At 39.3% G+C, this 230,686-nt stretch carries 220 protein-coding genes, 3 tRNA genes, 2 pseudogenes, 1 riboswitch and 1 other annotated feature (2 of these 227 only partly in view); of the genes and pseudogenes, 29 read left to right on the top strand and 196 right to left on the bottom strand.

Annotation, left to right across the window (positions count from 1 at the left end):
* Window positions 1-943, bottom strand: the 5' portion of a protein-coding gene (locus IAE53_RS01320; protein ID WP_188352754.1) for a ribonuclease J. It extends 905 nt beyond the left edge of the window; the window shows 943 of its 1,848 coding nt (coding positions 1-943); the start codon lies at window positions 941-943; its stop codon lies beyond the left edge, outside the window.
* A 274-nt stretch (window positions 944-1,217) separates the two neighbouring features.
* Here IAE53_RS01320 and IAE53_RS01315 point away from each other — a divergent pair, with 274 nt between their 5' ends.
* The gene (locus IAE53_RS01315) at window positions 1,218-1,859 is read left to right on the top strand and encodes a cell wall anchor protein (RefSeq protein WP_188352755.1); all 642 of its coding nucleotides are present in this window, start codon (window positions 1,218-1,220) and stop codon (window positions 1,857-1,859) included.
* A gap of 91 nt (window positions 1,860-1,950) precedes the next feature.
* On the opposite strand, the gene IAE53_RS01310 is transcribed toward IAE53_RS01315, so the two are convergent.
* Genes IAE53_RS01310 through IAE53_RS01300 form a run of 3 tightly spaced genes read right to left on the bottom strand, consistent with a single transcriptional unit; the run spans window position 1,951 to window position 4,226 of the window.
* On the bottom strand, window positions 1,951-2,967 hold the full coding sequence (locus IAE53_RS01310) for a DUF916 domain-containing protein (protein WP_200135809.1): 1,017 nt from the start codon (window positions 2,965-2,967) through the stop codon (window positions 1,951-1,953).
* A 9-nt stretch (window positions 2,968-2,976) separates the two neighbouring features.
* Window positions 2,977-3,609 carry a hypothetical protein gene (locus tag IAE53_RS01305; RefSeq protein ID WP_200135808.1) on the bottom strand — a complete coding sequence of 211 codons (633 nt, stop codon included), beginning with the start codon at window positions 3,607-3,609 and terminating at the stop codon, window positions 2,977-2,979.
* Between the two features lie 5 nt (window positions 3,610-3,614).
* Complete coding sequence (locus IAE53_RS01300; protein WP_200135807.1) at window positions 3,615-4,226, bottom strand: WxL domain-containing protein; 612 nt, start codon at window positions 4,224-4,226, stop codon at window positions 3,615-3,617.
* A 213-nt stretch (window positions 4,227-4,439) separates the two neighbouring features.
* Between IAE53_RS01300 and IAE53_RS01295 the strand changes: the two genes are divergently transcribed.
* Window positions 4,440-5,063 carry a hypothetical protein gene (locus IAE53_RS01295; protein WP_200135806.1) on the top strand — a complete coding sequence of 208 codons (624 nt, stop codon included), beginning with the start codon at window positions 4,440-4,442 and terminating at the stop codon, window positions 5,061-5,063.
* 196 nt (window positions 5,064-5,259) lie between these two features.
* On the opposite strand, the gene IAE53_RS01290 is transcribed toward IAE53_RS01295, so the two are convergent.
* Window positions 5,260-5,874, bottom strand: coding sequence for an ECF transporter S component (locus IAE53_RS01290; protein ID WP_188352759.1), 615 nt, complete (start codon window positions 5,872-5,874; stop codon window positions 5,260-5,262).
* A 109-nt stretch (window positions 5,875-5,983) separates the two neighbouring features.
* Here IAE53_RS01290 and IAE53_RS01285 point away from each other — a divergent pair.
* Window positions 5,984-6,056: transfer RNA gene (locus tag IAE53_RS01285), tRNA-Arg, on the top strand.
* Window positions 6,057-6,061: 5 nt separating this feature from the next.
* Here IAE53_RS01285 and IAE53_RS01280 read toward each other — a convergent pair.
* From IAE53_RS01280 to IAE53_RS01270, 3 genes are all read right to left on the bottom strand, one after another.
* On the bottom strand, window positions 6,062-6,676 hold the full coding sequence (locus tag IAE53_RS01280; protein WP_148423080.1) for an ECF transporter S component: 615 nt from the start codon (window positions 6,674-6,676) through the stop codon (window positions 6,062-6,064).
* A 151-nt stretch (window positions 6,677-6,827) separates the two neighbouring features.
* On the bottom strand, window positions 6,828-7,487 hold the full coding sequence (locus IAE53_RS01275) for an ABC transporter ATP-binding protein (protein WP_188352760.1): 660 nt from the start codon (window positions 7,485-7,487) through the stop codon (window positions 6,828-6,830).
* A gap of 33 nt (window positions 7,488-7,520) precedes the next feature.
* Window positions 7,521-8,981 (bottom strand): ABC transporter permease, encoded by a 1,461-nt coding sequence (locus IAE53_RS01270; RefSeq protein WP_200135805.1) that lies wholly within the window; start codon window positions 8,979-8,981, stop codon window positions 7,521-7,523.
* A 166-nt stretch (window positions 8,982-9,147) separates the two neighbouring features.
* Between IAE53_RS01270 and mscL the strand changes: the two genes are divergently transcribed.
* On the top strand, window positions 9,148-9,528 hold the full coding sequence (gene mscL / locus IAE53_RS01265) for a large-conductance mechanosensitive channel protein MscL (RefSeq protein ID WP_010281419.1): 381 nt from the start codon (window positions 9,148-9,150) through the stop codon (window positions 9,526-9,528).
* Between the two features lie 77 nt (window positions 9,529-9,605).
* Here mscL and IAE53_RS01260 read toward each other — a convergent pair whose 3' ends face one another.
* From IAE53_RS01260 to murI, 9 genes are all read right to left on the bottom strand, one after another.
* Window positions 9,606-10,238 (bottom strand): deoxynucleoside kinase, encoded by a 633-nt coding sequence (locus IAE53_RS01260; RefSeq protein ID WP_010281416.1) that lies wholly within the window; start codon window positions 10,236-10,238, stop codon window positions 9,606-9,608.
* Between the two features lie 95 nt (window positions 10,239-10,333).
* Window positions 10,334-10,924 (bottom strand): Holliday junction branch migration protein RuvA, encoded by a 591-nt coding sequence (gene ruvA, locus IAE53_RS01255; protein WP_031941075.1) that lies wholly within the window; start codon window positions 10,922-10,924, stop codon window positions 10,334-10,336.
* Between the two features lie 151 nt (window positions 10,925-11,075).
* On the bottom strand, window positions 11,076-11,990 hold the full coding sequence (locus tag IAE53_RS01250) for an alpha/beta hydrolase (RefSeq protein WP_200135804.1): 915 nt from the start codon (window positions 11,988-11,990) through the stop codon (window positions 11,076-11,078).
* Window positions 11,991-12,005: 15 nt separating this feature from the next.
* Window positions 12,006-13,067, bottom strand: coding sequence for a tRNA preQ1(34) S-adenosylmethionine ribosyltransferase-isomerase QueA (queA, locus tag IAE53_RS01245; protein ID WP_200135803.1), 1,062 nt, complete (start codon window positions 13,065-13,067; stop codon window positions 12,006-12,008).
* A 2-nt stretch (window positions 13,068-13,069) separates the two neighbouring features.
* Window positions 13,070-13,930 carry a metallophosphoesterase family protein gene (locus tag IAE53_RS01240; RefSeq protein ID WP_188352764.1) on the bottom strand — a complete coding sequence of 287 codons (861 nt, stop codon included), beginning with the start codon at window positions 13,928-13,930 and terminating at the stop codon, window positions 13,070-13,072.
* Window positions 13,927-14,985: a Holliday junction branch migration DNA helicase RuvB gene (gene ruvB / locus IAE53_RS01235; RefSeq protein ID WP_010281405.1), complete on the bottom strand. Its 1,059-nt coding sequence runs from the start codon at window positions 14,983-14,985 to the stop codon at window positions 13,927-13,929. Before ruvB ends, IAE53_RS01240 begins: the two co-directional genes overlap by 4 nt.
* A gap of 86 nt (window positions 14,986-15,071) precedes the next feature.
* Window positions 15,072-15,608, bottom strand: coding sequence for a YfcE family phosphodiesterase (locus IAE53_RS01230; RefSeq protein ID WP_148423088.1), 537 nt, complete (start codon window positions 15,606-15,608; stop codon window positions 15,072-15,074).
* Between the two features lie 28 nt (window positions 15,609-15,636).
* On the bottom strand, window positions 15,637-16,239 hold the full coding sequence (locus IAE53_RS01225) for an XTP/dITP diphosphatase (protein WP_200135802.1): 603 nt from the start codon (window positions 16,237-16,239) through the stop codon (window positions 15,637-15,639).
* Window positions 16,236-17,075 carry a glutamate racemase gene (murI, locus tag IAE53_RS01220; protein ID WP_200135801.1) on the bottom strand — a complete coding sequence of 280 codons (840 nt, stop codon included), beginning with the start codon at window positions 17,073-17,075 and terminating at the stop codon, window positions 16,236-16,238. Before murI ends, IAE53_RS01225 begins: the two co-directional genes overlap by 4 nt.
* An 86-nt stretch (window positions 17,076-17,161) precedes the next feature.
* On the opposite strand from murI, the gene IAE53_RS01215 reads away from it, so the two are divergent.
* Window positions 17,162-17,863, top strand: a complete 702-nt coding sequence (locus tag IAE53_RS01215) for a YslB family protein (RefSeq protein ID WP_010281391.1) — start codon at window positions 17,162-17,164, stop codon at window positions 17,861-17,863.
* A 323-nt stretch (window positions 17,864-18,186) separates the two neighbouring features.
* On the opposite strand, the gene IAE53_RS01210 is transcribed toward IAE53_RS01215, so the two are convergent.
* The 5 genes from IAE53_RS01210 to IAE53_RS01190 all read right to left on the bottom strand — a co-directional run bounded on the left by IAE53_RS01210 (window position 18,187) and on the right by IAE53_RS01190 (window position 23,557).
* Window positions 18,187-19,542 (bottom strand): gluconate:H+ symporter, encoded by a 1,356-nt coding sequence (locus tag IAE53_RS01210; protein ID WP_031941073.1) that lies wholly within the window; start codon window positions 19,540-19,542, stop codon window positions 18,187-18,189.
* Window positions 19,543-19,666: 124 nt separating this feature from the next.
* On the bottom strand, window positions 19,667-20,026 hold the full coding sequence (gene rplS / locus IAE53_RS01205; protein WP_010281387.1) for a 50S ribosomal protein L19: 360 nt from the start codon (window positions 20,024-20,026) through the stop codon (window positions 19,667-19,669).
* 123 nt (window positions 20,027-20,149) lie between these two features.
* On the bottom strand, window positions 20,150-21,850 hold the full coding sequence (locus IAE53_RS01200) for a phospho-sugar mutase (RefSeq protein WP_148423092.1): 1,701 nt from the start codon (window positions 21,848-21,850) through the stop codon (window positions 20,150-20,152).
* Between the two features lie 40 nt (window positions 21,851-21,890).
* Window positions 21,891-22,550, bottom strand: coding sequence for a DedA family protein (locus IAE53_RS01195; protein WP_148423093.1), 660 nt, complete (start codon window positions 22,548-22,550; stop codon window positions 21,891-21,893).
* Between the two features lie 26 nt (window positions 22,551-22,576).
* Entirely contained in the window at window positions 22,577-23,557 is a 981-nt protein-coding gene (locus IAE53_RS01190) for a LacI family DNA-binding transcriptional regulator (protein WP_147651292.1), read from the bottom strand.
* A gap of 148 nt (window positions 23,558-23,705) precedes the next feature.
* Here IAE53_RS01190 and IAE53_RS01185 point away from each other — a divergent pair, with 148 nt between their 5' ends.
* From IAE53_RS01185 to IAE53_RS01175, 3 genes are read left to right on the top strand one after another with little or no spacing between them, the layout of a single operon-like run.
* Window positions 23,706-24,722 (top strand): zinc-dependent alcohol dehydrogenase family protein, encoded by a 1,017-nt coding sequence (locus IAE53_RS01185; RefSeq protein WP_004913310.1) that lies wholly within the window; start codon window positions 23,706-23,708, stop codon window positions 24,720-24,722.
* A 1-nt stretch (window position 24,723) separates the two neighbouring features.
* On the top strand, window positions 24,724-25,458 hold the full coding sequence (locus IAE53_RS01180; protein ID WP_188352768.1) for a fructose permease: 735 nt from the start codon (window positions 24,724-24,726) through the stop codon (window positions 25,456-25,458).
* Between the two features lie 57 nt (window positions 25,459-25,515).
* The gene (locus IAE53_RS01175; RefSeq protein WP_148423094.1) at window positions 25,516-25,899 is read left to right on the top strand and encodes a VOC family protein; all 384 of its coding nucleotides are present in this window, start codon (window positions 25,516-25,518) and stop codon (window positions 25,897-25,899) included.
* A 76-nt stretch (window positions 25,900-25,975) separates the two neighbouring features.
* Here the strand turns inward: IAE53_RS01175 and trxB are convergent, their stop codons facing one another.
* From trxB to IAE53_RS01040, 27 genes are all read right to left on the bottom strand, one after another.
* Window positions 25,976-26,935, bottom strand: a complete 960-nt coding sequence (gene trxB / locus IAE53_RS01170) for a thioredoxin-disulfide reductase (protein WP_139967306.1) — start codon at window positions 26,933-26,935, stop codon at window positions 25,976-25,978.
* 132 nt (window positions 26,936-27,067) lie between these two features.
* Window positions 27,068-27,943, bottom strand: a complete 876-nt coding sequence (gene galU / locus IAE53_RS01165) for a UTP--glucose-1-phosphate uridylyltransferase GalU (RefSeq protein WP_010281362.1) — start codon at window positions 27,941-27,943, stop codon at window positions 27,068-27,070.
* 16 nt (window positions 27,944-27,959) lie between these two features.
* Window positions 27,960-28,970 (bottom strand): NAD(P)H-dependent glycerol-3-phosphate dehydrogenase, encoded by a 1,011-nt coding sequence (locus tag IAE53_RS01160; RefSeq protein ID WP_188352770.1) that lies wholly within the window; start codon window positions 28,968-28,970, stop codon window positions 27,960-27,962.
* Window positions 28,963-29,928: an HPr(Ser) kinase/phosphatase gene (gene hprK, locus IAE53_RS01155; protein ID WP_139967127.1), complete on the bottom strand. Its 966-nt coding sequence runs from the start codon at window positions 29,926-29,928 to the stop codon at window positions 28,963-28,965. Before hprK ends, IAE53_RS01160 begins: the two co-directional genes overlap by 8 nt.
* Window position 29,929: 1 nt before the next feature.
* Entirely contained in the window at window positions 29,930-30,286 is a 357-nt protein-coding gene (locus IAE53_RS01150; RefSeq protein WP_200135800.1) for a phage holin family protein, read from the bottom strand.
* A 118-nt stretch (window positions 30,287-30,404) separates the two neighbouring features.
* Entirely contained in the window at window positions 30,405-31,079 is a 675-nt protein-coding gene (gene phoU, locus IAE53_RS01145) for a phosphate signaling complex protein PhoU (protein ID WP_004913284.1), read from the bottom strand.
* A gap of 55 nt (window positions 31,080-31,134) precedes the next feature.
* Window positions 31,135-31,905, bottom strand: coding sequence for a phosphate ABC transporter ATP-binding protein PstB (gene pstB / locus IAE53_RS01140; RefSeq protein ID WP_200135799.1), 771 nt, complete (start codon window positions 31,903-31,905; stop codon window positions 31,135-31,137).
* A complete protein-coding gene (gene pstB / locus IAE53_RS01135) occupies window positions 31,902-32,744 on the bottom strand; it encodes a phosphate ABC transporter ATP-binding protein PstB (protein WP_139967129.1) in 843 nt (280 codons plus the stop codon). The genes pstB (IAE53_RS01140) and pstB (IAE53_RS01135) overlap by 4 nt, the downstream gene beginning before the upstream one ends.
* A 7-nt stretch (window positions 32,745-32,751) precedes the next feature.
* Window positions 32,752-33,636, bottom strand: coding sequence for a phosphate ABC transporter permease PstA (gene pstA / locus IAE53_RS01130; protein WP_010281335.1), 885 nt, complete (start codon window positions 33,634-33,636; stop codon window positions 32,752-32,754).
* Window positions 33,636-34,559 (bottom strand): phosphate ABC transporter permease subunit PstC, encoded by a 924-nt coding sequence (pstC, locus tag IAE53_RS01125; RefSeq protein WP_114666501.1) that lies wholly within the window; start codon window positions 34,557-34,559, stop codon window positions 33,636-33,638. Before pstC ends, pstA begins: the two co-directional genes overlap by 1 nt.
* A 52-nt stretch (window positions 34,560-34,611) precedes the next feature.
* Window positions 34,612-35,493, bottom strand: coding sequence for a phosphate ABC transporter substrate-binding protein PstS family protein (locus tag IAE53_RS01120; RefSeq protein WP_188352774.1), 882 nt, complete (start codon window positions 35,491-35,493; stop codon window positions 34,612-34,614).
* Between the two features lie 198 nt (window positions 35,494-35,691).
* Window positions 35,692-37,032, bottom strand: a complete 1,341-nt coding sequence (locus IAE53_RS01115) for a cell wall metabolism sensor histidine kinase WalK (RefSeq protein ID WP_200135798.1) — start codon at window positions 37,030-37,032, stop codon at window positions 35,692-35,694.
* 96 nt (window positions 37,033-37,128) lie between these two features.
* Entirely contained in the window at window positions 37,129-38,037 is a 909-nt protein-coding gene (locus tag IAE53_RS01110; RefSeq protein WP_010281324.1) for a phosphate ABC transporter substrate-binding protein, read from the bottom strand.
* A gap of 180 nt (window positions 38,038-38,217) precedes the next feature.
* Window positions 38,218-38,904 carry a response regulator transcription factor gene (locus IAE53_RS01105; protein ID WP_139967132.1) on the bottom strand — a complete coding sequence of 229 codons (687 nt, stop codon included), beginning with the start codon at window positions 38,902-38,904 and terminating at the stop codon, window positions 38,218-38,220.
* Window positions 38,905-38,987: 83 nt separating this feature from the next.
* Window positions 38,988-40,142: a recombinase RecA gene (recA, locus tag IAE53_RS01100; RefSeq protein WP_148423099.1), complete on the bottom strand. Its 1,155-nt coding sequence runs from the start codon at window positions 40,140-40,142 to the stop codon at window positions 38,988-38,990.
* A gap of 139 nt (window positions 40,143-40,281) precedes the next feature.
* On the bottom strand, window positions 40,282-40,863 hold the full coding sequence (pgsA, locus tag IAE53_RS01095; protein ID WP_148423100.1) for a CDP-diacylglycerol--glycerol-3-phosphate 3-phosphatidyltransferase: 582 nt from the start codon (window positions 40,861-40,863) through the stop codon (window positions 40,282-40,284).
* Between the two features lie 11 nt (window positions 40,864-40,874).
* On the bottom strand, window positions 40,875-41,762 hold the full coding sequence (locus IAE53_RS01090) for a RodZ family helix-turn-helix domain-containing protein (RefSeq protein WP_148423101.1): 888 nt from the start codon (window positions 41,760-41,762) through the stop codon (window positions 40,875-40,877).
* Window positions 41,763-41,776: 14 nt separating this feature from the next.
* On the bottom strand, window positions 41,777-43,048 hold the full coding sequence (gene yfmH, locus IAE53_RS01085) for an EF-P 5-aminopentanol modification-associated protein YfmH (RefSeq protein ID WP_200135797.1): 1,272 nt from the start codon (window positions 43,046-43,048) through the stop codon (window positions 41,777-41,779).
* Between the two features lies 1 nt (window position 43,049).
* Window positions 43,050-44,312 (bottom strand): EF-P 5-aminopentanol modification-associated protein YfmF, encoded by a 1,263-nt coding sequence (gene yfmF, locus IAE53_RS01080; RefSeq protein ID WP_148423103.1) that lies wholly within the window; start codon window positions 44,310-44,312, stop codon window positions 43,050-43,052.
* Window positions 44,309-45,763, bottom strand: coding sequence for a cardiolipin synthase (gene cls, locus IAE53_RS01075; protein ID WP_200135796.1), 1,455 nt, complete (start codon window positions 45,761-45,763; stop codon window positions 44,309-44,311). The genes yfmF and cls overlap by 4 nt, the downstream gene beginning before the upstream one ends.
* 81 nt (window positions 45,764-45,844) lie before the next feature.
* Complete coding sequence (locus tag IAE53_RS01070; RefSeq protein ID WP_188352780.1) at window positions 45,845-46,699, bottom strand: amino acid ABC transporter substrate-binding protein; 855 nt, start codon at window positions 46,697-46,699, stop codon at window positions 45,845-45,847.
* On the bottom strand, window positions 46,699-47,337 hold the full coding sequence (locus IAE53_RS01065; RefSeq protein WP_010281299.1) for an amino acid ABC transporter ATP-binding protein: 639 nt from the start codon (window positions 47,335-47,337) through the stop codon (window positions 46,699-46,701). The genes IAE53_RS01070 and IAE53_RS01065 overlap by 1 nt, the downstream gene beginning before the upstream one ends.
* Window positions 47,338-47,341: 4 nt before the next feature.
* A complete protein-coding gene (locus tag IAE53_RS01060) occupies window positions 47,342-47,983 on the bottom strand; it encodes an amino acid ABC transporter permease (RefSeq protein WP_147651291.1) in 642 nt (213 codons plus the stop codon).
* A 196-nt stretch (window positions 47,984-48,179) separates the two neighbouring features.
* Window positions 48,180-48,401 (bottom strand) — a binding site (T-box leader).
* 35 nt (window positions 48,402-48,436) lie between these two features.
* Window positions 48,437-48,964: a rod shape-determining protein MreD gene (gene mreD, locus IAE53_RS01055; RefSeq protein ID WP_148423107.1), complete on the bottom strand. Its 528-nt coding sequence runs from the start codon at window positions 48,962-48,964 to the stop codon at window positions 48,437-48,439.
* A complete protein-coding gene (gene mreC / locus IAE53_RS01050; protein ID WP_148423108.1) occupies window positions 48,964-49,821 on the bottom strand; it encodes a rod shape-determining protein MreC in 858 nt (285 codons plus the stop codon). Before mreC ends, mreD begins: the two co-directional genes overlap by 1 nt.
* 105 nt (window positions 49,822-49,926) lie before the next feature.
* Window positions 49,927-50,934 (bottom strand): rod shape-determining protein, encoded by a 1,008-nt coding sequence (locus IAE53_RS01045; protein ID WP_004914314.1) that lies wholly within the window; start codon window positions 50,932-50,934, stop codon window positions 49,927-49,929.
* A gap of 88 nt (window positions 50,935-51,022) precedes the next feature.
* Window positions 51,023-51,196: a hypothetical protein gene (locus tag IAE53_RS01040; RefSeq protein ID WP_167497500.1), complete on the bottom strand. Its 174-nt coding sequence runs from the start codon at window positions 51,194-51,196 to the stop codon at window positions 51,023-51,025.
* Between the two features lie 163 nt (window positions 51,197-51,359).
* On the opposite strand from IAE53_RS01040, the gene IAE53_RS01035 reads away from it, so the two are divergent.
* Window positions 51,360-53,405 carry an ATP-dependent Clp protease ATP-binding subunit gene (locus IAE53_RS01035; RefSeq protein WP_200135795.1) on the top strand — a complete coding sequence of 682 codons (2,046 nt, stop codon included), beginning with the start codon at window positions 51,360-51,362 and terminating at the stop codon, window positions 53,403-53,405.
* Between the two features lie 66 nt (window positions 53,406-53,471).
* A complete protein-coding gene (locus IAE53_RS01030) occupies window positions 53,472-54,164 on the top strand; it encodes a MucBP domain-containing protein (protein WP_010281281.1) in 693 nt (230 codons plus the stop codon).
* 35 nt (window positions 54,165-54,199) lie between these two features.
* On the opposite strand, the gene IAE53_RS01025 is transcribed toward IAE53_RS01030, so the two are convergent.
* The 4 genes from IAE53_RS01025 to pcrA are packed head-to-tail and all read right to left on the bottom strand — an operon-like array spanning window position 54,200 to window position 60,127.
* Entirely contained in the window at window positions 54,200-55,342 is a 1,143-nt protein-coding gene (locus IAE53_RS01025; protein ID WP_010281279.1) for a CamS family sex pheromone protein, read from the bottom strand.
* Window positions 55,339-57,384, bottom strand: a complete 2,046-nt coding sequence (gene ligA, locus IAE53_RS01020; protein WP_148423110.1) for an NAD-dependent DNA ligase LigA — start codon at window positions 57,382-57,384, stop codon at window positions 55,339-55,341. The genes IAE53_RS01025 and ligA overlap by 4 nt, the downstream gene beginning before the upstream one ends.
* A gap of 8 nt (window positions 57,385-57,392) precedes the next feature.
* A complete protein-coding gene (locus IAE53_RS01015) occupies window positions 57,393-57,881 on the bottom strand; it encodes an AAA family ATPase (protein ID WP_200135794.1) in 489 nt (162 codons plus the stop codon).
* A complete protein-coding gene (gene pcrA / locus IAE53_RS01010; RefSeq protein WP_200135793.1) occupies window positions 57,878-60,127 on the bottom strand; it encodes a DNA helicase PcrA in 2,250 nt (749 codons plus the stop codon). Before pcrA ends, IAE53_RS01015 begins: the two co-directional genes overlap by 4 nt.
* Window positions 60,128-60,301: 174 nt before the next feature.
* On the opposite strand from pcrA, the gene IAE53_RS01005 reads away from it, so the two are divergent.
* Window positions 60,302-60,808, top strand: coding sequence for a GNAT family N-acetyltransferase (locus tag IAE53_RS01005; protein WP_031941070.1), 507 nt, complete (start codon window positions 60,302-60,304; stop codon window positions 60,806-60,808).
* Window positions 60,809-60,839: 31 nt separating this feature from the next.
* On the opposite strand, the gene IAE53_RS01000 is transcribed toward IAE53_RS01005, so the two are convergent.
* From IAE53_RS01000 to gnd, 14 genes are all read right to left on the bottom strand, one after another.
* Window positions 60,840-61,472, bottom strand: a complete 633-nt coding sequence (locus tag IAE53_RS01000) for a glycoside hydrolase family 73 protein (RefSeq protein ID WP_148423113.1) — start codon at window positions 61,470-61,472, stop codon at window positions 60,840-60,842.
* Window positions 61,472-63,193 carry a thiol reductant ABC exporter subunit CydC gene (gene cydC / locus IAE53_RS00995; RefSeq protein ID WP_200135792.1) on the bottom strand — a complete coding sequence of 574 codons (1,722 nt, stop codon included), beginning with the start codon at window positions 63,191-63,193 and terminating at the stop codon, window positions 61,472-61,474. Before cydC ends, IAE53_RS01000 begins: the two co-directional genes overlap by 1 nt.
* Window positions 63,190-64,917: a thiol reductant ABC exporter subunit CydD gene (cydD, locus tag IAE53_RS00990; protein WP_148423306.1), complete on the bottom strand. Its 1,728-nt coding sequence runs from the start codon at window positions 64,915-64,917 to the stop codon at window positions 63,190-63,192. The genes cydC and cydD overlap by 4 nt, the downstream gene beginning before the upstream one ends.
* Before the next feature lie 95 nt (window positions 64,918-65,012).
* Window positions 65,013-66,026 (bottom strand): cytochrome d ubiquinol oxidase subunit II, encoded by a 1,014-nt coding sequence (gene cydB, locus IAE53_RS00985; RefSeq protein WP_188352787.1) that lies wholly within the window; start codon window positions 66,024-66,026, stop codon window positions 65,013-65,015.
* Entirely contained in the window at window positions 66,026-67,501 is a 1,476-nt protein-coding gene (locus IAE53_RS00980) for a cytochrome ubiquinol oxidase subunit I (RefSeq protein ID WP_010280147.1), read from the bottom strand. Before IAE53_RS00980 ends, cydB begins: the two co-directional genes overlap by 1 nt.
* A 200-nt stretch (window positions 67,502-67,701) precedes the next feature.
* A complete protein-coding gene (locus IAE53_RS00975; protein WP_004910847.1) occupies window positions 67,702-68,001 on the bottom strand; it encodes a DUF1292 domain-containing protein in 300 nt (99 codons plus the stop codon).
* Between the two features lie 79 nt (window positions 68,002-68,080).
* Entirely contained in the window at window positions 68,081-68,512 is a 432-nt protein-coding gene (gene ruvX / locus IAE53_RS00970) for a Holliday junction resolvase RuvX (protein ID WP_010280146.1), read from the bottom strand.
* Window positions 68,512-68,763 (bottom strand): IreB family regulatory phosphoprotein, encoded by a 252-nt coding sequence (locus tag IAE53_RS00965; protein ID WP_004910843.1) that lies wholly within the window; start codon window positions 68,761-68,763, stop codon window positions 68,512-68,514. Before IAE53_RS00965 ends, ruvX begins: the two co-directional genes overlap by 1 nt.
* A gap of 101 nt (window positions 68,764-68,864) precedes the next feature.
* Window positions 68,865-71,546 (bottom strand): alanine--tRNA ligase, encoded by a 2,682-nt coding sequence (gene alaS / locus IAE53_RS00960; RefSeq protein WP_148423117.1) that lies wholly within the window; start codon window positions 71,544-71,546, stop codon window positions 68,865-68,867.
* Between the two features lie 250 nt (window positions 71,547-71,796).
* The gene (locus tag IAE53_RS00955) at window positions 71,797-73,131 is read right to left on the bottom strand and encodes an aspartate aminotransferase family protein (RefSeq protein WP_200135791.1); all 1,335 of its coding nucleotides are present in this window, start codon (window positions 73,129-73,131) and stop codon (window positions 71,797-71,799) included.
* A 64-nt stretch (window positions 73,132-73,195) separates the two neighbouring features.
* Window positions 73,196-74,626 carry an APC family permease gene (locus tag IAE53_RS00950; RefSeq protein ID WP_148423119.1) on the bottom strand — a complete coding sequence of 477 codons (1,431 nt, stop codon included), beginning with the start codon at window positions 74,624-74,626 and terminating at the stop codon, window positions 73,196-73,198.
* Between the two features lie 164 nt (window positions 74,627-74,790).
* Complete coding sequence (locus IAE53_RS00945; RefSeq protein ID WP_148423120.1) at window positions 74,791-76,173, bottom strand: gluconate:H+ symporter; 1,383 nt, start codon at window positions 76,171-76,173, stop codon at window positions 74,791-74,793.
* Between the two features lie 106 nt (window positions 76,174-76,279).
* Window positions 76,280-77,818 (bottom strand): gluconokinase, encoded by a 1,539-nt coding sequence (gene gntK / locus IAE53_RS00940; RefSeq protein WP_148423121.1) that lies wholly within the window; start codon window positions 77,816-77,818, stop codon window positions 76,280-76,282.
* A 114-nt stretch (window positions 77,819-77,932) separates the two neighbouring features.
* The gene (gene gnd / locus IAE53_RS00935; RefSeq protein ID WP_147651282.1) at window positions 77,933-78,841 is read right to left on the bottom strand and encodes a phosphogluconate dehydrogenase (NAD(+)-dependent, decarboxylating); all 909 of its coding nucleotides are present in this window, start codon (window positions 78,839-78,841) and stop codon (window positions 77,933-77,935) included.
* Window positions 78,842-78,972: 131 nt separating this feature from the next.
* Here gnd and IAE53_RS00930 point away from each other — a divergent pair, with 131 nt between their 5' ends.
* Window positions 78,973-79,824, top strand: coding sequence for a MurR/RpiR family transcriptional regulator (locus IAE53_RS00930; protein WP_139967156.1), 852 nt, complete (start codon window positions 78,973-78,975; stop codon window positions 79,822-79,824).
* Window positions 79,825-79,854: 30 nt separating this feature from the next.
* Here the strand turns inward: IAE53_RS00930 and udk are convergent, their stop codons facing one another.
* From udk to ccpA, 5 genes are all read right to left on the bottom strand, one after another.
* Window positions 79,855-80,481, bottom strand: a complete 627-nt coding sequence (gene udk, locus IAE53_RS00925; protein WP_010285949.1) for a uridine kinase — start codon at window positions 80,479-80,481, stop codon at window positions 79,855-79,857.
* Entirely contained in the window at window positions 80,481-81,200 is a 720-nt protein-coding gene (gene budA, locus IAE53_RS00920; protein WP_188352792.1) for an acetolactate decarboxylase, read from the bottom strand. Before budA ends, udk begins: the two co-directional genes overlap by 1 nt.
* Window positions 81,201-81,284: 84 nt before the next feature.
* The gene (locus tag IAE53_RS00915) at window positions 81,285-82,637 is read right to left on the bottom strand and encodes an MFS transporter (protein ID WP_148423123.1); all 1,353 of its coding nucleotides are present in this window, start codon (window positions 82,635-82,637) and stop codon (window positions 81,285-81,287) included.
* Between the two features lie 90 nt (window positions 82,638-82,727).
* Window positions 82,728-84,596, bottom strand: coding sequence for an acyltransferase family protein (locus IAE53_RS00910; protein WP_200135790.1), 1,869 nt, complete (start codon window positions 84,594-84,596; stop codon window positions 82,728-82,730).
* 200 nt (window positions 84,597-84,796) lie between these two features.
* Window positions 84,797-85,813: a catabolite control protein A gene (ccpA, locus tag IAE53_RS00905; protein ID WP_148423125.1), complete on the bottom strand. Its 1,017-nt coding sequence runs from the start codon at window positions 85,811-85,813 to the stop codon at window positions 84,797-84,799.
* A gap of 202 nt (window positions 85,814-86,015) precedes the next feature.
* Between ccpA and IAE53_RS00900 the strand changes: the two genes are divergently transcribed.
* Complete coding sequence (locus IAE53_RS00900; protein ID WP_148423126.1) at window positions 86,016-87,113, top strand: Xaa-Pro peptidase family protein; 1,098 nt, start codon at window positions 86,016-86,018, stop codon at window positions 87,111-87,113.
* A 35-nt stretch (window positions 87,114-87,148) separates the two neighbouring features.
* On the opposite strand, the gene IAE53_RS00895 is transcribed toward IAE53_RS00900, so the two are convergent.
* The 21 genes from IAE53_RS00895 to IAE53_RS00795 form a co-directional block, all read right to left on the bottom strand.
* The gene (locus IAE53_RS00895) at window positions 87,149-87,886 is read right to left on the bottom strand and encodes a CPBP family intramembrane glutamic endopeptidase (protein WP_148423127.1); all 738 of its coding nucleotides are present in this window, start codon (window positions 87,884-87,886) and stop codon (window positions 87,149-87,151) included.
* Window positions 87,879-88,082, bottom strand: a complete 204-nt coding sequence (locus IAE53_RS00890; RefSeq protein WP_148423128.1) for a hypothetical protein — start codon at window positions 88,080-88,082, stop codon at window positions 87,879-87,881. The genes IAE53_RS00895 and IAE53_RS00890 overlap by 8 nt, the downstream gene beginning before the upstream one ends.
* Window positions 88,083-88,916, bottom strand: coding sequence for a Cof-type HAD-IIB family hydrolase (locus tag IAE53_RS00885; protein ID WP_148423129.1), 834 nt, complete (start codon window positions 88,914-88,916; stop codon window positions 88,083-88,085).
* A gap of 46 nt (window positions 88,917-88,962) precedes the next feature.
* Window positions 88,963-89,415, bottom strand: coding sequence for a SprT family protein (locus IAE53_RS00880; protein ID WP_148423130.1), 453 nt, complete (start codon window positions 89,413-89,415; stop codon window positions 88,963-88,965).
* Window positions 89,412-90,920 (bottom strand): ABC transporter permease/substrate-binding protein, encoded by a 1,509-nt coding sequence (locus tag IAE53_RS00875; RefSeq protein WP_148423131.1) that lies wholly within the window; start codon window positions 90,918-90,920, stop codon window positions 89,412-89,414. The genes IAE53_RS00880 and IAE53_RS00875 overlap by 4 nt, the downstream gene beginning before the upstream one ends.
* A gap of 239 nt (window positions 90,921-91,159) precedes the next feature.
* On the bottom strand, window positions 91,160-91,642 hold the full coding sequence (locus IAE53_RS00870; RefSeq protein WP_148423132.1) for a GAF domain-containing protein: 483 nt from the start codon (window positions 91,640-91,642) through the stop codon (window positions 91,160-91,162).
* 341 nt (window positions 91,643-91,983) lie between these two features.
* On the bottom strand, window positions 91,984-92,232 hold the full coding sequence (acpP, locus tag IAE53_RS00865; RefSeq protein WP_010285909.1) for an acyl carrier protein: 249 nt from the start codon (window positions 92,230-92,232) through the stop codon (window positions 91,984-91,986).
* Between the two features lie 50 nt (window positions 92,233-92,282).
* A complete protein-coding gene (plsX, locus tag IAE53_RS00860; RefSeq protein WP_148423133.1) occupies window positions 92,283-93,329 on the bottom strand; it encodes a phosphate acyltransferase PlsX in 1,047 nt (348 codons plus the stop codon).
* 84 nt (window positions 93,330-93,413) lie between these two features.
* The gene (gene recG / locus IAE53_RS00855; protein WP_148423134.1) at window positions 93,414-95,444 is read right to left on the bottom strand and encodes an ATP-dependent DNA helicase RecG; all 2,031 of its coding nucleotides are present in this window, start codon (window positions 95,442-95,444) and stop codon (window positions 93,414-93,416) included.
* A gap of 49 nt (window positions 95,445-95,493) precedes the next feature.
* Window positions 95,494-95,564: transfer RNA gene (locus IAE53_RS00850), tRNA-Cys, on the bottom strand.
* A 71-nt stretch (window positions 95,565-95,635) separates the two neighbouring features.
* Complete coding sequence (locus tag IAE53_RS00845; RefSeq protein WP_148423135.1) at window positions 95,636-96,022, bottom strand: DUF2185 domain-containing protein; 387 nt, start codon at window positions 96,020-96,022, stop codon at window positions 95,636-95,638.
* 71 nt (window positions 96,023-96,093) lie between these two features.
* Window positions 96,094-96,396, bottom strand: a complete 303-nt coding sequence (locus IAE53_RS00840; RefSeq protein WP_004915431.1) for a hypothetical protein — start codon at window positions 96,394-96,396, stop codon at window positions 96,094-96,096.
* The gene (locus tag IAE53_RS00835) at window positions 96,393-97,160 is read right to left on the bottom strand and encodes a YibE/F family protein (RefSeq protein WP_010285893.1); all 768 of its coding nucleotides are present in this window, start codon (window positions 97,158-97,160) and stop codon (window positions 96,393-96,395) included. The genes IAE53_RS00840 and IAE53_RS00835 overlap by 4 nt, the downstream gene beginning before the upstream one ends.
* On the bottom strand, window positions 97,157-98,242 hold the full coding sequence (locus tag IAE53_RS00830) for a YibE/F family protein (protein WP_200135789.1): 1,086 nt from the start codon (window positions 98,240-98,242) through the stop codon (window positions 97,157-97,159). Before IAE53_RS00830 ends, IAE53_RS00835 begins: the two co-directional genes overlap by 4 nt.
* Complete coding sequence (gene dnaI, locus IAE53_RS00825) at window positions 98,239-99,159, bottom strand: primosomal protein DnaI (RefSeq protein WP_148423137.1); 921 nt, start codon at window positions 99,157-99,159, stop codon at window positions 98,239-98,241. Before dnaI ends, IAE53_RS00830 begins: the two co-directional genes overlap by 4 nt.
* Before the next feature lies 1 nt (window position 99,160).
* Window positions 99,161-100,468 (bottom strand): DnaD domain protein, encoded by a 1,308-nt coding sequence (locus tag IAE53_RS00820; RefSeq protein ID WP_148423138.1) that lies wholly within the window; start codon window positions 100,466-100,468, stop codon window positions 99,161-99,163.
* Window positions 100,452-101,072 carry a dephospho-CoA kinase gene (coaE, locus tag IAE53_RS00815; protein WP_148423139.1) on the bottom strand — a complete coding sequence of 207 codons (621 nt, stop codon included), beginning with the start codon at window positions 101,070-101,072 and terminating at the stop codon, window positions 100,452-100,454. The genes IAE53_RS00820 and coaE overlap by 17 nt, the downstream gene beginning before the upstream one ends.
* A gap of 23 nt (window positions 101,073-101,095) precedes the next feature.
* The gene (mutM, locus tag IAE53_RS00810) at window positions 101,096-101,929 is read right to left on the bottom strand and encodes a bifunctional DNA-formamidopyrimidine glycosylase/DNA-(apurinic or apyrimidinic site) lyase (RefSeq protein WP_148423140.1); all 834 of its coding nucleotides are present in this window, start codon (window positions 101,927-101,929) and stop codon (window positions 101,096-101,098) included.
* A 149-nt stretch (window positions 101,930-102,078) separates the two neighbouring features.
* On the bottom strand, window positions 102,079-103,374 hold the full coding sequence (locus tag IAE53_RS00805) for a DEAD/DEAH box helicase (protein WP_148423141.1): 1,296 nt from the start codon (window positions 103,372-103,374) through the stop codon (window positions 102,079-102,081).
* Between the two features lies 1 nt (window position 103,375).
* Window positions 103,376-104,380, bottom strand: coding sequence for a Gfo/Idh/MocA family protein (locus IAE53_RS00800; RefSeq protein ID WP_200135788.1), 1,005 nt, complete (start codon window positions 104,378-104,380; stop codon window positions 103,376-103,378).
* Complete coding sequence (locus IAE53_RS00795) at window positions 104,377-105,114, bottom strand: GH25 family lysozyme (RefSeq protein ID WP_148423143.1); 738 nt, start codon at window positions 105,112-105,114, stop codon at window positions 104,377-104,379. Before IAE53_RS00795 ends, IAE53_RS00800 begins: the two co-directional genes overlap by 4 nt.
* A gap of 144 nt (window positions 105,115-105,258) precedes the next feature.
* On the opposite strand from IAE53_RS00795, the gene IAE53_RS00790 reads away from it, so the two are divergent.
* Entirely contained in the window at window positions 105,259-106,488 is a 1,230-nt protein-coding gene (locus IAE53_RS00790; protein ID WP_148423144.1) for an aminopeptidase, read from the top strand.
* 24 nt (window positions 106,489-106,512) lie between these two features.
* Window positions 106,513-106,899 (top strand): hypothetical protein, encoded by a 387-nt coding sequence (locus IAE53_RS00785; protein WP_010285864.1) that lies wholly within the window; start codon window positions 106,513-106,515, stop codon window positions 106,897-106,899.
* 115 nt (window positions 106,900-107,014) lie between these two features.
* Here IAE53_RS00785 and IAE53_RS00780 read toward each other — a convergent pair whose 3' ends face one another.
* The 36 genes and pseudogenes from IAE53_RS00780 to IAE53_RS00610 form a co-directional block, all read right to left on the bottom strand.
* Entirely contained in the window at window positions 107,015-108,607 is a 1,593-nt protein-coding gene (locus IAE53_RS00780) for a BspA family leucine-rich repeat surface protein (protein WP_200135787.1), read from the bottom strand.
* A gap of 50 nt (window positions 108,608-108,657) precedes the next feature.
* Entirely contained in the window at window positions 108,658-109,071 is a 414-nt protein-coding gene (locus IAE53_RS00775) for a hypothetical protein (protein WP_200135786.1), read from the bottom strand.
* Between the two features lie 178 nt (window positions 109,072-109,249).
* Window positions 109,250-109,837 carry a hypothetical protein gene (locus IAE53_RS00770; protein WP_148423146.1) on the bottom strand — a complete coding sequence of 196 codons (588 nt, stop codon included), beginning with the start codon at window positions 109,835-109,837 and terminating at the stop codon, window positions 109,250-109,252.
* Window positions 109,838-109,983: 146 nt separating this feature from the next.
* The gene (locus IAE53_RS00765; RefSeq protein ID WP_167497501.1) at window positions 109,984-110,145 is read right to left on the bottom strand and encodes a hypothetical protein; all 162 of its coding nucleotides are present in this window, start codon (window positions 110,143-110,145) and stop codon (window positions 109,984-109,986) included.
* 30 nt (window positions 110,146-110,175) lie between these two features.
* On the bottom strand, window positions 110,176-110,334 hold the full coding sequence (locus IAE53_RS00760; RefSeq protein ID WP_010285856.1) for a hypothetical protein: 159 nt from the start codon (window positions 110,332-110,334) through the stop codon (window positions 110,176-110,178).
* Window positions 110,334-110,897 carry a hypothetical protein gene (locus IAE53_RS00755; RefSeq protein WP_188352807.1) on the bottom strand — a complete coding sequence of 188 codons (564 nt, stop codon included), beginning with the start codon at window positions 110,895-110,897 and terminating at the stop codon, window positions 110,334-110,336. Before IAE53_RS00755 ends, IAE53_RS00760 begins: the two co-directional genes overlap by 1 nt.
* A 400-nt stretch (window positions 110,898-111,297) precedes the next feature.
* On the bottom strand, window positions 111,298-112,983 hold the full coding sequence (gene alsS / locus IAE53_RS00750) for an acetolactate synthase AlsS (RefSeq protein ID WP_148423148.1): 1,686 nt from the start codon (window positions 112,981-112,983) through the stop codon (window positions 111,298-111,300).
* A 185-nt stretch (window positions 112,984-113,168) separates the two neighbouring features.
* Window positions 113,169-114,488 (bottom strand): GTPase ObgE, encoded by a 1,320-nt coding sequence (gene obgE, locus IAE53_RS00745; protein WP_200135785.1) that lies wholly within the window; start codon window positions 114,486-114,488, stop codon window positions 113,169-113,171.
* Between the two features lie 108 nt (window positions 114,489-114,596).
* Entirely contained in the window at window positions 114,597-116,396 is a 1,800-nt protein-coding gene (gene uvrC, locus IAE53_RS00740; protein ID WP_148423150.1) for an excinuclease ABC subunit UvrC, read from the bottom strand.
* A gap of 98 nt (window positions 116,397-116,494) precedes the next feature.
* A complete protein-coding gene (locus IAE53_RS00735; protein WP_200135784.1) occupies window positions 116,495-118,111 on the bottom strand; it encodes a CTP synthase in 1,617 nt (538 codons plus the stop codon).
* 205 nt (window positions 118,112-118,316) lie between these two features.
* The gene (locus tag IAE53_RS00730; protein WP_148423151.1) at window positions 118,317-119,690 is read right to left on the bottom strand and encodes an FAD-binding oxidoreductase; all 1,374 of its coding nucleotides are present in this window, start codon (window positions 119,688-119,690) and stop codon (window positions 118,317-118,319) included.
* Window positions 119,687-120,895 carry an MFS transporter gene (locus IAE53_RS00725; RefSeq protein ID WP_200135783.1) on the bottom strand — a complete coding sequence of 403 codons (1,209 nt, stop codon included), beginning with the start codon at window positions 120,893-120,895 and terminating at the stop codon, window positions 119,687-119,689. Before IAE53_RS00725 ends, IAE53_RS00730 begins: the two co-directional genes overlap by 4 nt.
* Window positions 120,896-121,017: 122 nt before the next feature.
* Window positions 121,018-121,941: an AraC family transcriptional regulator gene (locus IAE53_RS00720; protein WP_167497502.1), complete on the bottom strand. Its 924-nt coding sequence runs from the start codon at window positions 121,939-121,941 to the stop codon at window positions 121,018-121,020.
* A gap of 86 nt (window positions 121,942-122,027) precedes the next feature.
* Window positions 122,028-123,428, bottom strand: coding sequence for an amino acid permease (locus IAE53_RS00715; RefSeq protein WP_148423154.1), 1,401 nt, complete (start codon window positions 123,426-123,428; stop codon window positions 122,028-122,030).
* Between the two features lie 381 nt (window positions 123,429-123,809).
* Window positions 123,810-123,883: transfer RNA gene (locus IAE53_RS00710), tRNA-Lys, on the bottom strand.
* A gap of 186 nt (window positions 123,884-124,069) precedes the next feature.
* Window positions 124,070-125,101: a HoxN/HupN/NixA family nickel/cobalt transporter gene (locus IAE53_RS00705; protein WP_148423155.1), complete on the bottom strand. Its 1,032-nt coding sequence runs from the start codon at window positions 125,099-125,101 to the stop codon at window positions 124,070-124,072.
* A gap of 436 nt (window positions 125,102-125,537) precedes the next feature.
* Entirely contained in the window at window positions 125,538-126,527 is a 990-nt protein-coding gene (locus tag IAE53_RS00700) for a DUF4097 family beta strand repeat-containing protein (protein ID WP_148423156.1), read from the bottom strand.
* Window position 126,528: 1 nt separating this feature from the next.
* Window positions 126,529-127,134 (bottom strand): DUF1700 domain-containing protein, encoded by a 606-nt coding sequence (locus IAE53_RS00695; RefSeq protein WP_200135782.1) that lies wholly within the window; start codon window positions 127,132-127,134, stop codon window positions 126,529-126,531.
* Between the two features lie 4 nt (window positions 127,135-127,138).
* Window positions 127,139-127,447: a PadR family transcriptional regulator gene (locus IAE53_RS00690; protein ID WP_004915488.1), complete on the bottom strand. Its 309-nt coding sequence runs from the start codon at window positions 127,445-127,447 to the stop codon at window positions 127,139-127,141.
* Between the two features lie 202 nt (window positions 127,448-127,649).
* Window positions 127,650-128,435: an L-threonylcarbamoyladenylate synthase gene (locus IAE53_RS00685; RefSeq protein WP_200135781.1), complete on the bottom strand. Its 786-nt coding sequence runs from the start codon at window positions 128,433-128,435 to the stop codon at window positions 127,650-127,652.
* Between the two features lie 63 nt (window positions 128,436-128,498).
* Complete coding sequence (gene leuD / locus IAE53_RS00680; RefSeq protein ID WP_200135780.1) at window positions 128,499-129,083, bottom strand: 3-isopropylmalate dehydratase small subunit; 585 nt, start codon at window positions 129,081-129,083, stop codon at window positions 128,499-128,501.
* A gap of 9 nt (window positions 129,084-129,092) precedes the next feature.
* A complete protein-coding gene (leuC, locus tag IAE53_RS00675) occupies window positions 129,093-130,469 on the bottom strand; it encodes a 3-isopropylmalate dehydratase large subunit (RefSeq protein ID WP_200135779.1) in 1,377 nt (458 codons plus the stop codon).
* Entirely contained in the window at window positions 130,466-131,539 is a 1,074-nt protein-coding gene (gene leuB, locus IAE53_RS00670; RefSeq protein WP_148423161.1) for a 3-isopropylmalate dehydrogenase, read from the bottom strand. Before leuB ends, leuC begins: the two co-directional genes overlap by 4 nt.
* 1 nt (window position 131,540) lies before the next feature.
* Window positions 131,541-132,713: a 2-isopropylmalate synthase gene (locus IAE53_RS00665; RefSeq protein WP_148423162.1), complete on the bottom strand. Its 1,173-nt coding sequence runs from the start codon at window positions 132,711-132,713 to the stop codon at window positions 131,541-131,543.
* 302 nt (window positions 132,714-133,015) lie between these two features.
* A complete protein-coding gene (locus IAE53_RS00660; RefSeq protein WP_004915505.1) occupies window positions 133,016-133,321 on the bottom strand; it encodes a metal-sulfur cluster assembly factor in 306 nt (101 codons plus the stop codon).
* Between the two features lie 3 nt (window positions 133,322-133,324).
* Window positions 133,325-134,755 carry a Fe-S cluster assembly protein SufB gene (gene sufB, locus IAE53_RS00655; protein ID WP_148423163.1) on the bottom strand — a complete coding sequence of 477 codons (1,431 nt, stop codon included), beginning with the start codon at window positions 134,753-134,755 and terminating at the stop codon, window positions 133,325-133,327.
* Window positions 134,756-134,768: 13 nt separating this feature from the next.
* Window positions 134,769-135,203, bottom strand: a complete 435-nt coding sequence (gene sufU, locus IAE53_RS00650) for a Fe-S cluster assembly sulfur transfer protein SufU (protein WP_148423164.1) — start codon at window positions 135,201-135,203, stop codon at window positions 134,769-134,771.
* A complete protein-coding gene (locus tag IAE53_RS00645; RefSeq protein ID WP_283092048.1) occupies window positions 135,190-136,416 on the bottom strand; it encodes an aminotransferase class V-fold PLP-dependent enzyme in 1,227 nt (408 codons plus the stop codon). The genes sufU and IAE53_RS00645 overlap by 14 nt, the downstream gene beginning before the upstream one ends.
* Window positions 136,397-137,587 (bottom strand): Fe-S cluster assembly protein SufD, encoded by a 1,191-nt coding sequence (gene sufD / locus IAE53_RS00640; RefSeq protein ID WP_200135778.1) that lies wholly within the window; start codon window positions 137,585-137,587, stop codon window positions 136,397-136,399. Before sufD ends, IAE53_RS00645 begins: the two co-directional genes overlap by 20 nt.
* Window position 137,588: 1 nt before the next feature.
* On the bottom strand, window positions 137,589-138,389 hold the full coding sequence (gene sufC, locus IAE53_RS00635) for a Fe-S cluster assembly ATPase SufC (protein WP_148423167.1): 801 nt from the start codon (window positions 138,387-138,389) through the stop codon (window positions 137,589-137,591).
* Complete coding sequence (locus IAE53_RS11370; RefSeq protein ID WP_233610634.1) at window positions 138,370-138,510, bottom strand: hypothetical protein; 141 nt, start codon at window positions 138,508-138,510, stop codon at window positions 138,370-138,372. Before IAE53_RS11370 ends, sufC begins: the two co-directional genes overlap by 20 nt.
* 559 nt (window positions 138,511-139,069) lie before the next feature.
* Window positions 139,070-139,232 (bottom strand): annotated as a pseudogene (locus tag IAE53_RS11590) (helix-turn-helix domain-containing protein); the annotation flags it as partial.
* 324 nt (window positions 139,233-139,556) lie between these two features.
* Entirely contained in the window at window positions 139,557-140,123 is a 567-nt protein-coding gene (locus IAE53_RS00625) for an ECF transporter S component (protein ID WP_010291398.1), read from the bottom strand.
* A complete protein-coding gene (thiD, locus tag IAE53_RS00620; protein ID WP_148423169.1) occupies window positions 140,110-140,910 on the bottom strand; it encodes a bifunctional hydroxymethylpyrimidine kinase/phosphomethylpyrimidine kinase in 801 nt (266 codons plus the stop codon). Before thiD (IAE53_RS00620) ends, IAE53_RS00625 begins: the two co-directional genes overlap by 14 nt.
* Before the next feature lie 266 nt (window positions 140,911-141,176).
* The gene (gene rpoE / locus IAE53_RS00615) at window positions 141,177-141,767 is read right to left on the bottom strand and encodes a DNA-directed RNA polymerase subunit delta (protein WP_139967219.1); all 591 of its coding nucleotides are present in this window, start codon (window positions 141,765-141,767) and stop codon (window positions 141,177-141,179) included.
* Window positions 141,768-141,793: 26 nt separating this feature from the next.
* Window positions 141,794-142,240 carry a DUF1934 domain-containing protein gene (locus tag IAE53_RS00610; protein ID WP_010291403.1) on the bottom strand — a complete coding sequence of 149 codons (447 nt, stop codon included), beginning with the start codon at window positions 142,238-142,240 and terminating at the stop codon, window positions 141,794-141,796.
* Window positions 142,241-142,306: 66 nt separating this feature from the next.
* Between IAE53_RS00610 and IAE53_RS00605 the strand changes: the two genes are divergently transcribed.
* Window positions 142,307-143,653, top strand: coding sequence for an HD domain-containing protein (locus tag IAE53_RS00605; RefSeq protein WP_031941250.1), 1,347 nt, complete (start codon window positions 142,307-142,309; stop codon window positions 143,651-143,653).
* 41 nt (window positions 143,654-143,694) lie between these two features.
* On the opposite strand, the gene pgmB is transcribed toward IAE53_RS00605, so the two are convergent.
* The 6 genes from pgmB to IAE53_RS00575 form a co-directional block, all read right to left on the bottom strand.
* Window positions 143,695-144,369 (bottom strand): beta-phosphoglucomutase, encoded by a 675-nt coding sequence (gene pgmB / locus IAE53_RS00600; protein ID WP_148423170.1) that lies wholly within the window; start codon window positions 144,367-144,369, stop codon window positions 143,695-143,697.
* Entirely contained in the window at window positions 144,362-146,728 is a 2,367-nt protein-coding gene (locus IAE53_RS00595) for a glycoside hydrolase family 65 protein (RefSeq protein WP_200135777.1), read from the bottom strand. Before IAE53_RS00595 ends, pgmB begins: the two co-directional genes overlap by 8 nt.
* Before the next feature lie 25 nt (window positions 146,729-146,753).
* Window positions 146,754-148,799: a glucose PTS transporter subunit IIA gene (locus tag IAE53_RS00590; protein ID WP_148423172.1), complete on the bottom strand. Its 2,046-nt coding sequence runs from the start codon at window positions 148,797-148,799 to the stop codon at window positions 146,754-146,756.
* A gap of 31 nt (window positions 148,800-148,830) precedes the next feature.
* A complete protein-coding gene (treR, locus tag IAE53_RS00585) occupies window positions 148,831-149,532 on the bottom strand; it encodes a trehalose operon repressor (protein WP_148423173.1) in 702 nt (233 codons plus the stop codon).
* Window positions 149,533-149,762: 230 nt separating this feature from the next.
* Window positions 149,763-152,099: a Xaa-Pro dipeptidyl-peptidase gene (locus IAE53_RS00580; protein WP_148423174.1), complete on the bottom strand. Its 2,337-nt coding sequence runs from the start codon at window positions 152,097-152,099 to the stop codon at window positions 149,763-149,765.
* A gap of 69 nt (window positions 152,100-152,168) precedes the next feature.
* The gene (locus IAE53_RS00575) at window positions 152,169-153,584 is read right to left on the bottom strand and encodes an MDR family MFS transporter (protein ID WP_148423175.1); all 1,416 of its coding nucleotides are present in this window, start codon (window positions 153,582-153,584) and stop codon (window positions 152,169-152,171) included.
* A gap of 174 nt (window positions 153,585-153,758) precedes the next feature.
* On the opposite strand from IAE53_RS00575, the gene IAE53_RS00570 reads away from it, so the two are divergent.
* On the top strand, window positions 153,759-154,358 hold the full coding sequence (locus tag IAE53_RS00570) for a TetR/AcrR family transcriptional regulator (RefSeq protein WP_148423176.1): 600 nt from the start codon (window positions 153,759-153,761) through the stop codon (window positions 154,356-154,358).
* 9 nt (window positions 154,359-154,367) lie between these two features.
* On the opposite strand, the gene IAE53_RS00565 is transcribed toward IAE53_RS00570, so the two are convergent.
* The 7 genes from IAE53_RS00565 to IAE53_RS00535 form a co-directional block, all read right to left on the bottom strand.
* Window positions 154,368-156,140, bottom strand: a complete 1,773-nt coding sequence (locus IAE53_RS00565; RefSeq protein WP_148423177.1) for an oleate hydratase — start codon at window positions 156,138-156,140, stop codon at window positions 154,368-154,370.
* Between the two features lie 152 nt (window positions 156,141-156,292).
* Window positions 156,293-158,827: a M1 family metallopeptidase gene (locus IAE53_RS00560; protein ID WP_148423178.1), complete on the bottom strand. Its 2,535-nt coding sequence runs from the start codon at window positions 158,825-158,827 to the stop codon at window positions 156,293-156,295.
* Window positions 158,828-158,911: 84 nt separating this feature from the next.
* A complete protein-coding gene (locus IAE53_RS00555) occupies window positions 158,912-159,856 on the bottom strand; it encodes a phosphoglycerate dehydrogenase (RefSeq protein WP_148423179.1) in 945 nt (314 codons plus the stop codon).
* Between the two features lie 2 nt (window positions 159,857-159,858).
* Window positions 159,859-160,821, bottom strand: coding sequence for a sugar kinase (locus IAE53_RS00550; RefSeq protein WP_148423180.1), 963 nt, complete (start codon window positions 160,819-160,821; stop codon window positions 159,859-159,861).
* A gap of 25 nt (window positions 160,822-160,846) precedes the next feature.
* The gene (locus IAE53_RS00545; protein WP_010291420.1) at window positions 160,847-162,124 is read right to left on the bottom strand and encodes a hypothetical protein; all 1,278 of its coding nucleotides are present in this window, start codon (window positions 162,122-162,124) and stop codon (window positions 160,847-160,849) included.
* A gap of 8 nt (window positions 162,125-162,132) precedes the next feature.
* Window positions 162,133-162,876: a sugar phosphate isomerase/epimerase gene (locus IAE53_RS00540; RefSeq protein ID WP_148423181.1), complete on the bottom strand. Its 744-nt coding sequence runs from the start codon at window positions 162,874-162,876 to the stop codon at window positions 162,133-162,135.
* Between the two features lie 10 nt (window positions 162,877-162,886).
* Window positions 162,887-163,144: a hypothetical protein gene (locus IAE53_RS00535; protein ID WP_148423182.1), complete on the bottom strand. Its 258-nt coding sequence runs from the start codon at window positions 163,142-163,144 to the stop codon at window positions 162,887-162,889.
* Between the two features lie 110 nt (window positions 163,145-163,254).
* Between IAE53_RS00535 and IAE53_RS00530 the strand changes: the two genes are divergently transcribed.
* Together IAE53_RS00530 and IAE53_RS00525 are read left to right on the top strand one after the other, a co-directional pair.
* A complete protein-coding gene (locus tag IAE53_RS00530; protein WP_148423183.1) occupies window positions 163,255-164,241 on the top strand; it encodes a LacI family DNA-binding transcriptional regulator in 987 nt (328 codons plus the stop codon).
* 165 nt (window positions 164,242-164,406) lie between these two features.
* Complete coding sequence (locus IAE53_RS00525) at window positions 164,407-166,527, top strand: sodium:proton antiporter (RefSeq protein WP_200135776.1); 2,121 nt, start codon at window positions 164,407-164,409, stop codon at window positions 166,525-166,527.
* Window positions 166,528-166,555: 28 nt separating this feature from the next.
* Here the strand turns inward: IAE53_RS00525 and IAE53_RS00520 are convergent, their stop codons facing one another.
* From IAE53_RS00520 to IAE53_RS00505, 4 genes are read right to left on the bottom strand one after another with little or no spacing between them, the layout of a single operon-like run.
* A complete protein-coding gene (locus IAE53_RS00520; protein WP_148423185.1) occupies window positions 166,556-167,149 on the bottom strand; it encodes a DUF1054 family protein in 594 nt (197 codons plus the stop codon).
* On the bottom strand, window positions 167,133-167,993 hold the full coding sequence (locus IAE53_RS00515; protein WP_200135775.1) for a YihY/virulence factor BrkB family protein: 861 nt from the start codon (window positions 167,991-167,993) through the stop codon (window positions 167,133-167,135). Before IAE53_RS00515 ends, IAE53_RS00520 begins: the two co-directional genes overlap by 17 nt.
* Window positions 167,994-168,036: 43 nt before the next feature.
* Window positions 168,037-168,726 (bottom strand): VIT family protein, encoded by a 690-nt coding sequence (locus tag IAE53_RS00510; protein ID WP_148423187.1) that lies wholly within the window; start codon window positions 168,724-168,726, stop codon window positions 168,037-168,039.
* 12 nt (window positions 168,727-168,738) lie between these two features.
* On the bottom strand, window positions 168,739-169,416 hold the full coding sequence (locus tag IAE53_RS00505) for a VIT family protein (RefSeq protein ID WP_148423188.1): 678 nt from the start codon (window positions 169,414-169,416) through the stop codon (window positions 168,739-168,741).
* A 129-nt stretch (window positions 169,417-169,545) separates the two neighbouring features.
* Here IAE53_RS00505 and IAE53_RS00500 point away from each other — a divergent pair, with 129 nt between their 5' ends.
* Complete coding sequence (locus tag IAE53_RS00500) at window positions 169,546-169,950, top strand: Fur family transcriptional regulator (protein WP_148423189.1); 405 nt, start codon at window positions 169,546-169,548, stop codon at window positions 169,948-169,950.
* Between the two features lie 32 nt (window positions 169,951-169,982).
* On the opposite strand, the gene IAE53_RS00495 is transcribed toward IAE53_RS00500, so the two are convergent.
* Window positions 169,983-170,912 (bottom strand): alpha/beta hydrolase, encoded by a 930-nt coding sequence (locus tag IAE53_RS00495; protein WP_148423190.1) that lies wholly within the window; start codon window positions 170,910-170,912, stop codon window positions 169,983-169,985.
* 190 nt (window positions 170,913-171,102) lie between these two features.
* Here IAE53_RS00495 and IAE53_RS00490 point away from each other — a divergent pair, with 190 nt between their 5' ends.
* On the top strand, window positions 171,103-172,914 hold the full coding sequence (locus IAE53_RS00490) for a M3 family oligoendopeptidase (protein WP_148423191.1): 1,812 nt from the start codon (window positions 171,103-171,105) through the stop codon (window positions 172,912-172,914).
* A 53-nt stretch (window positions 172,915-172,967) separates the two neighbouring features.
* On the opposite strand, the gene thiE is transcribed toward IAE53_RS00490, so the two are convergent.
* The 8 genes from thiE to IAE53_RS00450 all read right to left on the bottom strand — a co-directional run bounded on the left by thiE (window position 172,968) and on the right by IAE53_RS00450 (window position 179,072).
* Window positions 172,968-173,606: a thiamine phosphate synthase gene (thiE, locus tag IAE53_RS00485; protein WP_148423192.1), complete on the bottom strand. Its 639-nt coding sequence runs from the start codon at window positions 173,604-173,606 to the stop codon at window positions 172,968-172,970.
* Window positions 173,596-174,429 (bottom strand): bifunctional hydroxymethylpyrimidine kinase/phosphomethylpyrimidine kinase, encoded by an 834-nt coding sequence (gene thiD / locus IAE53_RS00480; RefSeq protein WP_148423193.1) that lies wholly within the window; start codon window positions 174,427-174,429, stop codon window positions 173,596-173,598. Before thiD (IAE53_RS00480) ends, thiE begins: the two co-directional genes overlap by 11 nt.
* Window positions 174,426-175,202: a hydroxyethylthiazole kinase gene (thiM, locus tag IAE53_RS00475; RefSeq protein WP_148423194.1), complete on the bottom strand. Its 777-nt coding sequence runs from the start codon at window positions 175,200-175,202 to the stop codon at window positions 174,426-174,428. The genes thiD (IAE53_RS00480) and thiM overlap by 4 nt, the downstream gene beginning before the upstream one ends.
* A complete protein-coding gene (locus IAE53_RS00470; protein WP_148423195.1) occupies window positions 175,202-175,762 on the bottom strand; it encodes a transcriptional regulator in 561 nt (186 codons plus the stop codon). The genes thiM and IAE53_RS00470 overlap by 1 nt, the downstream gene beginning before the upstream one ends.
* Window positions 175,763-175,849: 87 nt before the next feature.
* Window positions 175,850-175,938: riboswitch (TPP riboswitch) on the bottom strand.
* A gap of 38 nt (window positions 175,939-175,976) precedes the next feature.
* Window positions 175,977-176,483, bottom strand: coding sequence for a hypothetical protein (locus IAE53_RS00465; protein ID WP_200135774.1), 507 nt, complete (start codon window positions 176,481-176,483; stop codon window positions 175,977-175,979).
* Window positions 176,480-176,770 (bottom strand): hypothetical protein, encoded by a 291-nt coding sequence (locus IAE53_RS00460; protein WP_148423197.1) that lies wholly within the window; start codon window positions 176,768-176,770, stop codon window positions 176,480-176,482. Before IAE53_RS00460 ends, IAE53_RS00465 begins: the two co-directional genes overlap by 4 nt.
* A complete protein-coding gene (locus IAE53_RS00455; protein ID WP_148423198.1) occupies window positions 176,767-177,924 on the bottom strand; it encodes a VWA-like domain-containing protein in 1,158 nt (385 codons plus the stop codon). The genes IAE53_RS00460 and IAE53_RS00455 overlap by 4 nt, the downstream gene beginning before the upstream one ends.
* Complete coding sequence (locus IAE53_RS00450; protein ID WP_148423199.1) at window positions 177,921-179,072, bottom strand: ATP-binding protein; 1,152 nt, start codon at window positions 179,070-179,072, stop codon at window positions 177,921-177,923. The genes IAE53_RS00455 and IAE53_RS00450 overlap by 4 nt, the downstream gene beginning before the upstream one ends.
* 61 nt (window positions 179,073-179,133) lie before the next feature.
* Here IAE53_RS00450 and IAE53_RS00445 point away from each other — a divergent pair, with 61 nt between their 5' ends.
* From IAE53_RS00445 to greA, 3 genes are all read left to right on the top strand, one after another.
* Window positions 179,134-179,751 carry an NAD(P)H-binding protein gene (locus IAE53_RS00445; protein WP_200135773.1) on the top strand — a complete coding sequence of 206 codons (618 nt, stop codon included), beginning with the start codon at window positions 179,134-179,136 and terminating at the stop codon, window positions 179,749-179,751.
* A 99-nt stretch (window positions 179,752-179,850) separates the two neighbouring features.
* Entirely contained in the window at window positions 179,851-182,460 is a 2,610-nt protein-coding gene (locus tag IAE53_RS00440; RefSeq protein WP_188352844.1) for a YfhO family protein, read from the top strand.
* Window positions 182,461-182,517: 57 nt separating this feature from the next.
* Window positions 182,518-183,000, top strand: a complete 483-nt coding sequence (gene greA, locus IAE53_RS00435; RefSeq protein ID WP_004910137.1) for a transcription elongation factor GreA — start codon at window positions 182,518-182,520, stop codon at window positions 182,998-183,000.
* Window positions 183,001-183,039: 39 nt separating this feature from the next.
* On the opposite strand, the gene IAE53_RS00430 is transcribed toward greA, so the two are convergent.
* Together IAE53_RS00430 and IAE53_RS00425 are read right to left on the bottom strand one after the other, a co-directional pair.
* Entirely contained in the window at window positions 183,040-183,813 is a 774-nt protein-coding gene (locus IAE53_RS00430; protein WP_148423202.1) for an ABC transporter permease, read from the bottom strand.
* Between the two features lie 11 nt (window positions 183,814-183,824).
* Complete coding sequence (locus tag IAE53_RS00425) at window positions 183,825-184,766, bottom strand: ATP-binding cassette domain-containing protein (RefSeq protein ID WP_148423203.1); 942 nt, start codon at window positions 184,764-184,766, stop codon at window positions 183,825-183,827.
* A gap of 118 nt (window positions 184,767-184,884) precedes the next feature.
* Here IAE53_RS00425 and IAE53_RS00420 point away from each other — a divergent pair, with 118 nt between their 5' ends.
* Entirely contained in the window at window positions 184,885-185,391 is a 507-nt protein-coding gene (locus tag IAE53_RS00420) for a MarR family winged helix-turn-helix transcriptional regulator (protein WP_148423204.1), read from the top strand.
* Between the two features lie 134 nt (window positions 185,392-185,525).
* On the opposite strand, the gene IAE53_RS00415 is transcribed toward IAE53_RS00420, so the two are convergent.
* Together IAE53_RS00415 and IAE53_RS00410 are read right to left on the bottom strand one after the other, a co-directional pair.
* Window positions 185,526-186,491 carry a GRP family sugar transporter gene (locus IAE53_RS00415; protein ID WP_148423205.1) on the bottom strand — a complete coding sequence of 322 codons (966 nt, stop codon included), beginning with the start codon at window positions 186,489-186,491 and terminating at the stop codon, window positions 185,526-185,528.
* Window positions 186,492-186,725: 234 nt separating this feature from the next.
* Entirely contained in the window at window positions 186,726-187,673 is a 948-nt protein-coding gene (locus tag IAE53_RS00410) for a zinc-binding alcohol dehydrogenase family protein (protein ID WP_148423206.1), read from the bottom strand.
* Window positions 187,674-187,768: 95 nt separating this feature from the next.
* Here IAE53_RS00410 and IAE53_RS00405 point away from each other — a divergent pair, with 95 nt between their 5' ends.
* Window positions 187,769-188,254, top strand: a complete 486-nt coding sequence (locus tag IAE53_RS00405) for a MarR family transcriptional regulator (RefSeq protein WP_148423207.1) — start codon at window positions 187,769-187,771, stop codon at window positions 188,252-188,254.
* Window positions 188,255-188,281: 27 nt separating this feature from the next.
* On the opposite strand, the gene IAE53_RS00400 is transcribed toward IAE53_RS00405, so the two are convergent.
* From IAE53_RS00400 to IAE53_RS00345, 12 genes are all read right to left on the bottom strand, one after another.
* Window positions 188,282-189,580 (bottom strand): endolytic transglycosylase MltG, encoded by a 1,299-nt coding sequence (locus IAE53_RS00400; RefSeq protein WP_148423208.1) that lies wholly within the window; start codon window positions 189,578-189,580, stop codon window positions 188,282-188,284.
* 76 nt (window positions 189,581-189,656) lie between these two features.
* Window positions 189,657-190,919 carry an acetate/propionate family kinase gene (locus IAE53_RS00395; RefSeq protein ID WP_010278546.1) on the bottom strand — a complete coding sequence of 421 codons (1,263 nt, stop codon included), beginning with the start codon at window positions 190,917-190,919 and terminating at the stop codon, window positions 189,657-189,659.
* A 76-nt stretch (window positions 190,920-190,995) separates the two neighbouring features.
* On the bottom strand, window positions 190,996-191,988 hold the full coding sequence (locus IAE53_RS00390; RefSeq protein ID WP_148423307.1) for a class I SAM-dependent methyltransferase: 993 nt from the start codon (window positions 191,986-191,988) through the stop codon (window positions 190,996-190,998).
* Between the two features lie 39 nt (window positions 191,989-192,027).
* On the bottom strand, window positions 192,028-192,315 hold the full coding sequence (locus tag IAE53_RS00385) for a hypothetical protein (RefSeq protein ID WP_200135772.1): 288 nt from the start codon (window positions 192,313-192,315) through the stop codon (window positions 192,028-192,030).
* A complete protein-coding gene (locus IAE53_RS00380) occupies window positions 192,312-192,725 on the bottom strand; it encodes a prepilin-type N-terminal cleavage/methylation domain-containing protein (protein ID WP_148423210.1) in 414 nt (137 codons plus the stop codon). The genes IAE53_RS00385 and IAE53_RS00380 overlap by 4 nt, the downstream gene beginning before the upstream one ends.
* Window positions 192,712-192,882 (bottom strand): hypothetical protein, encoded by a 171-nt coding sequence (locus IAE53_RS00375; RefSeq protein WP_234456344.1) that lies wholly within the window; start codon window positions 192,880-192,882, stop codon window positions 192,712-192,714. The genes IAE53_RS00380 and IAE53_RS00375 overlap by 14 nt, the downstream gene beginning before the upstream one ends.
* 22 nt (window positions 192,883-192,904) lie before the next feature.
* A complete protein-coding gene (locus IAE53_RS00370; protein ID WP_148423212.1) occupies window positions 192,905-193,297 on the bottom strand; it encodes a prepilin-type N-terminal cleavage/methylation domain-containing protein in 393 nt (130 codons plus the stop codon).
* Window positions 193,281-193,592: a competence type IV pilus major pilin ComGC gene (gene comGC, locus IAE53_RS00365; RefSeq protein WP_010278559.1), complete on the bottom strand. Its 312-nt coding sequence runs from the start codon at window positions 193,590-193,592 to the stop codon at window positions 193,281-193,283. The genes IAE53_RS00370 and comGC overlap by 17 nt, the downstream gene beginning before the upstream one ends.
* A complete protein-coding gene (locus IAE53_RS00360; RefSeq protein WP_148423213.1) occupies window positions 193,589-194,626 on the bottom strand; it encodes a type II secretion system F family protein in 1,038 nt (345 codons plus the stop codon). Before IAE53_RS00360 ends, comGC begins: the two co-directional genes overlap by 4 nt.
* A complete protein-coding gene (gene comGA / locus IAE53_RS00355) occupies window positions 194,565-195,506 on the bottom strand; it encodes a competence type IV pilus ATPase ComGA (RefSeq protein WP_148423214.1) in 942 nt (313 codons plus the stop codon). The genes IAE53_RS00360 and comGA overlap by 62 nt, the downstream gene beginning before the upstream one ends.
* A 113-nt stretch (window positions 195,507-195,619) precedes the next feature.
* Window positions 195,620-197,476 (bottom strand): S9 family peptidase, encoded by a 1,857-nt coding sequence (locus IAE53_RS00350; RefSeq protein ID WP_233610631.1) that lies wholly within the window; start codon window positions 197,474-197,476, stop codon window positions 195,620-195,622.
* An 87-nt stretch (window positions 197,477-197,563) separates the two neighbouring features.
* Window positions 197,564-198,409, bottom strand: coding sequence for a bifunctional 5,10-methylenetetrahydrofolate dehydrogenase/5,10-methenyltetrahydrofolate cyclohydrolase (locus tag IAE53_RS00345; protein ID WP_010278569.1), 846 nt, complete (start codon window positions 198,407-198,409; stop codon window positions 197,564-197,566).
* A gap of 76 nt (window positions 198,410-198,485) precedes the next feature.
* On the opposite strand from IAE53_RS00345, the gene IAE53_RS00340 reads away from it, so the two are divergent.
* Together IAE53_RS00340 and IAE53_RS00335 are read left to right on the top strand one after the other, a co-directional pair.
* Entirely contained in the window at window positions 198,486-198,968 is a 483-nt protein-coding gene (locus tag IAE53_RS00340) for a ComE operon protein 2 (protein ID WP_188352875.1), read from the top strand.
* 316 nt (window positions 198,969-199,284) lie between these two features.
* Window positions 199,285-200,253 carry a thymidylate synthase gene (locus IAE53_RS00335; protein ID WP_148423217.1) on the top strand — a complete coding sequence of 323 codons (969 nt, stop codon included), beginning with the start codon at window positions 199,285-199,287 and terminating at the stop codon, window positions 200,251-200,253.
* A gap of 30 nt (window positions 200,254-200,283) precedes the next feature.
* On the opposite strand, the pseudogene IAE53_RS00330 reads toward IAE53_RS00335, so the two are convergent.
* The 22 genes and pseudogenes from IAE53_RS00330 to IAE53_RS00225 all read right to left on the bottom strand — a co-directional run.
* Window positions 200,284-200,886, bottom strand: a pseudogene (locus tag IAE53_RS00330) (JAB domain-containing protein); the annotation flags it as partial.
* 26 nt (window positions 200,887-200,912) lie between these two features.
* On the bottom strand, window positions 200,913-202,310 hold the full coding sequence (locus IAE53_RS00325; protein ID WP_200135770.1) for an MFS transporter: 1,398 nt from the start codon (window positions 202,308-202,310) through the stop codon (window positions 200,913-200,915).
* A complete protein-coding gene (locus tag IAE53_RS00320; RefSeq protein ID WP_148423220.1) occupies window positions 202,300-203,481 on the bottom strand; it encodes a folylpolyglutamate synthase/dihydrofolate synthase family protein in 1,182 nt (393 codons plus the stop codon). The genes IAE53_RS00325 and IAE53_RS00320 overlap by 11 nt, the downstream gene beginning before the upstream one ends.
* A gap of 131 nt (window positions 203,482-203,612) precedes the next feature.
* Window positions 203,613-205,163 (bottom strand): DEAD/DEAH box helicase, encoded by a 1,551-nt coding sequence (locus IAE53_RS00315; protein WP_148423221.1) that lies wholly within the window; start codon window positions 205,161-205,163, stop codon window positions 203,613-203,615.
* Window positions 205,164-205,198: 35 nt separating this feature from the next.
* Window positions 205,199-206,341 carry a serine hydrolase gene (locus tag IAE53_RS00310; protein WP_148423222.1) on the bottom strand — a complete coding sequence of 381 codons (1,143 nt, stop codon included), beginning with the start codon at window positions 206,339-206,341 and terminating at the stop codon, window positions 205,199-205,201.
* Window positions 206,342-206,365: 24 nt separating this feature from the next.
* Window positions 206,366-207,694, bottom strand: coding sequence for a UDP-N-acetylmuramoyl-tripeptide--D-alanyl-D-alanine ligase (gene murF, locus IAE53_RS00305; protein ID WP_148423223.1), 1,329 nt, complete (start codon window positions 207,692-207,694; stop codon window positions 206,366-206,368).
* Between the two features lies 1 nt (window position 207,695).
* Entirely contained in the window at window positions 207,696-209,087 is a 1,392-nt protein-coding gene (gene rlmD / locus IAE53_RS00300) for a 23S rRNA (uracil(1939)-C(5))-methyltransferase RlmD (RefSeq protein WP_148423224.1), read from the bottom strand.
* A gap of 39 nt (window positions 209,088-209,126) precedes the next feature.
* On the bottom strand, window positions 209,127-209,393 hold the full coding sequence (locus IAE53_RS00295) for a type B 50S ribosomal protein L31 (protein WP_010278597.1): 267 nt from the start codon (window positions 209,391-209,393) through the stop codon (window positions 209,127-209,129).
* A 92-nt stretch (window positions 209,394-209,485) separates the two neighbouring features.
* The gene (locus tag IAE53_RS00290; protein ID WP_148423225.1) at window positions 209,486-210,772 is read right to left on the bottom strand and encodes a UDP-N-acetylglucosamine 1-carboxyvinyltransferase; all 1,287 of its coding nucleotides are present in this window, start codon (window positions 210,770-210,772) and stop codon (window positions 209,486-209,488) included.
* 80 nt (window positions 210,773-210,852) lie between these two features.
* A complete protein-coding gene (gene pheT, locus IAE53_RS00285) occupies window positions 210,853-213,309 on the bottom strand; it encodes a phenylalanine--tRNA ligase subunit beta (RefSeq protein ID WP_148423226.1) in 2,457 nt (818 codons plus the stop codon).
* Between the two features lie 2 nt (window positions 213,310-213,311).
* Window positions 213,312-214,361 carry a phenylalanine--tRNA ligase subunit alpha gene (gene pheS, locus IAE53_RS00280; protein ID WP_010278606.1) on the bottom strand — a complete coding sequence of 350 codons (1,050 nt, stop codon included), beginning with the start codon at window positions 214,359-214,361 and terminating at the stop codon, window positions 213,312-213,314.
* Window positions 214,362-214,617: 256 nt separating this feature from the next.
* On the bottom strand, window positions 214,618-214,986 hold the full coding sequence (locus IAE53_RS00275) for a helix-turn-helix domain-containing protein (protein ID WP_010278609.1): 369 nt from the start codon (window positions 214,984-214,986) through the stop codon (window positions 214,618-214,620).
* Between the two features lie 63 nt (window positions 214,987-215,049).
* Window positions 215,050-215,979 (bottom strand): phosphoglycerate dehydrogenase, encoded by a 930-nt coding sequence (locus IAE53_RS00270; protein ID WP_148423227.1) that lies wholly within the window; start codon window positions 215,977-215,979, stop codon window positions 215,050-215,052.
* Window positions 215,979-216,419: a nucleoside 2-deoxyribosyltransferase gene (locus IAE53_RS00265; RefSeq protein WP_148423228.1), complete on the bottom strand. Its 441-nt coding sequence runs from the start codon at window positions 216,417-216,419 to the stop codon at window positions 215,979-215,981. Before IAE53_RS00265 ends, IAE53_RS00270 begins: the two co-directional genes overlap by 1 nt.
* A gap of 11 nt (window positions 216,420-216,430) precedes the next feature.
* Window positions 216,431-216,823 carry a cytidine deaminase gene (locus IAE53_RS00260; protein WP_010278613.1) on the bottom strand — a complete coding sequence of 131 codons (393 nt, stop codon included), beginning with the start codon at window positions 216,821-216,823 and terminating at the stop codon, window positions 216,431-216,433.
* A 58-nt stretch (window positions 216,824-216,881) separates the two neighbouring features.
* The gene (gene pepF / locus IAE53_RS00255) at window positions 216,882-218,672 is read right to left on the bottom strand and encodes an oligoendopeptidase F (RefSeq protein ID WP_200135769.1); all 1,791 of its coding nucleotides are present in this window, start codon (window positions 218,670-218,672) and stop codon (window positions 216,882-216,884) included.
* Window positions 218,673-218,749: 77 nt separating this feature from the next.
* On the bottom strand, window positions 218,750-219,751 hold the full coding sequence (locus tag IAE53_RS00250; RefSeq protein ID WP_200135768.1) for a competence protein CoiA: 1,002 nt from the start codon (window positions 219,749-219,751) through the stop codon (window positions 218,750-218,752).
* Window positions 219,752-219,798: 47 nt separating this feature from the next.
* Window positions 219,799-221,250: an ABC transporter substrate-binding protein/permease gene (locus IAE53_RS00245; protein WP_148423231.1), complete on the bottom strand. Its 1,452-nt coding sequence runs from the start codon at window positions 221,248-221,250 to the stop codon at window positions 219,799-219,801.
* A gap of 54 nt (window positions 221,251-221,304) precedes the next feature.
* Window positions 221,305-222,051: an amino acid ABC transporter ATP-binding protein gene (locus IAE53_RS00240; RefSeq protein WP_004915796.1), complete on the bottom strand. Its 747-nt coding sequence runs from the start codon at window positions 222,049-222,051 to the stop codon at window positions 221,305-221,307.
* Complete coding sequence (locus tag IAE53_RS00235; protein WP_010278623.1) at window positions 222,048-223,490, bottom strand: ABC transporter substrate-binding protein/permease; 1,443 nt, start codon at window positions 223,488-223,490, stop codon at window positions 222,048-222,050. Before IAE53_RS00235 ends, IAE53_RS00240 begins: the two co-directional genes overlap by 4 nt.
* Window positions 223,491-223,564: 74 nt before the next feature.
* Window positions 223,565-224,551, bottom strand: coding sequence for a GMP reductase (locus IAE53_RS00230; RefSeq protein WP_139967275.1), 987 nt, complete (start codon window positions 224,549-224,551; stop codon window positions 223,565-223,567).
* A 186-nt stretch (window positions 224,552-224,737) separates the two neighbouring features.
* Entirely contained in the window at window positions 224,738-225,793 is a 1,056-nt protein-coding gene (locus tag IAE53_RS00225) for a BMP family protein (protein WP_200135767.1), read from the bottom strand.
* 173 nt (window positions 225,794-225,966) lie between these two features.
* Here IAE53_RS00225 and IAE53_RS00220 point away from each other — a divergent pair, with 173 nt between their 5' ends.
* Window positions 225,967-226,971 (top strand): sugar transferase, encoded by a 1,005-nt coding sequence (locus IAE53_RS00220; RefSeq protein WP_200135766.1) that lies wholly within the window; start codon window positions 225,967-225,969, stop codon window positions 226,969-226,971.
* A 10-nt stretch (window positions 226,972-226,981) separates the two neighbouring features.
* Here the strand turns inward: IAE53_RS00220 and IAE53_RS00215 are convergent, their stop codons facing one another.
* The 3 genes from IAE53_RS00215 to IAE53_RS00205 form a co-directional block, all read right to left on the bottom strand.
* Window positions 226,982-228,319 carry a PTS sugar transporter subunit IIC gene (locus tag IAE53_RS00215; RefSeq protein ID WP_148423234.1) on the bottom strand — a complete coding sequence of 446 codons (1,338 nt, stop codon included), beginning with the start codon at window positions 228,317-228,319 and terminating at the stop codon, window positions 226,982-226,984.
* A 234-nt stretch (window positions 228,320-228,553) separates the two neighbouring features.
* Window positions 228,554-228,997 (bottom strand): chemotaxis protein, encoded by a 444-nt coding sequence (locus tag IAE53_RS00210; RefSeq protein ID WP_148423235.1) that lies wholly within the window; start codon window positions 228,995-228,997, stop codon window positions 228,554-228,556.
* A 9-nt stretch (window positions 228,998-229,006) separates the two neighbouring features.
* Window positions 229,007-230,686 carry the 3' portion of a cation-translocating P-type ATPase gene (locus tag IAE53_RS00205; protein WP_200135765.1) on the bottom strand. The gene runs 984 nt beyond the window's last position, so the window shows 1,680 of its 2,664 coding nt (coding positions 985-2,664); its start codon lies beyond the right edge, outside the window; the stop codon is at window positions 229,007-229,009.

Genomic DNA, 230,686 nt, shown 5'->3' with positions numbered 1-230,686 from the left:
CATTAGCCATCCGGTTAAGATGTTTAATCGGTTCTCCCATGCGACCGGTTTCAAGAATGACGGTTTGACTAGCCGCCAAATTTTTGGCATTTTTCAAATTCACAAAAAGCTTACTTTCAGGAATTGGCAAATGCAACTTTTTCAAACGAATTGCTGTTCTCACGACATTTTCAATATCGTTTCCCGACAAAACCAGTTGCCGCTTTGTTGCAGCAGTGGCATTGATTACTTGCTGAATTCTTTGAATGTTTGACGCAACCGCAGCAACAATAATGCGTTTTTTCTTATTGTCTCGGAACGTCTCTAAAATATAATCGCCAATTTTCGATTCATTAACTGAGTCAGCGCCGCCTTCTGTACCAGCCGCATCGGCCAATAATGCCAAGACTTTACTTTGACCAACTTCCACTAGACGTGCAATATCTGTCCGATAGTAACTTTCAGCAGTTTGGTCGAATTTGAAATCACCAGTATATACAACTTGCCCGTATTCAGTCCCTAGCACAATCCCTAGCGATTCTGGAATTGAGTGTGTAGTATTGAAAAATGATACCTTGACATCGCCAAAATCAATTTCAGTTTTTTCATTGACAACATGATAATCGTCGTAATCTTTTAAGGCGTCTTGATCCTTGATAGCCAGTTTAGCTAATTCAATCGTTAATTCAGAACCAAATATTGGCACATTTACTTGTTGCAGAAAATAAGGTAATGCCCCAATCGCATCAGCGTGTCCATGTGATAAAAATACACCAGCAATTTTATCTGTATTTTTGATTAAATACTCAAAATCTGGTACAACCACATCAACACCAAGCTGATCAGTTTCGGGATATTTCAGCCCAGCATCCAAAATAAAAATTTCGTCATTCACAGTCACAGCATACATGTTTTTCCCGTTTTCGCGGACCCCGCCAAACGGAATAATACTTAAATTAGTCATAATTCTTCCTTATAAATGATATTTGAAAATAGCAAGCAACAGGGTTGTTTGCTTTCTCTTTTTTTCGTATAAATCATAACAGGATTCTACTGGTCTTATAACACTGAGGTCATCCTTGTTGCTTGTCTCGATACGTCACTAGCTTCTATTTTAACATACTTTTCTCTCATTTTCTGTTATTATTGATGTAGCCTACACTCGACTATTATTAGTTGATCAGCAAACGTCAAGTCATTGGCAAAATCTTCCCCACTCAGAAAGGAATTTATTTTTCATGCAGCGTCAACCTTTTAAAAAATCACATAAAAAACGGAATTTAATTATCACGTTGGTAATCGTCGTCGCACTGGTTATTGTCGGTTTTACAGTTCTTGGGCAACAATCTAATGACAGTAAAACAACCACTTCATCATCTAGTACGAGTTCAAGTAAAAAGAAAAAAGCAACTAAAAAAGCATCAACTTCTAGTACAGAATCTACTACAGAATCTTCTACAAGTGAAGTTTCTAGCGCTGAAAGTTCAAGTACTGTCACTGTAACACAAGCACCAGCAAGCGCTAGTAGCGAAGTAGCAGCTGCTATTAGTAGTGCAAAACAAGACGCAACACAAGCACCTGTTGATAGTTCAGCCAGCAGCAGTGTTTCGTCAAGTGCAACCTCAAGCAGTGTTGCAACAACCACAGTGGGCAAGTGGACACTGTCAGCATATAACAACTTAGCCTTAGGTAGCACTTCATACAATACCATTCGTCAAACTTATGGTGACCCAACCTATTTGACGGCTGATAGCCAGTATGCCTATGCCACATGGCAGAGTCAAAGCGGTGCCAAAGTAGTCATTATATTTACACCAAGTGGCAGTGAAAATAATGTCCAATTGATTGCTAGCAGTAAATCACAAACTGGACTTCAATAAACAAAAAAGTCAATTTCAAAATCGAAATTGACTTTTTTGATGACTATTTTATGTATTGTTGAGCAATATGCTCAACATGATTCGTTAGCTGTTATGACTTCTTCTCGTGCCGTAAAATTTGCTTTTTTTGCTTAAAATGTTGATAAAGTTTGTAAGTGATTGTAATTAACAATATGATCAAGAGCCAATACCACCACTTCATCGTCCACCTTTTGACCATTTGGGTTTTGACCGAAGTACCAACTGTAAAATGTTGCGAGAATCGCCAAATATGCCCTTGTTTATCCTTCATCACTACTTTTGCCAAGTAACGTCCGGACTTCAAATCATTATCCCCTTTAAACACCAAATTAAAGTTAGATGTTGGCGCAATTTGACGTTGGGTTTCATGACGTGACATTATTTGTTTTTTATTTTGAAGATCCGTTATATCACCGTCAACAGTTAAATCAGAGATGTTGATTTGATTTGGCGCCGACATTTTCCAGATGACATTGGGGCGATATAATTGTGTCTTTGTTTTGATGGTTTTAGCAACAATTTTTGGTTGAACCTGCTGATCATTTTCTCGTATCACACAGCCTATCACGTAACTAAAACGATTCTGCATACCACCCTGCTCTTTTGTCTTATCATCTAACTGTTTTGTGATATAGATACCGCCTTCGATAATACCATTGAAAGGCTGTTGCGGCATGTTAACGTCAACAACGATTGTTACTATAGTCTTAGCTGGTACAGTCACAATTTTAGGACCATTATAATTAACGATTCGATTAAAATGAAAGTCAGCCGGTCCTGTCAAAAGACGTCCAGCATTATTCTGACTATAATCAATAATCAAATTGTCGTTGGTTACAGCAGCGTTTGCGTGAATAGCAAACACTGCTTGTTCTTTATCGTTGTTAGAAAGCTTTAGCTTCAGCTGAGTACTGTCCTTGGGAGACAATTTCAAATCAAAATAGCTCACTTTTTTATCAATTTGATTAGGATGTTGTTCAGCTTTCACGCTAAACAGCGGTGCGGTGGCATCAGCACTGACAGATGCCTGACATCCAACACCTAAAGCAAAAATTGTTGTTAAAACAAGGTATTTCAAATATTTCATAGTTTTCCTTTAATGACTTACTTCAGCAGTTAGCCAATCCACTGTGCCAGTGTAATCTCCCGCCTTAATAGGCACATTCGCGTCTATTTCCACCATAGCATAAATGAAAAAGTGCACTAATTCATTATTAAAATTTTGCTTCGTCGCTTCTGTTGTCCAAAATACTTGCTGCCAGCTACCGTAAATATTTAAAGGCCTTGAGACGGCACAATCATAGCCCCATTGAAACTTTTCTGGTTCTTGATAAGATGTCGCAATTAAATTAAACGTTAGAACAGGCAACACAGCACCTGTACGATTTAATTTCATTGGGTTTGCCTTCGCCGAAACCGTAATTCCAGGTCGCTTGCTTGACGGATAAGCTGTTTTACCACCGGACCATATTTCAATTCTGTTATCAATGACATTTGGACCTGCCAAATCTGATGATTTAGACTGATATCTCAATCGCCCATTCACCATTTTTTTATCCTTTAAATTAATGCTATCAACAGAAAATGTTGGCACTGCATCTATAGAAATTGGATCTTTGGCTGTATGAGCAATACTGGCACTAACTGGATCAATTGAGATTAAGCTGCTGACAATCAAAATGTCTAACAGACCACAAAAAATAGTTTTTTGTTTGATCCAAGTTATCATTGTTTTTACGCTTTAACATCTAACAAGGTATAGTCGATTGTGCCACTATACTCAAGTGCCTTAACACCTGTATTGGCAAAGTCAACGGCCGCACTCACTAAACCAGTACTGTTTAATCCGTTAGAATTAGCATCTCCAGTGGCAATTGTGTTAGCAACTGTATAAATTTCGCTATTTTGGCTTCCAAGAATTGAACCACCAATCGAATTTGTATTGCCATTACCAATCGTCAGCTTAAAACTACTAATTGGTAAAGTTAGACCCGAACTTTGTCCAGGGACAACAGCCGAAGCAGTCTTCATTTCAGATGCTTTTGCTTGTACTTGATAGCCCTGATCACCGCCACGCGTGTCCTCAACTGAAATAGAATAATCACCAAGCACAGTCATTGTATTCGTTCCTGATCTTAGTTCGGATGAACCAAAATCAAAATTAGAAACTCGTGTTAACTTCAAACTACTGGCAGGATCTGTGTTACCAGTAAAAGTAACGCGCGAATTTCCTGACAATGAATTAGCGGAAACATTTTGGGTTGCTACATACGTCGCATTACTCAATAATGTCATTGTTGCTAAACTACCTAGTGCTACACTTATACGCTTAACTGTTCTCATCATAATATTTCTCCTAAAATATTTTAAAATGCTCTCTTGTCGTTCAAATAGTGACCGATAAGTCATTTGGCCAAATGATTCCTACTTGTAAAGTCTTTCTTGAACACATTCTATTTTGACAAATAATGTTATAAAATGTTATGGTCAATTATATTCATATTTGTCCTTTTTAAATTCACACAATATTCATTTTTAGTATTATTTGGAGGTGAAATCATGGAAAATAGCAACTATCGCAATGCTAAAAGACGCCAAAATGATATTTTGAACGCTGTTATTGACTTATTAAAATGTTATCCCCTTGAGAAAATTACTATTTCACAAATTGCGCGTCAATGTCATATCAATCGCAAAACTTGCTACCTTTACATTAGCGAACCTACTGATATTCTTCGCAATTATCTAACTCAAAAAATTATCACGGAAATCGAAGATACAATCAATCATTGTCAAATTCACGAAGGTCCGGTAACCTTTGATATTCGAAATCGCGCTATGAGGCAACACGTGCTTGAAGTTTTGTCTGCTAATCAGTCGTCTCTCATTACTGTTTATCAACAATTAGGTCCAGATTTCGAACTGTTTAATTTATTAATCAGCTATTTCAAAAAGCACTGGGCACCATTTAATCTGATTCGTCACGATGACTATGGCGCCAATTTTATAGTCGATCAACAACTACACTTTTTAGGTCAGTCCACTGTGTCTTGGTTAATGTCCGATCCTTTGTTGCCTGTTCATGAAGCCGCATACCTCAGTGAGCTTTTAATTAGCACCTCGATTAGTGATACTAGTTTTTTAACAACACATTGGCATGATAATATTTCAAAAAATCAATAGTTTTTGCATCAAGTTAGTAGCAAATAAATGGTCATATCATAATCGTTTGACCAATAAATCCATTTCTGAATCGTTTAATCATCATTTTTTTCAATAAAAAATACTGAATCAATCCCTGAAATATCAAAATTTATCAGAATATTACATATTTTTTAACAGAATACAAATAAAAAAACCGCCAATGCGGTTTGATTGTTTATCCGTGAATACCAGCTCGCTGTGCCATCGGTAAAATGATATTACCAATGACAGATACAAGTATAATGCCAGTAATAATTTCGAACAGGCTGTTAAAGGATACAAGCCCTACCAACCATCCTAACAAATTGTGATTTGGAATACCGGTAAAATTGGTTTTCATGATTGTAAAACCAACTACCGTGAATAATACCACACCCACCGTATTGATAAGAGCTGACAATGCGCCTAGTGCACCTAAACCAATTGTACGAAAACCGGAATTTTTCTGACGGAGCCACCGATTAAACAGCCAACCTACAACAGCACCAATCAAAATTCTTGGTACAAGTGCTGTGAAAGGATTCTGAAACATCAATGAGCCAATCGTACCAGGGGTTGACCAGGCTTGCCATAAAGTAATCACACCCCAAAAGCCACCCAAGAACGCACCCCACTTGCCACCTAAAATAATAGCCCCCAGTGCCACAGTAAATTGAATAATTGTTGGTTGTGCACCAACAATAACAGCGCCTAACGGAATGTACCCGAGCCATGGCACTAAGACTTGCAGTAAAATAATCGCCATAAAAAACGTCGCTACAATCAAATATTTTGTCTTATTATTTGTCATGATGATCACCTCTTATACTTATCTATTGTTAGTATACATTATTCGATTGCAGATTTCTCAATATAATATTTGTTTTTATCATCTAAAATCGGTATAATTTATGAGTACCGCGTCCATAGTTTAACGGGATAAAACGGGGACCTCCTAAGTCTTTGCTCCCAGTTCGAGTCTGGGTGGACGCATTTAATTACCCTTTAATATCAGCTTTTTCTGCAATGAGTAACAAAACACCAGCAACAAGGCCGACTTCAATAAAACCGACTATTATCTCAAAAATTGCATTGAATGATACAATACCGACTAACCAAGGCAAAATACCATGCGTTGGAATACCAGTGAAATTTGTATGCATAACAGTAAAACCCATTGTCGTTAACAATACAACACCCGTTGTGTTAATTATAGCGGCGACTGCGCCTAGCAATCCCAATCCAAAGACTTTCGTGCCTACTCGACGATTTCGGAATAGTGCATTGAATAGATAGCCAACTAACAAACCTACCAAGAGTCTCGGTACAATCGCCGTTAATGGATTTTGAAACATCAATGAACCGATAGTCCCAGGATGTGTTAACGCGTTTATAAATGATAACACCCCCCAGAAAGCACCAATGAATGCGCCATACTTAGGTCCTAAAATAATCGCCGCAATAGCAACTGTAAATTGAATGATTGTTGCAGAAGCGCCAACAACAAATGCGCCAAGTGGTAACATCCCTAACCACGGCACAATCATTTGAACTAACACAATCGCCATAAAAAAGGTTGTTACAACCAAATATTTTGTTTTTTTGGTACTCATGTTATTCTCCTAGATAGTTTATGCCATATACTATACATTCAAAAGATAAGCTTGTCAATAAAAAAATGTCTGTTTATAGATTCAAAACAGACATTTTTTATAAGCTTATTGTAATCAACATTAACGAAATATGATACGTTTGATAGTAGATTCAAACAACTGTAAACTGCCGATTTTTGAGACTGATTTGAATATCAGCAGCTTTGGCAACGTTTGGTTCGTGGGTAACAATAATGACTGTTTTCCCAACTTCATGAGCCAGTTCTTGAAATATGCTAATTACCTCTTGTGTATTTTCTTCATCTAGGTTACCAGTCGGCTCATCAGCAATGACAATTTTTGCATCGACTGCCAAAGCTCTAGCAATCGCTACACGTTGTTGTTGCCCACCAGATAATTGTTGCACGTTTTTATCAGCTAGTGATCGATCAATGCCTAACTTATTGAGCGTACTATATATATATTCTTTATCACCAGTATGTTTTGATTTTGTCATTGACAACGCTGAGGCAACATTTTGAGTTGCGGTCATATAATTCAAAAGGTTGTATGCTTGAAATATAATGGCCACCTTTTGGTTACGATATTTCGTTAAACCATAGGCTTTGATATCCTGATCATCCAAAGTAATTGTTCCCTCAGATGGTGTGTCCAATCCTGCCAAAAAACTTAATAATGTTGTTTTACCAGAACCTGATTGACCGACAATACTATACAGTGTGCGTGGCTCGAATGTCATATTCACATTTTCATATAAGGGACGTTCCTGCGCATTATATTGATGTGTCAAATTTTTAATTGCTAATGTCATTGACTAACTCCTTTTATTGTTTCAAGTGAGACTCTATTCATTTGACAAAATCTTTTTTGGCTTCAATCGGAAGATTGGTGTTGACCCTGCAACAACTGCGATAGCAATAATACCCAAGCCTAATCCACCGAGTTCAGCCATGGCTGAGCCACTTAACTTTGTTTTTAAGGTTTGTACTTGACTACCCGTTGCTGTCATTGTGCCGCGATTTGCAGCGCCAGCAGTTGGTGCACCAGATCCACCGCCACGTCCACCACCAAATCCAGCACCGGCTGTGGTTGTCTGTGTAGCTGTTGTTTGCTGTGAAACTAATTGCTTACCCACGGCATTACCAACAAAATTACCAGCAACACCCGCAATGACAAGTGAAACAACCAATATTGCAAATAGTTCAGAGAATAATTGCAGTACAATTTTAACTTTACTTTCACCTAATGACATTAACACGCCAATTTCATGACGACGTTCACGAATCATCAATACAGTAATTAATGCAAGAATAATTGTACCGGCAATACCAACAACCCAAACGATCTTATTAGCAAAACTTTGAACGTTCTTCATTGGTTTCATTAGCAAAGCATAGGTCTCAGCACTAGAAGTTAAACTGAAACTACTTGAGACTAACTTTTTAGCGGCTTTGGTAAAGGCAGCTTCCTTAGAAGAGTCTGTCAATGTGTACACAACACTGGTAACTGTGGTGCTATCACCATTTACCGTACCGGCGAATGTATAGCTACTGAAAATAGTATTAGATGGGTCAGATTGTTGGCCAGGTCCACCTTGTGCCGCGCTGCCAGAAGTTGTCTTGGCTTTGTAGATACCGACAATTTTCATTTCGTAAGTCTTAGACGTCGTGGCAGTTGTTTTAACTTTAATGGTATCTCCAACTTTTAGCTTGTTGCTTGTTGCTAATTCACTTTCTATTACCACATTATTCGTATTTTTATCTGCTGATGTTATGCCTCGACCAGAAGTAATTGTATAGGCTTTTGACTTAAAATTAGTTTCGGCGGCCGTCGTTGAAACACCGCTGATAGTAATATCACCCTGGGTTGAAGTATCACCGGCAGGTCCACCTTTGAAACCACCACTTGATGATGTTGTTGTAATCGCTGTGAAACCGCTGGCATTTACTGAAGCACTATTGCTAAATTGATATCCTGCCACGTTGCTTAGTGCAGCTATTTTTTCAGCAGTGGTTATACTAACCCCAGGTAATGAAATACTTGGTCTAGTTGTGGAACTGCTGCTCGATGATGATGCACTTTCCTGACTTTTTCGCATTGCTGCGAAAGCTTTCTCACGGTTAGCACTCAACGTAACAGTGGTTCCTGCGGCGTTTTTAGCACTATTAGTTGCTTGAATCGCTGCATTTTGGATAATAATGCCCGCCAAAACAAAGATCATAATCGCACTCATCACCAAGGTAATGAGTAAAGTTCGACCAATTTTTTGCCGTAAATACAAACCAGCTCGTTTGATAAAATCCATGATAACACTCCTTAAACTTACTTAATAACGACAATATATCAATCAAAAATTAAACTTATATCAATTAAATGAAAATTAAATGAACAAAACTGTTAATATGTTGGTAAATCAACGGTTATCCTGTATGATAGAGTTACATTATATTAGTAAGATTAGAGGATATTTTATGTTATCAGAATTTAAAGCCTTCATTATGCGCGGGAACGTTCTAGATTTAGCAGTTGGTGTTATCATTGGTGGTGCATTCACTGGTTTGGTAAAGTCATTGACAACCAACCTGATTGGGCCAATCATTGCTTTTGCGACTGGTGGTCATTCAGACTTAGACAAACTACAATTAGTCATTAGCAAAACGTTAACTTTCAAGTATGGGGCTTTCTTAAACGATTTGATTAACTTCTTGATTACAGCATTTGTTGTTTTCATACTTGTCAAAGTGATTAACCGCGTCTTCAAAGCTAACAAAGAGGAAGCCGTTCAAGCTAATCCTGAGCTTGAAGTTCTGACAGAAATTCGTAATTTATTGGAAACAGAGAAAAAAGCTTAATAGATACTTTTAACCTACCACAATTAACGTGGTAGGTTTTTTGTTCAAAAAAAAAACACCACAACATGGTGTCAATATTAACGAATCGCTTTTAGAGCATCATCAATTTGGTTTAGAATCACCTGTTGGTTATCCTTTTGCTCCAAATCGTATGTTTGTAAATCAATTTTAAGTTTTGGTGAAGCATCATAAGCATCAAACCAATCACGATAGGCCGACCACATCTTGAAATAGTAATCACGCAATCCCTGATTGTTATCAAATTGCTCATAGTTGCGACCACGCTTTTTAATGCGATACAAAATGGTGTCAAAATCCGTTTCTGCGTATACCATCAAGTCAGGTGCTTTTTTAGGCATTTTTTGCAGTTCAGCCATCATATTATCAAGTAAACTCGTATAGACATCCATTTCAGCATCAGAAATATTACCATCTTTATGATTTTCCTCAGTGAACAAAGCGTCTTCATAGATAGAACGATCTAACACATTGTTGTCATCTGCAAGTGCTTGTTTAATCATATCAAAACGACGATTCAAAAAATAAATTTGAAGCAAGAAGCCGTATTGTTTTGGATCTGAATAGTAAAGTGGTAGCACAGGATTATCACCTACTGGTTCATAAAACGCTTGTGTACCCATATGCTCTGCAATTAAGCCTGTTAATGTCGTTTTCCCAACGCCGATCATGCCCGCAGTAATAATCACCATGACGACCTCCAATAATTTATTAGCCTACCTATCATACAAAAAAAACGCCCAAATAACAAGGTCAATTGTTGGACGTATTGACAGTAAAAGCCGAACTATTTCACTAACATCTTTAAGCCAGATCGAATATAACCATCTGTCGAATCGCTCGTTTGACTTAATTGCTCACCTACGACTTTAATATCTTTTTTAGTATATCCCAATGCCAAAAGTGCCTCAAGCGCGTCATCAAGTGCTCGAGAATCATTTGTCGCTGTGGCTGGTGTTGCCGTACTATTTTCAACTGCTAAATCGTCTAATTTTCCTTTTAAATCTAATACAATTTGTTGCGCAGTTTTTTTACCAACACCTGGAAACTGCGTTAAGTATGCGCTATCGTTATTCTCCACCGCATTAATCAATCCAGTAGCATCAGCGCTAGCCAAGATTGCCAAAGCACTTTTGGGTCCGATACCAGAAACATTTAATAGCTTATTAAACAACGCTTTTTCATTCGCATCAATAAAACCAAACAAGCTGATATCATTTTCTCTGACAATTTGTTGCACATAAACATGTGATTCAACATTCTCCTCAAAACGATAAGGATTTGCAGTGTAAAGACGATACCCGACGCCACTCCGTGAGGCAATCACGATATAAGCTGGTGTAATATTCGTAATTAATCCGTTAATATATTCGTACATATTCATACTCTCTTTCACTATTAGTGTCATTCAATCAGAAAATTAGTTCTTAGCAGATTAAACTATCTGTTTTTTCATAATTTTTCTTGACATCAGCTATTGAATCAACTTACTTGAATTACCACCCAAACAAAGCGTTTCATAACGCGACCTATAATACATGCTGTTTCAAAAATGCAGCAACTCGTTCAATATATTCTTGCGGATATTCTTCAAAAGCAGCAACATGCCCTGCGCCCTTCGGCAACCACACATCATGCTCTCCGTGATGCAGTTTAATCAATTCATAAACCATTTTGGTCGGCACAAAATCATCAGCCAAGCCATGAATAAACAGCGTTGGCAATTGGCTTTTTGCAATTAAAGGACGGGCATCTGCCTGAGAATACTGAAAGCCAGCCCGCCAACCAGACATCCAATTTAAAACGTTTAAAACAGGGAATGCCGGCAAATGAAACATATGTCCAGCCTGATATCTGAGTTCATCGTAGGCGCTTGTATAGGCCGAATCAGATATTACGGCTTTGACATTATTTGGTAGTTTTTCACCACTTACAGACAAAACCGTTGTGGCGCCCATGGACATGCCCATCAAAACAATTTTCTGCTGTTTATCTTTTTGACAAACCATATCAATCCACTGCAAATAGTCAAAGCGATCCAAATAACCAAACCCAATAAATTTACCACCCGACTCGCCATGTGCCCGATTATCTGGCACTAAAACGTTAAAGCCTAAGCTGTAAAACAAATCACCATAAGTTGCCATTCTAGCTTTGGTTATACGCCAGCCATGACTTAAAATGACAGTTTTTTCACTGTGCTGATTAGCAACATACCACGCTTTCAATTTCAAACCATCAAACGAAGTTATTGTCCAAGTTTCTCGTGGTAGTCGATTAAACCTTTCTTGATTAGCAAATAAAACGTTATCTGGATACACATCATCTGGCACAACTGTTTTTTCACTGGCTACTGTGGCCATTCTAAAAAGTTGATTTGTACCAAGAATAGCACCACCTAAAGCCAGACTCGCAGCTAAAAGCGTTGTTGTTCTTTTTTTCATTCATTTATACCCCTGTTATTTGTGAATGAACATGGCATCTCCAAAACTGAAGAAGCGATATTTATCTTCAACAGCATGTGCATAAGCATTCAGAATGTTATCACGGCCAGTAAAAGCAGCCACCAGCATAACAAGTGTTGATTTAGGCAAATGGAAATTCGTTATGAATGCATCCACAACAGTCCAATGATAACCAGGCTTAATGAAAATATCTGTCCATCCAGAATCAGCTTTTAGGTCACCGTCCAACTTTGACCCGATTGTTTCTAACGTCCTGATTGATGTCGTACCAGTAGCAATAATACGTCCGCCATTAGCACGCACTTCATTCAATTGATCCGCTGCCTCTTGACTTAATTGATAAAACTCACTGTGCATTTTGTGATCGTCAATATTTTCTTCATCAACTGGTCTAAATGTTCCCAGCCCAACGTGAAGTGTTAGCTCGACTGTTTTAACTCCCTTAGCTCGAACCTTGTCTAATAATTCAGGCGTCCAATGCAGCCCTGCAGTTGGCGCAGCAGCGGAACCATCTACTTTTGAATAAACAGTCTGATACCGCTCTTGGTCATCTAACTTTTCTTTAATATAAGGTGGCAACGGCATTTCACCTAATTGCTCCAATAATTCCATGAAAATGCCATCGTAATGGAATTCAATATAACGACCACCGTGCTCCAATTCACCCACGACCGTAGCTGTCATAATCGGATTATCCAAGTCATCCCCAAAAACAATTGTTGAACCAACTGGTGATTTTTTTGCAGGTTTCACCAACGTTTCCCAAACATCACCATGATCTTGACGCAATAATAATACTTCGGCATGACCGCCTGTTTCTGGTCTAGCTCCATGTAAACGTGCCGGTAAAACTCGTGAATTATTCATCACAATTGCATCTCCAGCGTTGACATAGTCCAAAATATCATAAAAATGCTTATCCTCATATTGACCTGTCTCTGCGTTAAGAACTAACAAACGTGAGGCATCGCGCTGTTTTAGCGGTGTTTGCGCAATCAATTCTTCCGGTAAATCATAATCAAAATCTGATAAGGTGTAGTGTTTCTCTGTAGTCATTATTAGTTTCCTTTTCCGCCGCTGTTCCCAGCTAGCCCCGTTGCTTTTTCAAATTCATATCCCGTTTGTGAAACAGCCATTTTTTCATCAAGTGACAGCTGTTTATTCACGTTCGGTATGTCAAAACGCTCTAGTACGTCTGCATAAGTTAAATGATTCTTGTTGAGATATTCAACCAATAAAGCGAGTTCATGACGTTGTGTGGGTGTCGGTTTGTTGATGGTAATGACTTCATCAAATGCCCGCTCGACTTGTCGGTCAAATCGCTTATTTTCCGACTCAATAGCATATGATTGTTCAATCATTTCTAACCGCTTTTTTAATTCCAGCCATAACTTATCAAATGACAAGGGTTGACCAAAAGGATATTGCTGCATCAAAACAGAGTCAAGCGATAAATTGACCATACTAGGGCTTTCGTACTCTGCTTCGTGAATGTGACCGTGCACCGACAAAATTGGATATGGCAAATCAATTGCGTAATGGCTTAACCAAACCTGAATGCCATTTATTTTAATAGTCTTTGCCGTATCGACCACCTCAATGAGTTTTGTTTCAGGCGCCTTCAAGGCTGCTTTAAGTTGATCAGAATGGTCATGGTTGCCTTTGAAAAAAACTTTTTGTCCTTTTAGACGAGCCAATTGTGCAACAAAGTCCTGTTTCTTACGAAACATACCTAAATCACCCAAGAAATACACAACATCATCATCGTTTACCGTATCGTTCCATTGGTTTTCAAGATACTGATCCATATTGGAAACTGTAGGCTCAATGTCTAAGTTCCGCAACGCATCTGCTCTTGATTTATCAAAATATAAAATTTTTTCGTGGTTAAAATGCGTATCAGAAATAATAAAATTCATGATAGTTCCTCTTGATAAGGTACGCCAAGATGTTCGTAAGCTGCCTGCGTCACCACCCGTCCACGCGGGGTACGTTGCAAAAAACCAATTTGCAATAAATAAGGTTCAACCATAGACTCCAGTGTTTCGGCTTCTTCACCAATGTTAGCTGCAATTGTATTTAATCCCACTGGTCCACCATGATAATAGGCAATCATAGTATCTAAAAATTTATGATCTGTTTCGTCTAAACCACGATTATCAACACGTAGTTTATCTAGACCAACTCTAACAATTTCTTTGTCAATTGCTTGTTTCCCTTGTACTTGCGCAAAGTCCCTTACCCGTTTTAATAAGCGATTGGCAATTCGCGGTGTACCGCGTGACCGCAAGGCAACTTCATAAGCTCCTTCTGGCTTAACAGGCGCGTGCAAAATATCGGCTGTGCGGACCACAATATGTTGCAACTCTTCTGGTGTATAAAACTGGAGCGCGTTAATAATACCGAACCGATCCCGCAATGGTTTGGATAGCATGCCAGGTCTAGTTGTCGCACCAATTAACGTAAACGGTGGCAAGGGAAAATGAACTGCTCGAGCAGTTGGTCCCTGTCCAACCATAATATCAACAAAATAGTCTTCCATTGCCGAATACATCATTTCTTCAATGTTGGTTGGCATCCGATGAATTTCATCGATAAACAAAATATCACCTGGCTCAAGTTCGTTTAGCAATGCCACTAAATCACCTGGCTTCTCAATAGCAGGACCTGATGTCGTCTTGATATGAACCCCCATTTCATTAGCAATAATCATCGCTAACGTAGTTTTCCCTAGCCCTGGTGGGCCAAATAACAGTACGTGATCTAACGCTTCTTCTCGTTGCTTGGCAGCAGCAATATAGACAGACAGCTCATCTTTGAGCGGTGTCTGTCCAATATATTCTCGTAAATATTGTGGTCTCAATGATAATTCGTCATGACGCTCCGCCTCATTTGCTTCTGCATCACGTAATAATTCATCAACTTCAGTATTTTCTTCATACCATTGGTTAAATTGTGGTTCTGTTTCTGTCATACACATTATTATACACGTTTATCACAACGTAAAAAAGCCATTCTATCGACGATACAATGGCTTTTTTGAACAACAACACGCTACTCTTATCGTGCGACAATCACTGTTAAATCTGGTAAAGCTTCATGTCGACGATTATAAAATGTCACTGTAAACTTAGTCTCATTAACTGACAATACAGCATACGTGCCGCCTAAGTTAGCGTGTGATCCTTTTGGAATGGTTGTAGAACCAGGATTGATAAACAATTTACCTTGGTAAGTGACAGCACCTTCTTTATGTGTATGACCAAAAAGCACTACTTGCGCGTTTGCTTCATCCGCCGCTCGGCTCATTTGCTGTAAATTAGCCCAACCTAGTAGGGAAGTAGCATCATACAGATGACCATGTGTTTGGAAAAAAGTAACGCCGTCAATCGTTGTTGAGCGTGCATCAACGAAGTCAGGATCATCATCCATATTGCCAATCACGGTAGAAACGCCTTCAAACACTTTATCATCAGCAGGTAGTTCCGAATCACCATCATAAAAAATACCATCAACCCGTGATTGCCATTGCTTTAAAATATCTAAAAAGATAGCACGATCACCATGAATATCTGATACGATTAAAAATTGACTCATAATATGAATTATCCTTTCATTGCTAAACTTAATTTTCTGCCAACCATTGTGGGAGTTGTTTGCCAAGTGACTGCAACGCAAGGCCACGATGACTAACAGCATTTTTTTCTGAACCCGTTAATTCAGCAAAAGTTCGATTGAACTGTGGCACCCAAAAAATGGGATCGTAGCCAAATCCATTATCACCATGTCGTTGCGTTGTAATAACACCATCAATGGTACCAGAGGTGACCAGCCGCTGCTTGTTAGGCGATAACAATACAATTACACTGTGAAAATGTGCCGCGCGGTTAGTAGTATCACCCATCTTAGAGAAAACTTTTTCTATATTTGCGTCGTCATCATGATCACCTGCATATCTAGCAGAATAAACACCTGGTTCGCCGTTTAAAGCATCAATCGTCAAACCCGAATCATCAGCTAAAATATAGTCATTAGGCGCGATTTTTGCGATTGTGGTAACTTTTTTTGTGGCATTTTCTTCAAACGTTAGACCGTCCTCAATGATTTCTGGCACATTATCTAATTCCCGCAACGGTACGACTTTCAAATCAACATTGATATCACGTAATATCGATTCTAATTCATGCATTTTGTGTTCATTATTACTGGCAATGATCAATCTTTTCATACGCTTTCATCCTCTAAATGATTCTTGGTTATCACTAAATGACGAACATCCAGTGGCTGTGCTCGTGACAACCAGTTCGTCGCAATTTTCTGGAACGTTACTTTATCACCAGTCGTATGATAAATATCATGATCATGTCCGTGAACAACATCTGAATGCAGGTTGTATGTATCAAGATATTGCCTAACAACCTTCACTGTCTCAGCACCGGCATCAACTAGTTTAACGCCATTTCCAACTGCTACCTGTATAAATGGTGCTAAGAGCGGAAAATGTGTGCACCCTAGAATAAGCGTATCAACTGTGTCATCACCAAAATGACTTAAGTGATCTGCCACTATTTTTTGGGCGTATGCGGATTCATAGTCATCGTCTTCCACCAACGTAACAAAATCAGGTTCAGGTTGGGCCTGCACTATAACATTCGGCGCCAAGTTAGCCACTTCTTTTTCATAAATACCACTTGTTACCGTACCTTGGGTGGCAATTAAACCAATATGGTTACTTTTAGTCATGCGAACTGCTGCTTCGGCACCAGATTGAATTACGCCAATGACGGGAATTGGTAACTTGGTCTGTAACAGTGGTAGTGCTCGAGCCGTCGCAGTATTGCAGGCAATCACCAGTAATTTAATCTTTTTTGTTTCAATCAAAAAATTGGCCATCTGAAAAGTATAATCGATTACTTCTTGAGCTGGCCGAGGACCATACGGCATACGTGCTGTATCGCCAATATACATAAATTGTTCGTTAGGTAGTTGTTCTTGGGCAGCCTTAACAACAGTTAAACCACCAATGCCAGAATCAATGAACCCAATTGGATTATTTTTATTCATATTATTAATTATGAACGGCTTAATTAAAAATGCAAGCATTTCACAGTCATAATTGTGTATAATGAAATGAAAGGATTACCGCACTTATGGACATCAATGATTACGATAAAATTTTACGAACAAATTTTCAAGTCAATAGCTTCGCACTCAGCCTTTTACGCGATGGTTTACTCGTTAATTTATTACAAGAAGACTATCCTCACATTCTGTACTGGGCTGGAAAAGAGATTGCACGCCAATTTCCAACTGACACTTTAACTTCTGTCAAAGAATTTTTTGCTGATGCTGCTTTCGGCGATCTAGAAATCAAATCTCAAGATAGTAAAAATCAGCGCTGGGAATTGACTGGTGATCTAGTCAAGCAACGTCTTAGTCTGAATAAGAATGCTGATTTTAGTCTAGAAGCAGGGTTTTTGGCACAACAGCTTGAAGTTCAGACTGGTGCTATTGCTGAGGCAAATTTCAAGTATCTCAAAAAAAATGAAGGCGTTTCATTTGAAGTCGTAACTGACTTAACCGAAACAGTTAATGTCGAAGATATTAAGCAACGCGTTGCAGCTCGTGAAACTTTTTTAAAGAAAACACACGATACAACAGAAAATGCTACTATGATTGAGGTTCGCAATGATGATGACATCTCCCGCGAACAATCAATTACCGATTCCCTCTTAGCCTTTAATTTTGATGACACATTGATGCCCACCGAGGAACACTCTAGTCTGAGCGCTTTGTCCGGTGAAGAAATTGATCCATTCAATGTACCCTCTCATCCAAATAAGAATCAATAAAAACCACTAATTTTTATACATTACAGTGCCTCTTCCAGCCGCTTGTACATGTTTAAATTAGTGGTTTTTATTATTATATTTTTTTATAATAAAAAATCCCTTGACCTAAGAGGGGGATGGTCAAGGGAATTGATAGCCGAAGCTATCGGTGTTCAATCAGTAATTGGGGGAACTGATTGAAACATTACTGGGGGGAGTAATGAAACTCAAATGTTATTTGAGTATGTTTCTATTATAGACCAACTATGACCAAAAAGAGTATCTACATTTTGACAAAAACATTACAGAAAAATTACGTTAAAACTTGTCACATAAGTTAACAATTACACAATGAGATTCAACAATAGAACCATTCCCAGTCCCACGACAGCAATGATTGTCTCTAATACAGTCCATATTTGCAGTGTTTGCTTAACATTTAAATCAAAATATTCTTTGAACATCCAAAAACCAGCATCATTGACATGTGAAAATGCTAACGATCCAGCTCCAATGACCAATACCATCAAAGCGGGATTGATACCTGAAGCCGCCATCAACGGCTGGACAAGCCCTGCCGCGGTTAAGGCAGCTACCGTAGCAGACCCCAATGCAACACGTAATAATACAGTAATTAACCACGCCAAGATCAGAGGCGAAATTGCTGAATGAATAAACAAATCGGAAATTTGTTTTGAAATGCCACCATCAATCAATATTTGTTTGAAAGCAGCACCTCCACCAATAATCAATAACAACATAGCGATTGATTTAACAGCATCTTCGACCGTTACCATCATATCTTTTGTAGCACGACCTTGATGCCATCCCATTGCCCACAAAGCAAATACCAAAGAAATAATCATTGCAGCAACCGGGTTTCCAATCATAGTAATGAAAGCGTCAATTCCCTTCGGGTTTTTAAAAGGTTGACCATCATTGTAGATAATTGTGTAAATGGTCGTAATTCCCATTAATAAAACAGGAAACAATGACGTCAAAACTGAAATACCAAAACTGGGTGTCTCATTAATTTGAAAAGTCTTTTGTTGCCCAAATGCCGTTAATTGCTTTTTAACTACAAAAGCATCTGGTGCAAATTTCTGTGCTAATTTTGTAAAAATCGGTCCCGCAATAATAGCAGCCGGAATGGCCACGATTAAGCCATACACTAATACAGTTCCCGGATTAGCACCTAGTGCCCCCGCAATCGCTGTTGGTGCTGGATGAGGCGGCAAAAAACCGTGCGTTACTGACAAAGCAGCAGCCATTGGAATACCAAGATAAAGTAACGGCACTGAAGCTTCTAAAGCAATCGCAAAAACAATCGGAATCAATAACACCATGCCCACTTCAAAGAATAACGCAATACCTATGATAAAAGCCGCGACCATAATTGCTAACTGAACACGCTTTTTTCCAAATTTAGCAATCAGTGTGTGTGCAATACGATAAGCACCACCGGCATCAGCGACTAATCTTCCTAGTACTGCACCAAAACCAAACACAATGGCCAATTCACCAAGGGATGAACCAATACCATTTTGAATTGAAGTGGGAATTTGATCCAGTGGCATACCTAATCCCGCGCCAACTAGAGCAGCAGTTAAAATCAGTGAAATAAAAGTATTAATCTTAAACTTGATAATCAAGACTAATAAAAATAGGATGCCCAATCCTAAAACAACAAATGACATCATAAGCATTCTCCTAAACAATATGTTATTTTCTGTAACCGCTTTCATTTTATCACACAATTCATATTTGTGGTTAAATTTTGTCGCAAAAAAAAGCACCTCACATGGAGATGCTTTTTTCAGTAATTTAAACGTCGCGACGACGTTCTTTAATACGAGCTGCCTTACCTTGCAATGCACGCAAGTAGTACAACTTTGCACGGCGAACTTGACCAAAGCGAACAACTTCAATCTTGTCAACACGTGGTGAGTGCAATGGGAAAGTACGTTCCACACCAACACCTGAAGAAATCTTACGAACAGTGTAAGTAGATTGGATACCAGCACCCTTGCGCTTGATCACAACACCTTCAAACAACTGAATACGTTCGCGTGAACCTTCAACGATCTTAGCATACACTTTAACAGTGTCACCGGCACGGAATTCAGGAATATCAGTACGCAATTGTGCTGATGTTACATTTTCTAAAATACTATTTTGACGCATTGGTCATTCTCCTATTCGACAATCTTGCACTTGCCCGTAGGCTAAACGCACAGCGGATTGTCGTTAATATGGCAATTATTAGCCATACAACAGTATATCAGACACAGTGCCCTATGTCCAGTGTTACTTAGCACGGGTCATTAAATCACTTGCAATTTTATCAATTTTAGCTTGCGATATTGCTTGTGTATCGGAAACGACGCCAATATAAAACTTTAGTTTTGGTTCTGTACCGGAAGGTCGAACCGCAACCCATGAACCATCTGCTAGCCAATATTTCAAAACATTAGCTTTTGGTTGCTTGAGTGTGAGCGTTGCACCTGCGTTATCAGTTTCTAGTGAAGACAAGAAATCCTGTACACGCGCTACGCTGACGCTGCCAATCGCGTCTGGTTGATTATTTCGGAATTCAGAAATGATGGCTGCCATTTCATCGTTACCATGAATACCCGGAAAGTCCAAACTAATGGTTTTTTCTTCAAAGTAACCAAACTTTTCAAATAATTCGTGAACACCATCGGCAAATGTTTTGCCTTGTGACTTATAGTATGCCGCGACTTCAGCAAATAACACTAGTGCCTGAATTGCGTCTTTATCATGAGCAAAGGGCTTTACCAAATAGCCGAAACTCTCTTCAAATCCAAACAAAAACTCATGTGATTTTGTTGCTTCGTATTCATCAATTGTTGCTGCAATATATTTAAATCCAGTCAACACGTCCGCAGTCTCAACGCCAAAGCTTTCAGCAACAGTTGATGCAAATCTTGATGAAACAATTGACGTCACAATGGCGCCATTTTCAGGCAATGAGTTCGTATTTTTCTTCGCCGTCAAGAGATAATTGACTAATACAGCAGCAATTTGATTGCCTGTAAGCACTTGGAAACTACCATCCGCCAACTTAACCGCGGCACCCATCCGATCGGCGTCAGGATCAGTCGCGACCACCGCATCTGCACCTTCGCGCTTTGCATATTCAATCGCAAGTGTTAAAGCTGCTGCATCTTCAGGATTGGGCTTTTTGACCGTCGGAAAATCACCGTCAATGACAGCTTGTTCTTTAACGACAGTATAGTTAGTGAAACCAGCCTGTTGAAGAGCCTTTTCACCAATATACTGACCAGTGCCGTGAAGTGGTGAATAAACAAATTTGAGTGAAGCCCCCTCACGTGCTACTAGTTCAGGATCAACTGTTACTGCTTTCATTTTTGATAAGTAAAGGTTATCAATATCGTCATCAATCATTTGAACATTGGCGCTTGTCTCATCCAATGAGATATCAAAAATATCAGCAATACCTTCCAACTCTTTCACAACTGCTGAAACAGCGTCGGGAACCATTTGGCCACCATCTTCACCATACACCTTATAACCATTGTATTCTTTAGGATTATGTGAAGCAGTAATCATGATACCGGCAAACGCGTTCAATTCGCGCACAGCAAATGATAGTTCAGGTGTTGGACGCAATGATGTAAACAAATAACTCTTGATACCATGTGCAGAAAGTACCTGTGAAGCATCTGCCGCAAACTCAGGAGAAAAATGACGAGAATCAAAACTGATTGCCACGCCACGCTGTTTTGCTGTCTCCCCTTGCGAAGCAATATAACGTGCCAATGCTTCAGTCACCTGACGAACAGTATAAATGTTCATGCGATTAGTACCAGCACCAAGTAGGCCACGCATACCCGCCGTACCAAAACTCAAGTTTTGATAAAAAGCATCTTCCTGCTCTTCAGCTGAATATGATGCCAAATCAGAAGCTAGATAGTCAGGCAAATTCGCCGATTGCCACTGTGCCAATTTTTCTTGATAACTCATGATTAACCTTCTTTTCCCATTTTCTTAAATTATAACAAAATTATTTCCGTGTGAACAATGTCAAAATCCAGTTTCTAAACTTTTTCGTACGCAAAACAGTAATTGCTATCACAGCAATTACGATAAAAATGGTCAGAGTCACTGCCTTTGGTATCTCCAAATGACCGACAAAATAACCAATTGAGACAATACTGGCTGACCACAAAACACTAGCAAAGGCAGCCATTCGTAAATAAACTGGAAAAGCTAACCCCAACCGATGTGCTAGCAATGGGACAGCAACACGAATAAATGGCAAAAAACGACCCAATACAACGAATAACAACCATCTTTTAGGATGAAAATCTTTAGCAATTTCATCAGTCAAGTTACTGTGTGAATATTTTTTAATCCAAGGTATTTTAGCTACTTGTGTCGTAATCAATGCCCCCAACCAATAATTAACAGCATCTCCTAAAAACGAAGCGATCGCAAAAATACCAATCGCCAAAAATAATTCCCAAATATTGTGATGGGCACCAGCCAAGCTACCTACTGTAATCAAAATAGTATCACCAGGAATAAAACCTGTCACAATCCCAGCAGTTTCAATGAATATCAAGGCAAACATGATGGCAAATGCCGTTAATGTGAAGTGTTGATCACTGGCAATTAAATGATCTAGCCAGTTGGGCAATGTAGTGATTGAATTTAGAAACATTTTCCCCTCCGAAATGTCGCCAAAAGTTAGTCTTTTGGTAAATACAGTGACACTGGCAACAAACTATCAGTTGGCACAGTCGTTCTTGGTGTTTTAATCAGTGCAAACAATACTTCTATCAATTGTGATGCGGCCGCCGCAATCGGCTGCACAATTGTTGGCAAATTTGGATGCAACCGTCGAACAATTGGCGTACCATCGTACCCAATAATGTTAATATCCTCTGGCACTTTTTTACCTGCTCTCTGCAGCGCATTTTCTAGTTGAATAGCAGCCACGTCGTTATAGGCAAAGACCCCCTCAATACCATTTTCAACGATATAAGACACCATATTGTTGATGTCTTTATTTGTAGCAAACCCTTGTAAACTATAATTTTGTCTGACAACAGGAATAGAATTCTGTCGTGTAGCGCGTAAAAATCCTGCATATCGTTGATGAGTTGGTGATTCTGAGCCATCATCATCGCTCAGCATTAACAGCTTTTTTGCCCCAGTAGACAACAAATACTCGCCAGCTAAGTAGCCCCCTTGTTCATTATCCTCGCTTACAATTGGCACATTATCCGCCAAATATCGATCATAAGAAACAATTGGTAAATAGGTGTTTTGATACTCACCAATACCCAAATTATGTGAAGAAGTAATAATACCTTCAACTTGATTTGCGGCAAGCATTTGAAGATACTGACGCTCTTTTTCAACATTATTAGCTGAAGTTGCAATAATGACCTTATATCCTAGCTCAAATAGTTGTTGTTCAATTTCGCTGGCTAAAGCTGTAAAAAAAGGGTTTTCCATGTTTGGAAAAATCAATCCAATAAATTGCGATGATTTTCCTTGCAGCGAACGAGCCATGGCATTAGGCTGATAGTGCAACTCTCGCATAGCTTCGTGAACTTTATTAATTGTTTTTTGGCTCAATGAACCATAGTTATTGATGACACGCGATACCGTTGTTACTGAAACACCCGCCAACGCCGCGACATCACTTAATTTTGCTACCATTGCAATCCTCCATACTCTCTTAATATTCTATCACATGGTCTACTCCCCTTACTAAAATAAATGTGATAAACGTTTGACTTTATCTTGTTAAAGGTTTACCATTGTCCTCGTAAGTTAATTTAATCACAAAGTAAAAAGGAGAACAAACATGGAAGCACTTGTGTTAACTGGTACAAAAAAATTAGAGGTTGAAAACATTGAAAAGCCTGAGGTAAAGCCGAATGAAGTGTTGATTCATACAGCATTCGCTGGTATTTGCGGTACTGATCACGCTTTGTATGCCGGTCTTCCTGGCTCAGCCGATGCTGTGCCACCAATCGTTCTGGGGCATGAAAATTCTGGTGTTGTAGCTGAAATTGGTTCTGATGTTACAAACGTTGCGGTGGGTGATCGTGTCACAATTGATCCCAATATTTACTGTGGTCAATGCAAGTATTGCCGTACAGCACGTCCAGAGCTTTGCGAAAACTTGTCTGCAGTTGGTGTAACACGCAACGGTGGCTTTGAAGAATACTTTACTGCGCCCGCATCAGTTGTTTACCAAATTCCAGATAATGTTTCACTTAAGTCAGCTGCGGTGGTTGAGCCGATTTCATGTGCGGTTCACGGTATTCAACTTCTTAAAGTGACACCTTACCAAAAGGCATTGGTTATTGGGGACGGCTTCATGGGTGAACTCTTTGTTCAAATTTTGCAAGCTTATGGCATTCACCAAGTCGATTTGGCTGGTATTGTTCCTGAAAAGCTTGCTATGAACAAAGAAAAGTTTGGCGTGAAAAATACGTATAATACAAAAGATGGGGACAAAATTCCCGAAGGCACTTACGATGTTGTTGTTGAAGCAGTTGGCCTACCACAGACACAAGAAGCCGCAATTGAAGCCTCAGCTCGTGGCGCTCAGGTTTTGATGTTTGGTGTTGGCGGTCCCGACGCAAAGTTCCAAATGAACACTTACGAAGTTTTCCAAAAGCAATTGACGATTCAAGGATCATTTATCAATCCAAACGCATTTGAAGACTCATTGGCATTGTTATCATCAGGCAAGTTAGACGTCGAATCGCTAATGTCACACGAATTAGATTACCAGACTGTTGATGACTTCGTGAATGGTAAGTTAGGTGTCGTTTCAAAGGCAGTCGTTAAGGTTGGTGGCGAAGAGGCATAAAATGGCACAAAACGCGCAACATCATAATCCGCGAAGCATTTCAATGAGCAAATCACTTATGTTTTTTGTCATCTCATTGATTTTAAATGCGATGGGAAATGTTTTGACGCTCGTCACAGCTTCACATATAAAACCCGCTTTTTTGGGATCAGCTTATTGGACTGCCGCAGAGGCTAATCTAGGTCAAGCTTTATTAGGAAATAATTCACTTGTCCTGTTTTGGGCATTTTTAGTTCTTGGCATGCTTATTTCATTCCTGAATGCGTTATTAATGAAAAAGTTAGATTGGCATCGTATCATTGGTAATTTCTTGTTTATGTTACCATTTTCAATTTTTATTCAATGGTTTTCAAATATTTTCAATCAAATTATGCCAAATGCTAACTCAGTAGCAGCAACTGTATTGTATACAGTAATTAATTTTATTGGTGTTGGCTTAATCGCCGTTGCTATTTCGATTTATCAACGTGTGAATTTAGTGTTACACCCTGCCGATGATTTGATGCAAATTTTACGTTTCAAATATTTTCACGGGTCGGCTTTCAAGGCTATGTGGGCGTCCTATATTCCGCCAACGATTTTTGCAATTATTGCCTTTGTGATCACTTTCCCTAATTTGTATAATTTCGGGTTAGGAACTATTTTTGCATTCCTATTCCAGGGTGGCATCACAGGAATCGCGGACAAGTACGTCTTTAAGAATTTAAAGCATCAGGCAATAGATGTTGGTAATTAACGCAATTATTACGTAAAATGAACATATCAGTAGCAATTCTACTAGAAAGGTATTATTATGGCATTTTCAGATTATTATAGTGGTGTACAACACATTGGTATTCCCACATCATCTTTGACACAATCAGAGGCTTTTTGGACAAAATTGGGATTTAAAAAAACTGGCGATTTTCCTGCTGGTAAAGTTATCTTCATGCAGCGTGACAACTTAGTCATCGAAACTTGGGCCGGAGATGAAGTTGTTGGTAAACCAGGTGCAATCAATCATATTTCAATGGATACAACTGATGCTGATGCTGCTTTTTCGGCAGCAAAGGCAGAAGGGTTTGATTTGCTTAACACGGAAGTGCAACATTTACCATTTTGGGAAAAAGGAATTAAATTCTTTAACTTGCAAGGACCAGATGGCGTTATTGTAGAGTTTTGCGAAATAGTTAAATAAGCAAAAAGCGCCAAAAGGCGCTTTTTAATTCTATAATTAAATCGACAAAAAATGCGCACATTACTGTGCGCATTTTTCAGTCAGTTGTAGTTGTTTGAACAGCAGTTTGTAAATGGCTGATGTAGTCATAAACTCCTTGTCCAGCCAAGCCGCCATCACCAACAGCTGTTGTAATCTGACGCAAATCTTTGACTCTGACATCTCCTACTGCAAAAATGCCAGGAATTGTCGTCTGCATCTTATCATCAGTTAATATCCATCCCTCAGAGTCAGTAATGTCTAGATTTTCAAACCCTTGAGTGTTTGCTTTTAAGCCAACATAAATAAAGACACCAGCTGCATCAATATGCGATTTTTCCTTTGTTTGATTATTGATAACATCAAGTCCTGTGACTTTGTCATTATCACCAGTAATCGCTTCTACTTCTGTATGCCACATAAATGACATCTTTGGGTTCGCAAATGCCCGATCTTGAATAATTTGTTGGGCACGCAATTTATCACGGCGATGTAGAACAGTAACAGACTTTGCCAGGTTAGTTAGATAAAGTCCTTCTTCAATTGCCGAATCTCCACCGCCAACAACAACTACATCCTCATCACGGAAAAACGCACCATCACAGACTGCACAATAACTCACGCCACGACCTTGATATTCTTCCTCGCCATCGGCTCCTAAATGAATATGCTCGGAGCCCGTCGCGATGATAACCGCTTTGGCAACATAATCGTCCATGTCAGTATGAATATACTTCAAGTCATCCTTTAATTCAACACGTTCGACTGTCCCAAAACCATATTCAGCACCAAATTGTGTTGATGATGAATACATTTTTTCAGCTAAGTCGGGGCCTAAAATCGAATCAAAACCAGGATAATTTTCAACTTCTGCCGTATTATTCATTTGCCCACCGTAAATACCGCGATCAAGCATTAGAACTGATAAATTGGCACGTGAAGCATAGGTAGCTGCTGTCATGCCGGCAGGACCTGCTCCAACGATAATAACATCATATATTTTAATATTTTCTGGCATCATTACACCTACACTTACTTTTTGTTATGACTATTGTACTCGTTATTATAGAAAATGTCGAGGGCAAAACCTGTCATTAAATCTTTTAATGATTAATATGAAAAAACGAGAGCTAGTCTCGTTTTTTAGTAATTAAAGTTTGGCCGCTAACTCTTTGATATAAGCACGCAGTGCATCTTTAGTCTGTGGGTGTTTCAAACCGAATTCAATGTTTGTCTCTAAGAAACCAATCTTTGAGCCAATATCGTAACGACTACCCTTGAATTCATGAGCATAAACGTGTTGGCGATTATTCAAAGAATCAATTGCGTCTGTCAATTGAATTTCATTGCCCTTGCCAGGCTTTGTGTTTTCCAATTCTTCAAAAATTTCTGGGGTTAACAAGTAACGTCCAATAATTGCCAAATCTGAAGGTGCTTCTTCTGGCTTTGGCTTTTCCACAAAACTCTTAACACGGTACAGACCGTCGTCGTTCACTTGAGCCGCTGGATCAATCACACCATATTCTGATACTTGATCATGAGGCACTTTCATGACAGCCAAAGTTGATTCTCCCGTTTCTTCATATCGATCAATCAACTGCTTTGTCAGTGGCACCTCATCTTGCATCAAATCATCACCAAGTAGCACAACAAAAGGCTCGTCACCAATGAAAGCCTTGGCAGTCAATACAGCGTCACCTAGGCCTTTAGGATGTGATTGACGTATGAAATACATATTGATATCTGTTGTTTCTTCAACAACCTTGAGCAAAGCATCTTTACCTTTTTCGCGCAAATTATTTTCCAATTCAGGATTTGAATCAAAATGATCTTCAATTGACCGCTTTGACTTACCGTCCACGATAACAATATCTTCAATACCAGATTCAATTGCTTCTCTTACAATATATTCAATTGTTGGTGTATCAACAATTGGTAGCATTTCTTTTGCTAATGCTTTTGTTGCAGGTAGAAAACGTGTACCTAACCCTGCTGCTGGAATAATTGCCTTACGTACTGGTTTCATAATTTTTCTCTTTTCTTTAATCTTCACTGCGCAAATTTCGTTGCATTAATTGTGTAATCGCATTTTGCAACGGCAGTTGTTCATACAATACTTGATAAATTGCTTTTGTAATGGGCATATCCACTTGATGTTGCACAGAAAATTCATAAACAGCTTTCGTCGTGCTAACACCCTCAATGACCATTCCCATGGTATTTTCCACTTCAGCTAGCGATTTGCCAGAACCTAATTCTCGACCTGCTCGATAGTTTCTGGAATTTGGTGACATGCCTGTCACAATCAAATCACCAATGCCTGCCAACCCCAAAAACGTTTCTGGTTTAGCACCCATTGCCTGACCTAACGCGCGCATTTCTACTAATCCCCGTGTTAGCAATGCCGCTTGGGCATTAGCGCCATATCCTAACCCGATTAATGCCCCTGAACCAATCGCGATAATATTTTTTAACGCAGAAGCTAATTCAGAACCCAATAAATCATGGTTCGTATATGGTCTAAACACATCGTTTGCAAAAATTGATTGAATTAATTTGGCTGCATTAGGATCATCACTAGCAATTGAAACAGCCGTCAAATCATGTTTGATAACATCCTCAGCGTGTGACGGACCCGATAACATGGCCAAAGCTGTACGGTATTGTGCCGGTACTTCTTCGGACAGCATCTCTGAAATACGTTTAAATGTAACAGGTTCTAATCCTTTTGTTGCATGCGCTAAAATAACACGATGGTTTTGCTTTACCAAAACATCTGCTAATTGATGTGCAACTTGGCGAACTGCTTTAGTTGGCACAACACTTAGTACAATATCGACGTCTGAGACCGCTAGTGCCATATTATCAGTGGCCATCAAGTTATCATTTAATATTGCTGTTGGTAGATATTTCTGATTTGTATGCTGATCGCTTATTTCTCTGGCTTGAGCAGGGTTATGAGTCCACAAACGAACGTCCTGGTTATTTTCAGCAACAACATTAGCCAAAGCTGTTCCCCATGATCCAGCACCTAATATGGCAATTTTAGTCATTTTTTTCACCTGCTGCATCAATCTTTTCATTTTTCGCCATTTCGGCCGTCATGCGTTGTTCTAATGTTTGTAGCGCGTCAATTCCCATATTTGCTGTTCTAAATTTAACAGCAGCTGCATCAATCACACTGGCCGTATTACGTCCTGGGGTGACCGGTACAACCATGCGCTTGATTTGAACACCCATAATTTCTAATGAATCATTATCATTTCCTAATCGGTCAAAATTAGCTTCACCAATTTTTCCATTTGAAAGATGAATGTTCAAAGCGATGGTGGCATGCGATCGAACGGATACGGCACCATAAACTTGCTGAACATCAATGATACCTACACCACGAACTTCCATCATGTTTCGCAAAACACCATTGGGTTCACCGATTAAGCGTTCTTCATCTTCTTGATAAATATCAACACGATCATCAGCCACTAACCTGGCTTTCCCTTGTTGAATTAATTCAAGCGCTGATTCCGTTTTGCCAATGCCCGCATCTCCTGTAATCAATACACCAAGACCATGAACATCAATTAAAACACCATGGACGTTTTCTCTTGGGGCCAGTTGCCCACCCAGATAATAAGTCATATTTGATAAAATACGAGATGACGTCAACGTTGAAGTCAAAATCGGAATATGTGCTTCCTCTGCCGCTTGCTTTAATTCATCACTAATCGGTAAGCCTGTTGAGACAACAAACGCTGGTGTTGTCTTATCGGCCATTCGTCGATAAACCATCAACAATTCGTCATGATTCATACGTTCTGAAAATGATGTTTCTGTTATGCCTAACAACTGAACACGTTCTGGTGCATAATAGTTGAAATATCCGGTCATTTCAAGACCGGGACGTGAGATGTCAGCCGTCGTGATTTCTCTGTCAAGAAACTGCTCACCTGAAACAATTTTCAGGCGCGTGTTAGCCACTAGTTGTTCTACTGTTACTGAGTTTTGTGCCATTTTAATTTCTTTCTACTTGCACATGCAAATCATTGGTTAAAATTGTATTGATAATTGATAGGATGAAAGCAATCAACATTGCCCAGCCGAAACTGGTAAATTCAAAGCCACCAACGAGATTAGCCGTTATTTCAAGGAGAGACGCATTAACAACGATGGCAAAAAATCCGAATGTTAAAATAGTTAACGGCAATGTTAAAACCGTTAAAATCGGCTTGATGATAGCGTTTAATATTGATAATACAAACGCTGCAAACAATGCCGAGACCCAATTATCAACTCGAAATCCAGAAGTGAATATCATTGATAAAACCAAAAAACTTAACATGTTTGTTGCTAATCGAACAATAAAGCGCATTTAAACCCCCGTAAAATTTTCTATGAAAACGGTTACTATATTGATACAATAACACTTTCACATTACAATTATACCAAATGTAGACTATAAAAAAAAGCGCCTTACAGACGCTTGACTGTTAAATAAAGAAATTGTAGCCTGGATTCAATTCGATGATCTTACCAGTACGCTTATAGACAATCCATTCTGCAATATCAGTCGTGTAATCACCAATACGTTTCAAGTAACCAGCAATCACTAAATAATCAGCAGCAGAATCAACCAAATCAGCATTTTCTTTCATACCATTTACGGAATCAGTTCTGACTTTAGCAGCACTTTGTGACAGCTTATGGTTAGCTTCAGCTATTGATTCAGCACCGAGGGCATCATTTTTAACATAATATTCCATCACTTGAGAAACCATATTGGCTACCATTTCTCCGATAACCCCAAGTTCTTGTTCGATGCTTGCAATATGCTTTGTCCCTTTCACTCGAATAGTTGAGTTAGCAATATTACGTGCCTGATCACCCATTCGTTCTAAAACCGAGACAGCTTTTAAAATTGTGACAATTTCACGTAAATCTGTGGTCACAGGTTGATATAATGCAATCATCTCAAAGGTTTTCTTTTCAATAGCAGCTTCTCGTTCATTAATTTGATGATCATTTTCTAAAATTTGACGCGCACCCTCGCGGTCATGATCCACAAATGACTGAACAGCTTTTTGAATAGTTTGAGACACTAGCATCCCCATTTCTGTAAATGAGCTATCTAAATCTGCTAATTCTTCATCAAATAATCGACGCATAACAAACTCCTCCATGACTTTGTATAGTGTGGTCTTGCAATTATTTTGGTTTTAATTAACCAAAACGTCCAGAAACATAATCTTGTGTTTCTTGCTTTTGTGGATTAAGGAAAATGTGCTTCGTCTGATCAACTTCAATCAGATCCCCACTCAAGAAGAAAGCAGTACGGTCAGAAATTCTTGAAGCTTGTGACATTGAGTGTGTCACAATAATCATGGCATAATCTTCTCTTAATTTCAACAATGTTTCCTCGATATTACGACTCGAAATGGGATCCAATGCTGAAGTTGGTTCGTCAAGTAAAAGTAATTCTGGTGACATTGCTAATACACGTGCAATTGAAACACGCTGTTGTTGTCCACCAGACAACCCCAATGCCGATTTGTGTAAATCATCTTTGACTTCATCCCAGACTGAGGCTTGCTTTAATGAACGCTCTACTGCTTCATCTAATACTGCTTTGTCTTTAACGCCATCTAAACGCAACCCAAAAATAACGTTTTCATAGATTGAGAATGGAAATGGGTTAGGTTGTTGAAAAACCATCCCGATTCGCTTGCGTAAATCAACTGTGTCAGTCGTTGGTGCATATATATCAGTCCCATTGAAATTAAATGAACCTGTTACAGTCACACCATCTTCCAAATCGTGCATTCGGTTTAAGGCGCGCAAATAGGTAGTTTTCCCTGAACCAGAAGGACCAATTAAAGCTGTGATTCCCTTGTTTGGAAAGTCCAAATCAATACCATGTAGGGCTTCTTTTTGACCATACCAAAGACGAACATCACGTGTGGATAAAATTGTTTTTGCTTGTTTGTCTGTCATCCGAAATTACCTGATATATAATCATTTGTCAAAGCAACTTTAGGTCGCGTAAATATTTTACGTGTTAAATCATATTCAATGACTTTACCTAAATGGAAGAAAGCCGTGTAATCACTGATACGGGCAGCCTGTTGCATGTTATGTGTCACAATGATGATTGTGTATTGATTTTTTAATTCAATCAATGTGTCTTCAACCTGAGCAGAAGAAATTGGATCCAACGCACTTGAAGGTTCATCCAGCAAAAGAATATCAGGCTTTAGTGCCAGGGCACGTGCAATAACCAATCGTTGCGCCTGTCCACCTGACAAAGCTAAGGCTGATTTATTTAATTCATCTTTAACTTGATCCCACAATGCCGCTTGTTTTAAACTGGTTTCAACTATTTCGTCAAGTTGTTCTTTCGTGTAGTTGCCACGTTGCGTTAGCGCGAAGGTTATGTTGTCATAAATTGATTTAGCAAATGGATTGGGTCGTTGAAAGACCATACCAATGTGACGACGCATCTCATAAACATCAATATTTTTAGTGTTAATGTCCACACCACGATACATAATTTGACCATTAACAGTAGCAACATCATCGTTCATACGATTCAAAGATCTTAGAAATGTTGATTTACCAGAACCTGAGGCACCAATAAGGCTCGTAATCTTATAGCGTTCAAATTCCAAATCACCTTCACTCAAAGCGAGGTTATCACCATAAGACACTTGTAAGTCATGCGTGGAAATTGCAATTTCATGCTTGTCAGATGCCATATTATAGATATAACGTTCGGGAGCGTCTTCTCTAATAAAATCACTGGCAGGTTTAAATTCAAAGTTAGGATTTGTCATAGTCGCCTCACGAACTAGTTAGTTTCTTATACAACTTGGTACCTAATTTACGCGCACTAAAGTTGAACAGTAATACAACAATAATTAACACTGCTGATGCACCCGCAGAAACTGCGTTAACATCTGGCATAATGCCTTCAGAATTAATTTTCCAAATATGAACTGCTAAAGTTTCTGCTGGACGCATTGGATTCAAGGGACTTGAAATATTGAACGGATTCCAATCACCAAAGTTCAAAGCAGGTGCAGATTGTCCAGCAGTATAGATTAGTGCGGCAGCTTCACCAAACACACGACCTGCTGACAGAACAACCCCTGTTACAATTGAAGGCACAGCCGCTGGCAAAATCACATGTAGAACCGTTTCCCAACGTGACAATCCCAGTGCAGATCCCGCTTCACGTTGTAAGTCTGGAATTTGAGCCAAGCTTGTCTCAATCGAACGTGTTAACAATGGTAAATTAAACAAAGTTAGTGCAATGGCACCAGACAAAATTGAAAATCCCAATTTGAATTGAACAACGAACAATAGAAAACCAAACAAACCAACAACAACAGATGGTAACGAACTTAGAATTTCAATTGCCGTTCGGACAATCGCTGTAAAATAATTTTTCTTAGCATATTCATTTAAGTAAATTGCTGCGCCCAATGCGATTGGGAAGCTAATTACCATAGCCAAAATCAATAAATAAAATGAGTTAAAGAGTTGCACACCTACACCGCCACCAGCCTCAAAAGCTCGGGCCGGTGAAGTCAGAAAATGCCATGACAAGTGTGGTACTCCTCTTACGAGGATAAATGACAGCATCGCAAACAAAATTAATGCGACAATACCTGAAATGGCATAAATAAAGCCGGTGGCTATTTTATCAGCAGTTTTTGCTTTCATTACTTCATCGCTCCTCTACGTCCAATTGCACGCACAATTAAGTTAAATACCAATGACATGATTAACAAAATCATTGCCAAGGTCCATAATACGTCATTCTGTAATGACCCCATGACGGTATTACCAATTCCCATCGTCAAGACAGAAGTCAATGTTGAGGCAGGTGTTGTCAAACTGTGTGGCATCAGAGCAGCATTTCCAATAACCATCTGAACCGCCAAAGCTTCACCAAATGCTCGGGCCATTCCAAATACAATGGCCGTCAGTATTCCAGGTGTTGCAGCACGTAAAACAACCTTATAAATCATTTGCCAACGCGTCGCTCCAATTGCTAGAGCAGACTCGCGATAATGACGAGGTACAGATTTCAGAGTGTCAACGGTCATCGAAGTAATAGTTGGCAAAATCATAACGAAAAGTACAATTGTACCTGACAAAATACCAAATCCTGAACCACCCGCAATTGTTCTTATAACTGGCACAACAACCGTTAAGCCAATAAAACCATAGACAACTGATGGGATACCAACCAATAATTCAACAATAGGTTGCATAATTTTGGCGCCGCGTTTTTGTGCAATTTCAGTCATGAACAAAGCAGTACCGATTGCAAACGGTGTTGCAACAATGGCTGCCAAGAACGTTACTAAAAATGACCCCAAAATCATTGGCAAAGCCCCAATATAAGGCTTTTTAGTTGCAGGATCAGTTACAGAAGGATTCCATGTTGTGCCAAATAAGAAATCTTTCACATTGACACCATCTTTATAAAAAGTGGACAGGCCACGACTCAAAACGAAAACGAAAATTGAAACAACAACGATTGCAATCAAGATCAACGCTGTCATGCTAATTGCACGACCAATAGTATCTTTTCGAGTTGATTCAGAGCGTTGCATTAGTTTTTTTGTGATATTATCCATGTTTTCTCCACGGTGAGTGTTGTTGCGCAATCAGCGTCAGCAACGAACACGCTTATTTTTCAACCACTTGACCATTAACATTACGACTAATTTTCATATCATGAATTGAGATATAGCCCAGCTTTGGAACTAAAGTAGATTGAATTTTTGTTGATGTGAGATATTTTAAAAATTTACTAACTTGAGCATTAGGTTTCCCTTTTGTGTAAACATGCTCATATGACCAAATGGCATATTTGCCAGTGGCAACATTTTGATTATTAGGTTTTATGCCGTTAACACTAGCAGCCACAACAGACGAGTCGATGTAACCAAAAGCAGCATAGGAAATTGCGCCAGGCGTTGTCGCCACAATTGAGCGTACCATACCTGATGAGTCTTGTTCCTGAGCTGAAATACTTTCAGCACCATCTAAGGCCCATTTTTCAAAAGTCGCCCTTGTACCAGAACCAGTTGCACGATTGATAATGACAATGTCAAGGTTTTTACCACCCACTTCTTGCCAGTTCGTTATTTTACCTGTAAAAATAGCTTTTAATTGCGCTGTTGATAGATTTTTGACTCCATCGTCTTTATTTAGCAAGGGTGCAATACCAACAACAGCAACCTGATGATCTACTAACTGACTGGCTTTAATGCCTTCTTTTTCTTCAGCGAAAACATCCGAATTACCTAAATCTACGGCGCCTTGGGAAACTTGACTGAGCCCTGTTCCCGTTCCACCACCTTGAACATTAATAAATGTACCAAGATTTTCTTTAGCGTATTCTTCACCAGCCGCTTCAACAAGTGGTTGAAGCGCGGTCGATCCAACAGCTGTGATTGAAGTACCAGATGCGCTTTGATCACGCGTGGCATAGGCTGTTCCGAGTGCTGCAACAATAGCCACGACAACGATTGAAGATACAATCGCGCCGCGATGTGATTTCGACATGTTTAATGCCTCCCAAGATTTACTACTACGTTTTAATTATCTTAAACTTGTGTAAATATCAGAACGCCTTTTTGTAAAGTTTGTGTAAAGGAATTTAAAATAATAAAACTATATGTTCTCTTTTATGGACTGACATCGCGATTTATAAGTTCTATAATTTTTTAAATACAAAAAAAGAAGATAGTCACAATATCTTCTTTACAAAGGCAACGTCAGTGTAATCGTTGTTCCAACGCCTACTTGAGATTTCACTTGCAGTCGACCGTTATGTTTGGTCACAATTTCGTTTACTATTGCCAGCCCAAGACCAGTACCACTGGCAATTTTGCGCTGTCTAGACTCGTCGCCACGATAGAATCTTTCAAAAATACGCGATTGTTGGCTCAGTGGAATACCAATTCCAGAATCGCGAACACTTAAAGTCCATTGTGACTTATCTTTTTTGGCCGTCACCCACACTTCACCGTTTTCAACATTGTACTTCACGGCATTAGTCAATAAGTTTTGAATAATCGTCGTGGCATCCTCAGAAACGCCCAGCACTTCAAATTTTTCTGCCACAGCATTATGAATTTTAACGCGTTGACTATTAATTTTTTGAATTTGTTGATTGACAATTTCAGATACTTTAATCATTGAAACTTCTCCATCAGCCTTATGTTTGAGACGAGAAAGAGACAAAATATCATTTACTAAATCAGAAAGACGTTGCGACTCATTTGCTACGATTGACAAAAACTGAGCTCGCGTTTTAGGGTCATCCCCAGCAGGTCCTTGTAATGTTTCAACAAATCCTGTGATCGCAGTTAGCGGTGTTTTAAACTCATGCGAAGCGTTGGCCAAAAAATCTGCTTGCATACGTTCAATTTGCAAAACACTCGTCAAATCATAAAGCATAATCATGACTTCACCCTCAGCGCCAGATTGATGGTACAGTGTGCTAGCATCGTATTGACGCGTTTCCCCATTGATTGTTAGGTTTAGAATTGATTGTTGCTTTGATTGTGTATTAAATGTTTGGCTAATTAACTCCGATAATGTAAATTGACGAATTATCAAATTTTCTGAAATCGGTAATTTTGGTAAAGAAACCCCCAATAAATCAGCAGCTTTCTGATTAAAAACATCAATCGTATGATGTCGATCAACATTGATCACGCCAACAGGTAAGCTAGTAAGTAATGTTTGATAATTGCCAACATCACGTTTATTATCATATTGAGAATGCCGAACATACGTCTGTAATGCGTTAAAAGATTGCAACAAGTCATAATAAGGCGATTCAGGTGATGCTAATACACCTCTAGGAGTTTCGCCAGCTAACGTGTCCTGCATCCTTTTTTTCATCACAGCTAATTCAGTCGCATCACTCATTTCCCACAGTTGAGAAAGCCAAGCTTCAATAATTGAAATCAAAATCACAATAAAAATTAAGGCTGTTAAAGTCTGCCTTGTCAATGACACAATTTGAGTTAAGGAGATCAGTAAAATCAAGTTTAGGCCCAAAATAATAATGAATTTTTCAAATTTATTTTTCATACGTTTATCATATCATCTTCGCTACAAAAATCAGCACTAATTTGATTAACAAAAAAAACAGGTATTACCCTGTTTTGACTAACTGCTATCATTTAATTATTTGTCAGTGACTTTTCCGCTTGAATCACGTGTTACTTTCATATCTGTCAAACCAATGTAACCCAACTTTGGCACAATCGTCTTTTGAACTGACTTTGTTGAGAAGTAATCCAAGAATGCCTTAGTGGCACCAGTTGCCTTACCCTTTGTATACATGTGTTCGTATGCCCAGATAGGCCATGAATTGTCTTCAACATTTGCTTTGCTAGGCTTAACATTGTCCAATTTAAGTGCCTTGATACCATCAGCATCTAAGTAGGCAAATGCTAGATATGAAATAGCACCAGGTGTAGTTTTAACAATTTTTTGAACAGTACCATTTGAGTCTTGCTCTGTTGCTTGCACGGCATTTTGACCATCTAAGATATTCTTTTCAAACACAGCACGTGTGCCTGATCCAGTTGCACGGTTAATCACAACAATCTTTTCATCTTTTCCACCGACGTCTTTCCAGTTCGTTATTTTGCCAGTGAAAATCTCACGCAATTGTGTCTTCGAAATATTGCTAATTTGAACATCACTATTTACAACAGGTGCAATACCAACAACAGCAACCTTATGATCAACTAACTTGCTTGCATCTACACCTTCTTTTTCTTCAGCAAAAACATCTGAGTTACCAATTTGCGCTGACCCGTCTGATACTTGGCTAAGGCCCGCACCTGAGCCACCACCTTGAACTGTCACTGTAACATCTGGATTCTTATCTTGAAACGAGGACGCAACTTGTTCTGCCAGTGGCTGTAAAGCAGTTGACCCCAAAGATAGCACTTTTCCACTAACTTTCGTCGATGACGTTGATGATGATTTGCTGTCACTCGACTTATTATTAGCAGAGGTATATAATGCAATCCCTGCCGCAATGACAACGATTCCTCCAATAATACCTGCAACTTTTTTGTTCATGATGTACTTCTCCCTTTGGATTATGTAATGAAAACAAGGTCGTAGTAGAGGCTCTTGGGGGCCACTCCTTGTTTACAAGTTATATAATACTGTGCCATTGTTAGGAATAGTAACCTATTTTCGTCGTGTTTATGTAAATAATTGTAAAGATAAATTTACACAAAAAACGGTCTAGGACCGTCAACTAATCATTGTATAGCCAAATCCACGAACCGTTTTCAATATTTCTGGTGATTTGGGATTTGTTTCTATTTTTTCACGTAGATTACTAATATGCATATCAACCATACGACTTTCACCGGTATACTCATAGCCCCAAACCGCGGTCAAAATAGTTTCGCGATCGATCACGCGACCCAATCGTTGGGCGAAATACAATAATAAATCATATTCACGTGGTGTCAATGCAACACTCTGACCAGCCTTAGTAACAATCTTTTTGCCATCGTTGATATTTAAATCTTGAATCGTAATCACAGTTTCTTCTGATTCGACGGTGGGTATTTGTGAACGGCGTAACACTGCTTTTAATCTGGCAATCACTTCTCGTGGGCTAAACGGCTTGGTAATATAATCATCAGCACCAAGTTCCAAACCAAACACTCGGTCAAATTCGTCCCCTTTGGCCGTCACTAAAATGACTGGTGTTGTGATTTTATCTTGACGAATTTGTTTTAAAACTGTCATGCCATCCACGTTAGGTAACATTAAATCTAGTAAAATTGCATCAAATTGTTCTGATTTCGCTAATTGATAAGCGGAACTACCATCCCCTGCCGTTGTCACCTCAAACCCATTTTGCTCCAAATTATATTGCAACAACGTTGAAATTGCTACTTCATCATCGACAACCAATATTTTAGTCATGTTAATCTCCATGGAATCTATTATCTGCATTGTAACAAAAAAAAGAAAAACGCCCTAGCGTTTTCCTAAAATGTTTACATAACTTATACAATTGGCTCATCTGTCAAATCATCATCAATACCTAAATCTAAGTCTGCAGTTTGACCAACCGCACCATCCTTATCTTCAGGCACCTCTGAAGTTGGCGCAAAATCGTTGCCATCACCATTGATGCCATACGCTTGGCGAACTTTAATATAAAGTTCCTGTCTCAAATCAGCGTGTTCAGGATCATCAAGGTAATCTTTAGCTTTTTCTCGTCCTTGACCAATACGCTCACCTTCGTATGCATACCAAGCACCGGCCTTATCAATAATATCTTGATCAACTGCCAAATCCAAAATCTCACCGGTCTGTGAAATTCCTTTACCATACATGATGTCTACTTCTGCTACCTTAAACGGTGGGGCAACCTTATTTTTTACAACTTTAACCTTCGTTAAATTACCAGTTACATCAGTACCATCTTTAATTTGTGTCGAGCGACGAACTTCTAGGCGAACCGTTGAATAAAACTTAAGTGCACGACCACCAGGTGTTGTTTCTGGGTTACCAAACATGACACCGACTTTTTCTCTAATTTGATTAATGAAAATAGCGATAGTCCCTGTTCGATTTAGAGTCCCAGCAAGCTTTCTCAAAGCCTGACTCATTAAACGAGCCTGAAGACCGACGTGTGCGTCGCCCATTTCACCCTCAATTTCAGCGCGAGGCACTAGCGCAGCAACTGAATCAATCACAATCATATCAACCGCTCCAGATTGAACCAAGGCATCGGCAATTTCTAGCCCTTGTTCACCTGTATCAGGCTGAGAAAGTAATAGTTCATCTTTTTTGACACCTAAAGCCTCTGCATACTTAACATCCAAGGCATTTTCAGCATCAATATATGCTGCTGTTCCCCCTTGTTTTTGTACTTCAGCAACAGCATGTAGTGCAATGGTTGTTTTTCCAGAAGATTCTGGTCCGTAAACCTCAATAATACGCCCTTTAGGGTAGCCACCAACGCCCAGAGCAATGTCTAACTTAACAGATCCCGAGGGAATTGTTTCCACTTGTGTCAGCGCATTGTCTCCTAAAGTCATCACAGAGCCTTTACCAAAATTTTTTTCAATTTTTTTTAGCGCTTCATTAAGTGCAGCCTGGCGGCCATCCTTTTTAGCTTTATCATCTTTTTTTGTCGTCTTTTTTGTTACCATGCGGCGAACTCCTTTTATCTTACTTGACTAGTGTAACTGTTTCTAGAATCAAAAGCAAGTCTTTTTCGAACATTTGTTCGTTATCTTTTGTTCATACTTTGTTATACGAAAAAAGCGCTTCCCGCGCTTTGAAAATGTATTATAACCCGTCCGAAAAAACAACTCTGTTTTGCCAAAAATAGTCCACTCCTGAATAGATCGTAAATATAACTGCTATCCACAATAAGACATCTCCTATTGGAAAGCCAACCACGGCGAACGGTGCATTATGAATATACAAAAAGAAAATGGCAAACATTTGAGAAAATGTTTTGATTTTACCGGGCATTTGTGCAGCAAGCACTTGACCATTATTTTCAACAATCAGTGTTCTCAAGCCAGTAATAGCCAGTTCGCGAATGACAATGACGGCAGTCATCCAAGCTGGCACAACCCCAAAACTAGTCAGAAAAATCAAAGCAGTCATCACCAATAATTTGTCCGCTAATGGATCTGCAAACTTACCAAAATTTGTTACTAAATGTTGACTCCGTGCAATTTTACCATCTAGGAAATCAGTTATTGCAGCAATTGCAAAGACAATCGCCGCAATCAACCATGTGGTGGGCACTTCAGTGCCCACCAACTCCACATTTCCCCAATCTAGTGGTATTGTTAGTAACAAGATAAAGATTGGAATTAAAATAATACGGAAAACGGTTAATTTGTTAGGTAAATTCATGAGAAATCCTTCTATTTGTTTAAATTAAATAACACATTCCAAAAAGCAGTTGTCGCACCATCTACTGGTACAGATTCACCATCCACAGTTAAAGTAGCGTTACTAACATTAGTAAATTGTACATTAAAAGAGGTTGTGCCAGATGGAATCTCTACTGTTTTGTCATTGCCAGCCGAAACCGTCTCATTTAACAATATGGCATTATTACCATCACTCACCTTAACACTTGTACCTGTACTTTGCGCTTTAATCACAACAGTATGCTTTTTAGTGTTTTCGTCAGATAAATTAAATATTGTGGTTTGTAAACTAGTATCTGTTTCAGGCGAACTCAAATCCAATTTTTTCTCGCTGGAACTCGAAGCAGACGAAGAAGAACTTGATTTTTTTGAGGATGTAACATCAGACGAAGATTTAGCCACAGCCGAAGACGAAACTGAAACATTGCCGCCATCACTGTTTTGTGACGTTCCAGTACCAACGTGAGTCAGAACAAACCAAATCACTGCAAGCGCAATAATAATCAGCAAACCTATCCATATCGTCGGCATAAAGTTGGACAATCTAGACTTCGCTGTCATTGTGTGATCTATGCCTGCGCGCATAATCCCATCATCATCTTGGTGCGCACGACTCAAATCACTACTACGTGAAATTGACACTGGTGGCTTTTCCCCTAAAACCTCATCTGGGTGTAAACCTACAGCTAAGGCATATTGACGAATAAAGGCACGCACATAAAAATCTCCCGGCAAGACGCTGAGATTGTTTTCCTCAATCGCCACCAAATAGCGACGTTGAATCTTGGTAATATCCTGAATATCATCCAATGTTAAATTTTTAGCTTGGCGGGCACCTTTTAACTGCTCGCCAATTTGATTGGTTAATGTTTCACTCATAAATGTCCTAAAACCTATTTTTGCAACACGAATCGTTGCAACACAGCATTCTGAAAAATTGTATCTGCTGTTACAAGAATGTCATCAAATGTTAAATCTTGTAACAACTCTATCTTATCAAAAAGATTAGCCCCAGACAAGGCATCATCTCCTCGAAGGGCAATATTTTCTAGTGAATTGAGACGCTGTATGCCTTCACCAATTGTTGCACGTTTAAGTCGTTCAAAACTAAGGGACTGATTTTTTAATGCGCTACGATATTGCTCAATTTGCGTTTGAATCGCCTTTTCTAAAGCCGGATAAGCTGTGGTTTCAGCGAAGATACTGATAAACTGATACTCACGTATTAAATCAAATGATGTGTCAAATTCTGAATCAATAACACCCTCATTATACAACTTTTGATACCAGTTCGTTTGCTCACCAAAAAGTAAATCTAATAGTAAGTCGGCAGCTAAAGTACGCTTCGTAATATTTGTCCCGCTTAATGGCTTGCCATCAATGCGAATTCCAAATGCGACTTTGGGGCGTGAAATACTAAATTGACGTGTAGTAGACAGACTACCACGTGGTTGAACATTTGGCACTAACCGCTTAATTTCTGAAGAGGTAGTCGAAAATGATTGTTGTGTTTGACTAATTATTTCTAAAATTTCGTGTGCATCAAAATGACCAATTACTTGCAGTGTGAGTTTGCTAGGTTGGTAAAAAGCGTGGTGCACATCATATAATAATTCTGGTGTAATTGTAGCAATAGATTGTTGTGTACCGGCGATATCGTGCGCCATTGGCGAGTCAGGATACATCATAGACAAGATGCCCATGTAAACAGCCCAATTTGGATCATCTTGGTACATTTGAATTTCTTGCCCAATAATGCCTTGCTCCTTTGCAACCGTTTTATCGCTAAAATAAGGTGTTTGGACAAATTGCAAAAGATGCTGGAGTGCGGGTACAACATGTTGCGTCGTAGAAAATAAATAACTGGTTTGATAGGCATTTGTAAAGGCATTAGCATCCGCCCCTAATTGACCAAAACGCGTAAACGCATCTTCATTTTCTTTTTCAAAAAGTTTATGCTCTAAAAAATGAGCAGTGCCAGCAGGAATTTGCTTTGGTGAGTCATGTCCTATCTGATATTTTTCATCAAGTGAACCAAAGTCGGTTGTCAAAACAGCAAATGTCTTGTGGTACTCTGGTTTTTGCACCATCACCACATTTAACCCATCCGGCATTGTTTCAATCAATACTTTTTCTTTTAATTGTTTGTAATACTTTTCTAGCATGCTATTCCTTAGGCAACAATATAAATCTGCTCTGTATCTGAAGTTTTTTTGCTACAAGTCGAATATCATTGGCAGTGACAGCCTGTACTTGTTTAATCCATTCAGACTCACTAGTCTCACTACCAGTCAGCAAACGTGAAAAAGCAGTTTCTATTTGGCTATTCGGCGAATCCTGCTGACTGAGATAATCATTTATCAAACTTTTTTTAATTGAGGTTACCACTTTATCCTCAAATTCACCGTTTTGAATTGCCAAAATCTCTTCGTCAATCATTTTTTCTGCTTGCACCACTTTGTCAGCATCTAAGCCGGCCGCAATCAATAAGAAACCAGTGTCATATTGCCATTTTGAATAAATGCTGTATGCCAACGACGCTTTTTCTCGTACATTCATAAACAACTTAGACAAAGGAGATCCGCCCAACAAAGCATTCATCACCATAGCCGCAAATCTTTGCTTATCCAACGGTGGTACATCCAAACGCATTGCTAATGTCAACATGGCTTGGTTAATGTCCCGCTGATATTGCTTCTTTTCAACAGTAGCTGGTCGCAGCGCCTGACGATAAAATGGCTGTAATACTGGTAGCCTTCGTGGAGAAATCGACCAGTCCTTGATTATTGATTCAACATCACTTTCATTGACATTACCCAAAACAACAATATTAACAAGATCACTTGAAATCATATTCTGGTAAGCAGTGTAGAGCGACTCAGGTGTCAAATTTTTGACCAAATCAATGTCACCTGCTGATGATGATTGTAAATTTGGCACATCGTAAGTGATATTTCGTAATTGACTAATTGCATAGCGTGGTTTATCGTCTTTAATACTTTCTAATTCATTAATCAGGCTTTGTTGCTCTTTGACAAAGACCTTTCGGTCAAATTTTTGACCATCTAGAAGCGGGTCAAAAATCATTTCTTGTAAGAAATTAAACGCATCAACTAACAAATCATTGCCGTCATCAATATAATCAGGAGCCGGCAATTGCAGTGTTACGCGCACATGATGGGTTTGACCAAAGCGGTAAACATCTGTTTGGTACTGTGCCCCATATAAATCGATAGTTTTTTGGGCCACCTCTTGCTGTGTTGGGTATTGCCGCGCACTAACTGCCATAAGATAAGATAAAAGAGATCTCGCACTAATATTAGAGGTTAATGCCGGCGCTACAAAATCAATGGCAATATGCAGCGTTTTAAATTGTGTGGTGGGTAAAACAACTAAATTTACCCCTGAATTAATTCTGTATTTTTTCATAATATTGGCGAGAATAATCGACTAAATTTTTGCTTGAATTTCATCCAGACAGACTGTTGATCAAAATAATCCGTTGTCAAAAGTGTCGATTCCTCAATATCCTTTATAAAGAGTTCCTCTAATTGTACCGCAAATTCGGGATCATAAATGAACGCATTAGCTTCAAAATTAAGTGAAAACGAGCGAATATCCATGTTAGCTGATCCTACTGTGGCCACCTCATTATCAATCATCACCACTTTACTGTGTAGAAAGCCACCGTCATAACGATAAACAGTCGCTCCTAAGTCAATTAATTCCTTTGCATAGTACTGAGTTGCACGATAAACTAACGGATGATCCGGCATGCTTGGAATCATCAAGCAAACCTCAACGCCTGACAAAATCGCAATTTCCAATGTTTCTAAAACTGGTGAATCAGGAATAAAATAAGGTGTTTGAATCATTATTTTTTTTCGTGCAGAAGCAAACATACGCATAAAACCTTGTTTAATTTGCTTCATATCATTATCTGGTCCACTTGAAACAATTTGAATCATAGATTTACCTGGTAATGAAAAGTTTTCAGGAAAATAGGCGGTCGTTTGTGTCAATATTTCTTTGCCTTCAGCTGTGGCATTCCAATCCATCAAAAAACGACTTTGTAGTGACAACACCGCATCACCTGAAATTCTGGTATGTGTGTCACGCCAATTACCAAATCTTTTGAATTTGCCTAAATATTGATCTCCAACATTGAAACCACCAATGTAACCAATTTTCCCGTCAATTATTGCAATCTTTCTGTGATTTCGGAAATTAAAACGCAAAGTCAAAACTTGAAAACGGCGCATCAAAAAAGGTACAGCTACGCCACCAGCAGCACGTAACCGTTTATACATATCAACATGCTGTCCATGAGAACCAAACTGGTCAAAAATAACTCTCACTTCAACACCTTCACTGGCTTTTTTGGTTAACAAGTCAATTAACTGATTACCAATGGTGTCATCATAAATTGTAAAATATTCTAAATGAATATGTTCCTTTGCCGCACGTATATCGTCAAATAAAGCTTCAAACTTACTTTCACCATTAGTGAATGTCGTAATCTTGTTACCACGTGTTAGGACAGATTTGTCAGAAGTCAAAAATAAACCCAATAGCTCGCTGGCACTTTCAGGAATAGGCAATAATGTTTCAATATCAGCCAATTGATGACGTTGGTTAATCGCAATTTGTTCAAGACCACGTTGCTCTTGTGTTCTCAAACGAAAAATTTTTTTACTGGAGATACGACTGCCCGCTAGGAAAAAAATAGCAAATCCAATTACTGGTAGAAAAAGCAATACTAACATCCATGCCCAAATTGTCGCAATATCTCGCTTCTGGCGAAAAACTGTAATAAAAGCTACTATCGTATTGACAACTAAGGTAAAAATTATCATAATCCAAAATGAATCTCTAAGCATATCTCCCCCATTAAACTGATTTAGGCATAATCATATTTTAACACAAAAAAAGGCGCCAATTCGGCGCTTTCATGATTTTAACTACTTTCCAAACCACTTTGTACTCAACTTTTGTAAACGACCATCTTTCTCAAAAATTGCTAATTCTTTGTCAACAGCCTTTCGAAGCGCCTTGTCTGATTTACGGAATCCCACACCTGTATGATCAGTTGGAAAATTACCAACGGTCACCGTATAATCATTAGGGTTAGCTTGATGTGCGACATAGTAACGGGCATAATCTTCGTCAATCAATAGACCGTCAATCCGTCCAGCGTTCAAATCATTGAATGCTTTATCAAAGGTATCATAACCTACAACAGAATTATTCTTGACATATTGCTTTAAGACCTTTGGATATTTATTAAATCCCTCATCACCACTTGACGCAGTTTGATCGCCTAAAACCTTATCTTTCATATCAGCAAAACTGTTAATGTTATTTTTTTTCAACGTTACCAAAACCTGTGTGGCCTTGTGATATGGGGTGGAAAATGCGACTTGCTTTTTTCTGGCTGCCGTAATAGTATAACCGTTCCAGATTGCGTCAATGTTGCCAGTATTCAATTCTGTTTCTTTCATTGACCAATCGATTGGTTGCCATTTAACTTTTATTCCCATGCTCTTGAAAATTGCGTTAGCAAGATCAACATCAAACCCGACAAGTTTACCATTTTTATCACGAAAACCCATCGGTACAAATGTATCATCTAATCCGATCGTAATCTGTTTAGCTTTTTTAATTCTCGACCACTCATCAGTCTGCACAGTCGTTTGATTACTGCTCGTGTTTGTTTGTGATGGTCGCGATAGCGCGAGACCCGCCCACACAACGACAGCCACAAAAAGTAATCCAACAAGACTGTTGACAATAATTTTCTTTTTCAGACTCGGCATTAGCGTGCCACCTCCTTAGCAAAATCAAAGATACGATCAGAGACAATCTCTGCAAAAAATTGATCATGAGTAATGATCACTTGCGTTACACCACGAGACTTTAATGTTTTCACAACTTCTGCTACTTGTTTCGTAGATGATTCATCAAGACCACTAGTGGGCTCATCGTAGGCTAATATTTTAGGATTCATTGCTAATGCCCGCGCAATTGCAACACGTTGCTTTTGACCACCTGAGAGTTGATATGGATATAAATCCGCTTTGTCCACCATACCCAGTGACTCCAGAAGTGATAACGCTTGTTCTTTAGCCTTTTCAGCTGGCACTTTATTGACATTAACAGGTGCCAAAGTAATGTTATCCATTACTGTAAAATTAGGAAACAGATTAAAATCTTGAAAAATGAGCCCAATATTAGCGTCTGATCGCTCACCATCTATACTAATTGCTTCATTGTTGATTGTAATTTCACCACCATTGGCAGGCTCTAATCCTGCCATTATTTTAATCAAAGTTGTCTTTCCAATACCAGATGGCCCGACAATACTGAGAACTTCACCCTCTTGCACTGTCAGATTTAGGTTTTTGAAGATGACATTTTGGTCATACATTTTGGTCAAATTTTTAATGGTTAACATCGGCTTACCTCCAAGTATTTAGTACTTTTTCACTACGACGTAATAGCAGCGTCACGATTGCAGTCATTAATAAATAAATCAAACCAACTAACAAGTATGGCATCAATGTCACATCACGACTTGCAGCAATATTTCCGGCCCGAAGCATATCACCTAGACCAATAACATAAACAAGTGACGTATCTTTAACTAAATTAATCACTTCATTACCAAATGACGGTACTACAATTTTAATCACTTGCGGCAAAATGATTTTGAAAAATGTCTGAAACTTGTTGAATCCTAATACTTTGGCAGCATCGTATTGTCCAACGGGTATCGCCTGTAACCCACCACGGAATATTTCCGCCAAATAAGCTGCATAATTAATAATAAATGCAATTATTGCTGCCTCAAAACGAGGAAATGTTACCCCAATCATGCCTAGACCATAATAGATAAAAATCAACTGAAGCAATAATGGTGTCCCACGCATAATCCAAATATAACCATTAATTAACCATCTGATAGTGAAATATGGTGATTTCAATCCCAAAGAAACAATGATCCCCAATGGTACTGATCCAACAATAGTTAGAAAGAAAATCCCCAATGTCATTTTCAAACCTGATAACAAACTCGGTAATATTGTCGCTAAATAACTCATGTCCTGTACTCCTTTTAAGAAATTAATTATAATTTTGATATATCATAAAACGAAAAGCGTCCTCTTACAACGATTTTATCATTGCAAGAGGACGCTATAGCGTGGTGCCACCCCAAGTTTAAGTTTTGTTCACACAAAACTTCTCAATCAGTCAATCTACTACTAAACAAAAACGCCTTCTAAATACAATTAGTATTTAGAGGGCGTTTATCGCGGTACCACCTCTTGATTATGTTGCCATCACTGTCAACACCTCAATCAGTCAAAGACTGTATGCAATAACGGGCATTACCGGCATGACCTACTCAATTCAATCATTCACTCGCAAATGTGGTTCATCAATCATAGTGATTTGCTCACACCAACCACAAACTCTCTTCACACTATGAAAAACTACTCTTTTGCTCAACGTTTTATTATATGTTTCTAAGTATACTAGGATTTTCTAATTTGTCAACGCAAGAATTGAAAAAAAGACCATATCGGATAATAAACCACAGCTGCTAATCCAACGTTTAGAAAGACTGTTGGTAACACTTCATACATCAAGAACGTCAACAAACTAATATTAGCTAGTCCAATGATAAAGCCGGCAAAATAAGTGATGAATAAATACACCACTAATCCAGCTAAATAGAGAAATAATCCACTTAGTAATCGTTCATCTAAAATACGATGAAGCTGTTTCATGACTCCGACTGCGGCCAAGAATGCGCATGTATACGTACCAAAAATGCCAGTATAGTACATATCAAACAAAATACCTACAAGCGCAACATAAAACCATAGTGGTAATTCATTGTCAACATCAAACTGTACACCCAGAAACGCCCATCCGAGTGTGAGGGTAGGTAAAACATGCCATGGAAAATGTGTTAGTATGCCACCTAATCCTGACATCAATGTCCCATCAATAAATAATGTCAATATCAACAATACCGGATAAATGACACGTAATCTTGTTAGTTGCCAAAAAGCCATTAGTTTGCTCCAATCTGAGAAACTGCAACCATTACCGTCGTGATGTTGCCCAAATCAGCAGCTGGTTCAATATAGATTTTCTTTGACAAACCATAATCATCAGTGCTGACTCTAGCAACTTTTCCAACGTATAAACCAGCAGGAATAACACCACCGAGTCCCGATGTTTCGACTAAGTCACCTTTTTTGATTTTATTATCAGAAGTCACCTGTCCCATGATCAACTGATTTTTTTCACGATTAAAGCTTGTTACAATGCCATTAACATCCCCATTGTCACCTTTTATGGTGATAGCAAATCGATTAGCATCAGAACTTGTATCAGAAATTAAAGCGACTTTTGAGTTAGTGGTATTAACTTCACTAATGCGTCCAATAATACCAGCGCCAGCAAGAACCGGCATACCCTTTTTTAAACCAGCGTTCGACCCCTGATTAATAACAAGCTGTGATTGCCAGGTAGTTGGCGATCGGCTAATTGTTACAGCTGATATTGTTTTATAATCTGTTAACGTTGCTTTCAATTTTAACTGTTTTTTAAGAGACTTATTTTCTTCTTCTACAGTTTGAAGCCTAACTTTGTCTTGCGCAAAAGCATCAATTTTTGCTTTTAAGGCTTTATTTTCTTCAAAAGTATCAAGCAAGTTACCAATGCTGTTGGCTGTCCGACCGATTGCCGTTGTAGGAACAGCAATAACGCGACTAACGCCCCCTGCCAAATCATTCCCAAACCTCTGCAAAAAAGGGGGCGTATTTGTGCGTTTAGCCCACCAATTCGATCCTGCTATTAAACTAACAATCACAATAATGCTAACAATCAATGTAACTACAGTACGTGATGAAAATATTTTTTTCATGTTTTTCCCCAAAACGTGAAGTAGCAGAATATGCCACTAACCGCAAACAACTTCAAAATATAAAAGCGTAGCGCAAGCGCCACGCTCTAAAATACAAAATTAAGATTAACTTTGTCGCATGACATCAATTGACTTTAATGCCTCTCCGGTACCAATCGCCACAGCATCTAGTGGTTCGTTAGCAATCAGAACAGGTACTTTAGTCGCTTCCTGAATAATTTTATCCATGTCGCGCAACAATGCCCCGCCACCAGTTAGAACCATTCCGTGATCAATCACATCAGCTGCCAACTCAGGCTGCGTTGATTCCAAAGTCTCACGAATAGCTGCAACAATTTCTTGTACTGGTTCTTGAATAGCAGCAGCAACATCTTCCGCTGTAACATCAATTGTTTTTGGTAATCCTGTCAGCAAATCACGACCACGTACGGTTGCATTAGGTAAAGTTCGCGCCAAATCTAATGACGCAGCACCAATTTCAATTTTCAAACGCTCAGCAGTTGGTTCACCAATGGTGACATTATATTTATTGCGGACAAAGTTTGCGATAGCTTCATCTAACTTGTCACCAGCAATACGAATTGAACGGCTTGATACAATGCCACCAAGAGAAATTGTCGCAACATCTGTTGTACCACCACCCATGTCAACAACCATCGATCCAGTAGGATCCATAACGGGCAACCCTGCCCCAACGGCGGCGGCAAAAGGTTCCTCAATAACGTAGGCATCGCGTGCGCCTGCAACGCGAGCAGCGTCAATTACAGCACGCCGTTCAACGGCTGTCACGCCTGAAGGAACACCAATGGTAACATATGGCTTACCTATACGACCCCCAAGGGCTTTTTGCAAATAATAACGAATCATTGCAACTGTTGTATCATAGTCAGCAATAACACCATCTCGCATTGGTCTAATAGCCGCAATACTAGCTGGTGTGCGACCTAACATATCTTTTGCCTCTGAACCGACTGCAACTACTTCGTTCGTTTGAGTGTTCCGCGCGACAACTGAAGGCTCACGCAAAACAATGCCACGACCTTCAATATATACATAAGTGTTTGCGGTACCTAAATCAATACCGACATTGCGTTGTCCAAATGAAAATGCCACGTCACTGCCCCTTTAATTGCCATTTAAAATACTATTATTTTTTACTTAACTTATAATATTGTAGCATAAAAAACTTGCTTTTCGTACACTAATTTGCACGGACATACGTCACCTGACCGTGGGCATGTGCAACACCTCGAATCGCATTTTGGTACGCAAATGATGCCCACGCTTTTTGGAATGCTGGAAAGTTCTCGGGGTTGATTTTAATTTCATCTATTTTGCCATCACGCAAGTCATTCAATGCTATTGTATAATCCATGTTTCACCTCAACTACAATTGTAACACGTTTTAATTTTAGCACTCATTATTAAAGAGTGCTAATTCATTAAACTTTTTTGCTTGCTTTATGTTATAATAGTCTTATAACCTATGAAAGGAGAGTATGGCTTTCAATATCGTATAAGCCATACGTATAGTAAATATGGCACAGCAAGATCCCTTTGGTTTTAATAACTTAGACGACATGTTCCGCGCTATGAACGAACAAATGGCACAGGTTCAAGGTCAACAAAATACACAATCAAAAAAGAATAAAAATAGCAAACATCAATTGCTGGATGAATACGGCATTAACCTAACTCAACAAGCTCGTGACGGTAAGCTCGACCCCGTTATTGGACGTGGCAATGAAGTATCACGAACAATTGAAATTTTAAATCGACGTACAAAAAACAATCCCGTACTTATTGGTGAGCCTGGAGTTGGTAAAACAGCAGTTGTTGAAGGCTTGGCCTTAGCTATTGTGGCAGGAAAAGTACCCGATAAGCTTCAACAAAAAGAAGTTATTCGTCTCGACATGTCAGCTTTGGTTCAAGGAACGAGCATGCGTGGGCAATTTGAAGCAAGAATGCGACAATTGATGAAAGAAGTGACTGACAATGATGATGTCATTTTATTTATCGATGAAATTCATGAAATTATGGGCGCTGGTAACGCAGAGGGCGGAATGGATGCTGGCAATATTTTAAAGCCAGCTCTGGCTCGTGGTGAATTTCAATTAATTGGTGCCACCACCTTAAATGAGTATCGTAAAATTGAAAAAGATGGCGCAATCGCTCGCCGTTTTCAACCGGTCCAAGTTGAAGAACCATCTAAAGAAGAAACACTCACAATTTTGCAAGGAATTCGCCAACGATATCAAGATTATCATCATGTCATTTACACAGATGATGCCTTAAAGGCTGCCGTTGATTTATCCGATCGTTACATTCCAGAACGTTTTTTACCCGACAAGGCCATTGACTTGATTGATGAAGCTGGTTCACGTAAAAACTTAACTATGAATGTTGCAGATCCACAAACGATTCAAGGTAAAATCGATGCCGCCGATCGTCTCAAGCAAGAAGCAATTGACAAGGAAGATTTTGAGAAAGCTAGTTATTGGCGTGATCAAGTGAATCAACTCGAGTCACAAAAAGCACAAGTTGAGGCACATCCCGAAATGTCGAAACCACAAAACATTAATGAAAAAGACATTTTAGATATCGTTGAAGAAAAAACAGATATTCCGGTTGGCGAATTGAAAGAAAATGAAGCCAATCAACTACAAGATCTGGATAAAAATTTGTCTAAACACGTTATTGGTCAAGAAAATGCTGTTGAAACTGTCGCTAAAGCAGTGCGCCGAAACAGGATTGGTTTGACAAAATCGGGTCGCCCTATTGGCTCATTTTTATTTGTCGGTCCAACCGGTGTCGGTAAAACCGAAACTGCAAAGCAGCTTGCCAAAGAAATGTTTGGCAGTGAGGATTCAATGATTCGTTTTGATATGTCAGAATACATGGAAAAACACACTGCCTCAAAAATGATTGGTGCGCCTGCGGGGTACGTTGGTTATGAAGAAGCCGGTCAACTTACTGAGCAGGTTCGCCGTCACCCATATTCTCTGGTGCTATTTGACGAAGTTGAAAAAGCACATCCCGATATTATGAATATGTTCTTACAAATTCTAGACGATGGTCGCTTGACAGACGCCCAAGGTCACGTGGTTAGCTTTAAGGACACAATTGTTATTATGACATCTAATGCCGGTTCAACAGATACTGGTAATTCACCTGTTGGCTTTGCACAAGCGGACACTCAAAATCGACTGATGCAGCGTCTAGCAAATTATTTTAGACCTGAATTTTTGAATCGTTTTGATGATATCGTTGAATTTCAACCCCTATCACAGGATGACTTGCTTAAGATTGTTGATTTATTGTTGCACAATATGAACGATAATTTATCAGAAAACGGTCTACACATTGAAGTGAGTGATTCTGCCAAAAAGCAGTTAGTATCTTTAGGATATGATCCTTCAATGGGTGCTCGTCCGTTGCGGCGAGTGTTACAAGACAAAATTGCCGATGGCATTGCTGATTATTATCTGGCTCATCCAAATGTCCATCAATTGTATGCCGATTGGCAAGACCAAGACTTTACCATTAACGAAGTTCAAAACGAACCAGCCAAAATTGAAAAGTAAATTGAAGACCTGCGGGTCTTTTTTTGTTTGTGATATAATGGTGACATATTCAAAGGGGATTATTCTATGGCAAATACTGCACCCGTATGGGTTTACGATAAAGATATTGCAACGGGTGAACTACTACAGGAACCACGTCGATTAGACGGAGAATCTGGCAATGATTACCACGTATCACCTGTCGCGATTAAACAATATGAATATGTTGATAGCTCTGGTCAATTGACAGGGGTTTTTGGTAATTTACCACAAACAGCAGTCTTATATTATCGTCCTAATGACTGGCGAGCTGTACACCGTATTGATATGTTTGTAGAAACGTTAACCAAACTGCCAGTTTATCCCACGCCTAGTGATCTTAGTCCAATTAGCACCACAATTTCTCCGAAAGAATATTGGAGCACTCACCTTCGCGTCATTACTAGTAATGGTCAATTTTGGTATCAGATAGGTGATCATCACTGGTTAAGATACGACGCAAGTCAAATGGCGCTATCAGATAACGCACCAGATCAAACAAATGTCAATTATTTCAATAATCCTGAAAAGGTTGAAAATGATCAACCTAATGCGATTGTTAACTTTCTGCCAGGGCAATCAACGGAAGTTTTTGAAGCACCATACGGATTACCTGTTGGCAGTGTTTTAGATGGCGACTTCGTGGCTATTTCAGATGAATTGCATGATGCTAACGGTGTCGTGTGGTTAAAATTAGCTACTAAGGGTTGGATAAACGGTGTGTATATTGACCGATTATAAAAAAAGAAGCAAAGTATTTCTACCTTGCTTCTTTTTTAATCTAATAGCGTTGTTGTAAAAGTTTTTTCACCAGATTTACGAATCAAAATTGCCTGCATTTCATTTGCTGTTTGCACTATAATTTTTATGGGTACATTGCTGGGTAAATACTTCAGGGCCGATTGTGAAATATAGGTTGTGAAACTTTCGATTTCAGTTTGACTATAAAATTGCGTTGTAACATTCACAGTCATGCTTGACAATGTGCCGTTCTTAAAGTCAGCTACAGCTGTCGCGCCTGCTATATTGGGAAAGAAATTGGCAACATCATTTTTAAAATTAGCAAAACCCGTATTAGCATCTGACCCCAACTTTGAGGTATCAGTTGCTTCTTTCGGTAACACAATGGATTGGTCGTCAATATCTGACCATTTTTCAATTGTTGTTCCTTTATCACTTGTTGTCTGTGCGTAGAAACTACCTGGTGCAAGTGAATCTGCTTGTGAATTAGCATACATTGCAATCACGATAGGCGTATCATCACTTACACCTTTTTGTTCACGTACTTGCTTAAGAATTTGTGCGGCAACTTTTTTACCGTAAGCAACACGATCCGCCTCAGATATATTCTGCGTATAGGTTGCACCATACTGTTCTTTTTGATATTCATCTTGCGTGTTCATGGCAACACCAATAATCATACCCGACAGTTTCAAATTATCGCCGTCTTTGACCATAAAGTCTTGCTCAGTCAATGTCTGTACATAAATCGGGTTTCGTGAACTATCGGTTTTACCGTTATCTTCTGGGTTGAGACCAATGGTGTCACTACTACTTTTACGTCCCAATAAATCTGTCACTAGGGATGAACCCAAATATTGTCCTTCTTGAAAAATATAACGACTAGGTTTAAAGTGATTTTTTGCCAAATCTAGTAAAGAAGATTCAAAGTTTTTAACATCAAGACTGTTTGGTTCAGAAGAAGCAGTAATGCCTCGTGCAGCACTGACCAAATATCGACCATTCTTAATGACCGTTTGGTACTCCCCTGGTGTACTCTGTGTAATTTGTACGCCACTAGACTTTTTAGTCGTTGTTGGTGTAACCCGATTGGCATTAAAAAAATATAATGCGCCAACTGCCACTGCCAAAACTACCACGGCAATTATCATATAAATTCGGAAACTAATGCGTTTCATGACTTGTTATCCTCTTTTAACTGTGCATCAACAAATGCTTGTTCTGTCCAAACCAAGACGCCCAGTTCGTTTGCTTTTTCTAACTTGCTACCAGCAGCGCCACCAGCGATGAGCAGATCTGTTTTTGCTGAAACAGACCCAGCAACACTAGCACCATGATCTTGCAACCACTTAGTCGCAACCGGACGACTACTCTGTTCTAGTTTACCAGTTAACACGACCTTTTTGCCATAAAAAAACGAATTTTCATCAACTTCTACGCCAGATGAATAAATTTGATTAACACCTGCATCTGTTAATTCTTGCTGAAGCTGGTGTGCAGCAGGCATACTAAAGTATTGTACTAACGAATGGGCAATTGCTTCACCAATTCCTGGAATAGCCGAAATTTCATCAACATTGGCATTTGCTATTTCGGTGAGTGTTTTGAATTTTTCGGCAATTAACCGTGCCGCCTTTGCCCCAACCATACGAATACCTAGTCCAAACAACAAACGTTCTAACGAATTATTCTTTGATTGAGCAATCGCATTGATTAAATTAGTTGCAGATTTTTCCTTAAATTTGTCTAGCGTTAAAAGTTGTGACAACTCTAATCGATAAATTGAAGCAACGTCTTTAATATAATCTGCTTTCAATAATTGACCAATAACGCGTGGCCCCATGCCATCAATATTCATCGCATTGCGCGAAGCAAAATGCGTTAACCCTTCTTGAATTTGAGCTGAACAAAATGGATTAATGCAACGCAAGGCAACTTCACCTTCAATATGGACTAATTCCGATTGACAGGCTGGACAAAAAGTGGGAATTTCATAGATGGTACTATCAATTGGTCGCTTATCTAATATCACTTGCCCGATTTCTGGAATGATATCACCAGCTTTGTGAAGTGTCACAGTATCACCAATTCGCACCCCTTTTTCATTCAAATAATCAGGATTATGCAAACTGGCGCGTTGCACTGTTGTGCCGGCTAACTGAACCGGATCCATCACAGCAGTCGGTGTCACAGCACCAGTTCGACCAACTGTCCATTCAATGTCTCTGACCACCGTAAGAGCTTCTTCTGGCGGAAACTTATAGGCAATTGCCCAACGAGGGATTTTAACCGTATTGCCTAAATCAATTTGCAAATCTAGTTGGTCAACTTTGACAACTACACCATCAATCCCGTATGCTAATTCATCACGCTTAGCAGTATATTCTGAAATATAGTCAGCAATATCTACCATTTTTGGTATCACACGGTTTTGTCGATTGGTTGGTAACCCAAGTGATGCAAATCGCTCTAAAGCGCCACTTTGTGTCGTCGCACCCAAAACTTCCGGTTCAGCTGTGTAATAAACAAACGCAGACAATTCACGTGATTTCGTGATATTTACATCTAATTGGCGCAATGAGCCAGCAGCCGCGTTACGAGGGTTTGCAAAGGGCTCTAATCCATCCGCTTCGCGTTGCAAATTCAACTTAGCAAAACTTTTTTTCGGCATATAAATTTCACCACGTACCTCAATGGTGAGTGGCTCTGTCAGCGTTTGTGGCACTGATTTAATTGTTTTCACATTACGCGTGACATCTTCACCAACAACACCATTACCACGTGTTGAGGCCTGTACGAGTTTGCCTTGTTCGTAGGTGAGTGCCACTGCTAAGCCATCAATTTTGAGTTCTAAATTGTACGCCGATTGAAATCCCAATGATTTAGTTGTACGCTCATCCCACTCCTCGAGTTCTGCCAAACTGAACACATCCCCGAGTGACAACATTGGCGCAGGATGCGTGACTTTGGCCAATTCCGATTTAGTGTCGGCACCACCAACATTTTGTGTTGGAGAATCTGGTGTTACAAATTGAGGAAATGCACTTTCTAATGCAACAAGTCGTGCATATAGTGTGTCGTAAATATGATCTTCAACCAAAGGCTCATCGTTTTCATAATAGGCAACACCATAATTGATTAATTGTGTCTGTAAATGAGCAATTTCTTGCTGCGCTGTCTCTGTTGTCATTTTTTCAATTGGTGTAAATTCTGGTAACATCTCATACCTCACTGATGATTAATTCGTTGCATAATAGCTGCGATAGCTTGTTTCAACGTGATTGTTTGATTGAAAATTATTTCGTCTGGCCATCCAAGATAATCGTTTTTTCGATACCATTTGGCAACATCTGACTCTGTAAATGATACAAATCGTTTTGTTCGGTGACGACTGATTGTTTCTGTCAACGGCAAATCATAATAAACTGGTATAACAATATCAAATTTTGTTAGGACAGATTGTAAGTATTCCCTGTATACATCCTGACGTAAAATACCTTCCAAAATCACAACGTCAACATACAATCGTCCAAATTCAATTAATTCGGCCATCAAATTAATGGCTAAATTGCCTGCATGATCGTCGACTTGCAGCATCTGTCGGCGAACAACATCTTGTGAAATTAGAAAACTACTATCACACTGATCATGTAAAGCTTGTGCTAACGTTGTTTTACCACTTCCAGAATTACCTCTAATAATAATAACTTTTGTCATTCGGCACGTGTAATTGGTGCAAAAGCTGCCAAAAGTTGTTTAACCCCTTCAGAAGGAAAAGCAACTTTCAATTCTTGATCTTGGGCGTCTCCGGAAACGGCGACCACTGTCCCAATGCCCCATTTCTTGTGTGATACTTTATCGCCAGCTCGCCATGGCGTTTTATCCGCCCCAGTCGTACCTGATGTCGTTTTTGTTACAGGACTTGCTTTATAGGTTGTTGCCGTTGCACGCTGCGTAGGATTGTCAAATGGTAAATGGCGGTCTAAAGTAGTAGAACTATTAAATCCACTATTAACCATGTCGAGTAGTTCAGGCGATATTTCATCAATGAAACGCGACGCTTCATTAGCTTGTGTACGACCATACAGCAAACGTGAATAAGCGTTTGTTAAGAACAACTTTTTCATTGCACGTGTAATACCCACATAAGCCAACCTGCGTTCTTCTTCAAGTTGATCATCGTCCATCATTGAACGCGATAGCGGGAAAATACCTTCTTCCATGCCGACAAGAAATACCACAGGAAACTCCAAACCTTTGGCAGCGTGCAGTGTCATTAGTGTCACTGCGCCATCACCTTCTTCAAAATCATCTAAATCGCTCATCAGAGCAGTTGAACCAAGAAAATCTGTCATTGGATCAACTGAATCAGGATCATCGGGATTGTATTTAGCATCAAACTCTTTAGTAACTGACAAGAACTCCTCCAAGTTTTCTAAACGTCCTTGACTTTCCGGATCATTTTTTTCTGCTAACATTTTGCGATAACCGGAGGTCGTCATTGCCATTTCTGCTAATTCAGTAACATTCAAGAACTCAGCTTGTTGACGCAGATTGTGCATCATTTCAGCAAAACTAATCAACTTTGAAGCGGCTTTTGCAGTAATTTCGGGTGCTAACTCAATATTTTCAATGGCACCCATATAAGATAAATCCATACGATTGGCAAAAGCACGTAGACGATTAATTGAAGTTGCGCCAATGCCTCGTTTAGGTTCATTCACAATACGTTCAAACGCAGCATTATCTGATGGATTGGTGATTAAATTCATATACGACATAATGTCTAAAATTTCTTTACGCTCGTAGAATTTATGCCCACCTACCATCGTATATGGCATATTAGCTTTAACTAAAGCTTCTTCAATACCTCGTGATTGGGCATTGGTACGATACAAAACAGCAAAATCACTGTACGCCATTTTTTCCGTTTGTCGCATTTTTTGAATATTTGACAAAACAAAATTAGCCTCATCACGTTCACTTTGGGCACGATAATAAGTTATTTTGTCACCCTTACCATTTTCGGTCCACAAATTTTTATCAATGCGCTCATTATTGTTATTGATAACAGCATTGGCGGCGTCCAAAATATTTTGTGTCGACCGATAATTTTGCTCTAACATCACGGTATGCGCGTCAGGATAATCTTTCTCAAAATTTAAAATATTATTCATATTAGCGCCACGCCAGCCATAAATCGATTGATCTGCATCACCAACCACTGCCAAATTACGTGACCTTTTGGCTAACAAATTAACAATTGTATATTGCGCATCATTTGTATCTTGGTACTCATCGACGTGTAAATACTCAAATTGATTTTGATATTTTGACAATACATCTGGTACTTGATTAAACAAATCGATTGTCAGCATAATCAAATCATCAAAGTCCACGCTTTGTGCACGACGCAATTCAGATTGATAGGCTGCATATACTTCTGCTACTGTTTCTTCGTATACATTGCCGGCTTGTTTTGCATAGGCTTTAGGTGTCAGCATATCATTTTTGGCATTGGAAATTGTCCCTAAAATTGTTCTGGGATCATATTGGTTTGTGTCAAGATTTAAATCATTAATCACTCTTTTGAGCAAAGTACGCTGCGCACTAGTATCAACGATGGTGAAATTACGTGATAAGCCAATATTTTCACCATCACGTCGCAAAATCCGTACTGCTAAGGCATGAAATGTTGAAACCCAAATTTCTTTTGCCACTTCAGCATCAACTAGTTGGGCAATTCTTTCACGCATTTCTCGTGCTGCTTTATTAGTAAATGTAATTGCCAAAATGCGCCAAGGATAAATATTTAAATCTTGTATGAGATGTGCGATACGATGTGTCAACACACGCGTTTTTCCTGAGCCAGCACCCGCCATAATCAATAATGGTCCCTGTGTCGTTTGTACTGCTTCTGATTGTCGATCATTCATTCCTGAAACAAGTGTTTCTAATGGCATATTGTTATCCTTTATCTGTAAATTAGCTCTTTCTATTTTACCACCAATAGGCCGATATCTCTATTCACTGCATCAGGATTTCTTATTACCCGTTATGATAAAATATCAATTTGTGTTAAACTATGAGTGACCAAATCCTATTTTATGGACAAAACAAAAGAAAGTGTATCGAAAATGAAACTTAGACCATTAGAGAAAAGAGATTTACCCTATATTTATGAACAGGAAAATTCTCGTCGCGTCATGGCACTTTGGTTTGAAGAACCTTATTCTTCATTTGATGAACTACAGATTTTATATGATCGCCACATTCTGGACCAAACTGAACGTCGCTTTGTTATTGAAGACAACGAATCGTTCATTGGTGTTGTCGAATTAATGGATATCGACACACTCCATCGCCATACTGAAATTCAAATTATCATTCATAGTAAATATCAGGGCCATGGTTATGCGCAAAGTGCGATGAAAGCCGGCATTGAATATGCTTTTACAGTCCTTAATATGCACAAGGTCTATCTGTATGTTGATGTCAAAAATGCAGCAGCTGTTCATATTTATAAAAAAATTGGTTTTATCGCTGAGGGAACGTTGCGACAGCATTTCTTTGCCGAAGGTCGCTATCACGATAGTCTCATGATGGGCATTTTTAAATCAGAATTTGAAAAACCAACAAAATAAAAAACTAACAATTATAATAATTGTTAGTTTTTTATTTTGTTGGCACATCAAATCTATCGAGGTGCCACGTTTGAATGATTGTAATTAGTTTTTTTGCATAAGAAGGATCAGTCGCATAGCCATCTTGTGTTAGAGCTTGTGCGGCAGTTGTATAGTCCTTTGCCGCCAACACGTGTTGATATTGGTTTGTATTCCAACTCGTTCCGCGATACAACAGCATCGCGTGAGCTTTCATACTCTCTTGCCAACTACTGTAAGCTGCAAAACGCCCCTGAATCGTTATCCACTGCCCATTTTCATATTCTTTAGTTGGCAATACCACACTTTTTTGTCCTGTGTCTGCCTTGATACCGTATAAATTATGATATTGTGTTGCCAATGTGCTTGTATTCCAATCGGATTCTAAGATAGCTTGCGCAATACTGATTGAGGCAATGACATGATATTTTTCTTGCAATTCACGGGCATAAGGCGCAAGTTGATTAATCCAAGCAACTTTTTGGGCATGGTCAGCATTCTCTGATTGTGTTTGTTGCTTTTGATAAATAACCGTTTCTGAAACTATAGAAGCCACAATCACCAAAACAAAAAGACCACCGATTAACCACAATAATCGTTGGTGGCGAAGCCTTTTTTTGGATTTACGACGCTTTTTCTTTACCATTAATATTGATCCATTAGTAGTAGTTGCTTAAATCTTTCTGATTCATCACGAAGAAGTGATGGTTTACCTGACAAAACAAATTTGCCTGCTTCTAAAAAGTATACTTTATCAACATTTTCAATACCTGTCAAATGGTGCGTTACCCAAATAATCGTACGATCTTGCAATACTGAAAAAATTTGTGTCAAGACATCATGTTCAGTTTTTGGATCAAGAGATACTGTTGGCTCATCCAAAACAACAACAGGTGCTGCCTGCAATAAAATACGCGCCAAGGCAAAACGTTGCTGTTCGCCGCCCGAAAATCGGGCGCCAGCCTCACGCATTTGTGTGTGATATCCCTCTGGCAAAGCATCAATTAGCGGTTGTAAACCAGCTTGTTTAATAGCTGCTGCTACTGCCTCATCAGAAGCATGAATATTACCCATGCGCACATTATTTAAGATTGTTGAATCAAATAAATAAGCTTGTTGATCCAAAACAGCTACCAATTCTGACATTTTTGGCTGTAATTGACTAACTGGCTGACCGCCAATAGTAACTTCACCTTGATTTGGATTGATATCGCCTGCCAGCAGTTTTAATATAGTTGTTTTACCAGCACCCGAACGGCCCAATAATGCAATTTTTTCACCTGTTGGTATTGTCAAATCTAAGTGATCAATTATTGTTTTATCATCATAAGCAAACGTTACTTTGTCAAATTTTACTGTTGTATTTTTAGGAATTGGTGCACTTTCAATTTTTTTAACTGCGGGCAACTGATTCAAGCGTGTCATACTGTCTTCATAAACCGATGCTTCACTAACGCCTTGATTAACACCAACAAAACTATCAACTAATGGGAATATTGCTAGTGTGAAGGCTGCGATATAGTTGACCAAATCACGATCATTAGCAAATTGATTACCAGCCCAAATCAAAGTTGTAATCGTTAATAGCAACACCAACATTTGAATTATGAAATCACGCCACCACCCAAATTTCATACTTTTATTTTTAACATTAGCCAATTCTGACATCACTTTGCCCTGCCGTGAGACTAAATCAGCTTGTCTACCCGAGAGCACCCAGTCCTGTAATCCCAAGATAGCATCCGTCGCTTCAGTATAAAGTTGATTCTGTAAAGCTTTTTGGCGCCGTACACCATTGTAATTCCATTTTAAGCTTAGCAATGGAATCACAATTAAAATAATCGCCAATATAAAAAACCACCACAACATAAATCGCCAATTAACAACACCAAAACCAATGCTGACAAAAATATACAACATGATGCCAGCACCAAGTGGAAATAGTGTTCTGAGATAAAGATTTTGTAATCGATCTAAATCATCGGCTAACAAACTGAGTATATCCCCCGTCTGCATACGACCGCGAATGCTACCAGCTGTGCTTGCAACACTTTCATATAATCGTCGTCTGGTTTTGGACACAATACGCAATACCCAGTTATGTGACACCAAACGCTGTGCGTAACGAAAGACTGGTCTCGCAATACCAAAGGCACGCGTTAATACGATGGGAACATAAATAATTAAAATATTTTCAGGATGTTGTGCCGACCTAGAAATTAAGAACCCGGAAACAAACATTAAAGCGCCAGCTGCAAAAGTCGTCATGAAGCTCAAAAATATGGACCAAAACAAACCCGATTTTTGTTGACGTAAAAATGGCATAATCCAATGATCATTTTGAAGTAACTTTTGAATTTTTTTCATACCAATTTACCTCGATATAATTCATGACGTAGATGATTAAGCGCACTGTTTTCATCGGCTAATAGTGCTTTAGGTTCACCAGTTTCCACAATTTCACCATTTGCCATCACTAAAACAAAATCCATTTGATCTAACCAGTGTAGACGATGTGTCGCAAAGAAAACCAAGTGATTTGCTAAAATCGGCGCCATGGTTTGTTTTAGTTCAACTTCCGTTTCAATATCCAAATGTGCAGTTGGTTCGTCAAAAAGCAGGACTTTCCGTTTGGAATCGAGTAACATTCGCGCTAACGCTACACGTTGCGCTTGGCCACCAGATAGTTGACGACCGCTTTCACCGATTATCGTATCTAAACCATCTGGCAAATCATCAACCAAGGGTGACAAACCAGCTCGTGTAATAGCTGATTCAACTGTCACATCATCAGTATTTGGCGTATAAAATTTAATATTATCGCGCAAAGAAGCATGAAAAATATAGGGTGATTGCGGCATATAAAAAAACTGTTGCTGCCAGCTCTTCTGAGTAAGGTGTGGCAACGATTGACCATTGACAATGACCGATCCCGCATTTGGCTGCAAAAAGCCACCCAAAAGCTTCAATAGCGTAGATTTACCAGAGCCGCTCTCGCCGACAATCGCAATTTTTTGATAACCTTTTGCAGTAACGTTAATGTTTGTTAGTGTCGGTAGCGTATCATATGAAAAAGCAACATCCGCTAAATTTAATTCAGAATTCTGTTGCCAAGAAGGCAGTGTCAATAATTCTTGATCTGGAACACTTGGCATATCAATAACTGTTAACACATCCGTTAAGGCATTTTTACCATTTAGCGTGGCATGATAATCGTCTGCAAAGTTACGTAATGGCAAAAAGTATTCTGGCGCCAACACTAAAATAGATAGTGCTGGTAAGAGTGTCATTTTGCCATTCATAAGATCAAAACCCAAAAATACGGCCACAATTGCAATAGAGAGTGTGGTAAAAAAGTCTAATGCGAATGTTGAAGTAATGGCTATTCGCAGTGTCCGCATTGTCGTTTTACGATAGTCTTCTGAAATATTGTAAATTTCTGCGCCATAAGATTGTGATAAACCAAGCTGTTTCAAAGTTGGCAAACCACGTAGCGCATCCACAAAGCGATTATTTAAATTTTTGAAATTAGCGAACTCAGCATCTGCTTTGCTCTGCGCAGCTAAACCAAGAATAATAAAAAATAAGATTACCACCGGGAAAATTAGTAATAAAAATAAGCCCTGCTCCCACTTTAAGAAAAAAATGTAGAGCAAAATCAACCAAGGAATAATACCCAAATCGAAAACTTTAATCAACAACAGTTGAAAATAATTTTTGACATTGTCTAAGCCAACACCAAGTGTTGTAACCGCATTGCCAGTACCTGATTTAGTAATCACACTTGGTCCAATTTCAGCGTACTTTGCCAGTAGTTGTACACGATAAGACTCGACCGCCTGATCCGAAAAGTGGGCCATCAATGAATTTTTAAAAACGACCAACAATTGACGAAGTAAAAAAGTAATCGCAAAAACCACTACTTGACTCACCACACTTATAAAATCAGTACCTTCCCATAGCGCAACAATGATTTTGGCCAGGAAAATCCCTTGAAACAATATTGTAAACGCTTGTAATCCAGTCAATACAACCAAAGTTACCAATATTTTTATAATGCCGGGAACGGCAAACAATCTTTTATCTATCATCTTATTATTTATTGCATGCTGCAAAATTAACCTGTTCAGCATACTCTCCTTAAACTAAAAAACGCTCACATTAATTGTAAACGTTTTTTGTTTGATTATTCAACCACTTTGTCAGCAACAATGCGCTTACGGAATACCCAGAAACTCCAAATTTGATAAGCAAGGGTTATTGGTAAAGCAGTTAGGACAACAACAGTCATTACTTTTAACGTATAGGGTGACGAAGATGCATTAATGATTTTTAGACTGTGCAATGGGTCAGTTGCTACCATCACACGAGGAAACATGCCTACAAATAGCAAGACGACAACTTCCACTAATGTCAAACCAGACAATACAAATGGCACACCTTCTTTAGTCTTTCCGATGGCTAAGTACCAGCCAAGAACGGTTGTTCCGACAATTGCTACCAGAATTAACAAAGTCCACAATGTTTTTGTTTGCAAAAAATCAGTGTAGAAAAATAGCAAAACAGCAAACAAGGCTTCACCTGCCAAAAGTAGTGGATACAAAACTTTAAGCTGCGTGAGGGCACGGACGCGCAAATCACCGTCAATTCGCAAACGGGTATAATTAAGACCGTGAACATAACTCATTAGCGCAACTGCAACGCCACCTACTAGCGTGAATGGCGTAACATAGTCAAAGAATCCTGCTGAAATGTTGCCTTTGGCATCCATTGGCATACCAGAAACCATCGCTGTGAAAATCATACCTAAGAAAAATGGCGCAATGAATGAAGAAAGCGCAATCAATCTTTCCCAAAGCTGAGTTCCCTGAATTGTTGGCATATGTTCCCGAAATTCAAATGATACACCACGGTAAATCAACGCCATCAAGACAATAAACAAGAGTAAGTAAAAGCCAGAAAACAGCGATGCATACCAATAAGGAAAGGCAGCAAATGTCGCACCACCGGCAGTTAAAAGCCATACTTCGTTAGCATCCCAATTAGGACCAATGGCTTCATATAAAGCTTGTCGATCTTTTTGATTTCGTGCGTTAAAAGCAAACTGCATGCCAACACCAAAATCATAACCCTCTAAGAATAAGAATCCGGACCACAAAACAGCGATTAATATGAACCATAAAATTTGTAGAAAACTCATTATGCTTCTACCTCACTTCCTGATAGATGTTCATAAGGGTCACGTGGTGAAGCTTCCGCTTCTTCCTCTGCATCAGGACCAGCGTGAAGCACGCGTCGAGACAACCAAATCATGACGCCACCTAAAGCAGCAAAAGTTAAGAAGTAAATAATGTTAGAAATCAACAATGACGCAGCAGACACATTTGGTGAAACAGCATCTGCAATTGTCATCAACCCATAAACAACCCAAGGGAAACGACCTAATTCGGTCACCAACCATCCAGCTGTGTTAACGACGAATGGGAAGAATGTCATGACGCCCATTACCCACAAGAACCAACGTTGCGACAAAATCAAATTAGATTTCTTACGATTAAACCACAATGCAACGACGGCTACAAGACCGAGCAAACCAGCACCCATCGCCATCACACGGAACGAATAGAATAACGTATTTTCCGGTACATAATAATTTTTAATACCGCCAGTAGTTTTACCGTATTTCTTTTCAAACTGCTTTTCCAGTTCGGTGGTACCAGTTGTTTTACCACCAGTCAAAGAATGATTGCCAAGAATTGACAATGCATAAGGAATTTCAATTTTGGCAATAACACGATGCGTTGCGGGATTGGTTACTGATATCAATGACCAAGGTTGTGCTTTATCTTTTCTTTTCGAGGAGTCCAGTGTTGTATCAACACCTTCCATTGCAGCGTACTTCATGGGCTGCATTGACTGCAGCTCAAACGCATGTTGATCACCCGTAATCAGAGCCCCACCGACGCCAACTAAACCAACTACTAAAGCAACATTGATTGACTTACGGAAAAAATCAATTTGTTTGTCACCTTTTTTTAATTTGAGCAGTTTAAACGCTGCCATGCCGGCAACGATAAAGCCACCCGTTACAAAAGTGCCAACTAGAACGTGTGGAAATTCAATCCAAAGCTGCTTGTTCGTCAGCAGAGCACCAAAACTTTTTAATTCAGCTCGCCCCATGTGGTTGTCAATTGCATAACCAACGGGATTTTGCATGAATGAATTGGCTGCCAAAATCCATAAAGCAGAAATACTTGATGCAAAAGCGACAACCCAAATAAAAATTAAATGAATGGCTGGCTTAAATCGGTCCCATGTAAATGACCACAACCCAATAAAGGTTGACTCTGCAAAGAAAGCAACCAAAGCCTCAATCGCCAATGGCGCACCAAAAATGTCACCAACGTATCTTGAATATTCAGACCAGTTCATACCAAACTGGAATTCTTGAATAATACCTGTCACGACACCCACAGCAAAACTGAGTAAGAAAATCTTACCCCAAAACTGTGTCATTTTTTTGTACGTCTCATCTTTTTTGATGACATACAACGTTTCCATCAACGCAACGACAACAGCTAATCCTATTGACATTGGGACAAAGAAAAAGTGAAAAATCGTGGTCATCGCGAATTGAAAACGCGCTAAATCTAGTATGCCCACTAATGTAACCATAACTATTCCTCCAACATATTGATACTACACATTGTGACAATCAATACTTTCAAATATTCAACTTGATGTATAATACAAAAAGTTCTCTACAACTAGTTTATCACTTGATAAGCTTGATTTAAAGGCTTTTATATTTTTTTACAATAAAAATGTACCCGTAATTTTTTAATTAAAATTATAGGGTACAGAATTAATTCGATTTAGTTAAAGTTCGTGTCATCGTCCAAGAAAGTATTAAGCACTTCTTCGACCATATCCCACTCTTTGTCGTCTTCGATTTGAATAAGTTCTTCTTCAGTGGCATCACCGTTTTCGTCGGGATTAAAAATATAAGCTTGAATATCAACTTCTTCATCATCCTCGACACCTTCTGGGACTAACAAAATGTAATCTTTGCTATATTCATCGGAATGAAAAGTGAAGAGAATTTCGTAAAGCGCTTCATCGCCATTTTCATCAATTAAGGTAATCTTTTGTACTTCTTGGTTATTTTCACTCATGAGTATTTCCTTTAACTTTTAATAAGTTCATTATAACTTAAACGCGCTGATCCGTATACCAAGAACAGCGCGTTTTGAGTTATTTAGTTAATTTGCCGTTCGCATCTAGATAATTCTGCAAAATAAATTCAGCAGCAATCTTATCTATCACTTGCTTCCGCTTTTTACGTGATACGTCAGCTTCTTCAATTAACATGCGTTCAGCCTGAACAGTTGTAAGCCGCTCATCTTGAAAATCCGTGGGCAAATTAAAGTGTTCTTCAACCATCTTGGCATATTGACGGGCCGCTTCGGCACGTGGTCCCTCACTGTTGTTCATGTTTTTAGGTAAACCCAGAACAACACCTTTGACTTGCTTTTCTTTAATAATCTCAGCAAGTCGTTCTAAGCCAAATTGCTTTTCATCCTCGTTGATACGAATAATTTCAACCCCTTGGGCAGTCCAACCCATGGGATCACTTACTGCGACACCCACTGTTCGACTTCCAACGTCTAATCCTAATAGTCGCATTATTTATCTAAATAGGCGTGTACAAGTTCTTCAATTATTTCGTCACGTTCATGACGTTTGATTAAATTTCGAGCATCATTTAAACGTGGAATGTATGCTGGATCACCAGACATCAAGTAGCCAACAATTTGGTTAATTGGATTATAACCCTTTTCTTCCAATGCATTATACACAATTTCTAATGTTTCATGAATGTCCTTAGGCAACTGATTTCCAAAGTCAAAAACAGCTGTTTCGTCCCCTACTGTCATGGTACACGCTCCTTTCTTTTCAAAATGCAATGTGGTAGACACACTGTTACTTACTACTCACTATAATACTAAATTATTTTCTCAATTAAGTTACAAAAAAATTACTTATCAGCTAAGAAATCTGCAACAGCCGCCAGAGCGTCTGTGATACCATCAGGATTTTTACCACCGGCTTGTGCCATGTCTGGTCGACCACCACCGCCACCACCAATCTTTGGTGCAATAAATTTAATGAGATCTCCTGCTTTGATGCCTTGCTTAATCGCTTCAGATGAAGCAGCTACAATCAAGCTCACTTTTCCCTCTACAGCTGATGCCAAAACCAAAATATCAGAAGGTTGCTTTTCTTTCCAATTATCGGCCACTTGTCGAAGACCATCAATACCACTGACAGTCAACGCTTTTGCAATATAGCTGTGATTGTTGACTATTTGAACATCGTCAAAAATCTCGCCTGCTTTAGCATTAGCTAGTTGTGCAGTAAGAGATTCATTTTGACGTTGTGTATTACGCAATTCTGCCTGCAATTCGCTTACTTTATTAGGTGTATCTATTAATTTTTGCGCTTTCAAGCCATTAGCAATTTGTTTCAATGCTTTTTCTTCAGATTGATACAATGCTAATGCTGCTAACCCTGTTACAGCTTCAATTCGACGTACGCCAGCACCAATTCCAGATTCGCTTACTATTTTGAAAATACCCAGCTCCGCCGTACTATTGGCGTGCGTGCCACCATCAAATTCCTTATTAAAGTCACCAATGGAAACAACTCGGACTGTTTCACCGTACTTTTCACCAAACACTGCTACAGCGCCTAGTTTTTTAGCTGACTCAATATCTGTTTCAACCCATGTAATCGGCAAGTTTTTGGCAATCTCTTGGTTGACCATTGCAGCAATATCATCCAAATCATTTTCAGAAACCGGTCCATCATGGTTGAAATCAAAACGTAAGTAGTCAGGTTCTACAAGTGAACCAGCTTGATGCACATCCTCACCTATCACATTGCGCAGTGCTTGATCAAGCATGTGGGTCGCCGTATGGTTTTTTGAAACAGCAATATGACGTGCCATGTCAACCTCAAGTGTCACACGATCGCCCAAATTAAAATCAGCTATGACTTCAACAGTATGAATATACTGTCCATTTGGCGCCGTTTGTACATCAATAACATGTCCAATGAGCTCACCAGACTGGTTAGAAACATCGCCAAAATCAGGGACTTGACCGCCCATTTCAGCATAAAACGGCGTCACATCGAATACGACCTGCGTGGTTTGATTGGCAACTGCACCATCTAATAAGGCATCAACCCCCGCGCTATCTTGCCCAATAATCGCAACAATTTCAGCATCTGATACCTTTGTTTCAGACCAGCCAACATACTTTGAATCCACTTTCAAATCTGTTAGAACAGCATTTTGGACACCCATTGACTTATCATTGGAACGCGCTGCGCGAGCACGTTCACGCTGTGCTTGTAAAGCGTCACGATAGCCATCAACATCAACAGTTAAACCTGCATCAGCAGCTTGTTCTTGTGTTAATTCTAGGGGAAAACCATACGTATCAGACAGTTTGAAAGCATCCAGACCACTAATTTGATTTTGACCACTCACTTTAGCATCAGCAATCACGCCATTCAATAACGCCAAACCACCAGCCAATGTCACATTAAAGCGTTTTTCTTCAGCGGCAATTGTTTTTTGAATTTTGGTTGTGTTTTCTGAAATTTCTGGATAATAACTCACCATTATTTTGCCAACAACTGGGACCAGTTTAGTCAAAAATTCACCCTTAATGCCTAACTTTTGCCCGTGCAGTACAGCTCGACGAAGTAAACGACGGATAACATAGCCGCGTCCTTCGTTTGATGGCAACGCACCATCACCAATTGCAAAGGTGATGGCACGAATATGATCAGCAATCACTTTAAAACTAGTATTGCTTTCACTATCTTGACTATCATCATAAACAAAACCATCTGTTAAAGCTTCTGTGGCATGGATAATAGGTAAGAAGAGATCAGTATCAAAGTTAGTTCGACCATTTTGGAAAACAGAAACGACACGTTCTAATCCCATACCTGTATCAATATTCTTATGTGGCAATTCTGGATACTGCGAATTATCCGTCAACCCTGGCAAATGATTAAACTGTGAAAACACAATATTCCAAATTTCTAGATACCGTTCATTTTCACCACCGGGATACATTTCAGGATCATTGTCTGGTAAATCTTGAAATGCTGGTCCCCGATCAAAGAAAATTTCTGAATCAGGACCTGATGGGCCCTCACCGATATCCCAAAAATTATCTTCTACTTCGTAAATATGACCATCTGGTAAATCTGTTTTTTCCTGCCAAATTTGTTTTGCTTCTTGGTCTTTCGGGTAAACAGTGACATACAGCTTTTCTTTATCCAAACCATACCACTCTGGACTCGTTAGCAGTTCCCATGCCCACGGAATCACTTCGGCTTTGAAATAGTCACCAATTGAAAAATTACCCATCATTTCAAACAAAGTATGATGACGCGCTGTTTTTCCAACATTTTCAATATCATTGGTACGGATCGCTTTTTGTGCATTTGTGATACGTGGATTTTTCGGCACCACTGTACCATCAAAATATTTTTTTAATGTCGCAACACCTGAGTTAATCCACAATAGTGTTGGATCATCTTGTGGAATCAAATTTTTTGAGGGGACGATTTCGTGCCCCTTTGAAGCAAAAAAGTCTAAAAACATTTGACGTATTTCTGCTGAACTCAACTCTTTCATAACAAGTTTTCTCCTTAAATTAATATAAAAAGACCAAGACAAAGTGCGGACGCTTCACCGTGGTACCACCGCAATTTGTAATGATCTTTGATCTTTACCTTTATAACTCATAACGCCGAGACGCGGTGATTTTTCAATCACATCTAGTTTGGGAGCACAACCTTGTAAACGTGTGTTTTCCATCAACCAACACATTTCTAATTGACAATACACAAGGTTGCATATCCAATGCCAAATTAATTATATCATATCACCAACCAATATGACTATCGCTATGTGGCAATACAATTTTTCCTGCTTCTAAATCAGAAAAAGCTTGATCAATAATCGCCAACGCTTGTGTTAACTCTTCCTTCGTAATAACTAACGGCGGCTGAAAACGTAAAATATTGCCTCTCAAGCTGATCATAATCGCACCAAGCTCAAATATACGGTATATTAATTGATTAGTTGCATAGGTATCTGGTTGCCCTTGATTATCGATGATATCAATGCCGCCGTTTAAACCATACATGCGAACATCACCGATAAAATGATAACGTTGCGCCGCATTTTCAAAAAATGTTTTGGCAATTTTGCCTAAGTCACGCGAACGCAAAACCAACCGTTCTTTATCTATAACGTCTAGTGTCGCCAACGCTGCTGCTGCCGTGACAGGGTTGCCAGCCGTTGTATAAACGTTAGCAGGCGCTGATAAACTTGACATAATTTCTCGACGTCCCACAATTGCACTTAATGGTAAGCCACTGGCAATTGATTTACCAATACTCATCAGATCAGGCACTATATCAAAATGATCAATAGACCACATTGTTCCTGTCCGCCCAAGCCCTTGATTAACTTCATCAACAGCAAAAACAATATTATGTTCACGCGTGAAATTATAAACTAACGTCATAAAACGTTGTGGTGCTTTGACGATACCTCCATCCCCCTGAATAGGCTCGACAATGACCAAAGCTACTTCGTCAGCTGGCAAATAGGTTTCAAATGGCAGCATAAATTGTTTGAATAACCGATCAGAAAAATCATCATCACTTTCACCAAATAAGCGCTGCGTTTGATCAGGATATGGCACTTTGATCACATCCGGAAGTAAAGGACCAATTTTACGCGTCATATTCAAACTCACACCTGAAATTGACATAGAGCCATAGGTTGAGCCGTGATAAGCACCAGTGAAGCTAACCACATAGGACCGTCCAGTATATCCACGAGCAAACTTGATAATCGCATCGTTAGCATCAGAACCTGAATTACCAAAAGCAACCTGCTTGTCAAAATTTCCTGGTGCAATATCCGCGATACGTTTTGCCAGCTGAGCGGTTGTTGTGTTAGCAAAATAAGCAGGTGTATACTGAATTAATTTCTGTGCTTGTTGGGTAATTGCCTCAACCACTTTTGGATGTGCATGTCCTGTATTAGTTGCACTTGCACTGGCTAACAAATCAATATAGTCGCGACCATTTGCGTCTGTAATAATGGCACCACTACCATGGTCAATCACGATATCAAAATATTTAACCCGCGTGGCATCAGCCAAATACACTTTTTCTTCATTTAAAATTTCCGTATTTCTCGACATATTGAACAGCTTTCATTTGTGCTTTGTGTACAATAAAAGCCCTGAGATGTCAGGACTTTGTATATTAATTCTGAGATAATTTACTATGTTTAGCGCCATAGACGGCATAAATTACCAAACCAAGGGCAAACCAGCCAAATGCGTATATCTTAGCCTGGTTGTCTAATTCATAAAAAATGAATCCTGATCCTAAGGCGGCTAATGCTGGTAACACAGGATAAAATGGCATCTTGAAGCCAGGTTCTTGAATATCCTTGCCTTCACGCGGACGTAAGGCATAAACACCTAGTGAAACAATGATGAAGGCAATCAATGTACCAGCAGAAATCAAACCTGCCAATTCAGTGAAACTGAACACCGATCCAATCAAAATGGCAATCACCGATAATGCCAATAAGGCATTGTTGGGAAGCCCCTTATCATTAACCTTACCTAAGAAGCTAGGCAACAAACCATCACGTCCAAAAGCATACAGCAAACGTGATCCAGCAAGCATCATCCCTATGATTGCAGTGAACATACCAATCAAAGCGACAATGGACAATAGATTTGAAGTAAAGACATGCCCTGACTGCAATAATGCCCAAGCAGCAGGCGCAGCATTGTTAGCATACTTAGAATATGGGAACATGCCAACCAAAACCAAAGCAACCGTAACAAACAAAATGGTAGCAATAATTAGTGAACCGATAATGCCACGAGGCATTGTCTTTTTGGGATTTTTTGCTTCAGCAGAGTTAGCTGCAATTGAATCAAATCCGATATAAGCCAAGAATATTTGTGAGGCACCAGCGAATATGCCTGTCCAACCACCAAATTCCGTACCAGCCTTGTGCGCTGGAATAAATGGTACATAGTTACTAGGATGAATTGCTGTCAAACCAACAGCAATAAAAATCAAAATGACAGCAACTTTACCGATAACCAACACATTTTCTACACGAGCAGTTGTATTTGTACCACGCCAAAGCAAGATAGCAACAATCAACACTGCAAACAACGATGAAATATCAATTATGCCTCCGTTACCTGCAACAAATGATCCCGCTAATGCTTTCGGCAACGCTAAATGATGAGATGCTAAAAATAGTTTAAAATTAGCTGACCACCCTGATGCAACGAACGCAACAGCAATAAAGTACTCAGCCAAAAGTGCCCAACCAGCTATCCATCCAAAAACCTCACCAAACACAACATTCGCCCATGAATAAGCAGAGCCGGCAAATGGCAAAGCAGAGGCAAATTCAGCATAGGCAAAAGCCGCAAGTCCAGCTACAATCGCAGCAATAACAAACGAAATTGCAACTGCCGGTCCCGCATGATTAGCTGCAACAATTCCCGGTAAAGTAAAAATGGCTGTTGAAACAATAGTTCCAATTCCCAGCGCCAACATTTCCTTGACACCCAAAGTTTTGCGCAAGTGTCGATCACTTTCCGTAAAACTTACAGGCGATGCCTTGTGAAACCAGCCTGTTTTTTTATTTAATTCTGACATATGTTTATCCCTTCAACGCTTAAAAGTTATTTTAATATATTAACATTTTCTCATATTATTGTCAAATTTTATATGGGATGTATTTAAAATTATTATATTTTTCTTATTATCCAGCAAAAATTATTGCATGAAAAAAACCACCCTTTTTAAGATGGTTTAGCAGTTTAAGCGAAGATAGTCGTCATAATCAAAATAACAATCAAACCTGTCACTGAAATAATTGTTTCTAGTACTGTCCAAATTTGGAACGTTTGCTTGACACTCAAGTCAAAGAATTCTTTAAAAATCCAGAAACCAGCATCATTGACGTGTGATGCTATCAATGAACCGGCACCAATTGCTAAGGCAACAAATACTGGTAGTAATGTATTACCTGGATTAGAAGCCAAAATACCTGTAACGATACCTGCAGCTGTCATACCAGCAACGGTTGCTGACCCAACTGAGACACGCAGTACTGCTGCAACAGCCCAAGCAAATAGCACAACAGCGATAGGGCTCATTGAACCGCCTGCTTGGAATGTTGTAGCAATTTTGTCAGATAAACCAGACGTAACCAGCACGCCACGCAAAGCACCACCACCACCAACAATTAACAGAATACCTGCGACAGCAGACATGCCTTCATTTAGTGATTTTCCTACTTCAGTCATTGACTTTTGCTGCCAAATACCCATTGTAAAGATAGCAAATACCAAAGCAATTGTCATAGCAACCGCAGGATTAGCAGCAAATTCAACCACTTGGTCAACCATTGTTGGATTTTTAGGGGTAACACCACCAGTGTATATTAGCTTATACACGGTAGCGATAATCATAAATATTAGTGGAAATACAGAAGTCAAAACTGACAAGCCAAAGTTTGGTGTGGCTTTGAGATCATATTCTTTAACTGGTCCTACCGCTTCTATTTCACTTTTAAATTGGAAAGCATCGGGCGCATATTTTTGAGCCAGTTTAGTAAACATTGGCCCAGCAACCACCGCAGTAATCACTGACACGACCAAACCAAAGATCAGCATCATACCAATATTAGCGCCTAAAGCTGAGGCAACAGCAGTTGGTGCTGGCTGTGGTGGTAAGAAACCTTGGGCAGAGCTCAAAGCAGCAGTCATTGAAACACCTAAATAAAGTAATGGCACGCCAGCTTCAATAGCAACTGCGAACACAATTGGTATCAAAAGAACCATACCAACACCAAAAATCATTGAAATACCAATGATGAATGAAGCAATCAAAACAGCCCATTGCAAGCGTTTTACACCAAACCAATCAATTAACGTCTTGGCAATGCGATATGAACCACCTGCGTCTGCCACCAAACGACCAATCATTCCACCAAAGATGAAAATAACTGAGTTAGGACCAAGAATATTTCCGACACCTTGTGCACCAAGGACAGCGTCCGGAATTTGCATTGGCTTCATGCCAAGCAACAGCGCTAAAATAAACGCAGTAATAATTAGTGATACGAATGTGTTTAATTTTAATTTTGCAATCAACAATAACAAAATTAAAATGGACACGATCAACATGACGAATTCCATGTGTACATATAGGCGACTTAAAAACCGCCTTCTCCTTTTATGGTTATCAGTAAAAGCTAATACAGACAACAATATTTAACCGTACTTAAATATTTTGATTAGCTGTTTACTTAGAATGTTTTCTTTGATAATTAGCAATATTTTCATATTCTGTCTGCAATTGACGTGACAATCTGATGAAAATCGGTGCTAATTCTCGATAAGCCTCGAAATTTTCCGGATCTGGTTGGTATGTATTAGAAGCCCCAACATACTTTTCAATTTCGTACAAATCGTCAATCTTACCAAGCGCTTTTTGAGCAACAATTACTGCTGCTAATGAGCCTGATTCAAATGCCTCTGGTACAGTTACTGGTTGTTCGAAGATATCAGCGAACATTTGACGCCACAGTGGCGAACGAGCAAAACCACCAGTGGCTTGAATTGACTTCAGTCCACCAACAACCTCTTCCAAAGCCAGACTAACCATGTATACGTTGAAAGTAATACCTTCCAATACTGATCGTAGCATGTGCGCACGTGTGTGTGAATGATTGAGTCCAAAGAACGAACCACGAGCATTGGCATCCCAAATTGGTGCACGTTCGCCACCTAAGTAAGGATGGAAAATCAATCCTTCTGATCCAGCAGGAATGCGAGAAGCAATTTCAGTCATCAAATCATACGCGTCTTCTCCTAGCAAAGCAGCAGTCGATTTTTCAGCGTCAAACATGTTATCGCGTGCCCAACGGAATACATCGCCACCATTATTAACAGGACCGCCAACGACCCAATGATCCTTATCTAAAGCGTACGTAAAAGTACGACCTTTAGGATCAATCACTGGCTCATCAGCAACAACGCGAATAGCACCAGATGTACCAATGGTAATGGCTGCAACACCTGGTTTAACAGCATTAACACCCAAGTTTGATAATGGCCCATCGCCAGCACCATAAACAAACGGTGTGTCTACTGGAATACCAATCACCGCAGCATATTCAGCGACCATATTTGTTTCATATTCGTATGGTTCAACCGGTTGTGGCAACTGCGATTTTGTGACACCAGTCACTTCAAGTGCCTGTTCATCCCAATCAAGATTGAAAATATTAAACAATCCCGTTCCGGAAGCAATCGAAATATCCATTTTATTGCTACCAAACAAGCGGTGGAACAAATACTCCTTGATACCTAAATAATGCGCGGCATTTTCATAAACATCATGATGTTCTTCTTTTAGCCACAGTAACTTTGACAAAGGTGCCATCGGATGAATCGGCGTCCCTGTCTTTTTGTAAATTTGAGCACCTAAACCATTAGATTTCAGTTCTTCTGTATACTTAACTGCTCGTGTATCAGCCCACGTAATAACGCGTGTCAGTGGTTTCCAGTTTTTGTCAAAAGCAATCAAAGAATGCATCGCTGAACTGAATGAAACGGCGGCAATTTTGTCACCTTCCTTTAAATCAGCAGCGCGCACGACATCAGTTAATGCTTCAATTAGGGCATCAAAAATTTCATTTAGGTCTTCTTCCGCCATATCCGGTACATCACGATACAATGGATAACCTTTATTAGCACTGGTTACAACCTGATTTTTATCGTCAAACAAAACTGCTTTAGTTGACGTTGTGCCTAAATCGACACCAATCATATATTCCATGTGTTCACCTCAAATTGCACAATTAATAATTGTTAAACGTTGAACATTATTGCATTAACACAGAAAAAGCTCCCAATATGGGAGCTTCTGTCCAAGAAAACGAACAGATTCTTATTACTTGGCAGCATCCATTGCGTGACCACCGAAGCCGTTACGCAAAGCTGAAACAACCTTACCTGTAAACGTGTCATCTTGCAATGAACGGTAACGCATTGCCAAAGACAAGTAAATAACTGGTGCTGGCACATCCAAATCCAATGATTCTTGCACTGTCCACTTACCTTCACCTGATGAATGCATACGACCAGCAATAGCATCCAAATGTGGGTCCTTGGCGAATTGCTCTTCAGCCAATTCCATCAACCATGAACGGATAACTGATCCGTGGTTCCACAACTTTGAAACAGCTTCATAGTCGTAGTCAAATTGTGAGGCTTCCAATACTTCGAATCCTTCAGCAATTGCTTGCATCATACCGTATTCGATACCGTTGTGAACCATCTTCAAATAATGACCTGATCCCAAACGACCTGTATACAAGTAACCATCTTCTTCAGCGATTGACTTGAAAAGTGGTTCAATAACTTTCCATGCTTCGGCGTCATCGCCACCAATCATGAAGTTACCACCATTACGGGCACCGTTCATACCACCTGAAGTACCGGCATCAAAGAACTTGATACCTGCAGCAGTTGTACGCTTGTTTTGTTCCAAGTTGTCTTTGTAGTTAGAGTTACCACCATCAATAATGATGTCACCCTTGTCCATCTTGGCGATCAATGTATCGATAGTTGAGTTGGTTGGTACGCCTGCTGGCACCATAACCCAAACAGCCTTAGGAGATGGCAACTTTGACAACATGTCATCGATGTCTGAAGCACCTTCGATTGAAGCAGAGTAGTCAGTTGCTTCTTTAACGAAGTCAGCATTCAAATCAAATGCTACCACTTCATGACCGTTATCAACGGCGTTTTTAACCAAGTTCAAGCCCATCTTACCAAGGCCGATCATCGCAAACTTCATGTTTACATACCTCTTTATTTTTTGTGTTTTTAGTACACTTTTATTATATGAAAATAATTTACAGTTTGCAACCCTTTATTGAAAAATGTTTTCTCATCTTGTATGATTAGTATATCGGAGTACAAATTAATATGGCAAAAAACATCATTACCCAACTCAGGGTACAGCGCAAACAATATAATACGACTGAACAGAAATTAATTGATTATATTATTCATAATGTTTCACAGGCACAAGAAGCCACAATTCAAGAAATGTCTGACGGTTCTGGTGTTTCAACAGCGACCATTTCACGTTTTGTCAAAAAAATTGGTTTTGATTCTTTTCGTGATTTTTCGGTTGACCTTGCCCGCATCTCAGTTCAAAAATCGCCTGTTGAATTTTTTGGGGAAATTGTTGACACAGATGACACCGTTGCCATTGCTCAAAAGGTTTTTCGCGGGGCTGAAAATGCGTTAGCAGCCACTGTCAACAACTTGACAATTGACCAACTCGAGCAAGCCACGCAATGTTTGATTAGTGCACGACGGGTTGGCTTTTTCGGTATCGGCGGATCGTCAATTGTTGCTTTTAACGCCTACCATAAATTTTTACGAACACCAATTGATGTCATTGCCCATCCTGATTATGACGTTCAATTAATGCAGGCCGTTCGTCTTGATCACACGGATGTTGCTGTTGTCATTTCCCATTCCGGACGCAACAAAGATACTTTACTAATCGCTCAAAAATTATCTGAGAATCATGTCAAAATCATTGCTATTACATCTTTTCCAGATTCACCGCTTGCTAAACTTGCAGATTTAGTGTTGTTATCCCTAGCCGAAGAAGTTAATTTTCGTAGTGAATCAATGAGTTCATTGATAGCTCAAATCACAATTATTGATACCCTGTTCACTTTGGTTGGTTCACAATTATCGGAAGACACACAAAGTGTCGTTGATACAATGCGCGATACAATTGAAGAGACACGTGCACAATAAAAAGCGACGTTTGTGAATAAACGTCGCTTTTTATTGTGTTTTCAACATAGCTAGTATTTGATTGGTAATCATATCAATAGCAACTTTATTTTGTCCACCCTCTGGCACAATGATGTTAGCATAACGCTTGGTTGGCTCAACAAATTGATGATACATTGGCTTCACTGTCGCAAGATATTGTTCAATAACGCCACGAACCGTGCGGCCACGTTCTTCAATATCTCGTTCCAAACGTCGCAAGAAACGAATATCATCATCAGTGTCAACGTACACTTTCAAATCAAGCAAATCACGAACTCTTTTATCATTAAACAATAAAACGCCGTCAACAATAATAACATCAGCTGGCATCACATGAATCACATCACTCGAACGTGTATGTTTCTCATAATCATAGACAGGTTTGTCAATAGCTTCTCTAGCCAACAAGCGCTCTAAGTCAGCGACAAACAAGTCCGTTTCGAATGAATCAGGGTGATCATAATTCGTTTTGATCCGCTCTTCAAATGGCTTTTCAGATTGGTCACGATAGTATGCATCTTGTTGTAATAAAATAGCACTGTTATCAGGTATACGTGCCACTAATTCGCGGCTCACAGTTGTCTTTCCTGATCCAGAACCACCGGTTACGCCAATGACTAATGGTTTTTGCGCCATTATTTTTTTCCTCCCTCACTTGCCTCAATGCCATCTTGCAATCCGGCCATGTCTTGTTTCATTGCTCTAAAATCATGATTATCAATCGGTAAGTGCTGCTCAAATTCATCAAAAATCAATAGACTGCCTACAATATCATCAGCCTCGAAATCTAACACATGACCAGCAAATTGAAGATCATCAGCGAGGAAGTGCAAATGCCATCCAGCCGCGGTAGCGCCACCGAAGACAGCTGGTGCATAATAACCAACGAGCGTGCCTTTAACGTCACGAGTCTCAAACTCTGGTTGGTGCTGCGCAACCGTCAAAAGACTAGGATATGGCTTTGTTTGTTTGGGTGCCACACGAACATGTACATGGGTGAAATGGCCATGTAATTTCAAAGCTGAAAAAACGTTGTCAATTTGTTTTTCCGTTAACTGCGATGATAAATTTTGGTAAGTCGTTGCATTAAACGGCAATTGATAACTATTGTCTGGTTGATCAAAATGAACTGACGCAAAAGGTAATGTCGTTTTCTTGTCGGTAATATGGTTTACCGCGCCGGTACTATCTGCTTGGTAAACATCACCATTTAAAATGATTACTTCACCATCCAATCCATCTAGAGTTCCGATGCCCGTATCACCGTGCGTCAGCAATTCACCGACCGAAATCGTTCCTGCCATTTGTTTAGCCATTAATTGTGCTAAAGTACCATGCTGATATACTGTTGTCATTTTTTGCCTCATTTCTACTAATCCTTATTCTAAGTGAATAAAAAAGGACTGTAAAGCCCTTTTATTATTTTGAACACAATTTATTTAGTTTTTATTGTGCGGCAATCGCATCGCTAACAAAATACCAATTACTGGGACAAAGATAAACCAACCACTCGTTCGAGTTAATGCTACACCAATTGCCTCAATTTGACTGAAATGGGTAACTAATATCCCAACAATCACAACACTTCCTGCTCCAATCACTTGACGCATGGTCGTAATAACCGCTGTGCCATGACTAACAAGTTCTTTTGGTAAAACATTATTTGCCGCAGTCACAGCTGGCATCATGATAAAAGCGTTGCCCCCTTCAAGCAGAATAGCTGCCACTAGACTGATCAGCCAGGATTGCGTCCCTAATTGATTTAATAAGAGATAGCCAACAATCATCATTATCATGCCGATGTAGACGAGATTTTTCAATCCTATGCGCGTTAATAAATAACCCGCTCTTGGGTTTAATTGGCTGAGCACAACGGCTGCCGGTACCATAAGCAGTCCAGACCATAGTGGCGTAATATGAAACACACGCTGATAAAATAGTGGCATCAATACCGTAGCTGTAATCAACCCTGAATAAGATAACCCCGTCAAAATCATAGCTGGCGCAAAACCACGATACTTAAATACTGATAAATTGAGAAATGGTTGTTGATGACTAATTTGACGTATAACAAAAACCACTAATAAAGCGACGCTTATGATAACAATAAGCCACCATGTTATCGTTAATTTCGTGTTAGCAATAGTTGATAGACTGTATAGTAACCCACCAAAACCAATTAACGTGATTGCCGATACCCAATCAAATTTTGAATGATGAATGGTATGCGTATTTTCAATTAAAGGTTGCAAACTCACGATAAGCACAATTAAGGTTACAAGAAATAAGCCAAATAACGCCCGCCACGAAACATACTGCAAAACAATACCAGAAATAATTGGTCCTACTGCCAGAGCAGATCCCATCACCAAACCAACCACTCCCATAGTGATCCCACGATCCGATTTCGCTGTATTTTCAATGATGACACTTTGAAAAGTAGGAAAAAGTGCACCGACAGCTATGCCTTCCAGCAATCGACCAACAATAATACCGGCAAACGAGGGTGTGAGCATGGCGATCGCTGTGCCAATCACAAATACTGTAACAATACCATTCAACAGTGGCTTCAATAAAATGTTATCTAGCAACCATGGACTGAGCGGCATCACCAAGGTCATGGCGACCATAAAACCGGTTGTTAACCACTGTACAGTACTTGCATCAACATGAAAACTAGCCATTAAAATTGGATAAGTCGTTGTCATCGTTGACTGGCTAATTGACATAATAAACGCGATGGCTAACAGCACAGCTGAAAAAGGTGTGAGTTGCCTGATATTTTTAAACATGAAATCCTCCTAAATACGTTATTTATAATCATTCTAATCTTTTGCATTCTGTTTTTCAACCTACAAAAAAATAAAACATCGAGGGATGTTTTATTTAATGTGATTCACTTCAGCTGTCTTTTCTACCAACAAACGAACGTAGTTACGATCCCCAGTTGGTCCTTGGTGAACGCCATCATCTGCGAACCAATCAATATGCTGTTTTGCCAGACTAAACCAATCAATCACGTGCAAATTCTTATAGTCTTTCTGTGCAGTAGCAAGCATATCATTATTACTATTTTGCCATGGTTTACTTTGAACAAAATTGTTCATCCAATACACCTGTCGTTTAGCACCAAAAATGCGCATCATGCGATCTAAATCAGGTCTTTTAACTTCACCGTTCGTCCCCAATCCCATTAAAATATTAGGGGCAAGTTTGCCACTGTGAGCCATGCCGTCAATAATATCTGGCGTTTGATAAGCTTGACGCCCAACTTCTGCGTCAACATGCATGTTTGGATCAACCTCTTGCAAATAGGGTGCAGCATCTAACATGACTGAATCACCTATCGCTGTAAATTGCATATTTTTAAAAGCTAAATAGGCGTTTGCTTGTAATCCATAATCAGTGACAATCTTTTGATCTGCTTCAGACAACTTAGCATTTTTTGTTGCACTTTGAGCAGAGGAGGATGAAGCCGCCTTTTCAGCAATTTTATTACGTTTTGCAACTTCTGCCTGATTTTTGGTTAATTGTTTTTGCAATCGTGTTTTAGGCTGAGGTAAAGCAGCCTTTTTATCTGCTAGTCCATGACCGACAAACAATAGCAAAAGTAGTGCTGGTGTTATAAAAAGGAAAAAACGGTTACGCGAATGCATTAGCCAGTGCCAAAACTGATGTAACTTACCATCACGACGTATGACATTTTCAATATACCGATAGCTTAACTCGCTTAATACCAAAACTAATATAACTTCTATTACTAAATTAACAAACGTTGGCTTGTAATTTGAAACAAATTTTTCGTAAAAAACAAAAACGGGCAATTGATAAAGATAGATACTATAAGAGCGTGTACCAAGATAATTCAATACCTTATTATCAAGCAAACGACTGTACCATGAAGCCGGATGGGCCGTGATAGCAACTAATATCGCAACATCAACCGTAAATAAATACATTAAACCATAATAAGTTGAAGTAAATTGCCCATTCACCCATATCATTCCAGCAATTAAAATAACTAAAGCAGCTGTCCCAATACTGTTTAAATAAAGCCGCGATTTATCTTCAATTTTTGCTGACAACTTATTGGATGGCCAAACAAAAGCCAAGGCGGTGCCTAACAATATTGCAAAAACACGCGTATCTGTACCATAATAAACCCGATTGATGTTAGCTGGTGAGTATAAAATTGCCATTAATAACGCGCTAACAAATGAAACGCCTAATAACCCGAGCGCAACGTTCAACCGCTTATATCCCTTTTTGAGAATAAACCAAACCACAAAAGGCCAAACAAGATAGAATTGGCCCTCAATCGACAAGGACCATAAATGAGTGAATGGTGATTCACCACCAAATTGTTGAAAATAGGATTGTCCGTGTCCAATCGCCCAAAAATTATAGACATAGGTCAAATTAGTTAAAATAACCTGTCGTAAATTATAAATTAGTCGCTGATCAAAAGCTAAAATAACGGTTGTCGTCATCAAAAGCATCATAACTAGCGCTGGATAAAGCCGTTTTAATCGGCGTATATAAAATTTGACTGCTGCAATCGTAGCGGTTTTATCATATTCTTGAATCAAAATATCTGTAATCAAATAGCCAGAAATAACAAAAAAAAGCGGTACACCTAGCCACCCACCAACAATTTTAGTTGGCAATAAATGAAATAAAATGACACCGCACACAGCCAGTGCGCGTAACCCATCAAATCCAGTAATATAACGTCTCTTTTGATTATTCATGAGATCATAACCGTCAATTCCCACCCAGTAAAGATTTTGTCAATATTTTACATTTGAATGTAAAATAAAAAGCAAACCATCTATTATAGTTTACTTTCATTAATATATTATGTCAATTGTTTCGATTATGTTTCTTTAAAATTAAAGTCAAACCCAAAAAATTGAGAAAAAAATCAAAATCAGCCCCGCATAATCCAATTTTAAGGTTGTGGATTAATTGTTGTACCGCGCTTTTCAAATGTATGTGGCAATTGGACTTGCATATCATCAACCACTTCGTTATTCATTAACTTTGTTAACATTCTCATTGCTACCGCACCAATATCATACTTAGGTTGACCAATTGAGGACAGCTCTGGTCTTGTCACAATTGCAAACTTTGTGTCGTTAGAAGTGATAATTTCAAAATCTTCGGGAACTGATTTGCCGTGATCGCGCATATAATTCATAATGCCAAGTGCGACTTCATCATCATATACAACAGCTGCCGTGGCTTGAGCAGCAAAAATTTTTTCAGCTACTTGAAGCCCAGCCGAGTAGTCTTGATGTGTCGCAAAAAGTAAACTATCGTCAAATGCAATATTTGCCGCTTCTAGACCAGCTTGGTAACCAACTAGACGGTGATGCTTGTTAATAGCATGAACCATTGGTCCAGTTACGAGTGCCACACGGTCATGTTTGTTGCGAACGAGAAGTTCGGTCGCTTCTTTAACGGCAGCAACATAGTCGATATTAACGCTTGGTAAAATTCCCTCTTCGTCTAATGATCCCGCCAAGACAACTGGCGCATCAACTGCCGCGATTGTGTTAAGTACCTCGCGATCCAATTCATTTCCCATGAAAATAATGCCGTCAACTTGTTTGCTGGCAAGGTTGTTAACAGCCATCGTCTCACGTACTGGATCTTCATCAGTATTCGTCAACAAAACATCATAGTGATACATATTAGCCACATCATCAATACCGCGAGCTAATTCAGAATAATACATATCTGTCACATCAGGCATGACAACGCCAATAGTTGTTGTCTTCTTTGAAGCCAGTCCTCTAGCGACGGCATTAGGATGATACCCTAACTCTTCAATGGCATCCAACACCTTGCGTTTCGTTGATTCCCGCACATTACTATTGCCGTTAACCACTCGTGAAACTGTTGCCAAAGACACCCCAACACGACTAGCAACATCATATATTGTAGCTGTCTGTTTTTTTTGCATAATATAGTCCTCTTTCAATTCATTTGACACAATTCATGTTTTAAGTCATCTCATTTCATTATAGCAAAATAAACACAATTTGCAAACGCTTACAATGACTAATTTACACGTTTTCACAATTGTTTCAATTTGTTACAAGAAAAACAACAAGAAATGAAAGTGATACAATAAAGACATAGTAAACTACGAGGTAGATAATTTTATGAACTCAGAAAAAATCAATCAATTAACAAATTGGTTAAACGATCAAAACCTAAGTGGTGCAATCATCACAAACTATCATAGTGTTGCCTATTTGAGTGGCTTTGAATCTGATCCAATTGAACGTGTACTCGCTTTAGTACTATTTGCTGATCACGAGCCCTTTTTATTTGGTCCTGCACTTGAAGTCAATAGTATGAAAGAAAGTGGCTGGCAGTATGCAGCTTTTGGTTATGAAGACCAAGAAAATCCTTGGTCGAAGTTGGCTACGCACATTCAAGCTGCGACTCATGGTACTTTTTTTGCTATCGAAGCAGATAATTTGACCGTGGCACGCTTGAATTTATTACAGGCAGCATTTCCAGCAGCCCAATTCATCACCGATGTCACTGACCAAATTAACAAGTTGCGTCTCATCAAAACGCCAGCTGAGATTGAACACATGAAAGCTGCCGGACGCGATGCCGACCGTGCCTTTGAAATTGGCTTCCAAGCATTAAAAGAAGGTGTCTCAGAACTCGCTGTCGCTGCTGAGCTAGAATATCAGCTCAAAAAATCTGGCGTGGTTGGCATGAGTTTTGAAACACTCGTTCAATTTGGTGATCATGCCGCTGATCCCCACGGTTCAACTTCCAGTCGCACATTAAATCCTGGTGAAATGGCACTATTTGATTTAGGCACAATGACAGAAGGCTACGCTTCAGATGCAACCAGAACAGTGGCATTTGGGCCAGTTAGTGATGAAGCCAAACGAATTCATGCTGTCACTTTAGAAGCTCAACTAGCAGCGCAATCTCAAGCAAAAATTGGCATGACAGCTAGTGAGTTAGATGCTGTGGCGCGTGACATTATTACCAAAGCTGGATATGGCGAATATTTCAATCACCGCCTTGGTCACGGCTTAGGATCTTCAGTACACGAATTCCCTTCAATTATGGCAGGCAATGACATGACCCTTGAAGAAGGTATGGTATTTTCAATTGAACCAGGTATTTATGTCCCTGGCGTTGCTGGTGTGCGAATCGAAGACAGTGGTTACATGAGTCGCGATGGCTTCGTTCCTTACACACATACTTCTAAAGAATTACTACAATTCTAAATTAAAAAAATGCGTTCAGTATATGAACGCATTTTTTAGTGTTGTATTTTGTTGATTGCCAATAGTAACACGGGTATCATAGTCACGGCATTGTTAAGCATGTGAATCGCAATGTTATTCTGAATCGCACCCGTTTTTTTATAGACATAAGCTAACACCATACCCATGCTAGCATACATTAAATAACTCAAACCATCTGATAACGTAGTGGGAATCAGACCCATATGTGGAAAAGCGAATATCACACCCGATAAAATAATATTACCCCACCACCAGTTACGTCGTAAAAAGTAATTGAGAACTAGCCCTCTAAATACCAGCTCTTCGACAACTGGCGCTAAGATTACAGCATAGATAATCATGGTAATCATTGTGACATTTAGATTTGAAGTCAATTGGTTGATGGCTTCCTCATTTGCTGTGGTGGCCTCACCTGTTAAATTGACTCTTAAATTTGCAATGGTTAATTCAATAGCCAACATGAGCAACCACATGCCAACCAGCCACCAGAAGCTTTTCCTTTTTGGTGATGAATTAGGTTGAAAAACTGGCGCTTTTGCCGTTACTTTTAGTAAGCGATAGGCATATATACCTACTGCTATATAAACCACCACCATAACCGATGCCCACAAAATCTGTTCCCACAAAACAGAACTCGCACTTGCTAGTCCCAAAAATCCAGGCGCTAACATCAGCAAAAATATTACTAAACCAAAATTAATTATGCGAAGCCAAAGAGATTTGGGATTCGCAGTTTCCGTCATTTCAAGCATCATCGTCCTCAAATTGCGTTTTTTTCCTTTGCCAATATAGCCAAATATAGCCGATATTAACCAGTATAACCAGTATGACAACTAGCAAAATGGTTAACCAAAGTGTCAGATAATGATGATAGTATAACAGAAAAACACTAATAAAGGCCACAATCGCAATCAATGGCAAAACAATACGCGCTGCCAAATTAAACATTTAGCCCTCCAAATGCGTGTTGATAAACTCGGCAACAGCGCCTTCATTATTGGTTTTATCCAAAATTAAATTAGCAATGGCTTTAATTTCCGGCTTTGCATTGGCAACAGCTGCACCGACACCAGCGGCTTTAATCTGAGAAGCGTCGTTCAAACTATCACCCAACGCGGCAACTTCATTATGCGTAATTCCTAATAAATCAGCTAACTCCAGCCCTGTCGAACCTTTATCACTGCCCTTTGGATTAAATTCTACATAGCGATCCGAACTATATGTTGTCAGCACTTGATCCGCTAGTTCTTGGTTGACGGCTTTATCAATCGCACGCAAAACTTCGTGGTCATTATGCTCAAAAATGACTTTCATGATTGGCTTTTCATGAGATAAAAAGTTTAAATCATCATTTAGCATTTCAACATACGGTACAGAGCGTTCGGACATATACGCTTTATCAGCTGATGAAATATTATGAATAAATAACGTATCGAGCGTATAAATATGGGTATCAATGTCGTTTTGAATCTGACCTAGTTTGAAAATTTCTTTAGCTAGGTTGAGTGACATGCCATGCTGTGCAACAATTTTCTCAGAACCATCACCGTGTACTTCAACAATAGCACCACCATTGTAGGACACAACATATTGCTTTTCTTGTCTGTTTAGTCCCAAAGTGGCTAACGTACCAAACACTGACTTGTATGATCTTCCTGTATTAGGAACAAAATAACCACCTTGTTGCACGAATTTTTGAACTGCTGTAATGTTATCGGGATGAATCGTGCCATCATCATTAAGTAACGTCTCATCGAGATCTGAAAGAATTAGCTTAATCATACTTTTCTCCAATTAATTGTCTTACATTTACTATAAATGAATACGCTTACTTATTCAATACTTCACCCAACAACATCAAACGCGCACCGCATTGACCGCAACGATAACGGCCGACTTGAAAACGTCTATGTCTAAAAATATCATGCCCATTTTCGCATTGATAATGCCAGAGATGCTGGTTGGTTTGACGTTGACCAATGTCTGGGGCATAACGCGCACCTCCCACCTGTGACAATAATACCTTGAAATCAGTATCTTTGTGCCGATAACCTTTGTGTGCAAGATGTAAATGATAGTGCACTAGTTCATGCTTGATGATTTGCTCAAACATTGGTAAATTAGCCATTTTAGGGTTGAATTCTAATTGGTGTGTCGCCAACAAATAACGACCACCAGTTGTTTTCAATCGACTATTAAAACTAGCGTGGTGACGAAAAGGCTGATGAAACGCGGTCTTCGATATATGTTCAACCAATTGTTGTAATTCAAAGTTAGTCATTTTAGGATATTGTGCGTTTTCAAATATTTTTTAGCAACTGTCGCGGCTGATTGGTGCTTAACATTAACGGCATAATTCATATTTTGCATGTCTTCGTTACTAATTTTGCCCGCCAAACGATTCAGCGTTTGAGTAATTTTTGGATTTTTTTGGGCAAAATCTTGACGCATCAAAGCAGCACCTTGATAAATTGGGAAAAAATGCTGATTATCTGTCAACACTTTCAATCGATATTGAACGAGTTGCGAATCAGTTGAATAAGCATCAACCACATTCACTTGTCCTTGCTTGATTGCTTGATATCGTAAGTCAGGGTCTAAACTGACCGTAGGTATGTTTAGTCGGTATTGCTTTTCGACACCCGGCATACCATCGGCACGGTCTAAAAATTCAGCGGTCATGCCGGCTTTTGCATTAGGCAATTGCGTTAAATCACCGATTGTTTTCAAATGATACTTCGAAGCAGCCTTTTGGGTTACAGCAATCGCGTAAGTATCATTAAACTTCATGGGTTTTGTTAAAGTTAATTGCTGTTTTTGGGCAACTTTTAAAGCGGCATGATAGGTTGTCTGTGCATTGGCCCCAACTGGCAACGTTACAACAGGCTCAGACAAAGTTGCTGTGATAGTACCAGTAAATTCAGGATAAATATCAATTTTTTTACTCTTGAGTGCATTAAAAAGAAAACTTGTTTTGCCGAAATTCGGTTTCAAAATAATCTTGCTATTTGGTTCGACTGACCTAATCAAATCAGCGTACATATTAATCAAAATTTCTGGTTCAGAACCTAGTTTGCCAGCAATAGTAATCGTTTGCGTTGTTGATTTTTGAGGCAACATGGGAACCACACTCCCACCAATAAATAAAATAGCAAGCAAACCAATAAGCCACTTTTTTACTTTTAGTTTTGTAATCCAGTTAATTAAAGCGCCTGCTAAAATAGCCATAATTGCCGAAGCCAGCGCACCGATTAGAATTAAATTTGTGTTATTACGGTCAATACCCAGCAGGATGAAATCACCAAGCCCGCCCGCACCAATTAATGCAGCTAATGTTGCTGTCCCAATAATTAGCACTGTGGCCGTTCTTATCCCAGCTATAATACTTGGCAACGCTAGTGGTATTTGAACTTTTCGCATGACTTTTTTTCGCGGTAACCCTAGTGCATAGGCAGCATCAACAACGCCTTTATCAACACCAGTTAACCCCAAATAAGTATTTTGAAAAATAGGCAATAATGCATAAATAATTAGAGCAATCAATGCAGCCGGCCAACCAATACCAACGAGTGGTATCAGCAACCCCAGAACTGCCAGTGATGGTAGTGTTTGCAAAATACCAGTCACTTGTAGTAACCATTCAGCGTATCGCCGATGTCTTTCAGACCAGATTGCTAGTGGGATTGCAATAGCGCCAGCAATCACTACCGCTGCGACTGTTAATTGCGTGTGTTGCCATAGCGCAGCCCAAAATTGTGCCTGTCTTGTTAATAATGTCTCCCACATTTTTTCCCCTTCAGATTACAAAAAAATTCAAATCAAACGTTATTCTTGGGAAAACATGATTATTGTGTTTTGCTTTTTTATATATTAGGTTGCTATATTCCCAATTTTACTGACGATTTATTATTTGCCTTTTTCATGCGTCACTTCTCTATTTAGCTTATCACAATCTTCATATTCTAACACACTATCAATATCATGACGAAAAAAATAAAAGTCCTAGCTTGAGCTAGAACCATCATTTAAATACGATCAATATATCCAAGCAATGTTTGAATATAATCTTCAAGATCTGTTTGGTCCTGCTTTGTAAAACGATTAAGTGTTGGTGAGTCAATATCTAAAACGCCTAACTTTGTACCGTCTGCTTTTGTAATTGGTACGACAATTTCCGCATTAGAAATTGGGTCACAAACAATATGTCCAGAAAATGCTTTGACATCAGGCACAACAACAGTAGATTGCGCCGTAAAAGATTGACCAACAACGCCAGAATCAGGTGAAATAACTGTCACAGCTGGCTTGCCCAAAAAAGGACCTAGTACCAATTGCTTCAACTGTTGGTCATAGAGATAAAAACCAACCCAATTAATATCATCGACATTTTCATTAAGAATAGCAGCTGCATTGGCATAATTAGCCAAAGTAAGTTTTTCGCTTTTCTCCCCCTGAATCCAAGTGTCCAAGATTTGTGCAATTAGCGACTTTGTTTGAATTTCTGACATCTGATTGACCTCCAATAGTCATTACTGACTTAATTAAATAAAAAAACCTGCACAAATATTGAACTATTTGTACAGGGACGACATGTCGTGGTACCACCCATTTTTGTGGGTATTCCCACCTTAATTCACAACAAAAATTGTTGCTAACATACGATAACGGTGCATCCGGTCTAATCAGCTTGCACCGATTGACGTGTATGATGAGTTCATCTTCGCACTATTAATTTGACGACTTTCACCAGACGTCGCTCGCTTTGCAAATTAATCGCACTACTCTTCTCAACACTTTTTGATATGAGTTGTCCATAATTCTACACTGATTATAAATAAGTGTCAACAAATTAATGTTGATGGGCCACGATGTAATCAACAGTTTGTTGTAATGTCACCAAATTTTCCGCATCTTCATCAGAAATTTCAACATTGAACATGTCTTCAACTTCCAATACTAACTCAACAAAATCAATTGAATCAGCGTCAATATCCGTCAAAAAATTAAGATTAGGTGTAATCGTATCGCGTTTCACATTGAAACGCTCTGCAATTTCATCCGCCAACATATTATAAATTGTTTCTTTTTCTATTGCCATTAGAGTCTATTCTCCAGAATTTATATGTTAAAAACTAATTGTAACACAAATCATGCATTTTCTTCGTTTTGCAGTGCTTGCTTAGCTGCTTTTAAATCATCAGCATGCTCAGCAACAAATGTCTGAGTATCCCCAACCAAGTTATTCTCAATCATAATTTTAATTTGGCCCATTGTATTGGCAACAGCATTTGCTTTCGCGGAACCGTGTGTTTTGACAACTGGGGCATTAACACCCAAAATCACCGCGCCACCGGCTTCATTATAATCCAATTTCTTTTGAATTGTTTTAAAAGCTGGCTTTAACAAAGCGCCACCGATCTTTCCCGATAAACCTGAGGCCATGATCGCTGATTTAATTTGTTTCAACATTGTTAGCGCAGTGCCTTCAGTGGCCTTGAGAGCGGCATTACCGGAAAATCCATCAGCAACAACCACATCAGCCGTCCCAGCCAATAGCTCGCGAGCCTCAATGTTACCGACAAAATTAAAAGCATGTGAATTTTTCATCAATTGATGTGCCACTTTATGCACCTCATCGCCCTTATCCTCTTCAGCACCATTATTGAGCAACCGCACACGCGCATTGTCAATATTTAAAACGTGGGATGCGTAAAAACTACCTAAAATACCATATTGATATAAATGAACCGGCTTATTTTCAGCATTTGCACCCAAGTCCATGAATACAAATTGATCATGTGGTCCTTCAAAACTTGGCAAAGCAGTTGCCAAGGCGGGACGATCGACGCCTTTAATTCGGCCAACTAAAAAGATAGCACTAGACAATAAGGCACCCGTATTTCCCGCGCTAAACAAAGCATCTGCTTCACCCGCTTTTACAGCATTTGCTGCACGGACCATTGATGAGTCCTTCTTTCGGCGCATTGCTTTAACAGGTTCTTCTCCCATTTCAATCACTTCAGTTGTTGGCACTAAATTAATACGTGTCCAATCCTTGACTAAAGGTTTTACCTGCTCTGCTGTCCCGTATAATTGAAATTCAATTTCTTGGTAGCGATCACGTGCCAGTTCAACACCTTTAACAATTTCTAATGGGGCAAAATCGCCGCCCATTGCATCAATAGCAATTTTCATGTATCCATCTCTTTCCGTACATCATTTATTTCTATAAATATAGTTCATTTTAACATTGTTTTGCTTTAACCGCTGGTATTGGCTCTAATCAAAATGTCGATAGCGGGCCATTGTTCGTGACAAATAGGCCACTAACGCTTGATTTTCTGGACGATCATCCCATTTTTTTTGACTAACTAAGTCAATTGCCTCTTGTTGCGCAATCGTCATCATGGTCAAATCTTTAACGGGATCACCAACCATGAATTCTGGCACACCGGCTTGCTTAGTGCCTAAAATATCACCAGAGCCACGTAGTTCTAAATCTTTTTGTGCCAAAACAAAACCGTCAGTTGTTGACACCATAGCTTCGAGTCGTGCACGACCATAATCAGTTTTTGGATCGGCTACCAAAATAGCATAAGATTGACGAGAACCACGACCAACACGACCTCTTAATTGGTGCAATTGCGCCAAACCAAATCTGTCAGCGTCCATAATCAGCATAATACTAGCATTAGGTACATCAACACCGACTTCAATCACTGTGGTAGCAACTAAAATTTGAATGCGGTTGGCTTTAAAATCTGCCATTAAACCTTTTTTCTCATCGTTTGACAAACGGCCATGCAAAAGTCCAACCTGACTGTCTGAAAATTCAAGTTGCATCGCTTCATACATTGCTTGCGCATTTTGGACATCTAATGCTTCAGATTCCTCAATTAACGGTGTGACAACATATACTTGCGCACCGTCTTCTAGTTCACGGCGAACAAAACGTAGGGTTTGATCCAGTTGACTATGACTAATTTTGCGCGTTTGAATTATTTTTCGACCAGCGGGCAATTGATCAATAACTGATACATCCATCTCACCATACGCAGTGATAGCTAACGTACGTGGAATTGGTGTCGCCGTCATAGCTAAAATGTCAGGATTAACCCCATTTTCACGTAGTTTTGCGCGTTGATTAACACCAAAACGGTGTTGCTCATCAATGACCGCCAGACCCAAGTGATGAAACGCCACGTCAGGTTGAAGTAAGGCATGTGTGCCAACTAAAATATCAATATCACCATGAGCTAAATCTTCCAATAATTGCCGCCGTTGTGCGACTTTGAGGCCACTCGTTAATAATTCGACACGTACAGACAAACCAGCTTGATCAAACATATTAGCCAAATTAATTGCATGTTGTTGCGCTAAAATTTCGGTTGGCGCCATCATAGCGGCCTGCATGCCAGCAGTAATAACTGCATACATTGCCATGGCAGCCACAACTGTTTTACCAGAACCCACATCCCCTTGCAGCAATCGGTTCATGTGGCGTGGTCTTTTCTGATCTTGCAAAATTTCTTGTATCACTTTTTTTTGTGCAGCCGTTAACGTGAATGGCAAGCTATTTTCAAAAGTTACCAAGGCAGCTTGATCATAAGCAACACCCTCTCCAGCAAAATTCTGATCAGCTAGCTTCAGCAGCTGCAATCGCATTTGGAAAACAAAAAATTCTTCAAAGGCAGCGCTACGTCTTGCAGATTTAGCATGATCAGCATCACTTGGAAAGTGCATGTTTTCAATCTGTGTATTACGATCTAGGAGGCGATATTTATCACGCAGCCCTTTAGGCACTAATGAATCAACATGTCCGCGTACCTCAGACCAAGCTAGCTCAATCAAATAACGTATCGTTTTAGCACTAATCTGTTTCGTTGCAGGATAAATCGGCGACAAGGCGTCTATCGTAGCTTGAATCATTTTGATACCCGTCAAACCGGCTTTAGCAGCATCATACGTACCATAAACCGCCACCTCTTGACCGACTTCAACATTTTGCGCAACCCAAGGCTGGTTAAAAAAAGACACACGGACATTGTCATGGTCTATTAATAATCCGAAGCGCGTTTGCGAGCGTTTGCCAAAACGATTAACAATTGGTGGTGTGCTGACAATACCTTTAAAGGTCACTTTATCCCCATCTAGCGTCTCAGATGGCAATCGCTCACCAAGATCTTCGTAGCGAAATGGAAAATAATCGATCAAATCTTCAATTGTAAATATGTCAATGTCATGGAGCGCAGTCAGGCGTTTTGGTCCCACACCGGGCAAAACATCAACATTATCAGTTAAAGTTATCATTTGCTATTTATTATATCATAAGAAAAAACGCCTATTAAGGCGTTCCAGAAGGTAGTAACCGGAGTCGAACCGGCGATGACGGTTTTGCAGACCGTTGCCTTACCACTTGGCTATACTACCATTTCGCGCTATCAATAAAATAACACCGCTTTTAATTATATAGAAAAAGTTATCAAATTACAAACGTTTCGTTATTTTTCGATAACTTCACCGTTGACAATCTTGAATGTGCTATCAACACTACCGTCAGCTAGCCATACTGGCGTCTTGGTTTTGGGGTCCCGCCAGCCCTTTATGCCTAAACGATCATCCAAAACTAAGTCGGTGCCATAAGGCAAATCTAGAATATTTTGCAATGAGGGTTCAATTGCTAATGCCGTTTCAATAATCAAGGGCATAAAATTGTCAGGTTGATCATTCCAAGCTTCCGTATCGTTGTCGGCAAACAAAAACCAACCAGAATCCTGTGGCGTCGTAGGCGCTAATTCTCTGTATACCCAACGTAATCGGCCTGTGCCATCAAGCAAATGTTTGGAAGCCAACACTACGGCCTCCGGTTGATTAAATACTGAACGCATAACTGTTTATGTACGTAAGAACGTACTTTCCTCCTCAAAATAAAAATAAAATCTATGATCACAATGTCATACTAACCAACACGATTTTCTAATAAAATAGCTTGTAAATCTTGTTCTATTTCAGGTGTTTTAACCCATTCCTCCCAGCCATCATACTCTAACGGTAATAATTGATAATGGGCATTAATATAAGCAGTGACTTTTTCAACATTGGTTGATTTTGGAATATTCATTTTCAAAATGCGAACTTCTTTAATATAGCCATGTTCTGCTGCATATTCTGCCCGTCCATTTTGCGAAATATTTCCTAATTCAAAATAAACGGACCCATCATTTCGCGTGATTTGTTCAATTAAATCAAATGTTTCGTTCACTTTATACCTACCTTTTTATGTTTCACAAACTGTCTCACGACCAACCAGCTAGCCACCCAAATACTAAGTAAAATACCCAGCATGCCTAAAAGCATGGTCACAACTTCCATCATGAGGACTTTGGCATTCATAAACATTGCTAACGAATATTTTAACCGAATAAACCAAATTAGCAATGGTAAATTAGCCCCCAACACCCCGAAAAATAGTGTGTTGATAGCAGTACCTAGAATTTGCCCACCAATGATACGCGAATGCGCATACAAACTATTACTGGTCATATCTGGCGTTCTGTCGATTACCTCATTCAAATCAGCAATAATCGCCATTGCTGCTTCTGCTACAGCGCCTAGTAGTGAAATAACCATCACAACCATCGCCACATGACTAAATGACAAACCAACATTGAGCGATAGCCCTTCTAACTCTTCTGAATTTTCGGTTGAAAAGCCTTGAAACTGACCAAAATGTTGTGCCACAATAGCAATAATCATCAGAATAGCTACAACAATGAGACTTGTTTGAAAAGCTGTATTCGCAACGGCTTGGTTATCCGATCCCAAATAAATCGCAATCGCTAAAATGACAATGCTGATAACAGCAGTCACAATATAGGGATTAAACTGCCAGTTAATCAAAATCATTAAAATAAAAATAACAATAAAATTAATTAACAATCCAAAAAACACTTTGAGTCCTTGATTACCACCGACAAAAATCATTAACATAAACAGTATTAAAATCAATAATCCAATTGCGTTCATGGTTTCACCACCTGTTGATGTTTAACAATTAAAGCAACGAGCGCACTCGTTACCGGAACTGCAATCACAATACCAATACCAGAAACAACCGTTTGCAAAATACCTAGATTCATAATTTGGTCCAAAATATATGGCCAATTATTGCCATTTCGCAACATTAGAAAAACCATTGGCATGGTTTCAGCAATAAAAATCATGAATAACACGTTGACTAACGTCCCCATAATATCACGCCCAACATTCATGCCAGCGTGCCAATAATCTTTGAAATGATGAGCAGTTTTTTCACGTCGCATGCCAAACAAAGCCGCCACAATATCAGCTGATTCATCCATAACAGCACCCAAAACACCAATGATAGTTTGTGCAATAAACAAAGTCGTTGGCACTTGCGTCACATAAGCCATGGTTTCAAAATGGACGCCTTCATTGGCCGTCACTTTCAATGACACTAACATTAATATCATCGCTAATAGCGTTGCTAATAATGTCGACGCCAAAGTTACCGCCATTTGCAATGTTCTACCAAGTACCAGTGCTAAACTTGAAAAAGCCACTAGCACAGCTAAAATAACAAAAATTAATAATACATTAGCATTTTTAACGTTAATATCAATTATTAAAGCAACAATAAATAAAATAATATTGATAATCAAACTTAATAACAACCAGCCGGTGGCACGCCATTTAACAAACAACAATAATAATGAAACTAACAGAACAAGTAACACACCGATTGTTGCATCACGTTTTAGCGATAAAATTCTGAGTTGCCCAGTACCATCAAGCAATAACTGATCGCCGACATGATAACGATGCGTAATTGTTTGTGAATCAGTATATTGATTAGACAACGTCACTGTTCTATTGCGATTCAATAACTTGATTGTTAACCGCTGCGAATATATTTTGTCAGTATTCCCATGTTCGTCAGTCGTTTTTTGCGTCAATCGGGCTGTTTCATGAACGACCTGACCAACAGGTTGTTGATAAATAACAGCATCATGACGCAACAGCACCCACGTTAAAACTAATGCACCAAGCACCAACCAATATTTTTTTGTCTTTTGAAAGAAAATCAAATGTCTAACCGCCGATTTTTACCCGTCATCTGAACAGGCTTTGCTAAATATTTTATACGCTGCATGAGTCGTGCTGCTTTGACAGGCTCAACACCATCTTTTGTCTGGGCTAAATAGCTTTCCAAGCCAGTCATATCAAAATTTGAAGTAAAGAATGTGGTCAATTCGTTTTGCATACGATACTCTAAGATAATGCCAAGAATGGCATCACGGCTCCATGAGGTCAACGTGTCAGCCCCAATGTCATCCAAGATTAAATTAGAAACCGTTTTTGCCTTAGTTAGTAATTCGTCGAGTGATTCATCTTTGTGGTCAAAAGTGCCTTTTAAGTCACTGATAAAAGACGGAAAATGTAGTAACATCACCTCTATATTATTGGCAGCAAGCGCATTAGCTAACGCCCCCATCAAGTAAGTTTTCCCAATACCAAAATCACCAGATAAATACAGTCCTTGAATAAAATCTGTTTTTCCACTAATCTTTTGTGACAAGATGTCCACAACTTCAGCCAGCGCTGTCATGCGCCCATTATCTTGAATGAGTGTCTGTAAGTCAGCGTCTTGAATAGCCTTTGGCATCTTGTATGCAGTTAACTTGCGACGCTGCATCAATTGTTGCCGCGTGTTTTCATCAGCAACATAATGCACTAACGGATAGCCTTTTTCAATTGTGAGTTGTGGATAATAGCCAGGATAAAGCGTTTTTTCCCCAGCCGCGATCTTATTTTTTTGCTGAATAAACTCATACAAGTCACCCATCTTGAGTTGAAAAGCATCTGATTTCAAATCATTTTGATGAGCATTCCAAAAAGTGCGAATGTCATCATCTTGACCGATAGACGCGATTATTTCAGCTAAGTTCGCCTTGTTAGCGTATTGTTTTTGAAATTGTTGCAGGACTTCTGATAAATTTTGCATATTAGTTTTTCGTCTTTATATTCTTTAATTTAGCCAAAGCTGCGGCTACATCTTGTTCCGACTTCTGTGGTGTTGTAGTCTCAGAACCACTCGCTAATTTAGGTTCAATACGTTTATTTTGACGTTTTGTCGCACGTGGATTATTAGTTTTAACAGCAGGCTGATACTTTTCAATTGCATCAAGTGCATTCTCCGCTGAATCAACTTTTAATTGCAGCCATGAATTAGCAATTGTTTCGGCAGTGTCAACATTCACCGTGTCACGATTGCGTTTGACCAACTCATACCAAACAAGCATGTTCACAACTTCAGCTTTTAAACGAATATCTCTGATCATCTTGTTGATAAAATAATATTCATTTCTCGTTACAAAGCCGCCGCCCTTTTTAAACTTAATGTCCTCAATGAAGGCGTTGGGAGCCAATGTCTGCGCATCTCGTATCAGTTGTAACATTTCTTGAGAGCGTTTTGTAGTAGCAGCAACTGGATGAACCATTTTATCATTGAACAATTCTGGTTTTTTGGTCACGCGACGTGAGTGAAGTATTTCTTGTAGTCGTTTTTCATCTAAATCATGCGTATCCAGCGTCATGGCTTGCGTCACGTAACCAGCCAACGTTGTTTCATTCAAACCATAGATAACGTGAGTCGCTGCAATAAAATCGCGATGTTTCGCCAATTGCGATGTTGTCGTACCGCGTACTAATTGAGAAAAGGCATCAAAATCAAAAGTGTCTTTTGCTTCCGGCAATGTTGGTGTTTCTGCAGCTGGCATGCTGGGTAAAACAGTGTTTGCTGCTGGCTTAAATACTTGTAAGAAATGTGCCGAAATATTATCCCCTTTGATAACAGGTTGTCCGTGGTGCCCATATCGTTCTTGTAAAGTGACAAAGCGCGCTTCACCAACAAATTTAAAAAGCAATCCTGCTAACAATTGTTCCTGAAAGAATGCTGTCGCATCAAGTGGTGGAAACATTTGATAGGTGTATATTTCACCTAAGCTATCTTCAGTAAAATAAGTTTTGATGAGACCGACGGCCTCTAAACGGCGCCTCACTTTGACAAAATCAGGCAAGCTCATGTTAAGACTATCGAGTACAAAATTATGATCTTCACGGTGATGCAATTGCGTATTGTAAGGTACTTCATTTACCAATAAGTGATATAAAGCATAACCCGTGGCACCTATGAACGGCGTGTAAAGATTGAAAGTACGATCTAAATCAGCCGAAGTAACCGGTACTTGTGATTGGACGAAGACACCCGCTTTTGCATGAAATTCAATTTTTCCATCAATTGGTGTTGTCATTGGCAGCAATTTCCTTTAAATTTTCTATCAAAGCGGCCACTTGTTGTGTCAGTGATTTTTGATCTTGGTTATTGTCGATAACATAATCAGCTTGAGCTACTTTATCTTTGAGTGGCAGCTGCGACCGGATGCGATTACGCGCTTGTAAATCAGATAGCTGGTTGCGTAGTTTCAATCGTTCGAGCTGAGTTGCCTCATCAGTTGCAACCACAATAATTTTATCTATTTTACCATCTTTTTCGTAATGTCTTTCAAATAACAATGGTACATCCAAAATTAAAATTGGCACTTGTTGCATACGCCAAAAGTTAATTTTGTCCGCCATTGCACGACTGATGGCTGGTTGCATAATGTCATTTAAACGTGCTAGTTCTTGACGATTTGAGAAAACGATATCACCCAATCGTCGACGATTTAGGACACCATTATCAATGACGCTTGGTCCAAAAGCCAATTTGATTTTCTCAAGTGTCGTTGTGCCAGGTTCAACAACTTCACGAGCGACCACATCTGCATCAACAATTGGTAACCCTGCATCCCGCAGCATACCACTAACCGTTGATTTACCTGTTGCAATCCCGCCTGTCAATCCTACTAAAAGCATGCTATTACCTCTTAACTACCTTATCAATCTAATTTAACCTGACAAAATGGGCAAAATGTTGTGCCGCGTTGGCCAACTTTTATTTTTACCATCGATGTTCCGCAACGCAGACATGGTTCACCTACTCGCCCGTATGCCTCTAACTCGTTTTGAAATTTACCAACTTCGCCAAACACATTGCTAAAACTATGAACTGTCGTCCCGTGGTGTTTAATTGCCCGTGCTATTTCCGAAATGATATTGGAACGCAATACCGCCAATTGTGACTTAGACAATTGATTGGTTGGGGTTTCTGGGTGGATTTTGCTCTGCCACAATACCTCGTCTGCATAAATATTACCAATACCGGCTATCTGATTTTGATCTAATAAAAAAGTTTTGATTGGTTTTTTTGACTTTGAAAAGGCGTTAATCATATATGGCAATGTCAAATCAGCTTCAGTAGGTTCTGGTCCTAATTTTGCCAATGATGGTGAAACAAGACTTTCATGCCCGGTAGTAGCTAGTACCATACGTCCAAAACGGCGCGTGTCATTGTAAAACAAAGCACGATCATCTGCTAGTTCAAATATAATTTCTGTGTGTTTGTAAGGTGTAGTACCAATCGGTTCAACAGAATATTGCCCCTCCATTCTTAAATGGGAGACAATTGTGTGTTGATTAGACAAACGCAACAACAAATATTTACCGCGTCGATCAATTTTCGTAAACGTAGATTGCATGACACCCGTCACGAACGCCTGTGAATCACCGGTAATTACCTTTGGATAGGGCACATTCACAGCAGTTACTGTCGCACCAATAATTAATTTTTCTAGTCCGCGACGGACCGTTTCAACTTCGGGAAGTTCTGGCATTGCCACTCCTATATACTGTCAATTCTATATACTTATTTTTTAGAGCTAATTTTGATTTATCAAACTTAGCTAAACCTATTTTAACACACTGGTACCTACCCCTTCAGGCAAAAAATTTTGATGTCAAAAAAAAGACCAGCATTGAATTGCTAGTCACGCTTTTTAGCCCATTTAGGCTTACCTTTATTTTTTGAGTGCTTGGCCCGCTTCTTTTTTCGCTCAGGCAAATCATTTTTTGCCGCTACTTTGACAGGCAAATGTTTTTTTGATGGTGATGATGTTATGCTGGGCTTTTTTGCACTGTCACTTTCCGCTTTTGATGAAACCACAATTGCCTGTTGCTTATTAGCAACTGTTTTTGTAGATGATTCAAAAGTATTGTCAGCTTTGACCAACGTAAACTTATCACCAAGCTCACGCTTTAAGTTACGAATATCATGATCATTACCTAAGTTCAAAACCCTACCGTTTTTACCCATACGACCAGTTCGACCGGTTCGATGAACATAAGTTTTCAAACGTTCAGGCAATTGTGCATTGACCACTAATGGCAAATTATCAATGTCAAGGCCACGTGCGGCAACATCTGTGACCAGTAAAAGGACCACTTCGCCTTTTTTAAACAGTCTCAATGCGTCAGCACGTTGCACTTGTCGTTTGTCATTACTACCGATGCTCATAACACTGACATGTGCATGGCGCAACGTTGCCTGCATTGATACGAGTGCACTAATTGTATTAAAGAATACTAATGCTTGTTGATTATGGCGAGCTAATTGAATTAGTATTTTTTCTTTTGCACGTTGGTCGACGTATTGAAATTCATGTTTGATGTTAGCCGGTGCGTCAGTCCCAACCGAAATTGGATGCACCTTTTGATTAAATACAGTGTTTACGTACTGCAAATCTGCACCAGAAGTAGCTGAAAATAACCCCAATTGCAAATTTGTTGGTAACTGATCGGCTAACGCCTCTAAACTGGCATGCCGTTCTTCGGTCAACATCGCATCAGCCTCATCAAAAATGACAGCCTTTATGTTGTCTAATTTTAATACCCCACCTTCAAGCATTGTTAGCACACGTCCAAGCGTCCCTACAACAATCTGTGGTTTATCTTTTTTGAGTTTTTCAGCTTGTCGACGTCCATTGGCGCCGCCAATGAGACTAGCAACACTCACGCCCACCAAAGCGCCCCACTCTCGCGCTACTTGCGTTGTTTGCATGGCTAATTCTTGACTAGGTGCTAAAATTAAAACTTGCGTTCGCTTTAAATTAGCGTCAACTTGAGATAACATTGGCAAAACGAAAGCTAATGTTTTCCCCGTCCCCGTTGGGGCCAATCCAAAAATAGAATCACCATCGATTAAACGTTGCCAAACAGCATTCTGGATGGGGGTTGGCTGCTCAAAAACAGCATTAAATTTTTCTAAAAGTTCTGGTCTCATATTAGTCCTTTATATCAGCAGGAAATACAATACCAGCTGATTGTCGTAAATCAAATAATGTTTGATTAACCTGCTTAGCAAGTTGCCACCATTGTTGATAACGAACATGTTCATTTATGGGATCAGTAATGACCCGTGCAAAATCTGATGCTTCAGCAACCATTGGATTACTTGTCCCTGCCACCCCAATGTTATCCGCATTACCATCACCATCATGGTAGGTTATGGTGTTTAGTTCTGCAATATTGTTTGTTGAAATCGTCTCTTTCAAGCCATAAATTTCGCTTGATAGATAAGAGTTGGCATTTTTTCCAAAAATAACTGTCACATTAAATTGATCATAGAATAGATTAGCGGTCCCGCGCCCGTCTGCACCATTATTTAAAAGTGTTGGCAAATATTGTACCGCCCTTGGTGCACCAAATAAAGCAATCGCCGCATATATAGGATAGACACCCAAATCATACAATGCACCGCCACTAAATTCACGTGTCAAAACATTGGGTTCTTGGCCTTCCAAATAAGCATCATAACGTGAGGAATACTTTTGATAAACAAATGTAGCGCCCTGCACTTGTGGCAATTCAATCATAGCCTGTTGCATCAGCTTGAAGTTTGATTGATGAACATGACGTGCTGCCTCAAAAACACGTACATTTTCATGTTGCGTCAATAGCTCTTCAATTATCGCAAATTCCGTTGGATTGCTAAATGATGGCTTCTCTACAATTACATGCACATCTGAGGCAATCGCTACCTTAGCTTGTTCAAAATGCAACGCATTAGGAGACGCAATATACACCACATCAATATCTGTGTATAAATCACTCAAAGTGGTGACCACCGCTACGTTATCAGTGTCAGTGTCGAGATCAGCCAAAAAAGCGTTCCCTTTTTCTTCTGTACGTGAGTACACTGTTGTCAACGTATAGCTACCAGTTTGCAGCGCTGCCTCAACGAACATTTTTGAAATCCAGTTAGTGCCAATAATACCTAATCTAATCATTTATATGCCTCGAATTGTTTCTTTGTGCCATTGAAGACTGACGTTGGCATTTTGACTGCTTTCAAACCTGAACCAATTGTACGATCCTCATCGTACTGTATAAATTGATTCTCTGCTGCCTTGTTATCGGTATTGTCTTCAATCAACCAGTATTTGGTATCTTTAATTGTGTCAGATAGTTGCTTTTGAACCGCAGGCGTTGTGTAAATCACAATGTCATGGGTATAATGTGAATAAAGTGTCTGAATGAGCGATGCTAAACGCTGTGCATCAGTTGCTGTTGAAATTTGGTCATCTGGCACCTGAATTGCGATTGGCAACTCACCAATCTGATTCCCAACATTATCAATAAAATACTGTGCTTGCAAAGCTGCTGTGGTGTTTGAGCTATAAACTTGAATAGCACCGACTTTCAGTTTAGCAGATCTAGCACGTGTATAGCTGCTTTTATAGCCATCGTCAGCGAAAGAATTACCTGAGGTAGCACGCAAATAAGCAAAATCAATGCCGTTATTGGCTAAATTTTGAAAGTCCACATAACCTGAAGTCTGATTAATCGCCACACCTTGTACAGCAAAACCCGTTGGTGTCACATCAGTATTAACAATGACAGGCTTGGCAAATACCCAGATTACAAAGGAGCCCACGATTCCCACAAGAATAAGTAACCAGGTCGTAAAAGTTAGTGATTTTTTGGTTTTATATGATGATGATTTTTTCGTTGAATTATCCATAGTCATTATTATACAAGAAAAAACGCTACTGCGCTGATTAAGCTGTTCATTTATATCATACGATTTTTGCAACAAAAAGCTTGTAAATAATTATTATTCATGGGAAAATGAGCAGATACACTAACTTTTATTCAGGAGAATACCATGTCATTAGAAACGCAACTCAACAAGTACGCTGAACTCATTGTCAAAAAAGGCGTCAATGTGCAACCTGGTCAAACAATTATTTTGTATGCTGCCGTTGACGAAGCTTACTTTGCTCGCAAAATCGTGGCCGCTGCTTATGAGGCTGGTGCCCGTGAAGTAGTGATGGAATGGTCAGACCAAACAATTGCAAAAGCATTTCTTGATCATGCACCAGAAGATCGTTTAGCAACGGTTCCCAACTATACCGTTGCCAAAGCAAATGAATTGATGGATCAATACGCTTCACGTATTTCACTTGTATCACAAGATCCTGATGGTTTAGCTGGTGTTGATGCGGAGCGTCTTCACACATTGACAAAGGCTAACCAAAAAGCTTTGGGTCGTGTTCGTGAGGCAACCATGAAAGATGACATTTCATGGTTGGTAGTTGCCGCTGCTGGACAAGCATGGGCGGAAAAAGTTTTCCCTGACCTCAAGGGTGAAGAAGCAGTCAATCGCTTGTGGGCTGAAATTTTGAAAGACGTTCGTGTTGATGATGAAACGGACGCCATTGCCAACTGGGACACGCATATTGAAACATTGAAAAATAAAGCCGATTGGTTGAACAGTCAAAACTTTAAAGCATTACATTATCATAATGCTAAGTCAGACTTTACAATTGGTTTAGCAACAGGTCATATTTGGGAAGCAGCTTTTTCGTACGATAAAGCTGGTAACGTCTTTATTCCAAACATGCCAACCGAAGAGGTCTTCACAGCGCCTGACAACCGTAATATCCAAGGTCATGTGGCAGCAACATTACCACTTTCATATCAAGGTAACTTGATCGAAGACATTGAATTAGATTTTGAAAATGGTCGTATTGTGAAAGCTTCTGCCTCAAAGGGTTTGCCTGTTTTGCAGAAACTAATTGATACAGATGAAGGTGCCAAATCATTGGGTGAGGTCTCACTTGTGCCTGATCCTTCACCAATTGCCCAAGGTGGTGTGTTGTTCTACAACACGTTGTTTGATGAAAATGCCTCTGATCACTTGGCGATTGGCGCTGCCTATGCTTCAAATATTGCTGGTGGTAAAACTGATCAACCAGAAGATTTGGCAAAACGTGGTTGGAATATTTCAGATGTTCATGTTGACTTTATGGTTGGTTCAGCCGATATGTCAATTGATGGTATCACGCAAGATGGTCAAATTGTCCCAGTCTTTAGAAATGGTGATTGGGCTTAACATCTATTTGGGAGAAGCTTCAAGATGATCAATAATTTATTAGACAAATGGGATGGCGGTCGTTCATTAAAAGAGCGGCTTTATGACTTATTTTTCATTGCTATTATCGCCGCCATTGGTCATCTTGATTTTTGGCATACGAGTCCCAAGACAAGTATGGCAACAGCTGTCACGATTATTATGGCAACTGTGATTGCACTGCTCTATCTGTTGCAATTACCCCGCCTGAAAAATAATTCTGATGTTCCTTATAAATTAACATTTTTCTTTTATGTCATTTATGTCATTAGTACATTTATTTTGACCAGTACGTTGACGCGTGATGTACTTGCATTGAGCTACTGGCCACGTTTAGCAACTTTTGTCATTATAGAGGCAATCATGATGACACGTGTCATGCATGATCATTAAAAAGCAAGTTACCGTTGGTAGCTTGCTTTTTATTAAGGCGTATCATTCAATGACCAAACGACATTTGCATGCAACTGTTTCTCTAATAACTCTGGAGTAATCACAATGTCCCTATTCAGCCAGATGTTAAAATTTTTAGAGGTATCATAATTGAAACGAATGTTGGTTTGACTATTTGCCCCACGCCTTGCCAAAAATTCACCTCTCCTGCTGACATGTCATCCGTTCCGTATTTGATTTTCAAATCAGATTTTGTAATCTTTTCAGTGGTATCGCTTGATTCCCAATCAGACGTTTGCTTGACGGTAATACGGTAATTGACGCCATTTTCAAAATTAGACACGTTCAGTTGACCAACACTCATGTTAGTAGCAATTGGTGATTGATTATTACGAAAACTCGCTGCACTTAGAGTACCAAATTCAATATTAGATGATAACTCAATAATTGGAGCTTGTGTCCATACATAAGTTACAGGACGAGTTGCGCCGCTTACCCACATTTCTGTTGGTCTGATGGAATCACCTTTAGGATTATGCACCGTTCCAGAACCCACAATTTGCCAACTTGCTGCCGTTGTTTTATAAGTTTGTGTCCCATCATTAATAATTGTGCCTACAGTCGGTGTCTCTGGCACGTTTGGTGTTCCCGTCGTCAATCTTGTGTTGGTTCCCAAAGTAAGCTGCCAAAGATTAGTAGCCCCAGTAAACATATTAGAGCAGTTGGTAACACGGGTGGTATCCCAGCTACTCAAGTCCAACTTAGTAACACCCGAATTGGCAAACATACTACTTGTGTTATCAACCCATTTCGTACTGAAATTATAGAATACCACACTAGTCAACTTCGGAGTATCAGCCATCATGTGAGACATATCTACATTAGCGATTGGATCAAGATCGTACCATCTCCACTCTCTAAGGTCTAAACTATACAGTTCTCTCGCCTGTGCAAACATGCCCTCAAAATTAGCCACCTTACGAACGTCCCAAGTACTCAGTGACAACGCCTCCATGCCAGTATTATAAAACATGAATTGCATATTAGTTACATTTGATGTGCTCCATTTGGCTATATCAAGTTCTTTCAAGCTGACCGTATCGTAAAACATACACGCCATATTGACGTCCGTAGCCGTACGTCCCTGACCCCACTCCGTCAATTTTAAACTCTTTAGTTCCGACATATGGTAAAACATATTTTGAAATGATTTCACTCTAGGAACTTTCCAAGTAGACAAATCTAAATTAACGATTGGTGTCCCAGCGAACATAAAGCTCATGTCCGTCACTGTATCTATCCCAAAGTTAGCTAAGTTTAACGTCGTCAGGTTGACCGCATTTTCAAACATGTGCGACATGTCAACATCACGATAATTTTCCGGACGATTGGCACCCCAATTAGATAAATTTAATGTTTTTAATTGGGGTGTCCCCGCAAACATATATTCAAATTTTGTACTAAAATTAACGCCCCAATCAGACAAATTTAAATCTTTGATCCCCGTTAAATAAAACATAAAATCAAATCGCTTCACCCTATTCACTCGCCAAGCGGTTAAATCCGTAACCGACAATTCTGAACATTCCATGAACCATTCAAACATTGTTTCAACATTGCTCGTATCAAGATTTTCAGGTTTAAGAAGATTCATGAAATGATGTAATTGAGAAAATAGTCCTGACACATCATCTGGTGCAACAACCATAGTTTCGAATTCAATTGTTATGACATCGTCTGGGTCGACACCTTGTTCACTTATATTTGATTCAATTCGCTCGTCCAGCTACCATCTTTAAAAGTCAGCTTATGATTATCAGGGTCAAAAATCCATGTAGACGTACCATTCGTACCACTAATCATCACTGAGGCGCGCGTTTTGGTTGATGATGCTACGACCATGTCATTACTATGTGATTTTGACATATCAGTTTTGGCATCTTGCTCGTTTGAATTCTCTGCTGCCGTCTCAGTGATTGCCGTATCATCTGTGGCCACTCGCTTAATCAACACTTGTAAGTCAGAACGACCGTTATTTGGAAGATTTATTTTGCTATTAAGAGCCGTATCAACATGACTTGCTATCGTTGACGCACGAACTGTAGATAATGGTTGTATTAAGGTAAACATTAAAACGAGTATTGTGAAGTAGAATTTTTTTGATAAACGCATGATTTTTCTCCATTGATAGCCTAGACCCTCATTCTACTAGGGGGGGTGGAAGACCAGACGAATTTTTGGTGAACAAATTGTGAACTGTTTGAAGAAAAATCTATTCTTGACTCGTATTATATTTTGTAGGATAAAAAAACTCGTAATAGATTGTTTCTACTACAAGTGTTTAAACTTTTCATGATGCTCTTGGTTCAGATTTGAAAGCATCGCGCATTTGGTCATTCGTGTTTTTGAGGAATAAGTAGTAACTCAAGTTAGAAACCGCAAATATTTCCCATATCCACCAATACTCGTCATGATTGAATCTAAAGAATATTAACAAGTCTTTGAGTATTTCAGCAGTCCACTCATGACTAACCTCATCAAGTGACACCGTATGTGTCACTAGGCCAATCACAATTTGCAATATAAAAATCGCAATCCAACCGACAATGTAACTGCGTCCGCCACGAGAATAAAGTGCACGTTCATAAATTGGTGATTCTTGATGATTTTCTTTGACAATATATTTGGTTGGCTCATCGTGCACTTTAATAGCAAAATCACGGGTTTGATACCATCCAATAAGACAGCTCATCACAAAGACAACCACCAGTAAAGTCGCATCGAAGGCATTTTTGATACTAACATTCGTTACAAATTGGAACGCCCCAAAAGCAGGTATCATATAATACCTGACCTTGGAAACCTTCTCAAATTCAAATTGTTTTTTGATGAAATACACCGTGATGATCAGTGCACCAATAGTCAAACCTAAATGCATTGTGCTACTCCTTTTTCTAGGAATAGTATACCAGAATTGTCACATTTGGACAGATAAAAAAAACCATAAAAACGCGTCCTCTATAAATGAACTCAAGTTTAATTTAGAAAAAATAAAAAGGCACAAATTCTGCACCTTTTTAACTACTAATAATGATCTAATTTGTTGTTAATTGCTAAGCTCACTGACAAAGCTATAGTGATTAATAGTAAATTTTGTAACGTGAGTTGACCGATTAAAATTGCAACAATTAAGACGATAACTAAGCCACTACTAAATGTAATTAAGTTCTTGTTGAACTTGGTCATTGATAACCTCACATATAAATCAGCTCTGCATTAGCCATCATCAGACCGATTTAAATAGTATACAATTGCCAATGAAATCAACACAGAGACGATGGTTATTAATTGCCAATATTGCGGTAGCCATGTTTCCGACGCCAATGATATTAAAGCAATAATTAAAACTGCAATTAATATGTTAATTTTTAGCATTATTGAGAACCAAAATTAACTATATTCCAGCGACTATTAAACTCAAACCAAGCACCACGATCTGCTGGAATAAGAGAAATAGCACCACCGACACCAGTAGCAATCATTGCAGCTGGTGCACCAGTTATTCCTGCTGAGGCAATAGCGCTGGCTACCGCTCCAGCAATTGCTACAGCCCCAGCTAATTTAACAACTTTAACTAACGCAGAATTAATGTACAGTCGCGTATGCCCATTGCTATATGATTTTACATAAGTACTGCCTTGACGCAACTCATCCATACTAATTACCGCCTGCTTATCTGAATCAGATAGCTTTTGATAAGCGCTATAATCATTTTCTTTGATATAGTTCAAAACGGCTACTCCAGAAATATAGTGACTTGTTGAAGAACTATCTAAGACCGGATTATTTGGATCTAGCCCACCAAAATCAGTAGTGGTAGTTAATTTTGCAGTATTCTGTGTTGTAGTGTCCGCAAATACACTTGTTGCTGGTATAACAGCAGTTGTTAAGTTTGCTGCTGTTAAAACACCTAGCGTCATTCCAATAATATTCTTCATAACAAAACTCCCCTTTACTTGATGATAAAATATTTGCAATTTAATTCATAAGCTTGTCCCCTGAGTACAACCCGAGTATACTACTTTTACCCGTTAATGTATACCATTTATTTGAAAAGTCTTATAAATAGGCACTATAAATACTTTTAATACCATATACCAATTTATTTATTCACCCAAAATAGACCAAGAGTCTAAATTAGGAAGATAAAGAAATACTCATCAGTTAAAGAATTCAAAGGCGCAAGTCAATCTTGAATCATATATGATAACAATGGTCAAATTTAGACAAAATTAAAACGGCTAGTTGTCGTTATTCTACCGTCAACTAGCCGTTCTAATTATTAGTTAAATTTCACTTTAACTTTTGAACATTCATCAAAAACGCGCTTTTTTATGTTCAACCTTCAGATTCAATCAATTGTGACCCAAGTTCATAGTTATGTGAATAATCAACAGGAATATCAACGACCACAGGACCTTCCGTAGCAAAAGCCTCGTCTAATATTTTATCCAACTGATCGGGCGTTGTGACGCGCAAACCTTTAGCACCAAAACTTTCAGCATATTTTACAATATCAATATTACCAAATGTGACACCAGCAGATTCACCGTTATATTTCATTTCTTCTTGGAATTTAACCATGTCATAATGCGCGTTATCATTCCAAACAATGTGAACAGTGTTCAATTGTAAACGAACCGCTGTTTCTAATTCCATAGCTGAGAAGAAGAAACCACCATCGCCTGATACAGAGACAGACTTTGCATTTGGCCGAACCATAGCAGCGGTCAAAGACCACGGCAAACCAACACCAAGCGTCTGCATACCGTTAGAAATTAAGAAGTGACGTGCCACGTAAGATTTGAAATGACGTGCCATCCAAATATAGTGCGATCCAATATCTGTTGAAACTGTCATATCATCTGTAACGTGGGCTTGAATTGACTTAATAACATTAAGCGGATGGTTCAAGTTACCTTCAGCAGGTGTGTAAGATGGTTCGTCAGAAGCACGCAAATCATCTTTTAATGATTTCAAGACACTTTGACTTTCAGCAGGGACTTGATAACCATTGATACGCTCTGCCAACAAATCCAAACTCTGTGCTAAATCACCAATTAATTGACGTTTTGGTACAAAATTGTTGTCAATTTGAACATGTGTCGTGTCTAGCGCGACAATATTCAAATTATTTTCCTTATTCCAATTTCGTGGCTCATATTCAATGGCATCATAACCTAATGTCACCACTAAATCAGCTTGTTGCAAAAGCTTATCACCTGTTTGGTTACGGAATAATCCGATACGACCAAAGAAAGTTTCAGGTTCGAGGTCTCGAGAGATAACCCCTGCACCTTGGAATGTTTCAACAACTGGTAACGTCGTTTGTTTAAGCAAATGATGCAAAGCCGTCACCGTTGCATCATCAGATCCGCGCGCACCCACAAGCAAAACTGGTAGCTTAGCTTGTTTGATTTGTTCTGCCAACCAATCAATGTCAGCAATAGCAGCAGCACCTTGCTGTGCCTCAGGTACTTGTGGCAATGCAGAAATTGATACTGGTGCATCATCAACATCTTGTGGTAATGATACAAACGCCGCACCCTTTTTCGCACCATTCGCTGCCGCAAAAGCGTTAGCAATGATTTCTGAAATATTATTAGGATCTTGAATTTCTGAACTATAATGAGTGATAGCGTTAAAGAGTGATACTGAATTCGTTGACTGGTGTGTCAAACGGTACAAATCGCGGCGTGGTACTTGACCACCAATGGCAACAACTGAATCACTTTCAGCGTTAGCTGTCATCAAACCGGTTGCTAAGTTACCAACACCTGGTCCAGAAGTCGCAATCACAACGCCTGTTTTACCTGTGATACGTGCAAATGCTTGCGCCATAAAGGCGGCATTTTGTTCGTGACGCGTCACGATTAACTTAGGTACTTTTTGACCAGTTTTAGGATGTTCAAGTGTTTCAAATAAGCGATCAATTTTCGCACCTGGAATACCAAAAACAAGGTCAACACCATGATTAACTAGACTGTCTGTGACAATATCTGAACCATATTTTTGTTCTGTCATTTAAAGTTTGCCTCTTCTTGATTTAATAATGTTATCATAGCACTTTTCACATGAGTTTTGTACTGGTTAATTGTGAAGTTTGTTTTAATATCAATGATACACAATTCACAAACTCAACGTTTTTAAAGATTGTGAATTATTTCGCAACAAAAAAAGCTTACCTCATCAGGCAAGCTCACTCACTTTTAATCACTAAATTCAAACACAAAGTCAGAATTATTAATGCGCACATCATCACCATCTTTGGCGCCGGCTTCACGTAGCTTATCATCAACGCCCATATGACGCAGTTGACGCGCGAAACGCATAATAGTTGCATCTCTTTGAATATTTGTCATTAAGAACAACTTTTCAATTTCTGCCCCACTTAACAACCAACGCTCCTCATCTTCAACCCATTCAACAGTAAAGTCGTGTGTTTCAGGTGTAAAGGTATACGTTTTCTCAGTCACTTCGTTTTCCGCTACTGGACGATAGCTTTCAGGTGCAGGCGCAGTGGCCAACATATCTGCTGTCAAACGCATTAGGTCTTTTACACCATTTCGTGTAATTGAAGAAATCGGCATAATCGTGGGCATAGTTGGCAAACCGGAATCTGCTTCGACTGCTGATGTGAATTTTGCCAAATTTTCGTTTGAATCAGGCATATCCATCTTAGTAGGCACCACAATTTGTGGGCGATTTAAAATCGTCTCATCGTATTGTTGCAATTCATCTAAAATTTTGCGATATTGCGTATAAGGATCAGTTCCTTCAATGCCTGACATATCAACTAAGTGCAAGATTACCTTAGTTCGCTCAACATGTCGTAAAAATTGAAAGCCTAGACCAACGCCTTGCGCAGCACCCTCAATCAAACCCGGCAAGTCCGCCATAACAAAGTCACGATCATCATCCAAACGCACCATACCAATATTAGGAGATAAAGTTGTAAAATGATAAGCAGCTACTTTGGGTTTCGCATTTGATACAACAGACAATAGCGTTGATTTTCCTGCAGAAGGGAAACCAACTAGGCCTACATCTGCTAAGACTTTCAACTCTAATTTGAGATTGCGAATTTCACCTGGTTCACCGTTTTCGGACAACTCTGGTGCAGGATTAGCAGGCGTAGCAAAATGGATGTTACCGCGACCGCCACGACCGCCTTTAGCAACAACAAGTTCTTGTCCATTTTCTAGCAAATCAGCTAATACTTCGCCTGTGTCAGCGTCGCTTACTGTTGTGCCTTGTGGCACTTTAATATACCGGTCATCAGCAGATGCACCAGTCATACCTTTTGTGCCCCCATTACCACCAGGTTGTGCCTTAAAATGACGATTGTATCGGAAGTCCATTAATGTCCGAAGACCTTCGTCTACTTTAAAAATGATTGACCCACCGTGACCACCGTCGCCACCAAAAGGTCCTCCCATTGCCACGAATTTTTCGTGACGGAAAGACACGATACCATCGCCACCTTTTCCGGCTTTTACTTCAATTTGTGCTTGATCTACGAATGCCATAAATTTGTCATGGCGTTGACCTCAAGTCAGTCGCCACTTTTCTCCTTGTCTGCACACCCTGTGTGCTTGCGTATGTTAAACACTCTAGTTTACCATAAAAGCATGAAATTAGCTATGTTCCCCGGCATTAAGCGACAGGTGAATTACTCGCGCTAGTTTTTCGTTGATACCAATTGCCGCCAATTCATCAATGCTTGCTGCCGTGATTTTTGGTAATGACCCAAATTCACGCAATAATTTTTGGCGCGTTTTGGGTCCTACACCTTGAATTGTGTCGAGTCGAGACGCTAACGAATGCTTGCTCCGTAATTGGCGATGGAAACTAATGGCAAAACGATGTACTTCTTCTTGTACGCGTTGAATTAAGAAAAACCCCTCAGATTGTTTATCCAAAGTCACAATTTGTTCTGTGTTACCATCGATTAAATCAGCCGTCTTGTGCTTATCATTTTTGACCATTGCGGCAATCGGAACATTTGTAAGCCCAAGTTCGTCAATCAATACCTCTTTAGCTGCATGTAGCTGAATTTCACCACCATCCATTAAAATCAAATCAGGTAAATCACCACCCTCTTTGAGAACACGACTGTAACGTCGACGGATTACTTCCTGCGTTTCAGCCCATTCATCAGCGTGAGGAGTAGACTGAATTTTGTACTTGCGATAAAGATCCTTGTTGGGTACACCATCATCAAAGACAACCATCGCACTGACAATCTCGACCCCTTGCGTATGAGAATGGTCAAATGCTTCAATCCGATGTCCCATCGGGATATGCAAGGCGTCAGTGATTTCTTTCATGGCACCAGTTGTTTTTCGTTCATTTAATTGCATCAAACGGAACTTTTCTTCTAAGACGATTTGCGCATTTTTGGCCGCCAAATCAAGCAAATCTCGCTTTTCACCACGCACTGGTATTCGAACTGGTACATTCAATATTTCTGAAAGCGCCTTGGTATCAATGCCTTTTGGCACCAATACTTCGCGTGGCTTCTGAATGTTTTTTTGTGCATAAAACTGTTGTATGAAGCTCGTGACTTCTTCGTCAGCCTCACCTACAATCGCAAAGGTCCGTTTAAATTGACGAATGAGACGGGCTTGGCGCAAGAAAAAGACTTCAACCGTCATCCAACCTTTATCCAAATAATAGTTGAATAAATCTCGTGGTGTCGTATCGCGTGATAATACCCGTTGGCTTTCGACTGTTTCATCAATATATTTTAACTGATCACGTAAATCCGCCGCATGTTCAAATTCCAGCGATGACGCTGCTTTTTGCATCTTTTCGGTGATTATTTTTCTCACTGCCTTAGTGTCGCCATCTAGAAAATGCTTGATACGTGCGATTTGTTGATCGTATTCAGTTTTAGGCACTTCATGCCAACATGGTCCCAAACACTGCCCCATATTGTAATACAAGCAAGGCCGTCCTTGAAACCCATTACAGCGACGTAAAGGATAGTTTTTCTCTAAAAATCGTAATGTTTCTTGCGCTGCATAAACGTTTGGATATGGTCCAAAATAAAAACCACCATCTTTTTTAACTTCGTTGACTAGCGCCATTTTAGGATCACGTTCTTTGGTGATTTTGATGTAAGGATATCCCGTACCGTATTTGAGGCGAATATTATAGTAAGGTTTGTACTTTTTAATCAATTCATTCTCAATTAAGAAAGCTTCCTTATCAGAATTGGTCACAATAAAATCAAAATCAACAATATTGGCAACCAATTCAGCTGTCTTGCCATCGTGATCTTGTTTAAAGTATGATCTTACTCGGTTTTTGAGATTTTTTGCCTTGCCGACATAAATAATTTTACCGTTAGCATCTTTCATTTGATAAGAGCCTGGTTCAGCCGGTAGCAAGGTTAATTTTTGTTCAATATGTTGTGATGGATTTGCTAACATAGTTTCATTATACCAGTCATGTCACGTACTGCTATAAAAACGGTCATGACAAGCGATTAAAAATCCTACCATTATAGATGATAGGATTTTGAGAATAATTATTTTTGGTGCGCCAAGGAAGCTGCCACAAAATCATGGTAGAGGCCTTCTGGACGATCAGGGCGTGATAAGAATTCAGGATGGTATTGCGCTGCAACGAAGAAATCATTTTTAGGATATTCGATTACTTCCATCAAACGATCATCCGGTGAAGTTGCCGCAAAGACCATACCAGCTTTTTCAAATTCATCGCGGAATTTGGTGTTAAATTCATAACGATGACGATGACGTTCTTCAACCTCAGGCTTATTGCCATAAGCTTTTGCTGTCAATGTGTCGTGCAAAAACATAGCTGGATACAAGCCTAAACGTAGTGTGCCACCGCGGTTTTCAACATTTTCTTGATCTTTCATCAAATCAATAATTGGCGCTGATGTCTCTGGATTTAGTTCAGTAGAGTTGGCATCTTTGTAACCCAAAACATTTCTGGCAAATTCAACAGATGCTAACTGCATGCCCAAGCACACACCAAGGAATGGTGTATTATTTTCACGGGCATAACGAATCGCTTCAATTTTGCCCTCTGTACCGCGTGCGCCAAATCCACCTGGTACAATCACACCATCTGCGTCTTGCAACAAATCGTTAACATTATCAGCAGTGACAGTTTCTGACTTAATGTGATTGATGTTAACTTCTGCTTCTTGCGAATATCCAGCATGTTTCAAAGCTTCATTCACTGAAATGTAAGCATCTGGCAAGTCTGTGTATTTACCAACTAAAGTAATGTTAACTGCTTTTTTAGGATGCTTAATTGATTCAACCATTGTTGACCAAGCTGTCATATCAGCTTGTGGTGCATCAATTTGTAACTTATTCAAAACCACATCGTCCATGCCTTGTGCTTGTAAGTTCAATGGGATTTCGTAAAGGGTTTCAACATCGCGTGATTCAATGACAGCGTCAGCTTTAACATCAGTGAAGGTTGATATCTTACGTTTGAGTCCTTCCTCTAATGGTTCTGATGTACGTAAGACAATCATGTCAGGTTGAATACCCAATGAACGCAATTGTGCAACCGAATGCTGCGTTGGCTTTGTTTTTGCTTCACCAGCTGCAGTCAAGTAGACAATCAAACTGGTATGAATGTAAAAGACGTTTTCGTTGCCAAGATCAGACTTCATTTGACGCAATGCTTCAATGAACGGCAAGCTTTCAATATCACCGACCGTACCACCGACTTCGACAATAACAACATCCGCATCCGTCGATTCAGCAGCCTTTTTCATTTTGTCTTTGATAGCATCTGTGATATGCGGAATAACTTGAACAGTGCCACCGTCATAGTCACCACGACGTTCCTTAGCCAAAACTTCGGAATAAATACGACCTGTTGTCACGTTAGAATACATGTTGGTATTGATGTCCATGAAACGCTCATAATGACCCATATCAAGATCTGTTTCCAAGCCATCCCCTGTCACAAAAGTTTCACCATGTTGATAAGGTGACATCGTTCCGGGATCAATGTTGATATAGGGATCTAGTTTTTGAATCGCTAACTTGAGCCCGCGATTTTTTAGCAAACGACCTAAAGATGCCGCCACAATTCCTTTACCAAGCGATGACACAACGCCGCCGGTAACGAAAATATACTTCACTTGTTTATCTGCCATGATGCCTCCTCATGATTCCATCTGCGTTTACAACCACAGAAATGACGTAACAATTAGGGGTAAAATAAAATAGAAAAGCTCCCAAGAAAGTCTTGAGAGCTTTTAACGTTTGTCCCAACAAATGGGAGCCCTAATTTATAATACAGAGTTAGTCCTCATTTGTCAAATTGAATTATCTTAAACACCCATTCAATGTCCCTGTCCATCAAATTCGTCTGGATTGATTGAAAATTTGATTTGGATCATATTGCTTTGCAATTTGATGAAGACGACGCCCGGTTTCACTTGGCCAAACACGCTTCGTTTCAGCTTGGCTAATGTCACTAGAATAGGCGCCATAGACCCCTAGGTTTTCCAAATGTAGTGCTTTAAATTGCTGATTCAAGTCATCTGACATTGTTGGATCACACCAAACTGCAATAAAAAATTTAGCCTGTCGATGTGCCCACGCATTAAAATTAACAGCGCGCATATTTATAGCACCATCAATAGCACGAATTTCAAGACCCATTACACTATCCAAAGCGATTAATTTAGCTAATTTCAGCACAATTTCAGCATCTAATTGATCGACCAACACATTTTTGACATAAGCATCTTGATCCCCCTTGTTGTCCAAATGTGGCGCTTTGACTAAGTCAGCATAACTCATCTGTTGCCATTCATATTCGACAACTTGGTCAAGATTCTTGCTAGCACGCAATAATGTTTTCATTTCGTCTGTTGATTCACCAATCCAGACATTTGTTCCTGTCGCGACAAGCGAATTCCCTCCCTCCTGCTTAGTAATCATCAAGAGACTAGACAAATCATAGTCACATTTGGCAAGCCATTGCTGCCAATGACGCAAAAATAGCAATAAATCTTTCAAATCATAACTGATCTTTTGATACATAATTGGGACAGCTACACCTTGTGCTGTTTGAGGCACTTTGTCAGCCTGAAACACAAAATTAGTCACAACACCAATTTGAGAACTACCACCCCGTAATGCCCAAAACAAGTCAGGCTCATGTTCCTCAGAGACAACATGCCGATTTCCATCACTTGTTATAATGGTTGCCGAAATAATACGATCGATCGTCAGTCCTTGTTTCCTGACTAATAACCCGATACCACCAGCCGTTGCGAGACCGCCAACGCCAGTATCGCCAAAGTCACCACTTGATAAAATCAGCCCAGACTGACCAATTTTTGCAGCCACGTCTCCCCAAACTGCGCCGCATTGTGCCTCAAATATGCCTTTTTCAGCGTCCAAAACAGTCACACGATTCATCTGAGATAGATCTAGTATAACGCCATTTTGATTAATAGACTGCTTAGTAAGGCCATGCCCGCCGCTTTTAATTGAAAATGGTACGGCATCTTTTGAAAGACGTTGCAATTGTGCCACGTACATAATAACTTCACTCACGTGGGCTTCAGTTTTTGCAACAAATATTAACGCAGGATGACCAACTTGAAAATAATTAGATTGAAAACGGCTGTACTGGTCGTCATCAGAATCCAAACATATTGATTGCAGCTCTTCTGGAATTGGTGGCCAATCTTGCGTGCCATTTTGTTTAATATTTGTCATTCGGAACGTACCCCTCTTTCAGCTTGGTGTGCAGTAATTATCATAAACAACACGTATGTCAACACAGCAAATCCTGCAAAAAACAGAAATGGTAATTTAGTATTAATTTGATAGATAAATGATCCAAACAATGGGGATACAATTCCAGCAATTGCTTGTGTCATAGCAACAGCGCCGGCAACCGCACCTTGATGTTCTTGAGAAACTGTTAATGAAGCGCCTGCTGATAATGAACTCATACCTAACGCCGCACCAGCACCAATGAAAATATAACTGACAATCATTAACCAATAAGCATTTGCAGAAGCAATGAGTAATAACCCAATCACAATGAGCGGAATACCAATCAGCATCATTTGTCGCGCTGAAAAATTAAAGACTTTGATTTGAAGTATTTGAACAATCATCAACGTAACACCTAAAATAACAAACAAAAATGATGATGTTTTGGCACTATGGATGACGCTTTGCCCGATGTTGTCATGTAAATATAATGATGTGAGTAATTGTAAGCCGACAACCACAAACATCACTGAGCTACCAACCAACAACCAACTCAATAATTGCACCGAGAAAAATTTGTTTTTTTGCTTTTGGGTTGTTTCTTCATTTTTTGCATTGTCAATTGTGATTTGCTGTTTTGGCAAGATACCTGTCATAATCACTGCAAAAATTAAGAGCAAAACTATCGTTGTGTAAAAAGGTAAATACAAATTGCCTGAGGCCGAAATTAGACCACCAATGATAGGACCCAAAACCATAGCTAGACCGGTAGCAAATCCCAATGAAGACATATCTTTTGCGCGATCTTTTACTGATGAAATGTCTGCCATATAAGCATTAGCGGCCGTTGGCGTTGTAGTCATAAAAATACCTAACAAAAACCTAGTGCCCATTAACGCGTATATTAGCATCGAGCTGGCTGTCGCCGTTCCAATCGCCATGTGGAACAAGGCAACGTATAGAATGAAAAACGCCCCCATACCCAATAGACCAATAATCATAACGATACGTCTGCCAAATGAATCACTCAACTTTCCCAAAATTGGTGCAAAGAGCAGCATGGCGAAAGCACCTAACGAAATCATAATGCCAATTTGACCTGGCATTAAATGTGCTTTTGTTGAAATGGCTGAGAGCACTGGCATCGTAATGTAAATTCCTAAATACGACACAAGTGTTGCCACAAAGAGTTTCTTTTTCATGAATAGAACTTCCCTTCCTGTTGATTAACTATTCTGTTAACTAATCTAAAGAAGTTCTGCTGCTTTTACTATCCTTTTTTGACAAAAGTAGCCCTTTTGAGTATTTTATAAAAATTAACGGCTTAATTGATGTTGTAGAGTTGTCGATACTGTTTTGGTGTCATCTGTGTTTTCTTTTTGAAAATGGCCGAGAATTTACTGACATTACCGTAACCAACTCCAGTTGCAATTGATAGTATCTTGGCGTTGCTATTTTTGAGTTGATCGCATGCTTTATCAAATCGCTTCTCAGAAACAAACTGGTGAATTGTCTGTTGATAAGTTGATTTGAATAATTTCTGTAATCTCGTCTGACTAATATGAAATTGATTGGATAGTTGCACAATCGCTATTCTTTTGTCTAAATTTTGTAGCAGAAAATCATGTATCGCATTAATTTTTTTAATATCTTTAGTGGCAAAGTATTGTTGTGGGAAGGTACTTTGATATGTTGCGAGATATAGCAACAGTTCAGCAACTTTTAATCTTAAAAATTGGCGTTGATTATGGGTTTCAACTTCCGCAATATCTTTAAAGAGACGATCAATAAATTCAGTTTTCATCAATCGAAAATTTTGATTTGTTAATTGATTTTGAAAAATTTGTTGGCAAATATCAGGATTGCCAACTAAACTAAATAATTCTTCGTCAATTTTTTCTGGATTAACTAAAAAAGTGACACCATGATAATGTCCATCAATAATATTGTAGTTTCTTTGCTCATCTGCTTCTTGAGAAATTTTTAAAAATCCGGGTTCTAAAAAAACTGCTTCCTTATGATTGTTAACAGCATGAACATTGCCAGCATAAGCAAAGTCAAGGCGCAATATTTTATTTGGAAAATTAATATTGGCACGATAATGTGCAATATCATAATCATGTAAAATAAAATCAACACCTGGCAATAATTTAATTGCTTGCGGATTAATTGTGGCTGACTGATCAAACAAGAATCGTTTGTAATGGTCCAAATTATTCGACATTTCATGCCATTTTGTTTCTAACATTACGTCTCTTCCCCACCTTTGCGACATTTATTTAGTAATATTATCATAATAACAACGATCAATTAAAGCAAATAAAAAACAGCAACTTAATGGTTGCTGTTTGAACCTTGCTGCATTTTCTTAGCATGCCAAGCACGTGTTGCAAAGAAAACAATTGTCATGATGACTAGAAAAGCCAACCCAACAAGCAATGGTGCTCGTGTATCGGGGTTAATCATCATAAATACCAACGTCACCAATAACATCAAAATCGCAAAATAGTTGGTGTATGGTGCAAAAGGCATTTTAAAAGGATGATCTGCCATTAATGCCGCATTAGCTTTTCGGAATTTGATTTGGCTCACTAAAATGACAAACCAAGGCACCATACCAGGCAGCGTACTGGCTGAATAAACCAGTACAAAAATGCTAGAACTACCATGCCAAAACATTGGCAAAACTGCGTTTAGAATGATGCCTAACAAGATACCACCAGAAATCGCTAACACAGGCAGCGTTGGCACACGGTGCTTAGATAATTTCAAAAACTTAGGTGATAATTCTTTTCCCAAAGCCAACGTGTACAGCATGCGACTTGATGAAAAAATTCCCGAATTCAACGCAGACATCGCAGCCGTCATCATGACAAAATTGATGATCCCCGCAGCAGCTGTAATACCTACTCGTGAGAAAGTCTCCACAAATGGTGATCCCACTTGATCTAATTTATCCCAAGGATAGATCGTAATGATAACAAAAATAGCACCAATATAAAATATTAAAATACGCGCAACAATTGATTTAATAGACTTAACAATAGCAACTTGAGGATTGGCGGCTTCACCTGCTGTAATACCAATAATCTCAATTGCTTGATATGATGTAATGACAATTGATAATGCAAAGAAAAATCCTTTTATCCCACCAGCAAAAAATGGTCCGTGCGCCCACAAATTTGAAAAGCCTAACGGTTGCCAATGATTACCAAATCCTAGTAAAATCACGAGCAATCCTAGAATGATCATGAAAATGATAGTGACAACCTTGATTAACGAAAACCACGTTTCCATTTCTCCATAAGCTTTCACCGTCACTAAGTTAGCTGCTGTCAACATCGCTAATACGACAACGCCCGTCACCCAATCGGGAATGTGTGGGAACCAAAAGTCTAAGTAAATGCCCACAGCAATTGTTTCACTAACACCAACTGTCAGCCATTGAAATACATTTGCCCACACCGTGAGATATCCAGCTACGGGATGAATATATTTTGTAGCGTAATTTGCAAAAGATCCAACTGATGGATCAACATATAACATTTCTCCCAAAGCACGCATCACCAAATACAACACTAAACCAGCCAATGCGTATGCCAACAGGACAGAAACACCGGTCCATTTAATAGTTGCTGAAGATCCCATGAAAAGGCCGACACCTATCGTGCCACCTAGTGCAATCATCTGCATTTGACGTGATGATAAATCTCGATTCAATTCTTTTCCTGCCATAACTCGTCCATCCTCTTTTTTAAACAAATAAAAGCGCCCTCGAATAAAAATTCAAGGGCGCTTTTCGCGCGGTACCACCTTAGTCATATCAGCCGTCATCAAAAATAGCCAATTCATTTCACTCTCATTGGAATAACGACCAATGACACCGGTCATACTTTCACTTGCACTACTCGTATGTCACTTCGGAGGTAGTTATTCACCATCATTGCTTTGCCACTCTCACCTAGTATGGCATCTCTTAAACAACAATAATAGTTACTTGTCCTCTTCAACGTTTTCATCAATAATACACTAATTTGCTATTTTAAGCAAATAAAAAACAGAATTCCTAAGAATTCTGTTTTTTGTGGATCACCCAAGGTCGCCTGATTAACTCAGTGCTCCCGCTCGGATTCGAACCGAGGACCTTGGGATTAAAAATCCCCTACTCTAACCAACTGAGTTACAGGAGCATTTCTTATGCCTTAGCACATTTATATATATTACAGACTTTTCTAAAAAAAAGCAACCCCTTTTTTCAACTAAATTGTATTCCTTTTACAAAGCTGACACAGGTTGCTTATGCTTGCAAATTTCAGTAGCTATAAATGTCATAATACCACCTATTTTCAACGTTCAATGAACATATCAGATAAATGCTATATGACTTGTTCTTCATCCTTTTCAGCCAAATGAAAGACGTGCCAAATAGTAATGGCAATAATCCAAGCAACAACAAACAAACCGACCAAGATAATACCCATTTGATTAAAATCCAGCGCGTTTGCCCATCTCGTTAAACCATTTTGCCAGCTAAACATGACGGAAAATGATTGAATAAAGTCCACAAACCCAATGAATCCAGCAGCTAAAATAGAAATACCTGTAATCGTCAAATTATAATAGACTTTCCGATACGGTGATGAAAATACCCAATGATATGTTGTACTCATAAAGAAGCCATCAACAGTATCCATCAAACACATCCCCGCAGTAAACAGCAACGGAAAAGCCATGGTCGAATACCATGGTATTCCCTCATTAGCAGCGGTAGCAGACGTGGCCAAAACCGCAATTTGTGTCGCAGTATCAAAGCCTAAACCAAACAAAAAACCAACGATTGCCACTTGCCAATTATGCTTGATCATGCCCAATAACTTCAAAAACAAACGATATATTTTAGAGGTGTTAACTTGTTCCTGCTTATCATCCACACCATTGCGATGATGCATTGCCGTAAATTTCACCCAAATATCACGCAAAATAAAACTATTGACAATAGCTAACATTATCAACATAGCAGCTGCAATCGAAGTCCCTAAGGCGCCACCGATATGTTCAAATACCGGCATGGCATGTTTGGCCCACTCGACAAATAGAACTGTTGCCATTGCCATCAATACCACAACCATTGAATGACCAAATGAAAAACTGAAGCCGACACCGCGTGTATTTTTACCATCATTTAGCATTTTACGCGTCATGTTATCAATGGCAGCAATATGATCGACATCAAATGCATGCCTTAGTCCCATGGTAAATGATAAATAAGCCATTGCTATCATTTCAGGATACTGCGCAGCACTGGTCATTAATAACATTATTCCTGAAATTAAAAAAAGGACGATTATTGCACCATAGCGCATTGCATCTGACTGTAACGTTGTTTGTTTTTGTGTGCTTAACATCATGTTTTTTCTTCTCCTTGCACTGTAAAAATAAGATTATCATAGGATATATTCTCTGGTAAACATAGCGAACAAATGGTGTCCTTAGTAGACACAATATGTCCTTTTAATATGCTACTTTTACGAGAAGGTGATCGATAATCGCTGACTACATTTGTTGCTTTGAGTGCATCAACACAAAAACACCCCAACCATATTAAAGTTGGGGTGTTTTTAATGTTGTCCCAACTATCTACCAAACGATTTTTGTTTAGTAGATAGTCACTCAAAGAACCTACTAGACCTCAATTGAGAAGTAGGTAGAGGAGAGAATGATTGACTTGCTTCATTGTTTTATGCATAATTTTACCTCTTTTTTTGTTATTTATTTAACAATACAATTAAAAGTATATTATTAAATTTTCATTTTGTCAAACGTTTAATAAATTAATATTGTTTATCATTGCTTGATTCTTATATCCCCATCATTTGTTGATATGATATATTTGCCAGTTGTCCCTTTATAAGCATAGGTTGACTGATCATCCTCATGCTGATTAAAAGCCGAGATGTCGCCATCCTGCGTTTTAGCAACCACACTACTTTTTCCAATAGCAACTGCAACATCACCATCTTGTGCCGTGATGTTTAGTTCACCTGAAAGCTCATTACTTAACAAATTAATATCACCATCTGACACATTTATTTCACCAACATTCATGTGGTTTTGATGTATGTTTAGATCACTATCTTGAAGTTGAATCGTCGTTCTATCGCTAATGTGCGTATTTTTTATAGTTACATCCCCATCATTACTTTTAATCGTGGCTGTGGATGTAGTAATGTTGTTTAAATCAGTGTCCTCAGTATCATCGAGTTTTAAGTCATGATTGACTGTCATGTCTTTTAACTTTGTATCTGCAACATGTTGTAACGTTATTTTATCTGCTTGAATACCTGATAGACTAACATCGCTGCTATTCTGACCATTAATTTGAAGATTAGACAAATTTTGTGATTGCGGTACTGTAATCACAATTTCTTCTTGGTATCTCTGGCTATGGCGCCGCCAAGTGAATCCAGTAATATTAAATTCAATATTAACCTCGCCTCGAGAAACACTGCTAGTCTGTTTATCAGTAATTGTTAAATGACTTTGTTGATAGTTCATTTCAGGTAACTTGTGATAAGTGAATACCTTAACAGTGGCTTGCTTAACATCACCCGTGACAACGCGTACAGGTAAAGCTGTTGAAATATTAATGCTTTTTACATTGTCAAAAATATATGATTTTTGCGATATTTTGCTTTTTTTTGTTTTTTGATCCATAACTTTGAAGCCACGATCCCAAGTAATAGCACTAGAACCCCCACCAAAGCAAATGCCAATTAGTGCCATTACAACACCAATAACAACCAATGTTAATCCAATCTTAACGCCACGTTTCATGTTACATATCCTCCTGATGTACGTGATTTTTATCAATGAAACGACGATAAATTAACTTGCTAAGCTTCGCCGTTTTATTAATTAGCCACCTCAAAAGTGCAACACTAGCTGGTATTCCTGCCACCATAATTCCCAATATCGTCAACCCACAGCCAATATAATAGAGGCCCGTCCAAGTTGACTGCAGCAATACACCAACGCCACTAATAACTGCCAACATACCTGTCAAACCAAGCACAATTATAATCGCAATCAAAGCCGCGACAAGCGCAAAACAAACTGCAACTAGCGTGACCAAAATAATAAACACAGGTAACGCTAACGGTGACGCCAACAGTGCCAAGGCAATCCACCAAATTAGCTTAATATTTGACCGTGAATTTTTATTATTGGTATCATCTGCTGATTTTTCATCAGCCTTAATTGAATAATCAGCTAAAATTTTTCGTGAGAGTTGTTTTGGTGTACCTAATTCACCTACACATGCTTCATATGTGATTAAATCTGCATCCATCAAATACTCACGATAGAAATTCAACGCTTCCTCTTTATCTGAATGCTGCAACCGGTTTAGTAGCTGGTCTAATTCAGTCAAATAATTCTCCATCTGCTTATTTCTCCTTCAATAATGTGTTGACATTGGCTTGAAATATTAACCAATCTTGTCGAATACTAACCAGTTTGTCACGACCCTGCGCTGTAATTTGATAGTAGCGTCGATTTCTACCTTGATAAGGTTGATCATAAGTAGTCACATATTGATTATTTTTTAATCGTCGCAACACCGGATATAGCGTTGATTCTGAAACAGAAATGGTGCCTTGTACTCTCTGTGTTAACGCATAACCGTAATAATCTTCTTTATCTAATATTGCTAACACGCAACCATCTAATAATTCTGAACTCATTTGAATTGCCATACTTATTTTCTCCAATACTATACGACATATAATATATGTTCAAAAATATTATATGTATTTTTAATTGTTATGTCAACAAAAAATATCTCAACAAATGTCATCGTTGAGATATTTTTGTTGCCTAATCATCGTTTAATAACCCGCAATCAATAAGAAAGAAGTCATAGTGGTAATTTGGCTTTTAACTGTTTTATGCAATTTTTTAATAATAAAATCCGTGACGATAATCCCATGACGAGAAAATATCACTCATAATTTTCATGATTTTGTCGACATCTAATCCTTTACGAATAACGATTGCTGCTGGTTGAACACCAACAGCGCCATTTTGTTCTGGGATAAGCTTACCTGCTTCGTCAACCATTGATACCATCACACCTTGTTCATAACGTGTATCCAGCGTCTTATCAGGTTGAATTGATGCCACATAATCATCGGCCTCAATAATTAGGTCAGCAGCATTTTCAATTTGATCACCAATACCAGCTACCAAACCACGGTTTCCCTTACCAGAAGGATTAGCTGAACTTGCAAATGAGAACTTGCCATACTTTTCCCACATTTCTTTGGCAATATTTTCACTTGGTGTGCCAAACTTGATAACAAAACAACTCGTTTCACGTTGATCCATCATCAAATCTTTTGTCCCGTCATTTGGTATCTTGCTCTTTGCTTCTTTTTGCCATGGCAAGATGCAACCCAACAAAATGTCCTCATCCCAATGTTGTTGATACATTTGTTCAATTTCTGGTGCCATTTGTGCTAGTTCTTTCACTTGTTCTACTGAACCGCATAATACGACACCAGGCTTGTTACGCTTACGATTTTTGGCAGCAAACTTTCTTTCTAATCCTTTATCGTCTGAAGTCATGATAATGTAACCCACTTTTGTTGGGCTAACAATCATTCCCCCATCTTCTTTCAAGATGTTGATTGCTTCGCCTTGGATACCACCGTTCCAATGAATCTTTGTTGTTGCTTCTGTCATGATAAAATACCATCCTTTTTAATATATTGCTTTTTGTTTCTGATTTATAAATGATTTGCTCGTTTATCCGAAATTTGGTCGTTGCTTTTCAAACGCTGAAATCAATTTTTCATATTTCATCGTGTTATCAATATCGTCTTCACCATTGATAAACTTTTCTTTCCATTGTGAGTTGATGTCAAAGTGGAAAATATTATTTTTATAAGTCACAGTTTGTTCGGGTAAATCAATTTGAATATTTTCATCTGCTTGAATGCCTCGCAATATTTTCCGATTTTCTTCAGGCAAAACAATTGGTAGCAAGCCATTCTTGGTTGAATTCATGTAAAAAATGTCTGAAAATCCGCCGCCAATTACTGCTCTAAATCCATAATCCGTTAACGCCCATACCGCATGTTCTCGTGATGAGCCTGATCCAAAATCATTGCCTGTAATCAAAATTGAAGCACCCTTATGTTCTGGTTTGTTTAGCTCAAATGCCTCATTTGATGAGCCGTCGGTATTGTAACGCCAATCATAAAATAAATCTTTTCCAAATCCAGTTTTCAAAATGTTTTTCAAAAATTGTTTAGGCAAGATAATATCAGTATTAATGTTGTCATTTGGAATCACAACCGCTCTGCCTGTCTCGCTTACAAATGCTTCCATGTTATCCCCCTATACAAATTCATCTGTCGTAATATCAACAAAGTGACCAGCGATTCCTGCCGCAGCAACCATAGCTGGAGAAGCCAAATGCGTTCTTGATCCTGCACCTTGGCGTCCAATAAAGTTTCTATTTGATGTTGACGCAACATGTTTGCCAGCCGGTATTTTGTCAGGATTCATTGCCAAACATGCCGAACATCCTGGCTCACGCCATTCACAACCAGCATCTTTAAATATTTTAGCAATGCCTGTTTTAATTGCACGGTTTCTAATGGCACGACTACCTGGCACGATCCACGCAGTGACGTTGGGCGCTAAATGATGCCCTTTCATCATATTTGCAGCAATTTCAAGATCTTCGTAACGGCTGTTCGTGCATGAGCCAATGAAAATGTAATCCAAATTAATATCAACTGGCTTCATATTGGGGTGTAAACCAATATATTCATAGGCATTAGCATCATTTTCATCTTTAATTTCTGGCAAATACTGATCAACAGCTGTTGCCATGCCTGGATTTGTTCCCCATGTCACCATCGGTTTCAAATTTGATACATCAAAAGTCAGTATCTTATCAAAATCACTTTCATCATCTGTATAAAATTGTGACCAATAGTTTTTAGCAGATTCAAAATCTTTTGGTGCTTGTTCACGGCCTTCAATATAGTCAAATGTCGTTTGATCTGGCTGTACCATACCAGTTCTTGAACCAGCTTCAATTGACATGTTACACATCGTCATACGTGCTTCCATTGAAAGATTTTCAACAGTTTCTCCGTAAAATTCAATCGCATAGCCGACACCAATTGACACCCCATATTTAGCAATGATACCCATGATAATATCTTTGGCGTACGTATTTTTAGGCAGCTTCCCAGTAACCTTAATCCCCATGGTTTTTGGTTTCACCTGCCAAATCGTTTGAGTCGCTAGCACGTGCTCAACTTCGGAAGTACCAATACCAAAGGCGATTGCGCCAAACGCACCGTGAGTTGCTGTATGGGAATCACCACATACGATTACTTTTGCAGGCTGTGTTAGACCGCGTTCGGGTCCCACAATATGCACAATGCCTTGCTTGTCATCACCAATTGATGCTAAGGGGATGTTAAATTCCTTCGTGTTTTTGACCAATGTATCCATCTGTAATCGAGACATTTGATCTTGCACATTAAATATATCTTTCGTTGGTACATTATGATCCATGGTTGCAAAAGTTAGATCTGGTCGTCTCACCCGGCGATTTGTACTTCTCAATCCATCAAAAGGTTGAGGCGAGGTCACCTCATGTACCAAATGCAAATTCACATAAATCAGTTGAGCCTCACCAACTTCCCCAGTAATGACGTGTTTTTCCCAAATTTTATCAAATAGTGTTTTGCTCATTTTATATCCGCCGATTCATATTTTTTGATGTAATCAATCATTTTTTGTGTGACTTCATCGGTCGTCATTGTGCCACCCATGTCTGGCGTCACATAGTGATTTTCAATAATGTAATCTACTGCTGCAGTAATTTTGTCTGCAATCTTTTTTTCATCAAAGCTTTCCGTCAACATCATAGCTACCGTATTCACCATAGAAATGGGGTTGGCTATGCCTTGACCAGCAATATCAGGTGCTGAACCGTGAATTGGTTCATACAAATTAGGACCGCTTTCACCAACTGACATAGAAGCTATTTGTCCAATGGAACCTGTAATTTGTGCTGCTTCATCACTTAAAATGTCCCCAAACAAATTAGGTATAATCACAACATCAAATGTTGCTGGTTTTGACATAATAGCCATTGTCATCGCGTCAACATAGTAATAGTCGATTATCACATCCGGATAACTTTTGCCAACTTCATTCGCAATCTTTCGCCAAAACTTTGATGTAGCCAACACATTAGATTTATCGACAATCGTGACATGCTTGCGCCGCTTTTGCGCCATTTTAAAACCTTGGTGCATAATCCGAGTCACTTCTTCTTCGCTGTAATACATCGTATCAATGGCTTGATACGCTTCCAGCTTGCGTGGCTTTCCAAAGTAAGCACCAGAGGTCAGTTCACGAACGATAACAAAGTCCGTATTTTCAACATACTCTGGCTTCAATGGTGAACGGTCAATTTGCGCTTGAGTGACTTTTGTTGGCCGAATATTAGCAAATAAGTTAAGTTTTGATCTAATTTCTAATAGACCTTGTTCTGGACGTCGTGGCGCGTTATCCCATTTTGGCCCACCAATTGCACTAAGCAACACCGCATCAGCTTGTTTTGAAACATCAATCGTTGCCTGTGGTAAAGGGTCACCGGCGCGATCAATACCATCACCGCCAAATGGTGCATCTATCAGTTCATAAGCAAATGTTGTGCCCCTTGTCGCTGCGTCTAATATTGCCAAACCTGCTGACATGATTTCTGGACCAATATAATCGCCTTTTAAAACTACTATTTTTTTAACGGATGTCATATTATTGATAACTCACCATTTCTTTTTCTTCAACAACTTGCATAATAACCTTTAATTGATCATCTGTAATCAAATCGGACTCTTCGGCAACTGATTTAAAGATTGGGAAGATTGCTTTCATATCATCACGCGTCACTTCATAGCCTAAGCTATTTAGTTTTGACATTACCGCATGCGACCCCGACAATTTACCTAAAGGTAAGGATGCCGTAGCACCAACCATTTCTGGCTTCAAAATTTCATACGTTTCTGGATTTTTTAAGTAGCCATCTTGATGAATACCAGATTCATGAGCAAAGGCATTGCGTCCCATAATTGGTTTATTACCCGCAACTGGCATGCGGGTTGCGCGTGCGACAACGTCAGAAATGACTTTGGACTGAGCTAAGACAATATCTGTTTCAACATTAAACTTTTCATGACGCACTTGAATCGCTGCGGCGGCTTCAATCATGTCAACATTTCCAGCGCGTTCACCAATACCATTAATTGTGCCCTGAATTTCCGTCGCTCCATGCGCAATGCCTGCCAAAGCATTAGCTGTTGCCATACCCAAATCATTATGCGTATGAGTTGACCAACCAACTGTGTCAAAACCAATAATATTTTGACGTAAGTTTTCAAAAACTTCGCCATATTCCTCTGGTGTATCATAACCAACAGTATCAGGTATGTTAATCATCGTCGCTCCAGCGTCAATAGCTGTCTGCACGCTTGCTACCAAAAAATCAGGTTCAGTTCGTGTCGCATCTTCAGGTGAGAATACAATATCTTGCATATACTGCTTAGTGAAAGTAACGTCCGCCTTGATTTTTTCCAAAATCTCCTCTTTGGTCATGTGTAACTTGAACTCACGATGAATTGGTGAAGTTGCAATAAACACGTGAATCATTGGATGCTTTGCATCCTTAGTTGCCTCAATAACCGCATTAATGTCATTTCTGACCATTCGTGCCAAACCGACAACTTTTGCATTATCCACAACTTCTGCAATTTTTTTAACTTCCTCAAAATCTTTCTGAGAAGCCGCAGGAAATCCCGCTTCAATGGCGGCAACGCCATAATTATCCAGTCCTTTTGCTATTTCAATCTTTTCGTCAATTGAAAAGTTAACCCCAATTGTTTGTTCACCATCACGCATTGTTGTGTCATAAAAAGTTACTTTGCTTGCCATAATTTTCTCCTTAAATTAAAATCCCGGATTAGTCAATATGACTAGTCCGGGATTATGCACTCACATCCTTATATTCACTAGCCATTAGATAAATACCTAACAACTAGCTCAAAAGCTCAACTTGTTAGGGTAGTCTAAGCAAGTTGAGGAGAAGGGCTGCGTTTGTTTTATTAATTTGTACTGTGGCCTGATTTCTCATGTGAAACACTTCCTTTTAATTTAATAATCCAATCATAGCGGGTATGTCATTTATCGTCAATTTTCAGGTGTGTTTTATTCCAAATTTATATAATTTTGCCACGCTATAATCCTAACGCCATTTTAGCGTATCGTGACATTCTATTGATTTCCCAAGCCGGTTGCCAAGTGAGTTCAACTTTAGTGGTCTTAACTTCAGGCAAAATTTTTAATGCGTCATCAATCATTTCTTCCAACACACCAATCAGCGGGCACCCCATTGTTGTCAATGTCATATTAACAGTGACGTCACCGCTTGCGCTGATAGCAACACCGTTAATTAGTCCCAAATTAACGATATCAACTCGCAGTTCTGGGTCAATGACCGTTGTCAAAGCATCCATAATACTTGCCTCAATTTTTTGATTCATAGCTTATCCTACCGATCCCACCATTTCAAATTTCATTAATCGATTTAACTCAACCGCATATTCCATTGGCAGCTCTTTTGTGAATGGCTCAATAAAGCCCATAATAATCATCTCTGTGGCTTTTTCAGCAGAAATACCACGTGTCATGAGATAATACAATTGCTCTTCGGAAACACGTGAAACTTTTGCCTCATGTTCCATCGACACATTGCCATTCAAAATTGTATTATATGGAATCGTATCGGCTGACGATTTATCATCAACTAAAATTGTGTCACACTCGACGTGAGCAAATGACCCATCAGACTCGCGACCAAATTTCACTGTACCGCGATAATCTGTGGCACCACCATCATGTGCAATTGATTTTGAAATGATAGACGACGACGTATTTTTGGCATTATGAATCATTTGCGCGCCAGAATCTAAATTGACGCCTTCGCCAGCAACGGCAATTGATAACATGGTGCCTTTTGCACCCTCGCCCTCCAAATACACTGACGGATATTTCATCGTCGTTTTTGAACCAAAATTACCATCAACCCATTCCATTGTGGCATTTTCATGTGCTGCTGCACGTTTTGTTTCCAATGAATAGACATTATTTGACCAGTTTTGAATCGTCGTGTAGCGGCAATAGCCATCTTTTTTAACAATCACTTCTACCACAGCAGCATGCAGCGCATCCCCTGAATACATTGGTGCTGAACACCCTTCAACATAATCAACATGTGCCCCTTCGTCAACAACAATCAATGTCCGTTCAAACTGACCCTCATTTTCAGTATTAATTCGAAAATAAGACTGAATCGGTGTCGTAACATGAACCCCTTTAGGCACATAAATAAACGTTCCACCAGACCAAACTGCCGAATTTAAGGCCGCTAATTTATTGTTGGTTGGTTTGACAAGTGACCCAAAGTATTCTTGAATAAGCTCGGGATATTCTTGGACCGCAGTATCTGTGTCGGTAAAAATAATCCCTGTCTTAGCAAATTCTTCTTTCATGCGATGGTAAACAACTTCGGACTCATATTGTGCAGAAGAGCCGGCTAGCCACTTCCGTTCAGCTTCTGGAACACCCAAGCGTTCAAAGGTGGCTTTCAATTCCGCTGGCACGTCATCCCAGTCACGATATTTGTCATTGGTTGGCTTGTTATAGTAATAAATATCATCAAAATTGATTTCGCTTAGGTCCGGTCCCCATTGCTGCATTGGCATTTTGAGATATGTTTGATATGCCTGCAATCGGTAATCTAGCATCCACTGCGGCTCATTTTTTTTAGCTGAGATTTGACGGATAATATTTTCATTTAGTCCTTTACCCGTTGAAAAAACTGCTTGATAATCGTCTTGAAAACCTAATTCAGTCGCCTTATCATTTGAAATAACTGTCTTTGTTTGATCAATAGCTGCTTGTCTGTCTATTTCCATGCTTGCACCCCTCTTATTTTTCTATTACTAATAATTCCGCCAAAGCATGCCATGCTAAAGTTGCACACTTGATTCGCGTTGGGAATTTAGTCACACCTGAAAGAATTTGCGCTTCTTCAAGAGATTTATAATTTCCCGCTTCGCCACGAACCATTTCTGAAAATTGATCTACTAGCTGAGCAATCTGGCTGGTATTTTTCCCGATAACTAAATCCGTCATCATCGAAGCAGAAGACTTTGATATGGCACAACCATCTCCATAAAAATGAATATCAGTCACAATATCATGATCTATATTAAAAGCCAAATCAATGACATCACCACAGGTCGGATTATACTTTCGAATATGATAATTTTCGGTTCCCAACATAGGCTGATAATGATGCGGATGTTTCGCGTATGCCATAATCGTTTGACGGTACAAATAATCTAAATTATGCAAACTCACGGTTAAAGTACTCCTTAATTTTTCCTAAGGTGGCAACAAAGCGATCAATTTCTTGACGTGTATTATAGATGTAAAAACTAACACGAACAGTCGCAGCAACATCTAAATAATGCATCAGTGGCTGTGCACAATGGTGTCCTGCTCGTACCGCAATACCTTCTTGATCCAATGCAGTCGCTAAATCATGCGCATGAATACCCGCTATATTAAATGCGATTACACCAGTGTGCTGTTCACTTTCTTGCGGACCATAGACAGTCAGACCATCAATACTTTTAAGCTTTGGCAAAGCATAATCAACAAGTGATTGTTCGTATTTCGCTACCTCAAACATCCCGATGTTTGTTAGATAGTCCACAGCAGCTCCCAGACCAATAGCACCAGCAATATTTGGTGTCCCCGCTTCAAAGCGCCAAGGCAATGGTTGAAACGTTGCTTCATGTAAATCGACAAATTCAATCATTTCGCCACCAAATTGTGCTGGTCGCATTTGATTTAACACATCATACCTGCCGTAGAGCACACCAATACCGGTTGGTCCCAGCATTTTATGACCTGAAAAAGTAAAAAAATCAACACCCATTTCTTGCACGTCTATTGCCATGTGAGGCACTGATTGTGCCCCGTCAGCAATCATGATGGCACCGTGTTCATGTGCCATCTGAGCTAATTTTTTAATTGGATTGACCACACCCAACACGTTCGAAGCATGAGTAACTGATACGATTTTGGTTTTATCAGACAGTTTTGCTTCGGCATCCGCCAAGTCTAAGGTACCGTCTTCTTTAAGATCAATATATTTCAAGCTAGCACCAACCCGCTTGGCCAACTGTTGCCACGGGACAATATTAGAATGATGTTCCATGTACGATAAGAGAATTTCATCTCCTTGTTTAACATTTTCTACACCATAAGTACTTGCCAGCCAATTCAACGATTCAGTTGTGCCACGTGTGAACAACACTTCTTCTCGCCTTTTGGCATGTATCAATTTTTGGACCTTGTCTCGCGCTTTTTCATATAAATTGGTAGCACGTCGTGATAATTCATAAATACCACGATGCACATTAGCATTGTCGTTTTGATAGTAATCAGTGATGGCATCGATGACAAATTGAGGTTTCTGCGAAGTTGCAGCGCTGTCGAAATATATCAGAGGTTCGCCATTAATTTTTTGGTTAAGTATTGGAAAATCAGTTTGATTCATCTTCATGTTTTAACTTTCTGTCAATTTCCGTCACTACCTGCTGTTGCGCTTCCTTTGTTGGCATTTTTGCTAATACTTCACCCATAAATCCGCGAATAACCAGTTTTCGAGCAACTTGTTCACTAATGCCGCGACTCATTAAGTAGTACATTTGATTCTCATCAACACGACCAACAGAAGCGGCGTGACCAGCAGTCACATCATTTTCATCAATTAATAATAGCGGATTAGCATCACCGCGTGCTCGACGTGATAACATCAAAACACGTGACTCTTGTTGTGCATCTGAGCCCTGTGCACCTTTAATAATTTTGCCAATACCGTTAAATACTAGAGTTGAGCGGTTTAAAATAACACCTCGCTGGAAAATATGCCCTAATGTATGCCGCCCACGATTCAAGATAGTGGTCACAAATCCTTGTGTTTGCTTTTTAGTTGTCAGCCCAATGACATTGGCATGTGAGGTAGCCCCCTCACCATTCAATTGGCTAGCTAAGCGGATTATCGCATTGCCATCACTAAATTCAGCATTTTGCCAGTCAACTGTTGCATGGTCTCTCACTTCAGCTTCACGATTAATATAAGCTGTTGTTTGGTCGTTAAAGGCGTCAATATTAGCATAAGTTACTTGGGCACCAACATCAGCGATGACTTCAACAACAACTGAAGCTTTGGTTTTTTGATCGCCTATCGTGTGTATTTCTTGCAAAATATCTACCTTAGCATTTGTACCAATATAAACAAAAATACGCGCAACCAAATCTTTGCCAGAGGCAGCCAAATGATTTAATGTTAAATGCAAAACGTCATCAAATTGGACGTCTTCTGGGATATATACAAAAATTCCTGTATTAAATTGCGCAAAATTTTGTGCAGATAAACGATCGGTTGTCTTAGTAATGACGGTGCCAACCATTTTTTCGAACAGTGCCGGACAGTCGGTTTTTGCTTGAACCATGCTCATCAAAATCACACCTTGAGCTGTCATCGCCTCGGTCAAATGTTGGTAGGTTGTCGATAATCCACTCACTTCGATACCATTGCCCTTATTTTCCATAAACAATGGTGTCGTGGCTGTTTCAGTGGCTGGTATCATATCATCTAGTTGCCACGCGTTATACCGTACTTTGGCAAATGTAGGCATCGGTAAAGATTGTATTGTATGAGTATCAGCCATATTACTTCTCCACAAAATATGAGTTCACATCTTCGTCAGTTAACTGAACACTCAAACCCAATTCATCTCGAAGGCCAGCATAGCCTTCAGTTTCCAGCTTTTTGGCTAATTCGGCGCCACCTGTTTTGACAATTTTTCCGCCCATCATCACATGAACAAAGTCTGGCACAATATAATCTAAAAGTCGCTGATAGTGGGTAATCATTAACGCACCAAAATCGCTAGATCGCATGTCATTGACGCCTCGGGAAACAACTTTCAAAGCATCAATATCTAATCCTGAGTCAATTTCATCCAAAATCGCAATTTTTGGTTCAATCATCATCATTTGCAAAATTTCATTGCGCTTTTTCTCCCCGCCTGAGAAGCCTTCATTGAGATAACGTTCCGCCATTTCTTCAGTCATAGATAAAAATTCACGTTTTTCATCCAGTTTTTCAATGAATGACATAACACCAATTTGATCATCTTCTGGACGACGCGCGTTAATGGCTGCCCGCATGAACTCAGCGTTGGTCACGCCTTGAATTTCTGATGGGTATTGCATGGCCAAAAATAAACCGGCGCGTGCGCGTTGGTCAACTGACATGTCAGCTAAATCTTGATCGTCAATGGTAATATGACCTTGAGTCACCTCATAAGCTGGATGTCCCATAATGGTTTGCGATAGTGTCGATTTACCAGTACCGTTTGGTCCCATAATGGCATGAATTTCACCAGTATTAACAACCAAATTAACCCCTTTCAAAATTTCTTTTCCTGCCACTGAGACATGTAAGTTTTCAACCTTGAGTGTTGTCATTTTTATTTCCCCCTTTGCGTTGACTGAGCTTTTTTAGGATAGCTTCGTTATTATGTATTTTAGCAATTACACGCGCATTTTCAATCATTTCATTGACAATAAATTTTTGACTATGCCACATGCCGCTTGCTTGCACCAATTGCCAGAAGAAGTTTTCCAAAAAATAGGTGCTATCATCTGCGTGTGCTAAGTCAATCCCATAAGTGGCTACATCATTGCCACTTGATAGTTTTTCATCAACATCTGATATTCTGCTAGTAGATAGACAATTGCTTCTTGACAACCGGTATGGTCATTGACAGCATTTGATTTTTGATGACGCCACACGTCTTCAAACGCTTGTTGCGCCTTGGTAAATTGACCACAATGATAATAATAATGACTGGTTATCGCATAAAACAATAATTTGTATTGTTGATTGAAACACGCAATATCAATATGCGATACCAATTTCTTCGCTTGACTATCATCTTGCAACAAAATTACCGTATAAAAGTATTTGGCGATTTGATAGGTTGACAACTCTTTATCAAGCATTTTATCCAGCGCTACTTGTTCAATATTCTTTTTAAATTGCGTAACATCTTGGTAAAATAGTGCTCTTAAAGCCTGTGTCAGTAACTTTTCATTGTGTGTTTGATGTGAAGAAACTGCTATTGGAAACACATCATTTAATGTCAATCCTATTCTTTCACACAGCGCGACCATAATCTCAAATGATGGAATCTGTTGATGTTTTTCAAATTTTGAAAGCGTGGCTTGCGTACAAATACCTGCACAAAGCGTAACCTGCGATATTCTGAGATGTTTTCTCGTCTTAATAAATTTTTCTATGTTAATCATGTTTCTCCCAAAAGCTACAAAAAAGCACCTAACTGTCAAAACAGTTAGGTGCTTAATCCGATATCCCAACCGTCTACTCTATTTCTGAAAGAAAATAGTAGACGATTAACACAAAATAGCCTACTAGTCACATGAGGACAAGGAGGGCAAAAAATGTATTGTTCAATTGTGTTGTTATCTTATTCATAATATTGGTACTAATTGTATGCTCATTATTTACCAATGTCAAATCAAAAAATTATTTGTATCACATTTTTTTATCATGAAACTATTTAGGGGGCTGTTCAAAATTTTTAACCAATCAATGTAGCACAATAATCAAGTTTATACGAAATTATTTTTGACAAATAGCTGTTCAAATCGTTCTGCTAACCAGCGATAGACAACAAAAACAACTATCATTGTCATCACACAGTTAATCACAGTTGGAAATAAGGACGATATTGTTGCTACTATCGCAGGTTGTATGGTCATGCCCTTGAACAAACTCATCACAAAATTATGCCCTGTTGTCATGACTAACTTGGTAACGACAGCCGCCAAAATAACCACAATTAATTTAACGCTCGTACCATGTTTTTTATAGTGAACCAGTGAAAATACATAGGTAGCAATGCCGCCAACGACGAAACATTCAAAAAAGTAATAAGGGGCTTCCATCACATAGCCATGAAATAGATCAAACAATGCTAGCCCAAAACCGCCAGCAAGCGCACCACGTTTAAATCCTAAAAGTAGTACTGACAATAGCACTGCTGAATTTCCCAAATGCACAAAAGGTTTTCCAATTAATGCCGGCATCGGCACCTGTATACTGGTTGCAACAAAGGTAATACTAGTGAACAATGCCACCAGTACAATGTTAATAACGGCGCTATTATGTTGTTTCATAATGATTATCTCCCTGCCAAACATGACCTACAAATTGGTTTAATTGAATCGCATTAGCAACTGCTTGAAATGTAAATTCTTTGGCTTCTTTAACTGAAGCACTGATTGCATTATTTTTAACCATATTAGCAAGAATTGCTGCCGAAAAAGTACATCCTGCCCCATGATTATAATCTGTTTTGATAATTTCATTCTGGAATAGTTCAAAATTTGTCCCATCATACAATAAGTCCGTCGCTAAACCGTCAGCAAATCGGTTCCCGGATTTAATCACGACATTTTTGACGCCGTAATCATAAATTTTCTTTGCTGCTTCTTTCATTTCAGAGACATTATTGATTGATTGGACATCCGTCAACAATGCTGCTTCCAAAACATTAGGCGTCACAATGTCAGCCTTCGATAATAATTTCTTTTTATAAGTTGTCAAATCAATCGTTTTGTCATGATCAATGGTCAACTTTGTAGCCATCACTGGATCCACCAGCAACCAACCAAAATTAGCCGTTTCGAGATAATCAATTAAAATATTAAAATTATTGATATCTGAAATCATGCCTACCTTAATACCCGCTAGCGAAATAGATAATGTCGTCTGCAGTTGGGCTGAAAAAATTTCAGTTGGCATTGGATATTGCGCAACATGCCAGTTGTTTGGATTCATAGTGACAATATTTTCTATCGCCACTACGTTAAATTCATCATATCTTTCAAACGTTTTAATGTCTGCCTCTATGCCCCCGCCGCCACTCGTATCTGAACCACCAATAGATAATATTTTTTTCATAATTACCTCGTTTTCAATTAACTATATTGTTATTTAAAAAATGTTAATTTAGTGTTATCTCATTTAATATACACTACTTCAAAAAATATTCAACATTCACTATTTATTTAATGAATATTATGTTTTGTCAGAAAGTTGATGTTCTCATGATAGCAAAATAAGCAGTTAGTTATCGCGCGTGTCCCGATAACTAACTGCTTATTGTAGATACTTTTTAAATGATAATCATCCAACTTACTGTTGCCAGTTGAGCCAACTATCTCAAATTACTTTTCTTGATCACCATCACCAAGATCGTCAAGATCATTACCACCAGTTAATTCAGTCATGTTGGCATCAATTGATTCATCTTCACTCAAATCAATTTCGTTGGCATCGTCATCATCGTCGTCAACAGCCACATCATCTTCAGAATCATCTTCGGCGTCATCATCATCTTCAACTGTTGTGAAATCTTCATCTTCTGGATCATCATCGTTATAATCGATAACATCATCATCAGATGCATTATCAGCGAAGACATTGACCTTCTTTTTAGCTGACTTTTTACGCTTAGGTGCATCTTCTTCATCATCAAGTTCATGAATTGATTCATCAATGGCATCAACTGGATACCAAGCACGTAATGCCCATTCATTATTACCAAGTGAAATGAATGAACCATCTGTATTTAAGTCCGTGTAAAATTGTGATAAACGTGGCTTAAAAGTTTCTGAATCAATTTCCAAAAAGTCTTGAATCTCTTGAACGAGTGAGCTGAAAGGCATTGCTTCTTTATGTTCGGTCAAAACAGCAGTTGCTATTTCGACAAGTGCTAATTCTTCTTTAGGGTGATTGCCTAATGTTGTAAGTGACATATTGCACGTCCTTTCGGGGTTTCTAACTAGTCTAGCATACTAGATTTGGCGCTAAATTGCAACCGAATTTCGTATTGTCCGACAATTTGTTGATTGGCATATAAAACATAATCCACGTCAACTTCACCTCGCCAGTTTGCCAAATCAAAGTGAGTCGCTAATAATGTTGTTAACGTTTCAATTTGCATTTGTCCGGCAGGTGTTTGATACAAAGCCGGAACACGTTGTGATTTCACAAAGGCTAATTTGGTTGTTGTCTCACCAGAGCGATTTAAGCGCACGCGTTCATCATCAATTTTGAACATGACTTGTGTTGTCTGATCGTCAATAATCTCTGTATAACGCAAATAAAGTGCGCCATTTTTTAACAATAACTGACCATCTGTATCAAATTGAAAGTCTTCGATATCATTTCCCTGACGAATTTTCGTTTTTAGGTGAACTTTTACGTCCGATTGCCCGTTAATTATCATAATCTGCCCCTATTTCAATCTAAAATCTATTATAATATAAGAAAGCACAAAAGGGCATACTATATGATGTTAGATAAAAAAATTACTAATGAAAAAGTTCTACGCGATCCTATTCATAATTTTATTCATATTCAAGACCAAGTTATTTTGGATTTGATTAACACCCCTGAATTTCAGCGGTTGCGTCGCGTTAAGCAACTTGGTATTACCAGTTCAGTGTTTCATGGGGCGGAACATTCACGTTTTGGGCACTCTGTGGGTGCCTATGAGATTGCTCGACAGATTACCGAACACTTCGATCAATACTATGGCGATGTGTGGGATTCAAATGAGCGCTTAGTCACGCTTGTCGCTGCCTTACTTCACGATGTCGGACACGGTGCATTTTCTCATACATTTGAACACCTATTTGGCACAGATCATGAAGCAATTACACGGGAAATTATCATGGGTGATACGGCCGTACACACGATTTTGGCACAAGTATCAACAGATTTTCCTAATAAAGTGGCTAGTGTTATTGCTAAAACTTATGAAAATCCACAAGTCGTGCAATTAATTTCTAGTCAAGTTGACGTTGATCGTATGGATTATTTATTACGTGACGCTTATTTTACTGGTACTAAATACGGTGAATTTGATATTGATCGTATTTTGCGTACCATGCGCCCAACCCCAACCGGCATTGCCTTTGATATCGCCGGTATGCATGCCGTTGAAGACTATGTTGTGTCACGTTATCAGATGTATTTACAAGTTTATTTTCACCCTGTCTCACGTGGCATGGAAGTGCTGTTAGAACATATTTTGACACGTGTTCGCGAGCTTTATCAAGCCAGCCATCACAATCCTGTGCCTGAAAAAGACTTCGTCGGCCCACTTTTGGCGCCACTATTTGATGAAAAGCCATTGGAATTAGATGATTATCTCAAGCTCGACGATAATGTGTTTATGACTTATATCAATATCTGGCAATCTCACCCCGATCCGATTTTATCGGACTTATCACAGCGTTTTCTTGGACGTCGCCCACTCAAGTCAATTGCTATCACCAATGAAACAGCACCTTTATTGGGCGAGTTAGAACAGCTTGTGGATAACGCGGGTTTTAACCCTGATTACTACACAGCACGCAACGATGCTTACGACTTACCATACGACGATTACAAACCCAACGTGGCCAAGCCGCGAACGCAAATTGACTTTTTGTTAGCTGATGGGACCCACCGCGAACTCTCTGATTTATCAACACTCGTCGCTGCGATTAAAGGCAAAGCCTCACTTGATCAGCGATTCTTTTTCCCGAAAGAAATGTTAAATATTGAGCCAGACGAATTATTTGCTGATACTTTCAAGACCTTTCGTAGTTTCATTAGAAATAATGCGTTGACAACGCCTAATCCTGAAACTTAAAAATAAATCACCGTAAATCAAATTACGGTGATTTTATTTTGTTATTCATTCATTTGTTTTGAGATATTAGCCAAGGAAATTTCCTTGGTCTCAGCAAACCAAATGTTTGGTTGAGCCTCTTTAGCTGCTGTACCAATGCCCAGTGCCGTTTGTCCTGCACCTTTGATTGCCTGCACGCCTGCACTGGCATCTTCCAACCCAATGATTTGTGTTGGTTGTAGCTTCAATAACTCCCCTGCTTTGGTAAATATTTCAGGATCTGGTTTGCCATGTGATAACGTGGCTGGATCCACAATGCCGACAAAATCAGCCATGATGCCTAATTTTTTGAGTATCGTTGGTGCATTTTTTGAAGCACTGGCAACACTCGCGACGTAACCTTCACGTTTTATTTCGGCTAGAAATTCAGTCATTCCGGGCAAAATATCTGCCGGTGTCAACGCTTGAATTAATGCAACATAATGTTGATTTTTTTGTGCCGCAAATGCTGATTTTTCATCATCTGTGTAGTCATTTTCATGACCACCTTCAGCTAAAATCATATTTAGCGAATCCATACGACTAATACCTTTAAGTTGACGCCCTAATTCGGCCGACCAAGGCACATTCAAGGACGTAGCCAAATCATGCCAAGCTTGCTCGTGAAACTTAGCGGTATCCGTGATGACACCATCTAAATCGAATGTAAAGCCTTTTATTTCTGAAAAATTAACCATGATAAGACACCTCTTTTGCCTCTCCAGCTACCAAATCAACCGCTTTGCCATAAACGTGAACAGTTGTTGCTTGATCACTCATCAATACCATGACAGTTGGCTTGATATCAATATCAATTAAGGCACCACGATATTGCTGTGTAAAGTGTAATTCAGCCCACTGTTTTGGTAATCGTGGATTAATGGTGAACTGACCGTGTAACAAATCAACTCCAGCATAATCATTTTGAATGACTGATAATGTTTCGCCCATGACACCCATGTGAACACCCTCTGCGGTTGTACCACCTTGAATATCATAATAATCAGAACCAATTGCGTCTGTCAAAAAATCGTACGCTTGTGTTTCAAATTTTGTATCACCTTGTCGCGCCAACTCGACATAGATACCAGCAAATACTGGGCGAGAAGTCGTTGAACCATGTGTTGTGCGGTCTAAGTAATAAGCTGTATTTTTTGCTAACCAATCATCGGATAATTGATACCCAAGTTGATGAATCAGTGACTCTGTCTGTTGCGCACCTAGGTTATACAGTAGCATTAGAAAGTCTGCCTGTTTAATGACCTGATAATCATCAGGCGACTTGCCCTCTGCCTTGAGGATCCTATCAATTCGATGAATATCACCATACTTAGCTTGATATGCTGAAAAATCGAGTTGCTCAAGTTTGAAGAAACCTTCATATTGTTCGACAATGCCACGATCATCAATGGATAACTTCAAATGATGACGGATGTCTTCTGCTTTTTCCGCTTCATTTTTGGTATAGCCGACTGCTCGTGATGCCGCATCAAAGTCAATCTTGACGTTCTGCGATAAATCATGCAGATAGTTCAACAACCAAACCACCATAACGTTTGTGTAAGCGTTATTTAGCAATCCGCCAGCATGAGCGCCGGGAATTTCTTCATGGAATTCGTTAGGTCCCATAACGCCTTTAATTTGGTAACGGTCACCGATCTTCTCTGCTTTGTTAATCCAAAAACGCCCAATTTGGATTAACATGTTTAAACCGCCTTTATCAAGATGGTCATAGTGTCCTGTCACCTGCTGATAAACCCACATATTATAGGCAATTGCTAATGAGATGTGGCGTTGTAATCTAGAATTATCTGGAATCCAAGTGTTATCAACTGTGTTTAAATGAATCAGTTGACTTTGCTCGTCACCATACATGCCTGATTGCCAAGGATACATCGCACCTGATTCGTTCTCTGATATAGCATTTTTTTCAGCCGCTGACAACCGCTTCGTGCGATAATTCAAAACAGCACTAGCCGATTTGGGTTCGTTTGCTGAGTAATATGGTAGTGCAAATAATTCATCCCAGAAAATATGACCACGATACCCCTCACCAGTCAAACCACGAGAGCCAACCGAAGCATCCAAATATGGATTTGCGTTTGGATTAGCCATCTGATTAAGGTGAAAAATATTCATACGTGTCAACTTTTGCATGGCATCGTCGCCACTAATTTGAATATCTTTGGTTTGCCATAATGATTGCCAATAATCATGACTCTCTCGTTGAATTTCGTCAAAAGTCGTGTTAGCTGTTTCATTTTGAACAAATTCAGCAAGATCGCCGTTTGTCTCTAAACTGCTTGCAACTGCCATCACCCGTTCAATTGTGAACGATTGTCCGGCCTGACAATCACGTTCGATGTGTGTTGTCACCTGATTTTCAGTTTTTATCGTTTTTTCAACACTTTCACCTATTGTTTTTGCTGCTAAAGCAACAGTAACATCAGTTGTTCGTGTTTTGATGATCATCAGATCGTCATGAACTGACTGGACATCAAATTCTTGTGAGTCAAAATCACGATAGCGTGCCACATTTTTGTTTTCGACGCTGCCATCAATAATCGCATCAATCGCAATGTGTGCGTCATAATTTGAGGTGATTTGAAAACGTAAACCTAACTGATGCCAATGAACCGGATTAATCACCTTAACCGTTTTAATGGTGACAAAATGTTGTGAGTTTCCCGCCACCTGCACTTGATAATCATCTGTCAATTCACCCGTTTTAAAATTAAGACTGCGTTTTAGTGATTCGATAGTTGAGTTGTTGATTAACAGAGATTCACCATCAATTTGTACCTTGATTAAGGCTATATTGGGCAAATTCACAAGGTCTTCATTAATGACGTCGCGCCCTGCAACGGGTGTTGATGTTTGGTTAAAAATACCAGCGCCATACAACCCGGGATAAAAATCATCATCATAAGCGTTTGTCACAAGCGCACCACGCCAGCCCAGAAAGCCATTTCCTAAAGTTAGCAAACTCTCGCGACCGTAATTTTTAACACCACCAACAATGTCGTTGTAAGTTAATAACCAATTTTCATTTGTCATGTTCACTCCTTAAACAATTCTCACTTTACTTGGCAACTGCGTCTTTAAAGGCGTTCTTCTTTTCAACAGTCTTAATTTGACCTGTATCTGAATCTTTAAATCCGAAGAAGTAAACCATCGCAAATGACACCGCAATTGTCGCAATCGAAGCCACCCAGAAAATCAACATATTATTATCCGCACCTGTTTGACCCTTTGGTACCGCAAATGATGGGAAGCCAATCAGTGATCCTGTGAATCCGTACATATTCAAGTTGAACAAACCGGCAATTAAGCCGCCGACAGCACCACCAATGTTAGCCATCCAAAATACACGGCCATACTTCAAATTAATACCATACATTGCTGGCTCTGTAATACCTGCCATCGCAGATAGGAAACCAGCACCAGCCAATCCTTTAAGTGATGGAATCTTGGTCTTAGCCCAAACCGCCAAAGCACCAGCACCCTGTGCAATCATAGTAAAGTTCACAATTGCATTCAAAGTAGAGTGACCTGTCTGTGCAATTTCATTAGCAATCAATGGCACAACCATCCAGTGCAAACCGAAGATAACGAGCGCTTGATACAAACCACCAATAATCAAACCAGATAATGGATAATTTAAGTGCAAAAGCCAGTTAACAATTGTTGAAATACCTTGTGATACCAAAGTGATAGCTGGTCCAACGACAACAACAACGACTGATCCCACAATTAATAGCGTTAGCAAAGGTTGGAAAATTGAACGTAATACTAATGGCAAATGCTTTTTGAGCCAATTACCTACTGGACGTGCCAACCAAGCGGCAAAAATAATTGGGAAAATTGAGTATGCGTAACTTGGAATATTGATGGGTAAACCAAAGAAACTTGAATTAAGGCTTACACCAAACAAACTACCCAGCGCCTGTGCTGGTTGCACAACTTTACCATCAACAACATGCGCCGTTGTCAAATTGATAAAGTCAGGCTTCACCAAGAAAGCACCAATAGCGGCAACTACGAAAGGATCACTTTTAAGCTGTTGCGCTGCGGAAAAGCCAACTAAAATAGGCAAAAAGTAGAACGGTGCCATGGCCATTGACTGTAAAATCGTAAACGTACTTGATGCCGGATCAATGAAATAAATCGCTGGAAACGACGCTTTGTTTGAAAACAAGCTCAAAAATCCATTTAGCATACCACCAGCAGCCAATAAACCAATGATTGGCATCATTGAGCCAGTTATGGTACCGATGATTGCTTGAAATGCATGGACCAAGGGATTCTTGGAACCTTTTTCTTGCTTGGTTGCAGCAACTGCATCTGCCGTTGCCGCATCATCTACAACACTGCTGCCAAGTTGCGCTACGACTTCATCATAAACATCGGTGACTGCCGGTCCAATGACAACTTGATATTGTCCCAAAGAATCAGCATAATTGACACCGGCAACCCCATTTAGAGATTCAATCTTGTGATCATCAGCGACTGTGTGGTCCTTCAAATAAAACCGCAAACGCGTGATACAATGAATGACCTTGTCCACATTTTGTGCACCGCCAACGCCTTGAATAATGTCTGCCGCTAAAGGTTCGTACTTCGTACCATTTCCTTTTGCTGGTGTTGATGATGTTACCGGTTCAATAGTTTTGACAGTAGCGTCAGCAACAGTCTCACCAGCTGAAACATTCTCTTTACCAGAAATCAGTGTTAATTTGTCTAATACGTCAGCCGTATTGGTAAAGACAACCATCGTTGTTGTATCAAGATGTGCTGCTTTGATTTCTGCTAAATCAACATCCCCAACATGATCGCCTGCGTTGACCTGATCACCTTCTTTAATTCGCCATTCGAAAGGCTTACCATCAAGACTGACGGTTTCCAAACCAACATGCGTCAGTACCTCTAAACCGTCAGAACGTCGAATGCCAAATGCATGACCTTGCGTGGCGATAACGACGCCACTAACTGGGGCTACAATATCATGCCCAGTGGGTTGCAAGGCGAAGCCATCCCCCATGGTTTTTTTACTAAATACTGGATCAGCCACATCAGCAAGTGAGATAACGTGACCTGCTAGTGGCGCTAAAATTTTTGTATCTGCCATTTTTTCTCCTCAATACAATTAACAGCAACACTCAATGTCGCCTTGAAAATTCAACGCTTTTAAATCGATCGGCTCGGTGTCTGGACTCAGTGAAAGAGATAATTCGACCATCATTCAAAAATGTCTCTGATCTAATCACAACGATTGGAATGGACTCAGCTAACCCCATTAATTGCCTGTCCGTAGCATTGGCAGGTTCAACCGTAATGGTTTTCTTAGCATAACTAATCACCAATCCCAATTGCTGTTCAAACAATTCAAATAATGACACTGATTGCGATAACTTTTTGATTTCAGGCACAACATCTTTTAAAACGTAATCGTGATCAATAATCACCGGTTCGTTGTCCAAATATCGAATTCGGACAACAGCAGTTGCCGGCACTGCAGTGCCGTCACCATACTCAAATACCGATGGCACCTCACTATCTGTAATCGACAACAACTGTGTTCGTTCATTTAATTTCAGACGCGCAGCCAACTCACGATAACTTTCAACGTGTGAAATCGGAAATGAATAGCGATTTTGATTAATGACGAACGTGCCTCGTCCTTTAATTCGCATAACATATCCTTCATCAACTAGCATTGCCACAGCTTTTCGTGACGTCTCACGAGCGACGTGGTAACGATTCATTAACGCAAAATCACTTGGTAACATCGCATTATTAGGATATTTACCATCGTTAATTTCTTTCAGTAGTTCATCGTGGATGATTTGATATTTATTCATTTTTAATCTCCTTCACTGATGTCTACAACAACAATATACCATCTGTTGAAAGCGTTTACAACGCTGTTTTAAAGGTTTTTTAGAGATTGTATAGACAAGTAGCCCAGTGTTAGTATCTGATAACCTTTTGACGACTAGACAGGATATTTATTCATTTTGGTCGTTCAGTTATGCACAAATAAAAAAGTGTAAAAAAAAAGCAACGAATAGTTGCTTTCCGCTTCATGTCATCATTTGTTAACAAATGGTAAATCAATTTGACTATTGGCTAAATCTATCGTGTAAATAATATCTTGATTACCGCGGACAGTCATCTCGAAATCAGTCGCATACAAAACAACACCAAGTTGGTGCCCTGAACGCATTTGATAGTGAGTTGGCTGTACAGTCAATGAGACATTGACAAACTCGTCTGCTTGCAAATCATCACTTTGCCACGCATTGGTTCGATTTTGCAAATTAATGTGACCCAATGTTACCATTTTCTGATTCGCCTTGGTCATTTCAAAAGCCATCAAACGCGTTGGGCTAAAGTTTCGTCCGCGATCAACTGTGGCTTCCTGTGGTGTTGGTGAAACTTTCAGGTATTGATCAGTCCCATAATCCACAATCATAGCGCTTAATAAACCAACATTTTTTGAGGATTTGACCCGCAAATTTAGCGTGATTTCACCATCAATCGTCTGAGCGGTGGATAATGCTTCTGTCTTAAAAATCTGTGCTGTTTCTGCTATTTTTCCTGAAATAATTGCTTGACGCCAAGCATTGAAATGCTTGCCATAATGGTTGAATTGGTCCTCAGGTAGCCAATCCCTGAAGCTTACTTCACCAGCTGATTGTGAGCTACGCGACAATTTTTTATCCGCAAAATGATAACTGAGTTTTTCACCAATTCCCCAATCTTCTAAGGCATGCCAAGCTTCTGGATTGGTGTTATCTTGCCATGTCACTGTTGGCAAGGCAGTCGTGGCGTCCACATGCAATCCTAATAATTTTTCGGAAAACCAAAGATTAATTTGATCAGAAAAATCAAGGGAACGGTTATTATTGATGTTGATATGTTCTCCCTGATGCAAATATATCTTTTTAACATGATTATTTTGCTTTAAGGCAGACCAAAGTTGATAAACCTGACGAGGTTTAACATTCCAATCATTCAAACCATGGACCATCAGCATATCGATTTTGATATTTTGTACATGGTTCAGGTAATTACGCGAATCCCAATAGCGGTCATAATTGCCGTTATCACGTGCCATCAGATGTGCAGTTTCTGATTGAAAAGCTTGCCACTGAGAGCGTGTTCGCCACCAATCTGCCGGATCTTTCATTCTTGTGTAGACCAATTCAGCCAACACGTCCATATCTTCTCCCGGAAAACCACCCGGTGCCACCACTAAGCCATTATCACGGTAATATTGATACCAATTCGAAATAGCAGCTTCAGACACAACTGTTTCTAGCCCTTCAACGCCAGTTGTTGCAACAGCAGTTGCTAATGTGCCCAAATACGAACGCCCCGTCATCGCAATTTTGTGACTCGACCAGTCAGCCGTAATTGCCATGTTATCGTATCGATTCGTAAAAGCCACTCGATTACCAGCAAGCCATTCGACAACATTTTTCATTGATTCGACTTGCTCTGGCGACCCCGTATCTTGCATGCCATCAGCGTGCCGCGTGCCGACACCTGCAGAATAAGCAATCGCAAAACCACGCGACAAAAAGTACTGATTAAGATCAACTGGCAAACCAGCTTCAGCTGTAAATGAAACTTCCGTTTCAGTTGCGTGACCTGCAACTTCTCGCGGTTTAGCAGTCGACGCCGATAATCCTTGATACGTCACGTCATTTTTATCAACTTGAGTTGGTTCTTTCCGCTGCAAAGGCACATTGACCGAATGAATTTTAGCATCATTTTCTTTGACATTCAGTCCCTGATAATATGGAGAAGCAGTGAACAAAACGGGCAATGGTGTCTCACTTTTTGGACGAACAATGTCGACTTGTACTAAATCAAGCTGGCCATCGTTATCAGTGTCAACACTCGTTTCTACCCAGACAGACTCGCGAATCAAATCATTTGTATCAAACGTCGGTAATGACTTGCCATTAAAAATGAGACGTTGATTGTTTTGCGGTAAATAACCTTGGCTAACTAATGCATCAATCAACAATAATCCAGTGCTATTATGAGTATTTAGCAACGTATACCAAGCATGGGGGATATTATCAACCGCAACAATCGGCAAGCCCAGTTGTTGAAATGTCGCCACACCGTCTAAGTTATTATTGGCCAATTCATCATTAAAACCTAGTAGTTGTGCCCCAATACGATAAAAAATTGCTTGATCTAATGCTAATTTTTGTTGGAAAAAACTATAAATATCTTGTTCGGTCGTTGCCAAATGCAACCGCAACCAATCATTTTGAGATGACATAGAGTGAAAGCTAGGCAAAGCCTGTCGTAACAGCGTTTCAAAGTTTTCACTGTTAAATCCTAATGCTTTTAATTCCTGTAATTCAGTCGCCAAGTCTACCTTAATTCGCCCGTATTGATTAATCATATTTTTTTCCTTTAATTGTTATTATTATCTCATTATACGACAAAAGCACCCGCCTGACGACGGGTGCTTTTATTTTGTTCGGACTCTATTCGTCAACACGAATGCCGGTATTAAGATTAAGACAACTAGAATTGCTGACCATAAAAAGCCTCTTTGAAAAGCAGTAGTAAGTCCTGATAAAGATGTCACATGATGAATAGTATTGTATGACGTAACAATTGTCGCTAAAACTGCAGTGGCAAAACCTGACCCAATTTGCTGAAAAATGTTCGAGCTCAAAGATGCCGTAGCTGAATCTGATTTTTGAATGCCAACATAAGCATCAACTTGAGTTGCTGATTTTATAGCGGCGCCGCCAATACCACGAATAAATATAACAACAGCAATCAACCAGTAATCACTAGATTTATTGAAATAAATAAAAGGTATCGTGCCAACCAAAGTCACGCCAACGCCAATAATCGTTACCCAACGAGCGCCCCATAAATCAATCATCTTGCCAATTGCGCCACGTGATATTAGCATACCGATTGACTGTGGAATCAACGCCATAGCAGCTACGATGACACTATCCCCACGAATTGATTGGAAAAATAACGGCAACAGTAACATTGGACCGGATGTAACGAATCCTGATAAGAAAATACCTATCATTGATCCTGAAAAGTTTCGGTGGGTGAATAGACGAAGCGGCATGACAACTTTTTCTGGTTGCTTGTTTGCATATAGAATATACCCAACTAAAGCTACTAAACCGATACTGGTAAAAATTAGCGTTTTGGAATTATTAAATGTTCCAACATTGCTTGCTTGTACGATGCCATACACAACTGTTGTGGACATTATAATTAGGAGCGTTACACCGATAAAATCAAATGATAGTTGTTTGTTTTTAGGTGTCGTTTCTGGTACCTTTCGTATTAACAGAAAGGCAGCAATCGCAATAACTGGCACATTTAAGAAGAAAATGAACCGCCAAGTTGCATATTCAACAATAATGCCGCCAATAATAGGTCCAAGCATTGGTCCTAAAGTCATCGGCACACCAATAATTGCCATAATTCGTCCCATTTTGTCACCACCAACAGCATCAACTAATAGTGTAAACATGACTGGCATAATTAAGCCACCAGTAAATCCTTGAATGAGTCGGAATATAATGAGTGATTCGATATTCCATGATATGCCTGCTAATAATGATGCAAATCCAAAGCCGATTTCCGCCCAGAAATATACTTTCTTTCCAGAAAAATGGGCTACTAGCCAACTAGAGAAAGGTGCGGCGGCACCCATAGCTAATATAAAACCAGTGACGGTCCATTGGACAGTCGCTAAATCAGTATGAAACTGATTGCTAAGTTGATGCACCGCAATATTAATCATAGTTGAATCGAGCATTGGTGCCATTAATCCCAACACCATGATCCAAGCAATAATAACTAAGGAACGAGGTATTGGTTCAAGTTTTTTTGTGTCGTTTTTCATTTATAGAAACCTCCTGACTACATTTTAGTTACATGTTGTATCTTTAAACAAATTAAACTATACATCATTTAAAATTGAAACGCAATGTTTTAAATACAAAATGTATCTATTAATAATTCATTCGTATTTATGGTATAGTTACGTTATCTATATAAATAAGGATAAAAGCAGCTGATGGTAAACAAAAAAAGAGCACCTCGCAAAACAAACGAAGCGCTCAATAAAGCTATATTTCAAGCAACTATAACACTTTTAAACAACGAAGGTTATGAGGCGGTTACTTTTTCAAATGTAGCACGCTTAGCTAAAACAGGTCGCCCAGTTTTGTACCGTCGTTGGCACTCTCCCTTTGATTTGCTCCTAGACGCACACAACTATTTTTCCGAAGACGAAGTCGATGATTATACAAACATCGATTTTTCAGGGGCTACTATGCGCGAAAACTTAATTAGAATATTAAGTCATTTCAATGCTTCACCACAGTTCATGCGTGCTTTTCTATTTGAGCTAGGACAAAATACTTCAGCAGTTCAAAAATTTTCAAATCAAATGCACCGACAAAATTTATACCTAATGGAAAGACTTTTATCACAAGCACAACTTGATGGCGAAATAAAACACACCGTCACCGACGATGTGAAATTATTACCATTTAATTTATTACAATATCAGGCAATGATGACACCAAACGGTATGACACCCGAATCAGTGCAAACATTTGCCGAATCAGTTGTTGACCATATTGTTGTTCCCGCAATATTAGCTCAACAATAAAGGTTATCACTACATCAAGTGTGCTTCAACAAGCAACTCTTCTAACCATGTCCCTTTAATTTTTTTCATACCAACTTTTTGAATTAACTTAGGAATTGGCAAATCCATATCCGTAATAGCTTTTTTATCGTTCATATAATACATGGCGCGTAATAATTCACGAATATCATAAATTGAATTAAACACTTCCGGCACACCGCGTTCAACATCTAGCAGACTATACACGGCTTCCATTGCTGTACGGACTGAGTATTCAGTCGTAAACACTGTATCGCGTGATGGCGACTCCGCAAAGTTACCAATGAATGCCAAATTAACCGACCCGTCAGGAACGACTTTTGGTCGATCGCCCATTACACGTGGCATGAAGTAACTTGTGATAAATGGCATGTAAACCGGCACAGTATTAATCGACTCTTGCTTGGCTAATTGCTGAATTTTACTTTCTGGCACGCCAAGATGATAAAGTAATTCTTGCGTAATTTCTTCGCCGGAGCAATCAACAATCGTCTTTTTCACATAATTGCCAGGCACATCAGAATACAAGCCATAAATCCAGACAGTTGTTTCATTTGGCTTTTGTGTTTTGAAATGTGGCTGACGATGTACAGCAAAACTCATTAACCAATTAGAATCTGTAATTGTAATAATGCCGCCAGTATTGATTTTACCATCATGCAAATCACGTTTCGTCAAACGTTCAATATAGGGATCAATTTCTGTATTTTCAATTGTGGCGGTCGCTGACACAAACCAACTTTTTGCAGGTAAATCTTGGTAAAAGACCGATGGATGACCAAATTCATCAGATTGTGCCGCCAAATTTTCCCATAATTGCCATGATCCACCCGGCTCATTGGTTACTGGTGCTGGTTCAAAGTGGCTGCCATAAGTTGTACTTTCGGTGATAGATCCGTTGGTTACAAACACCAAATCATTGGCAGTTAATGGTCTTGTTTCGTGTTGCCCGCTAACGGTTAATTCTAGTGATTTAGCCACCTTTTGACCATTATCAAAATCCACAATAATGTTATCGACCGTGGTATCAAATTGTACATCAACACCATGATCCTCTAAGTAATGAATCAAGGGCAAAACCATCGAGTCATATTGATTGTATTTATTGAATTTCAATGCTGAAAAATCTGGTAATCCATCAATATGATGAATAAATCGCATGGCATAGCGACGCATTTCAACAGCAGAATGCCATTTTTCAAAGGCAAACATCGTTGCCCAGTAAGTCCAAAAATTGCTTTCAAAGAACGCATCTGAGAAGTAATCTTCAATCGTTTGGGTACCCAGCTTGGCTTCTGGTGTCATAATCAGTTTGATAATTTCTTGTGATGATTTACCCAAAGTATAGTCACCGTCATCTGGCACACGATTACCGCGATCGTAAATCAATCGGCAATTTGAAGAATTGGGATCATCTTTGTCTAACCAATAATATTCATCAAGATATGAAGCACCCGGAATTTCAAGTGATGGAATTGATCGATACAAATCCCATAAGCACTCAAAATGATTTTCCATTTCACGACCGCCACGCGTTACGAAACCCACATTTGGGCGTGCTATGCCATCTAATGAACCGCCAGCTAACGGTAGTTCTTCTAAAATATGAATTGCCTCACCTTTCATTTGACCATCTCTAATCAAAAATACCGCAGCCGACAACCCCGCCAATCCGGAACCAACAATATACGCTGACTTTTGATCGACCCCCTTTGGCTTTCGTGGTGTGGCAAATGCCTCATAATTACCATTACTATAATACATGCTAATCTCCTTTCAAATTGGAAACGCTTTCAATACACTTATATTTTATCGCTAATCGTATCACAATTGCAATTTTTTTGGCGTTGAATACTTGGTTAAAAAAACCTTGATAGTTCTGCAAACTATCAAGGTCACTCAGGTATAAATATTTTTTATTGTGTCACTTCAGCAATTGCTGCGTTGACAGCATCTTTCTCAGCTGCAACAAGCGCTACACGACTTGTAATCACACTTGTATCCATTTTAATTTCACGCGTCAATCCCGGCGTATCTAATTTTGGTTCAAAGAAAGCTGTAAATTCATCAAGGCGAGTTTGTGTCTTGAAAACATTCGCAATGACAGTGATATAGGTCGTAAACTCCATATCGCCACCCACTGTATCTTCTAACCACTGCCAGTCTTCACGCACCCAATCCCAAGCGGCTTGTTGTCCATCTTCGTTAGCCAACAGCCCATAGAACCAACCACGCAAATCTTGTGGCTTAATTGTGTCGGCATCTTCAAATTTGCCAACTAGTTGTTCAATCAGCGCCTTATCAGTTATGCTAGTGATGGCTGCACGCAAATCAGACTGATAGCTTGCATCAGAAGTAGCGTGATACTCAGCCAGTAACTGATTAAACAAATCAGCAGACCCAAATTGTTTCATTTCATTTGCCAAAATGAAGACACGTGTACCAGCAGAAAGGCTCGTCAAATCATTTTCATGGGTCATAAATATATCATGCGCCGCTGCAATTGCAGCTGGATTTTCAGCATACAAAGCTGCACTGATAATATATGGACGAGACAGTTGATCGTCATTTGACTCACCATCAATATCTTGCCAGCCTAAACGTGCTAATTGATCTTGACTCAGTTGGTCATACAACCCTTTCAAAGACTTTTCTTCATCTGAATGAGCGGTCACGAACTTTTTCAAATTCACTGCAACGCGGTAAAGTGCCGCTGTCACAACAGCTGAATGGCTATTTGCAAAACGACCTAGTAATGGCACTAATTGTGCATAAGAAATTTGTCGTCCTTCAGCTAATAATCTCAAATCTTGTAAAATTTGTAATTGTGAAATCGCATCTAGCTGATCTGATTGACTTAAAATATCTTGTAACAATGTCTCATCATATTTAACAATAAAATGAGAATTATTACCAACGTTCAAACGGAATGGTGCACCAAACTGTTCTCTTAATGCTTCATAATTACCAATCGTCACTGACTGATCTTTGAAAATAGCGGGTACGGCATCGTAATTACTGTTCAATGGAATGGCCCATTGACGGCCAACCTCTTTGCCATCGCCAATAAAGAACTGTTGTTGTGAAAGCGTCAATTGCCCATCAACCACAGCTGCAGTAACAACCGGATAACCAGGCTGTTCCAACCAAGAAGTCATGATAGCACTCACATCAATGCCAGAGGCTTGCCCCAATGCAGCCCATAAGTCAGCTCCAGTAGCATTGCCAAATTGATGCGCAGCAAAATAAGCTTTCAAGCCAGAACGAAGCGCCTCATCCCCAATCAACGCACGCACCATGACGAGCATGCGCGCACCTTTAGCATAAACAATTGCCCCGTCAAACAGTGCATCAATTTCTGCAGGATGTTCAACTTGGACATGGACTGATTGCACGCCATCAGTCGCATCTCGTTGTAAGGCAGCTGGTGCATCAGCTGTTTGGAAACTTTCCCAAATGTGCCAATCAGGTTCCAAAGCATCGATGGCGACATACTCCATCATATTGGCAAAACTTTCATTTAGCCACAAATCATCCCACCACTTCATCGTCACCAAATCACCAAACCATTGATGCGCCAACTCATGGGCAATCACAGTTGCTACTACCTGCTTGGTATCTAGCGCTATGTTGTCAGGATCAAGCAATAAGTATGCCTCACGATAGGTTACTAAGCCCCAGTTTTCCATTGCACCCGCTGAAAAATCAGGCAACGCAAGCTGCCATGAATGTGGCAATGGATAAGGCGTTTGGTAAAAGTCTTCATAAAATTCGATTGAGCGCTTTGCAATATCTAGTGCAAAATCAAGTTCCTTAGCCTGATGTGCTTTGGTTGCAAACACCCCAATTTGAACACCGCTCGTCGTTTTGGTCTCTTTCTTTTGCAAATCACCAAAAGCAAAGGCAACTAAATATGTTGACATGCGCACTGTTGTATCAAAATAGTGTACGCCATTTGCTTCACGCACTTCAGGCATGTTCGCCAAGATAGTTTCGCCTGGTTGTTCATCAAACTTAATGGCTAAATCAAAAGTTGCTTTGGCTTCTGGTTCATCAATACTTGGAAAAGCCTGTCTGGCAAAATTGGTTTCAAATTGCGTGCCAATGATCTGCTTTTTCTCACCATCAACTTCATAATATGAGGGATAAATACCCATCATCGTATCAGTCAAAACTGTTGTATAAGTAATGGTAACCTTTGTTTCACCTGACTTAGGTAATTCAATCCGAATAGCGTCTGCGTCACGATCTACCATAAACGTCACGTCTTGCTCGTCCGCTTGGACCGCACTAATCATCAAATCCTTTTGATGAATCGCAATCGTTTCCGATTTAGCAGTTCCAGTGATTGTGGTTTTACCACTGATTCGCTTCGATTCTCGATCAATATCCAAATAGATTTCATAATGTTTTGGTTGGAATGTATTATAAAATCTTGTCAATTCAGCCATAATATCTCCTATCAATTGTTAGAATAATTCCATTATACGCTTTTAAAATAAAAAACGTCCCAAAGCGGGACGTCAAAACAATGGTTATGCTTCTAGATGGTTAACAGCTGCTTCTGGCTGTTCGCCTTTAAGCACCCGAACAATATCATTGGTAGCATCAACTGCCATACGTGCTTTTGTTTCAATTGTATTGGAAGCAATGTGTGGTGTCAGCAAAACATTTTCTAAGCTAACCAATGGGTTGGTTACTGGCAAAGGCTCTTCTTCAAAAACATCTAATGCTGCACCGGCAATTTCATTATTTTTAAGTGCTGCCACAAGATCTGATTCGACGATAATGACGCCACGTGCCATGTTAATCAAGTACGCGTCATTTTTCATCATTTTGAACTCGGCTGCGCCAATTGAATGCTCTGTTTCTGGCAAAGCTGGTAAATGCACCATCACATAATCTGCTGTCTTGAAAACAGTATCACGATCAACAATTGATACGCTATCAGTTGATTTAGCAAATGGATCATAAGCAATAACTTTAACATCAAATCCGCTTAACTTTTTTGCAACTTGTTGACCAATTCGACCAAAGCCTAAAATACCAACCGTCTTGCCTTCAATATCGCGGCCAGGATGTGACTTACGATAATTCCAATTATCATCGTGAATGGCTTTAGCATCTTGATAGAGGTTTTTACTGATAGCTAACAGCTCTGACACGGCTGTCTCAGCTACTGAACCTGACAGAGCTTTTGGCGTGTTGACCACATAAATGCCGCGCTTTGTAGCAGCATCAACGTCAACAGCGTCATAACCAACCCCATTACGCGCAATCACTTTTAAGTTTGGCATGGCATCCATAATGTCACCATCAAATGGTTGCGTACCAATCAAGACAGCACTTGCGTTAGCGCCTTCGGTTTTCATCGTTTCACGGGCACGTCCAGTGCCAACAACCACTTCAAATCCAGCGTCAGTTAGTATTTTTTTACCTACTGCAGGAATATCATCTGGTAAATAAATTTGTTCTGTCATGTTTATGCCTCTTTCTGTTCTTTTGCTAAATAACTTGCCAATTGTTCTAAGGTTGGGTAGCCGTCATTGTCGCCTGTTGTTTGAACTTGCAATGCACCAACGGCGTTACCACGTTCAACTGCTTGTGCCATTGTCAAACCTTCAATCAAGCCAGTAATGAGTCCCAATGCAAACCCGTCGCCAGCGCCAACTGTATCCACTACTTTTTCAACTTTGAATCCCTGAACTGTGTAACTATCACCCGCTTTATTTTTGACGTATGCGCCTTCAGGACCAAGTTTAACAACAACCGTTTGCGTGCGTTCACTATTTGCCAAATAGAAATCAGCAATTTTTTCTGGATCACGCGAGCCCATTAAAATTTCACCTTCGTTAATGCCTGGTAAAACAATTTCGCCATATTTTGCCAAATCGTTAATGGTTTCAATCATTTTTTCTTGTGATTCCCACAAAGCAGGTCTTAAATTAGGGTCAAATGTTGTCCGAATACCACGTTGAATTAATTGTTCGGCAAAGTAACGAAATGCTTCTCGCGCTTGATCAGAAATAGCAGGAAAAATACCTGATAAATGTGCAATTTTAACACCATCAAAATCAATGTGATCAATGTTTGATTTGTCAAAGTGAGCAGCAGCAGAATTACGCCTAAAGTTAAATGTTGAAGGATCACCTTTATCAACTAACTCTTTCAATTGGAAGGCAGTCCAGTTATGGTCATCTGTTGAAATATAATGATTACCTACATGATACTTGGCAATTTCTTTTACTGCAAATTGACCCAACGGATCAGCACCCACTTGAGAAATATATTCAGTTGAATGGCCCAGACGTGTCGCACCAATCATCACATTTAACTCAGCGCCACCTAAAAACTTATAATAGTTAATACTATCAACTAGTCCCGCATTCAAGTCAGTTGATGTAAAGGTTACAATTGGTTCACCTAATGTCAAAATTTCACTCATTATTTTACTCCTTAAACTTTTGTTTTTAGTGACCGAAGAAAGCAAATACTAGCAGTTCATTGACAATTGAAACTGCCCACATAACTGGAATGCCCATCTTCAAAAATTCTTTAGTTTCTAACTTTGAATATGTCAATGCCCATGTGTTCCATGATTGTGTTAAATCAATTGAAACCGCCATGATGCTTGCTGTATATAGCAATGGCAATAAGAAAATTGGTTGGAATGTACCCGTAGCGGCCAAAACCGCAGCAGTTGCGGCACCGGCACCCCAAACATGCAAAGGACCACGGAATAACGCCAATGGTGCTAGAATACCAACTGCAATCGCCAACACAAGTGGACTACTTGGCAAGATAACTTCGATAATGCTTTTAAAATGAGGCACATTCATTGTGGCAGCACCCGCAAACATCACCAGTGCCATCAAAAAGATAATCAGTCCTGAAATATCATTAATGGCTTGGGAAACAGTTTTGTTAATAAATTCAACCAGTCCTTTATAAGATTTCATCTGGCCCGTCAAAAGCAACGCAATAATGGTTGCCAATAACAATGCAGGAATTGCATCCCAGTGGAAAAACATATTTAATGCAACTGGTAAGACTGGCACAATGAAAGTAATTGGATGAGTCTTTTTAAAATCAGCTTGATTATTGGCAGCAATCGTCTCAATTTTGCCATTTTTAATACTTTTACTATTAATCAAAATGAAGATGATCACACCAATCAATTGAACACTCATCGCTGCTAAACCAAATATCAGATACTTACCCGAGAAACTAACAGATGGGAAGAAAGCCTTAATTTGATTAAATAACACCACGTTAATGTACATTGGCGCACCAATTGCCATGGTAAATGCTGGTATAGCGACCTTTTTGGGAACGCCGATTGATAGCAAAATTGGAATTAAAATAACACCAATTGCGATTACTGATCCAACACCATAAGCAGATGAGAAAATCAACGCCGTGACCAATACCACCAAAATAGCAGCTAATATCGGTGCTTTTCGACCAACTTTTTCTGTCTGAGCCGAAATTGATCCGGCAATGCCTGAATCAACCAACACTCGCCCAAACCAAGAACCAAAAACAATATATATAATCGTTGGACCATAATTTAACGCTGGTGTTGCAATAACGTCTTGAATGACTTTATTGAATGGCACCAAACCAATAACTGACCAAAGTAATGCCATCACGAAGAAGCCAATCACAAGATTGCCACCCTTCACAATGTAATAAATGAACCCGACAAATGTCAGTAACAATAGGATACTAATAATAATGTTAGTCATGATTTGCCTCAGTTATACGCTTCTAGTGCCTGCACACCATCAATAATGACTTGCTCGCTAGCTGTCGGATACTCAACTGCGACTGGTACGTCTTGTGGCAAAATCGTCAATATCGCTTGCCAATTGATATCCCCGTCATTTAAAGGCACTGTCACAAGATTATCCCCACTACCTTTATCATCTTTCACATGAATGTAGCGAACGTAAGGTGCAAGTGCTTCAGCTGCGACGACTTCATCTTCGCCGACATAACGCCAATTACCCATATCATAGACATAGCCTATGTCGAGCTTAGCTGCTTTTGCAGCAGTCATAAATGCTTTAATGGCATCAATTTTACCTGATACCTGTGTTTGGTCATTTTCAATATTGGTTTCAATACCACGGTCTAAGAGAGCATTTAGTTGTTGAATATCTTCAGGCAACAATGTATCAAAATCACCTGTATTAAATTTGATCACGCTAACGCCAAGTTGCGTAGCCTCATCATAATATTGTTCCAATTTGGGATTGATACGATGATTAACAAAGACTTCATCCGGCACCGAATAAAATAAACGTAATTGATGTGCTTTTGCGTAATCGGCAATAGCTGGCGTTTCAGCGGCAATGTCATCAAAATATTCACGACGTAATTCAGCTGACTGAACGCCAAATGCGACCACTTTTTTTAACATATCTAATTGCTGCATACCATTGTCATGATCTTTAGCAAACACCAGATGATTCAAGACGATTTGAGATTTTTTCATGATTAACTCCTTAATACTGGTTTAAATCTTTTACATGTTCTAATAATTCGTCAAATCCTAAATCAGACAAATTATTAGTATCGTTTTTATCAAAATTTTCACTTTCAATCCTATTGAATTTTTCAACAAGGAAGTACGCCGATAAGTAGGCAGCCAATTCTTTTTTGGCCATACTTTCTAATTCCTTTGCATTAAAATCGAAGTTGAACGATTCAATGAATCTCAAGGCAAATTTTTCTGGATCAATGTGCATTTGTTCTTTAGCCATCTTAGTGTCCTTTTTAGTTTATCGTTTTCGGAAACCGGTTTACAAAATATATTGTAAACGCTTTCAAATATTTGTCAACCCCCAATTTCAATTTGTCGTATAATGTTTTTATGGATAAAAAAGTCACAATTAATGATATTGCCACCCAAGCAGGGGTATCAAAAACCACCATTTCGCGTTATTTGAATGGTAAATTTGATAATATGTCAGGCAATACAAAAGCGCGTATCGAGGAAACAATTGATAAACTCGATTATCGGCCCAATCGTCAAGCGCAAGCCCTAAAAACGCATCACTCTTTTTTAATTGGCGTTTCAGTCGCTGATATTTCTAATATGTACACATCACGTTTGCTCAAAGGCATTGGCGAATATTTTCAAAAAACACATTATCAGGTCTTGATTATGGACGCCGATAATAGTGTTGCGCGAGAATTAAGTAACCTTGAAAAAATGATGACTGAACAAGTCGATGGCATCATTTTGCAACCACTTGTTCATCAACCTGAACATTATCAGTTGCTTGTCGCCGAAAAAACACCAGTAGTCCAAGTAGATCGTTACACTGAGCCCTTCGCTTGGCCTGCTGTCGTGTCTGATAATTTTCAAAAATCAGTCGAATTAGCTAAAATTTTCAAAACGAAATCCTACGATGCTATTCTTGTTTTGGCCAACCACATCAATGGCGTATCTAGCCGAATGAATCGTTATAACGGTTTAGAAGCTGGCTTAACTGGTAGTGGTATCACCGTCAAACTAATTGAAATTGATGGCAGCGATTGGCAATCCTTATTACATGCGGAAATCAAACAGCACCAACATCCAGCCATTTTTGCACTCAATGGGCAAGTGCTTTGGTCTGCCGTGCGTTTTGCCAAGGCACGCTCACTCAATATTCCTGAAGATGTCGGTTTAATTGGCTATGATGACGACCAATTTGCCGATATGATCACGCCGGCAATTTCATCAGTGTCACAAAATCCCCAAAAAATTGGCCGTGTCGCAGCAGAGCAATTATTATCAAGTGTTAACGGTCAAGCCACACCACCAAAAAATACTCGTATCCCATCCGAAATTCAAATGCGTGACTCTCTTTAATTTGTCAATCAGAATGACTTTACCATGAATTGTCAGATAACAGCCTATATTGGTAAATACGGCGAAAATAATCGACTAGTGTTAAAATTGAATCATGTGGTTTTAAGCATTGCACGCCACATACATTAATTTCATGATTACTAACACTTATTAATGAGGATTCAAATGGAAACACTCTATACCCTTTCGCTACTGCTCATTGGCGTTATTGCCACTAATATTATTAAAGACTTCATTCCAAAAATACCTGAAGCATTCATTCTAATCATTGTTGGTGTTGCTATGTCATTTACACCAATTTTTAACAATTTTGAATTAGAACCCGAATTTTTTATGTTAATGATTATTGCCCCGATTATGTTTATTGACGGTCAAAAACAATCATTTTCCAAAATTAAAAAGCGATTTGGTGGTATTTGGACGTTGTCGGTCGTTCTGGCCGTAGTAACGGCCTTAGTGGTTGGTATGATTACCAATCACGTTGAAGTAGCTTGGACACTGCCACTAGCCATTACATTAGCTGCCATCGTGACACCTACTGACGCTGTTGCCGTCAAATCGCTAACTGCCGGTACTGATATGCCTGAGGGCGTCGGTGAAGCATTAGAATTGGAATCACTTTTTAACGACGCCACAGGCTTAGTCATGTTAGATTTATCCTTGTCCGTGCTCTCAAAAGGCACTTTTTCGGTGCTTAACGGTCTGGAACACTTCTTTTTTGTCGCTTTTGGCGGGGTTGTCATTGGCACTATTTCTGGGCTTTTAATTGTGGCATTGCGTGTCAATTTGCAACAACGCGCCTCTAATCCTGAAACAACCATCATCCCCATCAGCTTATTAACACCGTTTGCTGTCTATTTATTAGCTGAACACTTAGGCACATCTGGTATTTTAGCGGTCGTGGCCACTGGCATGGTCCACAACTGGGAATCAAGTCGTTTGCGACTAACTTCAACAAGTGTTCAGCTGACTTCACGAACTATTTGGGGTACCATTGCTGATGTTTTAAACGATATTGTCTTTTTAATTTTAGGTATTTCCTTACCAACTGTTTGGTCAGCCATGACTAAGATTGGGGTGTCTGGTACACTCCAACTAGCTGCGCTAAGTCTTTTAATTTATGTCGTTATGCTTGTATTGCGATACTTTTGGGCTTTACGTGACGATGATCGTAACAACCGCTCACGTCGTCATCGTCAGACACTTCCTTCATTCTTTGGTGATCGTAATGATCAAAATCATCGTTTTTATGCCCAAATTTTTGCTATCAGTGGGGTTCATGGTACTGTGACTCTAGCGATGGCTTTCTCATTACCTTATCAAATTGGCGGACGTGCTTTCCCATATCGTGAAGAGCTCATCATTGTTGCCACCATCGTCATTTTACTCAGCATGCTGATCAGTGCAATTGTATTACCACTTAGTTTGCCAAAAAAAGTAGAAGCTTATTCCGATAGTGATTTAATTCATATCCGTGATAAGATGGTCGATTATGCCTCACTCAAAATTTTAGATACTGTCACTGACCATAGCACACGTGAAGTGCTATCAGCACAATTACAATCACAAAAAAATAAACTGTTTATGATGGATGATAGGAAACGTCAATCATCTGAATTTATTGATTTAATTGCTGACACGCAGGATTTTATGATAGCTTATGTGCATGGTGATTATGCCTCTGCAACATATAGCTTGACTACCATCAACGCTTATACAAAAATACTGACTTATTCATTTAATAATGGTCAAAAACCAATGGGACATTTCAGTCATCATTTGAAGCATACTTTGAAGCGCTTTATGAGACAATCTGCTTGGCACTTAGCTAATGGTGCAATTACCAAAGCGCAACGTGACCGAATACGAAAAACAAAGCTTGCTAGTGACCCCAAATTTGCCGAAAGCGTTGAAAAATGGACTAATACAAGAAAAGAAATGTTGCGCTTAAATGAGGATGTAATCACTGCCACAGACAAACATTTAGATGATTTGTTAAGAGAACGACTCGATAATAAACGAAGCGACAACGACTATATCTATATGACTCGCGAAACAATGAATCGCTTCTTCAGTGCCATCAAACGTGATTACCGCCAACAAACAACACAAGTTGACAACAGCTTATACATCCAAGCATTTCAATTTGAATATGATTTTGTGCAACAGGGTGTCACAGATGGCTTTATTCCAACGTCAATGGCAAGTGTCTTATATACTGAAATTAACCAAGCACAAACTCTACAGCTGCAAGAAAACAATCAATTTGACGTCATTGGCGGCTAAAAAAAAGGACTTCAGTGAAGTTCTTTTTTTAAACGAGTTGTTCATAAATTAGTTTTAATGTTCTTAGAGCATCGCTTAATGCCACCACTAGGCTTTCAGTGCCCACGCGTTGATCACCTCTTGGTATCACAACGCCAATCAAAACCTCACTATGTTTAACCTCTTGATACCGTTTAACTAAGTGTGAATAGTCTGACAGGGGCACTGTTTCATTGACCATGTGGTCAGGACTAAGCCGATAACTGGCTGGTAAAGATAAAACCATATCAGTCACTGCTGTCATTTTATTGACAATGTCAGCAGTTTGTTTTGGCTTCATATTTTCTTCAATCGCCAAATAAAAATAAATATGATCAGCCCACATACCCAGCTCAAAGTGCGGCAACATTTTATACCCGCGTCGATTGGGCGCAAAAGCCACCCATGTATTATCCGGCGCATAGGTAGTTCGCCGCAAATGTTTTGCGACATGTGCATACCATTCTTGTCCATCTTCTTGCAAAATTGGTAAAGCTATGTCAGCAAATTCAACAAATTTTGGATCAATAATCGTCTTGATTTTGGCCATTCGTCCTGCTAACGTTTCATCATTAAAAACATCAAAATCACTGTCTTGAAACAAGATCTTTCCCCCATTTTATCTCAGTTATCCACTTTATAATTACATATCCCAATACTAAAATTGTTGCAATCAAATTTAACCAAATCAACAGTACAATCATAGAACTCACGGATTGATAGAAGTCATATTTCCCAATCGCAATCTTAGCATAGATGGTAAACCCTTTGTTCAAAGCATTTAGCATCAATAATTCTATGAAACTGCCAATCACGACAAATCGCAAAGGCGCTCTAGCATCTTTAGTGGGTAACAAAAAGTTCATCATGGTTAAAGCTAACCACATCCCCAACCAAATAAACCAACGTGTTTGGTGTTGCAAAAAGCTGGTCCATTGCGTATGCGGCAAGTGCTGCATAGCAATCGTTAGAACGTTACTCCCAATCATCAATAAAGCGAACGCTGCAATAATCACAAGTAACCATAGAAATGAAAACAAACGTGTCAACATGTTATTAAAACGTTCATCAACATCAGCAATGGCATTGAAAGACTTACGGAATACAGCAATCACGCGAGAAATTGACCAAATGGTGAAGATAACAGTAAACGAAAGTAATGAGGCACTTTTTGACGCCAAAACTGACTGCATAATTGGAATCACGATATTTTCAATATTTTTTGGTAGCATATTGCGCATGGCAGTCAATAAATCTGCTGTACTAAAGCTTGTAAAGGAGACAATCATTGCTGCCCCCATCAATATTGGAAACACTGTTAACAAAGCATAATAAGCAAAAGTCGGACCAACGTAACCGATTTGTGATCGCGAAAAAAGCTCGCCTAAGGTGGATAATTTAAAACGCGCATCGATCACACGCCATGTTTGCTTCATTTTGTTATTCATGGTCCCATTATCTCAAATATCAAGCCCCATGAGCAAGTCTATATCAAAACAATTTTCCAATACCAAAGTGAATGGCAACTGTTACAAGACCAATAATAATATTTCGGATAACGGCACGCTTAACAAGACCATTAGAAATTTTGGCACTCAAAAATCCAGTTAACGCAACCGCCACAACTGTTGCGCCAATTGTAGCAACAAATTGATATCGTCCTGTGACCAATATTAAGGCAGCTAATGGGAAAACGCCCCCAATCGCAGCACTAAATAGTGACGACCACGCTGCTGACCAAGGATTCATATAATGTCCCAACGTCAAATCGTATTTAACACTCAAAACTGTTTCGAGTGGTTTTTTAACTAATAGTTCATCTGCAATCGCTAGCGCTGTATTTTGAGATACCCCACGCTCAACATAAAAATCTGCCACGCTTCTTCGTTGTCCTTCAAAATCATCATGTAATAACTTTTTTTCACGTGCAACGACGACTTTTTCACTATCAGATTGCGAACTAACTGACGCATATTCGCCTGAAGCCATTGATAAAGCACAGGCTAACAAATCTGCTAAACCAGCAATAAATATCGCAAAATGATTAGTCGTGGCGGCTGCGACTGAAAATAACACACCAACAACGGTTAAAACGCCATCATTAGCCCCAAGAACCCCTGCACGAATCGCGTTTAGTCGCTCATCCATTGTCATACTTTTATTATTTCTTTGCTCTGACATTGTGTCCCCCTTTTATCGAAATAAACTACCAATGGCAAATGTCACAACCATCGTAAATATACCTGCTAACACATTACGCACAGCAGCATGTCTTTTATCAGCACCATTCAAATGTGCAGCGACATAGCCTGTTAATGCTAAGGCAATAGCAACGGCGAAAAAAGTCAACCATTCACGACTGCTTTTAGGTGACAAATGCATTGCTAACATCGGCAAAATAGACCCAACTGGAAAACTAATTAATGAAGCTAATGCCGCATCTTTGGCACTCAATTCATTATCTAATGAGAAACCAAATCGTTCACGAACTGTGGTTACAAGTGGCTCCTTAGTCATCATTTCACGAGTTGCTTGCATTGCAAGCTGCTCAGAAATACCATTATCTTCATATTTCTTTTGAACAAATTTGAACTCACCGTCAAAATTTTGTTCCAACGCTAATGATTGTTCTCGTCGCACTTTTTCTTGTGCATCATGTTGTGAACTTACGGACACATATTCTCCCATTGCCATGGAAACCGTTCCGGCTAAAGTACCGGCAAAACCTGCTAAAAGAATTGTGCCAGTATGACTTGTGGCGCCTGCAACACCCAATATAATTCCTGAAACTGATAAAATGCCATCATTGGCCCCCATCACTGCGGCACGAATCACATTGTTACGTTGCATCAAGCTTTGTTTTTCCGACATATCGATCTCCCCTCTTTTTAGAATCATTCTAATATAACAACATCATAACGCTATTGGTCTGACAATTCAAGTCGCTTGGTAGAATATTTTAGACGTGATATAATGAGGTCATATTAAATGGAGATGCTGATGCCTGATAAAAAATTGCGCAACATGTTGCAAGAACGTGGACTAAAAGCAACGTCTCAGCGTATGATTATTTTAGATTATCTGATGTCTCACAAAACCCATCCGACAGCTGAAATGATCCACGCTGACTTGCAATCAATTAGTTTAGCCACCGTTTATAATACGCTCGAAAAATTAATAGATACTGGTTTAGTCGTTGTTATCGACGTGAACGATGATAAACGCCACTTTGATTATTATGGCAAACCACACTATCACATCATTAACCAAGAAACACACGAGATTATTGATGCTAATAATTTTGACGTGCAGCCATTAATTGACGCGGCTCGTAAGGCAAGCGGTCTCAATATTTCTGGTTATCACATTGAGTTATATGGTATTGACCCTAAAGATGCAAAATAAAAACACAACTGTTATGAACAACAGCTGTGTTTTTATTTGTCATACTGATTCAAAAAGTTGGTCACTTTTTGTCGATAAGCTACGGGATGATCTGGAAAACTTTGCACATGTTTTGAACCACTCGTCACCCAAAGCTCTTTTGGCCCCTTTGTTGCCGCGTAAAGCTGATAGACCATACGTGTTGGTACAAACGTATCTTTGTCACCATGAATGAACAACATTGGTCGTTTATTTTTCGCGACCTGCTTCAATGGACTAGCCTCACTATATGAGTATCCAGCTCGTACTTTGGAAATGCCAGAGACAATGTTAACAATAGGAAACCAAGGTAGCCCGTACATATCTCCAGCCTCGTGTTTCACTTCTGCCAAAACGCTAGTGTATGACGAATCTTCGATAAACGCTTTCACTTGTTTTGGCAAATCATGTTCACCAGAAACATTAACAACAGTTGCTGCACCCATGCTCATGCCATACATAACAATATCAGATTGCTGCCCATTTTTCTTCAGAACCTGATTAATCCAACCCATATAATCACGACGATCTGTCCAACCATATCCAATTAATTTTCCTTGTGAATCACCATGTGCACGATTATCTGGAATTAACACATTATAGCCAAGATCGTGAAATAGTTCGCCGTAGATGGCCATCGTTGTTTTATTATTATGCCAACCATGTGCCAAAATTGCGGTTTTATTTGTTGGCCGACTAGCTGTCACATACCAAGCATCGAGTGTCAGCCCATCCGAAGTTTTTTGCGTCCAAGTTGCTTTATGACGTGCTAAAAACGTGTGCTCATAATTATAAACAGGACTGGATTTTGGTCTAAGTGCATCTGGTTTATTTGCAGCGGGATTGCGAACTTCTGCAACATGAAAAAAATACATCGCCGCTGATAATAATATCAGCATGACTACGGTTACCAGACCAATTAACCACTTATAGACACTTCTCATACTCACATTCTCCTCGAATTCAATCTTTTTATTTTACAACTTAATTGTATAGGGGGCAAATATGTTGATTCCTCCTATTTTGAATCCTTTCAAAAATTGCCATGTTGTTCTCCTCATAATCTCATATATCCAATTTTTTCAAACAATGTTATCATAAGGTAACGATAAAAATAAATTGAGGTATTCTATCATGTCTTATTCACAAACTTGGGATTTAGAAAGTATTTTCCCGGGTGGCATCACATCACCGCAGCTCACTCAAAAATACGATCTCATCACTTCTCAAACACAAGACTTCGCGACAAAAGTTGACGCATACCGCGCATCTGAAGATAAAGATTTTGACCAATTAGCTAACTTAGCTGATTTAGCACAAACAATTAGTGCCGGTATTGGCACAGCTGGTATTTTTGTTAATGGTTGGTCATCTGTTGATTATGGTAATAGTGTTTATGCACCTCATTTTGATAAATTAGGTAACTTGTGGGTTGCTTTTTCAACGCCACTCAACCGCTTCCAAAAGCTGTTGTTACAATTAGATGATGCGACCTTTGCTACAGCCATTAAAACACAACGCTTATCACCAATTGCTTTCTATTTGACAGAGCTACGTACGGATGCCAAGCGTCTTTTGGATGACAGCACTGAGTCGTTGATCAATCAATTTGATCTTGATGGTCAGCAAGCATGGTCTCAACACTATGACACTATTTCGGCTTCACTCTCAATGAATTACACTGACGAAACGGGCAAAATACGACAAATTTCCGCTGGTCAAGCGCTTAATATGCTAGATGGTGAACCAAATAATGAGACGCGTGCCAATATTATGACTAATTATGAGAAAATGTGGGGTAATGCAGAAAATCTCACTGCTGACACGCTGAATCATTTGGCTGGATTCCGATTAACTAATCAGAAAGCACATCAACGTCAAAATTATTTAGAGCAACCTTTAGAAATGAATCGCATGTCTGAAGAAACCTTAAAGGCTATGTGGCAAGTTGTTGACAACAACAAAGGCATGTTCAAGCCCTACTTTGACCGTAAAAAAGCCTTGCTTGGCCTCTCGCAATTAGGTTGGCAAGATCAAGTTGCCCCGCTCACAAACATCGGTGACTACAGCCCTAAAGAAGTCTCTTACGATGAAGCAGCACAATTTATTATCACGCAATTCGGTAAGTTTTCACCTAAAATGGCTGATTTTGCCAAAATGGCATTTGAAAATAATTGGATTGAATCTGAAAACCGCCCTGGCAAACAACCGGGCGGCTACATGGAATCTGTCCCTGATTTACATGAATCACGCATTTTTCTAACTTATACTGGATCAGTCAATGATGCCGCAACGATTGCTCATGAGTTGGGACACGCTTTTCATTCTGCACAACTTAATGACTTGCCGTTCTGGCGTGATGCGTATGCCATGAATGTCGCTGAAACAGCTTCAACTTTCGCCGAACTTATTGTCAATGACGCTAACGTAAAAGCAGCAACGACTGACGCTGAAAAAGTGGTCTTATTAGACGCTAAAATGACTAATCCTATTGCCATGTTTTTGAACATTCATGCGCGTTTCTTATTTGAAGATGCTTTCTATACTGAACGTCAAAATGGCGTTGTCACACCGCAACGACTGAACGAATTGATGGATGAAGCACAAAAAAGTGCCTTTGATGGTACGCTAGATACACGTCATCCACATTTCTGGTCTTCAAAGTTGCACTTCTTTATTGATTCAGTCCCATTTTATAATTTTCCATACACTTTCGGTTATCTCTTTTCAGCCGGTATTTATGCACAAGCACAAAAAGATGGTGATAATTTTGAGGATAAATATATTGCGTTGCTTCGTGACACAGCAAATATGACATCAGAAGAATTAGCTCAAAAACATTTAGGTGTTGATCTGACTAAGCCAGATTTCTGGCAAGCTGGTGCCGATTTGGTTAAAAAAGATATTGATGAATTTTTGTCGCTATCTGAACAATTTGTCAAGTAAAAATCAGATTAAAGAGGCTCAACGTGTTAAACATGTTGAGCCTCTTTTAATTTTTATGAATATTGTTGCCACTTTATCACTGCCTCTGCGACATTATCAGCTGCACTAATCATGCTAATAACAGCAACGCCATTGATACCAGTCGTATAAATATCATCTATATTTTCATTTGAAATACCACCAATAGCGACGATTGGCCAATGGCTAATGCGCTTAATATCGCTCAGTCCTTCGAGACCAATTGGTGGATTAGCATCAGCTTTTGTCTTCGTCGCAAATATTGGTCCAACACCAATGTAATCAATTCCCGATACACCTTGAACACGATGAAAATCAGCTTGCGTCGTCACGGAAACACCAACAAACATGCCATTGCAAGCACGAACATTTTCAATAATATTACCATCTTTTTGACCAAAGTGTACACCATCAGCGTGAATTTGGTGAGCTAATGGTATATCATCATCGATGATTAGAGGCACGTGATACTGGCGTGTTAAATCGCGTACACGCTCTGCCACACGGTATTTTTCAGCACCTTTTAATGCGCCATCACCTTTTTCACGATATTGAAAAGCAGTAATACCATATTTCAAAGCGGTTGTTAAAATATCAAAAAATTGTGATTCGTTTTCCACATTTTGAGTGCCTAAAACAAAATAACGTCGTAATATTAACGGATTAAATGTCATGAAGTACCTCAACTGTATCTTCTGTCACCAATTTGGTCCCATGGTTAAGTGGCCCATGCCCGTGTCCAACAGCAATGCCATCACGAATTGTGGCGTCAACGTATCTTTTCCCATGCAAAATCGCCACATCTAAAGTTTTGCCAAGCGCTAATTGTGCCGTAATCGCTGCCGAAATAGTGTCTCCAGTGCCGTGGGTACGCGCCGTAAGGACCCGCTGACTTGCCAACCAGAAATCTGTCCCATCAGCCAATAAGACGTAATCCTCAATACGTGATGACTGCCCATGACCTCCTTTCAATAAAACATTTTTGGCGCCTAATTTTTGAATCGCCTTAGCTGCACGTTGCATGTCTTGCCGATTATTAATCGCTTGACCACTTAAAATTTCAGCTTCTGGCATATTAGGCGTTACAAGTTCTGTCAGCGGTAACAATAAACTTTTCACGGCAGCCACTGCATCAGGATTAAGCAACTTTGCGCCACCTTTCGCAACCATTACCGGATCTAACACATATTTACCAAAATCAAAATTTTGCAAGCCTTTGGCAACAAGCGCTACTGTCTCTGCGTTACCGAGCATACCAGTTTTGGTTGCTTTAATCGCTAAATCATCAGCGATTGATTTCATTTGTGACCAAATCATATCAGGTGGGGTCATCAAAACATCTTGAACACCCAACGTATTTTGCGCTGTTAAAGCGACAAATACATTAGCACCATAGACACCTTGTGCAGCAAATGTCTTTAAATCAGCACTAATACCGGCACCGCCACTACTATCAGCACCAGCAATTGTTAATACTTGTGGTGTTTCATTGCTCATAAATATTGCACACTTTCAATCATAAACGTCGCTACTTCCTCGCTTGTAATTGCAGCAAGTTCATCTAGCAATTGCATACTATAAAAACCTGGTGTCGTAATTTGACGGCTGGCTTTGAGCCCAGCTAACTTAAAAGTTGCCATCGCGTACGTGACATTTTCCACAGTGAGTGATTCGGCTACAAACGCGCCAATCACAGACGATAAGGCATCGCCAGTACCCACATTAGTTGATAATAATGGCACATCTGTCTCAATGACGGCAGTATGATGACCATCACTAATAACATCTTTGGCGCCACTTAATGCAATTATGGCACCAGTCTTTTCTGCTGCTAATTGTGCGATGGCAATCACATCCCCACTACCAGTGGCATCAATGCCTTGACTGTCAAAATCAATATCGGCAAACCACGCTATTTCCGCTGCGTTGCCTCGAATGATATCAACATGCCCTTCTTGCATCAAAGTCTGCACGGCCTTACTACGAAAGGGCACTGCAACTGCCACTGGATCCAAGATAACAGGTTTATCTAAATTATTAGCGACCTTTGAAAGCGTTACAATATCAGACAGTTCATTGGCCTTAAGCGTACCAATATTAATGACAACGGCATCTGCAATTTGACATAAATCATTAAATTCACTAACTTCCCGACTCATAAGAGGCGAAGCACCAATAACATTCACGACATTGGCTACGAATTGTGGGGTAACAAAGTTAGCATAAGTCAGAACAAGTGGTGATTGTGTCCGTACATTTTTTATCGTCATTAGTATTGACTCCCTTTTTCATAGGCATTCCGCCAAAATTTTAGTTCAAATTGATATGATTTTTCAAAAATAGCGACATCCAGTTGACTGTCTGAATGGTCAACAATCTGCCAGTAATAGGTTACCAAATCATGATATTGTTTACTGGCATAATATTGCTGCCAACCATTGTTTGTTTGATGTGCCAGTGCTTTAGCTATAAAATAATAGGATTCTACACAAGGTAAGGTTGCCATAATTGCTGCCATAGCACCTTTTTGAGCTGCAGAACGCATGTGGCTCACATAAGATTGCCCCACCAAATCCAAAGGTTTTGGGGCAACAGCATCCACTAGACTAAGGTGTGCTTGTCCTTCATCGTCGCTTGTCGGCCTGGTTAAATGTAATGATTCATCAATTTGATTCACAATGGGCATAAAAGCTTCAATGTAGCTTGCATCTTGTGCTGTATAATAATCAGCTTGCTGCTGAGTTAATGAATTACTGCCAATAGCTTTCACAAAAGGCTCAGCCATGATTTGAGGCATAAATTGTTCTCTAATTGTTTGTAAGGTTGTCATGTTTTCTCCATAGTAGGACACAAAAAGGCCGCGAACCCACTCCAAGAAGATGCGTTCACGGCCAGTAATCAACATTTAAAAAACACTAGCTTGTGCAACATATCTCCCTTCGTACGTACTAACGTCATCAGGTTCAATGGGTATTTCTCAGCCGATTGGCACCCCAGATATTTTATTTAATTCAAGATAAGTGTAAACGAATGTCACCAGATAATCAACCCCACCATTCAGGATCAACATCTCTCATTTGATGCTTCAGTGACAATTGCGAATCACTTGTAACACGTTGATAAGTTGTGGTGTAAGGATTTTTCATCAAATTAATCATTTGCTGATACTGTGTACTTTTCAAAAAATCAGCTAATTGACTGTGATTTTGCCAAAAAGTCCATAACATATAATCTGCTTTGCCATTATCATTTTGAGCCACAACACCGGCAACATTTACTAACTTACCAATTAGTTTATCATTATCATCTTTAGCCTGAAAGGCAATTTGATGAATCACACGACCAGTTAGTTGATCATTAGTATAACGACTATCAAAGCCTAATGGCCGTTGAAATTGTTGGACAATTTCTGGTGCATCTAAAATCAAAACATTCGAACCAGCCAATTGTGATACCTTGCCGAGGTAAAACACGTTGTCTGGATTCGCTGTTTGAAGTGCTAATAATTCTGAAACTGACTGTTCTGGTGCAAGTACAAGATTAATTTTCATAAGAATGGCTCCTTTAACATTGTGACGACATCTGGTGAAAGCCGAACTGCATTACGCTGAATAAACTGTTGGACGCCTTTAAACGTTGTCAGATCAACTCTGGGTGTAATAGCGCCTGATGCAACTAATGCTTTTGCATAGACAATATCTGAACGCGTCATCATCGTCATGCCCCATGGCTCACTTAATAACAGGGACTCCCAGTGATCAGTTAATAATGCTTCAGCTCTTTTGAACCGATTGTCTTTGGCAATAAAACTACTCAGATCTGTTGGATTTAATTTCATAGGGTCAACACCTTTCCAATTTGATTAGGCAAACTGAGTTGTTGCTGTTCTGGCAGTATCCAATAAACACGACGATAATGTGACATAATCGGTGATGTTTCACCGTCACCATCAGTTAGGATAATCACTGTTGTCGTCTCACGAGGTGTTTTTTGTTTATCTAGATAGTCAAAAATACTTAGAAATGCCGTTCCTCCACCAGCACGGCGCTGCCAATGATTGATATTTTTAATCACTTCAACTGCTGTATCAAATGAAAACACGCGGACTTTAGCATCAAATTGTTGTGTTATTTGCATCACATTGGCTAGGAATTTACCCACTAGTCTATCACTAATAGAAGCTGAATTGTCGACAAATACCAAAATTTCATTTTCGTACTTACTAATTTCACCAAGTAAATCCATTCGATAGGCTTGGCGTCGATTAAATCGTGCGCGTGATGATTGCTTTTGATTAGGCACTTGGCTTACCCCTGCTTTGAAGATTTGACGCCAATTTTTTTTAGGCACCACCACCGCGGAAATCTGTTGTATGACAGCACTAGCCAAGTGACCTCGCCCAGATTTTTGTGCATCTTCATTAGCTTGACGAATGACTTGTTCAAGTGCCGATTTAGCCTCATCAGACTCATCGCCAACACTCGCCCACTCACCGTGGCCGTCGACGTCACCATGAGCAGGCACATCATCTTCAAAACGACTGATTAAATCAATATAAGTTTGCGAATCTTGATAAGGCGCAAACCATTCGCCGTACACATCAAACAACATTTGCAAAGTCACAGCCGTTGGTAACTCACCTAATTCCTTAGGTAAATATTGATTAATCGCCACATCAGTTCCTAGATCAACAACTGATTTTGCTTGGTGCGTTGCAGCATAGCGAACTGGGTGTTCCCAAATAACATGCAGTGCTTCATGTGCCAATGCAGCCGCAATCTGATTGTATGTGCTGAAATTTTCTGTTAAACGAGCTGGATTGATTACTAAGTACCAACGATGATTTTGCCATTTTAATGCCAAAGGATGCGGTGCTAACAGGTTCATTTCGCGGGTTAAATTCATGACAATGTTGCCATATAGGGGTGAAACATCTAGCAAGGTTTTAATACCACCTAATATTAAATTATCCGTTTCATCCTGCGTTATCATCTGGTTGCAATGTCCATAATTTGTTGATACAACACGTTTGCATAGTGTTCTTCTGAATTGTATAAATCATCTAAAATTGGGGCATTTGTCATTTGCTTGACCAGTGCATATTGCCCATCTGGTGCCACCAATTGTAGTAATTCACTAAAACGTGCAGCGTTATTATCGTGTGTCATATCTGCCGTCAATAACAATGTTTTCATCACTGTCATTTTTTGAATTTCTGAATAACTTTCAAATTTAGAACGAATGTTTAAAGGTACTTTAGGTCCGTCTGGCTTTGAGTCAAAAACCTCTTCGGCTGTGAGACTAGGCGTTTGTTCACGTACAAATCGAACAAATTGCGTGGCAACTACTTGACCTAAATCACCCGCCACAATATCAAATAATAAATCTTCTTGCTGACGATTTGATTGCTTCAGCAATTCAAAAAGATTATCCGACACACGTTGCCAAGCACGCGGGGTCGGATTCAAATCAACTTCACGCACAACAGGATATAATAAACCAGCATTTTCAGCGATAAATCTGCGCACCAAATCATGAATATTTGGCCGTTGGTCACCTTTAGCAGCCCATGCTAGCCAATCCTTCACTGATACGCTCATCACTAATCTTGTTGTCCGATCCTTAATTGCGGCATCAGAAGTTTGAACCGCATATTCAGATGTCTCAAAACCATGCATACTATCATCTGGATTTTCTGCCAAGATAAGGAAAACATTTTCAGGCAAAATTAGATCATTAATCTGTCGTTGTAACACTAAATTCATGAGTTCGGCCTGAACAGCTTGTGAGCCGCGATTAAACTCATCTAAAAACCAAATGATTGGTTGACTTGGTACCGATTCGGCATGTTGAATAATTTGAATCAGCGTATGTGTGTAGCCAAATTTAACATCAGCAAGTTGCCCATAATGCTTAGTTTCTAAAAATGCGCTTTCAGTCAAGGGCGGTATTGGAATCGCCAAATCGCCTTTTTCTGACAGAGAAACCACCGTTGTAAACAATTGCGCGTTCATTTGCTTTGCCACATCGCTCACTAAAGCAGACTTGCCAATGCCTGCTTCTCCAACAATATTAGGGACATTACCGCCTCGTAATATCAGTGGGACTGCCATTAATAATTGTTGATAAGTTAAACTCATAATGAACCTCATTCCTATCTATATTTTACCGCAATCCAAACAATCATGCTAAAATGAAAGTATGACAAAAAAAATTCTAATTCTCGGTGCTAATGGTCAAATTGCCAAATTAGTGGTTAATATGTTAGCCAATACCGACACACAATTAAAGCTCACCTCTCTTCACGCTAAACCAGCCCAACACATTGCCAATCTAGACGCGGCAAATGAAGCTGATTTGGTGACAGCATTAAAAAATATTGACATCGTATACGCCAATGTTGGTGCCGAAGGTCGTCAAAAAAATGTGGCTAATGCGTTAGTCAACGCCATGCATACTGCTGGTGTGTCTCGACTGATTTGGATCGCGACAATTGGCATTTACAATGAGTTGCCACCACAGCAAGCTGATTTATGGCGCAATATTTTGGGTACTCCCGAAAACGAAAACAGCTACATTGGTGATCAAGCCGCTGCCGCACAACGTATTACAGCATCTCAACTTGATTACACCATTATCAGACCCAATGAACTCACTGATGACAATAAAATGCAGCAACTTAACGTTCAAACTGATCCAAACGAAGAAATTATTGGTGGACCAATCACACGCACTAGTGTCGCTGAATTTGTCACACAACTCATCAATAGTCCCGACCAATATATCGCTGAATCCGTTGCGATTTCGTCAACTCATTAATCTTGATAATCATAAAAAGGTCTCAGAATGAATTGCCTTGACTAAGCAAATTTTTCTGCCTTTTTTATTAGCAATCATTATTTTTAGGAACATTCATTTATGAAACATACTTTAAAACGTTACACGCTTTCACCACTGGCACTTAGCTTTTGGGTACCACTACTGATTATGTTAGCCTATTTTGCCTATCGTCACATGGCACCATTTGGCACCAGCTCAATTTTAACAGTAGACCTTGGTCAACAATACATCGATCAATTTGCGGCATTCAAGCATACCTTATTACAGCATCCTAGTAGCTTTTTTTACTCATTTTCCAATGCCTTAGGCGGAGATATGCTGGGTGAATGGGCTTATTATTTAATGAGTCCTTTTAACCTTATTTTTTTAATGGTTCCTAACACCGCACTCCCCAGCGCTATTCTACTCGTCACTGTGCTCAAATTTGGGGCAGCTGGCCTGTCAATGGCTTATCTATTGCAAAAATTGCACCTGCAACAACACTACTATGTGACTTTGTTCGCTGTTAACTACGCACTATCTGGTTGGTTCATTGCAAACGACTTAAATTTGTTATGGCTTGATACAGTCATTTTACTGCCATTGGTAATTTTGGCACTTGAACGTTTGTTTTATCAACAATCTTGGTGGCAGTATAGCCTTCTGCTTGGTGCCAATATTGTTTGTAACTATTATATTGGCTATATGGTCGCCATCTTTATCGTGTTGTATTTTTCTTGGCGCTTGACTTGGCCAAATATTAAACATCGTTGGCTAATTCTAAGACGCTTTATTGTTAGTTCCGCTATTGGTGGTGGGCTGTCAGCTTGGTTAATTTTACCGACTTATTTTCAGCTGAAATTAGGTAAAACGCAGTACAATTCTGATTTTTCTTTCAAGTTTGATAACAATCCCTTACATCTTTTGTTTAAATTAATTCCAGGTAGTTTTAATTTTGACCAGATGCAAAATGGACAAGCAAATTTTTATGTGAGTGCTTTCGTTTTAATCACACTAATAGCTTTTTTCACGACACGTGTTATTAAATTACGCGTCAAAATCGGGGCATTTTTACTGTTAGCCTTCTTAATATTAGCCACTACTTGGGCACCACTTACTTTATTATTCCACGGTTTTCAATACCCAGTTTGGTATCCATACCGTTTCAGTTTTTTGATTAGTTTCTTTATCATTTATTTAGCTGCTATTAGTTGGCAGCCAACTTGGCGGCCACGCCTGATGACCATTACTACTTTGTTAATCATATTTAGTGCCATTGCAATCTATGCCACACTCAGTGATGCTAAAATCAATTACATCAATCGTTCAAGTATTGCTTTATTCATTGGCTTAGCCTTGCTAACATTGGCGCAGTTCACTTTTAAAGTTCATGACAAATTTTGGCTACCCATTTTAGGCGGCTTAACGTTATTATCACTCACAGCAAATGTTGTTTTCACGCTAGACAACTTTTCTTATTTAACAAATACAGAGTATCAAAATACGATCAAAGCACTCACAGCAGATAAAAAGTTTCTAAAAAAAGATACCTCTTGGTATCGTGTAGCGCAAACATTTCAACGCACTCGTGGTGATGGCATGATGTTTGACTATTATGGCGGTGCCCATTTCAGCTCCGCTTTACCAAAATCTACGCCAACTTTCTTTGGCAATTTTGGACAACCGGACGGCGATAATTATGTTGTGTATAGCAATGGCAGTCTCTTATCTGATGCACTGCTGGGCATGAAATATATGATCACCCCAAATGGTCAAGACAATGGGGATGCTGGTCAACCTAGTCAACATTTAATAGGTTATCGTCCGGACACCAGTAATTACAGTTTAAAAGCAACAACATCGACTACTAATATTTATCAGAATCAAAATGCCCTACCAATAGCGTTTGCAGCCAACTCCGGCGCACTTAATACCAAAATGCTCTATAATAATCCCTTGCAAAACCAGGGCAATCTCTGGCAAGGTTTGACTGGTGATTTAACTTCGACAGTTGACACAGACAATTTTCAAAAAGCAATTGGTCATAATGTCAAAGCACCAACAACAATTACAAATGCGATCATAACACGTCAAAATGCGAGTCAACCTGCTAGTTTGGACTTGCAATTTACCCCAACAACTAATGATAGCTACTATTTGACCATTGGCAGCGGTCTGGATATTAAAAACTTTGACCTCCTAATTAACGGTAAGGTCATTACACAATTTAGCTCTTATCGCCACACTGTTATTGTTAATCTTAATTCAAATGCCAAAAATAAGTTGCAGACAATCACTTTTAGAATGAAAGATACCCAAACATTAACCTTGTCTAACGTCACCCTCTATCATGTCGATAACAAGCGGATTGCAGATGATGCTAGCGGGTTAAAGCAAAATAGCCTTAAGATCACAAAACGTTCCGAACGACACATTAAGGGGACAATCACGACGACATCAACAAAGCCATTGATTATGACTACCATTCCATTTGTTGCTGGATGGCATATAGCGGTTGATGGCAAAACAGTTCAAGCCGACAAAGTGGCTAACTATTTTATCGGCATTAAAACAAAACCAGGGCGGCACACAATTTCTATGACTTATACCCCACCATTTTTATGGTTGGGTCTTGCTATCACAATCATTGCGACAGTTATATTAGTAATATTTAGCAATTTATCTATTGCAAAAAAGGTCACCACATGATATGCTTTTTTCGTTATATTTTGCGGAAAAACACGCAAATTGAAAGGAAAAACACTTATGTCAGAAGAAAAAACATATCCAATGACAACTGAAGGTCGTGATAAGCTACAAGCTGAATTAGACGATCTCATTGCTAACCAACGCCCAGAAATTACAAAACGTATCCAAATTGCGCGATCATACGGTGACTTGTCTGAAAATTCAGAATATCAATCAGCAAAAGATGAACAAGCCTTTGTCGAAGGTCGCATTCAAACGATAAAAAAAATGCTTGAAAACGTTGAAATCATTGATTCTAACGCAACTGCTGAGGACGAAGTTTCTCTCGGTAAAACCGTTACGTTTAAAGAATTACCTGATGAAGAACCTGAAACTTATACAATTGTAGGTTCCGTTGAGGCTGATCCACTAGCCGGTAAAATTTCAAACGAATCACCAATGGCAACTGCATTAATTGGTAAAAAGGTCAACGACACAGTCGCTGTGCCACTTCCAAACGGCATCAACATTAATGTTCAAATTTTAGAAGTTAAAAAATAACCAAAAAAAAGAAAGCGCCGTGCTTTCTTTTTTTGTTGATTAATTGTTTTTGCGATACACCATGAGAGACAATGGCATAAAAATCGCAATGATGATAATACCACTAATGATAACCAGTGTTGCTTCAGTATTCCAGTAACCTGTTTTCATGATTGCCCGAATAGCACTAATCGTTATGGTCACAGGATTCAATTGCACAATGCTTTGTAAAAATAATGGCAATGTCCTGATTGGAATAAAGGCATTTGATAGGAATGTCATCACCAATATAATGATCATGGAAAGGCTTCCTATCAATTCTGCATTTTTCACTAATAAACCAACCAAAACAAAGATCCAAGAAGTTGCCCATCCAATAAATATTGCTAAAATTAAGATACAAGCAATCATTATTAGATTGACAGAGGGTCGCCACCCAATTGCAAACGCTGTTCCTAAGGAAATCAAACCGGACAACAACAATCGAAGTGCGTCACCAATAAGTTGACCAGCTAGCGGAACAAATGCAGAAATTGGTAACGTTTTAAATCTATCAAAAATGCCACTATTAATGTCCTCTCGCAATTGCTGACCCGATCCCGCTGCCGCATTTAGAATGCTTTGAATCAAGATACCAGACACAAGCATTGGCAAATACGCATGCACACTTCCAGCAATCACACCGCCGAAAAGAAATCCAAACAAAAGCGTGAAGATAATCGGTTGAATAATAACATCACTCAGGTTATCTGGATTATGCCACGTCTTGAGCAAATTCCGATGCGCCATTGCTAAAGTTGTGCTCATAGTACTGGCTTTTTTTTGATTTTTCATGATATGTCTCCTCAATTTTTACCCACTGTCATTGATAAAAATACCTCATCTAAAGATGGTGCATCAATTTTAAAACTGCTTAGCATGATTTTAGATGCTAGGATTTTGTCCAAAATTTCAGACACTTTGTTAAAAGCATTATTGTCTAATATAACGGTTAGATTTCTATTTTCAACATTAACCGTTTTTCCTAAAACTTTTTCAATGATACGTTGCGTTGGAATGACTGACTCATTCTGCTCAACAGTCACTTTCAGCTGCAATCCACCGACAAGCTTTTTCAATTCACTTGGTTTATCCTCAGCTATTAACCTACCGTGATCAATCAATGCAATTCTGTCCGCTAACTGATCAGCCTCTTCCAAATATTGAGTGGTCAAAAGAACCGTGGTGCCATTTTTTACTAATTTTTGAATTGCTACCCACATTTGTGTACGTGTTCTCGGATCTAGCCCCGTTGTGGGTTCATCCAAAAATAAAATACTGGGATTACCGATCAGACTAATGGCTAAGTCTAATCGTCGTAACATCCCACCAGAAAATGTTGAAACAGAATGATCTGCCGACTGAACTAAGTCAAAATCAACTAGTAATTCTTCTGAACGTTGATGTGCAGAATCACGATTTAATCCGTTTAATCTACCAAATAAAAACAAATTTTCTCGTGCACTGAGTTCTTTATCAATTGTTGCACTTTGCCCAGTAACACTAAACTGTGATCTCACCTGACGACTTTGAGAAATTGTATTCAAACCATTAATCACAATTTCACCTTGGTCTGGGTGCATAAGTGTGGTCATCATATTAATTAAAGTGGACTTACCAGCACCATTTGGACCAAGTAATCCAAAAATTTCACCTTTTTTCACATCAAAACTAATATCATTGACTGCAACATGTTGTCCAAATTTTTTTGAAATGTTTTTAACGCTTATCGCTACTTCATTTTCCATAACATATACCTCACTACATTTAATCAGGGGCCCTTGATTATTATTGCAAGGTCCCCTGATTAATTTGTCAAGTAGAATAGTGTATACTAAAATAATTGAGCGGAGGTTAACATCAATTATGGAACGCAAAATCAAGTCAGAATTAATTGCCGGAAAATTAGCCGAATACGAACAATTAACAAAAATATATGACGATATCGTGCAAGACGTCAAACCAAGATTGACAGTAGAAGGTCAAGGGAAGGTATTACTTGCTTTAGCAGATGAGGATCATTTATCTCAAAGCCAAATTTCGTCACGACTTGAAATCTCACCACAATCTACGGGTGAATTTGTTTCAAAATTAGCCAAGCGTGATTTAGTATCATTGAGCAAATCTGAAAATGATAGGCGAATCAATCTTGTTAGCTTAACGACAAAAGGACAAGAAGAAATTGAATCTTCTTTTCAAGAAGTGCCAAAATTCATAACCGTCTTATCAAATGAAGAAATGGACCAATTCAATCGTTTAATGACCAAAATTATAGCTGCTATGTATGAAGATATTGATAAAGCTAATCCAACACTTGGCGTTAAATTCCATAAATTACTAGCAAACCGGTATTTAAAACAATATAAAAAGTAATTGCCGGCATGCCTCATTTTTATTAAGCGTATCAATGATGACTTAATTTATTTATATGGTTTTTGTACCAAGCAAACGAAATACACATATTTTTGTACTAAAAAACGGGCAAACAATGTTTGCCCGTTCATTTTTTATGCAAAACTATTAATATTACCAATGATGATAGCGCCAATAACAACTAATATTGTACCAATTGCAATCATCTTCATTTGATAGCTTGACTTCTTCTCACCCAACAAATAGATACCACCAAAAGTACCCACGATGATGCCTAATTGAGAAAAAGTTGTGGCAATTGTTTGTCCAATATCAGGATTTGCCGCAGAAATGAACATGAAAATATTACCAGTTGCCCAAACTAGACCTGTCAGAATGTTCTTCCAAGTTGACAGCTTGAACATAATTTCTGATTCTTTCAAGACAAACATCACAATTAAGAAAGCACCAACTACTTGTCCAATTGATTGTGGACCAACAATTGCTGTCATATAGTCAACACCATTGCCACGCGCCTTGATAGCATCTGAAATATAGCCAATTTTGTTCAAAAAGTTAGGCAAAACAAAGTAAAACATGAACCCAGCCGTTGAGATTGCTAAGTAGATCAGTCCCTTGGTCATACTTTTAGTTCTCTCTTCTGCTTCAATGCCATTACTATTTTTAGCTTTATCACGCGCTGAGATCAATGTAGCGCCAATAACAACAGCGATGATTGAAACTGCACCAATCGCCCACATTTTGCCAGTCTTCCATTCACCCAGAACAGCTGCAGCCATCAACGCATTGGTGACAATTTGACCAGCGGTTGACAATGGAATGGCTAAAGATACACCCAAGTCTTTAATTGCCAAAAACTGACCGGCGGTTCCAACTGCCCACACAAGTCCAGAAACAACGCCGACAACCCAAATATGACTATTGAGTTCAATGTGACGTGGCATCACAAAGAAAAACATGGTGGCTAATCCAAATATTAAAGCACCAAAAGTCATGCCTAATGTTTGTTGACCGGCGGTTCCGCCCATTTTTGTATTGACTAATCCAACCGATCCCCATGCCAATGCCGGCACCAAAGCCAGTAAAATTGCTGCGTTCATAACTGATAAAACTCCTTCTTATTTGTGATGCTTTAAATCATCATTTTTAACACTACTAATTGTACACTAGTGAAAACGTTTACACAAGCCTACAATTTAATTTCTGTAAACGTTTTCATCATTGATATTGTGCCTTTCATCACAATTAGTATTTGACCAAACAAAAAGACGCGTAATACCCCCGTTTTGAGGTAAAATTGCGCCTAATTGTTGTTTAGTCATATTACTCATTAATTAATGAGTTGGTACAAAAACTAATCTTTCAGAACTAGGAATTGTCCAATATTTTTCAATTTCTGATAGACCAACTGTTTTAAAAGTGAAAGCGAATGGCTGACTCACTTCAGCTGCAATAATTTCATTAAAAGATTGAATCATATCTTTAACACCAATCGATCCTTGTCCCGAACCAATTAATTGTAGCTTAACAGCTCTAAATGCTGCGCCTGGGATGGGTGCAGCTTGCCCAGCAATACTACCAATTTCAACCCATTTTAGTTCTTGCTCATCATGTGTTCTATTTGGAATAATAGCTTTCATTGCGTTGGCGGTAATGTCACCCCAAAGGTAATCCAAAACGACATCAACCTGCCGCCCAGCTGCTGCTAATTGATCTTGATAAGCTTTGACATCATCCGTGAGACGTATTGTTGCAGTAGCGCCTAAATCTAACAGTGCTTCGAGTTTATCTTGATTCCGTCCAACTGAGATGATTTCAGTTGCTCCCATACGTTGGGCAATTTGTACGGCCAGCATTCCTGCATTACCAGTTGCTCCTAAAATCATAACTCTTTGTCCTTTTTGAAAATGAGCACGGTATTTCAAGGCCATCCATGACGACAAAGCAGGATTCATCATACCAGCGATTTTTTGATCATCTAGTTGCTTTGGTACGCCGACCCAATGTCCTTTTTTAATCGCAACCTTTTCAGCAAATCCACCTTTACCAACAAAAAATGCTTTCTCACCAGTCGACAATATACCAACGCCATCAACACCTGGTACCATTGGCAAAATACCTTCGGCAGCATAATGAGTGCCTGTCGCGTCACCGCGAGCACGATTTGACAAAGCCGATGCCGTCACGTCAATCATCACTTGGTTTTCATCAACGTTTGGTTCGGCAAAATTTTTTTCATATTGTGGTCCTTGTTTAAAATCTCTTACAACTGCTGCTTTCATAATAATTATCTCCATTTGTTTTTTGTTTACCGGTAATGTAAAATAAGTATATAACTTAAATACTTTAAAGTCAATATTTATTACAGGTAATTAAAATGGAAAAACAGCAACAATTCGAAAAAATAAAACAACTTTTACGAGACAGCCATAGTGAAAACGACTTAGAACAACAGTGGTTTTTAAAGCACGCTCAATCTGCTGATGCGCGGACTTTTATTGCAACACAAAAGCGTTTCACACATTCTGAATTACAAATTTTGAGTCAACTGGTAGTCAACGACAACGTCACCACTTTTAAAATCTTACAACAGACATCTAATTTGTCACAAGGTATGCTATCAAGATATGTTAATCATCTTGCTCAATTAACTTTAGTCGAGAAATTTCATCCTCAAGATAACAAAAAAGAAATTTCCTTACGTTTAACTAATTTAGGAGAAGAATTAGGACGCTTACATTGTGAACTTCATCGACGTATCTCAGCAAACGAAAAACAGATACTTGGGGAGTATACGGAACAAGAAATCAATACTATGTTAGAGATTCTATCTAAACTAATTAATGCACGTCAACACATTTAAAAAAACTGCCAAAATTGGGCAGTTTTTTTACTTATCAAAACGCTGTAAATTCCATGTTTCAATTAAATTAATAATCAACGTGGGATAATTCGTATCAGTTGCATAAGCGTCTTTATAAAGCGCTTTAGCAGCTGCTTTATAATTTTTAGCGTTCAAGACATCTTGGAATTGAGTAGGATTCCAGGTATTACCATTAACCAAAGTTTCGGCATGTTCTTTCATACTTTCTTTCCAATCGCTATAAACTGCGAATCGGGCTTTTTGTGTTTCTGGCTGTCCATCAACATATTCAGTTGTCTCTAATACAACAGATTTGCCGGCAGTTTCATCCTGAGTCTTCACACCGAAATAGTTGTTGTATTTAGAAGATAGTACTGAGTTATCCCAATTTGATTCATGCGCAGCCTGAGCAATTGAAATAGACGCTAAAATACCGTATTTTTTACTCAAAGTCTGTGCATAGGGCGCAATTTTATTAACAAATGCCAATCGATGTTCAAATTCTTTTTTTCCTGTCGTTGCCATCAAAGTAATGACAGCAGTTTTGTTAATGCCATCGCTATTTAAATCCTTATAATAAGGTTTAAGCTGTTTATCAGAAGTAGCCAATAGTTGAGTAACCGCATCATTAATGGTGTTAACGCCATTCAAATCGTATGCAGCTGGATAAATATAGTCAGAAAGATTACCATCTGAGGCCATACCTTTTAACAAATCAGGGTATTTGATCTTCATTTTTGCAATTACAGTTTTGTCTGTAAAGGCGTTATTAACTTTAATGTTGGATAACTTAGTTTCATCAGCAACGTTTTTAGCAATTTGACTTTGGCTCTGCCCAGTGGCTACCAATATATAGCCCTTGCCTAACTGTGGTGCTACCCCTGGTCCCAAAGTCATTTGTTTATAAATCAACTGAACTGTTTGAGAGGGCGAAAATTTGTAAGTTCCAGCTTGAAGACTGGCAGCACCTTGTTTTTGGGCATATTTATTAAACGATTTTGCGCTTTTAATAATCTTTTTGTTTTGCAAAATATTTGCCATTTGGATTGAAGTTGATCCAGAAGCAATTTTCACTGTCTTAAACGTGGTATTCTTTGGATTCAAAGCAGCATACTGATCAGTAAACAACGCTTTTCCACCAAAGAAAACACCAACAACGATAATAATTAGCAACACAAAAGCAACAAAACGATTTCGTGTCCCACGTTTTATTTTTCGTGGTCCACCTTTACCATTTTGATAATCATCAGCAAACGGGTCTATACCAGCGTCTTGCGCTTCAGCGTTCTTAATTTCATGCTGATGTCGTTGTTTTCTCGACTCCATGCTTTTCACCTCGTAAACGTAATAAAGCGACTAGCGTTTCGAAACACTAGCCGTTTACCATTTTATCACACTATGCTTATCCTTTTAAAGATTCTACATCTCTAGCAATCATCAATTCTTCGTTGGTTGGAATCAACAATGCTTTAACTTTTGAATCTGATGTTGATATTTCGACTTCTTCGCCACGGACATTATTCTTTTCATTGTCTAACTTGATGCCAAAGTAGCTTAATTTATCCACAATCATTTTACGAACCGGTACTGAATTTTCCCCAATACCCGCGGTAAATACAATAGCATCAACGCCATTCATCTCTGCTACATACTGACCGACATATTTAATTACGCGATTAATAAAGATATTAATTGCTAACTTAGCATGCTCATTCGTATCTTGAACATCCAACAAATCACGCATATCACTGGAAATAGTTGAAATGCCAAGTAATCCTGATTTTTTATTTAAAACATTCAACATTTCATCATTTGTTAAGCCTTCACGTTCTTGAATATAATAAACTAGTGATGGATCAACATCACCTGCACGTGTTGCCATTGTAACACCAGCCAAAGGTGAAAATCCCATTGAGGTATCAAATGACTTACCATCTTTAATCGCAGTAATAGATGCACCTGCACCCAAATGTAACGTAATCAACTTAAGATCTTTTAAATCTTTTCCTAACATCGCTGCTGCACGCGCCGAAACATAACGATGTGATGTTCCATGAGCACCATATTTACGTGCACCATATCTTGTGTAGTATTCATAAGGCATTGAGTAAAGATAATTAACATCAGGCATTGTTTGATGGAATGATGTGTCAAACACAGCTACCGACAATGCATCTGGCAACAATTTCTGGAATGCGCGAATGCCCATAGCATTTGCCGGATTGTGCAGTGGCGCATAATCCGCCAAACGATCAATCTTAGCTAATACCTCATCTGTAACAACAACTGAATGGTTAAACCACTCACCACCTGCAACAACACGATGGCCTACACCTGTAATTTCTTGGAAATCTTCAATGATACCCAAATCTGTTAATTTTTGTAACATGAAGTTGATTGCTTGTTGATGATCTTTGATAGGAACAACATTTTCATACTTTTTGCCCTTACCATCTTTTGTGATTGTGATGTGGTCTTCATCATCATCTGAATGGCCAACCAAGCGTTCAGCTACAATTTCAGCGCCGTATTTGATTGTAACGATTGCATCATCCATGCCAATTCGTTCAATAACACCTTGCGCGATAACTTGTTCTGCCGGCATTTCCAATAATTGAAACTTTAGTGATGAACTTCCAGCGTTAACAGCCATTGTTTTAGCCATGATTTTCCTTTTTACCTGTCTTTCTTGAACTTGTTACACTTACGAAAACTAATTTGATAATATAATCATACGACTATTACACTTCTTTATCCAGTTTAACCCACGCTTCAATATCTTGCAAAAATTCTTGAAGCTTTTTAGGATTTTTCAAAGATGGATACTGCCCCATCAATACCTCTTTTTGGGTTTGGTCAGAATTTTTTTTCAATACTAAAATAGCTTTTGCTGCTCGTTCATCTTGGAAAAAATCATTTGGTAACTGTAAAAAAGCTTTTAGTTGTGTACGTGAAGTTACAAATTGTAACAATTTTTTGGCATTAACACCGCTTAGTAGTGCAGCTGGGACAATTAAATAAACCCAACCATCATCACTCACAAAAGACAATGATTTTTCGACAATCAAATTTTGTACCCACGCTTGCCCATTTGATGACTGAGTTTCAAATTGATTAGCATCATCAACCGAATAATAGCCGACCGGTACATCTGCGATAACGACTTTAGCTTTCGGTGTCTCATCTAAGGATAAGATATCTGCTTGATAAAATGTCGTTGGTGCATTTGGATTGATTAGTTCATCTCCTGCAGCAGCCAAAGCTAACTGGGTCTCATCATTATCAATGCCAATCTTATTTAAACGAAAATCTAAATTCTCTGAAACTGTCCATAGTAAATTGCCTGATCCAACCGTGATATCAATTATCGTATCATCATCGACTAAACTTGCTGTTTGGCTAATCAAACTAGCAAGTAAATAACCAATACCATCTGGGGTAATTTGATAGTTCGCCGGAGTTCTATCATCCCGGTTTGCTTGCAAAATAGCCAGTTGAACTGCTTTACGCTTATCAGTATCACTGGCTTGTGACCAATTCAAATGAATAGCTTGTTCAATTTTTTCAGCGACTGATTGACTGGGTCTTCCTAGTTCTCGGTGAACATCCCCAGCGTTAATATCATCAATCACCTCGATTAGGGCATCAACGTAACTCACATCGATTTCCTGAGATAATTCGTGTGAAGTACTGGATAAGGCGTCAAAATATTGTGCAACTTTTTCTTGTGTCATAAGTAACATTTTAGACGGTTTTCCAAGCATTTTCAATGATTATTTCACAAGCAGCGGAACCTTTAAGTGGAGACCTTGAATTGACACACAAATTTCCTGATCATCAACTGTTGCCGTGATACCATCAAACATCAATGATTTATCACCATTTGTCGCATATAATAAGCTCAGCCGAGCCTGCAATACGTTAATTTTCGTCAGTTGTATCAACTTTGCTTGCGCCCTTAATCGCTCATTAAAGGCAATGTTTTGTAAGACAAATACTGTACTCAACGCACCCAATATAATGACTGTAGTAACCAAAACGTAGGCTTGTTTTTTTCTCATGGGGTTGCCACCTTCTGTAAATATAAAATACCATGAATGGTGCGATGATGAATTTTTATCGTCAGTTTAAAAAGACTACCACTGGCCCTAATGATTAAATCATCGACATTTTCCATTAAAATAATTTGTCCACTACCTGCAGCACTCAACTGTAATTTATTGTTTCGCAACATTAACGTCATTTTTTTGCTGTCTGCACTCATCATATTAATAACATGATTATTATTATCTTTTACACTATATTTTTGGATTTCTAATTGATGCAAAGCTGTTTGAAATGTTGTCCTGTCGTCTGGTTGAGTCACTTGATTTAAATGAGGTATCAAAAACTGAATCGTAATCATAACCAATGCTGCCAGGCTTAAAGCAATCATTGATTCTAATAGTGTAAACGCTCTATTTGCCAGCATACTCTTCCCACGATTCCAAAGCTTCAATCTTTTCTTTTTGCAAAGTAGTTAATTCCTTATTGAGTTGACGCTGTTGCTTTTGAAATTGATGAACTTGATCATATTCAAAAACCACAAACGTTCCTACTAAACTTAAAGACAACATTGCTTCTGCCAAAACAAATCCTTTTTGTTTATGGTTATTTTTTAGATACACGAAATTCACCACCTCCTAAACTAAAAATAATCTTGATGTTTGGCGAACCATCAAGCGTTATGGTTATCGGTGCAACATAACCTGTTGGCAAAACGCTTATTTGTTGGCGAACACATTTTGAATAATTTTTCGGATAAGAAATGTGCTCACCATCTATTAACATCTCAGACCGATCAAAAATAACTGTCACCGAACGTCCTTGACTCTGAGCAGTTAGCCGCGCATTTTGCCACCTCGTTTTAAACGTTACCAACCATTGATCTGTATTTTTTCCTACTGTCTTTGGTGGTTGCGCGCCAACTACCAAGCATAAACTAACGATGAATAATGTGATTACTGACTCAACCAACGTGAATCCGCTATTGGTGAGCTTCATTATTCACAATTGTAATTTTAAGGTCTTGCACTTTTTGTAGTTGCTTGTCAGTTAAATAAGCATTTGCTTTTAGTTTAGAAATGGTCACCTCACTGTCATCTGGGTGATCATTTTGATACAAATCAATTTGTGTTTGTACTGTTGTCACCATTGCGGCAGCATGAGTTGTCACAGCATGTTTACGTTGTGCATTTAAGTTAGGCAAAATAATCAACATTAGTAAGCTGACAATAAATAAAACAATTGCTGCTTCAATTAATGTAAATCCGCTATATTTTTTTCTAAAAAGTTTCATTTATATAATCCTCCTATGGCATGATACATCGGTAGTAGCATGCTGAGATATAAACCAATAATCGCTATGCCAATGATGCCAAAAAAAATCGGCTGCAATGTACCGATTAACCGGTCGGCTTGCTGCATTAACAGTTTAAACTGTGTTTTTGCATAATAATCTAAATATCGCGCTAATGTTTTTGGGGTATAACCTCTCATAAAATACCCAGCCAATGATTGATTAAAAAATTGCTTAGACAAAATATAACGATCGATCTGTCCACCTGCTTTTAAAAATTTTTGTGCATCTTGGGCTAAATAAACTGAAGCTGAACGACTATTTTGGCATGCAATGGCGTTAATAATATCTGGTAGCGTTAAGCCACCTGATAGCATTGAAGCTATTTGTTGACTAGCTTGATACGACACAACCGTTTTAGTCATCAAACTAATGATTGGTATTTTAGACATAACATTAAGCCTTTTTATCCAGTTCATACGACGCCAAGATCGCCAAATGATTGTTATCAGTAGCAGTGCCATCATCAATATTGCAATGGCGCGACCATCATAAACCCCTGTTGCTTGAGACGAATTTTGCCATTGATTCAATATTGGGTAAAGAAAAAATTTAAGTCCTAATAGCATGGCACCTAGTATTGCTAACAAGATAATCGGATAATGCATCACTTGTTTCACTTTATTTTGTTGTTGTGCAATTTGAGATAAATTTTGTCCCATTTTCACCAAAGTAGTGCTTAAATCGCCATGTTCATGAGCTAAATTCAGCTGAACCAATATGTTTTGGTTCACATACATAGACATAACACTAGGAAAAGTCTGTCCCTCATGGAGTCCATCCTTAATCGCGCTTAATTGGTGCTGCCACTTCTGATGCGCATCTTTCATAATATTAATGCTTTCACTAATGCTATACCCGGAGGCTAGCAAATCACCAAGCTCTTGAAAAAATTGCACCTGATCACTTGATTTAAAGCGACTGAAATGTTGTTCGCGTTGCTGATGTAATTTTGCCTGCCAAAAATGCTTCATCAAGAACCTCCTGCCATTGTATTGTGAAACCAGTAGCCATCGTAATATCACTGCCACAAAGCACATCAACAATCGCTGCTTGATTGCCTGATGTCATTGGTACTAATCTTTGATAAGCTACCATTGTTAGTGCTGCCAACAATTGATTACGATCCACACCTAACTCTAGCAAGCGCAACACAATTTCTCGCGCTGACATGGCGTGTATCGTGCTGATAACTAGATGACCACTTAAAGCAGCCTGTATGACTGCTTTAGCCGTTTGATAATCTCGAATTTCCCCAATTAATAAAATCTCTGGACGATGTCGCAAAGCAACTTTTATTAACGCTTCGTAACCAATACCAGCTGCTTCGTTAACTTGTAACTGAACAAAGTTAGGATTTCTAATTTCTACTGGATCTTCAATCGTTAAAACTAGCTTGTTGTCGGCAATATTTTGCAACAACTGATAAAGCGTCGTTGTTTTTCCTGAACCAGTCGGTCCAGAGATGAGAAATAAACCCGACTCCGGTAAACCAAGTTGCATTTGCTCAAATTGCTTTGAAGATAGCCAATGTTGCTTATGCTGTTCAGAATAGATAAGACGCAAGACCACAGTTTCACGATTCAAAAAATCACCAACACTGGAAACACGAATCCATACATGTGCGCCACGAAAACGACCTAGTTGCGGTCGACGTCTTTCTGAGATATTCATTTTTGCACGATATTTAATTGCAGATATTAATTTTTCTGCATCCTCATCAGAAATATTTGATTTGGACGCTAATCCACCATTCATGTGAAACTTGATGACATATTTGTTATCATCATTTGGCAAAATATAAATATCACTCACTCGTTGTTTTTTAGCTTTTTCCAACATATCATCAATCATTATGCCAAAATCTCCCCCTTATATTTTTTTGAGCTCATAGTATCATACGTTAACAAACAATTTAGCTCACAAAAAAACACTTAGCTCATGCTGCGCTAAATGTTTTTAACAAATTAATTTTTAAATTTAGCAAACCAATCATCCATGACTTTCAGCCGCGCAATACGAAGATTTGGTCGACCATTTCTTGAAACACCGTGAAAACTCTCAGGCAATCTCACTATTTCAATCGGTGTATCTGTTTGTGTTTTAATCGCCATGAAATATTCTTCTGACTGGCCTAATGGCGTCCGTAGATCGTACTCACCATGAAGTAGTAAAATCGGTGTTCGTACATTTTTGGCATAAGCTAATGGTGATATTGCCCATAATTTTGAAATATTATTGTCCTGCAAATCCAATTTCAATTCAGCTTTTGAAAAATCATAACCGATGTCACTTGTACCAAACATGCTAATCCAATTAATGACCGGTCTTTGAGCAACAGCTGCTTTAAAACGTTGATCATGACCAATAATCCAAGTGGTCATATAACCACCATAGGAACCACCTGCCACAAATACATTACGCACATCAATCACATCAGAAAATTTGGATAGTGCCGCTTTAAAGCCGGTCATAACATCACGATAGTCTTGCTCTCCGTAATGTCCAATCACACTTTTCACAAAATCTTGACCGTAAGAAGTTGAGCCATGCGGATTGGTAAAAACGACATTATATCCAAGTGAAACCCACATTTGAAATTCCCAAAAGAAGGCATCAGCATAAGCCGCATGTGGTCCACCGTGAATGTACAATAATGTTGGCGCTGGTTGTCGTTGCGCATGCATAAACCAGCCATCAACCATCGAACCATCTTCCGAAGCAAATTGATATTTTTGAGCCACTACAAATGCCTCTTTTGAATCCGGTCGATACAAAATATCACCGTGCCTAGTTTCAATTTGTGAAGGTATATTGGTATAAGAAGTGATCAGCGCTTCTGACGTAAAAGACAAAATAGCGCGTTGCGTATCATCTAGTAACGTCAAAATACCATCTGTTGTCAAACGGTATAGACGGTTGTGACCATGATAAGTCGCAACGAATTCAATTTCCGTGTCATTTCGCCAAAACAATTGATGCATACTCTTTAAAAAGACTACATCACTCATCGTATCTTGCAAAGCATCAACATCAGAATCAAATATAGGCGTGAGAGTAGATCGTTTAATGTCATATAGATACACACCAAAAATTCTTGCATTAGTATACTGCCCATCATGAGCGATCAATGCAATTTTTTCACCCTTTGGATCAAAAATTCCATCCGCAGTGAGTCCATGCGGCAAATTTTGACTCACTTCAATCATTTGACCACTGACCAACAAAAATGTTTTATTACTCTCCCCAAGCCCAGCAATGTTATCAGTTTGTGTCAATAATAATTTATGATCAAATTGGTCTAATAAAGTTGTACGCGTTGTAGTATTTAGAACAACTTTTGTCAGATCTTTAGAAATATCTAAATAGGTAATACGATATTGAGTTGATTCATCAATGAGACCATATCCGTCAGCTTTATAATTTTTTTCAGTAATGCGACGTGGTATTGGTCGATCTGATAATACTGGTATTGGCGACTGATGGCTCGTTATGGTGAGATAATAAACATGATTATTATCCGCTGTTGCTGTGTATTGGTGTACACCTGCAGCTTCGAATGTTTTTTGTTCACCAGCAACAAACAATTGCGCAACTCCATCAATTTTTTGTAGATAGGCTAATTGTCCATTCACATTTTGTGGTAGCCATGCATCTTCAGCAATCACATTCACTTGTCCATCAACCAATTGACAAACACGATGTTGTGTATCGTTTTCAACTTCACGCAACTGTGTTTGTGTAAAATAATAACGTTCACTAATCTTAATCAATTGACTTAAACTTTTAATGTTAAACAATGATTTATCTAATTTTTTCATCATTTACCTCACTTATAATTTCAAGTCTATCATAAATCGTGAACAAAAAAGAGGTTATAACGCATTTCAGTGCCATAACCTCTCATTAAATTATTGATTTAATTCCGCTAATGTCACTGTGTTTTCCAATAAAGTAGCGATTGTCATTGGCCCTACACCACCGGGCACTGGCGTAATAAAATCTGCAATACCTTGTGCTGAATCAAAGTCAACATCTCCAGTGGCTTTGCCATCAACGACGTTCATCCCCACATCAATCACGGTGGCACCTTGTTTCAAATCTTCCCCTTTAATAAAATTAGGAATACCCACACCAACGGCTACAATATCAGCAAATTTAAGCAAACGTTTCAAAACCGCGGGTTCTGTGTAGCGATGTGCAACCGTCACCGTTGCATCAGCATTATTTAATAAAGCTGACATTGGTCGCCCAAATAGTTGAGATCTACCAACAACTAAAGCCACTTTGCCTTTTATAGGAATATGATAGTAATTCAATAACGACATCACACCTTGTGGCGTCGCTGCGACAGTATACGGCTCCAAAGCATCCCCAAACAGCATACCTTGAACAGTTGCACCTAAACCGTCAGCATCTTTCTGAGGCGCAACTGCAGAAAATACCTGTCGTTCCTTGATGCCTTTAGCCAATGGACTTTGAACTAAAATTCCTGTCACATCATCATCCGCGTTTAACGATTCAACCAAAGCGATAACACTGTCCGTTGTTTCATCTGCGCCAACAGGAATATCACGTGTTTGAATACCAAGCTTGGCTGCTTTCCGAGACTTCATGCCAACATACAATTGACTACCTTCATTGTCTGGGTCGTAAATCACAGCAAGCGTGACTGGCTTATCTAGTTTTGTCACACGTTGAGCCGTTTTGTCGTTAATTATTTTGGCAACTTTGGCACCGTCAAGTAGCTCTGTCATTCAAAAATCTCCTTCAATCTTCACAATATTTTGTTATACTCATTCTATCAGATTCAAAAGCAAAACGAGGGACATTATCATGGATACACGTATTAGTTGGGACCAATATTTTATTGCACAGGCAGCCATTCTGTCAACACGATCGACATGCACAAGATTACACGTAGGCGCTATTATCGTGCGAGATCATCGCATAATAGCAAGTGGTTATAACGGTAGTGTTGCCGGTACACCCCATTGCACTGAGGTTGGTGATCTCATTGTTGATGGCCACTGTGTACGAGCCGTTCATGCTGAACAAAATGCGCTCATGCAAGCAGCGCAAATGGGCATCAGCGTTGATGGTGCAGAAGTTTACGTTACAGATGTACCATGCGTGCAATGCACTAAACTCTTGCTCCAAGCAGGTATTCATAACATTAACTTTATGCGTGATTATCATAATGATCCATTTGCTGAAGAACTATTACGTCAAAAACATGTTTCACTTAAACAAGTACCATTTTCATCACAAACAGCCCATCAAATTGATTTAAACCAATTTATCGCGCATGAATGATAGCTTTTAGTTCGTCAGAAAATGCATGCAATTCACGAACTATTTTTAAGTTTACCATATTTTTTACTTTTAGAAAACGAATAGCATTCAAAAGTGTTTTTTGTTATTATTATTCAATAAAAAACCAATAACGACAAGCGCTCAAGAGTTTATTACAATTTTGTAACACGTCAATACAAGCGTCAGAATAACGTTTTTAAAAGCGTACAAATTTGCTATTAAATCGCGTTTTCGTTAATATTTAAGTAATGATTTTTGAAAGGAATCACGCGTGTCAAACTATCCAAAATAGCTAAAACGCGTACAATAAAAAGACATGTCTCAAAATGAACAGCAATACTTAGATCTAGCACAAAAAATTCTCGATGAGGGTACTTTAAAAGGTGACCGTACCGGAACCGGCACACATTCACTGTTTGGCACACAAATGCGTTTTAATTTACAGGAAGGCTTTCCACTCTTAACCACAAAAAAGGTCTTTTTCGGCTTAATTAAAAGTGAACTTTTATGGTTTTTACGTGGTGACAATAACATTCGCTTTTTGCTCGAACACAATAATCACATTTGGGATGAATGGGCTTTTAAACACTGGGTTGAATCTGATGCCTATGATGGCCCTGATATGAGCGACTTTGGCCAACGCTCACAACGTGATCCTGAATTCAACAAAGCCTATCAGGAACAAAAAGCTATTTTTGTCGATAAAATCCTTCATGATGACGATTTTAAGGAAACGTACGGCTACATTGGTGATGTTTATGGTAAATTATGGCGTGGTTGGGAAACAAACAGCTTAACTGCCGGTGAAGACACGATTGATCAAGTCAATCGTCTTATCAATCAAATCAAAACAACCCCTGATTCTCGGCGATTAATCTTGACGGCATGGAACGCTGAAACCACACCTCAAGCACCTCTACCTTCTTGCCACGTTTTAAGTCAATTCTATGTTGCTGATGGTAAGCTTAGTTTACAACTGTATCAACGTTCCGGTGACTTTTTCCTAGGTGTGCCGTTTAACATTGCTTCATACTCCCTATTGCTGCATATGGTTGCTGCCCAAACTGGCTATGAAGTCGGCGATTTTATTCATACAATTGGCGATACACATATTTATAACAACCATATTGATCAAATTAACGAGCAGCTCTCACGACCAATGCACAAACTACCAAAACTCTGGCTAAATCCAGAAGTAAAGTCACTCTTTGACTACACGATGGATGACATCAAAGTTTTGGATTACGATAGCGAACCAGCTATCAAAGCACCTGTTGCCGTTTAAAAAGCTATCCCTGATTACATTACTGCGGGATAGCTTTTTTAATTGCTTCTTTTCAGACATACTCCAATAATCACTGTGCGTCACAACAAATGAATCAAACAAATGAATGTCCATTTGTTGCCCAAGTGTTGCTAGTCGCTGACTAAAAACAATATCTGCTTTAGATGGCATGACATAACCACTCGGATGATTGTGAACAATCATAAATCCCACAGCATTTGCTTTCAAAACACGCTGAAAAATTTCTCTAGGTGACGCTTGCACATGACTCACAGTACCCACAAAAACCGTTTCCCAACCAATAACGTTTAGCTGTGCATCTAAAAGCGCCAAGCACAGCTGTTCCTGAGACAAATGCCCGATTTTTTTTTGCGCAAATGTCCCCATTTTAGTCGAATATTTTGCGTTCAGTAAAACCTGTCTTTTTTGAAAAGCAACTGCTTTTCCTATTTCAACCCCGATCAATAACGCTTGATTCGCAACTTCATTATGTGAGACAAAGTCCTCAGCTGTATCATGTGTTATTTCATTTAATGCGTATGGTTCAGGAAAGTAACGTTGAAAATTACGTAGTGCATGGTTTTCATCTTGTCCAAATAGTCTGTAAAATTGTTTAATTTTATTAGTAATCATGTTGTTTGCCTCTACAACATAATACGTTAGTACAGTCTCTTTCTCCCAAAATGTAAGGCACTTAATGACAAAATGGCAGACAACACAATCAACACAACATCAACCCTAAACGTCCAAATCGTGCCTGAATGCGTTGCTACGACCAAGTCGCGAGCATCGTCCGCGTGCTTTTGAAAAGTTGCAATAATGCCGGCAGCTAAGGCAATACCAATGGCCGCAGAGTAATTATTAGTTGCTGAAAAAATTGAATTACCGGCACTCTGGAAATTCACTGGCACCTGACTAATTGTGAAAGTCATGTTATTTCCAAACCAAAAACCAGCACCAATTTGAATGACCATAAAGCCAAGTGTTAACCAAGTCAAACTAATCGGCAAGAATGCCATCAAAACAGTCCCTATCAACATTAATATCAAGCCGGTAATGATTGACACACGCGCTCCAAAGCGATCATATAGCCTACCTGACAAAATAGCCATCAGCGCGTATCCCAGCGCCCCAGGTAGTAATGCTAATCCTGCTACTTGCGAGTTTTGCAATAATACAATCTGTAAAACCATCGGCACCGCATAATTAAACGTTAAATTAACAACCTGCGTTGTAAATGAAGCTGCCATACCAAAACGAAAAGTTTTATATTTAAAAATTGCCGGATTAATCAGTGGGTTAGCAATTCGCTTTGCGTGAAATAGATACCCCACTAACCCAACTATCATCGCCACAATCATGCTCAAACTCAAAGTATTGATCAATCCATGAGTGCTCGTTCGTTCGATAACAGAAATACCCGCCACAAAAAAAAGACTCAGGAGTAGCCAACCGATTAAATCTAGCTTCTCTTTTTTTAATGGTGCACCCTGTTGAATGGTCCACCAACCTAATACGAGTGAAAAAAGTTGAATCGGTAGCACTACCCAAAATACCATATGCCAACCGTAATTTTGTGTTAAAAACCCACCAAATGCTGGTCCAATGGCTGGGGCAAACGAGATAATCAATGACCCCAATCCAACCATCGTTCCGCGCTTTTTCTCTGGTACTTGTTCAAAAATCACGTTATACATTAAAGGAAAACCAACGCCACCGCCAATGCCTTGTAACAGACGCCCAAATAATGTCCAGCCAAAATCGCCACTAATAGCATTAATTAACACACCAATTAAAGAAATAATAGTTGCAGTGATAAATTGACTGCGGTTAGTAAAATTTTTCTTTAACCATGGTGATAAGATAACCACCATGCTGGTCAGTAAAATAACACCAGACGTCAACCACTGCACGACATTAGACGTGACATTAAATTCTGTCATTAATATCGGGAAACTAACATTTAATGCTGTTTCTAACATAATATCAGTAAACCCTAAAATTCCAATTGCCAAAACGCTAAAAACTAAGCGTAATGATAATTTTTCACTTTGCATACTCTTCTCTCACTTTACTTACAAAATACAACGAACCCGTTAATACTGTTAAATCAGCGTCAGATTGTCTAATGGCTGTTTGCCAGTTTACTGCCATGCCCACTGGATATTTTTTGGCAGTTGCTTCAATATTCAAACTATGTCTGCCATTTGGTCCAGTAAACGGCACTAAGGTAATGGCAAAACGATTCTGCGCTAAAATTTCAGAAAAAGAATCAGTCACATTTTTATCCATTAAACTACCAATAATCAAATGAATCTTACCCGTTGGATAAGAATTGATTAGTGCTTTGTACAAGGCATGTAGTCCTTGCGCATTATGAGCACCGTCAATCATTAGGCTTTTATTCAGCAACTCAAACCGTGCGGGAAATCGCGTTGACGCCAAACCATGAATAATGGCAGAATCTGGAATACGTTCATCAAAAGCACGTACAGCCGCGACCGCAGTAGCTGTATTCACAATTTGATACTCTCCGGGTAATCCAGGTTTAAATTCGCCCAATTTGCCGACTATAACATTCGAAGCATGTTCTTTAATAACAGATAGCGCTTCACTAGAAATTTGACCGATAACCACAGGTATGTTCTTGTGAATAATACCTGCCTTTTGACGGGCAATATCAGCAATAGTCGGACCCAATAGGGCTTGATGATCTAAGCCAACGCTTGTAATGACGGCCACACGGGAATTTGGCATTACATTGGTCGAGTCAAGCAAACCACCGATACCAACTTCAATCACTAGCGCATCAAGGTCTTGTCGCGCAAAAAAAGTAAACATAATAGCTGTCAAAACTTCGAATTCAGTCGGAATATCCGGTGCCAACTCACGATCTAGGTCAATTAAAATGTCCGCGACATCTTGAGTGACTGATAACAAATCCTCTGATGCAATCATTTTGTTATCAACTTGAATTCGCTCCCGAAAATCCGTGATGAACGGTGAAATAAACAAACCCGTATGAAGTCCAGCAGATTGTAATATGTTGCTAGACATCGTAGCAACTGAACCTTTTCCGTTAGTTCCTGTAACATGAATCGCTGGTGGCACAATCTTTTCTGGATTGCCCAATCGATCAAGTAAGGCGTGCATGCGTTCTAGTGACTCCTTTTGCCCGCCTTTTGGGCGACTATGAATATAGGCAATGGCTTCTGCAACTGTTCTCATGTCTTCCTCCATCAAAGATATTCTTACACCCATTATAATCTCATATCATATTAAAAAATAAAAGCCGTCCATTTTGTTTGGACGGTTTCATCGTGTTTATTTCTCTTACTATTTACTCGAGCAACGGCATTTTAGCCTTTTTCACGGACGGTAAATTCTCGGCGATTCCCGCCGCTATTACGACGACTCTCATTTGAACGACCATCACGACGCTTGTAATCACCAAAGCGACGTTCACTTGTACCACGGCGATCATTACTACGATCACCATTGCCACGTCGATTGCGATTACCACGATAGCCACCACCACGATTACCATCACGGCGACCGCCACCATTGCGTGAACCACCGCCCTTACGTCGTGGTAATGGACGTTCGCGTGTGATTTCTACTGGTGTGTTTTGCTTTTCTAAGTCAGCTGCACTAGATAACAAGGCTGCCGCTAATTGTTCAGCAGAATATTGTGCAGTCAAAGCATTAACTTGATCTTGGATTTCTGCGACATCAGTTGACTGAATTAACTTTGCGACTTCTCCAGCGGCATTATTAATTTTACCAACACGTGCCTGTTGCAATGTTGCAGGCTCGAGAGGCGTCATACGTTTTTTAGTCAAATCTTCAACTGCACGTAGATAATCCATTTCATTTGGTGCTACAAATGTCACTGATACACCCTTAGCACCCGCGCGGCCCGTACGGCCAATGCGGTGCACATAACTTTCAGGATCTTGTGGAATATCGAAGTTATAAACGTGAGAAACATCCTTAACATCAAGACCACGAGCCGCGACATCTGTTGCCACCAAAATATTGATTTCATGTGATTTAAACTGAGCCAAAACACGTGAACGCATTTGTTGCGTTAAATCACCATGTAAGCCAGCAGCATGATAACCACGAGCTTCTAAACCACGAGCTAATTCTTCCACGCGACGCTTTGTGCGACCGAACACAATGGCCAATTTTGGTGCTTGCACATCAAAAATACGAGTCATGGTATCGAATTTTTCATTTTCACGCATCCGTACAAAGTATTGATCAACCAAATCAGTTGTCAATTCTTTAGCTTCAATTTGAATATGCTCTGGGTTAGTCATGAACTTAACACCAATACGCTTAATAGCAGGTGGCATTGTGGCTGAGAATAACAATGTCTGACGCTCGGCTGGTGTCTTATCAATAATTGATTCAATATCATCCAAGAATCCCATGTTCAACATTTCATCGGCTTCGTCTAGAACAAGTGTACGAACGTGATCCAATCTAACTGTTTTGCGGTTAATGTGGTCTAGCAAACGACCCGGTGTACCAACAAGTATTTGTGGATGTGACTTCAAATTTTGAATTTGACGGCGAATGTCAGCGCCACCAAACACAACTTGTACGTCAACATGCTTATCATGTCCAAGTTTTTTTAATTCATCTGCCGTTTGGATTGCCAATTCACGTGTTGGTGAAACAATCAAAGCTTGAATGTTTTTATTCTCTAAATCAATATGTTCCAAAATTGGCAAACCAAAAGCAGCTGTTTTACCAGTTCCCGTTTGCGCTTGTCCAATGACATCACGTCCTGATAATGTCAACGGAATTGTTTTTTCTTGGATTGGTGTCGCTTCGACATAACCATGAGTTTTAATGGCATCTAAAATATCTTGTGACAAACCTAATTCGCTAAATTTCAAAATTTTTCTCCTTGCACCTATTGTGCGTAAGCCATTCACTTTACAGGAATAGCAGTCATTTGTGTAAATATTTTTTTGGCTAGTGGTTGGAAACTATGTGATTTGTAATACTGATTACTCAATAGCACAACAGCATTCTGTCCATTTTTTGACAAAATTATAGTTGATTCATAACCAGGTAATACGCCATGTGCGGTCATATATTTTGGAAAATGATACATCCCTGCAGCATAACTTTCACCAAGCTTGGTTCGCCATAACTGTGCCGGACTGTCTATCAGCTTTTTGTTAATCATCAAATAATAATAGCGATACAGGTTACCTGTTGTCATTGCCACATTACCAGTTCCTGTTTCACGATGGTAGGCAACATTGTCATCACCATAAGGCTTATCATATGAATCATCATAGCCAATCGCACGATTAGCGGACGTTTTGAACATATCATATTGCACTGCATTTAAATGGTAGTGACGATCAAACATTTGTTCAAACAATTCAGTATAAGTTTTATGTGTCACCTTCATCAATACGCCAGCCAACAATCGATAGTTAACCGCCTGATATGACCAGCCATAACCAACACCCGGCTCACCAATAACAACCGCATGATCCGCAGAAAAATCAATGTTATCCGCTTCTGATTCAAAAGTTACTGGCTGTATATGTTGACTTAGCCCGCTAGTCATTGTTATCAAATCACTTATTGTAATTTTATCCGAATTAGCAACATTAGGGTAAAACTGGCTCAACTTTGTATCAAAAGATAGCTTACCTGCTTCAATTTCCTTCATAACTAGTGTTGCTGTTAATCCTTTTTGAACTGATGCAATTTGAAACAATGTTTTAGCATCATTAACACGTTTCGTTTTAGCATCGGCGTAACCATAGCCTTTTTGTAAAATAATTTTATTTTTATGCACAATTAATGCAGTTCCAACATAGTGCGCCTGCTTTAACTGGTTATCAGCATCTTTAGCGAACGCACCTTTAGGCACGACGTTAGTACTTAACATGGCGACATTGTTAACGCTGAGGTCATCGTTTTTAATTGGTTTCAGTTTAACAGATGACTCTTTGAGTGCTAAAGGCCAAAAAGTGCCTAGAAACAAGCTCAGTAAAAAAATTACAAGCACCCATTTCCTTCGCTTAATGTTTCGACTTTGGTTTCGTTGCATAAGTGTGTCCCCCGACACATTAAATTATTTTACTAATGCGTTGACAACGTTTTCAAGATGAATACCATGACTTGCTTTGAGCAAAATCACGTCCCCGTTTTCACCTAACGTCTGTAAATCTGTGATTAATTCGGCTAACTGATCTGTTTCATATTGGTGCAAGTGCGTTGAATCAAAGTGCTGTTGCAAAATGGGATAAAGATACATTCCCATAAATTTTCCAACCAAGTAAACGCCATCAACATTCGCCTCTATCACCGCTTTTGCCAGACCAGCGTGCAAGTTTTGCGTTTGCTCGCCTAATTCTAACATGTCTCCTAGCACAATGTACCGATGTGTGCTAGGAATCGTTTTCAGTGTTGCCAAAACGGCAGCTACAGCAGTTGGATTTGAATTATAAACATCGCTAATCAAAGTCACGCCGTGAGCTGTCGTGAGCGTTTCAGTACGATTTTTAGTCAAATCAAAATGTTTAAGTGCCTTTGCGGCGTCTTTTGTGTCAATATGTAATAAGATACCCGCTGAAATCGCTGCGAGCGCATTCATTATATTATACCGACCTCTCAGCGGAATAGCAAATCGAGTATTATCGAATGTGAAAGCAGTTTCAGCTTTATTTTCATCGATATCACTGATTTTCTTTCCAAAATGAACAACCGATTGATTAATAGCAGCTGTTGTCAACAAAGGTTCATCAAAAGGTATAATTAATGTACCGTCAGCTTTTAGTCCTTGGGTGATTTCCAATTTTGCCTTAGCAATATTAGCACGCGTTTTGAAAAATTCAATATGCGCCTCGCCAATCATCGTTATAATCGCGACATCTGGCAATGTCAATTCCGACAAAACAGAAAGTTGCCCAAACCGATCCATACCCAATTCAACAACGAGCACTTCAGTGTCTTCTGGCATCGTCAAAAGTGTTAGTGGTACACCGATTTCATTATTGAAGTTTTCGGGTGTTTTGAAAGTTTTATACGTCGTGGCAAAAACTGCAGCAGCCATATCTTTGGTGGTTGTTTTACCGTTAGAGCCTGTGATTGCTACAACCTTGGGATTAATATCTTGTCGTCGATATCGCGCCAACGCTTGAAGTGCTGTCAAAGTATCAGGCACTATCACAGCAGCAATAGTTGATGGTATTTGGTGCTGATTGTCAGCCAGTACAGCTACTGCGCCATGATTTAATGCTTGTTCGATGTAATCATGTCCATCGTTTTGCGCTACTAATGCCACAAATAAATCACCAGGTTTAACTTGACGCGAGTCAAAAGAAACACCGCTAACAACCACATCTCCGTATTGAATAGGCGCTTGTAAAATTTGTCCTATTTTTGATACCGAATAATTCATGCTAATCCTTTCGAAATACAGTTATACTTTCCACATGAGACGTTTGCGGAAATTGGTCAACTGGTAGTATGGATCCATCAATGTGATAGCCTCGTCGAATGATTTCAACAGCATCTCGCGCAAGTGTTACAGGATTGCAACTAATATATACAAATCGATTTGGTCCCATATCAACTGTTGCTTCAATTAATTCAGCAGTTAACCCACGTCGAGGCGGATCAACAAATACAACATCCGGCTTTAATCCTTCTTGTTGCCAGCATTTAAACTGCTCAGGTGCATCAGCTAAAATGTATGTCGCATTGGTAATCTGATTATTAACCAAATTCAACTGTGCATCAGCAACCGCACCAGGTACAACCTCAACACCAATCACCTTTTTAACACGATTAGCCACACTAATACCAATCGTGCCAATGCCCGAATACGCATCAATAACAATATCATCCGCTTGTAATTCAGCCTTTTGAGCTGCTAGATCGTATAATATTTCAGTCATTTGCGGGTTAACTTGATAGAAAGAATTAGGACCAATAATAAAATCATACCCTAACAACGTATCATGAATGGCATCTTCGCCCCATAGAGTCCTGTTATTAGGACTCAGCAACACATACTCACGTTTTGGACTATAATTTAATCGCAAACTTTTTAATTCAGGTAATTGTATGTGTATTTCATTAACAATTTCCGATTCATTAGGCAAAGTTGGCACGTCAGAAACTAAAACCACCATTAATTCATGTGAATAGTAACCTCGCCGAACCATAATATAACGGATTGCACCTTGCTGCGTATCTGGATCAAAGGCTGAAATTTGATATTTTTCCAAAATATCTCTAACGATTACAATGGCCCGGTCAATTGCTTGGTCATTGACAAAATAATCTGTCATGGGCACTAATTCATGACTACCACGGCGATAAAATCCACTGGTTAATTTTTCATTTTGCCACTTCACCGGTACAATCGTCTTATTACGGTAATACGTTGGATTTTGCATTCCAACAGTTGGTGCAACAGTCACTGTTAGGCCTTGTTTGGCAAATAATTTTTGAATTTGCTTTTGTTTCAAAATCAATTGTGCTTCATATTTTAAATTGACCAAAGGTGCTGTACCAGCTTCAATCAAGTATTGACGATGATTATTTTGTCTGGCATCGGAAGATACTATCCGCTCAATTACTTGTGCATAACCTGAAAATTTATCCACCTGTGTGACACGTAGACGAATTTTCTCATTGGGAATAGCATCCGCAATATATAAAGGATAGTGTTCAGTTACGTGAACAATACCCATGCCATCAATACGAATGTCATCCACAACTGCCGTTATTTCCTGCCCTAATTTAACCGGTAAAATTGTACGTGCGATAGTTCTGCCCTCATACATAAAAAACGCTCACCAAGGTGAACGTTTTTGAATGAACAATTACTTGTCTTCGTTGTTCTTGAAACCAAATCCAGCAAACTTTTTGTTGAACTTGTCGACTGCACCATCGGCTTGAGTAAACTTTTGCTTACCAGTATAAAATGGGTGTGAGTCTGATGTAATATCCATACGGATTGATGGATACTCTTTACCTTCAAATTCAGTTGTTGTATCAGATGTCACAGTGGAAGCTGACAAGAACTTCTTACCTGTTGAAGCATCGACGAACACAACTGCGTGATAATCTGGGTGAATTTCTGCTTGCATGATTCGTTTCTCCTTAGCGCCCTAAGTCTCGTGACCTAGAGTCAGTTATTAACTAGATAATTGTATCAAAATTTCTATTAACATGCAACTGTTTAAGGCATCAAATTAATCAAATCAATCCCTTCAATTGTCACATCGGCGCCCAAATGGCTTAACTTTTCTTGAATGCGATCATAACCACGCAAAATATGATCCGCATCATTAATAATAGTTTCGCCTTCTGCCATAATAGCAGCAATAACAAGTGCTGCCCCTGCTCGAATCTCTGCTGCCTGAACGCTCGTTCCTAATAGACGTGGTGATTGATTGATTTTGATTTGTCCAGGAACAGCTGAATCAATATCGCCACCCATTCGACGTAGTTCAGCGATATGCTTCACTCGTTTGGGGTAAATCGTATCGACAATTGTACTTTCACCTTTGGCTAACAACAGCAATGGTGTAATTGGCTGTTGCAGATCAGTCGCAAAACCAGGGTAAGGCATTGTCTTAATAGCCACAGGCTTTAGTTCATCAGACTTATAAACATGAATGGCATCTTCACCAATATCTAAGTTAACACCCATTTCAATCAGTTTAGACGTATATGATTCTAAATGTTCTGGAATGACGTTTTTAATCGTTACGCCATCACCGAATGCAGCAGCCATACTCATATACGTGCCAGCCTCAATCCGATCCGGAATAACCGTATGTGTGTTTCGCGCTTTCAAACTAGGTACGCCAGCAATACGAATTGTATCGGTTCCAGCACCACGAATACTAGCTCCCATGTTATTTAAGAATGTTACGATATCGATAATTTCAGGCTCACGTGCAGCATTTTCAATGATCGTCTGCCCTTTAGCGCGCACGGCTGCCAAGATAATATTAATTGTTGCACCCACAGAAACTGTATCCAGAGCAACACGCGCACCAATCAAGCCATGGCTGGTGGCGTCTATGTGAATAATATCGTTGACTTCAGTCACCGTCGCTCCCAACGCCTCAAATCCTTTGATGTGTTGGTCAATTGGACGTCGTCCTAAATTATCACCACCAGGGAAAGTTACTGTCGCACGACCAAAACGTCCTAGTAAGGCGCCCATAAAATAGTATGAGGCCCGCAACGACTTAATCGCACCGCTTGGTAAATCACTTTCAGTAATATGTGTTGGGTCAATTGTCAATTCGCCATTTTCAAACGTTGAACTGACATTCATTGCTTGCAAAATTAGCTGCAAATTCTTGACATCCAAAATTTGTGGCACTGTATCAAATTTAACTGGTGTATCAGCTAAAATTGCTGCTGGAATCAGTGCTACTGTTGAATTTTTAGCGCCACCAATAGTGACTTCACCACGTAAACGATGGCCGCCTTGTACGATTATTTTTGCCATGAAATTATCCTGTAACTTTATAGTCTGCATTCAATTATAACGTGTTTTCAAGCACAACTCAAATTAAATTAGAAAAATAATCAACGAATCGTCACATTAAATTGCGATTGTAATCCGCTTATAACGCTTTCAAAATCAGCATTAACCTCAGCCTCAACAAGCGTTTCATCATTATCTTGATACGTCAGAGTATAAGCCAAAGACTTCTTGTTTTCTGGTAAATTATTACCTGTATATTCATCAAATAATGTCACATCAACTAAATGATGACCAGCAGTTTTGTGAATGGTATCTTCAATTTCAGCTGATGAAACCTGGCTGTCTACTAGCAGCGCTATGTCACGGCTCATTTGAGGAAAGCGTGAAATAGGCTGATAAGAGACACTCGAATGGACATTTTTCAACACAGCAAAAAGATTCAACTCGAAACCGAACACTGGTGACAATTTTTGCGCTTTCGTCACACGCGGATGAATTTGTCCTACAAATCCCAAGTATTCTGTGCCCGCGTAGACATCGGCTGTTTGACCAGGATGCATATTAAGATGGCGACTTGTTGCTTGATAACTGACGTCACTTACACCAATCTGTTGTAGGTAACTTTCAACCACACCCTTCATATCATAGAAATCAACTGCTTTTGCCTGTTTACCCTTTTGCCAAGTTGATTCAAGACGACTACCCGTTAATACCCCAGCCACATGTTCAATTTCTGCTGGCTGCTGATCTTCTTGTTTGGCAATAAAAACACGTCCTTGCTCATATAGCGCAATATCATGAACAGCGTGTGCTGCATTATAAACAACATCATCTAAAAGACCAGCCAATAAATTTTGTCGTACAGTTGTTCGATCCGAGCTCATTGGATAGTCAAGTGTCACGACGCTGTCTGCCGAATTTTCAGCAAATAGTTGGGCCTTGTTGGGTGTCGTTAAGACATAGGAAATGGCCTGGTTTAATCCCAATGATTCCAAAATACGTCGAGTTCCTCTGATTTGACGTTGCAGCAAGCTTAATTTACCTGGGGTTGTTGGACCATACGGTAAAGTTAGTGGCAAATTATCATAACCAAATAGTCGTGCCACTTCTTCAATCAAATCTGCTTCGATACTGATATCTGGTCTCCGCGCAGGAACATCAACTAAAATCTGATCACCATTAATCTGATATGTGAATGCTAATTGATCAAAATAACCTGCAATTGCAGCCACATCAAGAGATGTGCCCAATATTTGATTAACCCGTTTAGCAGTTAATGAAAGATGCACGGCTTCACGTTGCTGATTAGCCACTTCGATACGACCACGTGCCACCTGACCATCAGCTAAATCATCTGCCAAACTTGCAGCATGATCTAAAGCAGTGAACGTATTGTCCCAGTTAACACCACGCTCAAATCGTGCCGAAGCTTCTGAATGCAAATTATGTCGACGTGCTGTGGCGCGAATAAGACTTGGATTAAAAATAGCACCTTCAATCACAATATTTTTGGTGTTGACATCAACTTCTGAACTAGTGCCACCCATAACACCGGCTAACATTAAACCATCTTGTCCGCTGGCAATGACAATATCTTTTCCAGATCGAAGCGCCCGATTTTGACCATCTAATGTGACCAAAGACTCATTATCATTGGCAAGACGAACATGAATATCTTTGTGTGATAACTTGTCCAAATCAAAGGCATGTAGGGGTTGTCCATACATTAACATCATATAGTTGGTAATATCAACTATATTATTGATTGGCCTCATGCCTGCGTTCCACAACTTTTTTTGTAACCACAGCGGTGAATCCTTCACCGTAACTTGATTTACAACCCGCAATGCGTATTTTGGTGCCAAAGACGGGTCATCAATCTGAATCGATATCTGGCTATCGGCCGGTGTTTCATATTCAATTAATTCAAAGTCGGGTTCTTGAACCTTCACCTGTCGCATTGCGCCAAACTCATATGCTGTTCCAATCATTGAAAGCATATCAGAGCGATTTGGTGTTAGGTCAGTATCTAAGACTGGTTCATTCATCCCCAAAGCCGCAATTGCGTCATCGCCAGGTTTCACACCATCATCTGGTCCAAAAACATAGATACCGCTCTCAAAATCTTTAGGTGCAATCTTGCTATCAAATCCTATTTCTTGTAACGCGACCAACATGCCATAAGACATTTGTCCTCGTAATGACACTGCAGAAAGCGTCACTAATTCGCCACTATCATGATTGATAATATGGGCACCAACTTTGGCCAAAATAACAAATTGACCGGCAGCGACATTGGGCGCTCCAGTAACAATTTGAATCGGTTCAGATTCACCAGCATCAATCTGTGTAATAACCATATGATCTGAATCTGGATGTGGGTTAACGCTCAAAACCTTTGCCACAACCAAACCATCTTGTTGTCGCGCGATAGTGGTATAGCTATCAATTTCAACACTTGTACGCGCAACTTGCTCAGCCAGTTGATTAACAGCAACCTCATCTAAAGCAAGCGGCTCATCCAAATATTCATTTAACCAAGCTAAACTCGTTTTCATGATTAATTCCCCTTTCGATTAAATTGTGACAAAAACCGAACATCATTCAGATAGAATTGTCGAATATCATCTACACCATACTTCAACATTGCAAGTCGATCAGGTCCCAATCCAAAGGCAAACCCTGAATATTTTTCAGGATCAACACCGTCCATGCGCAATACATTGGGATGCGTCATACCCGCTCCCAAAACTTCAATCCATTTAATATCTTCTGGTTTTGTATCAGGTGTCACCTCATCCCAGGAAACATCGACTTCAACAGATGGTTCCGTAAATGGAAAGTATGATGGACGCATCCGAATTTGATGCTTTTCACCGAACAATTCCTGCATAACGGATAATAAAGTACCCTTTAAGTCTGCCATAGTAATATTTTCACCAACAACCATGCCTTCAACTTGATGGAATTGGTGCGAATGTGTGGCATCATCAGTATCACGTCGGTAAACTTTGCCCGGTGCAATCATTTTCAGAGGCCCCTTAGAAAAATCATGTTTCTCTAACGAACGTGACTGAACAGGTGAGGTCTGCGTACGAAGCAAAATTTCTGGCGTAATATAAAATGTATCCTGCATGTCACGGGCTGGATGATCTTTTGGCAAGTTTTCTCTTTCAAAGTTATACTCATCCGTCTCGACTTCTGGTGAATCAACTGTATCATCAATTACTTGAAAGCCAAGACCCAAAAAATGTTGCTCAATTTCATCAATAATCTGTTGTAGTACGTGCGGTTGACCAATTAGTGCTTTGGTGCCTGGCATTGTGACGTCAATTTTTTCTGCTTCCAACTGCTTGGACAAAGCTGCTTCTGCCTCAGCAGCTTTTTTTTCGGCCAATAATTCAGTAATCGTTTGCCGAACATCATTACCAATTTCACCGACTGCCTTGCGGTTTTCAGCAGCGACATCCTTCATGCCCTTCAATAAAGCAGTCAACTCACCTTTTTTACCCAATAATTTAACACGCAATTGTTCAATATCGGCATCTTGTGAATTAATGCGTGAAACAGCAGATTGTTTCAGCTGTTTTAAATCATCAATTAAACTCATCATTTTTCCTTTCTAACAAAAAATCCCATGTTATCTTAAAAAAGATAACATGGGACGTCAAATAAACGCGGTACCACCCAAATTTCTGAACATCGCCAGCTTTGGTGTCCGTAACGTGGACTAACGTTGGCGATTAAGCCATTACTCCTGACTGAAATTCATCATTAGCTACCCACGGTCTTCCACTATTCACCGCTCGCTATTGGCGCTTAATCATTACTAGGTCATTCATCGCAATCTTACTATGTCTATTGTATCAAACTTCTGTCATGCTGTCAGGCACTTCAAGTTTTGCAACATTATTGAATTTATCAGCCCATTCGTGAACTGCTTTCATCATTGGTCGCATCGCTTCGCCAGCCTCAGTCAATTTGTATTCAATCAAATTAGAATCTTCATAAGTTTGACGAATCACTAAATGCGCTGCTTCTAGTTCTTTTAAACGCTCGACCAAAACGCGGTCTGAGCAAGCTGGAATAGCACGTGAAATTTCTAAAAACCGCTTTGGACCACTGACTAGTAACGTTTCAATAATCATTCCGTTCCATTTACGACCAAGAATTTCGAATGTTTTTGTAAAATTTTGACATAAAAGATTTTCTGTATGTTCTGCCAACTTTGCCATAATTATTCCTCCAGGCTCTTGTGTTCATTCTAACACAATCTTATACTATTGACAAAAAGTAAGCTAATTAACGGGGAAACGTGGTTGCTCCCCTGATAAGACTCTGACAATATCTTCTGCTGCTTTAATGGCAACATTATCCATTGCTTCTTGCGAAATCATAGCGACATGTGGCGTCACAAATGCATTGGGTAATTGTAGTAATGGATTATCGGCACTAATTGGTTCATTTTCGACAACGTCCAAACCAGCGCCAGCAATCACATCATTTTTAAGGGCATCAATCAATGCCACTTCGTCAATCAATGCACCCCGTCCAATATTAACTAGCACCGCTGAAGATTTCATCTTTGAAAAAACATCTGCGTTAATCATGTGCGTCGTTTCTGGTGTTGCTGGTAATGCTGTCACAATAAAGTCAGATTGTTCATAAATTTCATCTAGTGTGGCCATCCGACCGTTCACTACCTCATGTGAATGTCTTGCATAAGCTAAAACGTTCACATCAAAACCAGTTAACAATCGATCAATATTTTGACCAATGTGCCCAAAACCGATGATTCCTACTGTTTTACCTGATATTTCCTGACCATTATGCGCTGCTAAGTAATCAGCATTTGTCGTATCTGTGAGTAATTCACGACGCTGGTAATATAGGCGACCAGCCATCAACATGTGCATGATGGCCGTCTCGGCCACAGCGGTAGCATTTGCACCAGGTGTATTTGTCACGACAATATCATGCTTGGCGGCAGCAGCCAAATCAACGTTATCATAACCGACACCGTGTCGTGCAATCACTTTCAAATTAGGCATCTTAGCCATCAATGATTCACCAAAAGGGTGCATCATTATCAGAATACCATCAACGTCTGTGTGCGACAAAAAGTCATCGTCACTCGCCTGATCGCTAATAATAACCTCGAAGCCCTTTTCTTCCAAATATTTAACCGCTTTTTTTGCTGTTAAATTCGCAACCAAAACTTTTTTCATTAGAATAGTTCTCCTGTAAATGGTATTTTCGGTGTTTGCTCAAAATTATATGTTTTTAAAGTTTCTGCTGCTGTCAGATAAGCCGTTAAAGATTCAGATAACATCAAATTAACAGGAAATTGTAGCTCATTGACGACCACTATTGGTTTTTTAGCAACCCAAGCCATTCCTTGTTCAAAGGCCGTACCCGAATCAGCGTCGTTATCACGATAATCAATCACAGATACAATAATATCTGCTGCCATGACATTGGTAACGTCTCTTTGAAACACTTCCGCCGCCCACGGAGCACTAAACTCCGGATTTTCGGTTTTTTGATTTTGTCGTGGCGAGTAATAATCTTTAACGGTTGGATTAGCATCTAACGCAGATTCAATACGTTTGGCACGGTCAATTTGTTCGTCTGAAAAAAAAGGTGCTGCAAGATAAATCTGAGGCATGGGTAAACTCCTTAGTGTAAATTATTAAATGCGCCTGGCATTAATTGTGCAATGTTAGTTTCAATTTCTTGCCCTTGATCATTAATTAACCAAATTGGCATGTCAGGTTCAAAAAACTCTACCATTACCTGCCTGCAAGCGCCGCATGGTGCAATTGGTTCGTCTGTCTTTCCAGAAATGACAAGACCATGAAAATGACGATGACCAGCTGCAATAGCTGTAAATATGGCAGTTCTTTCAGCGCAGTTAGTTAAGCCAAATGACACGTTCTCAATATTAACACCTTTGAAAATTTCACCATTTTCACCCAACAAAGCAGCGCCAACTGGAAAATGAGAATATGGGGTATAAGTATCATTTAGCGCCGCATTGGCAACATCAGCAAGTGTGCTTGGTACAGTCATAATTTTTCTCTCCTAACTGTTATTTTAACAAAAAAACAGCCCGATGGACCGTTTATTTTCACTTGGATAGCAGTGTTTCTAATTCAGACAGTCGTGTCTCAAAAACTGCAAAAGCTTGCTTCAAGTATTCAGCTTGACTCATGTCGACACCTGCTTTTTGAATAATATTCAACGCATAATCTGAATTACCCGACTTTAAATAGTTTTTATAATCTTGAGCACCGTTGCCATTCAAAATACGATCTGCCAGCGTGGTTGCAGCAGCTTCACCAGTAGCATACTGATAAACGTAGAAATTATAATAAAAATGAGGAATACGAGACCATTCATAAGCAATAGCTTCATCAGGAAAAAGATCTGGTCCATAGAACTTTTGATTCAACTCACCATAATAATCACTCATAACTTCAGCTGTTAAAGCAGTCCCATTAGCACTTTGTTCGTGGATCCACTGTTCAAATTCCGCAAACTGAGTTTGACGAAATACCGTTCCCTTAAAGCCGTCTAAGTATTGGTTTAAAACATAAGCACGAAACTTAGGATCACTGTTTGTTTCCAGCAAATAGTCCGTCAACAATCCTTCATTAGTTGTTGAGGCAATTTCTGCCAAAAAAATAGGGTAATCGCCATAATGATACTCTTGGTTATGGCGTGTTAAATAAGAGTGAACGGAGTGTCCCATTTCATGAACCAAGGTATAAACATTATTCAAATTATTTTGCCAATTCAACAAAATGAATGGTTTAGTGTCGTAGGCACCACTTGAATAGGCACCAGTACGCTTACCTTTATTCTCGACAACATCAATCCATCGCTCATCAAACGCCTTTTGAACAATCGCGACATAATCTGCCCCCAACGGAGCCAATGCTGATAAGACAATCTGTTGCGCCTTTTCATAGGTTACGTCAAAATCAATTTCATCAACCAACGGCACATACAAGTCATAAGAATGTACATCATCAACACCCAGTATTTTCTTACGCAACGCAACAAATCGATGTAATAATGGTAAGTTTTCATCCACAGTTGTCGTTAGTGTTTGAAAAACACTTTCAGGAATATTGTTTCCTGAAACAGCAGCTTGGCGGGCTGAATCATAGTGGCGAGTCTTAGCCAAAAAATTGTGCCCCTTTACATGTGCAGATAAGGTTGAGGCAAACGTATTTTGTAATCCAATATAACTATCGTATAGCGTTGTAAAAGCTTCTTGACGCAAATCACGGTTTTGAGATTCTAACAAGAGTGAATATAAACCATTTGTTAATGGCACTACTTCTCCGGCCTCAGTATGAACATTGCCAAATGTAATATCAGAATTGTCAAGTGCACCAAATGTTTGCTCTGACGCACCAAAAATGTCACTCGCACCTGCTAAGAGCGCTTCTTGATCGGCAGGCAACGTATGAGGCTTTTGAGCAAGTAAAACATCAAAAAAATGCTGATACTTGGTTAACTCATCTGTGGCAAGATATTTTACCAATGTCTCATCAGGAATAGCTAAGACTTCTGGTTGAAAGAATGACGTTGCTGCACTCAACTCCGCATATAAACTCTGGACCTGCGCATTATAAGCCGCATATTTAGGATTAGTAGTGTCTTGATCAAAAATCTGGTGTGCATACACATAGACTTTTTCAAATTCTCGTTCAGCTGCAAGATCTGCTTCTAATGCAGCCAACAATGCAGTGGCAGATTCACCAACATGACCAATATACTGGCTTAATTGTTTTGCTGCAGATTGAACTGACTTGAATGCCGCTTCAAACGCATCATCTGACTCAAAAATGGTGGTGAGATCCCATGTTAAATTTTCAGGAACTTCGGAACGTAATATTTGTTGTGCCATAATTATAAACGTGCGGAACACCGCACTCTCCTTATCATTCAATACTAATCATTTTATCATATTCACAGTAAATGATGTTACTTTGCGTTCAACCATTTGGGTAATCGCCGAATTAAAATATAACCACCTTGCTGTAAAATAAAATTTTGCTTTTCCAAGCTGTAGAATATTTGCTGTAATTGAACTATTTTGAAATCATCATCGCCCAAGAAATACTGAAGTAATATTTGGCTTAATTTCTGTTTTTTGATAACATGTTGTAAACCAATTTTTTCTAACAATAACACGACCAATAATCTGAAATGCCAATTCGCAATATTCAAACCAAACGTGCACCCTTGAAATATCCACTCAGGCGCATCAGGTAGTCGTCGATTATGTTGATATAAGTGATTAATTAAAAATTTATCAACACGCTGTTGCATAAGTAGACTGTGGACTTTGTAACGTTGCTTATTCACATCAAGTTGATAAGTCGGTAATTGCAGTGACTTTATAAACAGGTCACGATGCAGCATCTCAGTGTATTTTACACGTGAAAAATCAACTTTGATAAAATGGTGACGGTGGACAAACGTTTTGTCATTAGACAAATAAAAAACAAGCTGTCGTGCAGTCATAAACTTTAGAATGGTTTTTTGACTTAGATTACGATTATAATAAGTCTCACCTAAAATCCAAAGAACTTTGATTTGACAAGATTGGTAGCCTGCATTGCGTTGCATTAACTTTTTTTGAGATATTGGGCTGCATTGATATTCGATTGCTAATTTTTGCTTCCCACGGGTCAGCAGAATATCAGGGCGTTGCTGTATACTTGCAATCACAGCTTCAATTTCAACATGTCCGAATTGCTGTAAATACTGTGCTAACTGCATTTTACCCGACAAGTGGGCTGTCGTTTCATTTTCAGTTAGTGTTTGGCAAAGCGTGCCTGAATAATGGGCAAAATGTTTTTGCTTAACATCACCCACTTTTAACATCACGGGCTCACGACAACCCGGACAAAAATACGATTGATCTTTTTGTCCATCTTTAGCCAAAATGTATTTTTGACGCTGGTTATAGGCTACAATCATAAAAAAGCACCTCCAATCATATCATACGATTTGGAAGTGTTTTTGTTTTATTGCAATTTTTTTTGCGCCCAGTTGCTGAACCAAGTCAGTAATGTAATGATGATCAGGTACATGATAGCCACAATTGCCCATACACGGAAACCTTGTGAATTACGTGCAACAATTAGGGAACCGGTTTGGGTCAATTCTAACAAGCCAATCGCTGACAAAATTGAAGTATCCTTCAATGTAATAATGAATTGATTAATGAAACTTGGCACCATAATTTTTAAGCCTTGTGGCATAATTACTCGCCGCATCGCTGTTCGATAAGGTAGTCCCAACGATCGTGCTGCCTCCATTTGACCAGCTTCCACCGCTTCAAAGCCACCACGGACGAAAGCACCCGTATAAGCGCCTTCGTTGAGAACTAATGTCAACACACCGGCAGTGAAAGCAGGAATTTTGGCGCCAATCACACCAGGTAAACCGATATAAATAAAGAACGCCAACACCATGAGTGGTAAGCCACGGAAAATATATATAATCGTCGTCGACACACCACGCACAAATTTATTTTGACTAACGCCCATTACACCTAACACAACACCCCAAATTGAAGCTAAAATAATGCCAAGGAATGTGAGCGTAATCGTTTGCCATAAACCTTTCAAAAAGGCACTTTTATTTGCCTTTAATATGCCCCAAACAGAAAAATTATCCTTTTTTGCCCCCGTAAAGGTAGATTGATTGGCACCTAAATATTTTGCAACGATCTTGTCATACGTGCCATCTTTCTTAATAGCTGCAAATCCACGGTTGAATGCCGATAACAGCGCTTGATTCTCACCCTTTTTAACAAAAAATCCATACCAACCAGCGTTCCCTGGATGGTCGGCGTTCATAACTTTCAGCTTAACCCCGTTTTTGATAGCATACTGAATAACCGGCATGTCCTCAAATGTTGCAGCAGAATTGCCCACCGCAACATCATTGTACATTGTGTCTGTATCGTTGAAGTATTTAACATTAAACCCATACTTAGTTTGCAAAGATTTACCATATTCCGAAGCCGCCGTACCGGTTTTTAAAGCAACCGTTTTGCCCTTTAAGTCCTTTAACGACTTAATTTTGCTACCTTTTTTAACAATCCAAGCCACACCCGTTTTGTAGTACGGCGTTGAATGATCATAAACAGCCTTTCGTTCTTCCGTAATTGCCATGCCAGCAATGATGCCGTCAGCCTGCCCATTCGCAACAAGTTGTGCTGCCGAAGTAAAGCTCATTGGTTTTAACGTATAAGTGAAATGTTCTCGTTTAGCAATTTCTTTCAAAATATCTTGATCGATACCCACATACTGATTATTTTTATCCTGAAAATCAAACGGTGGATAAGTTGCATCAGTTGAAATTGTATAATCAGGCTCATCCGCATGAACCAAATGATTTCCAGCTGTAAAGCCAAACACAATCATTGACAGTATTGTCAACAAACCGACAAGTAAACCTTTTTTAAACATTTTTTCTCCCCAAAAAAGGTGGCGCTATGGCCACCTGTCATTCATACATCACGCTTAAGCATGCGTGACTTTACTCAAAAATTCTTGTAGACGTTCATTCTTTGGTGCATCAAATACTTGATCTGGTGTTCCTGATTCTTGAATTTTACCTGATTCAAAGAAAACAACACGATCAGCTACTTGCTTGGCAAATCCCATTTCATGGGTCACGATAATCATCGTCATTCCTGACTCTGCCAAATTTTTCATAACATCAAGTACATCGCCAACCATTTCAGGATCAAGGGCAGAAGTTGGTTCATCAAACAACATAATATCGGGCGTCATTGCTAATGCGCGCGCAATCGCGATACGTTGCTTTTGACCACCGGATAAAGAACTAACTGGCATATCCGCTTTATCGGATAAACCAACAGTTTCAAGTAACTCACGTGCCTTTTTTTCAGCTGCAACTTTGTCTAATTTTTTGAGTTCAACAGGTGCTAACATGATATTTTCTAGCACAGTGTAATTATTAAACAAGTTGAAGTTTTGAAATACCATGCCAATGTTTTCGCGAACCTTGTTGATATCCGTATTTTTGTCTGAAATATCATAGCCATCAACAATGATAGTCCCATTATCAGGCGTTTCTAACTGATTCAACATGCGCAAAAACGTTGATTTCCCTGATCCTGATGGCCCAATCATAACAACCACTTCGTTTTCAGCAATATCTAATGAAATATCGCGTAAAACATGATTTTCTCCATAGGATTTATTAACTTTATCAACATGCACTTTTACTTGTGCTTCGCTCATGAACGCGTCCTCTTTTCTACCCAATTACTAAACCATGTCAGCAATGTAATTACAACCAAGTATATCACAGCAATAATCGCCCATACACGAAATCCCTGTGAATTACGAGAGACAATTAAGGTCCCTGTTTGTGTTAATTCCAAAATACCGATTGCCGACAAAATCGACGTATCTTTCAATGTGATGATGAATTGATTAATAAAACTCGGCACCATAATTTTGAGTCCTTGGGGCATAATCACTTTATACATTGACTTACCATAAGTAAAACCAAGACTTCGTGCTGCCTCCATTTGCCCCTTGTCAACAGCTTCAAAACCACCTCGCACAAACGCACCTGTATAAGCACCCTCATTTAAAATCAGTGTAATGACACCAGCCGTAAACGCAGGAATTTTAGTGCCGATTACGCCCGGCAGCCCAATATAAATAAAGAATGCCAACACCATTAGCGGCATACCACGGAAGATGTAAATAATTGTAGTAGAGACACCCCTAATGACACTGTTTTGGCTAACGCCCATGATACCAAGTAAAACACCCCAAAGCGAAGCAAAAATAATACCAAACAAGGTTAACAGGATTGTTTGCCACAATCCTTTCATAAAGGCGTTTTCATTAGACTTTAAAATACCAAACACTGAGCTATTATCTGATTTACTGCCAGTGAACTCTGAAGCTGGGGCACCTAAATATTTGTTGACAATTTTTTGATAAGTGCCATCTTTCTTAATTGCGGCGAATCCTTTGTTAAAGGCAGCCAACAATTGTGCATTATCACCCTTTTTAACCGCAAAACCGTACCAACCAGCCTCGTAAGGGTTCGTTGGGTTCATAACTTTTAGCTTCGTACCATTTTTAATGGTATACTGCAAAACCGGCAAATCTCCAAAAGTAGCTTGTGAGTTGCCATTGATCACATCATTATAAAGCGTATCAGAATCACTAAAATAAGTGACCTTAAAGCCATATTTTTTCTGGATTGATAGCGCATAATCAGCACCAGCCGTTCCAGTTTTAATCGCAACAGTTTTACCCTTCAAATCTTTTAACGACTTGATAGTTGAGCCTTTTTTAACTGCCCAAGCAATCCCAGACTTATAGTAAGGGGTTCCAAAATCAAAAACCTGTTTACGCTCGTCGGTAATTGACATACCCGCAATCACTGCATCTGCTTGTCCAGATGTTACTGATTGCGTAGCAGCATTAAAACTCATTGGTTTAAGCGTGTAAGTAAATCCCTCACGTTTGGCAATTGTTTTCAAAATTTCTTGATCAATACCTGTATATTGATTATTTTTATCTTGAAAATCAAACGGCGGGTATGTCGCATCGGTTGTGATAATGTAGTTCGGCTGTGCGGCATCAACCTTTGTAATACCCATCATCATTGTGACAGTTGCTAAAAAAGCAACACAAAACATCCATATCTTTTTCATAATACTCCAGTATAGCAAAAAAGCTGACGAGCGTACAATATCATGTCAGTTTTCTTAACATATTTCATTTATTATTAATAACTGTCACCATTACTAATTGAATTTTTAACAATGACATAGTCAACACGTTTAAGATCTGCTAATTCACGACCACCAGCATACGAAATTGATGATTGCAAATCTTCTTTCATTTCGCGTAGCGTGGTATCAACACTACCACGATAAGGGACTAGCAATTTTTTACCTTCAACATGCTTGTATTCACCCTTCTGAAATTGTGAAGCAGAACCAAAATACATCTTAAATTTATCACCATTCATTTCGACTACTTCACCAGGTGTTTCATCATGACCAGCAAATAGTGAACCAATCATGCACATTGTCGCACCAAATCGAATGGATTTAGCTATGTCACCATTATGACGAATACCACCATCGGTGATAATTGGCTTTTTTGCTGCCTTAGCGCATAAACGTAGCGCCGCCAACTGCCAACCGCCAGTTCCAAAGCCAGTTTTCAACTTGGTAATACAAGCTTTTCCAGGTCCTACGCCAACTTTAGTGGCGTCAGCACCGGCATTTTCCAGATCTCGAACGGCTTCAGGTGTTGCCAAATTACCAGCAATCACAAAACTATCTGGCAAAGTTTTTTTGATATACTTCACCATGTCGATAACCGGTGTAGCGTGCCCATGCGCAACATCAACTGTGATAAACTCAGGAACTAAACCAGCTGATTTAAGATCATCAATAAATTGGTACTCTTCCGGTTTTATGCCCACTGAAATAGAGGCAATTAACTGATCAGATTGCATATTTTTAACAAAATCTAATCGTTTAGCTGGTTCAAAACGGTGCATCACATAAAAATAACCATTGGCTGCTAAATGTCTTGCTAACGGTTCATCAATAACCGTTTGCATATTGGCAGGCACAACTGGTAATTTAAAGGTATATCGTCCCAACTTAACCGATGTGTCTGCCTGAGAACGTGACTCAAGTATCCCCAAATTGGGAATTAGCTGCACATCTTCATAATCAAAAACTGTATTAAAATCCATTATAGTTATCCTTTTCCTAAACTCCAATGACTATTATACAGGCTTTCAAGCAGGAATCGTGACTAATCTTTGAACAAAAGACGAAAGAAAATGTAGAATAAATCAAATTGTTCGTTTTTTGATTGTTTCACCACAAATTCCTGTAAAAAAAAATCGCATTGCTGCGATCGCTTTTTGAAGCCATATTTATGGGTGAATTGGCACTTTAATATCACCAGCAATAATTTTCTTTTGTGCTGACTGAACTGCTGACCAAACACTGCTAGAAGCAGAATCCTTGGATAGGCTGACACCCTTTTCTTTCAACCCATAGGTAATTGTTTTTCCCCCAGGGAACTTGTCTTTTTTAGCTTTCGTTGCAACGTCTTCAACCGCACTATCAACACGCTTTACTGCTGACACTAATGTGAAGTTAGATGACTTACCATCTTTATCCTTGTAGTTACCATCGGTCTTTTGATCACGATCAACACCAATGACCCAGATTTTTTTATCCGAACTTGCACTCTCTTTTTGGTTTTCTGCCTTAGCTTCTGCAAAAACACCATTTCCAGCGCCACCAGCTGCTTGGAAAATCACATCAGCACCATTGGCAGTCATTGACGCCGCAATTGTCTTGCCTTTAGCAGCATCAGTAAATGAATCAGTATACTGTGTTAATACTTTGATATTAGCGTTGGTTGCCTTAACACCAGCTTTAAAGCCGGCCTCAAATGTGTCGATAACATCACCATGAATACCACCAACGAAACCAACGGTGCCACTCTTTGATTGCTTGGCTGCCGCAACGCCGGCCAAGTATGATGATTGCTCAGTTTTGAATGTCAATGAAGCAACATTTTTCTTAGTAATCACTGCGTCAATAATTGCAAAATTTGTCTTAGGATTAGCCTTGGCAACACTTGTTACAGCTGGTGCCGCCGCAAACCCGACACCATAAACTAACTTATAGCCGCCTTTAACGGCTGTTTGTAAATTAGTCTTGATATCTGAGGTATCCGTACTCTGAAAATAATTGTAGCCGCCTTTTCCTTGCTTCAAATCATTGGCTTTTCCATAAGCTTGCAACCCTTCCCAAGCTGACTGGTTAAATGATCGATCATCTATACCACCACCATCTGTAACCAAAGCCACGGCATAGCCAGAGCTTTTCTTTGTTGATTGTTGAGTTGCTGCGTAGATACCACCCGCAATAACGACGACTGCCGCCGCACCAATACCAATTTTTGCTGAACGTTGCATGTTTTTCTTCTCCCAAAAGTTAATACCTACATTATCCGACTTTACGTCTGATTTTAGGTTAAAATTTGGTTAAAAAGGTATATAATTACCGAATAATATCATCCCTTTTATAATATAGTTCGTTTTTTATCTATTTTTTTAAAAAATGGTTCGGATTTTGGTATAATGTCGCTATGACTTACTTTATCACGCACACAATTGAACCATGGATGCCGTTAGGTGCCTTGAAGGCAAAAGCGGATTATGCACAAATTGCTCAAGCACAAGGTTGGACCATTGTACCTATTGCCCGTTATAACGATGTTCGTTTTGACGATGAAACGCGACAGAACCATATTAAAAATTGGCTTAACACTGTCAAAGCAGATGATACTGTGATTCATCAATTTCCTAGCTACATGAGTTGCCACTTTGAACAACAATGGGTACAAGAGATCAATAAACGTTCCGCCCGCAGTATTGTTTTAATCCACGATATTGAACCACTTCGCCTGGTCAAAACCGATGCTTGGGAATTGTCTGTTTTAAAGCAGTACAATACTATTATCGTTCATTCAGAGGTCATGGCTAATGCCCTTAAACATATGGGCGTCAACTCAACCTTCATTATTCAACCTTTATTTGATTATCTTGGGGAAGTCCACAATTTAGCTTCATATAGCCACCTCATTAATTTTGCTGGTACTTTTCAAAAATCACCTTGGCTAAAAGATTACGACGGGCCAGAAATCAACTTATTTGGTTCTGTGCCTAAAAAATGGCGTGATTTTGTTTTCCCTAATCAGGTTAGTTACCAGGGTAATTTTGACCCGGATGATATTTTAAACCAGCTCACATCCGGATTTGGTTTGATATGGGATAATGATTTTGAAGATAAGAAATATCAAAGCTACACTAAATACAACGCACCACACAAAGCAAGTCTTTATCTCAGAGCAGGATTGCCATTGATTGCTTGGCAACAAAGTGCGCTTGCAGCTATTATCAAACAATATGATATTGGCTTGACCATCAATAAATTAACTGATCTGAAGAAAATTGATGACATATCTCTTGATCAATACCAAACATGGCAAAAGAACATTTATCCCATCGCTTCTCAACTTGCCCAAGGATTTTTTACCAAACAAACATTGATGACGATTCAAAATAAAAGCTTTAATCAAAAGTTTGATTAAAGCTTTTATTTTATCCAACAACAGCGTCGCTATCAGCTTGCTTTTCTTCATCCAAAAGCGCCTTATCAAACACTTTGAAGAACGGAATCCAAATTAATAGATCCAAAAGAATCAAAACGATTTGTAACACCGCCCCAGAAATACTTGAGGTTGCCAAGAAACCAGAAATCACTGGTGGCATTGTCCATGGTACAGGTGTACCTGTTGTACGTGCAACTAATCCTGATGACATCGCAAAATATGAAATCAAGACATTCATCACTGGCACAATCAGGAAGGGTACGATTAAGTAAACATTCAAAACAACTGGCAAACCAAACATTGTCGGCTCGTTAATGTTAAAGATACCAGGCACTAATGTCAATGGTCGCATTGCTTTGTTTTGCTTTGATTTTGCAAAAATAGCGAGTGCAATAATCAAACCTAACGTCGCACCACCACCACCAATGTAGACAAAATTATCCATAAATGGTTGTGTAATAACTTCTGGTAGAGCTTTACCTGCTTTGGCTGCATCAACGTTTTCTTGCATCAATTGCAAGAAGATAGGTGACATAATAGCACCAACTAAGTTACCACCGTGAATACCGATAAACCAGAATAGTGAGACAAGTACTGCTACTACGATCGCACCAATTAATGAACCACCAAACGCTTTTAGCGGATCTCCCAAAATCATTTGTAAGATATTATGAATAGATACCAAGCCAGTTGCTTGGAATAGCGCATAAAGCAACGCCCAGAGCAAAATAATCACAAATCCAGGAATTAGTGCCGCAAATGAGTGTCCGACGGCTGGTGGTACTGAATCAGGCATTTTAATGGTAATGTTATGATTTAAGAACCAAGCATAAATGGCTGCTGACACCAGTCCAATAATAATTGCTGCAAACATACCGTTAGCGTTTGTTGCCGAATATGCAATTCCTTGATCGGCAATTGCGACTTTAGCACCCCACGCTTGGTTGCCGTTAGCACCATTTAAATATGGTGTCGAAACGAAATAACCACCCAGTGCTAATACACCTGCTGAAATACCATCAGCCTTTGGTGATAGCAACTTGGCATAATTGGCAGCGATACCAACGACTGAAACAATACCGACTAAGTAAAAAGTACCGTAAATGATTTTCACCAACCAATTTAAGACACCATTAGCAGTAATCCATGTCACCCACATATCATTAGGGGTTGGAAAATTACGAATAATCATCGCTAAAGATCCGACCAAAATGAGTGGCATTGCCAAGGCGATACCATCACGAATAGCATTCAATGCCTTAATAGACGATAATTTCGCGCCAATCGGCACCAAATTTTTCTGTAACCAATCTGTTATTCTCTGCATGAAAGTCTCCTCCACTTCATGTTGGATGCAATGAAAGAATCTGTGAAGCGTCATTTTTTACTTCATGAGTGGCATCCATTTAAGTTGTGCTTCGTCTTTATCTTATCATGTAAACGCTTTCATGTCACGGTTTAAATCACTTTTGTGATGAAATTCTTTGAAAAAATAACTAGACCAAAAAGAGGATAAGCACCATTCGATGTGGTGTTTATCCTCTTTTTGGTCTAGACCGATTTACATTTGTGAAGTCATTATTTTTGATACATTTGTCTGTACTTTGTTCAAATATTGGGCTTGATCAGCCTCAGATTGTTCATATTTAACGTCATCAATTGTTTGATCAGCTACATTTAGTGAGTCGCTCATCAGCGCTGTTGCCTGAGCGTATAATTCATAATTCTTTGCTAATGACTTATGCACACCCAAAATACGAATTGGGGCTTGTGCTGCGTTCAAACGAGCAGCATTCTCTTGATAACTCGTCACTGCGTCTTCAAACTCGGCTTTAATTTCAGCGAATTCTGCTGCAGGAATGTCAGTTACCTTGTTCTCTTGTTTCGCATCATCCAATTTAGTAAAAAATGGGGCGACACGATCAGCTGCTTCTTGTGTTGCTGTTAAAACTTGTTGCAACGTTTGTACGTAAACTTGTGCTTGTTTGGGATTAAATTTTGCCAATGTTCTCTCTTATCCTTTTTTGAAAATTGTTCGTTGAACCAATTTTACCAGTTCCACAATCACAATGATACTAATTCCCGCAACTAACACAATTGCCCATTGATAAGTATCCAAATGCGAAACATGGAACAAGGGGTTCAAAGGTGGAATCACAACAACAGCTGCCATGACTACAAGTGATCCTAATAATGCCCAGTTGAACATCTTGTTTCTAAAGGCCTGTGGTCCAAACATTGAACCATAAACTGATTTAACGTTAATCGCGTTAAACATTTGCATCAATCCGAGTGTCATAAATGCCATAGTCAAAGCATCTTGGTGAGCCAGATGGCTCTCCGCATGAACGGGTGCTGCCAAAGCAAAACCATACACACTCAACACAATAACAGCTTGCAAAATACCTTGCCAAATAATAGCAGGACCAACGCCACCAGACAAGAAACTAGCACCACGACCACGAGGACTGCGTTTCATCACACCCTTTTCTGCTGGCTCAATACCTAAGGCAATCGCTGGCAAAGTATCGGTTACCAAGTTAATCCACAGAATCATAATTGGCGCTAAGATATTCCAACCCAAAAGTGTCATCACAAAGATTGAAATCACTTCCGCTAAGTTAGAAGCCAACAAATACTGTAATGCTTTTTGAATATTAGCAAAGACCTTACGACCTTCCTCAACAGCATGCACAATCGTTGCAAAGTTATCATCAGCCAAAACCATATCAGAAGCACCTTTAGAAACTTCTGTTCCAGTAATACCCATTGCAATACCGATATCAGCAGCTTTCAAAGCAGGCGCATCATTAACACCATCACCAGTCATCGCGACAACTTTGCCTTTTTTCTGCCAAGCATTGACTATTTTTACTTTGTGTTCTGGCGCAACACGAGCATAGACATTGTAACGAGTGACATTTTCTGAAAATTCGGCTTCACTCATCGCGTCAATATCAGAACCAGAAATGACGGCAGTATCAATGTCTTTCTCATCCAAAATACCTAAACGAATCGCAATCGCTGCCGCTGTATCACGATGGTCACCCGTGATCATCATTGGTCGAATACCAGCAGCTTTTGCTTCGGCAACAGCCTGTGCAACTTCTGGTCTCTCTGGGTCAATCATGCCTACAAAACCAGTAAATACCAAATCATTTTCAACAACTTGTGTCGTCATCTCAGTGGGCATTTCATCAACTAATTTGTAAGCAAATCCTAACACACGCAACGCTTGCGTTGCTAGCTCAGAATTAATTCCCAGTAGTTTAGCACGAATATCATCACTCAAGTCAACAATTTGACCGGACATTTCAATTCGTGTGGCACGCTTTAATAATTCATCAGGCGCACCTTTGACTGTAATAATATAACCATTCGGTGCCGGATGAACCGTTGACATCAACTTACGTTCTGAATCAAAGGGTAATTCTGCAACACGTGGCATCTCGTTAAATAACTTGTCAATATCACGATCATGCTTCTCATTAAAGGCAATTAACGCCGTTTCAGTTGGATCACCAACTAAACCGTTTTCTGTACGCTTTGTATCATTATTTAATGCCAAAATATCAGCTAATCTGGCATACGTATCAGTCAATTCTCCGGTATTGTCAGCGTCTGAAATCTCAGCATCAACCACCAGCTTTTCGACTGTCATTTTGTTCTGAGTTAACGTTCCTGTTTTATCAGA

This window comes from Leuconostoc sp. S50 (genome assembly GCF_016624925.1).
Classification (GTDB): domain Bacteria; phylum Bacillota; class Bacilli; order Lactobacillales; family Lactobacillaceae; genus Leuconostoc; species Leuconostoc pseudomesenteroides.
This window is presented reverse-complemented; position numbering and strand designations above follow the sequence as displayed.

Coding starts and splice junctions, on each gene's coding strand:
- IAE53_RS00835 (WP_010285893.1), bottom strand. CDS start 97,160: ATGAACGCAATTGGATTATTGATTTTAATACTGTTTATGTTAATGATT.
- IAE53_RS00775 (WP_200135786.1), bottom strand. CDS start 109,071: ATGCGTTTATCAAAAAAATTCTACTTCACAATACTCGTTTTAATGTTT.
- IAE53_RS00225 (WP_200135767.1), bottom strand. CDS start 225,793: ATGCAACGTTCAGCAAAAATTGGTATTGGTGCGGCGGCAGTCGTCGTT.
- thiE (WP_148423192.1), bottom strand. CDS start 173,606: ATGACATTTAATCCGTTAATATTACGACGTTATTTTGTTTTAGGCACT.
- IAE53_RS00295 (WP_010278597.1), bottom strand. CDS start 209,393: ATGCAAGCAGAAATTCACCCAGATTATCACGCAGTTGTGTTCGTCGAT.
- IAE53_RS00350 (WP_233610631.1), bottom strand. CDS start 197,476: ATGATGAAAAAATTAGATAAATCATTGTTTAACATTAAAAGTTTAAGT.
- obgE (WP_200135785.1), bottom strand. CDS start 114,488: ATGGCATTCGTAGATCAAGCACAAATTGAAGTAAAAGCCGGAAAAGGT.
- IAE53_RS00310 (WP_148423222.1), bottom strand. CDS start 206,341: ATGCAACGAAACCAAAGTCGAAACATTAAGCGAAGGAAATGGGTGCTT.
- phoU (WP_004913284.1), bottom strand. CDS start 31,079: ATGCGTCGATTATTTGATGAAGAATTAGCAGATTTAGATAGCTCATTT.
- yfmF (WP_148423103.1), bottom strand. CDS start 44,312: ATGAAAAAATACAGAATTAATTCAGGGGTAAATTTAGTTGTTTTACCC.
- mreD (WP_148423107.1), bottom strand. CDS start 48,964: ATGGCTTTTTGGCAACTAACAAGATTACGTGTCATTTATCCGGTATTG.
- IAE53_RS01290 (WP_188352759.1), bottom strand. CDS start 5,874: ATGACAAATAATAAGACAAAATATTTGATTGTAGCGACGTTTTTTATG.
- IAE53_RS00785 (WP_010285864.1), top strand. CDS start 106,513: ATGATCAATAATTTATTAGACAAATGGGATGGCGGTCGTTCATTAAAA.
- IAE53_RS01240 (WP_188352764.1), bottom strand. CDS start 13,930: ATGAATTTTATTATTTCTGATACGCATTTTAACCACGAAAAAATTTTA.
- IAE53_RS01250 (WP_200135804.1), bottom strand. CDS start 11,990: ATGAAAAAAAGAACAACAACGCTTTTAGCTGCGAGTCTGGCTTTAGGT.
- comGC (WP_010278559.1), bottom strand. CDS start 193,592: ATGAAACTTTTTAGAAAAAAATATAGCGGATTTACATTAATTGAAGCA.
- IAE53_RS01275 (WP_188352760.1), bottom strand. CDS start 7,487: ATGACATTAGCAATTAAAAATTTGACACATCAATATAATGCGCAGGAA.
- IAE53_RS00980 (WP_010280147.1), bottom strand. CDS start 67,501: ATGGTTACATTAGTGGGCATACTAGATTTAGCGCGTTTTCAATTCGCG.
- IAE53_RS00390 (WP_148423307.1), bottom strand. CDS start 191,988: ATGACACAAGAAAAAGTTGCACAATATTTTGACGCCTTATCCAGTACT.
- IAE53_RS01295 (WP_200135806.1), top strand. CDS start 4,440: ATGGAAAATAGCAACTATCGCAATGCTAAAAGACGCCAAAATGATATT.
- IAE53_RS00335 (WP_148423217.1), top strand. CDS start 199,285: ATGTCTCAAAATGAACAGCAATACTTAGATCTAGCACAAAAAATTCTC.
- IAE53_RS01160 (WP_188352770.1), bottom strand. CDS start 28,970: ATGACTAAAATTGCCATATTAGGTGCTGGATCATGGGGAACAGCTTTG.
- IAE53_RS00665 (WP_148423162.1), bottom strand. CDS start 132,713: ATGGCAAGCAAAGTAACTTTTTATGACACAACAATGCGTGATGGTGAA.
- IAE53_RS00430 (WP_148423202.1), bottom strand. CDS start 183,813: ATGAAAAATCAAAAAAAAGCCAGTACTATGAGCACAACTTTAGCAATG.
- IAE53_RS00560 (WP_148423178.1), bottom strand. CDS start 158,827: ATGGCTGAATTGACAAGATTTTATAATACATTCCAACCAAAACATTAT.
- IAE53_RS01300 (WP_200135807.1), bottom strand. CDS start 4,226: ATGATGAGAACAGTTAAGCGTATAAGTGTAGCACTAGGTAGTTTAGCA.
- IAE53_RS00360 (WP_148423213.1), bottom strand. CDS start 194,626: ATGAAGCATTTTTGGCAGGCAAAATTACATCAGCAACGCGAACAACAT.
- IAE53_RS00645 (WP_283092048.1), bottom strand. CDS start 136,416: ATGAAGATGAATCAAACTGATTTTCCAATACTTAACCAAAAAATTAAT.
- IAE53_RS00525 (WP_200135776.1), top strand. CDS start 164,407: ATGGAAACACTCTATACCCTTTCGCTACTGCTCATTGGCGTTATTGCC.
- recG (WP_148423134.1), bottom strand. CDS start 95,444: ATGATAACTTTAACTGATAATGTTGATGTTTTGCCCGGTGTGGGACCA.
- plsX (WP_148423133.1), bottom strand. CDS start 93,329: ATGAAAATTGCTATTGATGCAATGGGCGGCGATTTTGCCCCATTAGAA.
- IAE53_RS00405 (WP_148423207.1), top strand. CDS start 187,769: ATGGAAAAACAGCAACAATTCGAAAAAATAAAACAACTTTTACGAGAC.
- IAE53_RS00800 (WP_200135788.1), bottom strand. CDS start 104,380: ATGATTAGATTAGGTATTATTGGCACTAACTGGATTTCAAAAATGTTC.
- IAE53_RS00910 (WP_200135790.1), bottom strand. CDS start 84,596: ATGAATAATCAAAAGAGACGTTATATTACTGGATTTGATGGGTTACGC.
- IAE53_RS01015 (WP_200135794.1), bottom strand. CDS start 57,881: ATGACAAAAGTTATTATTATTAGAGGTAATTCTGGAAGTGGTAAAACA.
- IAE53_RS00725 (WP_200135783.1), bottom strand. CDS start 120,895: ATGAAAAAGAAACTCTTTGTGGCAACACTTGTGTCGTATTTAGGAATT.
- pstA (WP_010281335.1), bottom strand. CDS start 33,636: ATGAAAGCAAAAACTGCTGATAAAATAGCCACCGGCTTTATTTATGCC.
- IAE53_RS00595 (WP_200135777.1), bottom strand. CDS start 146,728: ATGACAAATGAAAATTGGTTATTAACTTACAACGACATTGTTGGTGGT.
- IAE53_RS00400 (WP_148423208.1), bottom strand. CDS start 189,580: ATGGAGTCGAGAAAACAACGACATCAGCATGAAATTAAGAACGCTGAA.
- IAE53_RS11370 (WP_233610634.1), bottom strand. CDS start 138,510: ATGTGGCATAGTCAAAAATTTATTGTCAATGAAATGATTGAAAATGCG.
- IAE53_RS00790 (WP_148423144.1), top strand. CDS start 105,259: ATGTCATTAGAAACGCAACTCAACAAGTACGCTGAACTCATTGTCAAA.
- alsS (WP_148423148.1), bottom strand. CDS start 112,983: ATGACAGAACAAAAATATGGTTCAGATATTGTCACAGACAGTCTAGTT.
- IAE53_RS00320 (WP_148423220.1), bottom strand. CDS start 203,481: ATGAGAACAGTTGCAGAAGCCATTGCCTATATTCATAGTCGCCCAAAA.
- IAE53_RS00440 (WP_188352844.1), top strand. CDS start 179,851: ATGAAACATACTTTAAAACGTTACACGCTTTCACCACTGGCACTTAGC.
- IAE53_RS01315 (WP_188352755.1), top strand. CDS start 1,218: ATGCAGCGTCAACCTTTTAAAAAATCACATAAAAAACGGAATTTAATT.
- IAE53_RS01305 (WP_200135808.1), bottom strand. CDS start 3,609: ATGATAACTTGGATCAAACAAAAAACTATTTTTTGTGGTCTGTTAGAC.
- IAE53_RS00240 (WP_004915796.1), bottom strand. CDS start 222,051: ATGAGCGAAGCACAAGTAAAAGTGCATGTTGATAAAGTTAATAAATCC.
- mscL (WP_010281419.1), top strand. CDS start 9,148: ATGTTATCAGAATTTAAAGCCTTCATTATGCGCGGGAACGTTCTAGAT.
- IAE53_RS00450 (WP_148423199.1), bottom strand. CDS start 179,072: ATGAGTTTAACTTATCAACAATTATTAATGGCAGTCCCACTGATATTA.
- pgsA (WP_148423100.1), bottom strand. CDS start 40,863: ATGAATTTACCTAACAAATTAACCGTTTTCCGTATTATTTTAATTCCA.
- IAE53_RS00270 (WP_148423227.1), bottom strand. CDS start 215,979: ATGAAAAAAGTTTTGGTTGCGAATTTAACAGCAAAAAAAGCGGTTAAA.
- IAE53_RS00515 (WP_200135775.1), bottom strand. CDS start 167,993: ATGAATAACAAAATGAAGCAAACATGGCGTGTGATCGATGCGCGTTTT.
- IAE53_RS00875 (WP_148423131.1), bottom strand. CDS start 90,920: ATGTGGGAGACATTATTAACAAGACAGGCACAATTTTGGGCTGCGCTA.
- thiM (WP_148423194.1), bottom strand. CDS start 175,202: ATGACGATAAAAAATGTACGGACACAATCACCACTTGTTCTGACTTAT.
- mutM (WP_148423140.1), bottom strand. CDS start 101,929: ATGCCAGAACTTCCCGAAGTTGAAACGGTCCGTCGCGGACTAGAAAAA.
- mreC (WP_148423108.1), bottom strand. CDS start 49,821: ATGAAAAAAATATTTTCATCACGTACTGTAGTTACATTGATTGTTAGC.
- sufB (WP_148423163.1), bottom strand. CDS start 134,755: ATGGAAATAGACAGACAAGCAGCTATTGATCAAACAAAGACAGTTATT.
- cydD (WP_148423306.1), bottom strand. CDS start 64,917: ATGATAGATAAAAGATTGTTTGCCGTTCCCGGCATTATAAAAATATTG.
- IAE53_RS00955 (WP_200135791.1), bottom strand. CDS start 73,131: ATGTCGAGAAATACGGAAATTTTAAATGAAGAAAAAGTGTATTTGGCT.
- pheT (WP_148423226.1), bottom strand. CDS start 213,309: ATGAAAACGAGTTTAGCTTGGTTAAATGAATATTTGGATGAGCCGCTT.
- IAE53_RS00795 (WP_148423143.1), bottom strand. CDS start 105,114: ATGGATAATTCAACGAAAAAATCATCATCATATAAAACCAAAAAATCA.
- IAE53_RS00660 (WP_004915505.1), bottom strand. CDS start 133,321: ATGAATCAAAAAATTGAGGCAAGTATTATGGATGCTTTGACAACGGTC.
- IAE53_RS00915 (WP_148423123.1), bottom strand. CDS start 82,637: ATGTTTAAAAATATCAGGCAACTCACACCTTTTTCAGCTGTGCTGTTA.
- IAE53_RS00555 (WP_148423179.1), bottom strand. CDS start 159,856: ATGACAGAACAAATTTATTTACCAGATGATATTCCTGCAGTAGGTAAA.
- IAE53_RS00695 (WP_200135782.1), bottom strand. CDS start 127,134: ATGGAGAATTATTTGACTGAATTAGACCAGCTACTAAACCGGTTGCAG.
- IAE53_RS00410 (WP_148423206.1), bottom strand. CDS start 187,673: ATGAAAGCAGCAGTTGTAAGAGATTTTAAACAAGGACCACAATATGAA.
- IAE53_RS00870 (WP_148423132.1), bottom strand. CDS start 91,642: ATGTCAGAAATTCAAACAAAGTCGCTAATTGCACAAATCTTGGACACT.
- IAE53_RS01105 (WP_139967132.1), bottom strand. CDS start 38,904: ATGACTAAAATATTGGTTGTCGATGATGAAGTAGCAATTTCAACGTTG.
- IAE53_RS00770 (WP_148423146.1), bottom strand. CDS start 109,837: ATGCATTTAGGTTTGACTATTGGTGCACTGATCATCACGGTGTATTTC.
- rplS (WP_010281387.1), bottom strand. CDS start 20,026: ATGCGTCAAAATAGTATTTTAGAAAATGTAACATCAGCACAATTGCGT.
- IAE53_RS00540 (WP_148423181.1), bottom strand. CDS start 162,876: ATGAAAAAATCTCAAATCGTCTTGAATCATCTGGTGTTTGCTAAAGAT.
- IAE53_RS00420 (WP_148423204.1), top strand. CDS start 184,885: ATGGAACGCAAAATCAAGTCAGAATTAATTGCCGGAAAATTAGCCGAA.
- IAE53_RS01070 (WP_188352780.1), bottom strand. CDS start 46,699: ATGCCGAGTCTGAAAAAGAAAATTATTGTCAACAGTCTTGTTGGATTA.
- yfmH (WP_200135797.1), bottom strand. CDS start 43,048: ATGCTAGAAAAGTATTACAAACAATTAAAAGAAAAAGTATTGATTGAA.
- rlmD (WP_148423224.1), bottom strand. CDS start 209,087: ATGTATGAGGGCAGAACTATCGCACGTACAATTTTACCGGTTAAATTA.
- IAE53_RS01090 (WP_148423101.1), bottom strand. CDS start 41,762: ATGAGTGAAACATTAACCAATCAAATTGGCGAGCAGTTAAAAGGTGCC.
- IAE53_RS00265 (WP_148423228.1), bottom strand. CDS start 216,419: ATGCCTCAGATTTATCTTGCAGCACCTTTTTTTTCAGACGAACAAATT.
- IAE53_RS00975 (WP_004910847.1), bottom strand. CDS start 68,001: ATGAGTGAAAATAACCAAGAAGTACAAAAGATTACCTTAATTGATGAA.
- IAE53_RS00535 (WP_148423182.1), bottom strand. CDS start 163,144: ATGGCTAAAGAACAAATGCACATTGATCCAGAAAAATTTGCCTTGAGA.
- IAE53_RS00415 (WP_148423205.1), bottom strand. CDS start 186,491: ATGAACGCAGCAATTTTACTGGCTTTGGTGCCGGCATTGGCATGGGGA.
- cydC (WP_200135792.1), bottom strand. CDS start 63,193: ATGAAAAAAATTCAAAAGTTACTTCAAAATGATCATTGGATTATGCCA.
- IAE53_RS00930 (WP_139967156.1), top strand. CDS start 78,973: ATGGCAAAAAACATCATTACCCAACTCAGGGTACAGCGCAAACAATAT.
- udk (WP_010285949.1), bottom strand. CDS start 80,481: ATGGCGCAAAAACCATTAGTCATTGGCGTAACCGGTGGTTCTGGATCA.
- IAE53_RS00580 (WP_148423174.1), bottom strand. CDS start 152,099: ATGATTAATCAATACGGGCGAATTAAGGTAGACTTGGCGACTGAATTA.
- IAE53_RS01025 (WP_010281279.1), bottom strand. CDS start 55,342: ATGAAACGCATTAGTTTCCGAATTTATATGATAATTGCCGTGGTAGTT.
- IAE53_RS00720 (WP_167497502.1), bottom strand. CDS start 121,941: ATGTTAGAAACAAAATGGCATGAAATGTCGAATAATTTGGACCATTAC.
- IAE53_RS00460 (WP_148423197.1), bottom strand. CDS start 176,770: ATGAAATTAAATCCAACAGATCTGAGTAGTTTTATTGCCAAAGACAAT.
- IAE53_RS00735 (WP_200135784.1), bottom strand. CDS start 118,111: ATGGCAGATAAACAAGTGAAGTATATTTTCGTTACCGGCGGCGTTGTG.
- IAE53_RS00575 (WP_148423175.1), bottom strand. CDS start 153,584: ATGAAAAACGACACAAAAAAACTTGAACCAATACCTCGTTCCTTAGTT.
- IAE53_RS01270 (WP_200135805.1), bottom strand. CDS start 8,981: ATGGATTTTATCAAACGAGCTGGTTTGTATTTACGGCAAAAAATTGGT.
- IAE53_RS01150 (WP_200135800.1), bottom strand. CDS start 30,286: ATGCGCTTTATTGTTCGATTAGCAACAAACATGTTAAGTTTTTTGGTT.
- rpoE (WP_139967219.1), bottom strand. CDS start 141,767: ATGTCACTTACAACATTAGGCAATCACCCTAAAGAAGAATTAGCACTT.
- IAE53_RS01195 (WP_148423093.1), bottom strand. CDS start 22,550: ATGTTTCTAAATTCAATCACTACATTGCCCAACTGGCTAGATCATTTA.
- IAE53_RS01000 (WP_148423113.1), bottom strand. CDS start 61,472: ATGGTAAAGAAAAAGCGTCGTAAATCCAAAAAAAGGCTTCGCCACCAA.
- IAE53_RS01035 (WP_200135795.1), top strand. CDS start 51,360: ATGGCACAGCAAGATCCCTTTGGTTTTAATAACTTAGACGACATGTTC.
- pstB (WP_139967129.1), bottom strand. CDS start 32,744: ATGACAAATCCTAACTTTGAATTTAAACCTGCCAGTGATTTTATTAGA.
- IAE53_RS00550 (WP_148423180.1), bottom strand. CDS start 160,821: ATGAGTGAAATTTTGACATTAGGTGAACCAATTGTAACCTTTACATCA.
- hprK (WP_139967127.1), bottom strand. CDS start 29,928: ATGGCACAAAACTCAGTAACAGTAGAACAACTAGTGGCTAACACGCGC.
- pgmB (WP_148423170.1), bottom strand. CDS start 144,369: ATGGTTAATTTTTCAGAAATAAAAGGCTTTACATTCGATTTAGATGGT.
- IAE53_RS00345 (WP_010278569.1), bottom strand. CDS start 198,409: ATGACAGAGCTACTTGACGGTGCCAAAGTTGCCAAAATAATTAACGAC.
- IAE53_RS00325 (WP_200135770.1), bottom strand. CDS start 202,310: ATGCAAAGTGAAAAATTATCATTACGCTTAGTTTTTAGCGTTTTGGCA.
- ruvA (WP_031941075.1), bottom strand. CDS start 10,924: ATGTACGAATATATTAACGGATTAATTACGAATATTACACCAGCTTAT.
- IAE53_RS00245 (WP_148423231.1), bottom strand. CDS start 221,250: ATGTTTAAAAAAGGTTTACTTGTCGGTTTGTTGACAATACTGTCAATG.
- pepF (WP_200135769.1), bottom strand. CDS start 218,672: ATGGCACAACAAATATTACGTTCCGAAGTTCCTGAAAATTTAACATGG.
- IAE53_RS00685 (WP_200135781.1), bottom strand. CDS start 128,435: ATGACAGAAGCAACAACAAAGATTCATTGGAACGGTGGTATCCAAGGC.
- IAE53_RS00425 (WP_148423203.1), bottom strand. CDS start 184,766: ATGGAAAATGAAGTAGCGATAAGCGTTAAAAACATTTCAAAAAAATTT.
- sufD (WP_200135778.1), bottom strand. CDS start 137,587: ATGGCTGATACTCATACAATACAATCTTTACCGATGCCTACATTTGCC.
- IAE53_RS00505 (WP_148423188.1), bottom strand. CDS start 169,416: ATGTCGGAAAAACAAAGCTTGATGCAACGTAACAATGTGATTCGTGCC.
- IAE53_RS00370 (WP_148423212.1), bottom strand. CDS start 193,297: ATGAAGCTCACCAATAGCGGATTCACGTTGGTTGAGTCAGTAATCACA.
- IAE53_RS00880 (WP_148423130.1), bottom strand. CDS start 89,415: ATGACTAACTTTGAATTACAACAATTGGTTGAACATATATCGAAGACC.
- IAE53_RS00565 (WP_148423177.1), bottom strand. CDS start 156,140: ATGTATTATAGTAATGGTAATTATGAGGCATTTGCCACACCACGAAAG.
- IAE53_RS01120 (WP_188352774.1), bottom strand. CDS start 35,493: ATGTCGAAATCACATCGCGGCGCGATTGTATCTTCAATCGTTGTCGTG.
- IAE53_RS00530 (WP_148423183.1), top strand. CDS start 163,255: ATGGATAAAAAAGTCACAATTAATGATATTGCCACCCAAGCAGGGGTA.
- IAE53_RS00820 (WP_148423138.1), bottom strand. CDS start 100,468: ATGACAACACCAATTGATGGAAAAATTGAATTTCATGCAAAAGCGGGT.
- IAE53_RS01280 (WP_148423080.1), bottom strand. CDS start 6,676: ATGAGTACCAAAAAAACAAAATATTTGGTTGTAACAACCTTTTTTATG.
- IAE53_RS00885 (WP_148423129.1), bottom strand. CDS start 88,916: ATGATTAAGCTAATTCTTTCAGATCTCGATGAGACGTTACTTAATGAT.
- IAE53_RS00260 (WP_010278613.1), bottom strand. CDS start 216,823: ATGACTGTACCAAGCACACTTGCTGATGTTGCCAATGCGGCGCTAAAT.
- murI (WP_200135801.1), bottom strand. CDS start 17,075: ATGAATAAAAATAATCCAATTGGGTTCATTGATTCTGGCATTGGTGGT.
- IAE53_RS01225 (WP_200135802.1), bottom strand. CDS start 16,239: ATGAAAAGATTGATCATTGCCAGTAATAATGAACACAAAATGCATGAA.
- IAE53_RS00470 (WP_148423195.1), bottom strand. CDS start 175,762: ATGACAACCTTACAAACAATTAGAGAACAATTTATGCCTCAAATCATG.
- IAE53_RS00220 (WP_200135766.1), top strand. CDS start 225,967: ATGACTTACTTTATCACGCACACAATTGAACCATGGATGCCGTTAGGT.
- leuD (WP_200135780.1), bottom strand. CDS start 129,083: ATGGAAGCATTTGTAAGCGAGACAGGCAGAGCGGTTGTGATTCCAAAT.
- cydB (WP_188352787.1), bottom strand. CDS start 66,026: ATGAGTTTTCTACAAATTTTATGGTTCATATTAATCGCTGTTTTGTGG.
- IAE53_RS00625 (WP_010291398.1), bottom strand. CDS start 140,123: ATGAAACAACATAATAGCGCCGTTATTAACATTGTACTGGTGGCATTG.
- greA (WP_004910137.1), top strand. CDS start 182,518: ATGTCAGAAGAAAAAACATATCCAATGACAACTGAAGGTCGTGATAAG.
- IAE53_RS00230 (WP_139967275.1), bottom strand. CDS start 224,551: ATGGATTTTAATACAGTTTTTGATTATGAAGATGTGCAGCTAATTCCC.
- IAE53_RS00215 (WP_148423234.1), bottom strand. CDS start 228,319: ATGCAGAGAATAACAGATTGGTTACAGAAAAATTTGGTGCCGATTGGC.
- galU (WP_010281362.1), bottom strand. CDS start 27,943: ATGAAACCAGTACGTAAGGCAATTATTCCAGCAGCAGGGTTAGGTACA.
- IAE53_RS00395 (WP_010278546.1), bottom strand. CDS start 190,919: ATGGCTAAAACAATGGCTGTTAACGCTGGAAGTTCATCACTAAAGTTT.
- IAE53_RS00950 (WP_148423119.1), bottom strand. CDS start 74,626: ATGTCAGAATTAAATAAAAAAACAGGCTGGTTTCACAAGGCATCGCCT.
- IAE53_RS00385 (WP_200135772.1), bottom strand. CDS start 192,315: ATGAGAAAAAAACAAGCCTACGTTTTGGTTACTACAGTCATTATATTG.
- sufC (WP_148423167.1), bottom strand. CDS start 138,389: ATGACAACACTCAAGGTTGAAAACTTACATGTCTCAGTGGCAGGAAAA.
- IAE53_RS00890 (WP_148423128.1), bottom strand. CDS start 88,082: ATGTTTAATTTGGCAGCGCGTATTGTTTTGCCATTGATTGCGATTGTG.
- IAE53_RS01030 (WP_010281281.1), top strand. CDS start 53,472: ATGGCAAATACTGCACCCGTATGGGTTTACGATAAAGATATTGCAACG.
- IAE53_RS00780 (WP_200135787.1), bottom strand. CDS start 108,607: ATGGTTGTTGCACCAGATGATGTGTCAGGACTATTTTCTCAATTACAT.
- IAE53_RS00705 (WP_148423155.1), bottom strand. CDS start 125,101: ATGATGTTAAGCACACAAAAACAAACAACGTTACAGTCAGATGCAATG.
- IAE53_RS00510 (WP_148423187.1), bottom strand. CDS start 168,726: ATGTCAGAGCAAAGAAATAATAAAAGTATGACAATGGATGAGCGACTA.
- comGA (WP_148423214.1), bottom strand. CDS start 195,506: ATGATTGATGATATGTTGGAAAAAGCTAAAAAACAACGAGTGAGTGAT.
- treR (WP_148423173.1), bottom strand. CDS start 149,532: ATGAATAAATATCAAATCATCCACGATGAACTACTGAAAGAAATTAAC.
- acpP (WP_010285909.1), bottom strand. CDS start 92,232: ATGGCAATAGAAAAAGAAACAATTTATAATATGTTGGCGGATGAAATT.
- IAE53_RS01260 (WP_010281416.1), bottom strand. CDS start 10,238: ATGGTGATTATTACTGCGGGCATGATCGGCGTTGGGAAAACGACATTA.
- IAE53_RS00900 (WP_148423126.1), top strand. CDS start 86,016: ATGAACTCAGAAAAAATCAATCAATTAACAAATTGGTTAAACGATCAA.
- leuC (WP_200135779.1), bottom strand. CDS start 130,469: ATGAGCAAAACACTATTTGATAAAATTTGGGAAAAACACGTCATTACT.
- thiD (WP_148423169.1), bottom strand. CDS start 140,910: ATGAAAAAAATATTATCTATTGGTGGTTCAGATACGAGTGGCGGCGGG.
- IAE53_RS01190 (WP_147651292.1), bottom strand. CDS start 23,557: ATGGTAGCAAAATTAAGTGATGTCGCGGCGTTGGCGGGTGTTTCAGTA.
- IAE53_RS00765 (WP_167497501.1), bottom strand. CDS start 110,145: ATGACCAAGTTCAACAAGAACTTAATTACATTTAGTAGTGGCTTAGTT.
- gnd (WP_147651282.1), bottom strand. CDS start 78,841: ATGAAGTTTGCGATGATCGGCCTTGGTAAGATGGGCTTGAACTTGGTT.
- IAE53_RS00570 (WP_148423176.1), top strand. CDS start 153,759: ATGGTAAACAAAAAAAGAGCACCTCGCAAAACAAACGAAGCGCTCAAT.
- ruvX (WP_010280146.1), bottom strand. CDS start 68,512: ATGCGACTATTAGGATTAGACGTTGGAAGTCGAACAGTGGGTGTCGCA.
- coaE (WP_148423139.1), bottom strand. CDS start 101,072: ATGCTTTTAGTAGGATTGACAGGCGGGATTGCAACAGGTAAATCAACG.
- IAE53_RS00500 (WP_148423189.1), top strand. CDS start 169,546: ATGCCTGATAAAAAATTGCGCAACATGTTGCAAGAACGTGGACTAAAA.
- pstB (WP_200135799.1), bottom strand. CDS start 31,905: ATGACAGACAAACAAGCAAAAACAATTTTATCCACACGTGATGTTCGT.
- IAE53_RS01200 (WP_148423092.1), bottom strand. CDS start 21,850: ATGAGTTATCAAGAAAAATTGGCACAGTGGCAATCGGCGAATTTGCCT.
- IAE53_RS00455 (WP_148423198.1), bottom strand. CDS start 177,924: ATGATAACGCAGGATGAAACGGATAATTTAATATTAGGTGGTATTAAA.
- IAE53_RS00715 (WP_148423154.1), bottom strand. CDS start 123,428: ATGGCAGGAAAAGAATTGAATCGAGATTTATCATCACGTCAAATGCAG.
- ccpA (WP_148423125.1), bottom strand. CDS start 85,813: ATGCAAAAAAAACAGACAGCTACAATATATGATGTTGCTAGTCGTGTT.
- IAE53_RS00465 (WP_200135774.1), bottom strand. CDS start 176,483: ATGAAAATTAATCTTGTACTTGCACCAGAACAGTCAGTTTCAGAATTA.
- gntK (WP_148423121.1), bottom strand. CDS start 77,818: ATGGAATATATGATTGGTGTCGATTTAGGCACAACGTCAACTAAAGCA.
- IAE53_RS01065 (WP_010281299.1), bottom strand. CDS start 47,337: ATGTTAACCATTAAAAATTTGACCAAAATGTATGACCAAAATGTCATC.
- IAE53_RS00805 (WP_148423141.1), bottom strand. CDS start 103,374: ATGAGACCAGAACTTTTAGAAAAATTTAATGCTGTTTTTGAGCAGCCA.
- IAE53_RS01180 (WP_188352768.1), top strand. CDS start 24,724: ATGGCACAAAACGCGCAACATCATAATCCGCGAAGCATTTCAATGAGC.
- IAE53_RS00690 (WP_004915488.1), bottom strand. CDS start 127,447: ATGGCAATTCAAATGAGTTCAGAATTATTAGATGGTTGCGTGTTAGCA.
- IAE53_RS01115 (WP_200135798.1), bottom strand. CDS start 37,032: ATGAAAAATAAATTTGAAAAATTCATTATTATTTTGGGCCTAAACTTG.
- IAE53_RS01060 (WP_147651291.1), bottom strand. CDS start 47,983: ATGAGTTATTTAGCGACAATATTACCGAGTTTGTTATCAGGTTTGAAA.
- trxB (WP_139967306.1), bottom strand. CDS start 26,935: ATGCCAGAAAATATTAAAATATATGATGTTATTATCGTTGGAGCAGGT.
- IAE53_RS00730 (WP_148423151.1), bottom strand. CDS start 119,690: ATGACAAATATTAAACAAAATGGCACGCAAGATTGGCCACCAATTCCA.
- ruvB (WP_010281405.1), bottom strand. CDS start 14,985: ATGACAGAAACAGAACCACAATTTAACCAATGGTATGAAGAAAATACT.
- IAE53_RS00965 (WP_004910843.1), bottom strand. CDS start 68,763: ATGACAGTAGGGGACGAAACAGCTGTTTTTGACTTTGGAAATCAGTTG.
- murF (WP_148423223.1), bottom strand. CDS start 207,694: ATGAATTATTCGGTATCAAAAATAGGACAAATTTTACAAGCGCCTATT.
- IAE53_RS00610 (WP_010291403.1), bottom strand. CDS start 142,240: ATGATAATTAACGGGCAATCGGACGTAAAAGTTCACCTAAAAACGAAA.
- thiD (WP_148423193.1), bottom strand. CDS start 174,429: ATGAGCAATGAAACACCACAAGTATTAACAATTGCTGGTGCTGATAGT.
- IAE53_RS00380 (WP_148423210.1), bottom strand. CDS start 192,725: ATGCTGGCAAATAGAGCGTTTACACTATTAGAATCAATGATTGCTTTA.
- cls (WP_200135796.1), bottom strand. CDS start 45,763: ATGCTTAGAGATTCATTTTGGATTATGATAATTTTTACCTTAGTTGTC.
- pheS (WP_010278606.1), bottom strand. CDS start 214,361: ATGAGTTTAATTGATGATTTAAAACAGCTGAAACAATCTGCTGTTTCA.
- IAE53_RS01005 (WP_031941070.1), top strand. CDS start 60,302: ATGAAACTTAGACCATTAGAGAAAAGAGATTTACCCTATATTTATGAA.
- IAE53_RS00945 (WP_148423120.1), bottom strand. CDS start 76,173: ATGGAATTCGTCATGTTGATCGTGTCCATTTTAATTTTGTTATTGTTG.
- leuB (WP_148423161.1), bottom strand. CDS start 131,539: ATGACATCCGTTAAAAAAATAGTAGTTTTAAAAGGCGATTATATTGGT.
- IAE53_RS00755 (WP_188352807.1), bottom strand. CDS start 110,897: ATGAAGAATATTATTGGAATGACGCTAGGTGTTTTAACAGCAGCAAAC.
- IAE53_RS00605 (WP_031941250.1), top strand. CDS start 142,307: ATGTTAGATAAAAAAATTACTAATGAAAAAGTTCTACGCGATCCTATT.
- uvrC (WP_148423150.1), bottom strand. CDS start 116,396: ATGTTAGCAAATCCATCACAACATATTGAACAAAAATTAACCTTGCTA.
- IAE53_RS01230 (WP_148423088.1), bottom strand. CDS start 15,608: ATGAGTCAATTTTTAATCGTATCAGATATTCATGGTGATCGTGCTATC.
- IAE53_RS00235 (WP_010278623.1), bottom strand. CDS start 223,490: ATGAAAAAGATATGGATGTTTTGTGTTGCTTTTTTAGCAACTGTCACA.
- pstC (WP_114666501.1), bottom strand. CDS start 34,559: ATGGATAATATCACAAAAAAACTAATGCAACGCTCTGAATCAACTCGA.
- ligA (WP_148423110.1), bottom strand. CDS start 57,384: ATGTTACCAGAATTTACACCAATTGAAAAAATGACAACAGAGACAGCG.
- alaS (WP_148423117.1), bottom strand. CDS start 71,546: ATGAAAGAGTTGAGTTCAGCAGAAATACGTCAAATGTTTTTAGACTTT.
- IAE53_RS01175 (WP_148423094.1), top strand. CDS start 25,516: ATGGCATTTTCAGATTATTATAGTGGTGTACAACACATTGGTATTCCC.
- IAE53_RS01210 (WP_031941073.1), bottom strand. CDS start 19,542: ATGATGTCATTTGTTGTTTTAGGATTGGGCATCCTATTTTTATTAGTC.
- IAE53_RS00490 (WP_148423191.1), top strand. CDS start 171,103: ATGTCTTATTCACAAACTTGGGATTTAGAAAGTATTTTCCCGGGTGGC.
- IAE53_RS00700 (WP_148423156.1), bottom strand. CDS start 126,527: ATGAAACGTGGCGTTAAGATTGGATTAACATTGGTTGTTATTGGTGTT.
- IAE53_RS01215 (WP_010281391.1), top strand. CDS start 17,162: ATGGACATCAATGATTACGATAAAATTTTACGAACAAATTTTCAAGTC.
- IAE53_RS01185 (WP_004913310.1), top strand. CDS start 23,706: ATGGAAGCACTTGTGTTAACTGGTACAAAAAAATTAGAGGTTGAAAAC.
- IAE53_RS00495 (WP_148423190.1), bottom strand. CDS start 170,912: ATGAGAAGTGTCTATAAGTGGTTAATTGGTCTGGTAACCGTAGTCATG.
- IAE53_RS00895 (WP_148423127.1), bottom strand. CDS start 87,886: ATGCTTGAAATGACGGAAACTGCGAATCCCAAATCTCTTTGGCTTCGC.
- pcrA (WP_200135793.1), bottom strand. CDS start 60,127: ATGCCATTAGAAACACTTGTTTCAGGAATGAATGATCGACAATCAGAA.
- IAE53_RS00590 (WP_148423172.1), bottom strand. CDS start 148,799: ATGGCAGATACAAAAATTTTAGCGCCACTAGCAGGTCACGTTATCTCA.
- IAE53_RS00845 (WP_148423135.1), bottom strand. CDS start 96,022: ATGCGTTCAGTATTTAATCAACCGGAGGCCGTAGTGTTGGCTTCCAAA.
- IAE53_RS00445 (WP_200135773.1), top strand. CDS start 179,134: ATGACAAAAAAAATTCTAATTCTCGGTGCTAATGGTCAAATTGCCAAA.
- IAE53_RS00290 (WP_148423225.1), bottom strand. CDS start 210,772: ATGGCAAAAATAATCGTACAAGGCGGCCATCGTTTACGTGGTGAAGTC.
- queA (WP_200135803.1), bottom strand. CDS start 13,067: ATGACTACAGAGAAACACTACACCTTATCAGATTTTGATTATGATTTA.
- dnaI (WP_148423137.1), bottom strand. CDS start 99,159: ATGCAAAATTTATCAGAAGTCCTGCAACAATTTCAAAAACAATACGCT.
- IAE53_RS00760 (WP_010285856.1), bottom strand. CDS start 110,334: ATGCTAAAAATTAACATATTAATTGCAGTTTTAATTATTGCTTTAATA.
- IAE53_RS01110 (WP_010281324.1), bottom strand. CDS start 38,037: ATGAACAAAAAAGTTGCAGGTATTATTGGAGGAATCGTTGTCATTGCG.
- recA (WP_148423099.1), bottom strand. CDS start 40,142: ATGGTAACAAAAAAGACGACAAAAAAAGATGATAAAGCTAAAAAGGAT.
- IAE53_RS00250 (WP_200135768.1), bottom strand. CDS start 219,751: ATGATTGTAGCCTATAACCAGCGTCAAAAATACATTTTGGCTAAAGAT.
- IAE53_RS00275 (WP_010278609.1), bottom strand. CDS start 214,986: ATGGCAAAGTTGGCAGAACATACAGAAAATCTTTTATGTCAAAATTTT.
- IAE53_RS01310 (WP_200135809.1), bottom strand. CDS start 2,967: ATGAAATATTTGAAATACCTTGTTTTAACAACAATTTTTGCTTTAGGT.
- budA (WP_188352792.1), bottom strand. CDS start 81,200: ATGACAACAGTATATCAGCATGGTACTTTAGCACAATTAATGGCTAAA.
- IAE53_RS00545 (WP_010291420.1), bottom strand. CDS start 162,124: ATGACTAACATTATTATTAGTATCCTATTGTTACTGACATTTGTCGGG.
- IAE53_RS01040 (WP_167497500.1), bottom strand. CDS start 51,196: ATGGATTATACAATAGCATTGAATGACTTGCGTGATGGCAAAATAGAT.